General features: G+C 60.1%; 190 protein-coding genes and 1 pseudogene (2 of these 191 cut by a window edge). 114 read left to right on the forward strand and 77 right to left on the reverse strand.

All coding sequences use genetic code 11. The features are described 5' to 3' along the window. Window positions 1-537 carry the 5' portion of a helix-turn-helix domain-containing protein gene (locus LCH64_RS01985; RefSeq protein WP_226499319.1) on the reverse strand. It extends 561 nt beyond the left edge of the window, so 537 of the gene's 1,098 nt are visible here — the first part of the coding sequence; its start codon is at window positions 535-537; its stop codon lies beyond the left edge, outside the window. Between the two features lie 47 nt (window positions 538-584). Between LCH64_RS01985 and LCH64_RS01990 the strand changes: the two genes are divergently transcribed. The 3 genes from LCH64_RS01990 (at window position 585) to LCH64_RS02000 (ending at window position 5,157) form a co-directional block, all read left to right on the forward strand. Continuing rightward, on the forward strand, window positions 585-1,565 hold the full coding sequence (locus LCH64_RS01990) for an ABC transporter substrate-binding protein (RefSeq protein WP_226499320.1): 981 nt from the start codon (window positions 585-587) through the stop codon (window positions 1,563-1,565). 72 nt (window positions 1,566-1,637) lie between these two features. Further along, window positions 1,638-2,756: an aryl-sulfate sulfotransferase gene (locus LCH64_RS01995; RefSeq protein ID WP_226499321.1), complete on the forward strand. Its 1,119-nt coding sequence runs from the start codon at window positions 1,638-1,640 to the stop codon at window positions 2,754-2,756. A gap of 160 nt (window positions 2,757-2,916) precedes the next feature. Continuing rightward, window positions 2,917-5,157 carry a TonB-dependent receptor gene (locus LCH64_RS02000; RefSeq protein ID WP_226499459.1) on the forward strand — a complete coding sequence of 747 codons (2,241 nt, stop codon included), beginning with the start codon at window positions 2,917-2,919 and terminating at the stop codon, window positions 5,155-5,157. 26 nt (window positions 5,158-5,183) lie between these two features. Here the strand turns inward: LCH64_RS02000 and LCH64_RS02005 are convergent, their stop codons facing one another. After that, window positions 5,184-5,933, reverse strand: a complete 750-nt coding sequence (locus tag LCH64_RS02005; RefSeq protein ID WP_226499322.1) for an SDR family oxidoreductase — start codon at window positions 5,931-5,933, stop codon at window positions 5,184-5,186. Between the two features lie 100 nt (window positions 5,934-6,033). Here LCH64_RS02005 and LCH64_RS02010 point away from each other — a divergent pair, with 100 nt between their 5' ends. Next, window positions 6,034-6,414: a helix-turn-helix domain-containing protein gene (locus tag LCH64_RS02010; RefSeq protein ID WP_226499323.1), complete on the forward strand. Its 381-nt coding sequence runs from the start codon at window positions 6,034-6,036 to the stop codon at window positions 6,412-6,414. A gap of 16 nt (window positions 6,415-6,430) precedes the next feature. Here LCH64_RS02010 and LCH64_RS02015 read toward each other — a convergent pair whose 3' ends face one another. Beyond that, window positions 6,431-7,726: a divalent metal cation transporter gene (locus LCH64_RS02015; protein ID WP_226499324.1), complete on the reverse strand. Its 1,296-nt coding sequence runs from the start codon at window positions 7,724-7,726 to the stop codon at window positions 6,431-6,433. 365 nt (window positions 7,727-8,091) lie between these two features. Between LCH64_RS02015 and LCH64_RS02020 the strand changes: the two genes are divergently transcribed. The 16 genes from LCH64_RS02020 (at window position 8,092) to LCH64_RS02095 (ending at window position 28,813) form a co-directional block, all read left to right on the forward strand. Further along, on the forward strand, window positions 8,092-8,625 hold the full coding sequence (locus tag LCH64_RS02020) for a fimbrial protein (RefSeq protein ID WP_103483453.1): 534 nt from the start codon (window positions 8,092-8,094) through the stop codon (window positions 8,623-8,625). An 82-nt stretch (window positions 8,626-8,707) separates the two neighbouring features. Then, window positions 8,708-11,155 carry a fimbria/pilus outer membrane usher protein gene (locus LCH64_RS02025; protein ID WP_226499325.1) on the forward strand — a complete coding sequence of 816 codons (2,448 nt, stop codon included), beginning with the start codon at window positions 8,708-8,710 and terminating at the stop codon, window positions 11,153-11,155. Window positions 11,156-11,185: 30 nt separating this feature from the next. Continuing rightward, the gene (locus LCH64_RS02030; protein WP_226499326.1) at window positions 11,186-11,923 is read left to right on the forward strand and encodes a molecular chaperone; all 738 of its coding nucleotides are present in this window, start codon (window positions 11,186-11,188) and stop codon (window positions 11,921-11,923) included. Then, on the forward strand, window positions 11,920-12,957 hold the full coding sequence (locus tag LCH64_RS02035; RefSeq protein ID WP_103483452.1) for a fimbrial protein: 1,038 nt from the start codon (window positions 11,920-11,922) through the stop codon (window positions 12,955-12,957). Before LCH64_RS02030 ends, LCH64_RS02035 begins: the two co-directional genes overlap by 4 nt. A 139-nt stretch (window positions 12,958-13,096) precedes the next feature. Further along, window positions 13,097-14,302 (forward strand): EAL domain-containing protein, encoded by a 1,206-nt coding sequence (locus LCH64_RS02040; protein WP_226499327.1) that lies wholly within the window; start codon window positions 13,097-13,099, stop codon window positions 14,300-14,302. Between the two features lie 139 nt (window positions 14,303-14,441). Beyond that, window positions 14,442-15,068: a response regulator transcription factor gene (locus tag LCH64_RS02045; protein WP_103483451.1), complete on the forward strand. Its 627-nt coding sequence runs from the start codon at window positions 14,442-14,444 to the stop codon at window positions 15,066-15,068. Next, on the forward strand, window positions 15,069-18,710 hold the full coding sequence (locus tag LCH64_RS02050) for a transporter substrate-binding domain-containing protein (protein WP_226499328.1): 3,642 nt from the start codon (window positions 15,069-15,071) through the stop codon (window positions 18,708-18,710). Between the two features lie 280 nt (window positions 18,711-18,990). Further along, on the forward strand, window positions 18,991-19,398 hold the full coding sequence (locus tag LCH64_RS02055; RefSeq protein ID WP_103483449.1) for a DUF4398 domain-containing protein: 408 nt from the start codon (window positions 18,991-18,993) through the stop codon (window positions 19,396-19,398). A 10-nt stretch (window positions 19,399-19,408) separates the two neighbouring features. Continuing rightward, window positions 19,409-20,182: an OmpA family protein gene (locus tag LCH64_RS02060; RefSeq protein WP_103520685.1), complete on the forward strand. Its 774-nt coding sequence runs from the start codon at window positions 19,409-19,411 to the stop codon at window positions 20,180-20,182. Between the two features lie 242 nt (window positions 20,183-20,424). After that, entirely contained in the window at window positions 20,425-20,973 is a 549-nt protein-coding gene (locus tag LCH64_RS02065; RefSeq protein ID WP_226499329.1) for a fimbrial protein, read from the forward strand. A gap of 87 nt (window positions 20,974-21,060) precedes the next feature. Further along, window positions 21,061-21,801 (forward strand): molecular chaperone, encoded by a 741-nt coding sequence (locus LCH64_RS02070; RefSeq protein WP_103483446.1) that lies wholly within the window; start codon window positions 21,061-21,063, stop codon window positions 21,799-21,801. A gap of 75 nt (window positions 21,802-21,876) precedes the next feature. Continuing rightward, window positions 21,877-24,393 (forward strand): fimbria/pilus outer membrane usher protein, encoded by a 2,517-nt coding sequence (locus tag LCH64_RS02075; protein ID WP_226499330.1) that lies wholly within the window; start codon window positions 21,877-21,879, stop codon window positions 24,391-24,393. Further along, the gene (locus tag LCH64_RS02080; RefSeq protein WP_226499331.1) at window positions 24,390-25,472 is read left to right on the forward strand and encodes a fimbrial protein; all 1,083 of its coding nucleotides are present in this window, start codon (window positions 24,390-24,392) and stop codon (window positions 25,470-25,472) included. Before LCH64_RS02075 ends, LCH64_RS02080 begins: the two co-directional genes overlap by 4 nt. Before the next feature lie 100 nt (window positions 25,473-25,572). Continuing rightward, window positions 25,573-26,862, forward strand: a complete 1,290-nt coding sequence (locus tag LCH64_RS02085) for an FAD-binding oxidoreductase (RefSeq protein ID WP_226499332.1) — start codon at window positions 25,573-25,575, stop codon at window positions 26,860-26,862. A 25-nt stretch (window positions 26,863-26,887) separates the two neighbouring features. After that, on the forward strand, window positions 26,888-27,445 hold the full coding sequence (locus LCH64_RS02090) for a cupin domain-containing protein (protein ID WP_095135718.1): 558 nt from the start codon (window positions 26,888-26,890) through the stop codon (window positions 27,443-27,445). 21 nt (window positions 27,446-27,466) lie between these two features. Beyond that, window positions 27,467-28,813 (forward strand): glutamine synthetase family protein, encoded by a 1,347-nt coding sequence (locus tag LCH64_RS02095; RefSeq protein WP_226499333.1) that lies wholly within the window; start codon window positions 27,467-27,469, stop codon window positions 28,811-28,813. 28 nt (window positions 28,814-28,841) lie between these two features. Here the strand turns inward: LCH64_RS02095 and LCH64_RS02100 are convergent, their stop codons facing one another. The 6 genes from LCH64_RS02100 to LCH64_RS02125 form a co-directional block, all read right to left on the reverse strand. Next, a complete protein-coding gene (locus LCH64_RS02100; RefSeq protein ID WP_226499334.1) occupies window positions 28,842-30,152 on the reverse strand; it encodes a glycosyltransferase family 39 protein in 1,311 nt (436 codons plus the stop codon). 349 nt (window positions 30,153-30,501) lie between these two features. Beyond that, complete coding sequence (locus LCH64_RS02105; protein ID WP_226499335.1) at window positions 30,502-33,123, reverse strand: EAL domain-containing protein; 2,622 nt, start codon at window positions 33,121-33,123, stop codon at window positions 30,502-30,504. Window positions 33,124-33,291: 168 nt separating this feature from the next. Further along, the gene (locus tag LCH64_RS02110) at window positions 33,292-34,230 is read right to left on the reverse strand and encodes an AraC family transcriptional regulator (RefSeq protein ID WP_226499336.1); all 939 of its coding nucleotides are present in this window, start codon (window positions 34,228-34,230) and stop codon (window positions 33,292-33,294) included. Window positions 34,231-34,254: 24 nt separating this feature from the next. Beyond that, complete coding sequence (locus tag LCH64_RS02115; RefSeq protein WP_226499337.1) at window positions 34,255-35,088, reverse strand: oxidoreductase; 834 nt, start codon at window positions 35,086-35,088, stop codon at window positions 34,255-34,257. A gap of 145 nt (window positions 35,089-35,233) precedes the next feature. Next, a complete protein-coding gene (locus LCH64_RS02120) occupies window positions 35,234-35,977 on the reverse strand; it encodes an anti-sigma factor (RefSeq protein ID WP_226499338.1) in 744 nt (247 codons plus the stop codon). Then, complete coding sequence (locus LCH64_RS02125; protein ID WP_226499339.1) at window positions 35,970-36,482, reverse strand: sigma-70 family RNA polymerase sigma factor; 513 nt, start codon at window positions 36,480-36,482, stop codon at window positions 35,970-35,972. The genes LCH64_RS02120 and LCH64_RS02125 overlap by 8 nt, the downstream gene beginning before the upstream one ends. A 153-nt stretch (window positions 36,483-36,635) precedes the next feature. On the opposite strand from LCH64_RS02125, the gene LCH64_RS02130 reads away from it, so the two are divergent. The 7 genes from LCH64_RS02130 to LCH64_RS02160 all read left to right on the forward strand — a co-directional run bounded on the left by LCH64_RS02130 (window position 36,636) and on the right by LCH64_RS02160 (window position 43,100). Continuing rightward, entirely contained in the window at window positions 36,636-37,604 is a 969-nt protein-coding gene (locus LCH64_RS02130) for a metallophosphoesterase (RefSeq protein WP_226499340.1), read from the forward strand. Window positions 37,605-37,618: 14 nt separating this feature from the next. Beyond that, a complete protein-coding gene (locus LCH64_RS02135) occupies window positions 37,619-37,927 on the forward strand; it encodes a cupredoxin family copper-binding protein (RefSeq protein WP_226499341.1) in 309 nt (102 codons plus the stop codon). Between the two features lie 267 nt (window positions 37,928-38,194). Further along, window positions 38,195-38,863, forward strand: coding sequence for a GntR family transcriptional regulator (locus LCH64_RS02140; protein WP_103483426.1), 669 nt, complete (start codon window positions 38,195-38,197; stop codon window positions 38,861-38,863). A 79-nt stretch (window positions 38,864-38,942) separates the two neighbouring features. After that, window positions 38,943-39,749 (forward strand): ABC transporter substrate-binding protein, encoded by an 807-nt coding sequence (locus tag LCH64_RS02145; RefSeq protein ID WP_003224912.1) that lies wholly within the window; start codon window positions 38,943-38,945, stop codon window positions 39,747-39,749. Between the two features lie 11 nt (window positions 39,750-39,760). Further along, the gene (locus LCH64_RS02150; RefSeq protein WP_003224911.1) at window positions 39,761-40,537 is read left to right on the forward strand and encodes an amino acid ABC transporter permease; all 777 of its coding nucleotides are present in this window, start codon (window positions 39,761-39,763) and stop codon (window positions 40,535-40,537) included. A gap of 2 nt (window positions 40,538-40,539) precedes the next feature. Beyond that, window positions 40,540-41,319 carry an amino acid ABC transporter ATP-binding protein gene (locus tag LCH64_RS02155; protein WP_226499342.1) on the forward strand — a complete coding sequence of 260 codons (780 nt, stop codon included), beginning with the start codon at window positions 40,540-40,542 and terminating at the stop codon, window positions 41,317-41,319. A 170-nt stretch (window positions 41,320-41,489) separates the two neighbouring features. Next, on the forward strand, window positions 41,490-43,100 hold the full coding sequence (locus LCH64_RS02160) for a gamma-glutamyltransferase family protein (protein ID WP_226499343.1): 1,611 nt from the start codon (window positions 41,490-41,492) through the stop codon (window positions 43,098-43,100). 85 nt (window positions 43,101-43,185) lie between these two features. On the opposite strand, the gene LCH64_RS02165 is transcribed toward LCH64_RS02160, so the two are convergent. Further along, complete coding sequence (locus tag LCH64_RS02165) at window positions 43,186-46,425, reverse strand: AAA domain-containing protein (protein WP_226499344.1); 3,240 nt, start codon at window positions 46,423-46,425, stop codon at window positions 43,186-43,188. A 215-nt stretch (window positions 46,426-46,640) separates the two neighbouring features. Here LCH64_RS02165 and LCH64_RS02170 point away from each other — a divergent pair, with 215 nt between their 5' ends. Further along, a complete protein-coding gene (locus tag LCH64_RS02170) occupies window positions 46,641-48,500 on the forward strand; it encodes an ABC transporter ATP-binding protein (RefSeq protein ID WP_226499345.1) in 1,860 nt (619 codons plus the stop codon). Here the strand turns inward: LCH64_RS02170 and gabP are convergent. Together gabP and LCH64_RS02180 are read right to left on the reverse strand one after the other, a co-directional pair. Then, window positions 48,491-49,897, reverse strand: a complete 1,407-nt coding sequence (gene gabP, locus LCH64_RS02175) for a GABA permease (protein WP_226499346.1) — start codon at window positions 49,895-49,897, stop codon at window positions 48,491-48,493. The genes LCH64_RS02170 and gabP overlap by 10 nt on opposite strands. Before the next feature lie 372 nt (window positions 49,898-50,269). Next, the gene (locus LCH64_RS02180; protein ID WP_226499460.1) at window positions 50,270-50,557 is read right to left on the reverse strand and encodes a GGDEF domain-containing protein; all 288 of its coding nucleotides are present in this window, start codon (window positions 50,555-50,557) and stop codon (window positions 50,270-50,272) included. 146 nt (window positions 50,558-50,703) lie between these two features. On the opposite strand from LCH64_RS02180, the gene LCH64_RS02185 reads away from it, so the two are divergent. Together LCH64_RS02185 and LCH64_RS02190 are read left to right on the forward strand one after the other, a co-directional pair. Continuing rightward, window positions 50,704-51,159 (forward strand): VOC family protein, encoded by a 456-nt coding sequence (locus LCH64_RS02185; RefSeq protein ID WP_226499347.1) that lies wholly within the window; start codon window positions 50,704-50,706, stop codon window positions 51,157-51,159. A gap of 156 nt (window positions 51,160-51,315) precedes the next feature. Then, window positions 51,316-51,684, forward strand: coding sequence for a hypothetical protein (locus LCH64_RS02190; protein ID WP_226499348.1), 369 nt, complete (start codon window positions 51,316-51,318; stop codon window positions 51,682-51,684). A gap of 129 nt (window positions 51,685-51,813) precedes the next feature. On the opposite strand, the gene LCH64_RS02195 is transcribed toward LCH64_RS02190, so the two are convergent. From LCH64_RS02195 to LCH64_RS02205, 3 genes are all read right to left on the reverse strand, one after another. Beyond that, the gene (locus tag LCH64_RS02195) at window positions 51,814-52,131 is read right to left on the reverse strand and encodes a hypothetical protein (RefSeq protein WP_226499349.1); all 318 of its coding nucleotides are present in this window, start codon (window positions 52,129-52,131) and stop codon (window positions 51,814-51,816) included. A gap of 179 nt (window positions 52,132-52,310) precedes the next feature. Continuing rightward, entirely contained in the window at window positions 52,311-52,793 is a 483-nt protein-coding gene (locus LCH64_RS02200; protein WP_226499350.1) for a hypothetical protein, read from the reverse strand. A gap of 214 nt (window positions 52,794-53,007) precedes the next feature. Further along, a complete protein-coding gene (locus tag LCH64_RS02205) occupies window positions 53,008-53,337 on the reverse strand; it encodes a DHCW motif cupin fold protein (protein ID WP_201137678.1) in 330 nt (109 codons plus the stop codon). A gap of 336 nt (window positions 53,338-53,673) precedes the next feature. Between LCH64_RS02205 and LCH64_RS02210 the strand changes: the two genes are divergently transcribed. After that, window positions 53,674-54,114, forward strand: coding sequence for a hypothetical protein (locus LCH64_RS02210; protein WP_226499351.1), 441 nt, complete (start codon window positions 53,674-53,676; stop codon window positions 54,112-54,114). A 297-nt stretch (window positions 54,115-54,411) separates the two neighbouring features. On the opposite strand, the gene LCH64_RS02215 is transcribed toward LCH64_RS02210, so the two are convergent. Beyond that, a complete protein-coding gene (locus tag LCH64_RS02215; RefSeq protein WP_226499352.1) occupies window positions 54,412-54,825 on the reverse strand; it encodes a hypothetical protein in 414 nt (137 codons plus the stop codon). 156 nt (window positions 54,826-54,981) lie between these two features. Then, window positions 54,982-56,013, reverse strand: a complete 1,032-nt coding sequence (locus LCH64_RS02220) for a GNAT family N-acetyltransferase (protein WP_226499353.1) — start codon at window positions 56,011-56,013, stop codon at window positions 54,982-54,984. 205 nt (window positions 56,014-56,218) lie between these two features. Here LCH64_RS02220 and LCH64_RS02225 point away from each other — a divergent pair, with 205 nt between their 5' ends. After that, window positions 56,219-56,683: a DUF3429 domain-containing protein gene (locus tag LCH64_RS02225; protein ID WP_226499354.1), complete on the forward strand. Its 465-nt coding sequence runs from the start codon at window positions 56,219-56,221 to the stop codon at window positions 56,681-56,683. Window positions 56,684-56,709: 26 nt separating this feature from the next. After that, window positions 56,710-57,999 carry an AarF/ABC1/UbiB kinase family protein gene (locus LCH64_RS02230; protein WP_226499355.1) on the forward strand — a complete coding sequence of 430 codons (1,290 nt, stop codon included), beginning with the start codon at window positions 56,710-56,712 and terminating at the stop codon, window positions 57,997-57,999. Between the two features lie 265 nt (window positions 58,000-58,264). On the opposite strand, the gene LCH64_RS02235 is transcribed toward LCH64_RS02230, so the two are convergent. Further along, window positions 58,265-58,522: a hypothetical protein gene (locus LCH64_RS02235; protein WP_226499356.1), complete on the reverse strand. Its 258-nt coding sequence runs from the start codon at window positions 58,520-58,522 to the stop codon at window positions 58,265-58,267. Between the two features lie 986 nt (window positions 58,523-59,508). Between LCH64_RS02235 and LCH64_RS02240 the strand changes: the two genes are divergently transcribed. Further along, window positions 59,509-59,748: a hypothetical protein gene (locus LCH64_RS02240; protein WP_103483556.1), complete on the forward strand. Its 240-nt coding sequence runs from the start codon at window positions 59,509-59,511 to the stop codon at window positions 59,746-59,748. Window positions 59,749-59,799: 51 nt separating this feature from the next. Here LCH64_RS02240 and LCH64_RS02245 read toward each other — a convergent pair whose 3' ends face one another. The 12 genes from LCH64_RS02245 to LCH64_RS02300 form a co-directional block, all read right to left on the reverse strand. Continuing rightward, window positions 59,800-60,702, reverse strand: coding sequence for a bestrophin family ion channel (locus tag LCH64_RS02245; protein WP_226499357.1), 903 nt, complete (start codon window positions 60,700-60,702; stop codon window positions 59,800-59,802). A 166-nt stretch (window positions 60,703-60,868) separates the two neighbouring features. After that, a complete protein-coding gene (locus tag LCH64_RS02250; protein ID WP_103483418.1) occupies window positions 60,869-62,155 on the reverse strand; it encodes a carbohydrate porin in 1,287 nt (428 codons plus the stop codon). A 105-nt stretch (window positions 62,156-62,260) separates the two neighbouring features. Beyond that, a complete protein-coding gene (locus LCH64_RS02255; RefSeq protein WP_226499358.1) occupies window positions 62,261-64,666 on the reverse strand; it encodes a glucose/quinate/shikimate family membrane-bound PQQ-dependent dehydrogenase in 2,406 nt (801 codons plus the stop codon). A gap of 206 nt (window positions 64,667-64,872) precedes the next feature. Next, window positions 64,873-65,316 carry a TspO/MBR family protein gene (locus LCH64_RS02260; protein WP_226499461.1) on the reverse strand — a complete coding sequence of 148 codons (444 nt, stop codon included), beginning with the start codon at window positions 65,314-65,316 and terminating at the stop codon, window positions 64,873-64,875. Between the two features lie 59 nt (window positions 65,317-65,375). Continuing rightward, window positions 65,376-68,336, reverse strand: coding sequence for a PAS domain-containing protein (locus tag LCH64_RS02265; RefSeq protein ID WP_226499359.1), 2,961 nt, complete (start codon window positions 68,334-68,336; stop codon window positions 65,376-65,378). 173 nt (window positions 68,337-68,509) lie between these two features. After that, on the reverse strand, window positions 68,510-70,048 hold the full coding sequence (locus LCH64_RS02270) for a cryptochrome/photolyase family protein (RefSeq protein WP_226499360.1): 1,539 nt from the start codon (window positions 70,046-70,048) through the stop codon (window positions 68,510-68,512). A 25-nt stretch (window positions 70,049-70,073) separates the two neighbouring features. Continuing rightward, window positions 70,074-70,379 carry a DUF6482 family protein gene (locus tag LCH64_RS02275; protein ID WP_003224897.1) on the reverse strand — a complete coding sequence of 102 codons (306 nt, stop codon included), beginning with the start codon at window positions 70,377-70,379 and terminating at the stop codon, window positions 70,074-70,076. Between the two features lie 14 nt (window positions 70,380-70,393). After that, window positions 70,394-71,104 carry an SDR family NAD(P)-dependent oxidoreductase gene (locus LCH64_RS02280; RefSeq protein WP_226499361.1) on the reverse strand — a complete coding sequence of 237 codons (711 nt, stop codon included), beginning with the start codon at window positions 71,102-71,104 and terminating at the stop codon, window positions 70,394-70,396. Next, window positions 71,101-71,643 carry a DUF3833 family protein gene (locus LCH64_RS02285; RefSeq protein WP_003224895.1) on the reverse strand — a complete coding sequence of 181 codons (543 nt, stop codon included), beginning with the start codon at window positions 71,641-71,643 and terminating at the stop codon, window positions 71,101-71,103. The genes LCH64_RS02280 and LCH64_RS02285 overlap by 4 nt, the downstream gene beginning before the upstream one ends. A 107-nt stretch (window positions 71,644-71,750) precedes the next feature. After that, entirely contained in the window at window positions 71,751-72,311 is a 561-nt protein-coding gene (folE, locus tag LCH64_RS02290; RefSeq protein ID WP_226499362.1) for a GTP cyclohydrolase I FolE, read from the reverse strand. 241 nt (window positions 72,312-72,552) lie between these two features. Next, complete coding sequence (locus LCH64_RS02295; RefSeq protein ID WP_226499363.1) at window positions 72,553-73,677, reverse strand: alkene reductase; 1,125 nt, start codon at window positions 73,675-73,677, stop codon at window positions 72,553-72,555. Window positions 73,678-73,772: 95 nt separating this feature from the next. Continuing rightward, window positions 73,773-74,450, reverse strand: coding sequence for a type 1 glutamine amidotransferase domain-containing protein (locus LCH64_RS02300; protein ID WP_226499364.1), 678 nt, complete (start codon window positions 74,448-74,450; stop codon window positions 73,773-73,775). A gap of 196 nt (window positions 74,451-74,646) precedes the next feature. Here LCH64_RS02300 and LCH64_RS02305 point away from each other — a divergent pair, with 196 nt between their 5' ends. After that, window positions 74,647-75,231 carry a TetR/AcrR family transcriptional regulator gene (locus LCH64_RS02305; protein ID WP_226499365.1) on the forward strand — a complete coding sequence of 195 codons (585 nt, stop codon included), beginning with the start codon at window positions 74,647-74,649 and terminating at the stop codon, window positions 75,229-75,231. 95 nt (window positions 75,232-75,326) lie between these two features. Here LCH64_RS02305 and LCH64_RS02310 read toward each other — a convergent pair whose 3' ends face one another. The 6 genes from LCH64_RS02310 to kdpF are packed head-to-tail and all read right to left on the reverse strand — an operon-like array spanning window position 75,327 to window position 83,273. Next, a complete protein-coding gene (locus LCH64_RS02310; protein WP_103519821.1) occupies window positions 75,327-76,016 on the reverse strand; it encodes a response regulator in 690 nt (229 codons plus the stop codon). Continuing rightward, window positions 76,013-78,712: a two-component system sensor histidine kinase KdpD gene (gene kdpD, locus LCH64_RS02315; RefSeq protein ID WP_226499366.1), complete on the reverse strand. Its 2,700-nt coding sequence runs from the start codon at window positions 78,710-78,712 to the stop codon at window positions 76,013-76,015. The genes LCH64_RS02310 and kdpD overlap by 4 nt, the downstream gene beginning before the upstream one ends. A 22-nt stretch (window positions 78,713-78,734) precedes the next feature. Beyond that, window positions 78,735-79,307: a potassium-transporting ATPase subunit KdpC gene (gene kdpC / locus LCH64_RS02320; RefSeq protein WP_201137694.1), complete on the reverse strand. Its 573-nt coding sequence runs from the start codon at window positions 79,305-79,307 to the stop codon at window positions 78,735-78,737. A 15-nt stretch (window positions 79,308-79,322) separates the two neighbouring features. Further along, on the reverse strand, window positions 79,323-81,401 hold the full coding sequence (gene kdpB / locus LCH64_RS02325) for a potassium-transporting ATPase subunit KdpB (protein WP_226499367.1): 2,079 nt from the start codon (window positions 81,399-81,401) through the stop codon (window positions 79,323-79,325). Window positions 81,402-81,411: 10 nt separating this feature from the next. Further along, entirely contained in the window at window positions 81,412-83,184 is a 1,773-nt protein-coding gene (gene kdpA / locus LCH64_RS02330; RefSeq protein WP_226499368.1) for a potassium-transporting ATPase subunit KdpA, read from the reverse strand. Continuing rightward, window positions 83,181-83,273 carry a K(+)-transporting ATPase subunit F gene (kdpF, locus tag LCH64_RS02335; RefSeq protein ID WP_003224886.1) on the reverse strand — a complete coding sequence of 31 codons (93 nt, stop codon included), beginning with the start codon at window positions 83,271-83,273 and terminating at the stop codon, window positions 83,181-83,183. Before kdpF ends, kdpA begins: the two co-directional genes overlap by 4 nt. A 274-nt stretch (window positions 83,274-83,547) precedes the next feature. Here kdpF and LCH64_RS02340 point away from each other — a divergent pair, with 274 nt between their 5' ends. The 3 genes from LCH64_RS02340 to LCH64_RS02350 all read left to right on the forward strand — a co-directional run bounded on the left by LCH64_RS02340 (window position 83,548) and on the right by LCH64_RS02350 (window position 85,328). Continuing rightward, window positions 83,548-84,675 carry a diguanylate cyclase gene (locus tag LCH64_RS02340; protein WP_201138516.1) on the forward strand — a complete coding sequence of 376 codons (1,128 nt, stop codon included), beginning with the start codon at window positions 83,548-83,550 and terminating at the stop codon, window positions 84,673-84,675. Between the two features lie 137 nt (window positions 84,676-84,812). After that, window positions 84,813-84,992 carry a CsbD family protein gene (locus LCH64_RS02345; protein ID WP_226499369.1) on the forward strand — a complete coding sequence of 60 codons (180 nt, stop codon included), beginning with the start codon at window positions 84,813-84,815 and terminating at the stop codon, window positions 84,990-84,992. An 87-nt stretch (window positions 84,993-85,079) separates the two neighbouring features. Beyond that, window positions 85,080-85,328 (forward strand): CsbD family protein, encoded by a 249-nt coding sequence (locus LCH64_RS02350; protein ID WP_103483401.1) that lies wholly within the window; start codon window positions 85,080-85,082, stop codon window positions 85,326-85,328. Window positions 85,329-85,424: 96 nt separating this feature from the next. On the opposite strand, the gene LCH64_RS02355 is transcribed toward LCH64_RS02350, so the two are convergent. Next, a complete protein-coding gene (locus LCH64_RS02355; protein ID WP_003224876.1) occupies window positions 85,425-86,084 on the reverse strand; it encodes a carbonic anhydrase in 660 nt (219 codons plus the stop codon). A gap of 395 nt (window positions 86,085-86,479) precedes the next feature. Between LCH64_RS02355 and LCH64_RS02360 the strand changes: the two genes are divergently transcribed. Next, window positions 86,480-87,091, forward strand: coding sequence for a dTMP kinase (locus LCH64_RS02360; RefSeq protein WP_226499370.1), 612 nt, complete (start codon window positions 86,480-86,482; stop codon window positions 87,089-87,091). Between the two features lie 185 nt (window positions 87,092-87,276). On the opposite strand, the gene LCH64_RS02365 is transcribed toward LCH64_RS02360, so the two are convergent. Together LCH64_RS02365 and LCH64_RS02370 are read right to left on the reverse strand one after the other, a co-directional pair. After that, window positions 87,277-87,792 (reverse strand): cupin domain-containing protein, encoded by a 516-nt coding sequence (locus LCH64_RS02365; protein ID WP_103483398.1) that lies wholly within the window; start codon window positions 87,790-87,792, stop codon window positions 87,277-87,279. A 177-nt stretch (window positions 87,793-87,969) separates the two neighbouring features. Continuing rightward, the gene (locus tag LCH64_RS02370; protein ID WP_201137709.1) at window positions 87,970-88,878 is read right to left on the reverse strand and encodes a helix-turn-helix domain-containing protein; all 909 of its coding nucleotides are present in this window, start codon (window positions 88,876-88,878) and stop codon (window positions 87,970-87,972) included. Window positions 88,879-89,039: 161 nt separating this feature from the next. Between LCH64_RS02370 and LCH64_RS02375 the strand changes: the two genes are divergently transcribed. The 5 genes from LCH64_RS02375 (at window position 89,040) to LCH64_RS02395 (ending at window position 95,331) form a co-directional block, all read left to right on the forward strand. Next, on the forward strand, window positions 89,040-90,398 hold the full coding sequence (locus LCH64_RS02375) for a glutamine synthetase family protein (protein ID WP_226499371.1): 1,359 nt from the start codon (window positions 89,040-89,042) through the stop codon (window positions 90,396-90,398). Window positions 90,399-90,601: 203 nt separating this feature from the next. Further along, window positions 90,602-91,690, forward strand: a complete 1,089-nt coding sequence (locus tag LCH64_RS02380; protein ID WP_103519797.1) for a polyamine ABC transporter substrate-binding protein — start codon at window positions 90,602-90,604, stop codon at window positions 91,688-91,690. Then, window positions 91,687-92,988, forward strand: coding sequence for an FAD-binding oxidoreductase (locus tag LCH64_RS02385; protein WP_226499372.1), 1,302 nt, complete (start codon window positions 91,687-91,689; stop codon window positions 92,986-92,988). The genes LCH64_RS02380 and LCH64_RS02385 overlap by 4 nt, the downstream gene beginning before the upstream one ends. A 119-nt stretch (window positions 92,989-93,107) precedes the next feature. Continuing rightward, complete coding sequence (locus LCH64_RS02390) at window positions 93,108-94,763, forward strand: MlaD family protein (RefSeq protein ID WP_226499373.1); 1,656 nt, start codon at window positions 93,108-93,110, stop codon at window positions 94,761-94,763. Window positions 94,764-94,779: 16 nt separating this feature from the next. Then, window positions 94,780-95,331 (forward strand): PqiC family protein, encoded by a 552-nt coding sequence (locus LCH64_RS02395; RefSeq protein WP_226499374.1) that lies wholly within the window; start codon window positions 94,780-94,782, stop codon window positions 95,329-95,331. On the opposite strand, the gene LCH64_RS02400 is transcribed toward LCH64_RS02395, so the two are convergent. Then, a complete protein-coding gene (locus LCH64_RS02400) occupies window positions 95,289-96,602 on the reverse strand; it encodes a HAMP domain-containing sensor histidine kinase (protein WP_226499375.1) in 1,314 nt (437 codons plus the stop codon). The genes LCH64_RS02395 and LCH64_RS02400 overlap by 43 nt on opposite strands. A gap of 316 nt (window positions 96,603-96,918) precedes the next feature. Between LCH64_RS02400 and LCH64_RS02405 the strand changes: the two genes are divergently transcribed. The 6 genes from LCH64_RS02405 to LCH64_RS02430 all read left to right on the forward strand — a co-directional run bounded on the left by LCH64_RS02405 (window position 96,919) and on the right by LCH64_RS02430 (window position 104,986). After that, window positions 96,919-97,599, forward strand: a complete 681-nt coding sequence (locus LCH64_RS02405; protein WP_226499376.1) for a histidine phosphatase family protein — start codon at window positions 96,919-96,921, stop codon at window positions 97,597-97,599. Window positions 97,600-97,895: 296 nt separating this feature from the next. Then, the gene (gene arnT / locus LCH64_RS02410; protein WP_226499377.1) at window positions 97,896-99,617 is read left to right on the forward strand and encodes a lipid IV(A) 4-amino-4-deoxy-L-arabinosyltransferase; all 1,722 of its coding nucleotides are present in this window, start codon (window positions 97,896-97,898) and stop codon (window positions 99,615-99,617) included. Continuing rightward, window positions 99,614-101,131: a glycosyltransferase family 39 protein gene (locus LCH64_RS02415; RefSeq protein ID WP_103483389.1), complete on the forward strand. Its 1,518-nt coding sequence runs from the start codon at window positions 99,614-99,616 to the stop codon at window positions 101,129-101,131. Before arnT (LCH64_RS02410) ends, LCH64_RS02415 begins: the two co-directional genes overlap by 4 nt. Window positions 101,132-101,318: 187 nt before the next feature. Next, window positions 101,319-102,332, forward strand: a complete 1,014-nt coding sequence (locus LCH64_RS02420; RefSeq protein ID WP_226499378.1) for an iron ABC transporter substrate-binding protein — start codon at window positions 101,319-101,321, stop codon at window positions 102,330-102,332. 3 nt (window positions 102,333-102,335) lie between these two features. Further along, window positions 102,336-103,931: an iron ABC transporter permease gene (locus tag LCH64_RS02425; RefSeq protein WP_226499379.1), complete on the forward strand. Its 1,596-nt coding sequence runs from the start codon at window positions 102,336-102,338 to the stop codon at window positions 103,929-103,931. Beyond that, window positions 103,928-104,986, forward strand: a complete 1,059-nt coding sequence (locus tag LCH64_RS02430; RefSeq protein WP_226499380.1) for an ABC transporter ATP-binding protein — start codon at window positions 103,928-103,930, stop codon at window positions 104,984-104,986. The genes LCH64_RS02425 and LCH64_RS02430 overlap by 4 nt, the downstream gene beginning before the upstream one ends. Here the strand turns inward: LCH64_RS02430 and LCH64_RS02435 are convergent, their stop codons facing one another. Continuing rightward, on the reverse strand, window positions 104,987-105,877 hold the full coding sequence (locus LCH64_RS02435; RefSeq protein WP_226499381.1) for a tyrosine-type recombinase/integrase: 891 nt from the start codon (window positions 105,875-105,877) through the stop codon (window positions 104,987-104,989). A gap of 433 nt (window positions 105,878-106,310) precedes the next feature. On the opposite strand from LCH64_RS02435, the gene arnB reads away from it, so the two are divergent. The 14 genes and pseudogenes from arnB to LCH64_RS02505 all read left to right on the forward strand — a co-directional run bounded on the left by arnB (window position 106,311) and on the right by LCH64_RS02505 (window position 121,999). Next, window positions 106,311-107,459: a UDP-4-amino-4-deoxy-L-arabinose aminotransferase gene (gene arnB / locus LCH64_RS02440; RefSeq protein WP_103483385.1), complete on the forward strand. Its 1,149-nt coding sequence runs from the start codon at window positions 106,311-106,313 to the stop codon at window positions 107,457-107,459. Continuing rightward, window positions 107,456-108,487, forward strand: coding sequence for an undecaprenyl-phosphate 4-deoxy-4-formamido-L-arabinose transferase (gene arnC, locus LCH64_RS02445; RefSeq protein WP_003224732.1), 1,032 nt, complete (start codon window positions 107,456-107,458; stop codon window positions 108,485-108,487). The genes arnB and arnC overlap by 4 nt, the downstream gene beginning before the upstream one ends. Further along, window positions 108,484-110,475, forward strand: coding sequence for a bifunctional UDP-4-amino-4-deoxy-L-arabinose formyltransferase/UDP-glucuronic acid oxidase ArnA (gene arnA / locus LCH64_RS02450; protein WP_003224731.1), 1,992 nt, complete (start codon window positions 108,484-108,486; stop codon window positions 110,473-110,475). The genes arnC and arnA overlap by 4 nt, the downstream gene beginning before the upstream one ends. After that, window positions 110,475-111,359 (forward strand): 4-deoxy-4-formamido-L-arabinose-phosphoundecaprenol deformylase, encoded by an 885-nt coding sequence (gene arnD / locus LCH64_RS02455; protein WP_003224730.1) that lies wholly within the window; start codon window positions 110,475-110,477, stop codon window positions 111,357-111,359. Before arnA ends, arnD begins: the two co-directional genes overlap by 1 nt. After that, complete coding sequence (arnT, locus tag LCH64_RS02460) at window positions 111,356-113,005, forward strand: lipid IV(A) 4-amino-4-deoxy-L-arabinosyltransferase (protein WP_226499382.1); 1,650 nt, start codon at window positions 111,356-111,358, stop codon at window positions 113,003-113,005. The genes arnD and arnT (LCH64_RS02460) overlap by 4 nt, the downstream gene beginning before the upstream one ends. Then, on the forward strand, window positions 113,002-113,346 hold the full coding sequence (gene arnE / locus LCH64_RS02465; RefSeq protein ID WP_003224726.1) for a 4-amino-4-deoxy-L-arabinose-phosphoundecaprenol flippase subunit ArnE: 345 nt from the start codon (window positions 113,002-113,004) through the stop codon (window positions 113,344-113,346). The genes arnT (LCH64_RS02460) and arnE overlap by 4 nt, the downstream gene beginning before the upstream one ends. Beyond that, a complete protein-coding gene (gene arnF, locus LCH64_RS02470; RefSeq protein ID WP_003224724.1) occupies window positions 113,343-113,756 on the forward strand; it encodes a 4-amino-4-deoxy-L-arabinose-phosphoundecaprenol flippase subunit ArnF in 414 nt (137 codons plus the stop codon). Before arnE ends, arnF begins: the two co-directional genes overlap by 4 nt. Then, window positions 113,753-115,113 (forward strand): annotated as a pseudogene (locus LCH64_RS02475) (UDP-glucose/GDP-mannose dehydrogenase family protein). Before arnF ends, LCH64_RS02475 begins: the two are co-directional and overlap by 4 nt. 15 nt (window positions 115,114-115,128) lie before the next feature. Beyond that, window positions 115,129-116,727, forward strand: a complete 1,599-nt coding sequence (locus LCH64_RS02480; RefSeq protein ID WP_226499383.1) for a glycosyltransferase family 39 protein — start codon at window positions 115,129-115,131, stop codon at window positions 116,725-116,727. 72 nt (window positions 116,728-116,799) lie between these two features. Then, entirely contained in the window at window positions 116,800-117,318 is a 519-nt protein-coding gene (locus tag LCH64_RS02485) for a GNAT family N-acetyltransferase (protein ID WP_226499384.1), read from the forward strand. A 142-nt stretch (window positions 117,319-117,460) separates the two neighbouring features. Next, window positions 117,461-118,639 carry an MFS transporter gene (locus LCH64_RS02490; RefSeq protein WP_226499385.1) on the forward strand — a complete coding sequence of 393 codons (1,179 nt, stop codon included), beginning with the start codon at window positions 117,461-117,463 and terminating at the stop codon, window positions 118,637-118,639. A 154-nt stretch (window positions 118,640-118,793) separates the two neighbouring features. After that, complete coding sequence (locus tag LCH64_RS02495; RefSeq protein ID WP_226499386.1) at window positions 118,794-119,483, forward strand: HPP family protein; 690 nt, start codon at window positions 118,794-118,796, stop codon at window positions 119,481-119,483. 254 nt (window positions 119,484-119,737) lie between these two features. Next, a complete protein-coding gene (locus tag LCH64_RS02500) occupies window positions 119,738-120,844 on the forward strand; it encodes an enoyl-CoA hydratase/isomerase family protein (protein WP_226499387.1) in 1,107 nt (368 codons plus the stop codon). 3 nt (window positions 120,845-120,847) lie between these two features. Next, window positions 120,848-121,999, forward strand: a complete 1,152-nt coding sequence (locus tag LCH64_RS02505; protein WP_103483377.1) for an acyl-CoA dehydrogenase family protein — start codon at window positions 120,848-120,850, stop codon at window positions 121,997-121,999. A gap of 106 nt (window positions 122,000-122,105) precedes the next feature. Here the strand turns inward: LCH64_RS02505 and LCH64_RS02510 are convergent, their stop codons facing one another. The 6 genes from LCH64_RS02510 to LCH64_RS02535 form a co-directional block, all read right to left on the reverse strand. Then, entirely contained in the window at window positions 122,106-122,879 is a 774-nt protein-coding gene (locus LCH64_RS02510) for an enoyl-CoA hydratase (RefSeq protein WP_226499388.1), read from the reverse strand. Between the two features lie 15 nt (window positions 122,880-122,894). Then, window positions 122,895-124,022, reverse strand: a complete 1,128-nt coding sequence (locus LCH64_RS02515) for an acyl-CoA dehydrogenase (RefSeq protein WP_103483375.1) — start codon at window positions 124,020-124,022, stop codon at window positions 122,895-122,897. Between the two features lie 145 nt (window positions 124,023-124,167). Next, a complete protein-coding gene (locus LCH64_RS02520; RefSeq protein ID WP_226499389.1) occupies window positions 124,168-125,361 on the reverse strand; it encodes an acetyl-CoA C-acyltransferase in 1,194 nt (397 codons plus the stop codon). 12 nt (window positions 125,362-125,373) lie between these two features. Then, window positions 125,374-126,135, reverse strand: coding sequence for an SDR family NAD(P)-dependent oxidoreductase (locus LCH64_RS02525; RefSeq protein ID WP_226499390.1), 762 nt, complete (start codon window positions 126,133-126,135; stop codon window positions 125,374-125,376). A 15-nt stretch (window positions 126,136-126,150) separates the two neighbouring features. After that, the gene (locus LCH64_RS02530) at window positions 126,151-127,815 is read right to left on the reverse strand and encodes an AMP-binding protein (RefSeq protein WP_226499391.1); all 1,665 of its coding nucleotides are present in this window, start codon (window positions 127,813-127,815) and stop codon (window positions 126,151-126,153) included. Between the two features lie 353 nt (window positions 127,816-128,168). Further along, window positions 128,169-129,185: an AraC family transcriptional regulator gene (locus tag LCH64_RS02535; RefSeq protein ID WP_103520937.1), complete on the reverse strand. Its 1,017-nt coding sequence runs from the start codon at window positions 129,183-129,185 to the stop codon at window positions 128,169-128,171. 295 nt (window positions 129,186-129,480) lie between these two features. Between LCH64_RS02535 and efeU the strand changes: the two genes are divergently transcribed. The 4 genes from efeU to efeO (LCH64_RS02555) are packed head-to-tail and all read left to right on the forward strand — an operon-like array spanning window position 129,481 to window position 133,706. Beyond that, window positions 129,481-130,332 carry an iron uptake transporter permease EfeU gene (gene efeU, locus LCH64_RS02540; RefSeq protein ID WP_103483370.1) on the forward strand — a complete coding sequence of 284 codons (852 nt, stop codon included), beginning with the start codon at window positions 129,481-129,483 and terminating at the stop codon, window positions 130,330-130,332. A gap of 8 nt (window positions 130,333-130,340) precedes the next feature. Beyond that, window positions 130,341-131,540, forward strand: coding sequence for an iron uptake system protein EfeO (gene efeO / locus LCH64_RS02545; protein WP_226499392.1), 1,200 nt, complete (start codon window positions 130,341-130,343; stop codon window positions 131,538-131,540). Window positions 131,541-131,557: 17 nt separating this feature from the next. Beyond that, complete coding sequence (efeB, locus tag LCH64_RS02550) at window positions 131,558-132,856, forward strand: iron uptake transporter deferrochelatase/peroxidase subunit (protein WP_003224691.1); 1,299 nt, start codon at window positions 131,558-131,560, stop codon at window positions 132,854-132,856. A gap of 25 nt (window positions 132,857-132,881) precedes the next feature. Further along, on the forward strand, window positions 132,882-133,706 hold the full coding sequence (gene efeO, locus LCH64_RS02555; RefSeq protein WP_003224689.1) for an iron uptake system protein EfeO: 825 nt from the start codon (window positions 132,882-132,884) through the stop codon (window positions 133,704-133,706). Between the two features lie 151 nt (window positions 133,707-133,857). On the opposite strand, the gene pssA is transcribed toward efeO (LCH64_RS02555), so the two are convergent. After that, window positions 133,858-135,201 (reverse strand): CDP-diacylglycerol--serine O-phosphatidyltransferase, encoded by a 1,344-nt coding sequence (gene pssA, locus LCH64_RS02560; protein ID WP_226499393.1) that lies wholly within the window; start codon window positions 135,199-135,201, stop codon window positions 133,858-133,860. A gap of 205 nt (window positions 135,202-135,406) precedes the next feature. Between pssA and LCH64_RS02565 the strand changes: the two genes are divergently transcribed. Beyond that, on the forward strand, window positions 135,407-135,970 hold the full coding sequence (locus LCH64_RS02565; RefSeq protein ID WP_096796073.1) for a TetR family transcriptional regulator: 564 nt from the start codon (window positions 135,407-135,409) through the stop codon (window positions 135,968-135,970). A 55-nt stretch (window positions 135,971-136,025) separates the two neighbouring features. Beyond that, window positions 136,026-136,505, forward strand: coding sequence for a nuclear transport factor 2 family protein (locus LCH64_RS02570; protein ID WP_103483367.1), 480 nt, complete (start codon window positions 136,026-136,028; stop codon window positions 136,503-136,505). 121 nt (window positions 136,506-136,626) lie between these two features. Here LCH64_RS02570 and sfnG read toward each other — a convergent pair whose 3' ends face one another. Continuing rightward, window positions 136,627-137,727, reverse strand: coding sequence for a dimethylsulfone monooxygenase SfnG (sfnG, locus tag LCH64_RS02575; protein WP_226499394.1), 1,101 nt, complete (start codon window positions 137,725-137,727; stop codon window positions 136,627-136,629). Window positions 137,728-138,041: 314 nt separating this feature from the next. Between sfnG and LCH64_RS02580 the strand changes: the two genes are divergently transcribed. Then, on the forward strand, window positions 138,042-138,821 hold the full coding sequence (locus LCH64_RS02580; protein WP_003224680.1) for a TSUP family transporter: 780 nt from the start codon (window positions 138,042-138,044) through the stop codon (window positions 138,819-138,821). On the opposite strand, the gene nudC is transcribed toward LCH64_RS02580, so the two are convergent. The 3 genes from nudC to LCH64_RS02595 form a co-directional block, all read right to left on the reverse strand. Next, entirely contained in the window at window positions 138,789-139,619 is an 831-nt protein-coding gene (gene nudC / locus LCH64_RS02585; protein WP_226499395.1) for an NAD(+) diphosphatase, read from the reverse strand. The two genes, LCH64_RS02580 and nudC, sit on opposite strands and share 33 nt — an antisense overlap. Before the next feature lie 6 nt (window positions 139,620-139,625). After that, entirely contained in the window at window positions 139,626-140,438 is an 813-nt protein-coding gene (locus LCH64_RS02590) for a crotonase/enoyl-CoA hydratase family protein (RefSeq protein WP_003224676.1), read from the reverse strand. Between the two features lie 256 nt (window positions 140,439-140,694). Then, complete coding sequence (locus tag LCH64_RS02595; RefSeq protein WP_226499396.1) at window positions 140,695-141,468, reverse strand: class I SAM-dependent methyltransferase; 774 nt, start codon at window positions 141,466-141,468, stop codon at window positions 140,695-140,697. A gap of 175 nt (window positions 141,469-141,643) precedes the next feature. Between LCH64_RS02595 and LCH64_RS02600 the strand changes: the two genes are divergently transcribed. From LCH64_RS02600 to pncA, 4 genes are all read left to right on the forward strand, one after another. Further along, window positions 141,644-142,177, forward strand: a complete 534-nt coding sequence (locus tag LCH64_RS02600; protein WP_103483362.1) for a tetratricopeptide repeat protein — start codon at window positions 141,644-141,646, stop codon at window positions 142,175-142,177. A 90-nt stretch (window positions 142,178-142,267) separates the two neighbouring features. Continuing rightward, window positions 142,268-142,726, forward strand: a complete 459-nt coding sequence (locus tag LCH64_RS02605) for a sigma-70 family RNA polymerase sigma factor (RefSeq protein WP_230679381.1) — start codon at window positions 142,268-142,270, stop codon at window positions 142,724-142,726. After that, entirely contained in the window at window positions 142,723-143,481 is a 759-nt protein-coding gene (locus LCH64_RS02610) for a transcriptional regulator (protein WP_226499397.1), read from the forward strand. The genes LCH64_RS02605 and LCH64_RS02610 overlap by 4 nt, the downstream gene beginning before the upstream one ends. 50 nt (window positions 143,482-143,531) lie before the next feature. Further along, window positions 143,532-144,158, forward strand: coding sequence for a bifunctional nicotinamidase/pyrazinamidase (gene pncA, locus LCH64_RS02615; protein WP_226499398.1), 627 nt, complete (start codon window positions 143,532-143,534; stop codon window positions 144,156-144,158). Window positions 144,159-144,269: 111 nt separating this feature from the next. Here the strand turns inward: pncA and LCH64_RS02620 are convergent, their stop codons facing one another. Continuing rightward, window positions 144,270-145,571 (reverse strand): ATP-binding protein, encoded by a 1,302-nt coding sequence (locus tag LCH64_RS02620; RefSeq protein ID WP_226499399.1) that lies wholly within the window; start codon window positions 145,569-145,571, stop codon window positions 144,270-144,272. A gap of 4 nt (window positions 145,572-145,575) precedes the next feature. After that, a complete protein-coding gene (locus tag LCH64_RS02625) occupies window positions 145,576-146,277 on the reverse strand; it encodes a response regulator transcription factor (protein ID WP_003224662.1) in 702 nt (233 codons plus the stop codon). Between the two features lie 276 nt (window positions 146,278-146,553). Here LCH64_RS02625 and LCH64_RS02630 point away from each other — a divergent pair, with 276 nt between their 5' ends. From LCH64_RS02630 to LCH64_RS02640, 3 genes are all read left to right on the forward strand, one after another. Next, complete coding sequence (locus LCH64_RS02630; protein WP_226499400.1) at window positions 146,554-147,711, forward strand: efflux RND transporter periplasmic adaptor subunit; 1,158 nt, start codon at window positions 146,554-146,556, stop codon at window positions 147,709-147,711. Between the two features lie 15 nt (window positions 147,712-147,726). Then, entirely contained in the window at window positions 147,727-150,825 is a 3,099-nt protein-coding gene (locus tag LCH64_RS02635; RefSeq protein ID WP_226499401.1) for an efflux RND transporter permease subunit, read from the forward strand. Window positions 150,826-151,001: 176 nt separating this feature from the next. Then, window positions 151,002-151,643, forward strand: a complete 642-nt coding sequence (locus tag LCH64_RS02640) for a DUF1345 domain-containing protein (RefSeq protein WP_226499402.1) — start codon at window positions 151,002-151,004, stop codon at window positions 151,641-151,643. Between the two features lie 54 nt (window positions 151,644-151,697). On the opposite strand, the gene LCH64_RS02645 is transcribed toward LCH64_RS02640, so the two are convergent. Then, window positions 151,698-154,349, reverse strand: a complete 2,652-nt coding sequence (locus LCH64_RS02645; RefSeq protein WP_226499403.1) for an autotransporter outer membrane beta-barrel domain-containing protein — start codon at window positions 154,347-154,349, stop codon at window positions 151,698-151,700. A gap of 237 nt (window positions 154,350-154,586) precedes the next feature. Next, complete coding sequence (locus LCH64_RS02650; RefSeq protein WP_226499404.1) at window positions 154,587-157,445, reverse strand: hypothetical protein; 2,859 nt, start codon at window positions 157,443-157,445, stop codon at window positions 154,587-154,589. Window positions 157,446-157,689: 244 nt separating this feature from the next. Here LCH64_RS02650 and LCH64_RS02655 point away from each other — a divergent pair, with 244 nt between their 5' ends. The 5 genes from LCH64_RS02655 (at window position 157,690) to LCH64_RS02675 (ending at window position 163,040) form a co-directional block, all read left to right on the forward strand. After that, window positions 157,690-158,715: a LacI family DNA-binding transcriptional regulator gene (locus LCH64_RS02655; protein ID WP_346269166.1), complete on the forward strand. Its 1,026-nt coding sequence runs from the start codon at window positions 157,690-157,692 to the stop codon at window positions 158,713-158,715. A 155-nt stretch (window positions 158,716-158,870) separates the two neighbouring features. Then, complete coding sequence (locus LCH64_RS02660; protein WP_226499405.1) at window positions 158,871-159,653, forward strand: sugar phosphate isomerase/epimerase; 783 nt, start codon at window positions 158,871-158,873, stop codon at window positions 159,651-159,653. After that, a complete protein-coding gene (locus LCH64_RS02665; protein WP_226499406.1) occupies window positions 159,646-160,653 on the forward strand; it encodes a sugar kinase in 1,008 nt (335 codons plus the stop codon). Before LCH64_RS02660 ends, LCH64_RS02665 begins: the two co-directional genes overlap by 8 nt. A 96-nt stretch (window positions 160,654-160,749) precedes the next feature. Continuing rightward, window positions 160,750-162,048 (forward strand): MFS transporter, encoded by a 1,299-nt coding sequence (locus LCH64_RS02670; protein ID WP_003224653.1) that lies wholly within the window; start codon window positions 160,750-160,752, stop codon window positions 162,046-162,048. Window positions 162,049-162,062: 14 nt separating this feature from the next. Beyond that, complete coding sequence (locus LCH64_RS02675; RefSeq protein WP_226499407.1) at window positions 162,063-163,040, forward strand: D-glycerate dehydrogenase; 978 nt, start codon at window positions 162,063-162,065, stop codon at window positions 163,038-163,040. A gap of 143 nt (window positions 163,041-163,183) precedes the next feature. Here the strand turns inward: LCH64_RS02675 and LCH64_RS02680 are convergent, their stop codons facing one another. The 4 genes from LCH64_RS02680 to LCH64_RS02695 all read right to left on the reverse strand — a co-directional run bounded on the left by LCH64_RS02680 (window position 163,184) and on the right by LCH64_RS02695 (window position 168,878). Beyond that, the gene (locus LCH64_RS02680) at window positions 163,184-164,371 is read right to left on the reverse strand and encodes an aminotransferase class I/II-fold pyridoxal phosphate-dependent enzyme (RefSeq protein WP_226499408.1); all 1,188 of its coding nucleotides are present in this window, start codon (window positions 164,369-164,371) and stop codon (window positions 163,184-163,186) included. 41 nt (window positions 164,372-164,412) lie between these two features. After that, window positions 164,413-166,038, reverse strand: coding sequence for a methyl-accepting chemotaxis protein (locus LCH64_RS02685; protein WP_226499409.1), 1,626 nt, complete (start codon window positions 166,036-166,038; stop codon window positions 164,413-164,415). A 353-nt stretch (window positions 166,039-166,391) separates the two neighbouring features. Continuing rightward, window positions 166,392-167,534 (reverse strand): glycerate kinase, encoded by a 1,143-nt coding sequence (locus LCH64_RS02690; RefSeq protein ID WP_226499410.1) that lies wholly within the window; start codon window positions 167,532-167,534, stop codon window positions 166,392-166,394. A gap of 225 nt (window positions 167,535-167,759) precedes the next feature. Beyond that, the gene (locus LCH64_RS02695; RefSeq protein ID WP_226499411.1) at window positions 167,760-168,878 is read right to left on the reverse strand and encodes a sugar diacid recognition domain-containing protein; all 1,119 of its coding nucleotides are present in this window, start codon (window positions 168,876-168,878) and stop codon (window positions 167,760-167,762) included. Between the two features lie 171 nt (window positions 168,879-169,049). Between LCH64_RS02695 and LCH64_RS02700 the strand changes: the two genes are divergently transcribed. The 4 genes from LCH64_RS02700 to rarD all read left to right on the forward strand — a co-directional run bounded on the left by LCH64_RS02700 (window position 169,050) and on the right by rarD (window position 174,782). Continuing rightward, window positions 169,050-170,360: an MFS transporter gene (locus LCH64_RS02700; protein ID WP_003224640.1), complete on the forward strand. Its 1,311-nt coding sequence runs from the start codon at window positions 169,050-169,052 to the stop codon at window positions 170,358-170,360. Between the two features lie 124 nt (window positions 170,361-170,484). Beyond that, on the forward strand, window positions 170,485-171,498 hold the full coding sequence (locus tag LCH64_RS02705) for an aldo/keto reductase (RefSeq protein ID WP_103483344.1): 1,014 nt from the start codon (window positions 170,485-170,487) through the stop codon (window positions 171,496-171,498). Between the two features lie 158 nt (window positions 171,499-171,656). Next, window positions 171,657-173,732: an acyltransferase family protein gene (locus LCH64_RS02710; protein ID WP_226499412.1), complete on the forward strand. Its 2,076-nt coding sequence runs from the start codon at window positions 171,657-171,659 to the stop codon at window positions 173,730-173,732. A gap of 168 nt (window positions 173,733-173,900) precedes the next feature. Continuing rightward, window positions 173,901-174,782, forward strand: a complete 882-nt coding sequence (gene rarD / locus LCH64_RS02715; protein ID WP_226499413.1) for an EamA family transporter RarD — start codon at window positions 173,901-173,903, stop codon at window positions 174,780-174,782. A gap of 177 nt (window positions 174,783-174,959) precedes the next feature. Here rarD and hppD read toward each other — a convergent pair whose 3' ends face one another. Next, the gene (gene hppD, locus LCH64_RS02725) at window positions 174,960-176,036 is read right to left on the reverse strand and encodes a 4-hydroxyphenylpyruvate dioxygenase (RefSeq protein ID WP_226499414.1); all 1,077 of its coding nucleotides are present in this window, start codon (window positions 176,034-176,036) and stop codon (window positions 174,960-174,962) included. A 462-nt stretch (window positions 176,037-176,498) separates the two neighbouring features. Here hppD and LCH64_RS02730 point away from each other — a divergent pair, with 462 nt between their 5' ends. After that, window positions 176,499-178,034 carry an EAL domain-containing protein gene (locus LCH64_RS02730; protein WP_226499415.1) on the forward strand — a complete coding sequence of 512 codons (1,536 nt, stop codon included), beginning with the start codon at window positions 176,499-176,501 and terminating at the stop codon, window positions 178,032-178,034. 234 nt (window positions 178,035-178,268) lie between these two features. Next, a complete protein-coding gene (locus LCH64_RS02735; RefSeq protein ID WP_003224630.1) occupies window positions 178,269-178,634 on the forward strand; it encodes a histone-like nucleoid-structuring protein, MvaT/MvaU family in 366 nt (121 codons plus the stop codon). Window positions 178,635-178,851: 217 nt separating this feature from the next. Here LCH64_RS02735 and LCH64_RS02740 read toward each other — a convergent pair whose 3' ends face one another. Next, window positions 178,852-179,370 carry a DUF4946 domain-containing protein gene (locus LCH64_RS02740; RefSeq protein ID WP_045122752.1) on the reverse strand — a complete coding sequence of 173 codons (519 nt, stop codon included), beginning with the start codon at window positions 179,368-179,370 and terminating at the stop codon, window positions 178,852-178,854. A 139-nt stretch (window positions 179,371-179,509) separates the two neighbouring features. Here LCH64_RS02740 and gloA point away from each other — a divergent pair, with 139 nt between their 5' ends. After that, a complete protein-coding gene (gloA, locus tag LCH64_RS02745) occupies window positions 179,510-180,031 on the forward strand; it encodes a lactoylglutathione lyase (RefSeq protein WP_003224626.1) in 522 nt (173 codons plus the stop codon). A 179-nt stretch (window positions 180,032-180,210) separates the two neighbouring features. Here the strand turns inward: gloA and ahpF are convergent, their stop codons facing one another. The 3 genes from ahpF to LCH64_RS02760 form a co-directional block, all read right to left on the reverse strand. After that, the gene (gene ahpF / locus LCH64_RS02750; RefSeq protein ID WP_003224623.1) at window positions 180,211-181,773 is read right to left on the reverse strand and encodes an alkyl hydroperoxide reductase subunit F; all 1,563 of its coding nucleotides are present in this window, start codon (window positions 181,771-181,773) and stop codon (window positions 180,211-180,213) included. A 132-nt stretch (window positions 181,774-181,905) separates the two neighbouring features. Further along, window positions 181,906-182,469 (reverse strand): alkyl hydroperoxide reductase subunit C, encoded by a 564-nt coding sequence (ahpC, locus tag LCH64_RS02755; protein WP_003224621.1) that lies wholly within the window; start codon window positions 182,467-182,469, stop codon window positions 181,906-181,908. A 136-nt stretch (window positions 182,470-182,605) separates the two neighbouring features. Next, entirely contained in the window at window positions 182,606-183,544 is a 939-nt protein-coding gene (locus tag LCH64_RS02760; protein ID WP_226499416.1) for a site-specific integrase, read from the reverse strand. A 177-nt stretch (window positions 183,545-183,721) separates the two neighbouring features. Between LCH64_RS02760 and LCH64_RS02765 the strand changes: the two genes are divergently transcribed. Then, window positions 183,722-184,738: a DNA-binding protein gene (locus LCH64_RS02765; protein WP_226499417.1), complete on the forward strand. Its 1,017-nt coding sequence runs from the start codon at window positions 183,722-183,724 to the stop codon at window positions 184,736-184,738. On the opposite strand, the gene gorA is transcribed toward LCH64_RS02765, so the two are convergent. Further along, on the reverse strand, window positions 184,735-186,093 hold the full coding sequence (gorA, locus tag LCH64_RS02770; RefSeq protein ID WP_103521639.1) for a glutathione-disulfide reductase: 1,359 nt from the start codon (window positions 186,091-186,093) through the stop codon (window positions 184,735-184,737). The genes LCH64_RS02765 and gorA overlap by 4 nt on opposite strands. 231 nt (window positions 186,094-186,324) lie before the next feature. Between gorA and LCH64_RS02775 the strand changes: the two genes are divergently transcribed. After that, window positions 186,325-186,534, forward strand: a complete 210-nt coding sequence (locus tag LCH64_RS02775) for a hypothetical protein (protein WP_226499418.1) — start codon at window positions 186,325-186,327, stop codon at window positions 186,532-186,534. Window positions 186,535-186,617: 83 nt separating this feature from the next. Here LCH64_RS02775 and LCH64_RS02780 read toward each other — a convergent pair whose 3' ends face one another. From LCH64_RS02780 to LCH64_RS02795, 4 genes are all read right to left on the reverse strand, one after another. Further along, window positions 186,618-187,115, reverse strand: coding sequence for a GNAT family N-acetyltransferase (locus tag LCH64_RS02780; RefSeq protein ID WP_103521648.1), 498 nt, complete (start codon window positions 187,113-187,115; stop codon window positions 186,618-186,620). Between the two features lie 174 nt (window positions 187,116-187,289). Beyond that, complete coding sequence (gene zapE, locus LCH64_RS02785) at window positions 187,290-188,408, reverse strand: cell division protein ZapE (protein WP_226499419.1); 1,119 nt, start codon at window positions 188,406-188,408, stop codon at window positions 187,290-187,292. Window positions 188,409-188,902: 494 nt separating this feature from the next. Then, window positions 188,903-189,862, reverse strand: a complete 960-nt coding sequence (gene speB / locus LCH64_RS02790; protein WP_226499420.1) for an agmatinase — start codon at window positions 189,860-189,862, stop codon at window positions 188,903-188,905. Window positions 189,863-189,878: 16 nt separating this feature from the next. Further along, window positions 189,879-190,970: a polyamine ABC transporter substrate-binding protein gene (locus tag LCH64_RS02795; protein WP_226499421.1), complete on the reverse strand. Its 1,092-nt coding sequence runs from the start codon at window positions 190,968-190,970 to the stop codon at window positions 189,879-189,881. A 99-nt stretch (window positions 190,971-191,069) separates the two neighbouring features. Here LCH64_RS02795 and LCH64_RS02800 point away from each other — a divergent pair, with 99 nt between their 5' ends. The 3 genes from LCH64_RS02800 (at window position 191,070) to LCH64_RS02810 (ending at window position 194,241) form a co-directional block, all read left to right on the forward strand. Beyond that, on the forward strand, window positions 191,070-191,963 hold the full coding sequence (locus tag LCH64_RS02800; protein WP_226499422.1) for a LysR family transcriptional regulator: 894 nt from the start codon (window positions 191,070-191,072) through the stop codon (window positions 191,961-191,963). A 272-nt stretch (window positions 191,964-192,235) separates the two neighbouring features. After that, the gene (locus LCH64_RS02805) at window positions 192,236-193,702 is read left to right on the forward strand and encodes a nucleobase:cation symporter-2 family protein (protein ID WP_226499423.1); all 1,467 of its coding nucleotides are present in this window, start codon (window positions 192,236-192,238) and stop codon (window positions 193,700-193,702) included. Between the two features lie 65 nt (window positions 193,703-193,767). Then, window positions 193,768-194,241: an LEA type 2 family protein gene (locus tag LCH64_RS02810; RefSeq protein WP_226499424.1), complete on the forward strand. Its 474-nt coding sequence runs from the start codon at window positions 193,768-193,770 to the stop codon at window positions 194,239-194,241. Between the two features lie 135 nt (window positions 194,242-194,376). Here the strand turns inward: LCH64_RS02810 and LCH64_RS02815 are convergent, their stop codons facing one another. Next, entirely contained in the window at window positions 194,377-195,300 is a 924-nt protein-coding gene (locus tag LCH64_RS02815) for a carbon-nitrogen hydrolase family protein (RefSeq protein WP_226499425.1), read from the reverse strand. An 84-nt stretch (window positions 195,301-195,384) separates the two neighbouring features. On the opposite strand from LCH64_RS02815, the gene LCH64_RS02820 reads away from it, so the two are divergent. Further along, window positions 195,385-196,299, forward strand: coding sequence for a LysR family transcriptional regulator (locus LCH64_RS02820; RefSeq protein WP_226499426.1), 915 nt, complete (start codon window positions 195,385-195,387; stop codon window positions 196,297-196,299). A 7-nt stretch (window positions 196,300-196,306) separates the two neighbouring features. Here LCH64_RS02820 and LCH64_RS02825 read toward each other — a convergent pair whose 3' ends face one another. Further along, complete coding sequence (locus LCH64_RS02825) at window positions 196,307-196,561, reverse strand: hypothetical protein (RefSeq protein WP_003224595.1); 255 nt, start codon at window positions 196,559-196,561, stop codon at window positions 196,307-196,309. A 153-nt stretch (window positions 196,562-196,714) separates the two neighbouring features. Between LCH64_RS02825 and LCH64_RS02830 the strand changes: the two genes are divergently transcribed. Further along, window positions 196,715-197,032 (forward strand): DUF883 family protein, encoded by a 318-nt coding sequence (locus LCH64_RS02830; protein WP_003224594.1) that lies wholly within the window; start codon window positions 196,715-196,717, stop codon window positions 197,030-197,032. 139 nt (window positions 197,033-197,171) lie between these two features. On the opposite strand, the gene LCH64_RS02835 is transcribed toward LCH64_RS02830, so the two are convergent. Beyond that, complete coding sequence (locus tag LCH64_RS02835) at window positions 197,172-198,209, reverse strand: Ldh family oxidoreductase (RefSeq protein ID WP_226499427.1); 1,038 nt, start codon at window positions 198,207-198,209, stop codon at window positions 197,172-197,174. A 229-nt stretch (window positions 198,210-198,438) separates the two neighbouring features. Here LCH64_RS02835 and LCH64_RS02840 point away from each other — a divergent pair, with 229 nt between their 5' ends. After that, on the forward strand, window positions 198,439-203,244 hold the full coding sequence (locus tag LCH64_RS02840) for a DUF6543 domain-containing protein (protein WP_226499428.1): 4,806 nt from the start codon (window positions 198,439-198,441) through the stop codon (window positions 203,242-203,244). Between the two features lie 55 nt (window positions 203,245-203,299). Here LCH64_RS02840 and LCH64_RS02845 read toward each other — a convergent pair whose 3' ends face one another. Further along, window positions 203,300-203,569 carry a PepSY domain-containing protein gene (locus tag LCH64_RS02845; protein ID WP_103483325.1) on the reverse strand — a complete coding sequence of 90 codons (270 nt, stop codon included), beginning with the start codon at window positions 203,567-203,569 and terminating at the stop codon, window positions 203,300-203,302. 152 nt (window positions 203,570-203,721) lie between these two features. Between LCH64_RS02845 and LCH64_RS02850 the strand changes: the two genes are divergently transcribed. Further along, window positions 203,722-204,723: a FecR family protein gene (locus LCH64_RS02850; protein ID WP_226499429.1), complete on the forward strand. Its 1,002-nt coding sequence runs from the start codon at window positions 203,722-203,724 to the stop codon at window positions 204,721-204,723. An 80-nt stretch (window positions 204,724-204,803) separates the two neighbouring features. On the opposite strand, the gene LCH64_RS02855 is transcribed toward LCH64_RS02850, so the two are convergent. Continuing rightward, window positions 204,804-207,149: an acylase gene (locus LCH64_RS02855; RefSeq protein WP_226499430.1), complete on the reverse strand. Its 2,346-nt coding sequence runs from the start codon at window positions 207,147-207,149 to the stop codon at window positions 204,804-204,806. Window positions 207,150-207,437: 288 nt separating this feature from the next. On the opposite strand from LCH64_RS02855, the gene LCH64_RS02860 reads away from it, so the two are divergent. After that, window positions 207,438-207,815 carry a fe2+ zn2+ uptake regulation protein gene (locus LCH64_RS02860; protein WP_045122427.1) on the forward strand — a complete coding sequence of 126 codons (378 nt, stop codon included), beginning with the start codon at window positions 207,438-207,440 and terminating at the stop codon, window positions 207,813-207,815. Window positions 207,816-207,833: 18 nt separating this feature from the next. Here LCH64_RS02860 and LCH64_RS02865 read toward each other — a convergent pair whose 3' ends face one another. Next, complete coding sequence (locus tag LCH64_RS02865) at window positions 207,834-208,022, reverse strand: hypothetical protein (protein ID WP_226499431.1); 189 nt, start codon at window positions 208,020-208,022, stop codon at window positions 207,834-207,836. 555 nt (window positions 208,023-208,577) lie between these two features. On the opposite strand from LCH64_RS02865, the gene LCH64_RS02870 reads away from it, so the two are divergent. Genes LCH64_RS02870 through LCH64_RS02890 form a run of 5 tightly spaced genes read left to right on the forward strand, consistent with a single transcriptional unit; the run spans window position 208,578 to window position 215,639 of the window. After that, a complete protein-coding gene (locus tag LCH64_RS02870; RefSeq protein ID WP_226499463.1) occupies window positions 208,578-209,834 on the forward strand; it encodes an MFS transporter in 1,257 nt (418 codons plus the stop codon). Window positions 209,835-209,843: 9 nt separating this feature from the next. Next, a complete protein-coding gene (locus tag LCH64_RS02875) occupies window positions 209,844-210,974 on the forward strand; it encodes an acyl-protein synthase (RefSeq protein ID WP_226499432.1) in 1,131 nt (376 codons plus the stop codon). A 1-nt stretch (window position 210,975) separates the two neighbouring features. Beyond that, a complete protein-coding gene (locus LCH64_RS02880) occupies window positions 210,976-213,378 on the forward strand; it encodes an aldehyde dehydrogenase family protein (protein WP_226499433.1) in 2,403 nt (800 codons plus the stop codon). A gap of 48 nt (window positions 213,379-213,426) precedes the next feature. Further along, window positions 213,427-214,716, forward strand: a complete 1,290-nt coding sequence (locus LCH64_RS02885) for an AMP-binding protein (RefSeq protein WP_226499434.1) — start codon at window positions 213,427-213,429, stop codon at window positions 214,714-214,716. Continuing rightward, window positions 214,716-215,639, forward strand: a complete 924-nt coding sequence (locus LCH64_RS02890) for a GNAT family N-acetyltransferase (protein ID WP_226499435.1) — start codon at window positions 214,716-214,718, stop codon at window positions 215,637-215,639. The genes LCH64_RS02885 and LCH64_RS02890 overlap by 1 nt, the downstream gene beginning before the upstream one ends. Before the next feature lie 48 nt (window positions 215,640-215,687). Here LCH64_RS02890 and LCH64_RS02895 read toward each other — a convergent pair whose 3' ends face one another. Continuing rightward, window positions 215,688-216,215 (reverse strand): hypothetical protein, encoded by a 528-nt coding sequence (locus tag LCH64_RS02895; RefSeq protein WP_226499436.1) that lies wholly within the window; start codon window positions 216,213-216,215, stop codon window positions 215,688-215,690. Window positions 216,216-216,595: 380 nt separating this feature from the next. Here LCH64_RS02895 and LCH64_RS02900 point away from each other — a divergent pair, with 380 nt between their 5' ends. From LCH64_RS02900 to LCH64_RS02940, 9 genes are all read left to right on the forward strand, one after another. Continuing rightward, entirely contained in the window at window positions 216,596-218,587 is a 1,992-nt protein-coding gene (locus LCH64_RS02900) for a methyl-accepting chemotaxis protein (RefSeq protein ID WP_226499437.1), read from the forward strand. Between the two features lie 328 nt (window positions 218,588-218,915). Beyond that, complete coding sequence (locus tag LCH64_RS02905) at window positions 218,916-219,362, forward strand: DUF411 domain-containing protein (protein ID WP_226499438.1); 447 nt, start codon at window positions 218,916-218,918, stop codon at window positions 219,360-219,362. Then, the gene (locus tag LCH64_RS02910) at window positions 219,362-219,796 is read left to right on the forward strand and encodes a YqaA family protein (RefSeq protein ID WP_226499439.1); all 435 of its coding nucleotides are present in this window, start codon (window positions 219,362-219,364) and stop codon (window positions 219,794-219,796) included. The genes LCH64_RS02905 and LCH64_RS02910 overlap by 1 nt, the downstream gene beginning before the upstream one ends. Window positions 219,797-219,882: 86 nt before the next feature. Further along, window positions 219,883-220,947 (forward strand): alpha/beta hydrolase, encoded by a 1,065-nt coding sequence (locus LCH64_RS02915; RefSeq protein ID WP_003224556.1) that lies wholly within the window; start codon window positions 219,883-219,885, stop codon window positions 220,945-220,947. A 13-nt stretch (window positions 220,948-220,960) separates the two neighbouring features. Next, a complete protein-coding gene (locus LCH64_RS02920) occupies window positions 220,961-221,914 on the forward strand; it encodes a D-2-hydroxyacid dehydrogenase family protein (RefSeq protein WP_226499440.1) in 954 nt (317 codons plus the stop codon). A gap of 594 nt (window positions 221,915-222,508) precedes the next feature. Next, window positions 222,509-224,095: a glycogen synthase GlgA gene (gene glgA, locus LCH64_RS02925; protein WP_226499441.1), complete on the forward strand. Its 1,587-nt coding sequence runs from the start codon at window positions 222,509-222,511 to the stop codon at window positions 224,093-224,095. Between the two features lie 18 nt (window positions 224,096-224,113). Next, the gene (treZ, locus tag LCH64_RS02930) at window positions 224,114-225,916 is read left to right on the forward strand and encodes a malto-oligosyltrehalose trehalohydrolase (protein ID WP_226499442.1); all 1,803 of its coding nucleotides are present in this window, start codon (window positions 224,114-224,116) and stop codon (window positions 225,914-225,916) included. Beyond that, on the forward strand, window positions 225,913-227,991 hold the full coding sequence (gene malQ, locus LCH64_RS02935; protein ID WP_226499443.1) for a 4-alpha-glucanotransferase: 2,079 nt from the start codon (window positions 225,913-225,915) through the stop codon (window positions 227,989-227,991). The genes treZ and malQ overlap by 4 nt, the downstream gene beginning before the upstream one ends. Next, a protein-coding gene (locus LCH64_RS02940) for a malto-oligosyltrehalose synthase (RefSeq protein WP_226499444.1) crosses the window boundary here: on the forward strand, window positions 227,988-230,686 show its 5' portion. Its footprint extends 70 nt past the window's final position; 2,699 of the gene's 2,769 nt are visible here — the first part of the coding sequence; it begins with the start codon at window positions 227,988-227,990; the stop codon falls past the right edge of the window. The genes malQ and LCH64_RS02940 overlap by 4 nt, the downstream gene beginning before the upstream one ends.

Raw genomic sequence — 230,686 nt, forward strand, 5'->3', positions numbered from 1 at the left:
CCAGAGGTTGCCGTCATGCAGATAAAGCGCGTCGGTCTGGCATTGCACCGACGGATAACGCGCCTGCAACTCGTCAGCGAACTTCCAGTGGGTCACGACCTTGCGACCATCCAGCAGTCCCGCGGCGGCAAGGGCAAAGCTGCCGGTACCGATCGAACAGAGCCGGCGGATGTGTGGAGCGCGACGGCGCAACCAGTCGCAGGCTTGCTGGTCGGCTTCCAGCGCGGCCATGCCCGGGCCGCCCGCGACGATCAACGTGTCGATCAACGCAGCCATCTGGTCGATCTGCTCAAGTGAACAGGTCGTCACGGTAATGCCCGAGATCGACATGACCTGGCCACCCTGCGGTGAAGCGACCAGCAACCGATAGGGCGGATTTGCCGTGAAGTCTCCGGCCAGCACTCGCGGTATCGCGGCAAACACCTCAAGCGGCCCCGCCGCATTGAGCAACAGCAGATCATCGAACGCCAATACCACGACGGTGCGCGGGATGTCCGACATGGCAGCAAAGGAGGGGTGTTTGGCATGGAGCTGCACGGCGGGCCTCGACATACTGAAATCAATGCACAAGTGAGAGCGCGACAATGCCGATAAAAACTGCTGCTGCCAAGCATCCGCTTACCGCGCGCCTGAAAGCGCTGCTGTGCTGCGCCGCGTTGTTGCTGACCCCGGCAGTTTCTGCCATCGCCGGGCCGTTGAAGATGGGTGATCAGAGCGGTTTGATTCAGGCATTGCTGCACGCGGCGGGCGAGGATCAGGATCTGGCCTACGGGTTGTCGTGGCATCCGTTTCTGGCCGGGACCACGCTGCTCGAAGCGTTGAGCGCCGGGGCGATTGACGTCGGTGTGGTGGGCAACGCGCCGCCAGTGTTTGCCCAGGCCGGCGGCTACGCGGTGCGGATCATCGGTGTGGCCAGCGGTGCGCAAAACAACAACGCGCTGTTGGTGCCCGAAGGCTCCGAGGTGCGCAGCGTGGCTGACCTCAGAGGCAAGCGAATCGCAGTCGCCAAAGGCACCAGCGGCCATTATCTGTTGTTGGCCGCGCTGCATCAGGCCGGCCTCACTCCGCGTGAGGTGAGCATTGCCTATGTCAGCCCGGTGGACGCGCAGAATGCTTTTGCCGGCGGCAAACTCGATGCCTGGTCGGTGTGGTATCCCTTCGTCGGTCAGGCGACTTCGCGGGGAGCGCGAATTCTGCTCGATGGCAGCGCCTGGTCGGAAACCGGTCTGAACTTCACCGTCGCCAGCCAGCCTGCACTGGATGATCCCGAGCGCGCAGGGCAGGTGAGTGATCTGCTGGCCAGGCTGGCCCGTGCTCAGAACTGGGCCACGGCCCATCCCGAAGACTGGGCCCGGGTGTTCGCGCAAACCACGCGGCTTCCCGTCGAACTGGTGCGTGAAATGCTCGATCATCAGAACCTGCGGTACGTGCGAATTGAGCCTTCAGTCATTGCCTCGCAGCAGCGTCTGGCGGACATGTTTGCCACCGAACGCCTGATCCCCCATCCGCTGCACGTCGAGCAAATGTTCGACGACCGCTTCAACCGCGTGCTGCCCACGCCCTGAATCCCTTTTTTCATGCCCCGTTCACCGTGCTGCTGCGCTGGCGGCCGGGGCTTACACGTCTGGAGAAAAGCTATGCCTGCTGTGCAAACCACCACGCTCAAACGCCAGAAGACCGGTCTGATCGCTGTCGATCATGCCCGCAGTGCCGGCGGCTATACCTTGTTCGCCCCGCAAACGGCGGACGGCCAAGTGTTTTTGATCGACCTTGACGGCGAGATCGTTCATCGCTGGAAACTGCCTCAGCGCCCGGGGCGCGACGCAGTGATCCTGCGCAACGGCAACCTTGGCTACAACGGCAACCATCCGGATTCGCCGGACCTGTTTCCGGGCTGGTCGGTGTGGCACGGCGGTGCGTTCAGCGAAGTCACCCCCGAAGGCGAGGTGGTCTGGGAGCACACCGATCTGCTGCATCACCACGACGCGCAATGGCTGGACAACGGCCACCTGCTGTACACCACCGCCGAGCCCTTGAGTGCGGATCTGGCCCGGCGTGTGCTCGGCGGCATTCCCGGCAGCGAGGCGCCGGGCGGGGTGATCTATGCCGATGTGGTCAAGGAGGTTGATCGTCAAGGCAACGTGGTCTGGGAGTGGCGCAGTTGGGAGCACCTGCGCCCCGAGGATTACCCGTTGCACGAATGCTTCGAGCGTCATCACTGGCCGATGACCAACGCCGTGACGCTGGGGCGCGACGGCAAGGTGATTCTCAGCCTGCGCAGCGTTTCCTCAGTGATTGCCGTGCAACGTGGCAGCGGTGAAGTGCTGTGGCGTCTGGGGCACGATCTGGTCGCGCAACAGCATTGCCCGAGCGAACTGGAAAACGGCAATGTTCTGGTGTTCGACAACGGCATCTTCCGCCCCCACATCAGCATGCCGCACTCGCGCATTGTTGAAATCAACCCGGCCACCCAACGCATCGAATGGCAATACGCCGACACGCCGGGCTACGCGTTCTTCACGCCGTTCATGGGCGGCGCGCAACGTCTGCACAACGGCAACACGCTGGTGACCGAGGCTAACTTCGGTCGGTTGTTCGAGGTCACCCAGGCCGGCGAAGTGGTGTGGGAATACGTCAATCCGCACTTCGCCAGCTACCCCGACGCGCCGTCGCGACGCTACTTGCCGGGCGAGAACAACGCGATATTCCGTGCGCACCGTTATCAGCGCCAGGACCTTCCCTGGCTGCGTGACTGAACACCCACTCAACCCACCGCAACGATCACGCTCACGCAAGCCACGCGCAGCGAAGTATCGACTCCTCTCGAAGAGCGGCTTGAGGCCGCTCCAGGAACCACCGATGAATCTTCTTTATTCGCGCACCTTTAACGCTGGCGCACTGAGCCTGTTCTCGCTGATGCCGTTTTTGCCGGCAACGGCCAATGACCTGCCGGCCAATTCCGATGTGCTGCAGCCGGTCACGGTTGAGGCCCGACGCCGCAGCGAAGATGCCCAGCAAGTGCCCACGGCGATGAGCGTGCTCGGCGCACAAACCCTCGAGGAACAGCGCCTGTATCGCTTGCAGGATTTGCAGCAGGCGATGCCCAGCGTCAACGTCGCGTTCATGCACGCGCGGCAATCGAGCCTGTCGATTCGCGGCTTGGGCAACAACCCGGCCAGCGACGGCCTGGAGGGCAGCGCCGGCATCTACCTGGACAACGTCTATCTCGGCCGTCCCGGCATGGCGGTGTTCGATCTGCTGGATGTCGAGCAGATCGAATTGCTGCGCGGCCCGCAAGGCACCTTGTTCGGCAAGAACACCACGGCCGGGGTGCTGAACATCACCACGCGCCGCCCATCGTTTACGCCGCAAGGCAGCCTCTCCACCTCGGTGGGCGAGGATGGCTACACGCAAAATCAGGCGAGTTTTTCCGGACCGATCAATGACACATTGGCGGGGCGCCTTGCGGTTTATCGCACTCATGAAAACGGCTACGTGAACAACGAATACGACGGGCACACGCTGGGCGGCGGCGTTCGTCAGGGCGCGCGTGGGCAGTTGCTGTTCCAACCCAACGAGGACTTCAATCTGCGCTGGCTGGCTGATTATCACGAAGAGGATTCCAGCGCCGGCACACGTTCTTTGTTCAGCACCGGGCCGACCATCAATGGCGTCAACCGCTACGAACAGCGTGCAGCGGCGGTCGGGGCAACGCTGGTCAGCGGTCGCCGGGTCAATCTGGACGCCGATCAGAGCGTCAAGGTGTTTCAGGGCGGGACTTCGCTGGAGGCGAACTGGAATCTGCCTGATGGCTACACGCTGACGTCGATCAGCGCTTATCGGTGGTGGGATTTCACCCCGCGCAATGATGACGAACTCAACGTTGATGTGATGCACAACGTCGGGCAGTCCGCTCGCGATAAACAGTACTCGCAGGAGCTGCGACTGGCCTCCCCGGTGGGGGAACATTTCGACTATGTGCTCGGTGCTTACTACTTCCGCCAGGAAATGAACAACAGCGTTTTCACCGACTACGGCCCTCTGGCAGATACCTGGAACGGCACCCCGCAAGGTGCATTGAACAACGTCACCAGCGTTGGGCATGGCTATGTCGATACCGACAGCTTCGCCACATTTGCTCAGGGCACTTGGCATTTGACCCCTCGCCTGGATTTCACTTTGGGCCTGCGCGGCACGTATGAGCGCAAGCTGGCGGAGGTCACCCGCAACGCGCCTTTGGGTGGCAGTCCGGTCAGCGGCGCCGCAGCGGGCGTCCGGGCCGGAAGGGTCGGCGCTTACGATTCCGGTGACTTGAGCCTGTACAGTTTCAGCCCATCGGCACTGGCAAGCCTCGCCTGGCATGTGAACGATCAGGTGCTGGGCTATGCGTCGCTGTCCCACGGCGAAAAGTCGGGTGGTGTGAACCTCAGCGTCGCCAGTGCCCCGGTCGCCGGTGCCGACTCATTGTTGATCGGCAGCGAAAGGGCCAACGACGCCGAACTGGGCATCAAAACCACCTTGCTCGATCAACGCCTGTTGCTCAACGCCAACCTGTTCTGGACGGTGGTGCATGGCTATCAGACCAATGCCTATGACGACGTCAATCTGACCAGCTATCTGACCAATGCCGGCTCGGTACGCAGTCGCGGGTTGGAACTCGACAGCAGTTGGCGCCCGCTGCGGGGCCTGACGATCAACCTCAATGGTTCATGGAACGATGTGCGTTATCTGTCTTACGAGGATGCCCCATGCCCGGCCGAGATCGCCTTGCGTCCGGGGGCTCCGGTGGCCTGCGATCTGAGCGGGCATGCCGTGGTGGGCGCGTCGAAATGGATCTTCAACAGCAACGCCGCGTACCAGTGGAATCTGGACGACGGCTTGCAGCCCTACGTCAGCGCTAGCTACGCGTGGCGTTCCCAGGCAGTCGGCACAGTGGATGACTCTGCGCAAGGTCAGTTGCCGGGATACGGCCTGGTGAACCTCTCCAGCGGTGTGCGCGGCGACTGGGGCAGGGGGCAGTGGGACGTTTCGCTGTGGCTGAAAAACGCCTTCGACAAGACGTACTACACGACGCTGTGGAACTCACCCAACGGTGCGTACACCGGCGTGCTGGGTACGCCGCGAACCCTGGGAATGACCGCGCGTTATGATTTCTGAATGACGTCTGCGGGCGCTGGTTTCAATCACAAATTGCCGACGCCGCCGTCCACCAGCAATTCGTTCCCGACCACGTAAGCCGATTCATCAGAGGCCAGGTAAACGGCGGCTTTGGCCAGTTCCCACGGGGTTCCCATACGGCCGATCGGCACCAGTTGGCGAATCCGCTCGCGCAACGCCTGCTGCTCTGCGGCAGGCAAGCCGAGTTTGTCCAGCGCCGCCGTTTCAGTAGGGCCGGGGCTGAGGCCATTGACGCGAATGCCTCGCTGGATCAGTTCGCCGGAAAGCGTGCGCGCCAGCGACAGCAGCCCGGCCTTGCTGGCGGCATACGCACTGCTTTGCGCGAGACCAATCCTGGCACTGACGGAACCGCAGAGGATCACCGACGACGGATTGGCCAGCAGCGGCATCAGCGCCTGGATCAGGAAGAACGGGCCTTTGAGATTGGTCTGCATGAGCTGATCCCATGCCGCTTCGTCCCAATCTTCGATAGAGCGGTGAGTGACGTCACCGGCGTTGACGAACAGCACGTCCAGCCGCGGCCAGATTCCGGCCAGTTGGCGTGCCAACGCCTGTTGGCCAACGCTGTCGCCAGCATCGCTCTGGATCGCCAGCACAGCACCGCCCAGTTCGTGCCTGACAGCCTGCAAGGCACTTGCGCTGCGTCCAGTGACTGCGACTGTCGCGCCTTCCAGCACAAACTGGCGTGCGGTTTCCAGGCCGATGCCGGAGGTGCCGCCAGTGATCAACGCGAATTTGTTTTTCAGCCTCGACATGTCTTTCGCCTCTGCAACGGGTTGGATAGCCATTCTCAGAGCATTAGTATCCTTTGACCAGTAGGCACCTTTTGCATACCAAGGGACGGACTTGATCCTCATGAACACTCAACAACCGCTGCCAGACACCACGGATTTGCCGCTGAAACCGCTCGCGGGTTGCCCGATGGTCGATTTCGTCAATCTGATTTCCGGCAAGTGGGCCATTCCGATCCTGTACCGGCTGATCGTGCTGGACTGCCCTGTGCGCTTCAGTGATCTGCAGCGTGCGGTGGCGCCCATCACCCAGAAGGAACTGACGCGCCAGTTGCGCCTGTTTGAACAACGCGGGCTGGTGACGCGGACGGTTTTCGCGCAGGTACCGCCCCGGGTGGAATACCGGATCACGGCTCTGGGGAGCACTCTGCAAGGGACGCTGGACTCGCTGGCGCAATGGATGCGCATCAATGCCGATCAGCTTCGCCATCCCCACTGCGAATAACGCGGATACCCAGGCGCTACGCTGCAAACAGGCCCCAGAACATGCCGATGACCACGACCGCCATCGCCGCCGTGCAACTCCAGCCCAGAACTTTAAGCCCGGGCGCAATGACAAAGGAGCCCATGATCTTCGGGTGCGATGCCATCAACATCATGATGAACATGATCGGCACTGCAATCACCCCGTTGACGACAGCGCTCCACAGCAACGCCTTGATCGGGTCAATCGGCGCAAAGCAGATCAACACACCCAATAAGGTCGACGCCGCGATGATGCTGTAAAACGCTTTGTTGGCCAGGGGTTTGGCCGACAGGCTGTTGCGCCAGTGAAATGTTCCGGCGACGGCGTACGCCGCAGAACCTGCCAGGACGGGAACCGCCAGTAGTCCTGTGCCAATGATGCCGGCGCTGAACAACCAGAAGGCGAACTCGCCGGCAATCGGTCGCAAGGCACTCGCGGCCTGCTCGGACGTCTGGATGTCCGTGAGGCCATGCAGGTTCAGGGTGACAGCGGTGGTCAGCATGATGAAAAACGCGACGATATTCGAGATCCCCATGCCGATCAGGGTGTCGGTGTTGATGCGGGTGAAGTTGGCTTTTGCCTGGTTTGGCGCATCGATCAGTGACTGCGCCTGCGGATCGGCCTCCAGTTCTTCGACTTCCTGAGATGCCTGCCAGAAAAACAGATAAGGGCTGATGGTCGTGCCAAAAATGGCCACCACGATGGTGATGTACGCCGGTTTCCACGACAGCTGAGGCCAGGCGGTGTGCTCAACGACCTGGCCCCAGGGAATGTGCACGGCAAACACGATCCCCACATAGGCCAGCAGCACCAGGGTCAGCCACTTGAGTACGCGCACGTAACGCTTATAGGGAATGAACACCTGCAGCAGCAGGGACACGACGCCGAAGCCAACGGCATAGAAGTGCGGCGATCCACCGATCAACAGCTTCAGTGCCGCCCCCATCGCGGCGATGTCCGCTGCAATATTGATGGTATTGGCAAACATCAACAGCGCGACGATCCCGAACAACAGCGGGCGAGGGTAATGCCTTCGAATATTGGTCGCCAGCCCATGCCCGCTGACGCGACCGATCCTGGCACTGATGATCTGAATGCCGACCATCAACGGAAACGTCAAAAACAGGGTCCAGAGGGTATTCAAGCCGAATTGTGCGCCGGCTTGCGAGTAGGTGGCGATCCCGCTGGGATCATCATCCGCCGCACCCGTGATAAGCCCGGGCCCGAGTTTTTTTACCCATGAACCGTGGCTGACAACCGCAGGCTTCTCGAAGGGCGTTTTATTGTTCATTTTTTTCTCAGGGAGAAGGACTGCCACACCTGTTTTGAATGACGTTTTTTTCAACAGGATTCAGAAACGCCTGAAGAGGCGTTGCCACGGGTTTGACTATAGACAGGATGTGCACCGGCCCGGGCAGGTTAAGCGGGAAATTTCCTACACAACGGAGTGACGAGTCCTACATTTTCGCCAGTGGCCGTCAGCGATGATTTTCAGCGGAACAAAGTGCTCGTCATTTTCTACGCCCTGAAAGATCCGCTGTCAGCATCGACCGTTACAAGTCAAACAATCGACGGTGTGTTTTCAATGTATTTCAGGTGCGAACTCAGAAGGGCGAGTAGTTGTTTCAAAAATAACTATCCCATCGAGATTCAGTCATGAAAAAGATTGTCGTTGTTACTGCCGCTACCGTTGTAATGGGTCTGGCTTCCCTGGCGAACGCCGCCACTCCGCCTACTGGCAACCCGGGCACTATTCGCTTCACCGGTGAGATCGTTTCCGGCGCGTGCGGTATCGATGCCAACTCCCTGGACCAGACCGTTCCACTGGGTCAGGTACCTGCCAACACCTTCAAGGCAATCGGCGATCGTTCGAGCCCTGAGAAGTTCGACATTGTCCTCACCGAGTGCGACACCTCGACCCAGAAAAACGCCCGTTTCACCTTCACCGGTGTGCAGGATCCAACCGTTCCAGAGCTGTTCGCCACCACCGGTCTGGCGCAGAACGTCGGCATCCGTCTGCAGGCCAGCGCCGGCGAAATGCTCGACAACGGTAAAGAGCAAGTGGCTCCGGTAGTTCTGCAGAACGGTAACAACACCGTTTCGTTTGCTGCCATGTACGAAGCGACGGCGGCCACCGTCACTACCGGTGAAGCTGACAGCGTTGCCAACTTCACCGTGGCTTACAACTGATACGCCCGTATCAGTGAGGTAAGAGAAAGGGGTGCAAACCCCTTTTTTTATTGCGCTTGAATCATTCGATAGGGTTTCTCCCTTGTATCGTCGCACTTTCATTCTGTCCTCTCTTTGGTTGGCAATCAGCCAGGCACAGGCTGTCGAGTTCAATTCGGACTTTCTGAATATTGATAACGACAAGAATGTCAGCCTCGGGCAGTTTGTGCATGCCGACTACACCGTGCCCGGCACATACTTGCTCGACATTGCTGTCAACCAACGGTACTTCGGCACGCGCTCGATTGAATTCAAACCCGGCGCTGACCCACAGCAGAGTTATGCCTGTCTGACGCTGGATCTGGTGCAGACCTTCGGCCTCAAGCCGCCACTGCTGGAAAGCTTGCCGCGTACGGCGAACGGGCAGTGCGTGGATCTGGCCAGCGTGCCCGGCGTGAGCATCAAATACCTGAAGAACCTGGCACGCCTGGCAATCAGCATTCCCCAGGCATCGTTCGAGTACGACGACCCCAACTACATTCCGCCGGCAGCCTGGAGCAATGGCTTGAATGGCGCGCTGCTCGATTACCGGGTGATCGCCAACTCGCGTCAGTCATCGGCGTCTGGCAATTCCACTCGTTCGAATTCGGTGCAGAGCTACGGCACGGCCGGTCTGAACTTCGATACCTGGCGCGTGCGTGCGGACTATCAGGCTCAAGTACGCAACGACAGCCAGGGTGATGACATCGGCGACAAGCCGTTTCAGCTGAACCGCTTGTACGCCTATCGCGCGCTGCCCTCGATCCGCTCGAAGCTGTCGGTGGGCGAGGACTACCTGAACTCGGACGTGTTCGATACCTTCGCCCTGCGTGGCGCGACCCTGAGCAGTGACGACCGTATGTTGCCGCCCAATCTGCGCGGCTATGCACCGTTGATCAGTGGTCTGGCACGCACCAATGCCACCGTCACGGTTTCCCAGCAGGGGCGCGTGCTGTATTCCACCACCGTGACCCCGGGCGCGTTCAGCATTCAGGACTTGAACAGCAGCGCCCAGGGCACGCTGGACGTCACTGTGCGCGAAGAGGACGGTACCGAGCAGAAATTTACCGTATCCACCGCAGCGGTGCCGTTCCTCGCCCGTGAAGGCGAGTTGCGCTACAAGCTGTCCGGCGGCCAGCCACGGCTGGACGGCGCGCGCGGGATCGAACCGGGTTTTGTCGCCTCGGAACTGGCGTACGGCTTGCCCCATGACTGGACCGCGTATGGCGGCGTCCTCGCTTCCTCGGGTTATCTGGCTCATGCCGTCGGGCTGGGCAAGGATCTGGGCGCGTTCGGCGCCTTGTCGGCCGACGTCACCACCTCCCGCGCCAAGTTGCGCTGGAACGGTGAGCAAGTCACCGGTAACTCGTACCGCATCAACTATTCCAAGCACTTCGATGGCATTGGCACCGATCTGCGCTTCCTCGGTTATCGCTTTTCCGACAAGACCTTCACCAACTTTTCGCAGTTTATCGGTGACCCCGACTCCTACTCGATGAACGCCGGCAAGCAGCGCTATTCGGTGATCCTCGCCAAGAGTTTCCCGTGGTTGTCCACCAGCCTGTCCTTCGACCATTCCACCTATTGGGATGCGCCGGATGCCGATCGGGTTGGCGTGTCGCTGGCGCGCAGTTTTTCCCTGGGCAACGTCAAGAACATCAACGTCAACCTGTCGGCGTACCAGACGCGCAATGCCTTGCAGAACGACTCGCAGATCTACCTCGGAGTGACCATTCCGCTGGGCGGCAATTCGACGATGTCGAGCAACATCCAGCACAGCGGTTCCGGTGGCTATGCCGGCAATGTCGGTTACAGCCACGACACTGGCGAGGGCGTGAACTATCAGGTTTACGGCGGCGTCGGCGACAACCGCTACGTCAATGCCTACGTCGGCAAACGCACCTCGACGTATCGCGCCAATGCCTCGGTCACCACCGATGGCAGTACCTACAGCTCGGCCACCGGTGAAATTGATAGCTCGCTGGTGGTGACCCGCTATGGCGTGGCGGCCCACGGCAACGGCTCGAACGGCGATACCCGATTGCTGGTGTCCACCGACGGCGTGCCGGACGTGGCGTTTGCCGGTCGTGCCCGAACCAACCAGGACGGTTACGCCGTCATGGATGGCCTGCCGTCGTTTCAGGCCTACGAGGCCCGGGTCAACATGGAAAAGCTGCCGCTCAACACTGAAGTCAGCAACCCTATTCAACGGCTGGCGCTGACCGAAGGCGCGATCGGCTACGTGAATTTCCCCGCGGGGCAGGGGCACAACGCGTTCGTCACGCTGCTGTTGGCAGATGGCAGTGCAGTGCCGTTCGGGGCCTCGATTCAGGACAGCAATACCAACAAGGAAGTGGGCATCGTCGGCGAGGACGGAGTGACGTACCTCTTGGGCGTGAAAACCGACGCTCGCCTTGTGGCGCGTTGGGACGACAGCAAAAGCTGCGCCCTGGCCGAACTGCCCGTCGAAGACATCGTGACCAATGTCTCGCATCCCTTGCGCTGCCTGTAGGGCGGCGCCCTGACTTTCTGGAGATTTCCTATGAATTGCCAACCCAACTTGCAGCGCTGTAAATCGCTGCTCCTGACGCTGTCCATGAGTCTGCCGCTACTGGCCAACGCCGCGGTGGTGCCGGATCGGACCCGGGTGATTTTCGAAGAAGGCGCGCCGTCGGTGAGTGTCACCGTCGGTAATCGCAGCCCGGAACTGCCCTTCGTCATTCAGTCATGGATCGAGGATGAAAGCGGCAAGAAAATCAGCTCGCCATTCATGGTGCTGCCGCCGCTGCAACGGATCGAGGCCAAGGAAAGCACCATTCTGCGCATCGTCAAACTGCCCGATACAGTGTTGCCCACGGATCGCGAATCGGTGTTCTACCTGAACATCCGCGAGATTCCGCCCAAGACTCAGGCGGTCAACGCGATGCAGATTGCGCTGCAATCGAAAATCAAACTGTTCTACCGTCCCAGCGGGGTGAAGAGAGAGCGGGGCGCCGATCTGGCGTTGGGGCTGAACATCAGGATCGACCCGGCCGCCAAGGCGTTGCTGGTGGATAATCCGACGCCGTTTCACATCACCATCGTCGGATTGCAGGCTGGCCCCGAGAAGACCGCGATGCCGATCGACACAGTGATGCTCAAACCGATGAGCAATACCCGTTTTGCGCTGAGTCAAACCGGGTTCAACACCTTGCGTGTGCTGAACATGAACGACTTCGGTGGTCAGACTGATTCGCTGTTCCAGTGCGCCGCCAACGTGTGCAAGGGCGTGCAGAAATGACGGGCTGGCTGCGCCGGCATCGACGCAAGGCGCTGCAAGTGTGCGTCGCGTCGTTGCTGTTGGGGTTTTCCCAGGCGTCGATGGCGCTGTTCTGCAAGTCGATGACCAATGGCGACTATCTGAGCGAATACATCGGCCCGGTCTCGGTGCCCGACAGTGTGCCTGACGGCACGATTATCTGGCGTTCAAGAACCCAGGTGGTGCCGGCGCAGTGCTGGAAACCGCGCGATATACACTTTGCCGAAGATGATCCGATCTATTTCTACGGCAACCCGGCGCGCCTGGACGCCACACCATGGGGCATCGAGTTCGGTCTGGTGTACCGAGGCGTCACGGCGTGGGACGGCGACTGGAGTTCCAACCCGGCGATGGGCGTGAATACCGGGTTCGTGTCTCCGGGATGTCCGACGGCGGGCACCGCCGATGAGGTTAAAGCCTGTTCGATGGTCTACCCCAACATCGCGTTTCAGGTGGTGATCCGCAAACGCGGACTGCTACCGTTGCAGCGTCCGACGCAGGATACCTACGACGTGTTCCAGTTCGACGGTCTATACGGTCTGAACGGCGGGCCGTCCAACCCGTTCGGCAACTTCCGTTATCAGCTCAGCGGTTTGCAGAACATCGTCGGCACTGCCTGCACGGTTGATGTCACCGTGACGCCGGAGCCGGGCATCGTCGACTTCGGCGTGGTGCAGAAAACCAGCACCGGTTTCTCGCCGCCCAACCCGACCAAGCCGTTCAGCCTGGCGCTGGACAAGCATTGCAGCACGCCGGTCAATATCGGTGCGACGTTCGTGACGGCCAACCAGCAGGGCGCATACAACATTCTGCCCGCGGCGGACAGCCAGTTCGCGATCCAGATCCGCGATGCGAAAAACAACTTGCTGCCGATCAACGAACCGTTCGACCTGGCCAGTTTTGCCGCGGACGTGAGCCATATCGACGTGCCATTGAGCGCGTCCATGGTGTCGCTGGGTGACCCGCAGGTCGGGCCGTTCAATGCCATCGTGGTGGTGCAGGTCGTGTATCACTGATCTCGACGGCTCGGGCACAGAGGACGCCGGAACAAGTCTTGGGAAATTTCCTACATGACGCAGGGATAAATCCTTCCTCGAAAGGCCCGCCTAACCGCCATCATTGTGCCTTCAGGTTTGCAAAATAATGGAGGTGACGATGACCACCCCACGTGTTCTGGTGATGGAAAAACATGGGTTCGAGCGCAATATTCTGGGCAGGATGTTGCGCCAACTCGGCATACATGACGTGCTGCAAGCCGAAGATGCCGAGCAGGCGATGATCGCCATGCAACGCAGCGGCGGCGTCGATATCGTTCTGTGTGACCTCGGGGGCAAGGGGCTCGACTGCCTGGAGCTGTTGCGTTATGCCAGTCCGATCGGACTGGTCAAAGCCGTGGCCCTGTTCAGCGAACACCAGCCCGAATTGCGTCGTGCGGTGGGGCAGATGGCGAGTCTTTCGGGCCTGCAATTGCTCGGTGTTCTCGATGTGCCGTTGCAATTGGGTGCGTTGAGCCGGCTGCTCAAGCGTTACCGTTGTCCGCCGCCGCCTCTATTGCAGGCGTTGGCCGTCACCGAGTTGCCCAGCGAGGAAGAGGTGCGCCGGGGCCTGGCCATGGGCGAGTTCCGTGGCTGGTTCCAGCCCAAGCGTGTGATGAGGGACGGCCGGCTGGCCGGTGCCGAGGCATTGGTGCGCTGGGAACATCCTGAAAAAGGACTGTTGTTACCCAAGGACTTTCTCGCTGCGGTGCTGGCCTACGACTTGATTGACGAGATGTTCAAGCAGTTGTTCGAGCAAGGGCTGAACATTCTCGGCATTTTGCGCCGACAGGGAATTGCCCTGGAACTGGCGTTCAACCTGCACGCTTCGCAATTGTCCAGCCCGAGTCTGATCGAGCACATTCAGCGCACCTTGCAGCGTCATGGCATTTGCGGGTCGGCCCTGATGTTCGAGCTGGCGGAGAACGGTCTGCTGGATCTGCATGCCCAGGTTCAGGAGAACCTGCTGCACATGCGCATGCTGGGGTGTGGTCTGTCGATCGATGATTTCGGCTCGGGTTTCTCGTCACTGAAGCTGTTGTGCCAACTGCCATTCAACCAGATCAAGCTCGATGGCCAGTTCGTGCATAACTTGAGTGAACCGCGAAATCGCGCCATGGTGGCCAGCACACTGGCACTGGCCCGGTCGCTGGACATGACCCTGGTGATCGAAGGTGTCAGCAGCCGGCAAATTCGTGATGCACTGGTCGCCATGGGCTGCCAGATTGGCCAGGGTTTTTACCTGGCCAAGCCGATGTCCGGGCACGACCTGCTGCAATGGTTGCACCAGGCAGCATTCGAGGCGCAGAACGTGCCCTCAGATTAGGCGGACGCTTTCCAGAAATTTCCTACAATTCAGTCGGGTTCGTGTACTTTTGTTGAGCTATCGACTGGCCGACGGGTTCATCGTTGCACCATGGACGTCTTGTCACCGGAGTCATCCGGCGTGTCTTACAGGGGTTTACATGTATAAAGCTTTGATTGTGGATGACCATCCGTTCATTCGCTCTTCGGTCAAGATGCTGTTGCAGCACGAGCAGTTCGAAGTGGTCGCCGAGGCTGACAACGGTGCCGACGCCGTGCAACTGGCCCGCGAACACTTGCCGGATCTGATCATTCTCGACATCGCCATCCCAAGGCTTGATGGGCTTGAAGTGCTCAGCCGTATCGCCGCATTGCGCCTGCCCAGCAAGATTCTGGTGCTGACCTCGCAGTCAGCGCTGTTCTATTCGATGCGCTGCATGAAGGCCGGCGCCGCCGGTTTCATTTCCAAGACCAATGAGCTGGATGAGTTGGTCAAGGCGATCAAGACTGTGATGGACGGCTACACCTTCTTCCCCAATCTGGCCAACAGCTCGGTGCGCCGCAGCGATGTCGAAGCGACCGATCTGGAGTTGATCCAAAGTCTGTCGGACCGCGAGCTGGTGATTCTGCAGCAACTCTCCATGGGGCTGACCAACAAGGAAATCGGTGACGCGATGCTGATCAGCAACAAGACCGTGAGCACTTACAAAACCCGCCTGATCGAAAAGCTCAACGTCAAGTCGGTGGTGTACCTGGCTGACTTCGCCAAGCGTAACAACCTCATCTGAATGAACAGACTTCTGAAACGTTGCCTGGCAGGTGCGGTGCTGTTCTGTTCGCTGGCCGGCGGCCTGGCCTGGGCAGATCCGCCACAAACCCTGCACCTGCTCGGACGCTCCAGCGTGGACGATTACAGCGTAGGCCTGGATGAGGCCGACTGGAGCTGGCTGCGCAGCAAAGGCGTATTGGTGTTGGGGTCAGCCGCGCCGGATTATCTGCCCTTCAGCATCACCAGCAACGGTCGTGATTACGAAGGCGTCACGGCCGACTATGCGCATCTGCTCGGCGAGCTGTTGCACGTCAAAGTCAAAGTCCAGCGCTACAAATCCCGGGCCGAGGTGTTGGCGGCGCTCAAGTCAGGCGAGATCGATCTGCTGGGCAACTCCAACGAATTTGAAGCCGCCGACCCCGAACTGGTGCTGTCCGAGGCCTACGCCGAAGATCAGCCGACGCTGGTCACCCGGGTGGGCGATAGCCAGAACCTTGATCCGGAACTGGCCGACAAGCGTGTCGCCATGCTCTATCACTACTTGCCGCCAGAGACCGTCGAAGCCTTTTATCCAAAAGCGAAGCTGCAGCTGTATCCGTCAACGCTCAGTGCTCTTGGTGCGGTGGCATTCGGGCAGGCTGATGTGTACCTCGGCGATGCGATCAGTGCCAATTACCTGATCAACAAGAACTACCTGAACAACGTACAACTGGCCGACTTTTCGCGGATGGAAGTGAGCAACTTCTCGTTCGCCCTGAGCCGCAACAACCCGCGTCTGCTGCGTATCATCAACGCCGCGCTGCTGGAGATTCCGGTCACCGAACGCATGACCATCCTGCGGCGCTGGAGCGCCGGCGGCGCAAGCATGCCGGGCCAGCATCAGTTGCATTTCAGCGTCAGCGAACAGCGCTGGCTGGACAAGCATCCGCGGTTGCGCGTGGTCGTCAATGACAGCTTTCTGCCGTTGTCCTTTTATACCGAGGAAGGCGAGTTTCGCGGGATCAGCGCTGACGTGCTGTCCAAGGTTTCGTTGCGCACCGGGTTGAAGTTCGATGTGCAGCGGGTGAACTCGGTCGGCGAAATGATCGAGTCTGTGGTCAGCAACAAGGCTGACCTGCTGATTACCTTGACGCCCAGCGCCGAGCGCGAAAATATCCTGCGTTTCACCCGACCGTATCTGGCCACGCCATTTGTGCTTGTCAGCCGCACGACGCCCGGCAGCCCGAGCACCCTGGATGACATGGCGGGCAAACGTCTGGCGGTGATCACCGGTAATGCCACGCGCGACATGCTTACCGAGCAATACCCGAACATCCACCTGGTCGATGCCGATAACGCTCAGGACGCGATGGCCATGGTGGTCAACGGCGAGGCCGATGCGGCCGTCAATTCGCTGATTACCGCGCGTTACATGATTTCCCGCCAGTACCGTGATCGCCTGCGCATTACCAGCACGGTGGGGGTGATCAATGCCCGCGTGTCCTTCGCTACCGCCCGCGGTTCACTGGAGCTGTATTCGATTCTGGACAAGGCCTTGCTGAGTATCGCCCCGGAAGAAATGGACGAATTGACCAACCGCTGGCGCAGTGAAGTGGTGGTGGGCGACAGCTATTGGCTGCGTAATCGCACGGCGATCATTCAGGGCTTTGTCGCGGCTGCCGCACTGTTGTTGATTGCGCTGGGCTGGATCGCCTACCTGCGGATGCTGATGCGCAAGCGCAAGCAGGCCGAGCAGGCGTTGAACGATCAGGTCGAGTTCATGCGGGTACTGATCGACGGCACGCCGCATCCGATCTACGTGCGTGATCGTGACGGGCGCTTGTTGATCTGCAACACCGGTTATCTGCAGGTGTTCGGTGTCGAGCGCGAGCAGGTGATCGGCAAGACGGTACTTGAAGGCGTGCTGGGCAATCCGGATGAAGCGGCGACCTATCACCGCGATTACCAGCAGGTCATGCAGGATGGCTTGCCGCAGATTCAGGATCGCAGCCTGAGCATGGTCGACGGTCGGGTGCTGACCATTTACCACTGGATGCTGCCGTATCGCAGCAGCAATGGCGACGTCAGCGGGATGATTGCCGGCTGGATCGACGTCAGCGAGCGCCAGCGTCTGCTCGCCGAGTTGCGCGAAGCCAAGGAGGGCGCCGACGACGCCAACCGCGCCAAGACTACGTTCCTCGCGACCATGAGCCATGAAATCCGTACACCAATGAATGCGGTGATCGGCATGCTGGAACTGGCGCTGAAAAAAGCCGATCAAGGGGTGATGGATCGCTTTGCCATCGAAGTCGCCTCCGGCGCGGCCCGCGGCTTGCTCGATTTGATCGGCGATATCCTCGACATTGCCCGCATCGAATCCGGGCGCCTGTCGCTGGCGCCGGAGCGCGCCAACTTGCGCGAGTTGCTCGAATCGGTGGTGCGCATTTTCGAAGGGCTGGCGCGGCAGAAGCATCTGCAACTGCAACTGGATCTGGATGCGCGGGCCAATCGTGATGTGCTGGTCGATCCCTTGCGCTTCAAGCAGATCATTTCCAACCTGTTGAGCAACGCCATCAAGTTCACCGCCGAAGGGCAGGTGCGCCTGAGCGTGCGGGTCGAGCCTCAAGCCGATGATCAGCACCTGAGTGTGGTCATCCGGGTCGAAGATACCGGGCACGGGATCAGCGAAGAGGATCAGAAACGCCTGTTCAGTCCGTTCACCCAGGCCGCCAACCACAACCAGTCCGCACGCAGCGGTTCTGGCCTGGGGCTGATGATCAGCCGCACGCTGTGCGAAATGATGGGCGGCCAGTTGACCCTGACCAGTGCGTTGCACAAGGGCACGCAGATCGAAGTCACGCTGGATCTGACCACCCTCGAACCGCTGGCGGAACTGCCGCCGGCAGAAACCGAGAACCGTGGATCCGGGCAAAGCCTGAATATTCTGGTGATCGACGATTACCCGGCCAACCGTCTGTTGCTGTCACAGCAATTGAGTTATCTGGGGCATCGGGTGGTTGACGCCGAAGACGGTGCTCACGGTCTTCGGGCCTGGCGCAATGGCAACTTCGATGTGGTCATCACCGACTGCAACATGCCGATCATGAATGGCTACGACCTGGCCCGGGCCATCCGTGACGATGAAGCCGCGCGAGGGTTAAAGCCAAAATTGATTCTCGGTTTCACGGCTAATGCACAGCCGGAGGAAAAGGATCGCTGCCGCGAGGCGGGGATGGATGATTGCCTGTTCAAACCCATCAGCCTGAAGAACCTCACTGCGCGGCTGAGCCAGGTGATGGGCGCCGAAACGCCAGTGGAGGTCAGTGCCGAGCCGGTGCCCGAATCCACCGAGGTGATGGATCTTGCCAGCCTGGAGCAACTGACCCGTGGCGACGTGGCGTCGATCAAGAGTCTGTTGGGCGATCTGGCCAGCAGCAACAGCGAAGACATGGCGCGACTGATGCAGTTGTTCAGCAAACATGATTTGCCGGGGCTGGCCGACCTGGCCCATCGGGTCAAGGGCGGGGCACGCATCATCAAGGCCCACGCGCTGATCCACAGTTGCGAGGCGCTGGAAACCGCCTGCAACGGCGCGGACTCCGTGCAGGTGACCGAGGCCGTGGATGCCTTGCATCAACACATGGATCGCCTGGCCGAGCACCTCGAAGACTATCTCGCCTGATCCATCGTAACGCCAAGGGCGGCGGGCCATTGCCTGTCCCCGCGTTCTGTACTTCCCAGCACTTTCCCCTCAAAACACCGGCCTTATGCCTGAGGCCGGTTTGGGGCAGTCCTGCGCGCAAATTTTTTGTTTTTCAAAGCGTTGCTTGGGAAACGTCCTACAGAACGGCTTGCAGCCTTCGGATAGTTTGTCGGCACTGACTGTGCACAGGCAGTTCCACAAGCATCAATCCGCAGGGGAGAGGTTGCCCCGGGATTACTTTTTCAGGCTGGAGCAGTAGATGACGAATACACAACGGGTAGGTACGTGGGCAGCGTTGCTGGCACTGGTCGCTGCGCTGAGTGCCTGCGCCAGCGCGCCGGCACCGGACGATCAGATCGTTCTGGCGAAAAACGCTGTCAATCGTGCCGTTTCGGCAGACGCCACGCAGTACGCGCCGCTGCAAATGAAAGCCGCTCAGGACAAGCTGTTCCTGATGGAACGGGCCATGGGCGAACGTAACTTCGTACAGGCGCGGACTCTGGCCGAACAGATTGAGGTCGACGCTAACCTGGCTGAACGCCAGGCGCGTGCGGTGAAGTGGCAGCAACAATTGCAGCAGTCCCGCGCCGGCATCCAGGTGCTCAAACAGGAAATGCTGCAGGCCCCGGATACGGGTTTCACCCCATCGGCCAATGCCGGCGAATAAGGAAAAAAACATGCGACATTCAGTACGTATTCCTGCCGTTTCGCTTTTCGCAGTCTTGATGGCCGGTTGCGCCGCACCACCGCTCAACAGTCATCTGCAACAGGCGCACGCGCAGTTCAGCGCGCTGCAAGCGAAGCCGCAATCGAACACGTTGGCCGCACTGGAAACCAAAGACGCGTTCATCGCCCTGAACAAGGCGGACGCCGCGTCGAACAACGATCGTCGTGATCCGGCCATTGATCAGTTGGCGTATCTGGCCAGTCAGAAAATCGAGTTGGCCGAGCAGACCATCCTCGGTCGCGAAGCCGAAGCGAGCCTGAAGAACATCGCCGCCGAGCGCACTCAGGTGCAGCTGGACGTGCGCACCCAGCAACTCAAGGCGTTGCAGGCGCTGAAGGCGAAGCCCACCGAACGTGGACAGGTCATCACTTTCGGCGATGTGCTGTTCGATACCGGCAAGGCTGATCTGAAGTACGGCAGCCAGCGCAACTTCCAGCAGTTGGCGGATTTTCTCGCGGCCAACCCGGAGCGCAAGGTGCGCGTCGAAGGCTTCACTGACACGGTCGGCAGCGATGAGCTGAACCTGCGTCTGTCCGAGCGCCGTGCTGCCTCGGTGGCTTCGGCCCTGGCGCAATTGGGCGTCGACAGCCACCGCATCATCACCGCCGGTTACGGCAAGCAGTATCCGATTGCCGATAACAGCAGCAGCCATGGCCGCCAGTTGAACCGTCGGGTTGAAGTGATCGTGTCGAATAGCGCCGCAGTGGTCGGCACTCGCAATTAAGGCTGGATTCAGCCGCTGAAACGCCCGCTTTCCGCCTGTCGGTCAGCGGGTTTTTTGTGCGTGAAGCCCGCGCTCACGCAAGGAAATTTCCTACAACGCGACGGGCGTGTTCCTACAGGGTTTGTCCTGTCACATCTCGATAATGGACCTCGTTGAAAGGCAAACCGCAACCCGGTGAGCCATTCACCAGTGGATGAAGCCCGAGCGGGTTTCCCAAGCCTCCTCATTATCTGGATAACGTTATGAACAAGTTTGCGCTCAAAAGTCTGGTTGCTGCTGTCATTCTCGCTGCGGGTTCTCAAGCTGCCATGGCGGCTGACGGCGAAATCAATTTCGTCGGCACCGTGACCGACAACACCTGCCCGGTGGTCGTGACTGACCTCAACGGCTCGGCCGGTGCCGGCGATGTTGGCCTGGGCAACGTACCGAAAACCGCACTGGCCAATGTCGGCGACGTCGCTGGCGGCGGCGCCTTCACCCTGACCATCGATACTGGCGCCCCAGGCTGCAGCGTCACCGGTAAAAGCGCCACGGTGAAGTTCCTGTCCCTGAGCGGCAACGCCGGTTCCAGCGGTCAGTGGATCGGCATCACCCCGGACGCCGGCGCCGCGACCAATGTCGCCGTACAGATCAAGGACGCCACTGGCAAAGACGTGCAGTTGGGCCTTGAGTCGGCTCCGTACCTGGACCTGACCCAGCCGCTGCGTTTCACCGCCAACTATATCGCCACCGGTGCTGCGACTTCCGGTCCGGCCAACGCCAAAGCGGCGTTCACCGTCGACTACGAGTAAGCCCTGTTGATGCGCCGCTGCTGTCCTGGATGGCAGTGGCCATCCCCTCGCTCGTGCCAGTGGCCGGGCGGCCAGAGGATGATCGAAATGAAAAAACTGACTTCCCCCTTCAAAACCGCATCGGCCATCGCGCTGCTGCTGGGCAGCACATTGCTGAGCAGCGTCAGTCAGGCCGGTGTGATGCTCGGCGGCACGCGGATCGTGTTCGACGGCAGCAAGCGTGATGCGTCCATCACTGTCAGCAACACCACCTCGCAACCGTACATGGTGCAGACCTGGGTCAACACCGAGGCGGATGACATGACCACGGCGACGCCGTTTGTCTCGACGCCACCGTTGTTTCGCCTTGATCCGCGCAAAGAACAGATGGTGCGGATCCAGAAAGTCGCGGGCAATCTGCCGACGGATCGCGAATCGGTCTTTTACTTCAACGCCCAGGAAATTCCGGTGGCCAGTGAGGGCAATGCCAACACGTTGAAGATCGCCATGCGCACCCGGGTCAAGTTGTTCTATCGCCCGACGGGCCTCAAGGGCACCGCGCTGGATGCCGCGTCGCAGTTGCAATGGAGCCTGACGCAGGAGCAGGGCCAGGCCGTACTGGTGGTCAACAACCCTTCGCCGTACCACGTGTCGTTCATTGGTGTGACAGCCAAGTCGGGTGCACAGAGCGTTGAAGTCGCCGAACCGAAAATGGTCGCACCGATGAGCAGCCAGCGTTATCCGCTGCCGGGCTTCAAGGGCACCAGCGGCGAAGTGGTGTACTCCGCGATCAACGACTACGGCGGCTACACCGATCCCAAGAGCGTTGCGCTGAGCGGCGCCCGCTGACGCTTCATCCCTTTTCCCTGCGATTGAATCGGCGTGCCACACCTGTGGCGCGGCGGCAGAGTAGTGAGTATTGCCATGCGAATCGAAGCCTCCTCCAGCTCCCGTTTTTCCGTGCCGTTTGCGCCGCTGCCGTTGTGGGTGGCCGTCGTGGCCGCGTGCCTGAGCAACGTCGCCCACGCCGGTGAACCGGCGAAGTTCGATGCAGGTTTCATGCAGTCGTTTGGCGGTGCCAGTGCCGGTCCGAACCTGGACCTGGACGCCATCGGCAACAGCGGCAGCATCGGCCCGGGCACCTACCCGGTGGTGATTCGCCTGAACCAGAGCTTCTTTGATCGTCGCGACATGACGTTTGCCAAAGACGAGGTCAGCGGCGAAGTGCGCGCGTGCCTGTCGCCTGCATTTCTGCAGGAGCTGGGGGTGAAGATCGAAGCCTTCCAGGTGCCCGGTGAAATCCTCCCCGATTGCATGGATCTGGCGGCGCTGATCGACGGTGCGTCGGTGAGCTTCGATGCCGGTCACCTGGCGCTGGACATCAGCGTGCCGCAGATCGCCTTGCGCCGCGATGCGGCCGGCTATGTCGCACCTTCGGAGTGGGATCGCGGGATCAATGCAGCGATGCTCAATTACCAGTTTTCGGCAGCGCAGACCCACAGCGATGCGCGCGGTAGCGGCAACCAGTACAACCTCTATGCCAACGGTGGCTTCAACCTCGGCGACTGGCGCTTTCGCTCCAGCTCTTCGTTCCGTCAGGACAAGGAGGGTGGCAGTGACTGGCAGCGCAGCAACACCTATGCGCAGCGCGATATCACCTCGCTCAAGGGCACCTTGACCCTCGGCGAAAGTTTTACCCCGGGCGATGTGTTCGACAGCGTGCCGTTTCGTGGCGTGCAACTGGCCTCGGACATGGGTATGTTGCCGGACTCGATGCAGGGCTATGCGCCGATCATTCGCGGCATTGCCGAAACCCAGGCCAAGGTCGAAGTGCGCCAGAATGGCTACTCGCTCTACACCACCTACGTGGCGCCGGGAGCCTTCGAGATCGACGACCTCAACGCCGCCTCGGGCAGCGGTGATCTGGAAGTGATCATCACCGAAGCCGACGGCCGCGAGCGGCGCTTTACCCAGCCGTACGCGACGCTGGCCAACATGTTGCGTGAGAAAACCTGGCGCTACAGCGTCACGGCCGGTGAGTACAACGCGGCCAACGGCGGCGAGCGCCCGATGTTCGGCCAGGCCACGGCGGCGTACGGTTTGCCGTTCGACCTGACGTTGTACGGCGGTTTGCTGGGTGCCGACTTCTATCGCGCCGGCACCGTCGGTGTCGGCAAGAGCCTGGGCAGCCTCGGTGCGGTCTCGGTGGACGTGACCCAGGCGCAGACCGATGTGCCGACGTCGGTTTCGGCCAAGGGTGAAAGCAAGAAAGGCCAAAGCGTCGGCTTGCGCTATGGCAAGGCATTCGAAACCGGAACGTCGGTGCGTTTTGCCGGTTATCGCTACTCCACCGAAGGCTATCGGGATTTCGCCGAGGCCGTGGATCTGCAGCAACCCAACGAATACAGCCAGTTCTCCAAACGCAGCAAGGTCGAGGCCAGCATCAACCAGGCGCTAGACAACTATGGCTCGTTCTACCTGAACATGAGCAAGCAGAACTACTGGGGCAGCTCGCGCGAAGACAAGCAGATGCAACTGGGCTTCAACACCCAGTACAAGGGCGTGACCTATGGCGTGTATGCCAGCAAGACCCTGACCGACTCGTTCGGTGACAACAACCAGTTGGTGTTCACCGTCTCGATGCCGCTGGGCCAGTCGCGCAACACTGGTACGTTCAGCGTGACCCGCAACAACGATGGCAGCCTCGATCAGCGTGCCGGTCTGAGCGGACGCGACGGCAACCTCAACTACAGCGTCAACGCCAACCGCGTCGAGAACACCGGCAACAATGGCTCGGCAATGGTCGGTTATCGCGCACCGTTTGCCCAGTTGGGCGCGGGGGTCAGCGTCGGTCAGGGTTACAAGCAGACGTCGGTCAGCGCCGCCGGTTCGGTGCTGGCGCACAGCGATGGCCTTGAATTTGGCCAGACCCTTGGCGAAACCGTGGCGCTGGTCGAAGTCAAGGACACGCCGAAGGTCGGCGTGCTCAACGCGCCGGGCACCCTGACCAACGACAAGGGCTACGCGCTGGTGCCGTACGTCACGCCGTACCGCAAAAACCGCGTGGCAGTCGACACCAGCGAGCTGGACACCAGCGTCGACATCGCCGAAGGCGTGACCAACGTGGTGCCGCGTCGCGGCGCGGTGGTCAAGGCGACGTTCGCTGCGAGCCGTTCGGAAAAAATCCTGCTCAACGTGCGTTTGCAGGACGGCAAGTTGCTGCCGTTCGGCACCACGGTACATGACGAGCAGGGCGCCAGCGTCGGTGTGGTCGGTCAGGCCGGTCAGGTGCTGCTGTCCGCCGGCAGCGGCAAGACCTACACCATGAAGTGGGGCGAGAAAGCCGCACAAACCTGTGAAATTCAACTGGATATCGGCAACACCCCGGCTACTGATGGTTACCGGGTGATGGATGCCGTGTGTCGAGGAATTCGTCCATGAAAAACCTGAAGCAAACATCGGCCCGTCGTGACATCCGCCGGCAAGTGGTTCTGAGTGTGCTGGCGCTGGCGACTGCGGCACTTTCGCAGATCGCCTCGGCGGATTGCTCGGCAATGGCGCCGACTCAGAGCGTGCACTCGGTGGGTGAGCTGTTCATTCCTCAGGATGCCCCAGTAGGCTCGACCATCGGCCTGGTGAAGTACACCCGCTATCCGTTGATCACTTGCACCACCACAACACCTTTTACTGTGCAGTTCACCATGCTCGGCGCCAAGAGTCCGACGATCCGTGCAGCCATTGGCGCGACGCAAGGTGGAGCACTTTATTCAACCAATGTACCGGGTGTCGGCGTGGCGGTGATCAACGAATCGCGTCCGTCCTACATTTGTCGCACGTCTGCCGACTGGTTCTTTCCGCTGACTTTCACCGGCTGCAATAGCGGCGGTTATACGCAGCAACTGAACAACAGCCTGATGCTGATCAAGACCGGACCGATTCCGGCGGGGACCAACGATTTCGGCGATCTGCAGGTCTACACCGCGGACACCAACAACAACGGCGTGATTCGTAACTGGATCACCGGCCGCCTGACCGGCAGCGTGACCGTGGCCGGATGCAGCATGCCCGAAGGCGTGGGCAGCATCATCGACGTGCCGATGAAAAACTGGGAGCGCCGCGTATTCAACGGGCCCGGCAGTGTGACCGAGACCCAGGGCTTCAACATCACGCTGAACAACTGCATCGCTGGCACCTACACCGGTAACCCGAGCTGGAACTATTTCAGCGGCAACAACGCCAACATCCGCCTCGACGGCGCCAAAGGTTCGATGATTGTCAACGCCACCCAAGGCGTACTCGGGCTCAACTCCGAAGCCACCGCCAGCGGCGTTGCCGTGCAGGTGTTGAAGAAGGACGGCACGCCGATGCCGCTGGGCGTCGATGTGCCGGTGATGCCGGTGCAGGATGGCAACACCGTGCTGGAGTTTGGCGCACGCTACATCCAGACCGCTGGCAATTCCACTGGCCCACAGCCGGGCAGTGCGACCGCCACGGCAAACTTCACCATTACCTACAAGTGAAGGCGTAGAACCTGCGCAGATTCATGTCAGGGTTGTTGGTGTGAAATTATTCGTATAGATTTTCATGAAATTATAAAAACATAATTTCATGAGGCGCCGAATGTTTCAGCAATCCCAGCAGCATGTCGCCAGTTATTACGCCCACAGTTGCGCCGATATTCTCAGCACACGGCCCGTTCTGGAAGGTGAGCACGACACCGAGGTGGTGATCATCGGTGCCGGTTTCAGTGGGCTGCACACCGCGTTGCGCCTGGCCCTGGCCGGCAAGCGTGTCACCGTGCTGGAAGCCAGTCGTGTGGCGTGGGCTGCGTCGGGGCGTAATGGCGGGCAGGCGATTCTGGGCTGGTCGTGCGACATGCCGCCGCTGGAGGCTGCGCTTGGATATGAGCGCGTCAGGCGTCTGTGGGACGGCATGCGTTGGGCCGCGCAGGAGCTGCGTGAATTGCCCGGGCGGCATGGTTTCGATTGCGACTATCGCCCCGGCCATTTGTGGACGTCGGTGATGCCGCGTCGAGTCAGCCTGCTGACTGAATGGCAACACGAAGCCAGTCACAAGTGGGGCCACGACGGTCTGCAGTTCATTCCCCGCGAAGACCTGCCGCAATGGGTCGCCAGTGAACGCTATCAGGCCGGCCTCTTTGACGCCGAAGGCGCACACCTCAATCCGTTGAAGCTTGCCCTGGGGCTGGCCGCCGCCATCGAGCGTGCCGGCGGGCGTATTCATGAGCAAAGCAAAGCGTTGAGTTATCAGCAGGAGGGCAACGGTTTCCGCGTCAATACCGAGCGCGGTTCGGTGAAGGCCGACGTGCTGGTGCTGGCCTGCAACGCCTATCTCGATCAACTCGACCCGCAACTCTCCAGCTGCATCCTGCCGGTTGGCACCTATCAAGTCGCCACCGCACCGCTGACGCCGGAGCAAGCCACTGCGCTGTTGCCGAGCAACGTCTGTGTGACTGACAACCAGTTCGTCCTCGATTACTTCCGTCGCACGCCGGACAACCGCTTGCTGTTCGGCGGGGGCTGCACTTATCTGGGCGGTATGCCCAAGGACATTGCGGCGGCAACTCGGCCGTTTCTCGAACGGGTGTTTCCGCAGCTCAAAGGCGTTGAATTGCAATTCGCCTGGGGCGGGCACATCGACCTGACGATCAAACGCACGCCTGACATTGGCCGTGAGGGCGATCGCTATTGGTTGCAAGGCTACTCGGGCCACGGCGTGCTACCGACGCTGGCCGCCGCCCGCGCCGTGTCCGAGGCGATTCTCGGCAAGGAAGATGAATTGGCGTTGTACCAGGGCCTGAGCAATGGCCGTTTCCCCGGCGGCAAATACTTCGCCGCACCGCTGGAAGCGGTCGGCAAAGCCTGGTATCGACTGCGCGACAGTATCTGATGAAGCTTTTCCCGGAAGATCAGCCATGAACAAGCAAGAAGAAATCGCTGCGCTGGCGATCCTGATCCACGACCTGCGCAAGCACAAGAAATACACCCTCAAAGAGCTGGCCGACAAAATCGGCCGTTCGGTGGGGTTTCTCTCGCAAGTCGAACGCGGCCTGTCGCGCCCGACCGTGGCCGACCTCACCGCAATCAGCGAAACCCTCGGCGTGCCGACTACTTATTTCTACAGTCTGCCCAAGCCCAAGGAGTTGCCGTGGGTAACCCGCCCGGACGAGCGCCGCACGCTGTATTACGCCAACGGCATCACCGACATTCTGGTGTCGCCGCAGATGCGTGCCTCGTTCTCAATGCTCGAAAGTCATCTGGAGCCGGGCGCAAGCAGTGGTGACCGGCACATGAGCGACAGCTCGGAGCAGGGCGGTTACGTGCTCGAAGGCGAATTGACCTTGTGGCTGGGCAACGACGACGAGCCGGTGACCTTAAAGGCCGGTGACAGCTTTCAATTCGACAGTCACACCCATTGCCGCTACGGCAACCTCACCGGGCAGCTCACCCGTGTGCTCTGGGTCTACACCTGATAACAACAAAGGATGAACACGATGGACGCTGTCTGCTCTGACCTGCTCGCCGAAGTGCGCGCGTTTCGCCAACGCTACCCCGAGGTGCGTTATGTCGACCTGATTTCCCTGGACATTCCGGGGCACTTCTACGGCAAGCGCTATCCGGTGGACATGCTCGAAAAAGTCGCGGCGGGCAGTGCACTGAAACTGCCGCAAAACTGCGTGCTGCTGGGCGTGCAGGGCGGTCTGTTCAAGATTGGCGATTACTGTTTCAACGACGGCGACCCGGACGCCGTGCGCCGGTTGGTCCCGGGAACGCTCAAGCCCGTGACCTGGGAAGCGCAGCCCCTGGGGCAGATGCTGATTACCTCCGACGGCACCGCCAAACCCATCGAGTTCGAACCCCGTGAAGTGCTGGCGAAGGTACTGGATCGACTGGCGGCCAAGGGCATTCACCCGGTGGTGGCCTTCGAACTGGAGTTCTATCTGTTCGACAAAAAACTGCGCGACGGCCTGCCGCAATTCCCTCGGGACGCGCTGACCGACGACGCCGATGATCAGCCGAACATGCACATCGAACGCCTGTCGCGTTTCGCCCCGGTGCTCGACGAAATGGTTGAAGCGACGCGGGCTCAGGGCATCGACGCCACGGTGATTACCGCCGAGCTGGGGCCGGGCCAGTTCGAGATCAATTTCGGCCATCTGGACGACGGCTTGCGTGCCGCCGACTGGGCGGCGCTGTTCTGTCGCAGCACCCGTGGCGTCGCGCTCAAGCACGGCTATCGCGCCAGTTTCATGGCCAAGCCCTACGTGGAGCATCCGGGCAGTGGCATGCACGTGCATGTCAGCCTGTATGACGCGGCCGGCAACAACTTGCTGGCCGCCAATCACCAACAACCGCTGCGTCACGCGGTGGCTGGGTGTCTGGACTTACTGCCGCAAAGCATGCCGATCTTCGCGCCGAACCAGAACGCCATGCGCCGCTTGAGCGGCACGGTGAACACCGCGACCAAGGCGAGCTGGGGTTACGAGGATCGTGACGCCTGCCTGCGCATTCCCGAGTCGGACACGAAAAACCTGCGCATCGAATACCGACTGGCCGGTGCCGACGCCAACCCGTATCTGGTGCTGGCGGCGATTCTGGTGGGCCTGGAACATGGGCTGGAATCAGGTAAAGAACCGATTCCGCCACTCAACGACGACCGCAACAGCGGCATCGACTTTCCGACGGAAATTCTCGAAGCGGTGCGCGCTCTGCAGCATCAGCCGCAACTGCGGGCGGGACTGGGCGCCGAGTTTGTCGACGTGTATTGCGAGAACAAACGTCAGGATCACCTGGCATTCATGCAGGAGATCAGTGCGCGGGAGTATCGCTGGTATTTGTGATTGCTGGTTCCGTGACTTCTACCGCACTTCACCAAAACCAATACGGCAGAAACTTCGGCGTGGGTTCGATCATGAGTTCCAAGTGGTAGGTGATTGGGTTGAAGAAAAACATATCCAGTATCAGAAATGCCGCTACCCCAAACGAAAGCGTCAAGAACTCGCGATAGGGATGTGCGACGAAGTACTCCTGTTTAACATGATAGAAGCTCAACAACGCGGACAGCCCCAAGCCTGCGCCGAGGTAGTTGGGCTGTAACGGGACATTGGCGAAGTTGTTGTAGACCAGTACCGCCACCAGCATCCCCAACCCCAGCATGGGCAACTTCAGGCAGAAGTTCAGCAGGCCGTTTCTGGCGCGTACGAAGACGGCTTCCTTGCTGACGAAGAGGTAGGCGGCCAGCAGCGAAATGGCCGGGGTGATTGCCAGGATGTAGCGCGCTTTCTTGGAACTGGGAACAGTGAACAGCACCAGCAGCACCAACAGCCACCCGCTCAGATAGAGCAGCAGGTCGATGTCTTTATCGCGGGTTGGGCGAAAGAACAGTTTGTACTTCCTGAGAATCACGTTGATGGCGTAAAACACCGTGATGCCGTAGGTCATCAGGCCGGCGGAGAAGTAGAAGTAATAGCGTGGCGCGTGGTCGGAACCGAAACGTCCGATGCCTTGCATGTTCAGCACGTCGTCGAGGAACGCTTGCCCCCCTTGCAAGTAGGCCGCCCATGCCAACAGCGCAACCCCCACCGCCAGAATCACACCCGAGAGCAATGAAAACAGCAGCAACATGCGCCACTGCCGGCTCAGCAAGTAATAAGCGCCAATGACACTCGCGGGCCCGATCAAGCCAATAGGCCCACGAAACGCGAATCCCAGCGCCAGGCCGAGGTACAGAAACACCAGGCGCCGCGGGTCCTTTTTCATTTCCGCCGAATAGGCAAAATAGAAGCACATCACCGTTAACAACGCCGGATAGATATCCAGTGCCAGCGAGTTGACGCCGTCAAGAAAGGCCCAGGTCAGCAGGCTGAAAAGAACGCCGTACGCACCCCATTTCTTGCTGTGCAGCGCCCCCAGCCGATAAATGAATACCAGCATCAGCGACGCGGCCACGCAGGACGGAAAACCCATGGAAAGAACGGACACCCGGCCGAACGGCAAGGAAACCAGATAGACCAGCAAGGTATTGAGGACCGTGTAGTCGGGATAAGGCTTGAGGTCGTCGGCAATCGGGAACAGCGTGACACCGTGCTGCAACATGTACTCGGCAAAGTCGACAAAGCGTGTTGTGTAGTTGAGGACAGCGGGTTTGTACTGCAATGCCATGAACACGGCCAGTGTCATGAAAAAAATGCTCAGGCAGGGATTTCTTGTAATCAGTCCCGTCAACATTCCAGCCCGCGAAGTGCGCTCTACAACAAGCGGGGCATCATATCGATCCATCGTTAACCCTTTAGTGAAGTTGTTCTTTTGACCGCAATCCTGACAGTCCGGTAATGCCTGCATTGAACTTGTGTGTGACGCGAGATTAACTTCGAGCCTAGCCCGCGGCGAGGACTATTCAAGCATGACGGCCCTAAACACACCCTGAACAGAACCGATTAAAGTCAACAGGAAAGCCGCATTAACGAAGCGTGTCGAAACGGGCTTTGTGCATTTCAATGATTGAATATTGACAGTGATGTAAGGCCGGCTAAATGACGCGCCCTTTCTTGGGTGACGAGTGATCGGCCGGCTCGGTCCTGACGCTTTTCAACAACTGTGCAAACGCGGTCTTGTCGATCGGCCGACTCATGAAGTAGCCCTGCACCTCGTTGCATTGATCCTTGCCGAGAATCTCCAGTTGTTCCTCAGTCTCGACACCTTCGGCGGTCACGGTCAGGCCCATGGCTTTGCCCAGACCAATGATCGCCTGCACCACCGCGCGATCATTGGCGCCGTTGCTGATCGAGGCGATGAAACGCTTGTCGATCTTGATCCCGTCGAACGGGTAGGCGCGCAGGTAACCGAGGGACGAGTAGCCGGTACCGAAGTCGTCCATGTTCAGGCGCACGCCCAGTTGCTTGAGCGCATTCATCGTCGCCAGCGCACCGTCGGTGTCGACCAGCATGACGTTTTCGGTGATTTCCAGCTCCAGGCGACTGGCCGGGAAACGCGTCCGCACCAGCACTTCGCGCACGTCTTCGACGACATCGCTGAGGGCAAACTGCGCCGGCGACAGATTGACTGACAACAGGATGTCCGCCGGCCAGGTGAGGGCGGTTTCACAGGCTTCGCGCAGTACCCAGCGCCCCAGCGGCACGATCAGGTCGGTCTGCTCCGCCAGGCCGATGAACAGGTCCGGCCCGAGCAGGCCCTTGGTCGGATGCTGCCAGCGCACCAAGGCCTCGACCGAGACGATGTGCTTGCCATCGACCGTATAACGCGGCTGGTAATGCAGAACGAATTCGTCGTTCTTCAACGCGCCGCGCAAATCGCTTTCCATCTGCCGGCGTGTCTGGATCTGGTCGCTCATGTGCGCTTCGAAATAGCACCAGGTGTTCTTGCCCTCGGACTTGGCCTGATACAGCGCGATGTCGGCGCAACGGATCAACTCGCTCGGCACGAAGCCCTGACGGCGGCTCAAGGCGATGCCGATGCTGGCGCCGACGTGCAGCGGGTGATGTTCGAAGACCATCGGCTGATGCAGGCTCTCGACCAGCCGGGTACAAAAGCGGTCGACCTCTTGCCGAGTGTCCATACCATTGAGCACCACGACGAATTCGTCACCGCCCAGGCGGGCGACGATGTCGAGCTCACGGGTGCATTCGCGCAGGCGACTGGCGACTTCCTGCAACACGGCATCACCGGCCGGATGCCCGAGGGAGTCGTTGATCGGCTTGAAGTTGTCCAGATCGATCACCAGCAGCGACAGCGCTGGCGCATGCTCCTTGAGTTGCAGTGCATCATCCAGGTAACGCGCCAACTGGTTGCGATTGGGCAGGCCGGTAAGGGCGTCATGCATCGACAGGTGCTGGATCTGCGCATGGGCGGCGACTTCGTCGGTGATGTCGCTGGCCGTGCCGCGATAGCCGCTCACGGTGTGCTTGTCGAGGATCGGTCGTGCCGACAACCGGCAGTGGCGTTGCTGCCCGGCATGATCGCGGTAGGTGCAACGCAGGTCGCTGGCATTGCTGTCTTCGGTAAGTTTCTTCAGCCACAGCTCCAGCGGCGTGGTATCGCATGACACCAATTGCCCGATGCTCTGGCCGATCCACTGGGTTTGCGGGTAACCGGTCACTTCGCTGAAGCGCGCCGAGAGGTAGGTCAGGCGCAGTTGATTGTCGACTTCCCAGATCCAGTCCGACGCCGCTTCGGCGACCGCGCGAAAGCGTTCTTCACTGGCTTCCAGCGCATGGTTGGCCGCTTCCAGTGCCTGGTTCGAGGCCTGCAGCGTGCTGAAGCTATGGTCGACGTAAGTGGACGAGCGCAAGGCGTAGCGCAGGAAATACGCAGTCAACAGCATCAGCACCACCAGCACCGCGCCGAGTGATGGTAGCAATGACCACAACAATTGCTGGCCGGGGCGTTCCAGATCCGCCGTCAGGCTGTAACCGGTGCTGTCCAGCGGCACGCGCGGTTGCGTCTTGGCGAGTTGATCATCCTGGGTCAGCATCAGGTTGTTCAGGCCATAGGCCGTGCCGAGTGCCTGCAGTTTGCTGGGCGTGAGCTTGTCGACGAACACCAGTACCGAGGTTTGTTTGGGATCGCCCACCGGACGCTCATCGTTAGGCAGGATAGCCGCCGCCGTGACCAGTGCCGGCCAGCCGTCGAACAGCGAATAGGTGCTGATGGGCACGGTCAGATCAGCCTGGCTCTGCACCTGATCCACCAGCGCGGCGGCGGTGACCTTGAGCCAACGCGAGAGGTCGCCGTTTTCTTGCTCGCCTTGCACCACGGCGTATTTGGTGCGTTGCCGATCCAGCACGAACACGCCGTCATAACCGTCAGTGGTGAACAGCGTTTTGCCGATGTTCTGCTGGGTATAGGCCCAGTCGGTGTCGACTTGGGCGTTCAGGTGTTCGTAGGCCGTGGTCCAGTCGGCGTAGCTGGTGATATAGCTTTTCGACGCGCTGATGCGATTTTCCAACGCACGGGCGGTATAGAACCGCGTCTCCTCGACATCCTCGCGATCCAGTCGAGTAGCGATGCTGAGCAAGGTGCCGATAGTGGCAATCACCCCAACGACAAACAGCGCGCCGACCGCGAAGGCCAGACGGCGAGTGATTGCACTTTGCTGAGGTGGAACCGGCGTTGCAGGAGCGAAAACATCCATATGCTCGTCCTTGAATCTGTAGCTGAATCATCTGGAACAGCGGCCCACGTGCAATGTTCAATGTGTTTGCCGGGTTTGCACCGAGACGGATTTCTCAAGCGTAGTGAATGCGCGGGGATTTTGCCTTGAGAGTGCAGCGGGCGTGCGATGGCCGGGAGCGATTGGTGCTCAGTGCGAAGACACGTACAGGGAGGGCGTGGTGGACTGGGGCAGGGCATACGTGGCTTTCATCCACGCGATCTCGGCCAGCGGTGTGCGTCCGAAGAATCGCTTGAACTCGCGGCTGAACTGCGAGGCGCTTTCATAACCGACGTTGAACGCTGCCGTCGCGGCCGGCATGGCGCCACGCAGCATCAGCAAGCGCGCCTGATGCAGGCGCGTGGCCTTGAGGTATTGCATCGGCGATGAGTCGGTGACATTGCGAAAATGCACATGAAAGCTCGGTACGCTCATCCCCGCTTCCTCGGCGAGGGACTCGACATCCAGACGTTGCTCATAGCTGCTGTGAATCCGCCGGATCGCCCGGCTGACCTTGCCGAAATGCCCTTGCTGCTGGAGTGCCGCACGCATCGAACCGCCCTGGGCACCGGTCAGAATCCGGTAGTAGATCTCCCGAACCAGCGCCGGCCCGAGGATCTGCGCGTCGCCCGGATCGCTCATCGCTTCGAGAAAACGCAGGGTCGAGGCGCGTAATGGATCATCCATCGGCGAGGCGTACATGCCCTTTGGCGGAGCGTCGCTCGGCCCGAACACCTCGTCGACCTGCAGCATCAACTCGCTGGCCAATTGCAGGTCGAGGCGCATATACACCGCGAGCATCGGTTCAGCCGCACTGGCCTCGGTTTCCATGGTGAACGGCACCGGCACCGACACCACCAGATAATGCTGGGCGTCATAGACGTAGACGTCATCGCCCAGATAGCCGCGCTTGCGCCCCTGACAGAGAATCACGATGCCCGGGTCATACAGCACCGGAGTGTTGCTCAGCGGTCGATTCGAGCGCAGAAAACGCACGTCTTCCAGCGCACTGAGGTTGTAGCCCTCCAACGGCGCGAGCTGTTCGAGCAACTGCACCATGCGCGCGGTGTACGGATCGGATGGACTCATGGGCATTGATCTCTGTGCCTGGACTCAGCCATCGGTCGAGCGGGTCAGGGTTTCCCATTGCTCGATGTCGCTGAGGCTGCGTTGCAGTTTGTCGCGCACCAGATTCAGCGCATCGCTGCCCAATAGCAAGTGTGCGGGTGGTGCGGCGCTGGCGATCAGTTGCAGCATGGCCTGCGCAGCCTTGCGCGGATCGCCCAACTGCTTGCCGCTTTTCTCTTCGCGGGCCTTGCGCACCGGGTCGAAGCTGACGTCATAGTCGGCAATGCTACGCGCCGTGCGCTGCATCGAACGACCGGCCCAATCGGTGCGAAACGAACCGGGGGCTACCGCCGTGACAAAGATGTTGAACGGTTGCAATTCCTTGCTCAGCGTATCGGAGAGCCCTTCGAGGGCAAACTTGCTCGAACAGTAATAGGCAATGCCGGGCATGGTGATGGTGCCGCCCATCGAGGTGATATTCAGAATGTGCCCGGCTCGCCGCTGCCGGAAATACGGCACGAACGCCTTGATCATCGCTGCCGCGCCGAACACGTTGACGTCGAACTGACGCCGCATCTCCGCCAGCGGTGACTCCTCGAAAATGCCCTCATGTCCGTAACCGGCGTTGTTCACCAGCACATCGACCGGACCCAGTGTGGCTTCGACATCGGCGATCACCCCGTCGATGCGTTCGAAATCGGTGACGTCGAGCAACACCCCGTGTGCCCGATCCGCGGACAGGGCCTCGAACGACTTCAGATCGGCCTCGTTGCGCACGGTACCGATCACCCGGTGACCGGCGTTGAGCGCTTCTTGTGCGAGCGCGCTGCCAAAGCCGCTGCTGACACCGGTGATGAACAGGGTTTTGCTGCTGTGCATGGCAATCTCCGACGGATAAGTGAGAGGCCATGGTAGGCAGCGCGCAGGGGAAGGGGTATGCCGGTTTGTCTGGGAGGATTGCCTGTTCCTATTGGCAGACCTGTGAAGCGCTCTGAAACGTGGTGTTGATTCGGCGCCGCCCGGATCAGGAGCCATTCCTGAGCAACTGCCCCAGTGCCTCCAGCTCAGCTTTCTCTACATCGGAAACCAAGACGAAGCGCATGTGACCGGCCTGCCATGACACCACATTAAAGCCGCGAACCGTCCGGCTCTGCGTGGCCGTGTCAGCCTCAGGCGTGGGCAAGATGAACACGTTGATGATGTGCTTGGCATGCCCGTAGCTCAGGGCGGCGGTGGTCTGGTGTTGCAGGTAATCCAGACGCCCGCCGAGCAGAGGGAAGCCTTGCGCCGTGTAGTCGAACACCGGAGGCGAGAAGTCGAGTTTGCCGGTGAACCAGGGCTTGACGGTGTGGCGATCGGACGACACCACATCGTTCAGATGCTCGCCCATCAACGAACGAACGTGACTGGAAACGGCCTCGTCGATCAGTGGTTGCTCGCTGCCGGGAGTGGCGATGTACAGCACCATCGCCAGGGCCAGCGCTGTGGCGGAAAAGGCCGGGGTCAGCCATTTTTGCCAGCGCTGGATGAACCCCGGCGCGGGTTTGTCTGCGGCGAACACGCTGGCCACCAATGAGGCGGGGGCGGGGTAGTACGGCGCATGGCGCTTCACGCTGAGCTTGAGCAACTTCGCTTGATCATGCAGCCGCGCGCACTCGGCGCAGGCGCTCAAGTGCGCTGCCACCTGCGCAGCTGTCGCCGGATCAAGTTCCTGATCCAGATAGCCGTGCAGCTGTGTCTGGCAAACCGTGCAGTCGAGTTCATTCATGGTCGTGCAACTTCAGTAATTCGAGCTTGAGCATGGCCCGTGCCCGGGCCAGCCTGGACATGACGGTACCGATGGGAATATCGACCACCAGGGCGATGTCCTTGTAGGACAGGTCTTCGAGTTCCTTGAGCACAATCACCTCGCGAAACACCGGCGGCAGGGCGCATAGCGCTTGTTGCAACAGCGCGGCGTTTTCAGTGTGAATCGCCAGCAGCTCCGGGGTTTGACTGTGGCTCAATGCGCCGTCGCCAGCCGCGCTTTCGTCATCGATGGCAACCCAATGGCGCCCGGCCGACGCCTTGAGCCAGGTGTAGCTTTCGTTGCGCACAATGGTCAGAAACCACGCCTTGGCATTGCCATCGGCGAAGCGCTGCAAAAACCGGAAGGCGCGCAGGGCGCTTTCCTGCACGACGTCGCGCGCGGCGCTGTCGTTGCCGGTCAGCCAGCGCGCAAGGTTGTAGGCCGCGTCCAGATGCGGCGCAATCAGTTCCTCAAATCGCTTCATGGTGGGTTCCGCACTGTCACACCCCTATAACCGTGCTGCGCCGGGTTTTATTCCCGAAAAACAATTTGTTTTGCGACGTGGAATAAACCCTCGCGTCGCAAGGTTTACCTCGTGTCAGCTACCTCACTGTAGTCCGCCCGCGAGGACATACCGATGGACATTCAAGCAAAACACCCATTGCGCACCGACGGCTTGCTCAACCCGGACCGGCGCACCCTGCTCAAATGCTCGGCGTGGGCCGGGGCCGGGGTCCTCTGGGCCTTGAGCGGCGGGGTTCCCAAAGCCTTCGCGCTGGACGACGCGGGCAACGTCAGCGACCCCAAAGCACTGGCCAGCACCTTTCACTTCGTACAGATCAGCGACTCGCACATCGGCTTCAACAAGGAAGCCAATCCGGAACCGGTCAAGACCTTGCAGGTGGCGATCGACAAGGTCATCGCGCTCCCCAAACGTCCCGCACTGATTCTGCACACCGGCGACATCACGCACCTGTCCAAGCCTGAGGAATTCGACACCGCCGCGCAGTTGCTCAAGGGCCTGCCATCCACCGTGCATTACGTGCCCGGTGAGCACGACACCCTCGACGAGGGCGGCGGCAAGCTTTACCTGGAGCGCTACGGCAAAGGGACCAAAGGCAACGGCTGGTACAGCTTCGATGATCACGGCGTGCACTTCATTGCGCTGATCAACGTCTTCAACTTCCAGGCCGGTCACGAAGCCACCCTCGGCGCCGACCAACTGGCCTGGCTGGCCGATGATTTGCGCGCGGTCAGCAGCAGCACCCCCATCGTCGTGTTCACCCACATCCCGCTGTGGACCATTTATCAGCCGTGGGGCTGGGGCACCGAGGACGGCGATCAGGCGATTGCGATGCTGCGCAAGTACGGTTCGGTGACGGTGTTGAACGGGCACATCCATCAGGTGATTCAGAAAGTCGAAGGCAATATCACCTTCCACACCGCCCGTGGCACCGCCTATCCGCAGCCGGCACCGGGTGCCGCACCGTCGCCGGGGCCGATGACGGTAGCGGCCGATCAACTGCGCAATTACCTGGGGATCACCGACGTGCGTGCGACCCAGGGCGATCACCCGCTGGCACTGATTGACTCAACACTGGTTTAACCGAGGACACGCAAATGAAAAGGCAACTGTTCGCGCTGATGGGCCTGCTGTTGGCGATGCCGGTGTGGGCGACGGAAGTGAAGATCGACATCAAGGAATTCATGTTCGGCCCCAAGGACCTGACCGTGGCCGTCGGCACCAAGGTGACGTGGGTCAATGACGATCAGATTCCGCATACGGTGGCAGAAACCCACAAGGTGTTTCGCTCAGGGGCGCTGGATACCAACGACAGCTTTTCCTGGGTGTTCGATACACCGGGGGAGTTTGAGTATTTTTGCGTGTTGCATCCGCAGATGATCGGCAAGGTGGTGGTGACGCAGTGAATGCGATTCGCTGAAAAACTTGCTGAAAAACGTACCGGAAGGGTGCTGCTGAGCTGAGTGTTACTCAGCTACCAATCTGCACCTTTCCGGGGCTCGCAATGAGCTATTGGGTAGCACGTCTCAAGTTCCGCGCAGCAGGAGCTGATCGCTGTTTTCCGCTTAAATCATTCAAATCAAGCGCTTGGCACGGTGCGGAGAAATCTGGCATGCATCGTGCTTTTTTTGTATCCGTGGATAATTGGATACAAAAAGACAAAAGGTGCTGCCATGCAATTCGCTCCCGCCTATGACCAGCGTCAACCGATGACCGCCGAGGAGGAGGCCTACAACTTTCTGTTGGAGGGCATCTGCGGCGGTCGTTATCGCAAGGGTGACCGGTTGATCGCCGAGGACATCGCCAGTGAAATCGGCATGAGCCGTATGCCGGTGCGCGAAGCCTTTCGCCGCCTCGATGCGCAGGGCCTGGTGACGCTGCGGCCCAACCGCGGCGCGGTGGTCAGCGGTCTGGATGTCGAGCAAATGCATGAAGTCTTCGAGATGCGCAGCGCCCTGGAAGGGTTGGCGATTCGCATCGCCGTGCCCAAGATCAGCGAGCGTCAGTTGACGGCGCTGGAGCGGCTTCTCGATGAAATGGATGACTACCGCGAGGAGAGTGCGGCGTGGGTCAGTCGCCATCGCAAATTCCATGAGTACCTGTGCAGCCTCAGCGATCGCCCACGGCTGCTGAAGCAGATCAGCGCCCTCTACGCACTGATCGAAGCGCCCATGCGCCTGTGGCTGCAGCACATCGAAAAGCCCCTGAGTGCACGCCAGGAACACCAGATGATCCTTGATGCGATTCGCGCCGGCGACGCCCACAAGGCCGAGGCCGTGGTGCGTGAACACATCGAAGGCACGGTGCCCGAGCTGATCAAGTTTCTGCAATCGGAAAAATAACCACAGAGCGGAACCCGAATCCGCCGATGTTTTGACTTTGAGTACTGCCCCGTTACTAACCGAACTGGAGTGTCTGGTCATGCATACGTCTCGCCTGTTACTGGCTGCAATTTCCCTCGGGCTCTGTTCGCAGTGGGCGCTTGCCGCACCGACGGTGCCGGAGCGTCTGGTCAAGGTCGACAAACTCACCTATTGCTCGGGCATGGATTCGCCGCCACTGGTGTCCTTCGATGAAGCGCAGAAGCCCAAAGGCCTGACCGTCGACCTGGGCCTGGAAATCGCCAAGCGTCTGGGCGACAAGAAAGTTGATTGGCGGGTGATTCCGTTTTCCGGATTGCTCCCGGCGTTGCTCGCCAAACAATGCGACATGATCGTCGATCAGTTGTTCGACAAGCCCGAACGCCGCGAGGTGATCGACATCGTCAACTACATGTATTCCAGTCAGGCGGTGGTGGTGCCCAAGGGCAATCCGAAGGCGCTGAAAACCCTCGCGGATCTGAGCGGGCACAAGATCGCGGTGCTCAACGGTTCGACCATCAAGACCTTGCTCGATACCGAAAATGAAAGCCTGACCAAGGCCGGCAAGCCGCCGATGAAGCTGGTGGTCTACAACACCGACACCGATGCCTTTCAGGCGCTGCGCATCAGTCAGGTCGACGCTTACGGCACCACGGTGGAAACCGCCGGTTATTACGCCGCGATGGCTCCGGACTTGTTCGAGGAAGGGGTACCAGCCTTCAGCCGGATCCTCACCGGCCTGGGCATTCGCAAGGACGATCCGCAACTGAGCGCTGCGGTGCAGCAGATCATCACCGACATGCGCAGCGATGGCAGCTATAACCAGCTCTTGAACAAGTGGCACGTCTCCAGCGACACACTCGATTGAGGTAAGCGTTGATGAACTTCAATTGGGATGTGTTCTGGCAGTACCTGTTGCAGCCCAGCGGCGTGTACCTCACCGGGCTCTGGCTGACCTGCCTGATCAGTGTGTTGGCGATGTTGCTGGGCTGTGTGTTGGGGCTGGCCGCCGCATTGTTGCGCTTGTCGAAGAACCCTCTGCTGCATCTGCCGGTGCGCTTTTATGTGTGGCTGATGCGCGGCACGCCGTTGCTGGTGCAAATCGTCTTTCTCTACACGGCGCTGGCGGCGGGCGGGATTTTTCGCTTCGAAGACATTGAGCTGTTCGGGCTGGTGATCCCCGGCAACATTCAGGCGGCGATCATTGCTCTGGGCCTCAACGAAGGCGCGTACATGGCCGAGATCATCCGCGCCGGGATCGGCGCCGTGGACAAGGGCCAGTACGAGGCCGGGCGCTCGCTGGGCATGACCTTCGCCAAATTGATGCGCCGTATCGTCCTGCCGCAGGCGTTTCGGGTGATCGTGCCGCCGCTGGGCAACGAATTCAACGTGATGCTGAAAAACACCACGCTGGTCAGCGTGATCGGCGTGCAGGAGCTGTTGCTCAGTACGCAGATGGTCACCTCGGCGACTTTTCGGGTGTTCGAGTTGTACCTGGTGGTGGCGATTTATTTCCTGTTGCTCACCACGCTGTGGGGCTTCTTTCAGCGCTGGCTGGAGAACCGTTTCGGCCAGTCGGACAGACCTTCTTCGCCGCCGCCGGCCTCCAGCCGGATGTTCGGGCGCAACACGCTGAAACTGCTGAGGGGACGCTAATCATGGCGCATCAAAGTGACGAACTGATCATCGAGGCGCTGAACATTCACAAGTCCTTCGGTGATCTGCAGATTCTCAAGGGCATCTCGCTGCAAGTGCGACGTGGCGAAGTGGTGGTGCTGATTGGCGCCTCAGGTTCGGGCAAGACCACGTTTATCCGCTGCATCAACCTGCTCGAAGACATTCAGTCCGGGGAGATTAGGGTCAGCGGCCGGCCCATGGGCTATCGCACGCGGGCTGACGGCAGTCTGGTGCGCGACTCGGAACGCAACATCGCTCGCCAGCGCCGGGACATCGGCATGGTGTTCCAGCGCTTCAATCTGTTCCCGCACATGACCGCCCTGGAAAACATCATCGAAGCACCGATTCAGGTGTTGGGCGTGCCACGCCAGGCTGCGCTGGAGCAGGCGCACGCATTGCTCAAACGGGTCGGGCTGGCGGACAAGGCCAGTCATTACCCCTCGATGCTTTCCGGCGGTCAGCAGCAACGCGTCGCCATTGCCCGAGCGCTGGCGATGAAGCCTCAAGCGATGCTGTTCGACGAACCCACCAGCGCCCTCGACCCGGAAACGGTCGGCGAGGTTCTGCAAGTGATGAAGGAGTTGGCCGAGGAGGGCATGACCATGGTCGTGGTCACCCATGAAATGGGTTTCGCCCGCGAGGTGGCCGACCGGGTGGTGGTGCTCGATCAGGGTGAACTGATCGAACAAGGCCCGCCGGAACAGATTTTCAGTCGTCCCACCCATCCCCGTACCCAAGCCTTTCTCAGCCGCGTGCTGTGAACTTCACAAGGATTTCGACGATGCGTTTATCGAGTTTGTTCGCGGCGCCGCAGCCCCGACACGTTGCAGATCTTCGAGAAGACTGCCGGAAAACATCCAGCGCCTGATCACCCGCGAATGGAACCGGATCAAGTCCGGCCAATGAATTGCTGATTTGAAGAGCCTCTGCCATGTTGAAATTTTCTGCTCACGAATATCCCTATCCGTCGCAACGCCAAAGCGTGTTTGCCCGTCGTGGCATGGTCGCGGCATCCCAGCCGCTGGCCGCACAGGCCGGCATCGAAATGCTGCAAAAGGGCGGCAATGCGATCGACGCCGCCATCGCCACGGCGGCGGCCCTGACCGTGGTCGAGCCTACGGGCTGTGGCCTGGGCGGTGACGCGTTTGCGCTGGTCTGGTTCAAGGATCAGTTGCATGGCCTCAATGCCAACGGCCACGCCCCGGCATCGTTAAGTATCGAAGCGGTCAAAGCGGCCGGCCATGAACAAATGCCGTTGTATGGCTGGACGCCGGTGACGGTACCGGGATGTCCATCGGCCTGGGCCGAGTTGTCGCAACGCTTTGGCTTATTACCGTTCGCCGATCTGCTGCAACCGGCGATCAGTCTGGCCAGAGACGGTTTTCCGCTGTCGCCGGTGGTTGCCCATCAGTGGCAGATCGCGCTGGATGAGTTCAGTCCCCATCGCGATCAAGTGCTACAGGCCTGGTTCGATACGTTTCTGATTGACGGTCGCGCGCCCAAGGCCGGGGAGATTTTCCGTAACCCGGCGCAGGCGCGAACCCTTAAAGAACTGGCGGCTACCCGTTGCGAAAGTTTGTATCGCGGGGCGTTGGCGCAACGCCTGGATGCGCATTCACGGGCAACGGGTGGCTATCTTCGCGCCACCGATCTGGAGCATTACCGCGCGCAATGGGTGGAGCCGATTCACGTCAATTACCGTGGCGTGGATGTCTGGGAAATCCCGCCGAGCGGGCAGGGGTTGGTCGCCTTGATGGCGCTGAAGATTCTCGAGGGCTTCGACTTCGATCACCGTGACAGCCAGCAGACCTGGCACCGGCAACTGGAGGCAATGAAACTGGCCTACAGCGATGGTCTGCACTACATCACGGATCCGCTGCACATGCGCGTGGCCGTGGATGATCTGCTGAGTGACGAGTACAGCGCCCGCCGCCGTGCACAGATCGGCGAGCAGGCCCAGCCGCCTAAACCGGGCGATCCCCACGCCAGCGGCACCGTGTATCTGGCCACGGCGGATGGGCAAGGCAATATGGTCTCGTTCATCCAGAGCAATTATCACGGCTTCGGCTCAGGTGTGGTGCTGCCTGACAGTGGCATCGCCCTGCAGAACCGCGGGCAGGAATTCAGCCTTGATCCGCAACATGCCAACGCGTTGGCTCCGGGCAAAAAGACCTTCCACACGATCATTCCCGGCTTCCTCACCAAGGATGGCCAGGCGCTTGGGCCGTTCGGCGTGATGGGCGGCTACATGCAGCCGCAGGGCCATGTGCAGATGGTCATGAACCTGGTGGATTTCGGCTTGAACCCGCAATCGGCACTGGACGCGCCGCGCTGGCAGTGGCTTGGCGGGATGAAGGTCGGCATCGAACAGGGCGTTTCAAGGGATCTGGCCAATGCGTTGGCGCGTCGCGGGCATGAGGTGCAGATCGCCAGTGATCTGACGGATTACGGACGAGGGCAGATCATTCTGCGTGATCCGGTGACGGGTGTGTTGTGTGGGGGGACTGAGCCGAGGGCGGATTCGCATATCGCGGTTTGGTAAAGCAGGTTGGTGGCCGGGGATTGACGAGCATTGCCCCTCTGACCGCTAGTGCGAAGAAAGGTCAAAGGGGCAAAAACGTTTTTCGTCAAACCGTGCTGCAGGTGGTCATCTCGCAATGGTTGGGTAAAAACTCCATGACATCACAAAAGAGTTTGCGTTGCCTCCAGTCATTGCGATCACCGATCACATACAGCCGGCGTCTGGCCCGAGTGGCGGCGACATTGAGCAGATTGGGTTTAGAGACTGCCCATTCACGAGCCCCATCGTTTTCACTGCTTCCGCCCAGTACAAGAATGATCACCGCCGCCTCTTTGCCCTGCATCGTGTGAATGGTGCCTCGAACCATCTTGGCGTGCAGGCGATCCTTGAGATGGTTGCGCACATCCTGAAACGGCGTAATGACGGCGATGCTGTCCAGCGGTACGCCGTCCGCCTTGAGCTGCGCCAGCAAACGGTCCAGTGCCTGACCTTCACTATCGACCCAGTTGCCAGAGGACCTTCCACTGGCATGCACCCATCCAGTGGGTAGAGAGGCTGGCGTTTCCTTGGCGGGTGAGGGCGCAATCGTTCCGTAGACCATCGCGCCGTCGTAGGCGATGCGGTTGGCCAGGTCGAACATCGGTCTATCGCAGCGACGATGAACTACCAAGGGCAGGCCGACCCAGCATTTTTTGTCCCTGGGTCCGGCCATGCGCCCCCAGAACGTGGCCTCGTCGGCAAGTGTCTGTGCGGACTGGCGGTTCGGTAGCCAGTGAGCGTCGACCTGATAACGGGTGCGCATGTGTTCAAGCACCGCATCGGAAACCGTGACGATCGGTTCCAGTTGCAGTGGATCTCCAACCAGTACCGCTCGGCGCGAGCGCCAGAGCGCGCCCACGGCAGCCTGTGGTGTGGCCTGACCCGCCTCATCCACCAACAACCATCCGATCTCGCTACACCCAAGGCTGCCGAAGGAACGGGCAAATGAGGCGAAAGTACTGCTGAGCACCGGTACGACCATGAACAGCGAAGCCCATGCAGAGCGCACCACGGACTGAGAAACACCACCATAACGACTGCCGGTCAGCGTGCTGGTGACGAAAGTCAGGTTGTAGCTCATGCGCGAGGCTTCAATCTGAAAGAACGTGCGATGCAATTTGAGTGCTTCGATGAACACCTTCGCCCGGGCCTGACGCCAACCTTCGACGATCCACGGCTCGGCCAATTCGATTTCGCTGCCTCTGCCGATTTGACCCTGTTCCAGCCAGAGCAACAGATGTTCTGCCTGCCCGGCCTGAGCAACGCTGCGTGCGTTTTCGAGCTGTACACCGGCATGTCGCACAGCTTCGTCGATCTCCAGTTCATCAGCGGCCAGTTGTCGATCTAACTCGTTGATTCGGCCAATGATGCGTTGCAACTGGCGTTGGACACTGTCGAACGCGTCCTTGGCCAAGGCGTGTGTACCTTCAAGCAAACGCTGGCGGGCAGCCCAGATACGATAAGCACCCCACAGGCTGAAGAGGTTGGCGAGAAAACCAGGTTTTTTTATCAGGTGCGATTGAAGCGCCCGGAGTTCGCCCTGCAGTTGCTCGCGCGCAGGTGCGAGCTGCAGGGTTTCCAGCGTCGTTTGTTCCTTATCGAGATCGCTGCGCTGGGTACGACGGATCTGAAAATGCTCCTGCATCTGCTTGACCCGGGCCTTGGCGCTGATCACGGCCTGAACCCGTTCCAGAATATCTTCTACCTGACCACGCAAAGCCTGTTCTGCATCTTTGGCGTCCAGATAGTGTTTGACTGCCTCGCGCCAGAGACCGGCTTTTTCACTGGACGTAAGCGCCTTCATCAACGCTGCTTGTTCGGACAGCCATTCGCGCATGCCTTTGGGGGGCGTTTTGGCTTCAGTGTCGTCCGCTTCGGGGCTATCAGCCGTTGGCTCGTTATCGTAAATATCTTCATCCAGGCCCCAGAGATCGACTGTTTCGGGGTCAGGCGTTTCGGTTTCGTCTTTGGCCTTGTCCGCTTCAGGCGGAAGTTTGCCGTAGAAAAAACGGTCGACGAATTGCGTGCGTTTGGCTTTGCTACCCAATGCCGCAGAAATCATTGCCCATGCGGGCTTGCCACTGGTCAACTCGCCCAGGTCGCTGAAGTACTCTGCGTCGGGCAACCACGACGGGTCGACCTTGTCTTGCTGAGGTAGCTCAAGCGTGACGTTCTCGACGGCGCCATTGTTGGAGGATGCGACGACCATCTCGAAACCGAACAGGCGCGGGTCGAGTTGATAGGCGTAGCGATCGCGCCCGCCGTCGTTGGCGGTTTCACGACCGTCCTTTATAAACGCCTCTGAGGCTCTGCCCAGTGAGGCCAGCACGTCGGCCCGTTGTGTCACTACTGCAGCGATAAGGTCGCGCAGCAGGGTGGTCTTGCCGGTTCCAGGTGGTCCGTTGACCCCCATGATGCCGGGGGTATTGCTGAGGTTTTGCAGCAGGCTGTTGACTGCCAGTTGCTGCGAGTGCACCAAGCCCAGATGTTTTTCGGCGGGCCAGCAACCGGCGGCGTAGCGCGAAGGCGCAAGACGATCGATCAGCGCCAGATCGGCACCGGGCTTGTCCAGATGCAGGCGCTGAGTCGAGTCATGATGGCTCAGATAGCGGGCCAATGGCGCGCTCGTTTGACCACGGGAAAGGGCTTCAGCCATGTCGGCCAGATCGCTGAGCAGGAAGCTGTTGAGTGGGTCGTCTTCCTGTTCTGACTTGTTCGGGTTGATGGGCGCCGAGCGAAAGCGATGCCCGCGCGGCACGTCGCCGAAAAACTCTTCGAGTCCCAGGGTTTTGCGGATGGAGTCAGTCAGGCAAGCCAGATCGGCAGCCTGAACCACACCCCCTAGCAGGCTTCTGGACTGTTCACGAAGGGAATCCTGGGTTTCCTCGAAGCCGTGTGTCCAGTCCCTGTTATTGATCGCGCAGCCTACGAACCATGCTTCGCTGGACAACACCAGGCTGTCGACCAGCATCATGCCTTGATCGTTGAACTTCAGCGCGTACAGGGCGGAAATCCGTTTCTGTGGTTCCTTGTAGCCTTGGTCTGCACCGTACAGGTCTGCCAACCGGCGAGACACATCCAGGTTGTTGTAGAGGTGTGCGTAGAGCGTGTGACTCCATACGCGTTTGTTCGGCAGGGGTTGCCGGCTCAATGGATTGGCTGGGATCCACGGCAGGCTTTGCGCCGAGGTGGGAATGTCCTGATAAAAGGGCTGGTAGTCGCCATCACGCTTTTTCAGCTTGGGGACCGCCTGGGGTTGCAACAGTTCGACGGCGTGCCAGTAACGCACGATATTTTGCGAGTTCATTTACTACGTCCTTGAAAGCGCTGGGCCTGAATTCCTTTGAGGCAAGGATATCAGGCATCACCCTTCGCGGGATCATCGGTCGATGGCAGCGGACGCATCGTCATCAACCCGGCACGTCCTTGTCCAGTCGCGATGAGCACACACTTTTTCACAAAGACCTCCCAGCCTCCATTCGATGGCAGAATCTCCCTGACTTGACTGTTTTGGAGAACACCATGCTTCGTGTGTTTGAACGAAGACTCGACCCTTTCCCGCCTGACGAGGTGCCACCGCCACCCAACGGTCTGGCTAAATTCCTGTGGGCCTGCACTCGGGGTGCTCGCGGCTACATCGTGGTATTGGCGCTGCTCAGTGCGGCGGTTTCGATCTATGAAGCCTGGTTGTTTTCCTTCCTCGGTCAGGTCGTTGACCTGCTCTCGACCTGGCAGGCCGGTGGCGAAGCGGCTGTGCAGGAGAGCCGCGTGTTGTGGGGCATGGGCATCGTCATGGTGCTCAGTGTCGGGCTGGTGGCGTTGCGCACCATGGTCCAGCATCAGATCCTGGCGATTAACCTGCCATTGCGCCTGCGCTGGGATTTCCACCGGTTGATGCTGCGGCAAAGCCTTTCGTTTTTCTCCGATGAGTTTTCCGGTCGGGTCACGACCAAGGTGATGCAGACGGCGCTCGCCGTACGCGACGTGCTGTTCACCATGATCGAGATCTTGCCCGGGATCGGTGTGTACTTCATCGCGATCATCGCCTTGGCTGGTGGCTTTGCGTTGAAACTGATGCTGCCGTTTCTTGCTTGGGTCGTGCTGTTTGGCCTGGCCATGTGGTACTTCGTGCCACGTCTGGGCAAGGTCGGACAGGAGCAGGCCAATGCGCGGTCGATGATGACCGGGCGTATCGCCGACGCGTACACCAACATCACCACGGTCAAGCTGTTCTCCCATTCCAATCGCGAAGCGCACTTCGCGCGGGCGGCGATGGAGGATTTCAAGCAGACCGGTTTTCGCCAGATGCGTCTGGTCAGCCTGTTCGAGATCGTCAATCAGGCGCTGGTGGTGGGGTTGATCATGTCCGCCGGTGGTTACGCCCTGTGGCTGTGGCACCAGGGCGATGTCGGCGCCGGTGCGGTGGCGGCGATCACCGCCATGGCGTTGCGGATCAATGGCATGTCGAACTGGATCATGTGGCAAATGACCTCGCTGTTCGAAAGCATCGGCACCGTTCAGGACGGCATGGCGACGCTGACTCAAGGCACCAAGGTGCAGGATGCGCCGAATGCCGGCGTGCTGGTGACCTCCGGCGGTGCGGTGACGTTCGACAAGGTGAAATTCAACTACGGTGGCGAGCGTCAGGTACTTGATGGCCTGAGCCTGAGTATTCGCCCCGGCGAAAAAATCGGTTTGGTAGGGCGCTCCGGCGCCGGCAAGTCGACGCTGATCAACCTGCTGCTGCGGTTCTATGATGTCGACAGCGGAGAGATCCGTATCGATGGCCAGAACATTGCGCACGTGACTCAGGACAGCCTGCGCAGTGCGATCGGCATGGTCACCCAGGACACTTCGCTGCTGCACCGTTCGATTCGCGACAACATCGCCTACGGCCGCCCCGATGCCACCGACGCGCAAATCCGCCGCGCCGCTGCCAACGCTCAGGCTGATGAGTTCATCAGCCAGTTGAGCGATCGGCAAGGCCATACCGGTTACGACACCTTGGTGGGCGAGCGCGGGATCAAACTGTCTGGCGGCCAGCGCCAACGTGTGGCGATTGCCCGAGTGATGCTGAAGAACGCGCCGATCCTGCTACTCGACGAAGCCACCAGCGCGCTGGACTCGGAAGTCGAAGTGGCGATTCAGGAAAGCCTCGATGAAATGATGCAGGGCAAGACCGTGATTGCGATTGCCCATCGACTGTCGACGATTGCGGCGATGGATCGGCTGATTGTCATGGATGACGGGCGCATCATTGAACAGGGCACCCATTCCGAATTGCTGGAGAAGAATGGTGTTTATGCGCGGCTGTGGGCGCATCAGAGCGGCGGCTTCCTGGGTGAGGACAAAGGTGTGATCGAGGCGTTGGATCAGGCCTGACCCACCGATCTTGCCTGTGCTGCCGATGCAGGCTGACGCGACGTCATCAGGCCGATAAAGGAGATTGCCAGCGCCAGGCCAATGGTCGTGGTGACTTCGGTGCGGTGCTGCGGGGTGATCATCATGACCGCCAGCGCCGCGCAGATGAAGCCGATCACCAGCCACGTCAGCCATGGGAACAACCACATGCGAAAGGTCAGCTCGACCTTGCGCTGTTGCAATATCCGCCGCATGCGCAGCTGCGACACCGCAATCGCCAGGTACACCAGCAAGGCAATCGCCCCGGAACTGGCCAGCAGGAACTCGAACAGCCCGGCAGGCATGAAGTAGCTCCATACGGTGATCGACGCACCCAACACGGTGCTGGCGATGACGGCTGCCCGTGGCACACCGGCCGCGGAAGTCGCCTTCAGCGGTTTCGGTGCATCGCCCCGGCGACCCAGCGAGAACAACATGCGTGATGCAATGTAGATCGAGGAGTTCATGCAACTGGCCACGGCGATCAGGACGACGACGTCGACCATGAACTTGGCGTTTGGAATATTCATGATTTCCAGGGCGCGCTGATACGAGCCCACCGAGGCCAGCAACGGATCATTCCAGGGCACTACGGAGATGACCACGAAGATCGACAGCAGGTAGAACACGCCAATGCGCCAGATCACCGAGCGGGTGGCCTTGGCGATGTTCTGCGCCGGGTTATTCGATTCGGCGGCTGCGATGGTCACCGCTTCCGTACCGATGAAGCTGAACATTATCGTGATGAAAGCACCGACCACCGCGGACAAGCCGTTGGGTGCAAATCCGCCGTGCTCGGCCATCAGACCGCTCAAGCCGCTGACTTCGCGGTCGGGCACCCAGCCCATCAACACGGCAAAACCGACACCGATGAACCCGATGATCGCCACGACCTTGGCCATGGCGAACCAGAACTCGAATTCACCATACTTGGACACACTGAACAGGTTGGTCACCACCAGCGCAATGATCGATCCCAACGCGAACAGCCAGGCATCGACCTGCGGAAACCATTGGTTCAGCACATGCCCGGCCGCCAATGCTTCGATGGGAATCACCAGAACCCAGAACCACCAGTACAACCAACCGATGGTAAAACCGGCCCAGCGGCCGATGGCTTGGTCGGCGTAGGTAGAGAACGAACCGGTGTCCGGGTTGGCCACCGCCATCTCACCGAGCATGCGCATGACCAGCACGACGAGCAAACCCGAAAACAGATAGGCGAGAAGCACCGCCGGCCCTGCAGCGGCAATGGCGTGTCCTGAACCTACGAACAAACCGGCGCCGATAATCCCGGCGATGGACAGCATTGTGACGTGACGAGGCTTGAAGCCCTGCGCCAATTGGCTACTCGAATCCATGGAGTTCGGGCTGATCATCGGTATTTTTATTCTCTGCTGATCGACATTCAAGCAAGTTGACCGGGCACACGATCGATCACCATCGTTGCTTGCTGAAACTCCCGAAAGAAGCCCGTTCAACCGCTGCAGTTCTTATCAACCCCATGATCCGAACAGGGCTGTTTTGATACGAAGACACGGCACCTTAGCCGGCCTTGCTGCCGATTCAGTAGCCTGATTGCGCCATGATCGTGTCTGATATCGACATGCGAATACCATGAGGTCGTATTGGAGACCTAGCGGTCACAGAAGGCTCAGGCAATCTTCGCGGCTCGCGAGCATTCCTCCAGCAATCTCAGGGAGGCGAGTTGGACAGTGGGGGGGAGATGATCTGAAGGCGGAATGCGGCTGCTAAACAGCGGCAAGTTGAACATGATCTCTACCGCTTTGTTTAGCGCTGTACATCGCGGTATCGGCACGCTGAATGAAGGCGTCAAACGATTCTGCTGGAATCCATGTCGCAACGCCGAAGCTACAAGTCACCTGTCCAACATCATCAAAGGGCACAGTGCTTATCAGCACTCGAAGCTTTTCTGCCAGCAGCCTTGTATCGTTCAGTTCGGTATCCGGGCAGATCAATGCAAACTCTTCTCCACCTGTTCTGCACAGTAGATCGGTTTTGCGTGTGGCCGAACGTATCTACGAGTCTCTCGGCTATTCGACCGAACCGCGCATCAGCATGGGGGAAAAGAGCGATTCGAATATCTCGACATTAGGGCGGTAGTTTTAGCGTCAGATAGCTGATGGCTGACTATCGATGGGCGATTTTGGACAGGAGCTATGCAATGGATCTGAAGTTCAGTCACGTAGATGTACTGGTCAAGAATCTTGAGGAAGCCTGTGCTTACTACGCACACATACTAAACGCCAGGATTTCCAAAACGTTTGTCTGGGAGCGGGGTGGTCTGCATGTCCACTACGCGATTGCACTGATCGGTCAAGAGCGTTTCATGCTGGTGCAACCGTTGGCGGGCAATCTGAAGGAGCTTTTGGATTCTTCGGGTGAAGGTATGATTTACCGCCACTGCTACTCAACGAAGGATATCGAAAAAGCCTATGACGAGTTGATGGACGCTGGTGTTCAGCCTCAAGACGAAAATGGAGAGCCATTGGCTCGCGCGAATCTGCAATCCCCGGCCGGCGCACGCATTCTCTGGTTACCAAAGCGCTTCGGGCACTTCTCTATCGAGATACTCGAAGAAAAGGCGCTGGAAGCGTTTATCGAGACTGCGTTTATCTAAAAAATATAGAGGCCGTTCACCACAGGCTACTTTCGGCCAGAAGCGGTCATTCCACCTGCCTGCCAAATTAGGCGCTTCAGACCTCGGTGCGCGCGCTCGCAGTGCGTCGTAAGCGTGCGACTACACTCTGTGTAGTGAGCACCTTAAGGACAGCACATGGACATCACCATTCAGCGCAAGAAAGGAATGTTTGACAGCGCCTATGGCCACGCCATCCCGCTGGCAATTTTGTTTGATGGAACGTTCGTGGGCCGCCTGGAAACGGGTAAAACATTATCTTTGAACCTTCCGGACGCTTGCGGGACGTTGCAAGTCGGTATGCTTGACCCCAGAAACTCGCCTTACATTGGAAGCGCGTCTGGTGAGGTCATATCGACCAGCAATGCACAGAGGGTTACCCCCGGACAAGCCGTTCAGTCGTTTTCGGTAAAGACTCGGAAATGGGTGTTCTTTGACGTGCTGGGTTTGGCGGGCTCAGCGCCGTTCAACCGCTGGGTACTGGCGCTTGAGACAGATCAACTTTAGGAAGCTTCTGACAGGCTTCAATCGGCCAAAAGCAGACGTTCGCGGAAAGCTGCTTTCGGCCACAACCTGCCATTCGGCTCGATATTTCGACCCTTTCCGGTCCCCGTGTCTGCGAACTAAAGCAATTTTTTAGCATCCGAGTGAGGGCGGCCCATATAGCTCAGTTTCCCAGTCTTCAAGAGGCGGCGTTACTTTGAAAGATGGGTCGCAGTATGACCTTAAGTAGTCAGTCGCTCTCCTTTGGGCGTAGGTAAAATTGAGCACGTTACCTTCACCGTCCATCTCTATGACGTTCGCGAATATCGCGAAGACCATCTCAATTGCACTCGGCTCAGAACCATAAATATCGATGTACTCCACGTTTTCAAGCATGTAGTGGGTTCCACTTGCCATATAGTACGCAAACGTTCGGAGTGCTCCACTGAAATCATTACTCAGCTTCTTCATGTACATTTTCTTTTAGTAAATATTCTGGATTTTAGCGCTCATAATCAACCAACGCTTTTTTTGCCGTTTTATTGTAATCGAGAAAGACCTGAGCCGAGCAATAAGCATTAGCAATAGGTTGCGTACTGCCTGATTACGGCCGGAAGCGGACGGTCAGTAGTTGCAGCTATCGGCTAGCGTCACCGATGAGTGAAATGCTGCTGTATGAAGGCATGCTCTTCTTCGACCAGTCGAGGGTATCTGCTTTCATCAAGCGTTTCACGAAGTCGCTTGGAGTAGCCTGCCTGCTCAAATGCTATTTGGCAACTCGCGCTGTCATAGAACGACCGGAGATGAGCGAGTGCCTGATCAAATTTGGGGCTTTCGATACGTAGAAATAGACCTGTCAAATCTAGCTGGTCCGTAAGCTCTCGATACAAGTCGATTGCGAAAATACTGCCTCCATTATTTCGAGCATGATACACATGCACGTCGCCGTAGCCGTTGTAAAGGTGGGCGAAATACAACTCGTGGAGTTCGAGAATATTGACGGGAATGTCAAGGGTCGAAAACACCGCCTGCAGGTAGACGCTGGGAGACGTCTGATCACCTTCCCAGGTTACTAAATCTGACATCGATACACAGATCGCGAATTCTTTGGCATAGATAGTTTTATCGGACATTCTCATTCCAACGCTGAGTGTTTGAATTTTTAAGAGTGGACCTTCATAACTCACCGACTACGAGTTATGCCTCATATCGATCGGACAGAGCATCAGCTAATCATAGAAATAACCGGCAACCGCTATTCTATCTCCGCGAGCGGCCGGGAATAGCCGCTTTTTGCCTGTTACTGAGGGCAGAAGTCGGCCAGAAGCAACTCTTCCTACTCAAGTCTCAATCCACGACGAACAACTTGGCGCCAATAGCGGTTGAAGACCGGTGAGCCTCCGCGTTGTCAGCCACTTGGTAGCTCATCCCGGCTGTCAAGGTGAAGGTACGACCATCATCAAGTTCGGTCTCCAGTCGACCATCCAGGCAGAGCAGAATATGCCCCTTGCGGCACCAATGATCGGCAAGGTAGCCAGGGCTGTATTCAACCATTCGAACTCTTGCATTACCGAATTGGCAAGTGCGCCAGTGTGCCGTGCCGGCTTCGCCAGGATGGGCAGTCGCTTCTATTTTCGACCAATTGGTGGTCCCAAATGGGATGTCGGTGAGCTGCATGGGATTATCTCGGACGAGGGCGGGGTTGAATCGTACCGAGGTAACAAGGAAGCCAATAGATACAGATCCGGTTGATTTCATCAATGCTCGAAGGAAGTTGTTACTCTCCCATCGATTGACGTCCGTGTCCGCGCCCCCCCTGACTGGCCGCTTCGGCCGATAGCTGCCGCTCACGAACGGCGGCTTTCGGCCATTTCCGGTCGCTCGCGGAGATAGAATAGCGGTCACCGGTTCTTTCTGTGATGAGCAGTTGTTCGACCTTGGCAAGAACAGTCTGACCGCGTTGAGTAGTTCCGGTGAAACCGTTCGGCTGGCTTGATTTTCTGGAGTTTGATAATGGGGTTTTCAACGACATTGTGGGAGTGGTACGGCCAGGATGAGCACAAGCGAGTGCTCGCCGTGTGCGAGGCAATCCCGGCCCTGCAATTTCTGGCGCTTCCTGCGGATTCACAGCGAAGCGCAATCCCGTACTGTCCAGCATGCGAAGCTTGGTCTGAAATGATGCTGCCGTTGAATGAGGTTCTTTCAATCTGTGGTAGCGCAATGCCAACAGAGATCAGAACGCGGCTACAGGCGACCTGGGAGCTATGCGATAACCTGGCCGGGGCTGCATTTCACTGCGATGACTGGTTCATTTTTGATCACAACGATTGGACGCCGATCAGAACGGCCGCTGAAGAGCTCTCGGGCCTCATGGAGTTGCTGGAAATTACTCCCTTCCTGGATGACGTGTTACTGGATTGCCGGAATGCAGTGCGTGGAATCAAGCGTTGTTGATTCCTTTGACAAGGTCTGTGGAGGTATTGGGCGTTTATGTCGATGGGCACTCTATTCAACTAGTCGTTTCTGGCCGGTTGTGGTTGTTCTAAAGGGGCTGCTTTCGGTCAATGCTAGCCGTAGTCGTCTAGAGCGCAAGCATCAATGCGACTACGGATCGAAACCAGACCCGCAAACATCGACAGTCTGCATTTGGCCGAAGCCGCCCCCACGGATATCCCTGCCGGCCGAAAGCGGACGGTTGCAAACAGCCTTTTTCGACCCAAAGCTGACGTCGAACACCAGAGTTTGTGCCGTTTAAAAATCGATTTTGCACCGTGCTTCAGCGGCCTGTATTCGTAGTGTAAGACCAGACTCGAAGCACATGACAAGGTGATGATCTGGTTGGATGTTATCTGTCAGATAAAAGGCCTGTGTCTCTGCGCTGGACTCCACGGCTCCGATCGAATGAATAACACTATCGTCGCCATCGATTGGGTAATCATCCCGCCCACTTGATGAAAAGTAATCGACCTCAAGGAAGCTGATAGTAATCTTGCGTGCTTCTGCGGGCGGCACCCAGGCTTCATTCCGGCGAGTAAAGATAAGTACAGCCGACCTATCCACGATGTCGTAATTAATGGTGCTGGCTTGGTAGAAGTTATGAAGGTCATACGCACGGTTTTGAATCTCAACCTCAATATGCCCGAATTCGAAACCATGAAATTGCATGGGTAAGCCCTAATGATCTACCGGTAGGCGTGTATCGTACGGCATCGTCCCGATGACTGCTTCTGGCCGATAGTTGCCACTCACAAACAACTGTCTTCGGCCAAAAGCAGCCCGCCAGCAGCCAATAAATCTGCTGTCCTCGCTCGCTATCAAGCGTTACTCACCAAGCCACCATTCAAGTACCGGCAGGTGCCGCGGCTCGCCACACACCGGGCGCGATAGATTGCGCACATGACGGGCCCCGAGCCGCTCGTAGAAGGCTTGGGCTGACGGATCGGACTCCACCGACAAGGTGGACACGCCCAGGCCGCGTGCCACGGCCAGTGCATGCTCCACCAAGCGTCGTCCGTGGCCTCCTTTCATGGCCGACGGGTCGACCCAGCAATGCTCCAGTTGCCAGCCATCCTCGTCGCGCTCCAACCCACAGAATCCCAGTAGCGGGCCATCTGCCGCGACCAGCACCGCGTAATGGCCGGCCAGTTGTGCCGGGGTTAAAGTCAGCGCCGGTTCCCAGGCCTCCATCCAGGCCTCGGGATAACCCCAATGGGCCTTGCTGCGCTGAGCCAGGGCACTCAGCGCCGGTGCATCCGCGCCACGGCATGGTCGCAGGATCGGCGTATCGTCCGCCAATAACGCTAGCGCCGCCGGGTCAGTGGCCAGCAGACTGTACTGGTGCAGGCTGAGGAAGCGCTCGTCCTTGTACTCCAACTCCCGCAGGGTTCCCTCAAACACGAAGCCGAGCCGCTCCAGCAGGCGGGCACTGGCGGGATTCTCCGGCTCGACATCAGCGTGGATACGGTGCACGCCGAGGGTGCTCAAGGCGAAGCGAAGAATGGTGGGCAGGCAAGCCTGCATCAGGCCTCGCCCCCAGTAGTCCGGCATCAGCCAGTAGCCGATGTCCAGGCTGCGATCGGCATGAGACCAATCATTGAAGCCACAGGCGCCCACCAATTCGTCGCGCCCCGGCAGTGCGATGCCCCACCAGATGCCCCGGCGTTCTTCCAGCAACGCGTCGTACCAGCGCATCTGTTCGTCCGTCGCTTCGAGGCTGCTGTAAGACACGCCGTAGTGGGCAATCACCTGCGGGTGAGACAGCCCGGCGAAAATCGCATCGACATCACGACGATGAATCCGCCGCAGCGTGCAGCGTGGCAGGAAAAACTCGGGGAAATCAGCAATAAGGTCCATCAAATTCACAGCGCCAGGTTAGTGCAGGAATACTCGCAGCAAAGAGGCCTGGCGCACAGGTACAGTCAGGGAAGGGCTGGGCGTAACAGACTGGCACTCATGCCGAGCTGCTGGAGAGGAACGGCGTTTATGCGCGGCGCAGGGCGCATCAGGTCGGAGCTTTTGGGTCTACAGTCTTGTATATCGGGCACTGGAAGCAATTGAAATGAACGTGTCGTCCTCGCTCTCGCCGCCAAGGTATATCTTCCTGCTGGGCTATGGCGGTTTGTTACCGTTCATTGGCCTCGCGCTGCTCATCCTCACGTCTCTGGAACATCGACCGTTTTGGGCGGTGGCGCTGGTCAACTATGGCGCGGTCATCCTGAGCTTCGTCGGCGCCTTGCACTGGGGCTTTGGCATGTCAGTGCAAAACATGAGCGACGAACTGCGCCGCGACCGGCTGATATGGAGCGTCATCCCGGCGCTTATCGCTTGGCTCAGCACGTTATTGCCGGTGGCAGTGGGTTGCTTGCTGTTGATCGTCGGGTTTGTCCTGCACTTTTGGCAGGACCGGCGGTTGGTTCGGGCTGTGAGCCTGCACGCCTGGTACCTGCCGATGCGATTGCGCCTGACGGCTGTGGCGAGCGTTTGCCTGTTTATTAGCGCAATCGCTGTAGTCATTTATTCGTGAAACCGCGCCGGCCCGAATCGTCTGCAGTGCCCGGCAGTCGCTTGTCGCGGCTGATGCGTTTCGGCAGCCTGGCCTCCGGCGTGGTGGGCGGCATGCTGGCCGAAGGTGCGCGGCAGTGGGCTCAAGGTAAACGACCGGCCTTGAGTGACTTGCTGTTGACCCCGGCTAATGCGCAACGGGTGACCGAGCAACTGTCGCAGTTGCGTGGTGCAGCCATGAAAGTCGGACAGTTGTTATCAATGGATGCCGGTGATTTGTTACCCAGTGAGCTGAGCGACATGCTTTCTCGTCTGCGGTCCGACGCGCATCCGATGCCCATGAGCCAGTTGGTCGCGGTCTTGCAAGAAAACTGGGGGAAGGGCTGGGAAGGGCGCTTCGAACGGTTTTCCTTCACGCCATTGGCGGCGGCATCCATCGGCCAGGTTCATGCTGCGCAAGGCAAATACGGCCAACGTCTGGCGATCAAGGTGCAATACCCAGGTGTGCGCGAAAGTATTTCCAGCGATGTGGATAACGTCGCCACTTTGCTGCGCATGTCCGGGCTGCTGCCTCACGGCATGGACGTCGCACCGCTGCTGCAAGAGGCCAAGCTTCAACTGCAAAATGAAGCCGATTACCTGAAAGAGGCGATGCACTTACAGCGCTTTCATCAACTGTTAGCCGACAGTCCGGACTTTCTGGTGCCTCGTGGGTATGCCGAGCTCAGTACGCCGAATATTCTGGTGATGTCCTTCGCCGACGGCGTCGCCCTGGAGAGCTTTGAACACGCGCCACAGGCAGAGCGCGACCGGATCATCACCTTGCTGTTCGGCATGCTTCTGCGCGAGGTGTTTGAGTTTCAGTGCGTTCAGACCGACCCCAACTTTGCCAATTACCGTTATCAGCAAGACACCGGGAAGATCGTGTTGCTCGACTTCGGTGCCACGCGCCTTTATAGCCGCAACAGCACCGAGGCATTTCGGCAACTGCTGGTTGCAGGCCTGCGTGAAGACCGCGCTGCCATCACCGAAGCAGCGCTGGAAGTTGGCTACTTTCAGCATCAAACCCTGCCCAAACATCGGTTGTTGCTGACTGACCTCATCTGTCAGGCCTGCGAGCCTCTTCGGCACCAAGGCGCCTATGACTTCGCGATGTCCGACCTCGCAGCGCGCTTGCGCGATGCCGGGTGGCAACTGGGGGCCGATCGCGATTTCTGGCACATACCACCGGTGGATGTCCTGTTTCTGCATCGCAAGGTGGGTGGGTTGTACCTGTTGGCGGCGAAGCTTGAGGCGAGGGTGAATGTGCAATGCCTGTTCGAGCCTTACGTGATTTGAGCGATTTCTGAACGAAAAATATTCCGACAGAAATGCCATAACAGGTAACGCAGCAAGGTTGGGGCGTGCGTGATTTCGCAGACGCGAAATGTCTTCGTAAACACTCCCGAGCGTCACTTTTTGGCTGGCAACTGCTTACTCGAATGTATGACCGTTGGCAGCCGCTCAAGAATGACCGCTTTCGGCCAAAAGCTGACGGTGGCTATAGACAGAAATCGACCCACACCTGCCTTCTAGATCAGTTGGGATCTTTGTTAGAGCGGGCTTACCCGTAAGGAGGCTGCTTGAGCAACGCACATACTCTTCGAGCAATGTCATCTGCGCTATCGGGAATGTCCACTGAAATGCCTAAATAGTGTTCAAGGTGCAGGGTAAGCGTGTGTTCATCCACCAACAGATCCCAATAGCGTTGGTCCGGACCATCAAGCCTCTCTTTCCAGCAACCGCCCAGCCCTTGCTCAATAACCCGGGCCAAGTCCTCGAAAAGCTTCCAGTTGGCTTCCTCTGATACTTCAATCCTCACTATGTGTCACCTCACCACCAACAGTCCTCCGATTGTGGTGGCTCCTACGAATGGCCGCAATGGGTCGACACCTAACGGTGCAGGATGACCGCTTCTGGCCGATCTGTGCCGTTCGTGGAGGGCAGAAAACGGCCAGAAGCGGTCCTTTGAAAGCGTCTTCGGAAGAAGGACCGATTCAGTACTGTGAAAGAACGACGGGCATTCCTTCAGAGTGCTTGCCACTAATGCCAACAAGCTGCTCCACTCGACGGGCATGATTGAGTCTCCAAGATGGGCTAGAGTGCACCCTTTAACCAAGCAGTAGAGCCACATCACATGCATTTCGTCCGCCACGGAGAGTACCTTGCCGCATCACGTATTACTGGGCCTCGGCATAATCTCCTGCAACTGCGCCTAGGAGTTGGTGAGCAGCATGAGCCGATCTGTGAGTGTCTCCCGCCGCAGGGAGCATGTAATCACGAACCATTAGTTGAGGCTGATATCGTTGCAAGCGTACTCGAAGGAACATCGGAGGCGAATCGACGCTTTGGCACCTCACATGTCGTTACCCACATCCGGTACGTCCGAAATGACACCAAGCCTGAAGTGGTCTATGGCCTCTTGGCTCTCAAAATACTTGAGCAGTTGCATGTCGGCGGCACATTCGTTGAGGGCAGCAATACTATTTAGTCCTTACCTCAAGCAGACTTCTGGGCAGGTAGTTAAGAGGACGAGTACAGCGCGGCCCTAGGGTGGAGTTGGATTGAGTCGTCCCCAATTTCATAGAGCCTCTCAGGCCTCAAGGATGTCTATCAAGATACTGTGAGAATGTCAGCTTCTGACCAATAGCTGCCGTTCAAGAACCAACGCTTTCCGCTCTGGACTCAACCGATCAACGCCTCCAAATAATCTGAACCCCGTCCGAACCCACACGCCTAACGATCAGCTTGTGCTCAATCCGCACAGGCCCAGTGCCAATACCGGCATATTCCGAGAGGTGGTCAAACGTGGCTAAAGACGAGAAGAAAAGCAAAGATGACGCTTCGAAAGCCAGCAAGGACTTGAAAGACAAAAAGTCCTCGCCGGACAAGAAGTCTGCGGCGGCCTCGGCGCTTTCCAAGTCTTCCGACAAGAAAGACAAGAAGAAAGACGCCGAACCGAAGAAGTCTGCAAAAAAAGCCGATAGCAAGCCGGAAAAGGCCAAGGATTCCAAAAAGGCAGACAAGCCGGCAAAAAAGAAAAAGTGATCGCTGCAACTCGCTAGGGCTCTACGCCCTAGCTTCCCTCAAAGCTTGTTTTCAAGCCGTTTCTTCAACCCTGCGCGCGCCCCCCAACGAATCACGCTGCATCGACTGCAGGTTTTTCTCGATGGTTTCGCACAGGGCTTCCATCTGGATCTGGTGCTCGCTGTGGCGAAACGGGCTTTGCAGATCGGTGCCAATGCGTTCGATGGCCAGCAGCATGAAGCCCACCACGGTCGAGGCGAGCGGGGTGAACCAGCCCAGCGATTCCACCAACCCCACCGGCACGATCAGGCAGAACAGCGAGATAAACAGGCGCGGGAAGTAAACGTAAGGGTAGGGCAGCGGGGTATTGGCGATCCGTTCCATTCCGCCCTGGCTGTTGGACAGCTCGACCATCGTCGATTCCAGCCGTGCCAGACGAATGCTGTCCAGGCGCCCGGCCTTGTATTCTCGGGCCAGCAAGGACGCGGAACCGGTAAGGATGTCGTTGGCAAAGTTGTTGGTGGTGCCGCTGCGGGCGAATTCATCTGCCGGGATGAACGCGCGGACTTCCTCCGGGCAAGGCTGGCCCCTCAGGTGCGCCGCGAGGCAATTGACATACGCCACATGGCGGCGCAACAGCGTCGCTTTCAGCGGATTCACTTCGTTATCGGGGTCATCCAGCAGCGTCAGCACCTGCCGGGCGAAGCTGCGGGAGTTGTTGATCATCATGCCCCACAGCGTTCGCGCTTCCCACCAACGGTTGTAGGCGCTGCTGTTGCGGAAACTGATCAGTACCACCAGCGCCGAACCGAGCAATGTCAGAGGCATCAGCGGCAGGTTGATCTTGGCGTTGAGGAACAACATGAAATCGACGGTGACGGCGATGTCCCAGAGCAACAGCCAGAACAGCGACCAGCCCACATAGCCCATGGTCTTGATGATCAGACGGTATTTTTTGACGATGGCAGCTTTCAAACGGGAACCTCGTGGCGAGCGGTAAGCGTTAACGCCTTAGCTCGGACGCTGCTTCGGGGGTAAAGGTTCGGTGTTGACCGAGCAACTTGGTTACGACAATTTGCGGGCAATAAAAAACCCGGCAATCACGCCGGGCTTCTTATTGCCTGAAGTTTCGCCAGAAGGCTCAGAGCGAAGCTTTAACCTGCAAGCCAAACACCAACGCATTGTCGATGTTCTGCCCGGAAAACGCGCCCGGTTCGATGATGTATTGCATGTTCGGACGCAATGTCAGCCAAGGCGTGGCCTGATAGCCGTAGCCGAGTTCGATCAACTGCTCGCCACTGTCCAGGTTCGGAAACTGCGTGCCGTTGGCCATGGCGGCGTCCTGCTGCACGTCGCGGCTGCGCGGGTTAGGCACAGCGCGGCCGTAACCCAGAGCGACGGTGTCACGCGGCCGACCTTCGAACGGTTTGTACAACACCAGACCAGTGCCGTACCACTTGCTGAATGGCGATGCCGCTTCGCTGGCCGCCGAGTATTGGCCGAAGGCGTGCAGACTGCGCCCCTCGGAGGTTGGCGAACTCCAAACGGCCTGATCGATCAGCAGGTAATGCCCGCCACGGCCGGAGACTTCTTTGTCGCTGCCGATGCGTTTTACATTGGAGCTGTCGTAGTAGTAACCAACCTTGTATTCGCCGGGCAATTCACCCGCGTGCTTGTACACCAGCTCGATCGGCACCACGGTGCCGGTGGTGTGTTTCGGGCCCAGATGCCAGGCGCGGCTGGAGTTGCCGTTGCTCTCGGGATCGACGTTGAACGCGGCCACGCGCAGTTGCCACGAGGACGACAAGTCGTATTTCACCCGCACACCCAAGTGCGCGTTGGGGTAGTTGGTCCAGCCGCTGCCGCCGGACATGTTCAGCGGATGGCCGCAGAAACCAGCGTTCATGAAGTTGCACAGGATGCCGCTGTCGAGGCCGCCGAGGTCGTTGCCCATGGCCATATAACCCAGTTTCACGTTGAGCGCCGGGGTGAACAGGCTGCGCTCGTAACTGAGTTCGGTCAGGCGGGTGTAGAGGCCGCCGTAGTTTTCCTGGATCGGCAGACGGTTGCCGACCAGGTCTTCCGAGGCGCTATTGCCGCGGCGGTCGTTGATGGTCAGTTGGACCTTGCCGGCGTTCTCAACGCCATACAACTTGCTCAGGTCGAACTGCGCGCCGAGCTTGATGTTCTGCGAGTAACGGCCGGAGCGGTGCAAGCCGCCATCGGCGTTGTAAGCCATTTCCCCGGTGTAATCGCCGGTGAATTTGATCCCGTCTTCGTCCATCTGATGCCGCAGACCGCCCCAATCGCCGGTCAGGGTGTTGCGGGTCAACAGGTTCGAATCGGTATCGGCGAAGGCGGGCAGGGTGGTGCAGGTCAGGCCCAACAGCACGCCGTTGACCCAGCCGTTACGAGTAAAACCAAACATGGAGATCTTCCTGCTCAAATCTGTAGCGCTATCGGAAAGCGGCGCGGCACCCTCAGGTGCCGCGCGCAAAAAGAAAGCGCCCGTGTTCAGCACGGGCGCTGCGGCTTACGGCAAGGCGTAGGCCATCACGTAGTCGCCGCGATCGGTCGACTGACGTGCACCACCGGCGGTGACGACGATGTACTGCTTGCCGGTTTTCGGCGAAACGTAGGTCATCGGGCCGCCCTGACTGCCAACCGGCAGACGCGCTTTCCAGATTTCTTCGCCATTGGCGCTGTTGAAGGCGCGCAGATAGAAGTCCTGGGTGCCGGCAATAAAGATCAGGCCACCTTGGGTCGACAGGGTGCCACCGAGTGTCGGCAGACCGATCTTGATCGGCAGGTGCATGCGAATGCCCAGGGGACCTGTGTCTTCAACGGTGCCGACCGGAACCTGCCAGGCGACTTTCTGTGTCTTCATGTCAATGGCGGTCAGCGTGCCGAACGGTGGAGCCTGGCAAGGAATGCCGGCCACCGACAGGAAGCGGTTTTTGTTCACCGCGTATGGCGTGCCTTTGAGCGGTACCGCGCCCATGCCGGTGTTCAACGCCTCGCCACCAGAGGAGGCCTGCGCCTTGTTCTGCGACGGGATCATCTGAATCCACAGACCCAGGCGCATGTCGTTGACGAAGATGAAACCGTGCACCGGGTCAGTGGAGATGCTGCCCCAGTTCATGCCACCCAGCGAACCCGGGAAGCTCAGCGATTTGTCAGTGCCCGGTGCGGTGTACAGGCCGTCGTAACGCATCGATTTGAAATCGATGCGGCACAGCAACTGGTCGTACGGGGTGGCGCCCCACATGTCCGATTCAGTCAGGTGCTGGGCACCGATTTGCGGCATGCCCACCGATTTTGGCTGGGTTGGCGAGTACGGTTCGTTCGGGATGTTGGCGGCTTTGACCGGGACCTCTTTAACCTCGGTCAACGGTTTGCCGGTGGCACGATCGAGCACGTAGATCTGCCCGGCCTTGGTGCCGATGACCAGCGCCGGAACGGTTTTGCCGTCCTTGGTGAAGTCGATCAGGCTCGGCTGCATCGGCAGGTCGAAGTCCCAGAGATCGTTGTGCACGGTCTGGAACACCCAGCGTTCATCACCGGTGGTGGCGTCCAGCGCGAGGATCGAGGCGCCGTAGGTGTGATCGAGTTTGCTGCGCTCGACACCATAGATGTCGGTGGACGAGCTGCCCATCGGCAGGAACACGGTGTTGGTCGCCGGATCGTAGGACATCGGCGCCCAGCTGTTCGGCGTGCTGCGCACATAGGTGCTGCCTTCGGCCGGGGCCTTTTTATCCTGCGGGTTGCCCGGGTCGAAGGCCCAGCGCATGGCGCCAGTGATCACGTCAAAACCACGGATCACGCCGCCCGGCATGTCGGTCTGTACGTTGTCGGCGACACGACCGCCGACCACCACAGTGGTGCCGGCCATCAACGGCGCGGAGGAGAGCTGGTAGTAGCTGTCCGGCACATCGCCGAGACCGGCCTTCAGATCAACCTGGCCGTTGTTGCCGAAACCCTGGCAGAACTCGCCAGTGTCGGCATCGACCGCGATCAGGCGGGCATCGATGGTGTTGGTCAGCAGACGGCGCTGGCAATTGGCAGCCGGCGCAGGCTTGGCTTCGATGATGCTCGAGTTGCTTGGCTGAGCGATGCTCTTGGTCGCATCGAAATAGGCCATGCCACGGCAGCGCTGCCAGACTTTGGATTTGGCGTTGATCGCGTTCTTCCACAGCTCTTTGCCGGTGTCGGCATCCAGCGCGATCAGGTTGTTGTGCGGGGTGCAGATGAACACCTTGTTGCCGATCTGCAACGGGGTGAGCTGGTCTTCGGCACCGTTGCCATCGCTCTCGGCGACGTCACCGGTGTGGTAGGTCCACGCCACTTTCAGCTTGTCGACGTTGTTGCGGTTGATCTGGTCCAGCGCAGCAAAGCGGCTGCCGCCTTCGGTATTGCCGTAGTGCGCCCAGTCTTTTTGCGCCTTGTCTGGCTCAACCGGGGTCAGGCCCGGGCCAGTGCCGGTGGCAGCGACGGTCGGGTGCGCAACGAACATGTTGCCGGCAGCCACCGCCAGTCCCACGGCCAGGACAGCGGCAACGCCGTAAGCGCCACGACCCGGAACACCACCGTTGGCACGCTTGAGCAGCGGGTAGACCAGCGTCACCGCCAGACCCACGGCGCTGAACATGAACAGACGCGAGAATACTGGCCAGAACACCAGCCCGGCATCGCTCACCGCCCAGATCGCTGTCCCCACCAGAAATGCCGCAAACAGCCAGGCGCCCGCAGTCTTGAAGCGAGCGATCAGCAGACCGGAAACGGCCATCACCAGACCACCCACGAGGAAGTACCACGACCCTCCCAGGCTGACCAGCTTCACTCCGCCAGCCGCAAGTGCCAGGCCGAGCAGGGCGATGATCACCCCCAGCCCGACCAGAATGAATTTTGATATACCCGAGAGGCGTTGACTCTGCTTCACGTTGAATGTCCCGTTGAAATGAGGCGTGCATTATATAGATAGGTAACTACCTAGTTAAATCACTAATTCAGTAATGAACTGTTGTTCATTGCGAAATTCCCGTCCTGAGCGGGGACCTGCGCTTTCAAGGGCCTGGAAAGATATTTTGAATGCCTGCAAATAAGCCTTTTTGTCAGAAAAAATGGGAGTTATGACAGCTGTCGTCATCAACCACGATTATTGCGCAGAATCGAAAAATTCAACGCTGCCGCCACACACAGCCAGGCCAGATACGGAAACAGGATCAACCCGGTGATCAAATCCAGGCGCAAGGTCATAATTACCATCGCCGCGACCACCAGCCACAGCACCAGCAGAATCACCATGGCAGCCGCCACCTGATGTGCGCCGAAGAACACCGGCGTCCACAACGTGTTCAAGGCAATCTGCGCTGCCCACAGCGCCAGGACCGTCTGACTGCCAGGAATCAGGCTCAAGCGATAGCCGGCCCAGGCCAGCAGTAGATAGATAATCGTCCAGGCCACCGGAAACGCCCAGTTGGGTGGGGTGAATCCGGGTTTGTTAAGCCCTTCGTACCATTGACCGGGTTTGAAAATCACCCCGGTACTTGCTGCAGCGCCGCACGCGATCAGAAAAATCAGAAAAGTCACCATTTATCACTCCTTGGCCGCAGCCACTCTGTCTGGGGTTATAGCGCCGCAACGGTCGCTCATTCGGATTTCATCGCCATCAGGTCACTGACCCGCGCCACCAGCGTGTCGACGGCAAACGGCTTGGTCAGCACCTGCATGTCCGGGCCCAACTGACCGGCGCCAATCACCGCGTTTTCTGCGTACCCGGTAATGAACAGGGTCTTGAGGTTCTGGCGGATTTCCCGGCCGGCATCGGCGAGTTGTCGACCGTTCATGCCACCCGGCAAGCCGACGTCGGTGATCAGCAAGTCGATGTGAATGTCCGAGCGCAACATCTTCAGCCCGACCACACTGTCAGCAGCTTCTATCAAGGTGTAGCCGAGATCACCGAGTACATCCGTCAACAACGCGCGCACCGTAGGCTCGTCGTCCACCACCAGAATCGTCTCGCCTGCCTTGGGCAATGCCAACGGAGCAGCATCCCGGTCATCGTGGTTCGGCACCGGTTCACCATGATAACGAGGCAGGTAGATGCACATCTCGGTGCCATGGCCGACCTGCGAATGCACACGCACCTGGCCACCGGACTGCTTGGCGAAACCGTAAATCATCGACAGCCCCAGCCCCGTGCCCTGGCCCAGCGGTTTGGTGGTGAAGAACGGGTCGAAGGCTTTGGCGATGACATCCGCGGTCATGCCGGTGCCGGTATCGGTCACGCACAGGCACAGGTATTGGCCTTCGGGCATGTCCAGCGCGCGGGCAGTCTCGGAGTCCAGCGTACGGTTGGCCGTTTCGATGGTGATGCGCCCGCCGTCCGGCATGGCATCGCGGGCGTTGATGCACAGGTTTAGCAGGGCATTCTCCAACTGGCTGGCATCGACCAGCGTTGGCCAGAGCCCTGATGCGGCGCGGGTTTCCAGGACGATGCTGGGGCCGACCGTACGCTGGATCAGTTCGGTCATGCCGGTCATCAGCGTGTTGACGTCGGTTGGCCGCGGATCAAGGGTCTGGCGTCTGGAGAACGCCAGAAGGCGGTGGGTCAGGGCCGCGGCTCGCTTGACCGCGCCTTGTGCGGTCACCATGTACTTGTCGACTTCACCCAATCGGCCTTGGCTGATCCGCGCGCCCATCAACTCCAGCGCGCCGGAAATGCCGGCCAGCAGATTGTTGAAGTCATGCGCCAGGCCCCCGGTCAGTTGGCCGACGGCCTCCATTTTCTGCGACTGCCGCAGCTTCTCTTCGGCTTGCATCAACTCTGCGGTGCGCGATGATACGCGCTGCTCCAGCGTATCGTTGAGCGCACGCAACGCGGCGATGGCGCGGTCGCGCTCCGCTTCGACATTGCGCCGTTCCTCGACGTCGATCAGCACGCCGGGAAAGCGCAACGGCGTTCCATCATTGGCACATTCAACACGGCCGTTGGCCTCGATCCACTGGTACTTGCCGTCCGCGCGGCGCACCCGGTACTGATGGGAGTAGGCGCCACCACGGCCGATGGCTTCGCTGATCGCGGTGGTCAGTCCATCGCGATCTTCGGGATGCACGGTCGCCATCACTTGCTCGAGACTCAGCCCTTCACGGCCCAGCCCCGGATCGAGGTCAAACACCCGGGCGAACGCTTCATCCACGGCAAAGCGGTCGGTGGGCAGGTCCCAGTGCCAGGTGCCGATAATTGCGCCCGCCGCGAGCGCCAGTTGCACACGCTCGACGTTCTCCCGGGCAATCGCCTCGCTGGCACGCAAGCGCTCCTGGGCATCGCGCCGCTCAGTGACGTCGTTGAACAGGATCGCGATCTGCCGGTCGGCCGGATCGCCCACACGCACCGCGCGCACGTCGAACCAGCGTTCAAAGGTGTTGGCGTAATTTTCGAAGTTCGCGGGCTCACCAGTTTTGGCCACGTGGCCGTAGGTTTCGAACCAGAAACTTTCTAGATTGGGCGCGAACTCGGTCACCCATTTGCCGCGCAAGTTGACCCCGCACTGGCGTTCGAATGCCGGGTTGGCTTCGACGAAGTAGTAGTCGACGGGTTTATCCTCGGCGTCGAATTTGACCTTGACGATAGCGAACGCGGACTCGATGGTCTCCAGAATCGTGCTGAAGCGTTCTTCACTCTTGCGCAGCGCGGTTTCGGCGCTACGCGAGCGAGTCAGGTCGAGCATCGCGCCGATCATGCGTTCGGCCTGGCCGGCGGTATTGCGAATCAAGTGGCCGCGATCGAGCACCTCGGCATACGAGCCGTCTTCGCAGCAGAATCGATATTCGGCGCTCCACGTCGTGCCATCGCCGTCGATGGCCGCGCGGATCGAAGCCTGCACCCTGGCCCGATCCTGCGGATGGATCCGGGCAAACCGCCAGTCACCGCTGCAATCAAGGTTCTCCAGCTCGAAACCGTAAGCCTGTTGCAGGGCCTCGTTCCAGATGATCTGGTTGGTTTGCAGATCCCAGTCCCAGACAGCATCGCTGGTGGCCTTGACGGCCAGTCGATAGCGCTCCTGAGTGTCGGCCATCGCACGGACGATCAGATGCTCTCGAGTGCGGTCGCGCAGGATTTTCACAAAGCCCAGGTGAGTCTGATTTTCATCGTAGAGCGGCATCAGCTCACCCGAAGCCCAGAACAGTTCACCGTCCTTGCGCAGATGCCAACGCTCATCGTAAGCACGCCCCTCGACGAGGGCGCGTTGCATTTCCTGTTCGACCCGCCCGGCGGCGCGATCCTCTGGGGTGAAAAAACACGCCACACTCTGTCCGCGAACTTCCTCGGCAGCCCAACCCAGTACGTTGGTGGCGCCTGAGTTCCACTCGGTGATCCGCCCGGCGGGGTCGGTGACGACCATCGCGAAATCGATCGCGCACTCGAAAACCGCGCGCTGGCGAGCTTCGCTGCGGGCGAGCGCAGTTCGGCTGGCTTGCAATTGCGCCGCCATGTCTTGCTCGATACCGATGTCGCGTGTATCGCCCCGGGCACTCTCAAGCGCCGCCCGCAATCGTGTTACTTCGGCCTCAAGCGCTTCGCGATCAAGATGTTTGAGGATGTCCATCACACCTGCTTTGTTGGATTTTTTAGGGGCTGGTTTGAAAAAGCGCATGCATACAGCCGGCGCAACAGCGGTCGGACACTGACGATGTTTTTCATGCCATTCATCCGTTGACAGGGCGCGCTGTGGTTAAGTTTCACTGCCCGCGCGCGACCGTACCAGGCAAATGTTCATTTTCAGATCGACTCGCCATTATCCAGGCGCGCCAACAGGTTCTGCCCGCGTTGCCACAGCGCGTCCTGCTTGGCTTGCGGCATGCGGTCCAGGTTCTTGTACATCATCGCCATGCGCTGATTGCCGCGCAGCAGATCACCGTTGCGCATCAGGAAATGCCAGTACAACGCATTGAACGGGCAGGCATTGTCCGCCGTGCTTTCGCTGACCTTGTAGGCGCAACCTCGACAGTAGTCGGACATGCGATTGATGTATTGGCCACTGGCGCAATAAGGTTTGGAACCGAGATAACCGCCATCGGCGTGCATGACCATGCCCAGCGTGTTGGGCAGCTCGACCCAGTCGAAGGCGTCCATGTAGATGGCCAGATACCACTCACAGATCTGGCTCGGCGCGATGCCGGCGAGCAGGGCGAAATTGCCGGTGACCATCAACCGCTGAATGTGGTGCGCGTAGGCATGCTGCAGACTCTGGCCGATGGCCTGGCGCATGCAGTTCATCTGCGTAGCACCGGTCCAGTAGAACTCGGGCAATGGCCGGCTGTTGCCGAATGCATTGCCCAGTGCGTAGTCCGGCATTTTCAGCCAGTACACGCCTCGCACATATTCACGCCAGCCGATCAGTTGCCGAATGAAGCCTTCGGCGGCATTCAGGGCAATCCTTCCTGACCAATAGGCCGATTCGACATCGCTGCACAGCTGTCGCAAATCCAGCAGGCCAATGTTGAGTGCGGCGCTGATCCGCGCATGAAACAGGAAGGGTTCATCACTGGCCATGGCGTCCTGATAGTCGCCGAATCCTGCCAGACCATAATCCAGAAAGTATGCCCACAGCGCCTGCGCGTCGGCATGGGTGACCGGGTAGTTGAAGTCGTCGAGTGCGCCGTAGTGCTGGCTGAAGCGCGCCTTCACCAACGCAAGCACTTCACGGGTGATGGCGTCGTTGCTGAAGCGGACCGGGTAGGGCGCCTTCACGCCTTTGGGCAGGGCCTTGCGATTCTCCGCATCGAAGTTCCACGCGCCGCCCACCGGCGTGCCGTCGCCGTTGAGTAGCAAGCGACTCTTGCGGCGCATCTCGCGATAAAAGAACTCCATGCGCAACTGCTTTTTGCCGGCAGCCCAAGCGGCAAACTCGGCACGACTGCACAGAAAACGCGTGTCGGCGTGCCAATAAACGGGCAGACCACAGTCCTTGATCGACTGCTCCAGTCGCCAGTCCCCGCACTCGGTGATGTGCACTTCCTCGGCCTGCAGCCGCTGTTGCCAACGCTGTAATTCCCCCGGCACTGAACCGCTGTTGTGCGGATCATCCAGGCTCACATATTCGACACGAACGCCCTGGTCTCGCAGTGCCTGTGCGAAATGACGCATGGCGCTGAAGATCAAGGCAATCTTTTGCGGGTGGTGCGGCACATGGCTGGCTTCTTCCATGACCTCGACCAGCAGCACGGTGTCGCGCTCGCTATCGAGCGTCTGTAAGGAAGCCAGATCGAAGGACAATTGATCGCCCAGCACCAGGCACAACCGACGATTCTGGTTCATTCAGTGCGATCCGGCAGCATTCGTTTCATAACGGTGTGGTCAGCGAAAACGGAATGCGCAGTTCTTCGACCGGGTCTGCATCACGCCCGCACATTTCGTCGTGCACGCATTGCTGCACCAACACGCAAGGGAATGCCGGCACGGTCTGCAGCAAGTCACGCAGATGGGTGATTGAACGCAAGTGCATCGGTTTCGCCGCGTCGTCGAGCAAGGTGAACTGGCCGTGATCCAGGCGGATGCGGGCCAGGTAAAAACCACCTTCAAGCGACAGCAGTTCCAGCTCACGTATTTCGCTGTTGGCCGCACGCTCGGTCAGGGTTTGCAGATTCATGCTTCACTCCTTGCCTACCAGGGCAGGCGTTGTCCATCGTAGGCAAAGAAATGGCCGCTGTCGGCCGGCGTCAACTGGTCAATCAGGTTCAGTAACTGGTCTGCGGCAACGTCTGCCGGGCGGGCGCTGGCAGCGCCGCGAAAAGGTTGCGACAACCCCGACACGACCGTGCCCGGGTGCAGACTCAGCAAGCGGCTGTGCGGGCGGGTGCGAGCGAGTTCGATGGCGGCGGTCTTGATCAGCATGTTCAGTGCTGCCTTTGAAGCGCGATACGAGTACCAGCCACCCAAACGGTTGTCGCCGATGCTTCCGGCCTTTGCCGAGAGCATCGCCATTGCTCCTTGAGGGTCGAGCAGCGGCAAAAAATGCCGCAACACCAATGCCGGCCCCAACGTGTTCACTTGAAACACGGCTTGCAGCGCATCCGCTTCGATCGCGCTGTAGCTTTTTTCCGGCTTGATCCGGTCGCGATGCAGCAACCCGGCGGCGTGCACGATCAACTGATAGGGCGCTTCTGCTGCCAATTCGGCGGCGGCGCTGGCGATCGTTTCCGGTTGCTCCAGATCCAGTGCCGGAACGGTATTGCGCCCCAGCTCGCGAACCGCGGCACATCGCGAGTCCTGACTGAGCTGTTCGCAAAATGCGCGACCAATGGCTCCACTCGCGCCGATCACCAGCGCGCGATAACCGTCGCCCAGGGAGGCCATGGTGAACCCGCTGTTCACTGTGTTTCCCCCGCGCCCTGGCGACGGAAGAACAAGGTCACCTGGCCGACTTCAACACCGAGCTTGGACATGCTGGTGCGGTTGATCAGCGTGTCCTCATCCATCTGGTACATCCAGTCGTCCATGCTCATTTCATAGGTCGAGCCATCGACCGGCAGATTCAGGTGATAACGCCAGTGCAACGCATTGCCGGCGACCTGGCCTGTGGCGACACCCACCACGTCACCCGCACGACCGCTCCAGCGTCCCTGGCCCTCCGGCGTCAGGGTCCAGACGCGACGTTGGCGCGTGCCGTCGCTGTACAGGAAGTGCTCATCGAGAATCAGGTTGTCGCCTTCACGATGGCTGACGATGTTGACCTCGAAACGCTTGACCACTTCCCCGGAGCGCTTCTGAAACATCCCCCAGGCTTTCACGGGTTTGCTGAAAAAGCGCTGCAGATCCAACGCCGGTTGCTGATCCGCATAGCGGGCGACATCCACGCTGCCGCAGCTCGCAACGCCGAGTACCAGAGCCAGTAAGAGCACAAGTCGGGCCATTGCCGTTCTCCCTGAGTGCACAGGTATGGAGGGTGAAGTTGGGAATATCGTGCTTGTACAGTGGGTTTGTCGTGTACAGGTTTATTGCACCTGTCGAAGGTCGGAAATCAACTTCGCCGCCCGATCAATTGCAGGAACTCCTGGCGCGTCGTGGAGCTGTCGCGAAAGGCGCCGAGCATCACCGATGAGGTCATGATCGAGTTCTGCTTTTCCACGCCGCGCATCATCATGCACATGTGTCTTGCTTCAATGACCACGGCCACCCCGGCTGCATCGGTGATCTGCTGGATCGCCTCGGCGATTTGCCGGGTGAGGTTTTCCTGGATCTGCAAACGACGGGCGAACATGTCCACCACACGCGCTACCTTCGACAGCCCCAGCACTCGGCCGGTGGGGATGTACGCCACGTGCGCCTTGCCGATGAAGGGCAGCATGTGGTGCTCACACAGGGAATAGAGCTCGATGTCACTGACGATGACCATCTCATCGTTCTGCGACTCGAACAGCGCACCGTTGGTGACGTCTTCAAGGCTCATCGTGTAGCCATTGCACAGATACTGCATCGCTTTGGCCGCACGTTTGGGCGTATCCAGCAGGCCTTCACGCTCGGGGTCTTCGCCGACGCCGATGAGGATTTCACGGTAATGGCTGGCAAGTAGAGGATTCATTCAGGGTTCTCGCGGCGGTGCGGTGCGTGAGGGCCAATCCATAGCGGAAGAGTTGTACGCAATGAAGTGCTTTGTATAGGTTTTATTCAAGATAGGCTGAAAAAATCCACCTGACAATGAATCGGAGATCTTTTTTGTGCAGATGCGAGAACCTCACATCGCAGCGCGTGAGGTTGCGGGTGTAGCGGGGAGAAGAGGATGCGCTCCCGCGGAAATGGGAGCGCGGTGCGAATTGGCTGAATTATTCGCTGTAGGTCGGGTAATCCACATAGCCTTCGGCATTGCCGCCGTAGACCGTGGCGGGATTCAACGGATTGAGCGGCCAGCCATTGGCGATGCGCGCCGGCAGGTCCGGGTTGGCCATGAACGGACGACCGAAAGCCACCAGATCGGCCAGTCCCGACTCAAGCAATTGTGCGCCGGACTCAGCGTTGTAGCGCCCGGCATAGATGATCGCGCCACTGAAGGTGTCGCGCACTGCACGGCGGAAAGTCTGCGGCATCACGGGCGCGTCGTCCCAGTCAGCTTCGGCGATTGACAGGTAGGCAATGCCCACATCCTCAAGCACCTTGATCGCTTCGATATAAGTGGTGTGCGGGTCTTCTTCCACCATGCCCAGATAGGTGCGCGCTTCATCGGTGGTGGTGAACAATGGCGCGAACCGCACGCCGACTTTCTCCTTGCCGATGCACTCGGCGACACCCGATACCACTTCGCGCAGAAAACGCAGGCGATTGTGCAGCGAGCCACCGTACTGATCGGTGCGCACATTGCTGTGGGCAGAAATGAACTGGTTCACCAGATAGCCGTTGGCACAGTGCAGTTCGATCCCGTCGAAGCCGGCGTCCATCGCATTGCGCGCCGCCTGAATATAAAGCTGAACCAGTTCCTGGACTTCATCGGTGCTCAGCGCTCGCGGCGCGGAGGGTGTAACCAGCTCGCCAGCACCCGGCGCGGTTTCGATGAATACGCTGACACGCTCGGTGGCGATGGCAGAAGCTGAAACGGGTGCCGCGCCATCGGGCTGCAACGCGGTATGGGACACACGTCCGACGTGCCAAAGCTGCGCGAATATCACGCCGTCCTTTGCATGCACCGCTTCGGTGACCTTACGCCATCCGGCAATTTGTTCAGGGGTGTGAATGCCAGGCGTCCAGGCGTAGCCCTGACCGCGAGGCTCGATCTGCGTACCTTCGGTGACCAGCAGACCGGCGCCGGCACGTTGCTGGTAATACTCGGCCATCAAGGCGTTGGCGACATTGCCCGGTTGTGTGCTGCGCTGGCGGGTGAGGGGAGGCAGGACAATGCGGTTCTTCAGGGTGTGCAGGCCCAGTTTGACGGGGGTGAAGTAAGGGCTGTTTTTCATGTAATTCCTGTTTTGGTTTTATTAGACCAGTCGACTAGTAATGCGGTAAAAAAACACCGTGCGTCACGCGCACGGTGTCTGGGGCGCTGGACGGCTCAGGCCAACAGTTTCAGCAGTTTTTCAGCGACGGCTGCCGAGCTGGCAGGGTTTTGACCCGTCACCAGTTGACCATCGGTCACCACGTGAACCTGCCAGTCAGCCACTTTGGAGTAACGCCCACCGAGACGCTGAAATTCGTCTTCGATCAGGAACGGCACGACATCCGTCAGGCCCACAGCGGCTTCTTCAGCATTGGTGAAACCGGTGACGTCCCGGCCTTGAATCAACGGTTTGCCATCGGCAGCCACCACGTGACGCAGAACGCCCGGTGCATGGCAGACAAAACCGTGAGGTTTGTTGCTGCGGTCGAAGGCTTCGATCAAGGCGATCGAGTGTTGGTCTTCGGCCAGATCCCACAGCGGGCCATGGCCACCGGGATAAAACACGGCATCGAAATCGTCAGCGCTGACATCCGCCAGGCGCCCGGTATTGGCCAGTGCCTTTTGGGCAGCAGGGTCCTTGCGGAAACGGTCGGTTTCAGCGGTCTGTGCATCAGGCTCATCACTTTTCGGATCGAGCGGTGGCTGACCGCCGGCCGGCGATACCAGGGTGATCTGCGCACCGGCATCCTTGAAGGCGTAGTAGGGAGCTGCGAACTCTTCGAGCCAGAAGCCGGTTTTCTTGCCGGTGTTGCCAAGTTGATCGTGGGAAGTCAGAACCATCAAGATTTTCATAGAGCGCCCTGTGTTGGTCTGGTGTCCTCGACGGGTTCGTCTGCGACACCTCGGGAGGAGTGACGGGCACAGAATAGGTTTATATTAGACCGGTCGTCTAGTAAATTTTTGCGACCGTGTCCCCGAGTGGTCACTGTGGCAAACTGCTGCTCATCAGAAATATACGACTGGTCTAATGTTTGGTATTTTGCGCCCCATGAAACCGACCTACGACGATACTCGCCAACACTTGCTCGACACTGGCCACCGCATGATGGCCGAAAAGGGCTTCACCAGCGTTGGCCTGAGCGAGATCCTGCAGACCGCCGGTGTGCCCAAAGGCTCGTTCTATCACTATTTCAAATCCAAAGAACTCTACGGGCAGGCGCTGCTCGAGGATTACTTTGTCGGCTACCTCGCAGACATGGAACGACGCCTGACACTGCCTGGGCTCAACGCTTATGAGCGGCTGATGGATTACTGGCAGGGCTGGCAGAATCGTTGCACCCTGGAAGGCCATGGCGATGAGTGCCTGGTGGTGAAGTTGAGTGCGGAAGTCGCCGACCTGTCCGAGTCAATGCGACTCACGCTGCGTGACGGCGCCGAGCGCATCGTTGCGCGCATCACGACGTGCCTGGAAGAAGGGCAACTGGATAAAAGTCTGCCGGTTACCGACGCTCGCCAACTGGCAGAAACTCTTTATCAACTCTGGTTGGGCGCCAGTTTGTTGAACAAGCTGCAGCGCACGGGGCAATCGTTGCAGACGTCGATGGTGATGACGAAACGGCTTCTGCAAAACTGAGGACAACAAAGGCTTATAGCGATTTTAACCACGCGCCCCCCTGCATCGTTACGAGCAGGCCGTGTGGTCGGCTTCGCCATGATCTCTGGCCCATCTCAAGGAATAAAGCGATAACCCACCCCTGTTTCCGTCACCAGATGCCGTGGCTGGGACGGATCCACCTCGACTTTTTTGCGCAAACCACCCATGAATACACGCAAGTAAGGGGTGTCGGTGGTATGCGAGGGGCCCCATACCGCCTTCAGTAATTGCAGGTGGGTCAGGACCCGATCAGGGTGCGAGCACAGATGCACCAGCAAGCGGTATTCCAGCGGGGTCAGATGCAATGGCGCGCCGTTGCGTTCGACGACACGTCGTTCAACATCGATGCGCACTTCGCCGAAGCTGAACACCGAGTTGTTTTCGGCATCCTTGGCTTGTCTGCGCAGCAACGCCCGGACGCGGGCCAGAAGCTCTCCGGTGCCAAACGGCTTGACCAGATAATCGTCGGCACCGGTGTCCAGGGCCAGGATCTTGTCGGACTCCGCTCCGCGCGCCGACAGCACGATGATGGGCACCGGTGACCAGTTGCGCACATCGCGAATCAGATCGATACCGTCACCGTCGGGCAAGCCAAGGTCGAGCACGATCAGATCGGGGCGGCGCGTTCCCGCGTCGACGAGACCTCGGTGAAAGGTGTCGGCCTCATGCACTTCCAGACCTTCGGCTTGCAGGGCCATACGCACGAATCGGCGTATTTCCTTCTCGTCTTCAATGATCAGAACACGGGGCAATGATTCGCTCATGGCTGCTCCTCGTCACTGCGTTGCGCAAGGGTTTCGATATCCGGCGGCGTTTCAAGGGGCAGGCGCAAGGTAAAACAGGCTCCGCCTTCGGGCCGCGTCACGCCTTCGATCGTCCCGCCATGGGCGTGCGCAACGGCTCTGCAGATGGCCAGGCCCAAACCGACACCGGGGATCGCACTTTCCTTTTTGCCGCGCATGAATTTATTGAAAATGTCCTCTTCGTGGCCGTAGGGCAAGCCCGGCCCCTTGTCGGCAACCCAAAGCTCGAAGTGGTCTGACGTGGCCCTGGCCCCCAGATCAATGGGGGTGTTGGCTGGCGTGTATTTGATGGCGTTCTCAATCAGGTTGATCAGGATGCGCTCGATCAGCACCGCATCGATGAAAACCGGGGGCAGATCGTCGTCCAGTGCGACGTGCACCGACCGTTCGCCGAGCGTCGGCGCAATGGCTCGCAGCGCGCTACCGACCACGTCTTCAATCAGCTGCCACTGGCGATTCAACTGGACCTTGCCAGACTCGAGGCGGGCCATGTCCAGCAGGTTGTTGACCAGCGTGTTCATGCGCAACGCCGATTCGCCTACGGCGCTGGCGATCTCGGCCGCTTCGGCGGGCAGGGGCGGATGAGTCAGCTTGAGCGCTTCGGCCAACCCGACCATCACCGAAAGCGGGGTTCGCAGATCGTGAGAGATGGCTGACAGCAACGAATTGCGTAGCCGTTCGGACTCCATTTGTACCGTGGTGTCCTGGGCGACGTGAATGTAGTGAATGCGCTCCAGCGAAATCGCCAGCAGGGAGGCGCAGGTGTCGAGCAGTCGTCGCTGCTCCGGTACCACCAGTCGCGTGGTATCGCGCGGTTGCACCGCCAGCACCCCGCGTACGCGCATGGGCGCCGAGAGCGGCAGGTACAGGGTTGGGCTGGAGGGCAGCGTGTCGGTGCCGTACCCGGCCGGTTCGGATTTGTCGAATGACCACTGGGCGATCGCAACGTCCACCAGTGGCGCCTCCCCGGTGATCAGCGGTGCCGCCAGCTTGTCGTGGTCATCGGCGACCAGCAGTGCCGAGCGGGCGCCGAATTCGGCGGAGAGAAATCGCGCGCCGATCTCGGCGACCTGCTCGGTCATCAGTGCTGCTGACAACAAGCGTGACATGTCATACAGCGCACGCATCCGGTCTTCGCGTCGCTGCGCAACCCGCGCCTGATACGTCAGGCCCGCAGTCATCTGGCCGATGACCAGCGCTACGACGAGCATGACGCTGAAGGTCACCAGATATTGAGCGTCAGCGAAGGCGAACGAAAAGCGCGGCGCGACAAAGAAAAAGTCGAACGAAGCCACCGAGACAAACGCCGCCAGAATCGCCGGGCCGCGTCCCAGGCGAACCGCTACCGCGACCACCGCGAGCAGGAAGACCATGACGATATTGGCTTGCTCGAACACATGCAGCATGGGCAACGCAATCACGGTCGTCGCCGCGCAGATCAGCACGCTCCAGGCATAGTCGCGCCAGACGACAGGACCGCTGCCGGTCTGGGTGCGAGTCTCGGTTGGCGCGTGTCGGTTGGCCGGAAGCGAGATTTGAATCACATCAAAGTCAGCGCCCAGTTCACCGATGCGCTCGGCCAGCGCTTTGCGCCAGAGTCGCCGCCGAGGATGTTCGTCGCGGCCCACCACGACTTTCGAGAGGTTGTACTGCCGGGCATATTTGACCAGTGTTTCGGCGATGTCCTGACCGGCCAGCGTGGCGATCTGCGCGCCCATCTCCTGCGCCAGCTTCAGGGTTGCCAGCATCCGCCGCCGCTTGGTCTCGGGCAGGCGCTGCAAGGCAGGCGTTTCGACGGTCACGGCGTGCCACGGCACATTCAACTGAGCCGCCAGACGGGCTGTTGAACGAACGATTTTCTCGGCCTGTTCATGCGGGCTCACGCAAGCGAGCAATGAGTCGCGCGTGCCCCAGACCGGTTTCACCGAACTGCTTTGGCGGTACTGCAGCATGTCGCTGTCGACGCGGTCGGCCGTGCGACGCAGCGCCAGTTCACGCAGGGCAATCAGGTTGCCTTTGCGAAAAAAGTTCTGCACCGCGCGCTCGGCCTGTTGCGGCAGGTACACCTTGCCTTCCTTCAAGCGCTGCAACAGATCATCGGGCGGCAAGTCGACGATGACCACTTCGTCGGCGTTGTCGAAGACATGGTCGGGCACGGTCTCCCAGACACGAATGCCAGTGATGCCGCCAACAATGTCGTTGAGGCTTTCCAGGTGCTGGACGTTCATGGTTGACCAGACATCGATCCCGGCGCTCAGCAACTCCTCAACGTCCTGCCAGCGTTTTGGATGACGGGAACCGACCACGTTGGAGTGAGCCAGTTCGTCAATCAGAATCAACCGGGGATGACGCTCAAGTGCAGCATCCAGGTCGAACTCGGTGACGGTACGCTGCTTGTCGACAACCTGTTTGAGCGGCAGCCGATCAAGCCCTTCGGTCAGCGCCTCAGTGTCGGCGCGACCGTGGGTTTCGATCACGCCAATCAGCACCTTGCTGTCCTGCAGTTTGACCGCATGCGCAGCAGCGAGCATGGCGTAAGTCTTGCCCACCCCGGCGCTGGCACCGAAGAAGATCTTCAAGCGGCCGCGTTCGGCTTGCGCGGCTTCTTCGCGAATCCGCGCCAGCAGCAGGTCGGGGTCAGGGCGTTGGTCGGCCATCAGGCTCACCGTGTGTCAGCGTTCAATGAGCGGCGTCGAGTGCCAGGTTCAGGGCGAGGACATTGACCCGTGGTTCGCCGAGAAATCCAAGGAGCGGGGTTTCCGACTGTTCAGCGATCAACTGATCAACCCGTGCAATGGGCAGGTTGCGCACCCGTGCAATCCGGTTCGCCTGATACTTTGCGGCGGCAATGCTGATGTGCGGATCCAGCCCACTGGCGGAACTGTAGACCAGGTCGGCGGGGATCGTCGCGGTATTGCCCGGATCGGCGGCGTGCAGGGCGTCGATCCGGCCTTTCACCGCGTCCATCAATGCCGGATTCAGTGGCCCCAGATTGGAGCCGCTCGAGGCCTGCGCGTTATACGGCATGGGGCTGGTGGCAGACGGTCTGCTCCAGAAGTATTTCGGGTCACTGAAGCCTTGACCGATCAACAGCGAACCCACGGGTTTACCGTCTTTTACGATCAGGCTGCCGGAGGCTTGCGCTGGAAAAACCAGTTGCGCGATGCCCGTGGTCAGCAGCGGATAAGCCAGGCCGGTGATCAGTGACAGCGCAATCAACAAGGTCAACGCTGGACGCAGTAGAGATGTCATGACAGTAATCCTCGCTTAAACCAGGCCGACGGCGGCCAGTGCCATGTCGATGATCTTGATGCCGATGAAGGGCACGATCACGCCGCCCAGCCCATAGATCAGCAGGTTGCGGCGCAACAGCAGGGCCGCACCGACCGGGCGGTACTTCACGCCTTTGAGGGCCAGCGGAATCAGGAAAATGATGATCAGCGCGTTGAAGATCACCGCCGACAGCACCGCTGAATTCGGGCTGGTCAGCCCCATGATGTTCAGCGCAGCGAGCTGCGGGTAGGTGGTGACAAACGCGGCGGGGACGATAGCGAAATACTTGGCGATGTCGTTGGCAATCGAGAAGGTCGTCAGAGAACCCCGGGTCATCAGCATCTGCTTGCCGGTTTCCACCACCTCGATCAACTTGGTCGGGTTACTGTCCAGATCGACCATGTTCCCGGCTTCCTTCGCCGCTTGTGTTCCGGAGTTCATCGCCACGGCAACGTCGGCCTGCGCCAGCGCCGGCGCGTCGTTGGTGCCGTCGCCGGTCATGGCCACCAACCGGCCTTCAGCCTGATAGCGGCGGATCAGTTCGAGTTTCTGCTCGGGCGTGGCTTCGGCAAGAAAGTCATCGACCCCGGCTTCGGCGGCAATGGCTGCTGCGGTAACGCGGTTGTCGCCGGTGACCATCACGGTCTTGATGCCCATGCGCCGCAGTTCGACAAAGCGCTCCTTGATGCCGCCCTTGACGATGTCCTTGAGTTCGATCACGCCCATCACTTTCGCGCCGTCGGACACCACCAAGGGTGTGCTGCCGCGACGGGACACTTCTTCAACGATCGCTTGCACCGCTTCGGGGAAGTGTCCGCCCAGGCTCTGCACATGGCGCAGGACTGCTTCGCCGGCGCCTTTGCGCAGTTGCCGCTCGCCGAGGTCGACGCCGCTCATACGGGTCTGCGCGGAAAAATGCACGAAGTGCGCGTCGAGGGCGGCGATGTCCCGTTCACGCAGGTTGAAGCGCTGTTTGGCCAGCACTACGATGCTGCGTCCTTCGGGGGTTTCGTCGGCCAGCGAAGCCAACTGGGCGACATCGACCAGATCCGCTTCCTTGATGCCCGGCGCCGGCAGGAACGCCGAGGCATGGCGGTTGCCCAGGGTGATGGTGCCGGTTTTATCGAGCATCAATACATCGACATCACCGGCGGCTTCCACGGCGCGCCCGGAGGTGGCAATCACGTTGGCCTCCATCATGCGGCTCATGCCCGCCACGCCCACGGCCGACAGCAGTCCGGCAATGGTGGTGGGAATCAGGCAGACCAGCAGCGAGATCAGCACCGTTATCGACACCGGCACGCCGGACTTCGCCACCGCAACGCTGTACAGCGAGAAGGGCAGCAGCGTTACCGTCACGCCGAGGAACACGATGGTCAGCGCCACCAGCAGGATCGACAGGGCGATTTCATTGGGGGTCTTTTGTCGCTTGGCGTTTTCGACCATGGCGATCATGCGATCAACAAAGGTTTCGCCGGGGTCGGCGGTCACGCGTATGACGATCCAGTCCGAGAGCACCCGGGTGCCGCCGGTGACGGCGGAGAAGTCGCCGCCACATTCGCGGATCACCGGGGCCGATTCACCCGTAATGGCTGACTCATCCACCGAGGCCGCGCCTTCGATCACCTCCCCGTCGGCGGGGATCATCGAGTCGGCCAGATCGCCGGCTTCCACCAGCACCATATCGCCTTTGCGCAGATCGCTTGATTGCGCCAATTGCCATTCCGAACCGTAGCGCGGTTCGCGCAGTTTCTTCGCCCAGGTTTCCTTTTTCAGGTTGCGCAGGGACGCCGCTTGCGCCTTGCTGCGGCCTTCGGCCAGGGCTTCGGCGAAGTTGGCGAACAGCACGGTGAACCACAGCCACAGGGCAATGGCGAGGATGAAACCGCTACTGGCCTCACCGTGGCCGCGCAGAGCCTGGACCCACAGGGCGGTGGTGATGATCGCGCCGATGTAGACGACGAACATCACCGGGTTGCGCCACTGGATTTTCGGACTGAGTTTACGCAGGGACTCGACCATGGCCGGGGCCAGCAGTGTCGGGTCGAACAAGGAGAACGATTTGCGAGTCATGGCCGTGGTCTCACTTGATCATCATGAAGTGTTCGACGACTGGCCCCAACGCCAGGGCCGGCACGTAGTTCAACAAACCGACCAGCAGCACCGTGCCGATCAGCAGCACCACGAACAGCAGTCCATGCGTGGGCATGGTGCCGCCAGTCACGGCCAGACGTTTCTTCGCCGCCAGGCTGCCGGCCACCGCCAGTACCGGCACGATCACCCCAAAGCGCCCGAACCAGACGGCGATCGCCAGCATCACGTTGTAGAACGGGGTGTTGGCCGACAGGCCGGCGAAGGCGCTGCCGTTGTTGTTGGCCGCCGAAGTGAAGGCGTAGAGGATTTCCGAGAAGCCATGGGCGCCGGGGTTGGCAACGCCGAGTTGCCCGGCCTCGGCCATGACCGCAATCGCGGTGCCGAACAACACCAGCAACGGCGTTGCGAGGATCGCGATGGCGACCATCTTCATTTCGTAGGCTTCGATCTTTTTGCCCAGGTACTCGGGCGTCCGGCCAATCATCAGCCCGGCGATGAACACCGCGAGGATGGCGAACACCAGCATGCCGTAGAGGCCCGATCCGGTACCGCCAAACACCACCTCACCCAGTTGCATCAGGATCAGCGGCACTGCGCCGCCCAGTGGCGTCAACGAGTCGTGCATGGTGACCACGGCGCCACAGGATGCTGCGGTGGTGATCGCGGTGAACAGGCTCGAGGCGCTGATGCCGAAGCGCAGTTCCTTGCCTTCCATGTTGCCCGCCGCTGTATCGATTCCCAGGCCCGAGAATTGTGGGTTGCCCAGTTGCTCGTAATGCGTGACGGCCACCACCGCGATCACGAAGATGATCGTCATCGTCGCAAGCAACGCCCAGCCTTGCCGGATGTCGCCGACGATGTGGCCGAAGACAAAGCACAGCGCCGTCGGGATCAGGAAGATGGCGAGCATCTGAAAGAAGTTGCTCAGGGCTGTCGGGTTCTCGAAAGGGTGGGCCGAGTTGGCATTGAAGAACCCGCCGCCGTTGGTGCCGAGCATCTTGATGGCTTCCTGCGAAGCGACAGGGCCCATCGCGATGGTCTGCTTGTCGGTGCTGGCCGCTGTGGTCAGAGGATTGCCTTTGGCGTCGAGGCTTGGCTGCCCGGCATCATTGAGCACCGACGCCTGGTATTGCATGACCTCCATCGTCGTGACTTGTTTGTAAGGTTGAAGATTCTGGATCGCGCCCTGGCTGACGAAGAACAGCGCGAAAATCAGCGACAGCGGCAGCAACACCCACAAGGTGACACGGGTCAAGTCAACCCAGGCATTGCCGATGCTGGCGGCGCTGTGGCGGGCGAATCCGCGAATCAGCGCAACCGCCACCACGATGCCGGTGGCCGCCGACAGGAAATTCTGCACGGTCAAGCCGAGCATCTGCGTCAGGTAACTCAGCGTTGCCTCGCCGCTATAGCCTTGCCAGTCGGTGTTGGTGACGAAACTGGCGGCGGTGTTGAACGAAGAGTCGGGCGTCACTGCGCCAAATCCCTGGGGATTGAACGGCAGCACACCCTGCAGTCGCTGCAGCGCGTAAACCGCGAGCATGCCCAGCGCGTTGAATACGATCAGCGCGAGGGCGTATTGCAGCCAGCTCATTTGTGCTTCAGCACTGACGCCGGCCAGTCGATACAGCGGCGACTCGATGCGTGAGCCGAGGCTAAACCGGCCCTCCATCACTGCGGTCAACCAGCGCCCGAGTGGCCAGGCCAGACCCGCCAGCACCAGCAGAAAGACTCCGAGCAGAGTCCAGGCTTGAGTGGTCATAGGAAGTCCTCCGGGAGCAGAAGCGCGGCAACCAGATACACCAGCAAACCGGCGGCGATGATGCCGCCAAACACATAGAACCCTGTCATGACCGCCTCCTGTTGAGCGCCGCACAACCGCGTGCCAGCCCGATCAAGCTGATGAAAAACACTGCACCGAGTATCAAATAGACGAAGTCCATGGTGTTTCCTCCCGTGTTGAGGAAAGCCTAAGCGTGAGCCCGGAAAGTTGTTAAAAGGATTGGAGGCTGGGGTATAAAGATCTTATAAAAAGCGTTATTCGCTTTGCTCGTTCTCGATTGTTTGCGCGGGCGGCGAGGTGCCACAATTTGTCCTGTCGATTCATCATGTTCAGGCGGACTCAATGGATGATCTTGAGCTAAGAAGTGATCAGGGCTCGGAAATAGCCGAACAGGTTCGAACCGATCGCTTGCAGCAGTTATTTCGGCAATCCGGCGCTGCCGTTTTCGGCAGTTACATGGCGGCAATCCTCCTTTGCTGGCTGTGTTGGGATCGGTTTGATCACGGTGTGGTTATCGGTTGGATAGCGGTATTAACGCTGTCGACGTTGCTGCGTATCTCAATGTTCATTGGCTATTTTCATAGCCACGTCAGTGAACGCACGCCACAGCGTTGGGAACGCAGATACTGGTGCACGCTTATGTTGTCTGCAGGGATATGGGGGGCGGGCGCACTCGCGGTCATACCGGTCGACGACCTGTTGGCTCAAGCGATGGTCATGCTCTTCACTGTCGGCATGTCTGTCAGTGCGGTGTCGTGTTACTCGGCTTACAAGAACATGACGATGGTCTCCATCGGACTGGTTTTGTTGCCGTGCTCCATATGGCTGCTGTTTCAACCGTCAACGTTGCAGGTCGGCATGGCGCTCGCGGTTTTTGTGTTCGCATCGTTTGTAGCCAGCGCCACACGCAAGATGTCCGATGCGCTGGAAACTGCGTTTCGCTTGACCCGAGAGTTGGAGCGGGAAAACCGGCTTTCTGTCAGAGCCGCCAGAACCGATGAGCTGACCGGCCTGAAGAATCGCCGTGCGTTTTTCGATGATGCTGATCAGCTTTACCGTGAATGCAAAAGCAAGGGTTCCGTGCTGTGCGCAGTCATGCTCGATATGGATCACTTCAAGCACATCAACGACTCTTACGGTCACCAGGTGGGGGATCAGGTGCTGCGTCAGGTGGGGGCGGTGATCACTGCATCTATCCGTGAAACCGATGTTCATGGCCGACTGGGAGGCGAGGAGTTCGCTATTTTGCTTCCTGACACCACACTGGACGTCGCCATGAGCATTGCCCAGGAACTGATCCAGGCCATCTCCAGACTCAAGGCTGAGCCAGCTGATCGCATAACCGCCAGCCTTGGCGTAGCGTCATCGGACTTTAACGAAGAAAGCCTTTCTAGCTTGATGAACAATGCAGACAGAGCGCTGTACAAAGCCAAGTCGTATGGACGAAATCAAGTTGCTGTCGCGGATTGATGGGCTGTTGCGACCTTGAGAGGACGCCAATACGTTTCTTTCCAGCACCCACAGCATAAAAAGTGGAACTCCTACTGACAACCACCAGTCAATTTTTCTGTCCAGACAGGGCGCCTATTCCTAACCGGGAGAAAATCATGAGTGGCACATCAGACAAAATCAAAGGTTTGGCCAACGAAGCGATCGGTAATGTGAAGCAAGGTGTTGGCAAGGTCACAGGCAGCGGAAAACTGCAGGTCGAAGGGAAAATCCAGGAAAAGAAAGGCGAGGCCCAACAGGTGGTTGGCAAAGTAAAAGATGCCGTAGACAAAAAGTAACTCCAGGCGGCAATTGCTTTCCCTACGATGGCTGCCATCGCAGTCGGCTTATTCAGAGCTTCCCACTTACACGAAGGTTTAAGAATCATGAAGAGTGAACAGGTAGAAGGCGTAGCAGAAAAGTTGGCCGGCAAGGCGCAGAGCGCGGTCGGGAAACTGATTGGTGATTCGAAGATGGAAGCTGAAGGTGCCGGACATCAAGCGGCTGGACAGCTGACTAAATCCTACGGCGATGCGCTGGATAACGTGTCGACTTTCGTCAAAGAAAAGCCGATAGCTGCAATCGCCATAGGTGCCGCGGCGCTGATCCTGATTAACCGAATTTTTCGTCGCTGAAGACGTTTCCGTTAACAACGAGGCGATCGACAATGTGAAGCAAGGTGTCGACAAGAAGCCGCTACAGGCGGCTTCTTCCTCATCTTTCTGTCGCTATCACATCTGTCTGCCGTTACGCGCTGCAATCGCAACGGTGGTCGGCGAATCAGCAAGTGGAACGAATTGTCGTGTCGCGCCATCAAGTGCATCGATGCATCCCGCCTCGATGTCGTAAACCCAGCCGTGCAGATTCATGCGCCCTTGCTCGAGCGCGAGGGCCACGGATGGATGTGTGCGCAGGTTCGCCAGTTGCGCGATCACGTTTTCGCGCACGAGGCCGTCGAGCTTTGCGCGGGGCGTGTCGAACTCGTGCGCCGCGTTAATCGCTTTCGCGGCGTCCGCGTGACGTAACCAATTAGCAACTGCCGGAAGGTGATCCAGGCACGTGCAGCGTGAAATCGCGCCCATCGCCCCGCAGTCCGAATGGCCGCAGATCACAATGTCCTGTACGCCAAGCACGGCGACCGCATATTCGACGGTAGCCGACACACCGCCCGGTTCAGGGCCGTAAGACGGCACAATGTTGCCGGCGTTGCGAATCACGAACAGTTCGCCGGGCTCACGCTGCGTAAGGAGTTCCGGCACCACACGACTGTCCGAGCAGGTGACGAACAACGCCTTCGGATTTTGTGCCGTCGCGAGCTGCTTGAACAGCTCGACGCGTTGCGGATAAACCTCGCGCTGAAAGCGCAGAAAGCCGTCAATAATGTCACGCATGAAGTCCTCCAAACCCGAGTAGCGGATGTGGGCACGAGCACTCGATATGCCTTCGCGCCGCTGTGGTCGGCATTATCGCAGACGTCGCACGTGTTGGCAGTACTCGAACAACGATGTACTACAAGCCAAGTGGTGTTGACGCCGAAGCCGAAGCCGCGAGGAGCTGATACCTGATCACCTAAAAGCTAAGCCAAAACTCGCAAAGGTAAGCAGAAGAGGGTGGTCGGGACAGGCGGGGTCATGTCATTGGAAATGGGAATTTAGCCATTGGAATGCCCAAAATGCGTTTACAGTGGTAGTCCATGCCTGTTTTTGTCTGTTTTCGCGCACTTGCACCAAGCGGTTCAAGCGACTGTACAGAGGCAGAAAACCGCGAATCCATCGTTATGTGAACTATGAATCGTCCGCTGTTTGTTTCTCTGGATGGGCCCAAGGGCACCGGCAAAACCACGCTGTTGGAGGCCGTTACGAAGGAACTGAGGGCCAGCAACAAAAAAATCATTCGGCTTTGCGAGAGAAAAAGCGATCCTTTCAGGGGTGAAACCATGACCCTGATTAACACGCTTGCCAGAAATCCTTCCCAGGATCTGGAATGGGCTGTGTGCCAGCGCCTGGCTGATAGTCGACGCTGGATTTCCCGAAACGTGCTGACGGAGCAGCCGCTGGACAGCATTATCCTGATCGATCGCTGGTATCCGTCTGATGCAGCGTTTCGCCAAACCATCCCGTTTGCCGACATTCTCCAATTGAACCTGGATCGAGAGGTGCGAGTGCCGGACCTGCATGTCGGCGTCGTCACCAATCCGGATATTTCATGGGCAAGGGCTGCGACACGCGCGCGAGGATTGGGCGGCACTGTGATCCAGAAGCACGCAGAGCATGTGGCATGTACGGAGATGTTCGAGCAAGCGGTTAAGGAGCACGGTTGGGTTCTGTGCCGTAATGAGGGACCAATCGAAGACGCTACGATGCAGATTGTTTCTGAGATCCATAGGGTGCTGGGGTGATTGTTGGAGCGGAGACGGGCGTTGGTGCAGGAGGCGCATAAGGTAATAAATGATTTAACATAATATACATTACACGCAACAAGATGTTTCAGGATTAACCCGGTTGCACGCCAGATTTCAATCCAGCGTCTTTTCCCTGAAACCTCACTTTTCACAACCGCGGCCTTGCCGGAAACTGGCGACCCTCAATCAGCATCCCGCGTCAGCTTTTCAATCAGCGTGCGATGCTGTGGAAATCGCGCAATCAGTTTCCGTCGATCAGCCATCTCCATGTCCGCAAAATCAAATCCCGGCGACACGGCTTCGCTGATTAATCCAAATCCGTGCTCACCCTCAAGCAATCGCGAAGCTTTCCAGATTCCACCAGGCACGTGCATTTGCAAATGCTGGCCTGCCAGAACGTCGCTACCCATCACCAGCGTTCGTAACTCACCGTCACTAAGGATCATGCTGTACTCGACAGGATCGCCCAGATGATAGAAATGCAGGATGTCCGATTGGTTGAAATGAAATTGGCCCACTGGCGAATCTTCAGTCAGCAAGTAATAGATCGAGGTCATCAGGTAACGTGGGCCACCGGCGGTTTGCAGCATGGCGCGCTGATCTGCTTGAAAAGTCCTGCGAAAATAGCCGCCTTCGACATGAGGCTGCAGATCCAGCGCCGTAATCACATCCTCGACGCTTGTTTTCCCTCGATTCATGGCCCACTCCGTTGATTTAAGGACAGATGCGACGATAGCTCTACTAAACGGCTATTTAGTGGAGTTAACAGTAGATCGGCGGATTTCGAAGGAATTACCCTTCTTTTTAGCGCCTACTTATTCAAGAAGGCATTTCAGAAATCTACCGTTGCCAAATCCGCTATTTAACTAACATCTTCAGGCGCTGTTCTTACGCTTCAGCGTCTCGCTCGGCAGCTCTTTGAACAGTGCCCGATAACTGCTGGAAAACCGCCCCAGATGCCAGAACGACCAGTGCATAGCCACTTCGGCAACCGTGGTGTCTGTGGGCGCACGCTTGAGTAATTCGCGATGTGCGCTGTTCAACCGGCGCAGGCGCAACCAATGGCTTGGCGTCATGCCGGTGAAGTCTTTGAACGCATGCTGCAACTGACGCAGCGAAACGCCCGCGACCTGCGCCAGTTCCAGCAGATTGACCGTTTCTTCCGGTGAATCTGCGGCCCACTCCCCTACTCGCTTCATGATCGTCCGCTCTTCGCTACGGCGCTGCAGACCGCCACGATCCAGGTGCACGCGAGCATTGTCGAGGATGAACAGGCAGTCTTCCAGTAATTGCTGAGTCAGGGCCTCTTTACTTGGCTGATCAAGGGTTTGCGATAACTTCGTGAGCGTCGAGCTTAACCAGCGACTGAACAAGGCGTTCTGTCCGCAGTTAAGCGGTGCCATGAACAATCCCTCGAGCCTCGCCACGTCCAGACCGTGCTGACGGACGAATTCCGGGCCGAACACCACAGCGATTTCCTGGTAGTTCTCCGGGGTGATCCAGATGTTGCGGCTGTCTTCATTGAGCAGATACAGCGCGTTGTCGCTGCGATCGAAACAGAACGCCAAGGCACCCGATGGCGCGCTGAACGTCTGCTCGACACGGGTGTTCATCTGCTCTTCGTAAACCTGCACGCCCTGCAAATCCAGATAGCGAATCTGCCCAGCGAAATGCCCTGGGGACATCTGCTGGTAATGCTGGACCCAACCCGGCGTGGCGCGGATCTGTTCGGTGACATCAGCGGTATTGAAAGCCTGAACCTGTAGCGGATTACACGTTGTCATGGGAGACCTTGCGCACTCTTTTGGTGCGCTTTGGTGCTGCTTAAAGTGGATAGATGGAACTGCAAGGCTCGCCCAAGATAGTCGTCAACGCGCCACAGGGGAAGGGGCGGAAGATGAAACCCGCCCTCCCCGGCGTCTATAAAACCAATAACGAGGTCCTTATGAATGCCCCTTTCGATCAGCTGTTCACTTGGCTGAAAGATCACAAGATTACCGAAGTTGAATGTGTGGTCAGCGACCTGACCGGCATCGCCCGCGGCAAGATCGCACCGACCAACAAGTTCCTGCATGAACGAGGCATGCGCCTGCCGGAAAGTGTGCTGCTGCAAACGGTAACCGGGGATTTTGTCGACGACGACATCTACTACGACCTGCTCGACCCGGCCGACATCGACATGGTCTGCAAACCCGTGAGCGACGCCGTGTATGTGATTCCATGGGCGATCGAGCCGACCGCCATCGTCATCCACGACACCTTCGACAAGTTCGGCAACCCGATCGAACTGTCGCCGCGCAACGTGCTGAAAAAGGTTCTGCAGCTGTACACCGACAAGGGTTGGAAGCCGATCGTTGCGCCGGAAATGGAGTTCTACCTCACCCAGCGCTGCGAAGACCCGGACCTGCCGCTCAAGGCGCCACTGGGCCGTTCGGGCCGTGCCGAAAGCGGTCGGCAGTCGTTCTCCATCGATGCTGCCAACGAATTCGATCCGCTGTTCGAAGACGTCTACGACTGGTGCGAGTTGCAAGGTCTGGATCTGGACACGCTGATCCACGAAGACGGCCCGGCGCAGATGGAAATCAACTTCCGTCACGGCGATGCACTGGATCTGGCCGACCAGATCACCGTGTTCAAACGCACCCTGCGCGAAGCGGCGCTCAAACATAACGTCACCGCAACGTTCATGGCCAAGCCGATTGGCGACGAGCCTGGCAGCGCGATGCACCTGCATCAGAGCGTGGTCGACATCGAGACCGGCAAGCCGATCTTCGCCGATGCCGACGGCAAGATGAGCGAGCTGTTCCGCCATCACATCGGCGGGTTGCAGAAGTACATCCCGAAAGTGCTGCCGATGTTTGCGCCCAACGTGAACTCGTTCCGCCGCTTCCTGCCGGACACTTCGGCACCGGTCAACGTCGAGTGGGGCGAAGAGAACCGCACTGTCGGCCTGCGTGTGCCGACCTCCGGCCCTGAATCCATGCGCGTGGAAAACCGCCTGCCGGGCGCCGACGCCAACCCGTATCTGGCGATCGCCGCGAGCCTGCTGTGTGGCTACATCGGCATGGTCGAAGGCATCGAGCCGAGCGCCGCCGTCGAAGGCCGCGCCTACGAACGCCGCAACCTGCGCCTGCCGATCACCATCGAAGACGCGCTGACACAAATGGAAGAGTGCACAACCGTTGCCGAGTACCTGGGCAGCAAGTTCGTGCGCGGCTACGTCGCGGTGAAACGCGCCGAGCATGAAAACTTCAAGCGCGTGATCAGTTCGTGGGAGCGCGAGTTTCTGCTGCTGAGCGTCTGACTCCAGCACAAATCCCCTTCCTCCATGGCATGGCTTTTTGTGGGAGGGGGCTTGCTCCCGAAAGCGGTGTATCAGCCAGCTGTAATGTTGGAGATACCGGCCTCTTCGGGAGCAAGCCCCCTCCCACAAAGAGCAGGGGAACAATGATCCATCTGAAAATCCAGAACCACCCGAAAACTCCAATAATTCCAAGAGGTGTCGATATGCGTCTATTGAAATCCATGGTTTCCGCCGCACTGGCGCTGTTGTGCAGCACCGCAGCCCTGGCCCAGCCCCAGGTCTCCGTCTACAACTGGACCGACTACATCGGTGAAACCACCCTCGCCGACTTCCAGGCCAAGACCGGGATCAAGGTGATCTACGACGTTTTCGACTCCAACGAAACCCTGGAAGGCAAGCTGCTTGCCGGCCGCACCGGCTACGACGTGGTCGTGCCGTCCAACCATTTTCTCGCCCGTCAGGTGAAGGCCGGCGCGTTCCTCAAACTGGATCGCGAGCAGTTGCCGAACTGGAAAAACCTCGACCCGAAACTGCTCGCGCTGCTTGAGAAGAACGACCCGCAAAACGCGCACTCGGTCCCCTACCTGTGGGGCACCAACGGCATCGGCTACAACGTCGACAAGGTCAAGCAAGTGCTGGGCATCGATCACATCGATTCCTGGGCGGTACTGTTCGAACCGGAAAACATCAAGAAGCTGTCGCAGTGCGGCGTGTCGATGATGGACTCGGCCGACGAAGTGTTCCCGGCGATCCTCAACTACATGGGCATGGACCCACGCAGCGAGAACCCGGAAGACTTCAAGAAGGCTGAAGCCAAACTGCTGAGCATCCGTCCGTACATCACCTATTTCCATTCCTCGAAATACGTGTCCGATCTGGCCAACGGCGATATCTGCGTGGCGTTCGGTTACTCCGGCGACGTGTTTCAGGCCGCAAACCGCGCCAAGGAAGCCAAGAACGGCGTGAACATCGCCTACGCGATCCCGAAGGAAGGCGCCAACCTGTGGTTCGATCTGTTGGCCGTTCCAGCCGACGCCGCCAATCCCAAGGAAGCCCACGCCTTCATCAATTACCTGCTTGATCCGCAAGTGATCGCCAAGGTCAGCGCCTCGGTCGGTTACGCCAACCCGAACCCGCCGGCCAAGCAGTACATGGACGTGGCACTGGTGAGCAATCCAGAGGTTTACCCACCGCAGGAAGTCCTCGACAAACTGTATATTTCCACCACCCCGCCCCAGTCGATCATGCGTCTGATGACCCGTTCCTGGAGCAAAGTGAAGTCGAACAAATGAATCAGTACAGCAAAGAACACGCCCGCTCCTATTACGCTGCTTCGGCCCGGGCAAGCACGCCCTGGCCGGTGCTTGACGGTGATCTCACCGCCGATGTCTGCGTGATCGGCGGCGGGTTCACCGGGGTCAACACCGCAATTGAGCTGGCGCAACGCGGGCTGTCGGTGGTGTTGATCGAAGCCCGGCGCATCGGCTGGGGGGCCAGCGGACGCAACGGCGGTCAGTTGATTCGCGGCATCGGTCATGAGGTCGAGGGCTTTGCACGTTACGTGGGCAACGACGGCGTGCGCTATCTGCAACGTGCCGGGATCGACTCGGTGGACCTGGTGCGCCAGCGCATCACCGAAAACGACATCGAGTGCGACCTGCGCTGGGGCTTCTGCGAACTGGCCAACACCCCGGCGCAGTTTGCGGCGTTCAAGGACGAACAGGTCAGCCTCGACGAACTCGGCTATCAACACCAGACCCGCCTGGTTGGCCCCGAGCAGATCCGTCAGCAAGTGGTCAACGCCGACGGCTACGCGGGGGGGCTGATCGACATGGGCTCCGGCCATCTGCATCCACTGGATCTGGTTCAGGGCGAAGCGCGTCTGGCGGCGTCCCTCGGTGTACGCCTTTTCGAGCAAAGCCCGGTGCTGCAGATCATCCACGGCGAAACCGTTGAGGTGCGCTGCGCCACTGGCAGCGTGCGCGCCGGCAGTCTGGTGCTCGGTTGCAATGCGCATCTGGATGAACTCGAACAGCAACTCAGTGGCAAGGTGTTGCCCGCCGGCAGTTACATCATCGCCACCGAGCCGTTGTCCGAAACTCGAGCCGCGCAGCTTATCCCGCAGAACCTCGCATTGTGCGACCAGAAAGTCGGACTCGATTACTACCGGCTCTCGGCGGATCGACGCCTGCTGTTTGGCGGCGCCTGTCACTATTCCGGCCGCGATCCGGCGGACATCGCTGCCTACATGCGCCCGAAGATGCTCAAGGTCTTCCCGCAACTGGCCGATGTGCGCATCGACTATCAGTGGGGCGGCAAGATCGGCATCACCGCCAACCGCTTCCCGCAGGTCGGTCGGCTCAAGCAACAGCCGAACGTGTTCTACGCTCAGGGTTATTCCGGTCACGGTCTTAACGTCACGCACTGGTGCGCCAAGCTGCTGGGCGAAGCGATTCACGCCGGCCATAGTCAGGGCATGGACGTGTTCAGCGCCGTGCCGCACATGACCTTCCCCGGCGGCCCGGCGCTGCGTTCGCCGCTGTTGGCACTGGGGATGTTCTGGTATCGCCTGCGCGAGATCCTCGGTTAACGCTCCCCCTACATAATCAACGGCACCCGGTGAATTTGCTCTATCGCCAAGCACTTCTATATTGATGGAGTGCTTTTGCGTTCCTGACGCTCAGCATCCACAAAACCGAGGGGACATGGATGAAGTCGTCAGCCGCCGATGAGCCACGAGCACCGGGCCAAGCGCCGATCAAGACGCGCCGTTTCAGCATTTCACTGGTGTGGATCGTGCCGATCGTGGCGGTGCTGGTCGGTATTTCGCTGGTGGTGCACAACCTGCTGCAGGAAGGCCCGAGCATCGTCGTCAACTTCAAGACCGGCAGCGGTCTGACCGCCAACAAGACCGAGGTCAAGTATCGCAACGTGGTGATCGGTCAGGTGACTGACGTCGAGTTGAGCGCCGACCAGAAGAGCGTCGATGCCACGATCAAACTGGCCAAGCAGGCCGAAACCTTTACCCGCGAAGACTCGCACTTCTGGGTCGTGCGCCCGCGCATCGGCGCCGGTGGCGTTTCGGGCATCGACACCCTGCTCTCCGGCGACTACATCGGCGCCGATATCGGCCAATCCGACAGCCGCGCCAAACACTTCAAGGGCCTGGAGAACCCGCCGCCGATCACCTACGGCGAACCGGGCAAGCGCTTCATGCTGCACGCCCCGGATCTCGGCTCGCTGGACATCGGATCGCCGGTTTACTACCGCAAGATTCCGGTTGGCCAGGTTGTCACCTACACCCTCAATCCCGAGGGCAAAGGCGTGGACATCGAGGTGTTCATCCATTCGCCGAACGACGCGTTCGTCACCGAAAACACCCGGTTCTGGAACGCCAGCGGCATTGACATCAATGTCGGCGCCAACGGCTTTGCCGTGAAAACCGAATCACTGTCCACCATGCTGGTCGGCGGCATTGCCTTCCGTGCGCCGGATTACAGCCCCAACGACGTTGCTGCCACGGACGACAAAGACTTCGAGCTGTTCGCCGATCAGCAGACCGCCCTCGCCCCGCCCAACGGCAAGGCGCAATACATGGTGCTGCGTTTCGATCAGTCGCTGCGCGGGCTCAAGGTCGATGCACCGGTAGAGTTTCTCGGCATGGAGATCGGCCGGGTCGTCGGGATCAACCTGGACTTCGACGCGAAAAAACGCAGCTTCCCGCTCAACGTCGGCATCGTCATTTACCCGCAGCGCCTGGGCCAGGCCTACAAAAAGATGCTGACCGAATTCAAGCACGATCCCAACGACGAAGCCGCCGGTATTCGTCTGCTCGGCACCTTCGTCGATAACGGTCTGCGCGCTCAGGCCCGCAGTGGCAACCTGCTGACCGGGCAGCTGTACGTTGCACTGGACTTCTTCCCGAAAGCTGAGAAAGTCGCGTTTGACCCGACGGCCCGGCCGGTGGTCTTGCCCACCGTGCCCGGCAGCCTCGAACAGTTGCAGGAAAAACTCGAAGCCGTGGTCGACAAGCTCAACAAACTGCCGGTCGAGCGGATTGCCGGCAACCTCGACAGCAACCTCGTGGAGCTGCGCAAAGGCCTGACCCAGTTCAACGCGAAAACCCTGCCGAGCGTGCAGACCACCCTGGCCGACGTCAGCAAGACCTTGCAGTCCGCCAGCTCGACCCTCGCCGAAGACTCACCGCAGCGCGAGAAACTCACCGAGACCCTTGACGAACTCGGACGCATGTCGCGTTCACTGCGTGAGCTGTCGGATTATCTCGGTCGCCATCCGGAATCGCTGATTCGCGGTCGCCCCGACAATGCCGCGCCGCTGGATCTGAAAGGACCGCCACGCAATTGAGCACAGGAGCTACCCCATGGCTTTACCGCTGAAGATCACCGTGCTCGCTGCGTTCATGCTCCTGGGTGCCTGCCGCAGCGAGCCGATCAACTTTCACACCCTGACGCCGGTGCAACTGCCGACGTCCCGGGCCGGTGCGCAAATCCCCATCGAGGCGATCAGCGTGCCGCCGCAAGTCGATCGCCCGCAAATCGTCATCCGTCAGGGCAACAATGGCCTGGCGATTCTGGAAACCCAATGGTGGGGGGCGAGTCTGGCGGATGAGTTGCGCAGCGCGTTGAGCGATCAACTGAGCAATACCGGCAGTCGCGGCAATGTTTCGGTGCGCATTGATGTGCAGCGTTTTGACTCGATTCCCGGACAATACGGGCTGATCGACGTCAAGTGGCGCCTGCGCCCGAGCGGTGCGGCGGACAATGCTCTGCTGACCTGTCATTCAACCTTGCAAACACCGTCCGGCCCGAGCATCGATGACCTGGTGGCCGCGCAACAGAACAACGTCAAACGACTGGCTGCCCTGATCAATCAAGCGGCGGGCAATTCACGCACCTGTCCATCGGCGTCCTGAGTCGCCGCCGGTAGCGTGACGGTGAAACGGCAGCCGTTGGGTTCGCGAGTCACCAACTGAACCTGCCAGTGCTGATGGCTGCAGATCCGCTGCACCAGCGACAGGCCCAGGCCAAGCCCTTCACCGCGCTGTTCGTCACCACGCACGAATGGCTGAAACATCGCCTGGCGTTTCTCTTCCGGAATACCGATGCCGCTGTCCTCGACCACGAAACTGTCCTTGAGCAGAGTCAACCGGACGAAGCCCTGATCGGTGTAGTGCCAGGCATTGCGCAACAGATTGCCCATGACCGATTGCAAGAACGTCAGGTCATAGCGCGTGCTGCCAGCCAGTTGCGGCTCGTAAATGAACTCCAGGCCCTTTTCGCGAATCAATCGCCCCCAGATTTCCACCTGGGCGTCAGCGATAGATTTGAGTGTGCAGGTGGATTCGGTGCCAAGCTCTTCCGGCTTGCGCGCCAGCATCAAGAAAGTTTCGACCAGTTGGCGCATTTCAGCGCTGGCCCGGGCAATGCGTTTGACCTGCTGAGTGGAACGCTGATCCAGCGAGGGGTTGGCCAGCAACAGCTCGCAGGAGCTGGCGAGAATCATCAGCGGTGTGCGCAGTTCGTGGCTCACGTCACTGGTGAAGAGCTTTTCCCGGTTCAGGATCTCGCGCAACCGGCCGAGTGTCTGGTCGAAAGACAGCGCCAACTCCCCTACTTCATCATCGGCGTAATCCGGATGCAGGGCCGGCGCCAACGCGATCAACTGATCGCGATGACGTACCTGCCCCGCCAGGCGAATCACCGGCGCCATGACCTGCCGCGCCAGCAGCCTGCCGAGTGCGACAGCCAACATGACACTGAGGATGAACCCGACAATCACCACGACGAACAGCAGGTGCTCGCGTTGTTCGAAGCTTTCCTGATTGCGCAGCAGCACATACTTGCGTCCGCCGACTGCCTCGACCATGGCGTAGAAATCATCACCGTTGAAGGTGATCTCCTGAAACCCCAGGGGCAGTTTTGCCAGTTGCGGCGTCAGCGCCATGGGCCCCGGACCGTTCTCGAAAAAAAACAGTTCGCTCTTTTCCGGCTCATGGCGCCACTGGTTGATGTCGTCCATCGCCAGCAACCGGCGCAGTCCGCCGCTCAGGGCCGTCATGGTCAACTTGTGCTCGACGACATGCACCGTGGCCACAATGCCCATCGCGAAGACACCGGCTACCACTGCGCTCATCAAGGCGAACACAATCACGATCCGATTGGCGAGGCTTTGCTTGAGGTCCATCCGGTTCAATGACTCCAGTGCTGATGTCGGAGCTGCAAGGGGTGGCGCGACGACGTTGTCCAAAGCGCGCAGCTTCGCCTTGCCCGGCGCAGTTGTTAAGTGCTTCAAGCAAACAAAACGGCTATTTGCGTTTAGTTATCAAATAGACTATTCCGCTGATATCTGCGCTTCTCTCGCAAATTTTTCACATGTTCTTCACTACGCCGCCACGACTCTGAACGTAGTGTTCAGCAGCCATTCAAGCAAACCGCCGTAAAGTAACTAAACTCCTGGAGCTTACGTTGCACTTTGCGTGTGGACTGAATGGAACTCGGGAATGACAAGGGGCAACGTCGTGGTTGAATTAGTACAAATACAATCAGCACCCAAGAGATCGTACCTCTCTCGTCAGCGGGCTTGGGTCGCCATCGCTGCCGGCGTGCTGGTGATCAGCCTGATTTGTGGCTTCGTCTGGCTGCAGCGTTCACCTGCCAACCTGCGTTATGTCAGCGACTCTACCACCCAGCAATGGGTGAAAGCCTGGCAGGCTGGCGAGGTCGTCGCACTGGTGCGCCACGCCGAACGCTGCGACCGCTCAAGCAACATTTGCCTGGGGCCGGCAGACGGTATCACCCAGGCAGGCAGCGTCTCTGCAGCCTCCGTTGGCCGGGCCTTTACGCAATTGGGAATGCAGCAGACCCAAGTGTTCACCAGCCCGCTGACGCGCACTGCGCAAACGGCTCATTACATGTTCGGTCGCGACGCAGTGGCGGCAGAATGGCTTGAAACCTGTGGTCCGACGATGCGTGATGAGTTGGTGGCGCACAAGACCCCGGGGCAGAACATGATCCTCGTGACCCACAGCGGCTGCATCGCCGATTTCGAAAGGCAAACCGGTTACCCGCGCGCGGTCGCCGCCGAATATGGCAGCGCGGTTTTAGCCCGTGTAGATGCCCAAGGCAAACTTGAAGTCATTGGCATCATGAACCCCGAAGGCTGGCAGCGATTGGCCAAGTAACCAGCAAACTTAATCAAGCACTAAACAGCTCGGCCAATGCTCTGGCACAGGGTATTGGCGCGCATGAAATTGTAATAAGAAATGTTTTTCAGACTGAAAAACTGGAAATATTTCATTTTAAAGCTTGTCTTCCCAAGGAGAACTTAAAGCTGGAAGCAGACCCGTTCTCTGAATACAGGAGCACGTCCATCGGACGTGCTCGCCTCTGCATTCATTCAACCCAGTGCCGCGCCTGCAACGGAAATCGCCAGGCGCTTCACTGAAACGCACACTTTGTACTGCACCAAGGTCCAGTCATGACGTCTGAGAACAAACCGCTGCACCATGCAGCGTTGAATTTGCCGCGCCTCCACCAGAGCACCCTGGTCGAGCGCTTTGCGATACCCGGGCTGGTGCTGGCATTCGTGGTCTTTTATCTGCTGCCACTGATGACCCACGGTCTGTGGATTCCCGATGAAACCCGTTATGGCCAGATCAGCCAGGAAATGCTGCTGAGCGGCAACTGGGTGGCGCCGCATTTCATGGGCATCCGCTACTTCGAAAAACCGATTGCCGGCTACTGGATGATCGCCATCGGCCAGGCCATTTTCGGTGAAAACCTGTTCGGCGTACGCATCGCCTCGGCGCTCAGCACCGGCGTAAGCGTGTGGCTGGCCTACGTATTGGCCCGTCGCCTGTGGAACAACCCGCGAATCAGCGCAGCGTGCGCCCTCCTTTATATGAGCTTCGGCCTGATTGCAGGTCAGGCCGGCTATGCCAACCTCGATCCGCAGTTCACCCTGTGGGTCAACCTCAGCCTGGTGGCGATCTGGTTTGCCATCGACAGCACCACCCCGCGCGCGCGCCTGGGCGGCTGGGCATTGTTGGGCCTCGCTTGTGGCATGGGCCTGATGACCAAAGGTTTCCTCGCCCTGATGCTGCCAGTGCTGATCGCCCTGCCCTACATGATCTGGCAACGACGCTTTGGCGAGCTGGTGCGTTATGGTCTGGTCGCCGTTGGGGTGGCCGCCCTGGTCAGCGTGCCTTGGGCACTGGCCGTGCATTACCGTGAACCGGATTTCTGGCGGTTCTTCTTCTGGCACGAACACATCCGCCGCTTTGCCGCCGGCGAAGACGCACAGCATGCACGGCCATGGTGGTTCTATCTGCCGCTGCTGTTTGCCGCCACCTTGCCATGGGCATTGCTGCTGCCTTCGACGCTGTTGCGCACCTGGCGCGAAAAGCGTGACCCGAAAATCGCCTTCCTGGCTTTGTGGTTCCTGCTGCCCCTGGCGTTTTTCAGCGCGAGCAGCGGCAAACTGCCGACCTACATCATGCCGTGCCTGCTGCCATTGGCCCTGTTGATGGGCTACACCGTGATGAACTGGCTCGCTGATCAGAACGGCCGCGTCTTGCGTACCAACGGTGTGGTCAACGTGGTGCTGGCCGGCGCCGCGCTGGTGGCGCTGATTTATCTGCAAGCGACCCGTGAAATCTATGCAAACACCGAGATGTTCAGCCTGTCGCTGGCCTACATCGTATTGCTCGGCTGGATCATTGCCGGTTCGCTGCAAGCCTTGCGACCTCTGACGCTGTGGGCGATGCCGGCGCTGGGCATCGGCCTGCTTGTCGCGCTGCTACCCGCTGCAATGCCGGCGACCATCGTCAACAGCAAGATGCCGGATCAGTTCATCGCCGAGCATCAGCAGGAACTCAGCCAGACCAGCTCTTTGCTGAGCAACGACCTCGGCGCGGCTTCTGCTTTGTCATGGCGCTTGCGCCGCCCGCAGGTCGACCTGTTCAACACCGTTGGCGAGCTCAAGTACGGCCTCGATGACCCGGCCATGGCTTCACGCAAAGTCAGCCTGGAAGGTGTTGGCCAATGGATGACCGAAGCGCGGAAAAAAGGCTCGGTGGGCGTGGTGATGCGAGTCAACAGCACATCGGACGCGCAACAACTTGAGTTGCTGCCAATAGACGGCAAGCACTACCGCCGTGGCCAAATCGAAATCCTCATCTTCAGTCAGAGCCAGCCATGACCCAGACCAGGACTGAACGGAGGCAGTTGCTGCTTCTGCTGGCAGCGACTGCCCTGCTTTTACTGCTCGGCTTGGGCAGTCGTGAGCTATGGGGGCCGGAGACCCGTTGGGCCAACATCGCGTTGCAGATGCTGCAAAGCGGCGACTATTTCGACCCCTATCTCAAGGGCAGCCCCTACTACGACAAACCGTTGCTGTCGTACTGGCTGATCACCGCCACCTCGTGGTTCACCGGCGGACTGGGGCATTGGTCGTTGCGCCTGTCATCGGTGATTTCCGCGTGGTTCAGCGTGTGGCTGGTGTACCTGATCGGCGAGCAACTGTTTCGCAAAGGCACCGGGTTGATCGCCGGCTGGATGCTGGCGACCACGTTCTACTTCGTGTTCTGGGCGCGAGTCGCCACCGCCGACATCCTCACCGTTTGCGGTGTACTGGCGGCCGTCTGGTGGTACTGGCGTGGCCCGGATGACACGCGGTTCTGGCGCTACGTGGTGTTCTTCGGTCTGCTGTCGCTGACATCGCTGTTCAAAGGCCTGATCGGTTTCATCCTGCCCGGCCTGGTGCTGCTGCCGCACCTGCTCAGCGAACATCGCTGGAAACGTCACCTGAACCTGCGACTGCTGGGTGCTCTGCTGATCGCCGGGGCGTTCTACATGACGCCGTTCCTGTTGTCCCACCTCTACGGTGCGCCCAACTACGAACAGAGCGGCCTCGGCCTGGTGCTGCGCGAAAACGTCGTGCGGTTTTTCCAGCCGTTCGATCAATTCGGGCCGATTTACACCTACTTGATCTACCTGCCGGTCTACACCCTGCCATGGGCACCGTGCTGGTTGATCGCCTTGTGGGTGGCCGCGCGCAACTGGAAGCACATCGAACCGGACACCCGCTGGCTGATTCAAGGGCTCGCGCTGCTGATGCTGTTCTTCACCGCCTGTGGCAGTCGCCGCAGCTATTACGTGCTGCCGTTGGTGCCCTTCGCGCAACTGCTGGGTGCCTGGTGGGTGACCCGGCGCATGGCCGCTCGCAACAGCGCAGGTCGTGGTCTGAAGATCGGCTTCGCCGTCACCACGGTGTTGCTCGCCGCGATCCTGGGGGTGCTTTACCCGTGGACCAACAGCGGCGGCGGTGTTATCCGCTTCGGCGAGCAGGTTCGCGAACAGGCCAGTCAGCAGGCACCGTTGAATCAATGGCGGATGGTCATGATCGAGGTCGACAACAAAGTGCCGATGTACCTGCAAACCGGCGGTGCACCGTTCTACTACGTGCCGGAAACGATCCAGGACTTCCCGCACAATGGCGACACCGCGACGCTGATCGCCTGGCTGGAAAGGACCAGCGGGGAACATTGGGATCCGCAACGCACGATTTTCGTCGCGCAATACCGTTCCGGTGATGCCGTGCCACTGGATGCGCTGAAGGCTGATCACCAGGTCATCACCACCACGCCCACCCGTGGCGAGCAGCTATTCCACGGGCGTGAGGACCAGAGCGTGGCCTACATCCCCCACTCCTGAGCAATGACGTTAAGACAAAAAGGGGAGAGTCGCGGTAAATTTGAATGGCAATGACAAGTATTAACGGCTTCTTTGACGTTTTTTTCTCATTTGCCACCCTACATTGCCGCGACTCGACACTTGCAAATCGTTCGCATTGTTTCCTGCGAGGGTTTGCTCATAACGTCTAAAAACAGGAGCTGCCCGAATGAATCCACGCCTTCCATCCTTCTTCAAGCGCGCATTGCTGGCCGCCGCATTGCTCGGCACCGGGCAGGCGTTTGCCGCCGACTCGGTGGGTCTGGTGGTTTACAACGCGCAGCATGAAACGCTGACCAAGGCTTGGGTGGCCGGTTTCACCGAAGAAACCGGGATCCCGGTGACCATTCGCAACGGCGATGACACCGAAATGGGCAACCAGCTCGTGCAGGAAGGCGCCGCCTCGCCGGCAGACGTATTCCTCACCGAGAACTCCCCGGCGATGGTGCTGGTGGACAATGCCAAACTGTTCGCCCCGCTGGCGCCTGCGACCCTTGAGCAAGTCGATTCCGCTTACCGCCCGGCCCACGGCAATTGGGTCGGCATCGCTGCCCGTTCCACCGTGTTCGTCTACAACCCGAGCAAGCTGACTGAAAAAGACCTGCCCAAATCCCTGCTCGACCTCGCCACCCCGGCATGGAAAGGCCGCTGGGCTGCCTCCCCGGCTGGCGCCGACTTCCAGGCGATTGTCGCCGCCGTCCTGCAACAGAAAGGCGAAGCCGCCACGCTGGAATGGCTCAAGGGCATGAAGACCAATGCAACCATCTATCGCGGCAACAGCGCGGTGCTCAAAGCGGTGAACGCCGGGCAGATCGACAGCGGCGTGATCTATCACTATTACAGCTTCGTCGATCAGTCGAAGACCGGCGAAAACAGCAACAACACTCGCCTGTACTACTTCAAGCATCAGGATCCGGGCGCATTCGTCAGCACCTCCGGCGCCGGCGTCCTGGCATCGAGCAAGCATCCGGAGCAGGCGCAGGCGTTCGTCAAATACATCACCAGCAAGGAAGGCCAGGAAGTTCTCGAAACCGGCACCTCCTTCGAATACGCCGTGGGCAAAGACGCGCCGTCCAATCCGAAGCTGACCCCGCTGAAAACCCTCGATGCGCCGAAAGTCGATGCTTCGACCCTCGACAGCAAAAAAGCCGTCGAGCTGATGACCCAGGCCGGATTGCTCTAAGTGATGCCCGAAACCTTGCCTGCACCGGCCGTTGCGACGGCCCCCGCCAGCCTCCTCCACCCGCCCCGCGCGCTGGCCGGGCGTGGCAGCTCGTGGGTGGTGAGCTCGGCGGTGCTGGTGTCATTGCTGTCACTGCTGCCGATTGCCTTCGTGATCGGCGTGTCGTGGTACACCGGTTGGGCAACCATCGAAGCCATGATATTTCGCCCGCGGGTCGGCGAATTGCTGATCAACACCGTGCTGCTGGTGCTGATAACCCTGCCCTTGTGCATCGTGCTCGGGACAACCCTGGCCTGGCTGACCGAACGCAGCAACCTGCCTGGCCGACGCTTGTGGTCAGTGTTGGCGGTCGCACCGTTGGCCGTGCCGGCGTTCGTCCACAGTTACGCGTGGGTCAGCCTGATTCCGTCGATCCACGGTCTGCCGGCCGGTGTGCTGGTGTCGGTGATCGCCTATTTCCCGTTTCTGTATTTGCCGATTGCCGCGACCTTGCGCCGTCTCGATCCGGCGATTGAAGACGTCGCGCAATCCTTGGGACTAAAGCCGTGGGCGGTGTTCTTTCGGGTGGTGTTGCCGCAATTGCGCTTGGCAATCTGCGGTGGCGCGTTGTTGGTCGGTCTGCATTTGCTGGCCGAGTACGGCTTGTACGCGATGATCCGTTTCGACACCTTCACAACGGCGATCTTCGATCAGTTCAAATCGACGTTTAACGGCCCGGCGGCCAACATGCTCGCTGGCGTTCTGGCGCTGTGCTGTCTGGCGATGCTCACCGCCGAATCTGCCGCCCGTGGCAACGCCCGCTACGCGCGAGTCGGTTCCGGCAGCGCCCGTGACCAGCGCAGCGTGCAACTGGGCCGAGGCGTGACAACCCTGGCTTTATCGCTGCAAACCTTGACCTGCCTGCTGGCACTCGGTGTGCCGTTGCTCACGCTGGGCCGCTGGCTGGTGGCCGGTGGTGTGCAGGTCTGGGAAGGCGACGAACTTTTGCCGGCCTTGCTGCAGACCTTGTCGTACGGCGTGGCCGGCGCGTTGCTGACCAGTGTCGCGGCGATTCCCATCGCGTGGCTGTCGATCCGTTCTCCCGGCAAACTGCAGCGCTTGCTGGAAGGCTGCAACTACATCACCAGCTCCCTGCCCGGCATTGTCGTCGCGCTGGCGTTGGTCACTGTGACCATCCATTTCGCCCGGCCGATCTACCAGACCACCATCACCGTGCTGCTGGCTTACCTGCTGATGTTCTTGCCGCGAGCACTGGTCAGCCTGCGCGCCGGTTTCGCACAGGCCCCGGTCGAGCTGGAAAACATCGCGCAAAGCCTTGGCCGCTCGCCGATACGCGCATTGTGGCTGATCACCGTACGCCTGGCGGCCCCCGGCGCGGCGGCAGGTGCAGCCCTGGTATTTCTGGCAATCACCAATGAACTGACCGCAACCCTGCTGCTCGCACCCAACGGCACACGCACCCTCGCCACCGGTTTCTGGGCGATGACCAGCGAAATCGATTACGCCGCCGCAGCGCCGTATGCGCTGCTGATGATCCTGCTTTCCCTGCCGCTGACGGCCATCCTCTATCACCAATCCAGGCGTACCGCTGGCCGATGAACGCTCTCGAACTGCTCAACCTCAGTAAAACCTTCGGCGCGCAGAAGGCGCTCGACGACGTCAGCCTCAACGTGCCGACCGGCAGCCGCACAGTGATCGTCGGCCCCTCCGGTTCCGGCAAAACCACGCTGTTGCGGATGATCGCCGGCTTCGAGTTTCCCGACAGCGGCAGCATTACGCTCAACGGCCAGACGCTGGTCGACCGCAGCCACGCAGTGCCGGCCTATCAACGGCAGATCGGCTACGTCCCGCAGGACGGCGCGTTGTTCCCGCACATGACGGTGGCGGCGAACATCGGTTTCGGCCTGGCCCTGACCGGTGCGGCCCGCACCCAGCGCATCCTTGAGTTGATGGACAGCGTCGCCCTCGACGCCAACATGGCCAACCGTTGGCCCCACGAATTGTCTGGTGGCCAGCAACAGCGCGTATCCCTGGCCCGGGCACTGGCGCAACAACCACGGCTGATGCTGCTCGATGAGCCGTTCTCTGCCCTCGACACCGGTTTGCGCAGTGCCATGCGCAAAATGGTCGCGCGCCTGCTCGAAGACTCGGGCGTCACCACCATTCTGGTGACCCACGACCAGAGCGAAGCGTTGTCGTTTGCCGATCAATTGGCGGTGATGCGCAACGGCCGGCTGGTGCAGTCCGGGCATCCGATGGATCTCTACCGCTATCCAAATGATGAGCAGACTGCGCACTTTCTCGGCGAAGCCGTGGTGCTGCCCGCGCGGATCGAGGCGGGTTGGGCGCACTGCGATCTGGGTCAGGTGGCGGTGAACAGCAACGGTTTCAGCGGTGCTGCGCAGATCATGCTGCGCCCCGAACAATTGCAGATCGCCGAAGTGGCGTCTGACAGTCAAGGCTGCCATGCGCTGGTCATCGACCGCGATTTCGCCGGCAATACCTGCACCTTGACGGTTGAACTGAGCTCGTCCGCGACTCAGGATCCGGCCCGTTCGATTCTGGTGCGCAGCTCCGGCATGCACGCGCCGCCCGCCGGCAGCGCGGTGCAACTGTCGGTGCTCGGTGCGGCGCATGTGTTTGGCCTGAACTGATCAGAGATCGAAGCGATCCACCGCCCGCCGCCGCTCGTTGTCATCGCGCACATCGTAGTTGGCGGTGGTCTGGATGTTGCTGTGATGCGCGAGTTTCTGCGCGATCGACAGGTCGTGCTCCTCGATCACCCGGGTGATGAACGAGCGACGGAAATCGTGGGGCATGATCTTCACCCCGACCTGCGTCCCGCGCTGACGGGCGATGTAATAGATCGCGTGCTTGGTGATGCGCTCGCGGGTGATGTGGCTGCCACGGCGAATGCGGTTGAACAGGAACGCATCGTCGCTCTCGCCTTCCTTGAGCTGTGAACGGCGCAGTTCGAGCCAGGCATTGAGCTTGCTGAACGCCCACGCCGGCGCGTATTTGATCAACTGCTTGTTGCCCTTGGCGGTGACGCACAGGCTGCGCTCGCTGAAGTCGACCTGATCCAGGTCCAGATCCACCGATTCCGACTTGCGCATGCCGGTCCCGTACAGCAACGCGATGATTGCCGCATCACGCAGGCCCTGCGGGCGCGGGTCGGCGGCGCAGACTTCCATCAATTCGTGAATCAGCGTGCGCTTGAGATTGCGCCCCTGAGACAGCCGCGTGCCGGCGATGCCCTTGACCGAGCGCATTTTCAACAGATGTTCCTGGCTGATCAGGCTCATGCGCCAGGCTTCATTCATGACCCCGCGCACGGCATTCACATACAACGAAGAAGTGTTGGGTGCGTAGTTGTCTGCGCGCAACGCCGCGACAAGACCCACAACATCTTCGGGTTGTAACGCATGCCAGGGAATCTCTTCGACATTCATGTCTTCGAAACCCAGACGGTCAGCGGCGTCCTGTAAAACGTAACGCATGGTTAATTGGCTCGAAGGTGCCAAACGCGCCAAATACAAGGACATAGGATTGTTTTTTACAATGCTTGAAGGTAAAACGGGTGAGTCTGTCAAACGAAAGGCCTTGATTAAAAACTGTTCAACTCTGCAACTAACAATCGCAATCCACTTAATAAAAGAAGAGTAATTCAGTCGGACTTTTTCTAAAAACCGGCGATTACCCGCAGAAGACTGAACAGTGGCTGTATGAATTGCAGATAAACGAATCTCCGACCGGTTTTTCATATTCCTTTCACAAAATCGGGAATAACCTTGGTGCCGATAGATTCTCTGTTCGATAGCGCCCAACCTGCCGGGCGGCGTCTGAAAAGTCAACCAGCCCCCGACGTTGTGTATTTTTAGCAACTTCTTGATGCAAAACCTTTTTTTGCGTCTACGCTTGGGTTGGATCCGATAATTTTCGGAGAGTCTGTCTATTATTTTCCGTATCGAGGTGCCCATGAGTCAGGCGTTTCTCCCCTTCTCCCGCCCCAGTATTGGCGATGAGGAAATTGCAGCTGTCGAGCAGGTTCTGCGCTCAGGCTGGATCACGACGGGGCCGAAAAACCAGGCACTCGAAGAGCAGTTTGCGCAGTATGTCGGTTGCAAGCACGCGGTAGCCTTGTCTTCGGCCACCGGCGGCATGCATATCACGCTGCTGGCCCTGGGCATCGGCCCGGGCGACGAAGTCATCACCCCGTCGCAGACCTGGGTCTCGACCGCCAACATGATCTCCCTGCTGGGCGCCAAACCGGTGTTCGTCGATGTCGACCGCGACACGTTGATGACCGACGCTGCGCGCATCGAAGCGGCCATCACCCCGCGGACCAAGGCAATCATTCCGGTGCACTATGCCGGCGCAGCGTTCGATCTCGATCCGCTGTATGCCCTCGCCGACAAGCACGGCATCCCGGTCATCGAAGACGCCGCCCACGCAGCCGGCACCCGCTACAAGGGACGTCACGTCGGCTCGCAAGGCACGGCGATCTTCTCGTTCCATGCGATCAAGAACATGACCTGTGCCGAAGGCGCGATGTTCGTCACTGACGACGAAGCCCTCGCCAGCCGTGTGCGCATGCTCAAATTCCACGGCCTGGGCGTCGACGCCTATGACCGTCTGACCGGTGGCCGCAAGCCGCAGGCGCAAGTGATGGAGCCGGGTTTCAAGTACAACCTCGCCGACGTCAACGCCGCGATTGCCCTGGTGCAACTGCAGCGTCTGGACGAAATCAACGCCCGTCGCACTGAACTGGCCACGAGCTATCTGCAGAAGTTCGAAGGCTTGCCAGTGCAACCGCTGGCCCTGCCCGACTACGCCCAGCAACACGCCTGGCACCTGTTCATCCTGCGCATAGACAGCGAGCGTTGCGGCATGGATCGCGAAGCTTTCATGAAAGCTTTGCAGGATCAGGGCATCGGCACCGGTATCCATTTCATTGCCACCCACCTGCACACCTGGTATCGCCAGCGTGACCCCGACCTCTACCTGCCCAACACCGAATGGAACTCGGCGCGGCTGTGCTCGATTCCGCTGTTCCCCGACATGACCGATCAAGACCTTGACCGTGTTGTCGGTGCCATCGCACAAATCATGGAAAAACGCCTGTGAAACCTTATCCAATCCGCAGTGTGTCGATCGTCATCCCGGTCTACAACGAGCAGGAAAGCCTGCCCGAGCTGCTGCGTCGTACCGAGGCGGCCTGCCGCCAGTTGCATCACGACTTCGAAATCGTGCTGGTCGACGACGGCAGCCGCGACGAATCGGCGAACATGCTCGAAGAAGCCGCCGGGCGTGAAAACAGCCCGTTCGTGGCGGTCATTCTCAACCGCAACTATGGTCAGCACGCCGCGATCATGGCCGGTTTCGAACAGTGCAAGGGCGACGTGGTCATCACCATCGACGCCGACCTGCAGAACCCGCCGGAAGAAATCCCACGGCTGGTGGCCGAAGCCGAAAAAGGTTACGACGTGGTCGGGACCGTGCGCGGCAATCGTCAGGACTCGGCGCTGCGCCGGTATCCGTCGAAGCTGATCAACCTTGCCGTGCAGCGCTCCACCGGCGTTGCCATGAGCGACTACGGCTGCATGCTGCGCGCCTACCGCCGCAACATCATCGACGCGATGCTCGCCTGCCGTGAGCGCAGCACGTTCATCCCGATCCTGGCCAACAGCTTCGCCCGTCATACCACTGAAATCGTCGTGGCCCACGCCGAGCGTGAACACGGCGACTCGAAATACAGCCCGATGCGCCTGATCAACCTGATGTTCGATCTGGTCACCTGCATGACCACCACCCCGCTGCGCTTGCTCAGCATCGTCGGCTTCGCTATGGCCGGTCTGGGTGTGCTGTTCGCCGTCGCACTGATCATTCTGCGTCTGGCGTTCGGTGCCGGCTGGGCGGGTGGCGGTACCTTCGTACTGTTCGCCGTGCTGTTCGTGTTCACCGGTGGCCAGTTCATCGGCATGGGGCTGCTGGGTGAATACCTGGGCCGCATGTACAGCGATGTGCGCGCCCGTCCGCGTTTCTTCATCGAAAAGGTGTTGCGCAGCCAGCCGGCCGATCCGGCCCCTGCCGTCACCGTTGATGGTCTTTCTTCTACCGCTACTTCTTCCACTTCCGATCAGGTTCTCTCATGAGTGCAAAAACTGTTGTCTTCGCCTACCACGATATTGGCTGCGCCGGCATTGAAGCCCTGCTCAACAGCGGCTTTGACATTGCAGCAGTGTTCACTCACGCCGATGATCCGAAAGAAAACGCGTTCTATGCGTCGGTTGCACAACTGTGCGCGAACAAAGGCATTCCGGTACACGCACCGGAAGACGCCAACCACCCACTGTGGATCGAGCGCATCGCCAAGCTGGACCCGGAGTACATTTTCTCCTTCTACTACCGCAACCTGCTGAGCGAGCCACTGCTGGCCCTGGCGAAAAAAGGCGCGTTCAACCTGCACGGTTCGCTGCTGCCACGTTATCGCGGTCGCGCTCCGGCAAACTGGGTGCTGGTCAACGGCGAAACCGAAACCGGCGTCACCCTGCACCGTATGGTCAAGCGCGCAGATGCTGGCGCGATCGTTGCCCAGCAACGCGTGGCCATCGAGCGCAGCGACACCGGTCTGACCCTGCACGCCAAATTGCGCACAGCCGCCAGCGACCTGCTGCGCGACACCCTGCCGAACATGCTGCAAGGCAAGATCACTGAAACCCCGCAAGACGAATCCAAAGCCACCGTGTTCGGTCGCCGCACCCCGGCGGACGGCAAACTGGTCTGGGCCAAACCGGCCGAAGAACTGTTCAACCTGGTGCGCGCCGTGACCCGTCCTTACCCGGGCGCCTTCTGCGCCGTGGGCGAGCACAAACTGATCGTCTGGAGCGCTGAAGTCGTCAAGGGCAACGAAGGCCAGGCGCCAGGTCGCGTGATCAGCGTCGATCCGCTGCGCATTGCCTGCGGTCAAGACTCGCTGGTGATCAACGCCGGTCAGCGCAACGACAACGGTCTGTACCTCAGCGGCCCGCAACTGGCCAACGAACTGGGTCTGGTGGATGGCTCGTTGCTGCGCGGCGCCGAATCCGGTCGTGCGCCACGTCGTACTCGCGTACTGATCCTGGGCGTCAACGGTTTCATCGGTAACCACCTGTCCGAGCGCCTGCTGCGTGACGACCGCTACGAAGTCTACGGTTTGGACATCGGCTCCGACGCCATCGAGCGTCTGCGCAGCCACCCGAACTTCCACTTCGTCGAAGGCGACATCAGCATTCACTCCGAGTGGATCGAGTACCACATCAAGAAGTGCGACGTGGTCCTGCCGCTGGTGGCCATCGCCACCCCGATCGAATACACCCGCAACCCACTGCGCGTATTCGAGCTGGACTTCGAAGAAAACCTGAAACTGGTTCGCTACTGCGTCAAGTACAACAAGCGCGTGATCTTCCCGTCGACTTCGGAAGTCTATGGCATGTGCCAGGACAAGAACTTCGACGAAGACAGCTCGAACCTGATCGTCGGCCCGATCAACAAGCAGCGCTGGATCTACTCGGTCTCCAAGCAACTGCTGGACCGCGTGATCTGGGCTTACGGCGCCAAGGGCCTGAACTTCACCCTGTTCCGTCCGTTCAACTGGATGGGCCCGCGTCTGGACCGTCTGGATTCGGCGCGAATCGGCAGCTCCCGCGCCATCACCCAGCTGATTCTGAACCTGGTGGAAGGCACGCCGATCCGTCTGTTCGACGGCGGCGAGCAGAAGCGTTGCTTCACCGACATCGCTGACGGCGTCGAGGCGCTGGCGCGGATCATCGACAACGACAACGACGTGTGCAACGGCCAGATCATCAACATCGGCAACCCGGACAACGAAGCCAGCATCCGTCAGTTGGGCGAAGAGCTGCTGCGTCAGTTCGAAGCGCACCCGCTGCGTCACAACTTCCCTCCGTTCGCCGGTTTCCGCGACGTGGAAAGCAAGGCGTTCTACGGTGCCGGTTACCAGGACGTGGAACACCGCAAGCCAAGCATCGCCAACGCCAAGCGCCTGCTGAACTGGGAGCCGACCGTGGAAATGCGCGAAACCATCGGCAACACCCTGGACTTCTTCCTGCGTGAAGCCATGCTCGAAATCGCGGACAAGAAGTAATGCAGGCAGGTCTTCGTATCGATGTCGACACCTACCGCGGCACCCGAGAAGGTGTGCCGCGGCTGCTGGAGATGCTCGACGAGGCGCAGGTCAAGGCAACGTTTTTCTTCAGTGTCGGCCCGGACAACATGGGTCGGCATCTGTGGCGCCTGATCCGCCCGCAGTTCCTCTGGAAAATGCTGCGCTCCAACGCTGCTGGCCTCTACGGCTGGGACATTTTGCTGGCCGGCACTGCCTGGCCCGGCAAACCGATTGGCCGTGATCTCGGGCACCTGATGCGTCAGGCCCGGGACGCCGGTCACGAAGTCGGCCTGCACGCCTGGGATCACCATGGCTGGCAGGCCAACGCCGGGCGTTGGAGCGATGCCCAACTGATCGAACAGATTCGTCAGGGCGTCGACACGTTGAGCGACATCCTCGGAGAAAAGATCCAGTGTTCGGCCGCCGCCGGTTGGCGTGCGGACGAGCGCGTGATCGAGGCCAAACAGGCCTTCGGCTTTCGCTACAACAGCGATTGTCGCGGGCAGAGCCTGTTCCGTCCGCTGCTGGCGGACGGCACGCCGGGGACTCCGCAGATTCCGGTGGACCTGCCGACCTTCGACGAAGTCGTCGGCCCGCACGTGGCGGCGAAGGACTTCAACGCCTTCATCCTCGACCGGTTCCAGGCGCAAGCACTCAACGTCTACACCATTCATGCCGAAGTAGAAGGGATTCTGATGGCTCAGGATTTTCGTCAATTGCTGGCCGATGCACGCCAGCGCAATATTGACTTCAAACCCTTGGGTGACTTGTTGCCCGAGTTCTTCAACACGTTGCCCGTAGGCCGCGTACAACGCGGTGCGCTCGAAGGCCGTGAAGGCTGGCTGGGAGTGCAAGGCGCATGACCAGACGCTGGGCACTGCCGTTGTTGATCGGCCTCTGTCTGCTGGCTTATCTGTTGCCGTTGCACACCCATGGCCTGTGGATCCCCGACGAAACCCGCTACGCACAGATCAGCCAGGACATGCTGCTCAGTGGCAACTGGGTATCGCCGCATTTCATGGGGCTGCGTTATTTCGAGAAACCGATTGCCGGCTATTGGATGATTGCCATCGGCCAGGAATTGTTCGGGCAGAACCTGTTCGGCGTGCGCTTCGCGTCGGCCCTCAGCACCGCTTTGAGTGTGCTGCTGGCCTACCTGGTCGCGCGCAGGCTATGGAACGATCCGCGCAAGAGCTTCGTCTGCGCCCTGCTCTACATGAGCTTCACGGTCGTCGCCGGCCAGGCCGGATACGCCAACCTTGATCCGCAATTCACCTTCTGGGTCAACCTGAGCCTGGTGGCGCTGTGGTTTGCGCTCGACGGCCGCAGCACCGGGCAACGTCTGGGCGCCTGGGCGCTGTTGGGGCTGGCCTGCGGCATGGGTTTCATGACCAAGGGCTTTCTCGCCTGGTTGTTGCCGGTACTGATCGCGTTGCCGTGGATGCTCTGGCAGAAACGCTGGCGTGAACTGCTGGTGTTCGGTCCGGTGGCGATTGCCATCGCGATCATCGTCAGCTTGCCGTGGGCACTGGCGGTGCACGCGCAGGAGCCGGATTACTGGCGGTTTTTCTTCTGGCACGAACACATTCGCCGCTTTGCCGGTGACGATGCGCAGCACGATGCACCGTGGTGGTTTTACCTGCCGCTGCTGGTGGCGTTCAGCCTGCCGTGGGTCGGTCTGTTGCCGACCGCGTTCAAGCAAGCCTGGCAAACCCGTGCCCAGCCGAAGATGGTCTTCCTGCTGCTGTGGCTGTGGCTGCCGCTGGGCTTTTTCAGCCTGAGCAACGGCAAACTGCCGACCTACATCCTGCCGTGCCTGCTGCCATTGGCACTGCTGCTGGGCAATGCGCTGGCTGATCGCCTGCGTCTTGAACAAGGTCGGGCGCTGGGGATCAACGGTCTGCTGAACCTGCTGTTGGGTGTGGTCACGCTGATCGCACTGGTTTATCTGCAATTGAACAAACCGGTGTACGACCACGAACTGCACAGCATGGTGCTGGTGTTCATCGCCCTGATCGGCTGGATCATCGCCAACCTCGCGCAAGCGTTCCTGCCGCTGCAATGCTGGGCGGCGCCGGCGCTGGGCAGTCTGTTGCTGGCCGGGATCCTGCCGGCGGCGTTGCCCAAATCGGTGGTGGCCAACAAGACCCCGGATCAGTTCGTCCGTCATCACGTCACTGAACTGTCCGGCGCTACGCATCTGCTGAGCAACGATCTGGGCGCGGCGGCGGCACTGGCCTGGCGCATGAAACAACCGGAGGTCGCGCTGTACAACACGGTCGGCGAACTCAAGTACGGTCTTTCCTACCCGGAAGGCGCCGAGCGCCGACTCACCAAGGACAACGTTCAACAATGGGTACGTGAAGCACGCCGCAGCGGATCGGTCGGTGTGCTGATGCGCGTCAAGGGCCAGGACGAGCTCGAAGAGCTGGATCTGCTGCCCAAGGACGGTACCCGTTACGAATCGGGCAATCTGGTGATCATGGTGCTGCCCAAGGATCCGTCATGAGCTGGTTGCTGTTACTGACGGCGTGTCTGCTGACGTGCCTGGGGCAAGTCGCGCAGAAATTCGCCGTGGAGAGCTGGCGCGGCGTTGATTCGTCCTGGGCCGACAAACTGCGTTCGCCATGGTTGTGGCTGGCGCTGGTTTCTCTCGGCAGCGGGCTGCTGGTGTGGCTGCTGGTGTTGCAACGTCTTGAAGTGGGCATCGCTTACCCGATGCTCAGCCTCAACTTCGTGCTGATCACCCTGATTGCCCGCTTCGTCTTTCGCGAGCCCATCGACCGCCAGCATTGGCTGGGCGTGGCGCTGGTGATCGGCGGCGTGGTTTTGCTGGGGCAACAGTCATGAACAAGGCACGTGGTATCGGTTTCGCCCTCGCCAGCGTGGGGTTGGTCAGCAGTGCCCAACTGGGCATGCGCTGGAGCATGACGCGCCTGCCGCAACCGGAACAATGGCTGACGGCGCTGAGCGCCGGCAGTGTCGATCTGTCGGCACTGGCGGTGGTGCTGGTGGCAATTTTCGCCTACGCCCTGTCGATGCTCTGCTGGCTCGCGGCATTGCGCGATCTGCCGCTGGGCCGGGCTTATTCACTATTGAGCATCAGCTACGCGCTGGTGTACCTGCTGGCGGCCAGTCTGCCGCTGTTCAACGAATCGTTCAGTTTCACTAAATCGCTGGGCGTGGCACTGGTCATGCTCGGGGTCATCACTATTAACACTCGTCCGTCTCGTGCGCCCGAATTCAGGAGTGCTCCATGAAAATCACAGTATTTGGTAGCGGTTATGTTGGCCTGGTGCAGGCCGCCGTGTTGGCCGAAGTCGGTCACGACGTCGTGTGCATGGACATCGATCAGAAGAAAGTCGAACTGCTGCGCCAGGGTCACGTCAGTATCTTTGAACCGGGCCTGTCGAGCCTGGTACGCGAAGGCCTGGACTCCAGTCGCCTGCATTTCACGTCCGATGAAAAACTTGCCGTACAACACGGTCGCGTCGCGTTCATCGCCGTGGGCACACCGTCCAGTGAAGACGGTTCGGCCGATCTGAAATACGTGCTGTCGGTGGGTGACGCCGTGGCGCGCCACCGTGAGCAGCCGTTGATCCTGGTGGAGAAATCCACCGTGCCGGTCGGCACCGGCGACACCCTGCGCGCACACATTCAAGCCGCGCTGGACAAGGCCGGTCGTGAGCTGCAGTTCGATATCGTGTCCAACCCGGAATTCCTCAAGGAGGGTTCGGCGGTGTCGGACTGCCGTCGTCCGGACCGCATCGTCATCGGCTGCGAAGGTGACGAAGTGCGCGATGTGATGCGCGACCTGTACTCGCCGTTCAACCGCAACCACGACCGCATCATGTTCATGGACCTGCGCAGCGCCGAGCTGACCAAATACGCCGCCAACTGCATGCTGGCGACCAAGATCAGCTTCATCAACCAGATCGCCGAACTGGCCGAACACCTGGGCGCCGACATCGAGTCGGTCCGTCAGGGCATCGGTGCCGACACGCGCATCGGTTACCACTTCATCTACCCGGGCTGCGGTTACGGCGGTTCGTGCTTCCCCAAAGACATGCGCGCGCTGATCCACAGTGCCGAACAGGCGCATTGCTCCAGCGATCTGCTGCAAGCGGTCGAGGCGATCAACGAGCGGCAGAAGCACAAGCTGTTCGACCGCATCAACGCGTTCTACAAGGGTGATCTGCGCGGCAAGACCTTCGCCCTGTGGGGCCTGGCGTTCAAGCCGAACACCGACGACATGCGCGACGCACCGAGCCGTGTCCTGCTCGATTCGCTGTTCGCCGCTGGCGCCAGCGTTCGTGCGTTCGACCCGGAAGCGATGCAGGAAACCCAGCATCTGTATCCGAACGAAGAAAAACTGATGCTGATGGGCACCCCGGAATCGGTGCTGTCAGGTTCCGATGCGCTGATCATCTGCACCGAATGGCAGCAGTTCAAGGCGCCGGATTTCGACTTGATCGAGCAACGCCTGAAAGCCCCGGTGATCTTCGACGGCCGCAACCTGTACGACGCCGAGCGTCTGGCGCGCAACGGCTTCAAGTACTTCCCGATCGGCCGTGGTGATTCGCGCAAACTGCCGATCCCGCTGCAACAGTGGCCTAACAAAGCGGACGTCGCTTGATCACGTTGTCGCCTGTCATCCGCCGGCAGTCCCTGATCGCAGGGCTGCTGGCGCTGTTGCTGTTCATAGCCGGGGTTTACGGACAGGCTCCCATTGGCTTCGATTCACGGTTCGTACTGTTTGCCCAGGAAATGCTGAGACACGGGCCGACCGTATTCCCGACCACTTACGGTCAACCTTACGCCGACTATTCAGCGCTCTCGACACTGTTCATCTGGCTGTTGTCGTTGCCCTTCGGCGCGATCAACACCCTGACGGCATGGCTGCCAAGCGCTATTGCCGGCGGTGTGATCGTGACGTTGATGTATCGCTTGCTGGCGGTGCATTCGCAGCGTTGGGCCTTGATCAGCATTGCGCTGTTGATGCTCACCAGCACCTTCGTCACCGAAGTGCGCGCCGTGTCGCAAGACCTGATGCTCGCCGCCGTGGCGCTGTCGGTGTTTTACCTGGGCTACGCGCACGACCATTTCGGCTCGCGCCGTCGCTGGCCGCTGATCTTTATCCTGTTGTTGCTGGGCTTCGGTATTCGCGGGCCCATCGGCCTGGTGGTGCCGACCGGTATGCTCTGCAGTTACTACTTGCTCAACCGCGAGTGGAAACGGCTTTTCGTGTTCGGTGTGCTGGCGTCGATCCTGCTCGCTGCATGCGTCGGCCTGCTGTTGTGGCTGGCTAAACTCAGCGGTGGCGAGGCATTCCTTCAAGACGTGATCCGTATGCAGTTCATGGGGCGCATGGACGGCAGCGAAGGCGTCAGCGGTTCGCTGTATTACTTCACCAGCTCGATGGGCAATTACGCACTGGCGTATCCGCTGGCGATACTGGCGTTGGCCGCGACCTGGCTGAGCAAGCCGCATCAGCGCGGGCCGGCCTTGCGCCTGGTGCAATACTGCGCGGCCGCCGGACTGATCGTCATGGTCGGTCTGTCGATTCCACAGGCGAAGAAGGCGCGTTACCTGCTGCCGATGTTGCCGATGGCGGCGATCATCGCGGCGTACCCGTTCCAGGTGCTGCACGGTCGGGTGTTCCGCGTATTGCGTGGGGTAATTCAAGGAATCTGGCTGGTGACGCCAGGGTTGTTGATGGTGGCCCTGCTGGTTGCCAAACGCCGCTTTCCCGAGCAGCTCGACGGCATCACCCTGGTGCTGATCGTGCTCGGCGTTCTGCAATTGCTCGCGTTGTCGCGTCTGATGATCCCGCGCTGGCGTGCCGAAGTGCTGGCGCTGTGTTCGGTATTGGCGTTGTGGACGGTGTATGCCGCGGTGTTCGAACCGGTAGAGCGGCGCCTGTACGACACACAGGTGTTCAGTCGCGCCGCGTTCGCGCAAGTGCAGCAGAACCCGGCACCGCTGGTGCTGCACGGCATGGGCAAAGACGCCAAGGCGATCAAGTTCATGGTCAACGTCGAGCAGGATCTGCAACCGCAATTCACCGAAACAGTCCAGCAACTCGAAGCCCTCAAGGGCCCGGCCTGGCTGATGATGGACAGCAAGGACCTGCAATCGCTACAGGGCACCCCGCTGGCCGGCTTGCAACCGGTGGTCACGGGCAGTTTCGACAAGAACGATTACGTGCTGCTGTACCTGAAGCCCTTGTAGACCTTGTCGAAGGCTGCGATCTTCTGATTTTGGATCGCAGCCAGCGACAGCGCCTACAGGGATTTCTTGACCATGAGTTTTGTTGTACGCCGGGCGCGGCAGAATGATGCCGCCGCCCTCCCCGCCATCGAACGCTCGGCCGCCGAGCTGTTTCGCACAGATCCAACCCTCGCCTGGCTTGCCAATACCGACGTGGCAAGCGCCGCGCAACACCGCCAAGCCATCGACAATGCCCACGTCTGGGTCGCCGAAACCACCTCGGCGCAACTCGCAGGGTTTATCCGCGCGCTGGATTTCGACAACTTGCTGCACATTGAAGAACTGTCGGTCTGCCTCGCGTTTCAGGGACAGGGCGTGGGCCGTCAACTAGTGTTGGCCGCGATTGAACATGCCAGTCGTCAGCATATGCGCGCGGTGACCCTGACCACGTTTCGCGACGTGCCGTGGAATGCGCCGTTTTATCAGCGGATGGGGTTTGTGGAAGTCGCACCCGGTGAGCACGAAGCGCATTTGCTCGATGCTCTGCAGAAAGAAATCGAGCATGGCTTTGCCGCCGAACGCCGCTGCGCCATGCACCTGATATTGCCCTGACAGGACAAATCCCTTGTAGGAGCGAGCCTGCTCGCGATAGCGTCCTGTCAGTCAACTGCGTTGGCGCCTGACACTCGGTATTCGCGAGCAGGCTCGCTCCCACAAGGTTTCTCATCATAAAAATAAGGACATTTGCACTGCCGTGGCCACCTACTCCCGCCTGATCCGCCGACTGATGATCACCTCGCTGAGCATCGTCATCAGCCGTGCCCTGATCAGCCCGCTGCTGACCTTGTTTCTCAGCAACAAACTGGGCCTCAACCCACAGGATGTGGGTCTGCTGTTGGGCATCGCCGTGTTCAGTGCCACGCTGTTGTCGCTGTACGGCGGCTACATCATCGATCGCCTCGACAAGCGTCAGCTGTTGATCCTGACCATGCTTTCCAGCGGTGTCGGCCTGATGCTGCTGACCTTCGCGCAGAATCTGTACCTGGTCACGCTGGTGCTGATCATCAGTGAAACGGCGTCGGCGCTGTTCCTGATCTGCTCCAAAGCGATGCTCAGTGAAAACCTGGCGGTCGGCCAGCGGGTCAAGGCGTTTTCGCTGAACTACACGCTGACCAATATTGGCTACGCCGTGGGCCCGATGATCGGCGTGGTGATTGCCGGCGTTCAGCCTTCAGCGCCGTTTATTGTCGCGGGGCTGATTGCCGCCGGCAGCGTTTTCCTGCTGCTGGGCGTGTCCCGCGAGGCCAGTCCGCTGTCGCAGGCCAGCCAACCACAGAGTTTCCTGAACACCCTGATCATCCTGAAAAACGACCGCACGATGATCCTGTTCACCTTTGGTTGCCTGCTCAGCACGCTGGTTCACGGTCGCTTCACCTTGTACCTGTCGCAGTACCTGCTGGTGACCCACACGCAGGACCAGACACTCGACACCATGGCCGCCCTGCTCGCCTGCAACGCGATCACGGTGATCCTGCTGCAGTACCAGATCGGGCGATTCCTCAAACGTGAGCACCTGCGCTACTGGATTGCCGGCGGCACCGCGTTGTTCATCGTCGGTCTGATCGGCTTCAGCCTGGCCGACAGCCTGGTCGGCTGGTGCGTGGCGATGTTCATCTTCACCCTCGGCGAGATGATCATTTACCCGGCGGATTTCCTCTTCGTCGACACCCTGGCCCCGGAAGAACTGCGCGGCAGTTACTACGGTGCGCAGAACCTCGCGGCGTTAGGCGGCGCGCTGAGTCCAATGATGTGCGGGTTCCTGTTGATGCACACGCCGGCGCCGAGCATGTTCTACGCCTTGAGCGCCTTGGCTGCGCTGGGCGGGTATCTGTGTTTTGTCAGTGGACGCCGTGTGGCGACAATTCAAAAATAATGCACTGAAGCAGCATTTATATGAATTTGTCAGCATCGACTTTGCACGGCACACTGTGCGCGTTCCTCCCCCAATAGTTGGAACGCTTCGAGGACTTTCCGAAACGGACAAGTCCTTTTTTTTGCCCCGAATTTACCGCAAGGACCCGATGTACATGCTCGCTCGCTGGTTGCCCGCCGCCATCAACACTCGCCCCACCGAATGGAGCCGCGCCGCGATCGGCATGGCGCTGGGCACCTTGTTCAGCGTCTGGGCGTGCAGTCAGGTGTTCGGCATCGAGGTCGCGTATCACCTGATCGGGCCGTTGGGCGCCTCAGCGGTGTTGCTGTTTGCCGTCTCTTCGGGCGCCCTCGCTCAACCGTGGTCGATCATCGGCGGCTACCTGTGCGCCAGCGTTGTCGCGTTGCTGGTCGCCCACGTCCTCGGTCGCACCCTGGGCAGTGCCTGTCTGGCGGCGGGCATCGCGTTGATTCTGATGTGCTGGCTACGTTGCCTGCACCCACCGGCCGGCGCCCTGGCGCTGACCTTGGTGCTGGCCGATCCCGCCACCATCGCCATGGACTGGAAAGCCATGGAACCGGTGATGCTCGCCGCTGCGTGCATGCTGCTCAGCGCGCTGGCCTACAACAACCTGACGTGCATCCGCTACCCGAAACGCCCGGCCGAGCCTGCGCCGCTGCTGGCTCCCGTCGACAGCCAGTCAATTACCGCCGAAGATTTGAAACGGGCACTGGCCGACATGGAAGCCTTTATCGACGTCACCCCCGAAGACCTCGAACAATTGATTCATGCCAGCGAGCTGCATGCCAAACGCCGCAGCATCGGCGAAGTCTTCACCCGATAACCACCTGCATCATTGTGGCGAGGGAGCTTGCTCCCGCTCGGCTGCGCAGCAGTCGTAAACCCGCGGTGTCGGACCGCTTCGCAGCCCGGCGGGAGCAAGCTCCCTCGCCACAAAGGCAATCCTCAACCTGCTGCAAAAACGCAAACTCCCCCTGCACATATCCCGGTTGTACACGGCAAATTTGCACTGTTACGATCCGTCAACGCTCGCGCGCGAGCTTCTCGAATAAAGACAATAAAAGCAGGGAGTTAGTGATGACTGCTCAGGCTTCATCCCCGCGGACGCCGTCCATGGATGCCACACGAAACGAAGTGCTGGCCGAGGTTCGCAATCACATCGGTCACCTGACCCTCAACCGCCCCGCCGGTCTCAACGCCATCACCCTCGACATGGTTCGTCAGTTGCAGCAGCAACTCGATGCCTGGGCCACTGACACCAACGTGCGTGCCGTTGTTTTGCGCGGTGCCGGTGACAAGGCTTTCTGTGCCGGTGGCGATATCCGCTCGCTGTACGACAGCTTCAAAAGCGGCGACACGCTGCACGAAGATTTCTTCGTCGAGGAATACGCCCTCGACCTGACGATTCATCATTACCGCAAACCGGTGCTGGCCTTGATGGATGGTTTCGTCCTTGGCGGCGGCATGGGCCTGGTGCAGGGTGCGGATCTGCGGGTGGTCACCGAAAAGAGTCGTCTGGCGATGCCCGAAGTGGCGATCGGTTATTTCCCCGATGTCGGCGGCAGTTATTTCCTCTCGCGGATTCCCGGTGAACTGGGGATCTATCTGGGCGTCAGCGGTGTGCAGATTCGTGCGGCCGATGCGTTGTACTGCGGGCTGGCCGACTGGTTTGTCGACAGCAGCAAACTGGCGAGCCTCGACGAACAACTCGATCACCTGGAATGGCGCGATACGCCGCTCAAGGATCTGCAGAGCCTGCTCGCGAAAAATGGCGTGCAAACCCTGGCCGATGCACCGCTGGAGAAACTGCGCCCGGCTATCGACCATTTCTTCGCCCTGCCGGACGTGCCGAGCATTGTCGAGCAACTGCGCGCGGTCACCGTCGCCGACAGTCATGAGTGGGCAACCACCACCGCTGACCTGCTGGACACCCGCTCGCCACTGGCGATGGCCGTGACCCTGGAAATGCTCCGTCGCGGCCGGCACCTGAGCCTGGAACACTGTTTCGCCCTCGAACTGCATCTGGATCGCCAGTGGTTTGAACGCGGCGACCTGATCGAGGGCGTGCGCGCCCTGCTGATCGACAAGGACAAGACACCTCGCTGGAACCCGCCGACCCTTGCTGCGCTGGACGCCGGGCATGTCGCGAGTTTCTTTCACGGTTTTACTGAGAGCGGGAGCTGAGCCATGCACGATCTCGAACTGACTGAAGAACAAGTGATGATCCGCGACATGGCCCGGGACTTCGCCCGCGGCGAAATCGCGCCCCATGCGCAAGCCTGGGAAAAGGCCGGCTGGATCGACGACGCGCTGGTGGCGAAGATGGGCGAACTCGGTTTGCTCGGCATGGTGGTGCCCGAGGAATGGGGCGGCACCTACGTCGATTACGTGGCCTATGCGCTGGCGGTGGAAGAGATTTCTGCCGGCGACGGTGCCACCGGTGCCTTCATGAGCATTCACAACTCGGTGGGCTGCGGCCCGGTCATGAACTACGGCAGCGAAGCGCAGAAACAGACCTGGCTGGCGGATCTCGCCAGTGGCCAGACGATTGGCTGCTTCTGCCTCACCGAACCGCAGGCCGGCTCCGAGGCGCACAACCTGCGCACCCGTGCCGAACTGCGTGACGGCCAGTGGGTGATCAACGGCGCCAAGCAATTCGTCAGCAATGGCAAACGGGCGAAACTGGCGATCGTGTTTGCGGTGACCGACCCGGATCTGGGCAAGAAAGGCATTTCCGCGTTCCTGGTGCCCACCGATACTGCGGGTTTCATCGTCGATCGCACCGAACACAAGATGGGCATCCGCGCCTCCGACACCTGCGCGGTGACCCTGAACAATTGCAGCATTCCCGAGGCCAACCTGCTCGGCGAGCGCGGCAAGGGCCTGGCGATTGCCTTGTCCAACCTCGAAGGCGGCCGCATCGGCATCGCTGCGCAGGCCTTGGGCATCGCCCGGGCGGCGTTTGAAGCGGCGCTGGTTTACTCCCGCGACCGAATCCAGTTCGGCAAGCCGATCAATGAGCACCAGAGCATCGCCAACCTGCTGGCCGACATGCACATGCAAATCAACGCGGCGCGACTGATGATCCTGCACGCGGCGCGTCTGCGCACAGCGGGCAAGCCGTGCCTGTCGGAGGCGTCACAGGCCAAACTGTTCGCCTCGGAGATGGCCGAGAAGGTCTGCTCCTCGGCGATTCAGATTCATGGCGGGTATGGGTATCTGGAGGACTACCCGGTCGAGAAGTACTACCGCGATGCGCGGATTACCCAGATCTATGAAGGCTCGAGCGAGATTCAGCGGATGGTGATTGCTCGGGAATTGAAGAACTATCAGTTGTAACGCCAAAAGCTTCGCGAGCAAGCCCGCTCCCACATTGGATCTGCGTCGTACACAAATCCCATGTGGGAGCGGGCTTGCTCGCGAAGGCGTCAGTCAGGTCAGCGCATTATTTGCCCTGAAACTCCGGCGTCCGCTTGGCCACAAACGCCGCCATCCCTTCTTTCTGATCTTGGGTGGCAAACGCCGCATGGAACACCCGGCGCTCGAAGCGCACGCCTTCAGTCAGGTTGACCTCAAAGGCGCGGTTCACGCTTTCCTTGACCATCATCGCAATCGGCAGCGATTTGCTGGCGATCACCGCGGCCACTTTCAGCGCCTCGTCGAGCAATTCATCGCTCGGCACGATCCGCGCGACGATGCCGCAGCGCTCGGCTTCCACCGCATCGATCAGACGCCCGCTCAGGCACATTTCCATGGCCTTGGCCTTGCCCACGGCGCGGGTCAGGCGCTGGGTGCCGCCCATGCCCGGGAGCACGCCGAGGTTGATTTCCGGTTGGCCGAATTTGGCGTTGTCGCCGGCCAGAATGAAGTCGCACATCAGCGCCAGTTCGCAGCCGCCACCGAGGGCGAAGCCGTTGACCGCTGCGATGATCGGCTTGCGTCGATTGGCCACGCGGTCGCTGTCGCTGAACAGGTCGTCCATGTAGATCTGCGGATAGGTCAGTTCGGCCATTTCCTTGATGTCGGCGCCGGCGGCGAAAGCTTTCTTCGAACCGGTGATGACGATGCAACCGATATTGGTGTCGGCTTCCAGGCCGTCGAGGGCGTGGTTCACTTCGCTGACCAGCTGCGCGTTCAGGGCGTTCAGCGCCTGTGGTCGGTTCAGCGTGATCAGGCCGACGCGGCCGTGGTTTTCCAGCAGAATCGTTTCGTAAGTCATGGGCAAGATTCCTTGTCAGAGATTGCGCGAAATAACCATGCGCTGAATGTCGCTGGTGCCTTCGTAGATCTGGCAGACGCGCACGTCGCGGTAGATGCGTTCCAGCGGGAAGTCGTTGAGGTAACCGTAACCGCCCAGCGTCTGCAACGCCATCGAGCAGACCTTCTCGGCCATTTCCGAGGCGAACAGTTTGGCCATCGAAGCCTCGACCAGCGCCGGCTGACCGCTGTCACGCAGGGCGGCGGCGTAATGCACCATTTGCCGGGCAACGGCGATCTGCGTGGCCATGTCGGCGAGACGGAAGGCCACGGCCTGGTGCTCGATGATCGGTTTGCCGAAAGTGTCGCGCTCACGGGCGTAATCGCGGGCCGCTTCGAACGCGGCACGGGCCATGCCCACCGCTTGCGAAGCGATGCCGACGCGTCCGCCTTCGAGGTTGGCCAAGGCAATCTTGTAGCCTTCACCCTCCTCACCCAAGCGGTTGGCGACCGGCACTTTCACGTCTTCAAACAGAATCTGGCAGGTGTCCGAGGCATGCTGGCCGAGCTTGTCTTCGACCCGGGCGACTTTGTAGCCCGCAGAATCGGTCGGCACGATGAATGCCGTAATGCCGCGTTTGCCGGCACTCGGATCGGTCACCGCAAACACGATCACGATCCCCGCGTTCTGCCCGGAAGTGATGAACTGTTTGCAGCCGTTGAGCACGTAGTGATCGCCTTCGAGGCGCGCGCGGGTTTTCAGGCTGCTGGCATCGGAGCCGGCCTGCGGCTCGGTCAATGCGAACGCACCGAGCATCGCACCGCTGGCCAGCGGTTTGAGGAAGCGTTCGCGCTGATCGTCGTTGCCGAACTTGAGGATCGGCACGCAGCCCACCGAGTTGTGCACGCTCATGATGGTCGAGCAGGCGCCGTCGCCGGCGGCAATTTCTTCCAGGGCCATGGCGTAGGCCAGGTAGCCGGTATCACAACCGCCCCACTGCTCCGGCACCAGCATGCCGAAGAAGCCCAGCTCGGCCATCTCGCCGATGGCTTCCTTGGGGAAACGGTGCTCGCGATCCCACTCGGCGGCGAACGGTTTCAGTCGTTCCTCGGCGAACTGCCGGGCCATGTCGCGGATCTGGGATTGGTCTTCGTTGGGAATCATGGTGAATCCTTAATTCTGGTAACACCACCCGTTCATTGTGGGAGGGGGCTTGCTCCCGAAGAGGCCGGGTCAGTCAAATAACTTCTGAATGACACACCGCTTTCGGGAGCAAGCCCCCTCCCACAAGGACAGTCAGATGTTGGCTTCAGTAGACGCATTCCACGGCCATGGCCGTGGCTTCACCGCCGCCGATGCAAATCGCTGCGATCCCGCGTTTCAGGCCCTTCTGGCGCAGGGCCGAGAGCAAGGTCACCAGAATCCGCGCGCCCGAGGCACCGATCGGATGGCCCAGTGCGCAGGCGCCGCCATGCACGTTGAGCTTGTCGTGGGGGATTTCCAGATGGGTCATCGCCGCCATCGCCACCACGGCGAACGCTTCGTTGATCTCGAACAGATCGACCTCGTTCAGCGCCCAACCGGTCTTCTTCACCAGCTTCTTGATCGCGCCAATTGGTGCCACCGGGAACAAACCCGGAGTGTCGGCAAACGCCGCGTGGCCGTGAATCACCGCCAGTGGTTTCAGACCGAGTTTCTGTGCCTGCGACTGGCGCATCAGCACCAGTGCCGCCGCGCCGTCGGAGATCGAACTGGAGTTCGCCGCCGTCACCGTGCCGCCTTCGCGGAACGCCGGTTTCAGTGAGGCGACCTTGTCCAGTTTGGCTTTCGGCGGCTGCTCGTCGTTGCTGATCAGCAGCTGTTCTTTGCCGACGGTCACGGTCAGCGGGACGATCTCGGCCTTGAAGCTGCCGTCCTTGATCGCCTGCTGGGCGCGGGTGGTCGAAGCGATAGCAAAGGCGTCCTGGGCTTCGCGGCTGAAGTCGTTGGTTTCGGCGCAGTCTTCGGCGAAGGTGCCCATCAGACGGCCCTTGTCGTAGGCGTCTTCGAGGCCGTCGAGGAACATCGAGTCGAGCACCCGGCCATGGCCCATGCGGTAACCGGCGCGGGCACGATCCAGCAGATATGGCGAGTTGGACATGCTTTCCATGCCGCCGGCGATCACCACGTCGGCACTGCCGGCCAGCAGCATGTCGTGGGCGAGAATGGTGGTTTCCATGCCCGAGCCGCACATCTTGTTGACCGTGGTGCAACGGGTGGATTTATCCAGCCCGGCACCCAGTGCCGCCTGCCGCGCCGGCGCCTGACCGAGGCCAGCGGGCAATACGCAACCGAACAGCACTTCGTCGACCGCATCGCTGGTAACGCCTGCGCGTTCAACCGCAGCCTTGATCGCCGCAGCACCGAGTTGCGGCGCGGTGAGGCTTTTCAGTTCGCCCTGAAAACCGCCCATCGGGGTGCGGACGGCGCTGACGATGACAATTGGATCGTTGGAAAGGCTCATGACAAATCCTCCTTACTTGGCGGCCATGCGCAAGGCGCCGTCGAGACGGATCACCTCACCGTTGAGCATGCTGTTTTCGATGATATGCCGAACCAGCGCGGCATACTCGGCAGGTTTCCCGAGACGCGGCGGGAACGGTACGCCGGCGGCCAGCGACTCGCGCACTTCCGGGGTCATGCCGGCCATCATCGGGGTTTCGAAAATACCTGGAGCGATGGTCATCACGCGGATGCCGAAGCGCGCCAGTTCGCGGGCGGCCGGCAGGGTCAGGCTGGCGATCGCGCCTTTGGAGGCGGAGTACGCGGCCTGGCCGATCTGGCCGTCGAACGCTGCGACCGATGCGGTGTTGATGATCACCCCGCGCTCGCCGTCAGCATTCGCCTCGCTCTCGGCGATGGCCGCTGCGGCCAGACGCAGCATGTTGAAGCTGCCGATCAGGTTGACGTTGATCACTTGGGCAAAACTGGCCAGAGCATGCGGGCCGTTCTTGCCGAGGATCTTCTCGCCCCGGACGATGCCGGCGCAGTTGACCAGACCGTTAAGGCTGCCAAAGGCTTTGAGCGTGGCCTGCACGGCGGCTTCGGCAGCGGATTCATTGCTGATGTCGGCGACGACGCTTTGCGCGCCGAGGCGCTGGGCCTGCGCGGCAACGGCTTCTGCGTTCATGTCCACCAGCATCACTTTGGCGCCGGCGTTGACCAGCAACTCAGCGCTGGCTGCACCCAGGCCGGAGGCGCCGCCGGTGACGATAAAAACCTTGTTCTCGATCTGCATGACTGACTTCCTGATTCAAGCTGAAACGTTGTGCGCCGCGGCCTCTTGAGCCTTGGCGATTTCCTGGTTGCGCAAGATGAAGCGCTGCAATTTGCCGCTTGGGGTTTTCGGCAATTCGCTGACAAATTCGATTTCCCGCGGGTACGAATGCGCGGCCAGACGTTTGCGCACGTGTTGCCGCAACTCCTCGGCCAGCGCCGGTTCGGCGCGGTATTGCGGGTTGAGCACGACGAAGGCTTTGACCAGTTCGGTGCGCTCGGGGTCAGGCTTGCCGACCACGGCGGCTTCGACCACCGCCGGGTGTTCGATCAGCGCGCTTTCGACGTCGAACGGGCCGACGCGGTAGCCCGAGGTGGTGATCACGTCATCACTGCGACCGACAAAGCTGATGCTGCCGTCCGGGTTCCACTCCACGGTGTCGCCGCTGAGGTAGTAATCGCCGACGAAGGCTTTGGTTGTCACACCTTGGTAACCGCCGAACCAACACATCGGCGACTGTGTACGGTCGATGGCGAGGATGCCCGGCTGGCCGACGCCGAGTTCGTTGTAATTTTCGTCGAGCACCACGATGCGATGGCCCGGCGAGGCGAAACCGGCGGCGCCAAGGTGGATCGGGTGCTTCAGACCGTGGTGGTTGCACAGGACCATGCCCAGTTCGGTCTGGCCGTAATGATCGTGAATCACCACACCGAGGTTGTCGGCGAACCAGCGGATCACTTCCGGGTTGAGCGGCTCGCCGGCGCTGCTGACGATGCGCAGCTTGCCCTTGATCGACTTGGCGAACTCGTTGCCACCGGCAATCAGCAAGCGGTACGCGGTCGGCGAGCCGGTGAGATTGGTGATGCCGTATTTGTTGATCACCCGGCAGGTGCTTTCGAGGGTGAACGGGCCATCGTAAAAGGTGATCGGGTGCCCCATCGACATAGGGCCGGTGACGCCGAAATAGATGCCGTAGGCCCAGCCCGGATCGGCGACGTTCCAGAACGAATCTTCAGGACGCAGATCCACCGCGTCGCGGGTGTAGCTCTGGAACGCGACGATGGCCTTGAGCGGCACCGACAGTGCTTTCGACGGGCCGGTGGTGCCCGAGGTGAACATCAGCAGAAACGGGTCTTCGCCCGTCAGCAGTACCGGCTCGCAAACGCTGGAATAGTTGGCCAGCTCGGCCCAGAAACTGAAGTCGCCACGGACGATGCCCTGGCCCTTGGCGCCGCCGACGGTGACGATGGTCGGGCATTCGCTGACTTCAGCGAGTTTCGGCCGGTTGACCGCGTCGGTGACCACCACTTTGGCCGCGGAGCTGTTCAGCCGATGCTCGATGGCCTTGGGGCCAAACGCGGTGAACAGCGGCTGATACACCGCGCCGATGCGCCAGGTGGCGAATACGGTGATGAGCAATTCGATGTTGCGTGGCAGCAGGCCGGCGACCATGTCGCCCTTCTGCACGCCCTGGGCGAGAAGGAAATTGGCGAAACGCGCGGCTTTGTCCTGCAGTTCGCTGAAGGTGTACGTGGCACTCGCGCCGTCGCGGCCCTCCCAGAACAACGCAATGCGCCCCGGCAAGGCATGGCGGTCGCAACATTCGACGCAGGCGTTGAGCGCCTCCAGCGTGCCGCTGAGCGCAGCGTCCACGGTGTGCTGATAGTTGAACTGTTCGGTGGCAGACAAGTAATCGCGCATTGCCAGAATCCCTCTGTGTTTTTATTAGGCTGGGAACCGTAAACAACACAGGGATAGTCGCGCTGCGGCGCGGAGGCGGCAATGGTCAAAGCTGTCAATCTGGCTGATTGGTTTGGCCAAGATTCCAGAGAGGTGCCGCCTGGACTGGCGCCTTCGGGAACAAGCCCCCTCCCACAAGGGAATTGCATTGCAAAGGGAGGATCACTGTGAAAGCTGCAATCACAGAAGATTGCATTTCAAAGAATGCTCCACCTGCGAAAACCAGGAAGGCTGCAATCACAGGAAGAATGCATTTCAAATGTGGGAGGGGGCTTGCTCCCGAAGAGGCCCGATCAGGCGACTGACAATCCGGATCAGACGGCTTCGTTGAGGATCAGGGTGCGGTAATGCCCCGGATTCGACCCCGACCACTTGCGAAACGCCTTGTAGAACGAACTCGCATCGGCAAATCCCAGCCGCGTCGCGATTTCGACGAAGCTGATCGACGGCTCGGCCAGCCAGGTGATTGCCAGTTCCTTGCGCACGCTGTCCTTGAGCCCCTGATAGGTCTGCCCTTCTTCGGACAAACGCCGGCGCAGGGTCGAGGCGGACATGCACAGTTGTTGCGCCAGCGCCTCGGTCTCCGGCCACTGTTCGGCGGGTAGCTGCCGCAGATCCTGTTTGATTCGGCTGGCGAGGCTTTCCGGGTCGCGGTATTTCACCAGAATGTTCGCCGGCGCATGGGCCAGAAAGCGTTTAAGTTCTTCGGCCGTGCGCTTGATCGGCAGATCGAGACAGTCAGCAGCAAAGATCATCCGCGTGCGCGGACGGTCGAAGCGCAGGTTTTCCGAGAACATCACCCGGTAGTCGTCGCAGAAGTCCGGCTCGGCGCAGCGCAACTCGATCGCCAGAATCGGAATCCGCCGCCCCGCCAGCCAGCACGCCACGCCGTGGACGATCATCCAGTAAGTGAAATAGGTGAAGGCCCGGCGGGGTTCGGGGTCGTCTTCGAGCAGGACGATTTCCGCCAGACTTTGCTGATGCAGCAGTTGCGCCGGAATTTTTTCCAGCATCAGCGAGAGGAAGTTCAGCCCGCTGTTGAGCCCGGCGGCCAGCGTCGGTTGCGCCATGGCGCTGCGGCAAAGGAACTCAAGACTGCCGGACTTGAGCTTGCGCGGATCCATGCCGAAGAACTCGTCATCACCGCGCCGGGCCAGCAATCGCCAGAGTTTCGCGTATTGCGAGGCCGGCACCCGGCCCTGTTCGCTGTGCAGCAGGGCCGGAGCAATCCCGACCTTGTTCAAGACTTCATCCGTGGCCACGCCCGGGGCACAACTTTGCAGCAGCGCTTCACGCACCAGTTGAACAGCGATGGTGTCTTTTTCCGACATGGAGCGAGGCAGACCTTGTTGTTTTCGAGTGAGAGGCATCTTAACGCAGGATGCGAATTCAGCACGAATCCCCCTGTGGGAGCGGGCTTGCTCGCGAAGGCGATGTGTCAGCAACATCCTTATCGACTGACGCGCCGCCTTCGCGAGCAAGCCCGCTCCCACAATTGGATCTGAGCAAGGCCAAGATAGGTACCGTTCAGCGAATGTTCAGGTAAATGTCAACCATCCCCATTTGGGAATGAGTGTCATTATGTTACAACTTAGCCACCTATCTAAATCACTCGTGGTTGCCTGAATGCTCGTTCCCTTTCTGATCATGCTGCGCGAAGGCATCGAAGCCGCGCTGATCGTTGGCATCATCGCCAGCTACCTGCAACAAACCGGCCGTGGCCAGTGGATGCCTGCGGTGTGGATCGGCGTGTTTCTCGCTGCGGCCCTGGCGCTGCTGGTCGGCGGTGGCCTGGAACTGGTGAGCGCCGAATTCCCGCAGAAACAGCAGGAATTGTTCGAAGGCATTGTCGGACTGGTCGCGGTGGGCATTCTCAGCTCGATGGTGTTCTGGATGCGCAAAGTCGCGCGTTCGATCAAGCATTCGCTGCAGGCCTCGCTCGATCACGCCCTGACCTCATCAAAGCATCAGGTGATCGCGCTAATCGCCATGGTGTTCTTCGCCGTGGCTCGCGAAGGGCTGGAAACCGTGTTCTTCCTGCTCGCCGTATTTCAGCAGAGCGAAGGCCCGGGCGCGCCAATCGGTGCCCTGCTCGGCCTGGTGCTGGCAATCATCGTCGGCTTCCTGATCTACAGCGGCAGCATGCGCCTGAACCTGTCGGCGTTCTTCAAGTGGACCGGGTTGTTCATTCTGGTGGTCGCCGCCGGGATTCTTGCCAACTCGGTGCAGGCGCTGCATGAGGCCGGGGTGTGGAATCACCTGCAAACCGTGCTCTTCGACTTCAGCGCGACGCTACCGATGGATGGCCCGCTGGGTTCGGTGCTGGCCGGCATGTTCGGCTATCAGGATGCACCGACCGTCAGCACCCTCGGTGCCTATCTGATCTATCTGGTGGTGGCGCTGGTGATGTTCTTCTACCCCGCCGCGCCGGTCAGCACTAAAGCCGCTGCCAAAACGACTTCCGCTTCCAGCCAATAAGGGCATCCATGTCAAAGCCTAATACTCCTCAGGCCTCCCCTCCCCGCGCCTTGCGCTGGGCGGTGGCCGGTTCGGTGGTCGTGATGATCGCCGCCGGTGGCTTGTTCTACTACGCCTCGAAAATGGCCGCGGCCAAGCGGCAGCACAACCATGATGAAGTGGTGGTGAACATCAACGCGCACAGCTGCGATCCGAACGAGCTGACGGTTCCCGCCGGTCGCGCCAGTTTCCGCATCGTCAACCGCTCCGACCGGGCGGTGGAGTGGGAAATTCTCGACGGCGTGCTGGTGATCGAAGAGCGCGAGAACATCGCCCCCGGCCTGAGCCAGGTGATCAACGCCAACCTGCAACCCGGCGACTACGCGATTACGTGCGGGCTGCTGAGCAATCCGCGTGGCGTGCTGCACGTAACGCCGACTGCCGCCTCCGATGAGGCCGCCAAGGCCAAACCGTCGATGGTCGCGTTCGTCGGGCCGCTGTCGGAATTCCGCGTGTATCTGGCCACTCAGGGCGGCGCGCTGATCAAAGCCGTGACCGCACTGAATCAGGCGATTGCCAGCGGCGACCTGGCCCAGGCGCAAGCGCTGTACCTGCCGGCCCGTGCCGCTTACCAGCGTCTGGCGCCTGCCGCGCAACGCCTGGCGGAACTGGACAACAGCATCAATGCCCGCGCCGATTACTTCGAAAAACGCGAACAGGATCCAGCGTTCGTCGGCTTCCACCGGATCGAATACGCGCTGTTTCAGCAACGCAGCCTCGACGGCTTGAACCCGGTGGCCGAGCGTCTGCTGGCCGACGTCACCACCCTCAAACAGCAACTGCTGGCGCAATCGCTGCCGCCGGAGCAACTGGTGAGCATCGTGGTGCGCAACCTCAACACCCTGGCCGACGTGCGCGCCGCCAGCGGTGAAGAGGAACGCTACAGCCACGGCGACCTCAACGGCTTCGCGAGCAACCTGGAAACCGCGCACAAAGTCGTAGAGCTGCTGCGGCCGATGCTGACCAAGTCAGCACCGGATCTGCTGCCGAAAATCGACGCGGCGCTGAGCGATTTCGACAACGTATTGAACCGCTTCAAGGTCAAGGACGGCTACGCCACTTACGACACGGTCAGTGGCGAACAACGCAAACAGATCGCCGACAAGGCTCAGGCTCTGGCTGACGCTCTGGATGGCATCGATCCCGCCCTCGGCCTCTCCGGCCTGTAAGCAGAAGACGAATACCGATGAAAGATTTGCAAAACCTCGATCTGCAACGTCGCCGCCTCCTGATGGGCATGGGCGTCGCTGGCGTCGCCCTGGCCGGTTCGGCCCTGAGCTGCCCGGCGATGGCTGCGGCCCCGGCACAAGTGACCGAAGCCCCGAGCAGCGACAAGACCGAAGATCGCCACGACTTCCACGGCGTGCACCAGACCGGCATCGTCACCCCGCGGCCGGCGGCCGGCATGTTCGTTTCGTTCGACGTACTGGCCAGTGATCGCGAAGACCTGGAGCGGCTGTTCCGCACCCTCAACGAGCGCATCGCGTTCCTGATGAAGGGCGGCCCGGTGGCGCAGATCGACCCGAAACTGCCACCGCCGGATTCCGGCATTCTCGGGCCGGTGGTGACCCCGGACAACCTGACCATCACCGTCTCCGTAGGCGAATCGTTATTCGACGAGCGCTTCGGTCTGGCCGCAGCCAAACCGAAGCGCCTGCAACGCATGGTCGGTTTCCCCAACGATGCCCTAGAGGCCGATTGCTGCCACGGCGACTTGAGCCTGCAGTTCTGCTCGAACACCGCCGACACCAACATTCACGCCCTGCGCGATATCGTGAAAAACCTGCCGGACCTGCTGCTGGTGCGCTGGAAACAGGAAGGCAGCGTGCCGCCGCAAGCCCCGGCCAAACCGGGGGTGCCGGCGCAGTCGGCGCGTAACTTCCTCGGTTTCCGTGATGGCTCGGCCAACCCCGACTCCAACGACGCCAAAGCGATGGACAAGATTGTCTGGGTGCAACCGGGCAGCGATGAGCCGGCGTGGGCGGCCCACGGCAGCTATCAAGCGGTGCGGATCATCCGCAATTTCGTCGAGCGCTGGGACCGTACACCGCTGCAGGAACAGGAAAGCATCATCGGTCGGGTCAAGACCAGTGGTGCGCCGATGGGCGCCAACCACGAGACCGAAGTCCCGGATTACAGCAAAGACCCGGAAGGCAAACTGACCAAGCTCGATGCGCACATTCGCCTGGCCAACCCGCGCACCGCCGCGAGTCAGGCCAACCTGATCCTGCGCCGGCCGTTCAACTATTCCAACGGCGTGAACAAGAACGGTCAGCTCGACATGGGCCTGCTGTTCATCTGTTACCAGGCCGATCTGGAAAAAGGCTTCATCACCGTGCAGACCCGCCTCAACGGCGAGCCGCTTGAGGAATACCTCAAACCGGTCGGCGGCGGTTACTTCTTCACCCTTCCGGGTGTCACCGGCGACAAGGATTTCATCGGTCGCTCGCTGCTCAACGCCACACAACCCAAAACAGCTGCATAACCATAAAAACCTTCGGAGCCGCTCCATGAAAAAGTCGCCACTCGCGTTACTGCTGACCCTCGGTTTGCTCAACACCCCACTTTCGGCGTTCGCCGCGACGGCGCCACTGGATCTGGTCGGCCCGGTGTCGGACTACAAGATCTACGTCACCGAGCAATTGGATCAACTGGGCACTCACACCAAACAATTCACCGATGCGGTGAAGAAAGGTGATCTGGCCACCGCGCAGAAGCTTTACGCGCCGACCCGCGTCTACTACGAGTCGATCGAGCCGATCGCCGAGCTGTTCAGTGACCTTGATGCGTCCATCGACTCCCGTGTCGACGACCACGAAAAAGGCGTGAAGGCCGAAGACTTCACCGGTTTCCATCGCATCGAATATTCGCTGTTCTCGGAGAAGAGCACTCAGGGCCTGAACGACCTGGCAGACAAACTGGACAAAGACGTCCAGGACCTGCAAACCCGCGTCGCCGGTCTGACCTTCCCGCCTGAGAAAGTCGTCGGTGGTGCGGCCGCGCTGTTGGAAGAAGTCGCCGCGACCAAGATCTCCGGTGAAGAAGACCGCTACAGCCACACTGACCTGTATGACTTCCAGGGCAACATCGACGGCGCGAAGAAAATCGTCGACCTGTTCCGTCCGCAGATCGAGAAACAGGACAAGGCGTTCGTCGCCAAAGTCGACAAGAACTTCGCCACCGTGGACAAGATCCTCGCCAAGTACAAGACCAAGGACGGTGGTTTCGAGACTTATGACAAAGTGAAGGATGCAGACCGCAAGGCGCTGGTTGGCCCGGTCAATACTTTAGCTGAAGATCTGTCCACGTTGCGTGGCAAGCTCGGTCTGAACTGAGTTTTTGTAGCGCCTGATACGGCCCCTTCGCGAGCAAGCCCGCTCCCACATTAGGCCTGTGTCGATCACCTTGTTTGTGGTCAACACAGCCCCCTGTGGGAGCGGGCTTGCTCGCGAAAGCGGTCGAAGCCGCACCGAATAATCTGAAGGTTTACAAAATCCGGTAGAGCAACCGCTCAATCCGCACCCGACTCACCCGCTTGAGAAACTTCGCCACCCCCGCCGGGTACTCCGGCAGTGTCTCCAGGCTCTGGAAGCTGGCAATCCGCGTGGTGTTGCGGAAAATCTCTTCCTGCTCCTTCGCCCGTGGCGCCAGCCACTCGCCTTGCGGATCATCGATCAGCAGCGCGTTTTCCAGGTCCAGGCGGAACGCCCGTGGATTGAGGTTGTTGCCGGTCAGCAGCGTATAACGCTGGTCAACCCACATGCCCTTGAGGTGATAGCTGTTGTCGCCGTCACGCCACAGATGCAGGTTCAACTGGCCGCTGTCGATATTGCGCTGATGCCGCTTGGCGAAGCGGCGCAGGCTGATCTCGTACAGATACGGCAGCGCCGCGATCACCTTGAACGGTTCGGTCGGCGGAATGTAGAAGTCGTTGGCCGTCTTGTCGCCGACCACGATGTCGATCTTCACCCCACGGGCCAGTGCGCGGTTGACCTCGCGAATGATCGGCAGCGGCAGATTGAAGTACGGGGTGCAAATGGTCAGTTGCTGTTGCGCGCTGGCGATCAGTTCGACAATCACCCGGTTCAACGGGTTGTTCTTGCCCACGCCCAGCAACGGACTCACCGACAGACCGGTATGCGCCGTGCTGCCGGCACTGGTGTCGTACGCCGCATATTTGAGACGGCTGCGCAGATCGCCGATGTCGTTGCGCAGGCTGCGGGTGGTCGGCAGGTTTGGCAGATCGAGGCGATGCACGGCCTTGGATTCGATCAGACCGTGCTTGACCAGATGCTGCATCGAGTCGGCCAGTTCGCGGTTTTCGATGACGTGATAGCGGTCGAACCGGTACTTGTCGAACTTGTGCAGATAGACATTGTTCAGGCTCGCACCGCTGTAAACCACGCAATCGTCGATCACGAAGCCTTTCAGATGCAGCACGCCAAACAACTCGCGGGTCTGCACCGGAACGCCGTAGACCGGCACTTCGCTCTGGTGTGTGCGGGTCATTTCCTGGTACCACGCCGAGTTGCCCGGCTGTTTGCCGGCACCGATCAAGCCGCGCTGGGCGCGCAGCCAGTCGACGACCACGACGATTTCCAGCTCCGGACGCTTGAGCTTGGCGGCGTGCAAGGCATCGAGAATTTCCTGACCGGCCTCGTCGTGCTGCAGATACAGCGCAACGATGTAGATGCGTTGGGTCGCCTCGGCGATTTTCTCCAGCAGGCAACGACGGAACTCGGCGGCGCCGGACAAAATGGTCACGGCCTCGGCAGTCAGCGGAAAGCTGCGCAGTTTGGGCAGCAAAGAGCGTTTGAAAAGCAACGGCATAGGGCTCGCAATGGGTCGAATCCGAAGAACCCGAGAGCTTACACCATCAACCGGTTCGGGTCTTGTTACTGTCTGTAATGACGCCTTCGCGAGCAGGCTCGCTCCCACATTCGAACGCATTCCCATGTGGGAGCGAGCCTGCTCGCGAAAGCAATCTGAAAATCACTGCTTGACCAAGGAGAACGATCGTTCTACTGTTCACCACATGAACGAAATCACTGACACCTCGACCCGCGACATCATTCTGGATGTCACCGAAAAGTTGATCTACAAAAGTGGCATCGCCGCCACCGGCATGGATCTTCTGGTGAAAACCGCCGGCGTCTCCAGAAAAAGCATCTACCGCTACTTCGCCAACAAGGAGGAGTTGACCGTCGCCGCGTTGCAACGCCGCGATGTGCGCTGGATGCACTGGTACCGCAGCGCGGTTGATCAGGCCGAGACCCCGGCCGACCGCCTGCTCAACCTGTTTACCGTGCTCAAAAGCTGGTTCGCCTCGGAAGGCTTCCGCGGCTGCGCCTTCATCAATACCAGTGGCGAAACCGGCGATCCCGAAGACCCGGTGCGCCAGGTCGCCAAAGACCACAAACAGAAACTGCTCGACTACCTGTGCGAGCTGTGTACCGAACATGGCGTCGAAGATCCGCAACGTCTGGCCAGACAATTGCTGATCCTGATTGACGGCGCCATTACCGTAGCGCTGGTGATGGGTGATCACAGTGCCGCTGATAATGCGCAATGCATGGCGCGTAAGTTATTGGACCTGTAACGCCTTAAATCAGCCTGAGCGTTGTTTAATCGTTAATTAGATCGGGAGACTGAAAATGTCGACTGCTGCCCAAGTGCGTCCGCCTTTACCGCCGTTCAACCGTGAATCGGCTATCGAAAAAGTACGTCTGGCCGAAGATGGCTGGAACTCCCGCGATCCCGAGAAGGTGTCGCTGGCCTATACCGTCGACACAAAATGGCGCAACCGCGCCGAGTTCGCCAACAACCGCGAAGAAGCCAAGGCCTTCCTGACCCGTAAATGGGCCAAGGAGCTGGACTACCGTCTGATCAAGGAACTCTGGGCCTACTCCGACACCCGCATTGCCGTGCGTTACGCCTATGAATGGCACGACGATTCGGGCAACTGGTTCCGCTCCTACGGCAATGAAAACTGGGAGTTCGATGAGCACGGGCTGATGTTCCAGCGTTACGCCTGCATCAACGACATGCCGATCAAGGAAAGCGAGCGCAAGTTCCACTGGCCGCTGGGTCGGCGTCCGGATGATCATCCGGGGCTGTCGGACCTGGGTCTCTAAGTTCACATAGTTCCAATTGTAGGAGTGAGCCTGCTCGCGATAGCGGTGTGTCAGTCAGCCTGAATATTGACTGTTCATACGCAATCGCGAGCAGGCTCACTCCTACAGGTTTTTGTGGTGTTCAGGCTACTGCGACAGTCCTTTCGGCTTCTAGCTCGCGCACCAGCGGCAACACCTTCTTGCCGAAATACTCCACCTCCTCCTGAAAGTGCAGAAACCCTGCCAGCACCAGATCCACCCCCACCGCTTTCAACGCCACAATCCGCTCGGCAATCTGCTGTGGCGTGCCGATCAGGTTGGTTTTGAAGCCATCGTTGTACTGCACCAGATCCTCGAACGTCGATTTCGCCCAGTTGCCCTCACCCTCCGGTGATGCCCTGCCCGCCTGTTTCGCTGCGTCACCGAAAGCGTTGACCGCGTCCGGGTCGGCCTGGTCGATGATCTGCGCCAGTACCGCGCGCGCCTCTTCTTCAGTGTCGCGGGCGATGACGAAAGCGTTGACGCCAATTTTCACCGAATGATTGTTTGCCGCCGCTTTGGCCCGAATGTCATCGACCTGCGCCTTGATCCCCTCGACGCTGTTGCCGTTGGTGAAATACCAATCCGAAACTCGCGCCGCCATGTCTCGTGCGGCACGGGAGCTGCCGCCCTGAAAGATTTCCGGGCGCCCGAGCGGTTTCGGTTTGAGGGTGTAATGGTCGAAGCGGTAGAAGTCACCGCGAAAACTGAAGTCGTCCTGACTCCAGATCCCGCGCAACGAACGGATGAATTCCTCGGAGCGCCGATAACGCTCGTCGTGCTCCAGCCAGTGTTCACCGATGGCCTGGAATTCACCCTTGAACCAGCCACTGACGATGTTAACCGCGATCCGGCCGTTGGTGAGTTGATCGATGGTTGCCAGTTGTTTGGCCGCCAGCGCCGGTTGCCACGGCCCCGGCAGAATCGCCGCGATCACCTTGAGCTTGCTGGTGGCGGCCAGCAGCGCATGACTGAAAGCCACCGATTCATGCTGGAACTCGGCACCGTACCCGGCGGTGAAGCGGATCTGCGTCAAGGCGTACTCGAACCCGGCCGCTTCGGCGAGTTGCGCCAGTTTGCGGTTGTAGTCGATGCCCCAGTCGGTGCGCTGCTCGATCTTGCTGACCACCAGACCGCCACTGACGTTCGGCACCCAGTAGGCGAATTTCACGGCTTGCTTGCTCATTGGAGTGTCCTCGGACATTGGGAAGGTCAGTGAGGTAGAGCAGCAAGCGTGCCATCGCTCAGAGGCCCGGTTTTATCGGGTTTGAAGCTGATGGAGTTGCACTCTTGGAGGGTAATTTGTTGTCGAGGTGTTGGGTGGGCAACAGTTGAATAGGCGGTGTCTGAGCTGGCCCCTTCGCGAGCAAGCCCGCTCCCACAGGGTGACCGCATTCCAGAGTGTGGGAGCGGGCTTGCTCGCGAAGGCGTCCGACGGGTCGCCGCAAAAGCCGGATACAGGTAACATGTCAGCCCTTCCCCGCAGCCCCTCTGCGCACTGCCGAATAAGCCGATTCCATGCCTTTCGAACTCAGCGTTGACCTCACCACCCTGGCCATCCTCGCCCTCGTCGCTTTCATTGCCGGTTTCATCGACGCCATTGCCGGCGGCGGCGGTCTGTTGACCACTCCGGCGCTGCTCACCGCCGGCCTGCCGCCGCATCTGGTGCTGGGCACCAACAAACTGAGTTCGACGTTCGGCTCGGCCACCGCCAGTTTCACTTTCTACCGACGCAAACTGTTCCACCCTCGGCAGTGGATGCACGCGATCGTCGGCACCCTGGTCGGCGCGCTCACCGGGGCCATCGTCGCGCACTACCTGCCGGCGGAATGGCTGAACAAGATGCTGCCGGTGATCGTCTTCGCCTGTGGCCTGTATCTGTTATTCGGCGGTACGCCAAAAGCGCCGCTGGACAGCGACGCGCCGATCAAGAAGAAATGGCAATCGACCCAAGGCTTCAGCCTCGGTTTCTACGACGGCGTGGCCGGCCCCGGCACGGGTGCGTTCTGGACGGTCAGCAGCCTGCTGCTCTACCCGATCGATCTGGTCAAGGCCAGCGGGGTGGCGCGCAGCATGAACTTCGTCAGCAACATTGCGGCGCTGTCGGTGTTCGTGTTTTCCGGGCAAGTGGACTGGATCATCGGCCTGAGCATGGGCCTGTCGGTGATGGTCGGCGCGTTCTTCGGGGCGCGCACCGCGATCAGCGGTGGCGCCAAGTTCATTCGTCCGGTGTTCATCACCGTGGTACTGGGGCTGACCGTGCGGCTAGCCTGGCAACACTGGTTCAGCGTGGCCTAAACGGCGCGCCACGTAGACGTCGATCAGGTAACGGGCAATCGATTTTGACGCCGGCAACGGCGGCAAATCGTGCACGTTGAACCACTGGGCGTCTTCGATCTCGTCTTCCTGGCAGATGATTTCGCCACCGGCATATTCGGCATGGAAGCCGAGCATCATCGAGTGCGGGAACGGCCAGCACTGGCTGCCCATGTACTGGATGTTCTTCACCTCGATACTGACTTCTTCGCGCACCTCGCGAATCAGGCAGTCCTCCGCCGACTCGCCCGGCTCGGCGAACCCGGCCAGCGTGCTGTAGACCCCGCTGACGAAACGCGGTGAGCGCGCCAGCAGGATCTCGTCGCCACGGGTGACCAGCACGATCATGCTCGGCGAAATGCGCGGATAACTGCGCAGGTCGCACGGCTGGCAATACATCGCCCGCTCGCCCGGCACCTGCGTCATCGCCTGTCCGCAGTTGCCGCAAAACCGATGCTCGCGGGCCCAGGTGCCAATCTGCGCGGCATAGCCCAGCACTTTGTAGATCGTGTGATCGCCATCGAGCATGAACGCCCGCAGGCCTTTCCAGTTGCAGCCCGGCACCTCGCTGGAACGGTGCAATTCCAGCAGATACACCGGCTCGCCATCGAGATGGCCGATGCCGTGTTCGGCGAGGATCGACAAGTCCTGGCGCTTGAGCCATTCCCGCGGGAACAGCGCGCCGTTGTCATCGAACAGAAAGCCTTCGGGGCTGCGCGCCACGGCCCAGCCGCCGGGTTGATCGGTGTCCAGTACTGCAGTGGTCCAGCGAGCTGTCATGGTTTCTCAATCCAGAAATTCGGGTTTCTGTTTACTCATATGGGCGGCCATGGCCACGCGCAAGTCGGTGGATTGCAACATGGCGGCGTTCCAGGTGGCAACGTATTCGAGGCCGTCGTCAATGCGATGGTCGCGCATGTAGCTGATCATTTCCTTGGTGCCGGTGACCGCAATTGGCGATTTACTGGCGATGTCACGGGCAATGTCCATGACGCCTTCGAGCAGCAGCTCCTTGTCGCCATACACGCGATTGACCAAGCCGATGCTGCGCGCTTCTTCAGCGCCGAAGGTGCGGCCGGTGTAAGCCAGTTCACGCAGCATGCCGTCCCCGATGATCCGTGGCAACCGTTGCAAAGTGCCAACATCGGCAGCCATGCCGATATCGATTTCCTTGATCGAGAACTGCGCGTCTTCGGCGGCGTAGCGCATGTCGCAGGCGGCGATCAGGTCGATGGCGCCACCGAGGCAATAACCTTGAATTGCCGCGAGCACCGGTTTGCGGCAGTTGTCGACAGCGTTGAACGAGGCTTGCAGGGTGAGGATCTTGCGCCGCAGCAGGCGTGCGTTACGGCCGACGTCCTTGCCCAGTTCATTGGCGACGCCGGCGAGCATCATCAGGTCGATGCCCGAGGAAAAGTGTTTGCCGTTGCCGCTCAGTACCACCACCCGCACTTCGTCGGTGTCATCGATCCACTGGAAAATCTCGACGATCTCGCTCCAGAACGCGGCGTTCATCGAGTTGATCTTTTCCGGACGATTGATCTGCACATGAGCGATGTTGTCGGCCAGTTCGACGCTGAAGGCGGTGTATTGAGTCATGGCAGTGATCCTTTACCGGGCAAAAAATGAAGCCCGAACTATAACAAGGCATCACGATGGCGGTTCGGCCAAATGCGGGACTGACTCCAACAAGGAGATTTTTGCCGCGCCTTGATCTCTGTAGGAGCTGCCGAAGGCTGCGATCTTTTGACTTTCAAGATCAAAAGATCGCAGCCTTCGGCAGCTCCTACATGGATTGATGACACCCACTTGCCCCTGTGGGAGCCAGCCTGCTGGCGATGAAGTCACCGCCGATCTAACCGCCCTTCACCGCCACATAAGCCGCCGTCTCATAAGGCACCGTCAGCACATGCCGCCCACGCAACGCCGGCTCCGAGGCGATCAACGCGCGGATCTGCTCATCGACCTTGTCCCGTTGCGCCTGAGGCAATGCTGCAATGAAGCTGGTGGAGCGTACCCGATTGAAAATCACGTCCTCCGGCGAGCCGATGTGACTATGGTGAAACTTCTGCAACAGCAGCGGTCCGAACGCTGGATGCGGGAACGCCTGACGCCACTGGCCGGTGTAGTAACGCGGCGTGTCACCCTCCAGCGCGTTGACCAGGGCATCGAGTTTCGGTACCCAGCTCACCTGCGTGTCGCGCAGATTCCAGATCAGCCCGAGCCTGCCGCCGGGCTTTAGCACGCGGGCGATTTCGTTCAAGGCTTCGGGAGTGGCGAACCAGTGAAACGCCTGCGCGCAGACCACCGCATCCACCGACGCGTCGGGCAATGGCAGATCCGTGGCGGTGCCGCTCACCGCCAGCACCTGCGGCCAGGCGGCGGAGAGTTTTTCCAGCATCTGCGCCACCGGTTCCACGGCGATTACCTGCGCGTCGGTCGCCACCAGCCGTCCGGTGAACTTGCCGGTACCGGCACCCAGATCGATGACGGTCTTGTGACTGTCCAGACCCAACGTCTGGGTCAACCACTGGCTGACCTGCGGCGGGTAATCGGGGCGACCTTTGACGTAGGTGTCGGCGGCAGTTCTATAGCCGGCAGCAGCGGAATGATGGACCTGATCTTTCATGGCAGTTCCTCGTGTGTCAGCGCTGGGTCATGGCGAAGCGCTGGATGGACGGCAGGCGTTCCTGAGCATAACCGCGCTATTTGCGCGTACCTTGAACAGAGCCTGACAAAGCAATGAATAAATTGCCGTCCTGCGGTGTTCAAAGTGATACATAACCCTCTGTGGAGCCTTGCCCATGACTATCCGTTCCGTTATGTTCGCCGCCCCGTTGCTGCTGGTGGCCGCGTTGTCCGCATCGATGGCGTTTGCCAACGGTGATGAAGACGCTCCCGTGCAGAAACCCAACTGCCCCAAAGGCCAGGTCTGGGACAGCAAATCGCAGAAATGCGTGATGCAGACCAGCAGCGCCGTGCCGGATGCCGATCGGACCGATTACGCCTACAGATTGGCCAAGGACGGTCGATACGAAGAAGCCCTGGCCCTGCTCGACACTTTGAAACAACCGAACACCGCCAAAGCCCTGAACTATCGCGGTTACGCCACGCGAAAACTGGGGCGTACCGACGAGGGCATCGGCTATTACCTGCAATCGGTGAAACTCGATCCGCAGTACGCGCAAGTGCGCGAATACCTCGGCGAAGCCTACGTGATCAAAGGCCGCGTCGATCTGGCGCAGGAACAGTTGCAGCAGATCAAATCGATTTGCGGCACCTCCTGCGAGGAATACCAGGACCTGGCTGAAGCCATCAACGATTCATCGAAAACCTGAAATAAATAAAGGAACGCCATCATCGTCAGCGATCAGGCATTCAGAGCGGAACTCGGACAGCATCTGGCGCGACTGTGGCGCTACGGTCTGCTGCTGTCGCGCAATCGACACGTGGCCGAGGATCTGGTTCAGGCCACGTGTGTGCGGGCGCTGGAGCGTGCCGGACAATATGTCGCCGGCACGCGCATGGATCGCTGGCTGCTGAGCATCCTGCATTCGATCTGGCTCAACGAAGTGCGCGCCCGCCGGGTGCGTCAGGGCGCCGGTCAGGTCGATGCCGACGGACAACTGGCCTTCGATGGCGAATACGCGGCGCAGACGCACGTGATGGCGGCGCAAGTAATTCGCCGGGTCGATGCGTTGCCGGAAACCCAGCGCGAAACCGTGTATCTGGCTTATGTCGAAGGCCTGTCCTACCGCGAAGTCGCCGAGATCCTGCAAGTGCCGATCGGCACGGTGATGAGCCGTCTGGCCACCGCGCGCCTGAAACTGGCTGAATATCCGCCCCTGCAAGCCGTGCCGAAAACCACCGGAGGTGACCGCCCATGAACAAGCCCTCCGACGAACAACTGGTGGCCTACCTCGATGACGAGCTGGACCCCGCGTATCGCAGCCAGCTCGACAGCGCGATTGCCGACGACCCGTTGCTCAGCCTGCGCGTGCAATGGTTCGAACGCAGCAGCCTGCCGTACAAGGAAGCCTATGACGAACTGGCACAACAGGCCCCACTGGAACGTTTGCAGGCGCGCCTCGATGCCATCCCCGCCCCCCAACGGCCGGGCCTGAGTCGGCGCTGGTTTATCGGTGCGGCCGCCGCGAGCCTACTGGCTGGCGGCGTATTGGCCGATCGCCTGTTCATCGCCTGGCAATCACAGCAAGCGCATAACTGGCGCGCCTTGGTCGGCGACTATATGGCGCTGTATGTGCCGCAAACCCTCGATCATTTGCCGAGCGACGAAGCCAGCCAACGCGCGCAATTACGCGCGGTGGACTCGCGGCTGGGCCTGAATCTATCACCGGCGCTGCTGAAGTTGCCGGGCGCCGAACTCAAACGTGCACAAATGCTCGAGTACGACGGCGTACCGATCGCACAACTGACCTATCTGGACGCGAAACATGGGCCGCTGGCCTTGTGCGTGACCCGCACCAATAGCGGGAGCCGGCCACTGGCGCACGAAAGGCGCCATGAAATGAACGTGGTGTACTGGACCGAAGGTGAGCATGCGTGGATGTTGATCGGGCACAACCCGGCCCCGGCGCTGGAAGACCTCGCCAGACATTTGATCGAACGGTTGAGCGCATGAGTGCCGCTACCACTATGCTGAGCGCGTGATTATCCAAGGAGGAAGCACCGATGCAGATTTCACCCCGCACTGCCCTGCTGGTCATCGACGTTCAGAACGACTTCACCCCCGGTGGGCAACTGGCCGTCCCTGAAGGCGATCTGATCGTACCGTTGATCAATCGTCTCGGCGGTCTGTTCAAACAGGTGATCATTGCCCAGGACTGGCACCCGACCGGGCACGCGTCGTTTGCCTCGAGTCACCCCGGGCGCAAGCCCTACGATGTGATTCAGTTGCCCTACGGCGAACAGACGCTCTGGCCGGATCATTGCGTGCAGGGCACTGCCGGCGCCGAGTTTCACCCAAAGCTGGATCTGCCTCACGCGCAACTGATCATCCGCAAGGGCTGCAACCCGGACATCGACAGCTATTCGGCGTTTCTCGAGGCGGACCGGCGCACCACCACCGGTCTGGCCGGTTACCTGAAAGAACGCGGGATCGACACGGTGTACATGGTCGGTCTGGCGCTGGATTTCTGCGTGATGTACTCGGCGCTGGATGCGCGGGCGGCGGGGTTCAATGCGTTTGTGGTGCTGGATGCCTGTCGCGCCATTGACATGGATGGATCACTGGCGACGGCGATGGAGCGGATGCAAACGGCCGGGGTTGGGTTGATTCAGTCGAACCAACTCATCTGACCAACCTAAAACCCCTGTGGGAGCGGGCTTGCTCGCGAAAGCGGTATGTCAGATATCTATGTCGACTGATGCTCCGCCTTCGCGAGCAAGCCCGCTCCTACAGATTTCGGGTCAAGCCAGGTTCGGCAACCACAACCTGAACCGCGCCCCGCCCAGCGGCGAACTTTCCACCGTCAGCGTCCCGCCCTGCGCCTCCAGCGCCCGGCGGCTTATCGCCAGGCCCAGGCCAAAGCCACCGGTGGCCCGATCACGACTGCGATCAAGGCGATAGAACGGTTCGAAAATCCGCTCGCGCTCGTCATCCGGGATGCCAATGCCGTCATCGTCGACCCAGATCCCGCAGCCATCGGGGCTGACCTGCACGCCAATCTGGATGCGTTTTTCGCAATAGCGCATGGCATTGCGCAGCAGGTTCTGGATCGCCCGGGCGGTCAGGCGCGGATCCAGCGAAAAACGTTCGAGCTGGCCATGCAGCAACACATCGATGACGATGTCCGGCGATTCCAGCTCTTCATCGACGCTGCCCAGAATGCTGTCGATGAACTCATCCAGCGACACCTCTACCTGTTCCGGTAATTGCGCCGGATTCTGCAGGCGGCTGTAAGACAGCAATTCCAGCACCAGCTCATCCAGTTCGCGTATGTGCGCGACCAGCCCTTGCAGGCGCTCGCGACTGGTCGCCGGCAAATCATCGGACAGCGCCAGGGCCAGACCGAAATCCAGCCGGGTCAGCGGCGTGCGCAATTCGTGGGACACCGCATTGAGCAGGTCGCGCTGCTGATTGAGCAGGTCCTCGATGTCGCCGGCCATGGTGTCGAACACGTAGGCCAGGCTGCCGATGTTGGAGCTGGCCGGGATCTGCGTGCGCTCGCTCAAGTGGCCCTTGCCGAAGCGTTCGGCAGCGCCCTTGAGGCGTTCCAGATCACGCCAGTGCGGGCGAATCCACAACAGCAGGCAGGCGAGCATGCTCGCGCCGATCAGCACGTTGATGCTCCAGTACAACAGGTTGACGTCCAGCGGATCCGGCGGCACCACCATTTGCACGGCGACGTCATCGTTCAGCGGCGTAACCGCCAAGGTGCGCCATCCCCAATCGCCAATGCGCACCACGTTTTCCCCAGCGCGCAGACGTGCCTGCTCGGGGGCGGTGAAATCGGCGTCGTCGATGCGCGCCAGGGCGATGTGCAACGGCAGGAAGTCCTTGTCCATCGACTGCGCCAGCGCTGGCCACTGGTCTTGCGGCACTGCGTGAAACTGGCGGGTGATCAGCGATTGCAGGCCCCGCGAATAGTCGAGGTTATAAGTGATGAAGCGCTCGCGGAACGCCATGATCACCAGGTCCGGCACCAGATAGATCGCCGCGCTGTAGGAGACGATCGTCACCAGATACAGGCGAAACAGGATTCTGAACATCAGCTCAGCATTCCCATTCGGAACGGCTGAACAGGTAACCCTTGCCCCACACGGTCTTGATCTTGCGCGCCTCGCCGGCGTGATCGTCGAACTTGCGCCGCAACTTGGAAATCGCCACGTCCACCGAACGGTCGGTGCCGTTGAACTCAATGCCGCGCAGGCGTTGCAGGATCTGGTCGCGACTCAAGACCTCACCGGCATGGCGGGCCAGCACCACCAGCAAATTGTATTCGCCGCTGGACAGCTCAACCGGCTGCTCGCGCCAGGTCACGGTGCGCTCGGACAGGTCGATGCACAGATTGCCCATGACGATCCGGTCATTGACCGTCATCGGCTCACCAAGGCTGCTGCGCCGCAGCAACGTACGCACCCGAGCCAGCAGAACCCGTGGTTCGCAGGGCTTGGTGACGTAGTCGTCGGCCCCCATTTCCAGGCCCAGCACCTGATCGTGACTGTCGTCGCGGGCGGTCAGCATCAGGATCGGCAGGGTTGCCGAATCGGCGCGCAGCAAGCGGCAGACTTGCAGGCCGTCGAGACCCGGCAGCATCAGGTCGAGAATCACCAGGTCCGGCGGATTGATCCGCGCCCGTTCGCGCACATGGTCGCCACGGCCGATCACGCTCACGGAATAACCGTTGCGCTCCAGGTAGCTGGAAATCAGTTCGGCGAGGGCGGTGTCGTCTTCGACCAGGAGGATGTTGGGCATGGGGTGTTCCAAGGAAAGTGCAGTGGCGACTGTTCGGGCCTCATCGCGAGCAGGCTCACTCCTACAAGGTTCGTGTCGGGCACAGTTCCAATGTAGGAGTGAGCCTGCTCGCGATGGCGGTTTATCTGTCGCAATAAATTTCAAGGCATAAAGGATATACGCCCTCACCCGTCCCTGAGTAAAACCCTTACACAATTTCACACAGCGCCTACAAAGCTTCACCGCTACCCTCGGCGTCTGGCCTTAGGATGCGGGCTTCAATATTGGGGGTAGTACATGTCGAAAAATCTGCTGGCCGGGCTCGGCCTCATCGCCGTTGCGCTGTTGCTGGGCGCCTGTGATTCGTCTTCGAAGGCTGAAGAGGAAGCGCCGCCGGCTACCGTGCGGATCGAGACCATCGAGGCCCGCCCCCTGTCGATCAGCAGCGAACTGAGCGGGCGCATCGCTGCGCCACGGATTGCTGAAGTGCGTGCCCGGGTGGCCGGTGTGGTGCTGCAACGCACCTTTCGCGAAGGCAGCGACGTGAAACAGGGCGACGTGCTGTTTCGCATCGACCCGGCACCGTTCAAGGCTGACCTGGACAGCGCTGAAGCCGCGCTGCGCAAGGCCGAAGCCAATGCGTTCCAGGCGAAGTTGCAGGAGCAACGCTACGCGCAGTTGATCGACGACAAGGCCATCAGCGCTCAGGATTACGACAACGCCCGCGCCAATGCCCGGCAAACTGCCGCCGACGTGGCGGCCAATAAAGCAGCGGTAGAGCGTGCGAAGTTGAATCTGGGCTACGCCACCGTCACTGCGCCGATTTCCGGACGCGTCGGCCGTGCGCTGGTCACCGAAGGTGCGCTGGTCGGGCAGAACGAAACCACGCCACTGGCGCTGATTCAACAGCTCAACCCGATCTACGCCGACCTTACCCAGTCGACCCGTGAGCTGAATGAACTGCGTCGCGCGTTCCGTTCCGGGCAGTTGCAGGAAGTCGGTCAGGATCAGGTCAAGGCCACGCTGATTCAGGATGACGGCAGCCTCTATCCATTACCGGGCAAACTGCTGTTCAGCGACATCAGCGTCGATCCGGGCACCGGCCAGATCATTCTGCGCAGCGAATTCCCCAACCCTGACCTCGACCTGCTGCCGGGCAGCTTCATCCGCGTTCGCCTGCAACAAGCGACCGTGCAGAATGGCATCACCGTGCCGCAGCGTGCGGTGCAGCGTGACAGCGCGGGTATCGCCCAGGTGCTGACCGTCGACGAGCAGATGCGCGTCGCCCAGCAGCCGGTGCAACTGGGCGCGGTGCAGAACGACCGCTGGATCGTCACCGGCGGCCTCAAGCCCGGCGACCGCATTGTCATCGAAGGCCTGCAACACGCCCGTCCCGGCGAAAAGGTGCAGATCGACGACACCCCTCTTCCACTTGCCCAGGCCTCTGGTCAGTAAGCAGGACGTTTTCATATGCCGCAGTTCTTTATCGATCGCCCGGTGTTCGCCTGGGTTGTCGCCCTGTTCATCCTGTTGGCCGGTGCGCTGGCCATTCCGCAATTGCCGGTGGCGCAGTACCCCGACGTCGCGCCGCCGCAGATCGAAATCTACGCCGTGTACCCCGGCGCATCGGCACAGACCGTCGATGAAAGCGTGGTCAGCCTGATCGAGGAAGAGCTCAACGGCGCCGATCACCTGCTGTACTTCGAATCGCAAAGCAGCCTCGGCAGCGCCACGATCAAGGCCACCTTCCAGCCCGGCACCAACCCGGAACTGGCCCAGGTCGATGTACAGAACCGCCTCAAAGTGGTCGAGTCGCGCCTGCCGCAAGCGGTGAACCAGCAAGGCTTGCAGGTGGAGAAAGTCTCTGCCGGCTTCCTGTTGCTGATCACCCTGACCTCCAGTGACGGCAAGCTCGACGACGTGGCGCTCAGTGATTATCTGGCGCGCAACGTGATGAACGAGATCAAACGCATCGACGGCGTCGGCAAGGCGCAGCTGTACGGCGCCGAACGGGCGATGCGGATCTGGATCGATCCGCAGAAGCTGATCGGTTTCAATCTGACCCCGGCCGACGTCAACGCCGCCATCGTCGCGCAGAACGCGCAGGTCTCGGCGGGCAGCATTGGTGACTTGCCCAATCCGTCCTCGCAGGAAATCACCGCGACGATTCTGGTCAAGGGGCAGTTGTCGACGCCGGAAGAGTTCGCCGACATCGTGCTCAAGGCCAATCCGGACGGCTCCACCGTGCGTATCAAGGATGTCGCACGGGTCGAAATCGGCAGCCAGGAATACCAGTTCGGCACGCGCCTGAACGGCAAACCGTCGACCGCCGTCGGCGTGCAGCTGGCGCCGGGAGCCAATGCCCTCGCTACCGCGACATTGATCCGGGCGAAGATGGACGAGCTGTCGCGCTACTTCCCGGCGGGCGTGGAATACAAGATTCCGTATGACACCTCGCCGTTCGTCAAAGTCTCGATCACCAAAGTCGTCTACACCCTCGGCGAAGCGATGCTGCTGGTGTTTGCGGTGATGTTTCTGTTCCTGCAGAACATCCGCTACACGCTGATCCCGACGCTGGTGGTGCCGGTGGCCCTGATGGGCACTTTCGCCACCATGCTGGCGCTGGGTTTCTCGATCAACGTGCTGACCATGTTCGGCATGGTGCTGGCGATCGGCATTCTGGTAGACGACGCGATCGTTGTGGTGGAGAACGTCGAGCGGATCATGGCCAGTGAAGGCTTGTCGCCAAAAGAAGCCACGCGCAAGGCCATGAAGCAGATCACCGGGGCGATCATCGGCATCACCCTGGTGCTGGTGGCAGTGTTCATTCCGATGGCATTCATGCAGGGTTCGGTGGGCGTGATTTACCGGCAGTTCTCGCTGTCGATGGCGACTTCGATCCTGTTCTCGGCATTCCTGGCCCTGACCTTGACCCCGGCACTGTGCGCCACGCTACTCAAGCCGATTGCCAAGGGCGAGCATCATGAGAAGTCGGGATTCTTCGGCTGGTTCAACCGCCGCTTCGAGCAACTGACCGATCGCTATCAAGGCTGGGTCGGCTACGCGCTGAAGCGCAGCGGGCGTTATCTGCTGATCTACGGCGTGCTGCTGATCGGCATGGGCGTGTGCTTTGCGCGCCTGCCCTCCTCGTTCTTGCCGGTTGAGGATCAGGGTTACACCATCACTGACATTCAACTGCCGCCGGGCGCGAGCAAGAACCGTACGGTGCAGGTGGTCGAGCAGATCGAGGCGCACAACGCCAGTGAACCGGGTGTTGGCGACAGCACGGTGATTCTCGGCTTCAGTTTCTCCGGCAGCGGGCAGAACGCGGCGCTGGCGTTTACCACCCTCAAGGACTGGTCTGAACGCGGCCATGATGATTCCGCCACCTCGATTGCCGATCGCGCCAACATCGCCCTGAGCCAGATCAAGGACGCCGTTGCCTTTGCGGTGTTGCCGCCACCGGTCGACGGCCTCGGCACGTCGAGCGGCTTCGAATTCCGTCTGCAGGATCGCGGCGGCCTCGGCCACGCGACATTGATGCAGGCGCGCAGCGAACTGCTCGCCGCCGCGGAAAAAAGCCCGGTGCTGATGAACGTTCGCGAAAGCGCGCTGGCCGAAGCACCGCAGGTGCAACTGGAGGTGGACCGCAAGCAGGCCAACGCGCTGGGCGTGTCGTTCGCCGACATCGGCAACGCGCTGTCCACTGCCATCGGCTCTTCGTACGTCAACGACTTTCCCAACCAGGGCCGGATGCAACGGGTGGTGGTGCAGGCCGAAGGCGATCAGCGCAGTCAGGTCGATGATCTGTTGAAAATGCACGTGCGCAACAACGCCGGGCACATGGTGCCGCTGTCGGCGTTCGTCCAGGCGAAATGGACTCAAGGCCCGGCGCAGTTGACCCGCTATAACGGCTACCCGGCGATTGCGATTTCCGGCGAACCATCGCCCGGACACAGCACCGGCGAGGCCATGGCGGAGATTGAACGGCTGGTCGCCCAAGGGCCGAAAGGCCTGGGTCAGGAATGGACAGGGCTGTCGTTGCAGGAACGTTTGTCCGGCAGTCAGGCGCCGATCCTGCTCGGTCTGTCGCTGCTGATCGTGTTCCTGTGTCTGGCGGCGCTGTACGAGAGTTGGTCGATTCCGACCTCGGTGCTGCTGGTGGTGCCGCTGGGCGTGCTCGGCGCAGTGCTGGCGGTGACCTTGCGCGGGATGCCCAACGATGTGTTCTTCAAGGTCGGGCTGATTACCATCATCGGTCTTTCGGCGAAGAATGCGATCCTGATCATCGAGTTCGCCAAGAGCCTGTATGACGAAGGCCATGACCTGATCGATGCGACGTTGCAGGCAGCGCGCCTGCGTCTGCGGCCGATCATCATGACCTCGCTGGCATTCATCCTTGGCGTGGTGCCGCTGGCCATCGCCACCGGCGCCAGCTCGGCAAGCCAGCAGGCCATTGGCACCGGGGTGATCGGCGGGATGATCACCGCGACGCTGGCGGTGATCTTTGTGCCGTTGTTCTTCGTGGTGGTCATGAAGCTCGTACAACGCTTTACCAAACACCACTGATCCCTGTGGGAGCGGGCTTGCTCGCGAAGGCGTCGTGTCAGTCAAAATTCATCTGGCTGACACACCGCTTTCGCGAGCAAGCCCGCTCCCACAAGGTCATTTGAACAGTCAAGTCAGTGGTCATCCCGGACGTCGCTGGGCTAAGGTGTAAGGACATCCTGGCCCATCGAGTCTCCATGCGCTTCCTCGCCCGCACCCACCCTCGCCTGTCCGCCGCCGCTCTGGTTGGCCTTGCCACCGGTCTTCTGGTGCCTGCCGACTCCGTCGTCAGCAAAATCCTCATCGGCTGGAACGCCGGCGTCTGGACCTACCTGATCCTGATGTTCTGGCTGACCGTTCGCGCCAAAGCGCCAGACGTCAAACGCATCGCCGTCGTCGAGGACGAAAACGCCGGACTGGTGCTGTTCGTGGTGTGTATCGCGGCGTTGGCCAGCCTGGCCGCCATCACCCTGGAGCTGGCCGGCACCAAGGATCTGGATACCCATCACAAACTGCTGCATTACGCGTTCACCGCCCTCACCGTGGTAGGTTCGTGGCTGCTGATCGGCGTCATTTTCTGCGTGCACTACGCCCGCCTGTTCTACACCTGGGACGGCAAGGAACCAGCCCTGCGTTTTGCCGAAGGGCTGACCACACCCAATTACTGGGACTTCCTGTATTTCTCGTTCACCATCGGCGTCGCGGTACAGACTGCCGATGTCGGCGTCGCCACCCGCGACATTCGCAAGATCGTGCTGGCGCAATCGTTGATCGGGTTTGTGTTCAATACGGCGATTCTGGGCTTCTCGATCAATATTGCTGCAGGACTGTTCGGCTGAGCGCAAAAAAAACGTCCCGGCATTGCTGCACGGGGCGTTTTTCAGCTCAGAGCGTCAGAAGAAGTAACTGACGCGCAAACTGCCGTTCCAGTCTTGATTGACCGTATTGCCTTTGCTGCCACCGACCTGACCCGAAACCTGCCAGTTGCGTTGCGCCGGTGTCCATTTCAGACCTGCGCCATATTCGACCCCGCTGCTGGCGCGATCGTCATCGAAGCTGTCGTCATTGATCTTGACCCGGTTGGCTTTGACAAACTCATGATTGGCCCCCAGCGACAGACTCGGCTCAAGCAGACTGCCGTTTTCAAGCGCGATGACTCGGCCGCCCCTTACACCGACATTGCCCTGAAGCGAACGCATGGTGTCAGCCTTGACCTTCAGGCCGTTATCCAACCGATAGCTGTCGCTCTGGGTCGCGCCGGTTGATACCCGCACCTGCGGCTCGACGAACCAGTTGTCTGACCGACGAATGTGCTTGCCCACTGCCACCGAACCGCTGGCGCCCAAAGCCTTGTAATCACCCTTGGCACGGGTGCCATCGCTCATGGTGACCTTGGCCTTGTTGTCAAACTGGTTGACCTTGGCCATGACGTTGACGAACACACCACTTTCAACATCGTAGGTGCTGCCATAGACGCCTGCATTCAGACTGTCGACCGTTGCGCTGGAGCCATATTTGAGGTCCATGTTGGTGCGACTGGCCCCCACAAAGCCACCGATGACCCAGGCACGGCCGGCAAGGTCCACCGTTGTATCGGCACCACCGGTGATGCCGTTCTGGTTCTGGGTGTAACCGTCACCGAAGGCATTTTTGACGTTGTACTGGCTCCCATAAGTGCGCACCCAGACACTGTTGCTCAATTTAGTGGTGTCACTGTCGCTGGCAGCGCGAAGCGAAGCATCGGGCCGGATGCTGAGCCCCCGATCACCGATCTGGTCGCTGAGCATGTTCATCTCGGCGTTCGCAACGCTGCGTGCGCTGCCTGCCAGGGCCAGAGCCGTGTTGGTCGAGGTGCTGACGGTTTCCTTGTCGGGGTTGAGGTACAGGCCCTGCCCGTCCTGCTTCAGTCGGTAAACGAATGTACCCGCATCCACCGTGTCTTTATTGGCCAGAGTAAAAGCAGCCGTGCCAGCAGCAATGTTGCCGATTTTTACCGGATCTGCGGTAACCGGCTTGGTGCCCGTGGCAGAAACCAGCAGTTGATGCTGCCCGCTGGCAGAGCCGGTCACGTTCAGGAAGTCAGTACTGCCTGTTCCCAGGTCGGTACCCATCACGAAGGTGCCTTTACCGGTGAGACTGGCGACGTTCAGTTGCTGAAACTGCTCATTGGTGCCCATTTGTACGACACCGTTGTTCATGCTCAGATTTTGCGCGCTGCTGTCACCGGTCATGACCCATTGCGCCGCATTGTTGATGGTCAAGTTGCCCGAGTTGTTGATCTGGCCGGTGAGCACTGAACCGTTGTCCAGCAGCACACTGCCATTGGTATCGGTGATGACGTTGCCAGTCAGCCGGCTGGAATTGTTCAGCGAGAGGCTGGCGACATTGTCGACGTTACCGTGGATGTCCGAGCCTTTATCCAGCGAAATACTGCCATTAGTGTCGCTGTTGACGTTCCCGGTCAGCTTGCTGGCGTTGTTCAGCGACAGGCGCGCGACATTGTCGACGTTGCCGTTGATGGTCGAGCCGTTGTCCAGGCTGACGGTGGCCGCGGTTCCAGCGACGGCTTCAATATTGCCGTTCAAGATACTGCCCGTGTCGAATCCGGACTGGGTGACGTTCTGCAAATTGCCGTTGAGCGTGGCACCGTTCTTCATCAGCAGCGCAACCGTGCTGCCGGTTTCGGCAATCACATCACCTGTCAGGGTACTGCCATCGACATTGAAGTTAGCTGTGGAACGGTTGATCGCCTTCAACACCGAGCCATTGCCGCCGACCAGTTCGGAATTGCCGCTGACATTGATGGTGGCGACAGTCCCGGCACTGCCGGAGGAGCCCAATACGATGGCCGATCCGGTTCCGCCAGTGACACGGGTGTTGTTGAGTGTCACGGTGCTGGCGTTGACCCCCGTGTTGTCCGTCACGATTTGCAGACCGTCCTGTCCGCCGGTGACCGTACTTCCCGTTGCCAACAGCGTCGCACCGCCCAACTGCACGCCGTAACTGGTGGTGCCTGTACCGACGACCGTCGAGTCCATGAGATTCAGTACAGAGAATCCCACCGCGTTCACACCGCCAGGAACACCGGTGATCACGCTGTTACCCTTGACGGTTGCAGAGGACGATGCAGGGGTGTTGATGTTACGTCCCAGCAAAAGCCCGAAACTGTTGGTGCTGGTGAGGGTGCTGTTGTCAATCGTTGCAGAGCTGTCACTAAGGGCCATCGCCCCCCTGCCGGTCGAACTGTTAACCGTTGCACCTGACAAACTCAGTCGGGAGGCATCTCGCGCATCGATTCCCTGACTTTGACCGCCATTAAAAACTACGTTGGCGGCTTGAGAAGTAATTGCAAGGGCGTTTGCGTTGTTGATCGTCAGAGTTCCGCCTTGAGAAACCGTCCAGGCCTCGGGTGCCGGAGGGTTGGTGACCGTCTCGCTCTCTCCGGGGTTCAATATTCGGGCCTGCGCATTGGAGGCACTAAAAATCATCGAGGCACACAAACAGCTGTTGGTTAAAAGCTGGCTCAAACGAAAAGGTATGGTCATGAAAACTCCGAACCGCGAACAAATTTAATAGCGATTTTTCTGACAGACAAAAAACGCCGCAAAAACGTCCGACAGACTAATTAGCAATTTCCCCGAAAGATGTAGGAACAATCCTCAATTGAGTAGGAATTATCTGCAAACATAAAGCGAAGACTGACGCTTACGCTTATGAACACAAGCAATATCGCGGGGGAGAGAAATCTCTCCCCCGCGAAGACTACACTCAACGTTCAACCATCACCGTATTGGAACAGACTCTCGGTCGCAGTACTCTGCGCTTGAAGTGATTGTGTCGAGTTTTGTGATGAGTTCCACCGATTTTTGAACCCCGCCGATATTTGCCGTGTACCACAATTTGATCCAGGCAGTTGCCCCCCTTACAGGTTGTGCAAGCTTAAAGATTGCAGCATTACCAAGGCTCGCCAAATCAGCAGTACCCGCAGCCTGGATCGTATATGGCTGGTTGTCCTCCGTACCAGCAATCAAGGCGGTTGCCGTCGCATTGCTGTGCGCTTCCATGTACACAGTAATGACAGTGCCAACCGGCAGATTAACGGAATCCTTGGGAATGCCGAGTAACAACCTCCAGGTAGCGGTAGTGGCCGCATTAATCATCGCGTAACAGTCACACTGTTGTTTGTCCGCATTACGGATCCGGATGGTTGGCTGCAGCAAATCGATTTTCCTGCCGCTGACCTTTACGTCCTGTGAAGGAGAACTGATGACGTTTTTATCTATACCTGTTTTCTGGCGGGTCCAGTGAGCTTTCACGGTGGGCGTTGGCAAAGCGCCCATGGTAATTGCCGGGACGGTAACGCTGAACTCCGTCATGTCGCTGAAGGGTGAAACTTCATTCACGTATTTGCCATCCAGGTAGAACTTGGCTGTTTCAGTAGAGTTCAGCGGCGGATCGGTAAGCGCCAATGTCACTTCAATTTTTCCCTCTTTGTCACGATCCCCGGGCTGCACGTCATTGGGTATTTGGGAAAACCCGGTAGTCACTGGCGAGGCAAAGTTCGGGTTTACTGTTTCCGGCAGTTCCGGATACAGCCCTCCTGCTGGATAAAGATCTACCCAAAAGAACAGCTCCGGAGAAGGGAACGTACTGGTGCCGCGAACAACCTCAGCCCAGATCTTGAATTCCGAGGCCTCCTCGTACGTACCGAAAAGATCTTTGAACAAGGCTGTATAGGCTAACTGGAACGTTACGTCCGCACTCGTGATAGGAACAGGGCCCAGCATCTTGAAGTTTGTAGGGTCCAATGCATCTTCGATATACACTTGGACCTGGTCACCCGGTTCCAGGTTATCGATGAACGCCCGCTCAACGATCGCAGAAATAGGCCCTTCAGTGCCGTCAGCCTTGAGGAAGTTATCCAGGTAGATCGTCGTCGTGGCATTGGGATCAGTTGCCGGCACCAACGGGGCCTTACGCAAAACCGGATCCAGCGCGAGCCCTAGTGTCAACAAGGCGGTGGAGGTTGAACTGAGGCTTTTGTTCCCGACATGGTCTGTCCAGAAGAAATGAGCCATCACCCGCCCGTTCCTGTGTTTGCGCAGCTCTGTGTTGGGTATCGAAATAGCACCTGAGGCCGGGACTACACCATTGAATACGATGGTATCCACAGTGTTCGGAGCCACACCCGAAACCAGATGGAGTTCCAACGTGTCATCGAGCCGACGATTCGCATACGCCACGCCGAAAACCAGTTGCAGATCCGCATTGGCGGCGTTGCTCATCCAGGTTTCGTTGACCGTTCGTTGCGCATCGGCCGGTGCATTGGTGAACGTGGCGTTTGGCGTTGGAACGGTCAGTCGTTTAGTGGGGAACTTGAGCCCGTAAGGTGGGTTTTCGTCAATGACCACTGTCAGGATGTTAGATGGATCGTCAGTGCCCGCTCCATCCTTGTAAACCAGAACTTGCACGTCGTACGCAGTAGCGGTCGCAGGCTGAGGCAAGTCCGGAAGTAACGCTTTGTCCACTTTGATTAGGAAAGGGTCGGGGCGAGTGGCAACCGGTCCCAACAATACGGCGCTCATTATCATTTCAAGCGGTTGTCCTTTGATTGCCGCGAAGATGTCGACTTCATCGCCATCCAAAGGCTGGGCAAAAGCGGCCAACTTAAAGGTAATAAAACCGGTATCGAGCTGAGTCTTTTCAACGTAATCATCGGCGACTGTATCGACTGTAATCGCTGTCGCATAAATTCCATTCACACTCATGCCCAACTTTGGTGGATTTTTTCTTGCTTTAAACGTTATTTTCTCTTTAGCAGTCATTTGACCTTCTCCTTCGTTAAACCCGAACGGGCTACTTTGACCAGGTGTTGCCTGATCGATCTTCACAAGCGATTTGTCTGATTCAGCAATAAGTCGACCGCCGCGAAACAATTGACAAACAACAACTGCAGAACAACTATCGAACAGCGGAAGTATGTTTGGCAGATACGGCACAACAATATCAAAACCTTTGTCTATATCGTTCGCAGAGAGCGGCCTTTCCCAAAAACCATAACTGCCGGGCACTTCAGTCCCACTGCCATTCAAGGTTGAATATCCTCGCCATGTGATTTTTGCATCATCTCCGGAAACAGCGATGTCATTGAACTCCTGAACTCTAACGGTTGCTCCGCTGGTCAAAGGAGGTCGGGTGTTGTTGTTCAGATATCCCCAGAGCGTCGTATGAGGAAACCAAGGTGGCAGCAGCTTTATAAGGGGTGTGTGATCGATGGTAAGTCGCCGTTCCGGAGAAGGGTCATCATTTCCGCCGGAGCCTTTCCAGATTTTGTAATAGAGAAATGCGATGCCGTCCGTTGCCAAGTGTTGAGGCGTCAAGGCGAAATAAAGAAAAGGAACAGTCAGAGGTGTGGGGTAAACAACATCATAAATTATTTTTTCTACCCCGTTCTGACGCAAGATCACCAACAAATTGTCATTGGCTTCTGGTTCTAGCCAATATGGAATAACAATGCGAGTTCCGTTTTTCAGAATATCGCGAGAAACATGCCCGGCCAGATCACTATCGTCGATCCCTTCAACAGAAAGTGGCAGTGCCAATATTTTTATTGGCGTACTGGCAGACTGGCTGGGTGGCATCGAAATCATTTTTCCATCACCGATTTATGCGAAAAGCTCTAGAGAGTCAGATTTTTTTGCTTTTGCTTCGAGAAAAATTAGGCGCTTAAACCTCGATATTTCCAACTGTCAGATCTGACAGGTATTGCTACCGTCTGTCGGACATAACTGATATTTTCCCCGCTACACCGATCATCCTCACTTGACGCAGGCAAAGTGTTTGGTGTTTCCTGAAACCGGTTTCAGACAATAAGAAGACTCAACCGTGAACGATTTCTCCGCCGCCCAGCGCAGCCGCGTCACCATGCTCGATGTGGCCGAACGCGCCGGCGTCTCCAAGGCCAGCGTCTCGCGCTTTATCGGTGACGACCGCACCCTGCTCTCCGATGCCATCGCCTTGCGCATCGAACAGGCGATTGCCGAACTCGGCTACCGCCCGAACCAGATGGCCCGCGGCCTGAAACGTGGGCGCACGCGCCTGATCGGCATGCTGGTGGCCGATATCCGCAACCCTTATTCGATTGCCGTGATGCACGGGGTGGAAACTGCCTGCCGTGCGCACGGTTACAGCCTGGTGGTGTGCAACACCGATCGCGATGACGAGCAGGAACGCCAGCACCTGGCGCTGCTGCGCTCGTACAACATCGAAGGGCTGATCGTGAACACCCTCGGCCATCACCGTGAAGAACTCCACGAACTGCACCGGGAAATGCCGCTGGTGTTGGTGGACCGCAAGGTCGATGGCCTCGACAGCGACATGGTCGGGCTGAACAACCCGCAGGCGATCGAGATCGCGCTGACGCACCTTGAGCAGCGCGGCTATCGCGATGTGTTGCTGGTGACTGAGCCTTATGACGGCACCAGTTCGCGGATCGAGCGGGTCAGCAGTTTTCAGCAGCAGATGGTTCAGCGTTCCGACTTGACCGGGGCGGTGCTGGAAATCGGTGCAGAACTCGCCACGCAAATTCAGAACTTCTTGAAGCAACCGGCGAATGGGCCGAAAGCGCTGTTCTGCGCCAACGGCGTGGCTGCGCTGGCCTGCAACCTCGCCTTGCGCGAAATCGGCTGCAGGCTATTCGAAGATGTCGGGCTGATTGCCCTGGATGACCTGGATTGGTACCCGTTGGTCGGCAGCGGAATTACCGCCCTCGCCCAGCCGACAGCCGAGATTGGCGCGCGGGCGTTTGAGTGTTTGCTCAAGCGCTTGCGGGGGGATGTTGAGCCCACCCGCAGACTGGATTTTGCGCCGGTGCTGGTTGAGCGGGGTTCTACCCAGGGATCTTTGCGGTGACTGTTATGGCGCCATCGCGAGCAGGCTCACTCCTACAGGGGGAGCGCATTCCAAATGTAGGAGTGAGCCTGCTCGCGATGGCGCCCGAACGCCCGACAAAGATCCATCAGATTTTTTTTGAACAAAAATGAAACCGGTTTCAGAGGTAAATAACAATGAATAAACCCGCCGTTTCCATCAGCCTGTCCAGCTACGGCGCCGAGCTTGTGCGCCAACGCGGCCAGGACTTCTTCATCGACGTGCTGGCCGCCGCCGGTGCCGATCGCATCGAGTGGCGCGAAGAGTTGCTGACCCGCGAAGTGCCCGCGCAACTGAATGCCGCTACCCAGGCGCAGGGCTTGCAAAGCATCTATTCCTCGCCGAGCGAGCTGTGGCTCGCCGGGCAGGCACGGCCCAATCCCGAGCTGATCAACGTCCTGCAACATGCAGAGGCATTCGGTTCGAAATGGCTGAAAGTCTCGCTCGGCTACTTCACCGACAACTGTGATTTGCAGGTGCTGAAACAGCTGCTCGGCGCCAGCCCGGTGCAACTGCTGGTGGAAAACGACCAGACCTTGCAGGGCGGCCGCATCGAACCGTTCCAGCGTTTTTTCGCGGCGGTCGAGCAGCACAACTTGCCGATCAAGATGACTTTCGACATCGGCAACTGGCAGTGGCAGGACCAGTCCGCGCTCAACGCCGCACGCCTGCTCGGGCGCCATGTCGGCTACGTGCACTGCAAAGCCGTAGCCCGCCGCGCCGACGGCAAACTGGTGGCGGTGCCACCGGCCGTCAGCGACCTGCATCTTTGGGAACAACTGTTGCGGCACATGGCCCAAGGCGTTATGCGTGCCGCCGAATACCCGTTGCAGGGCGATGACCTGGTGGCGTTGACCACCGAACACGTCGCCGCCCTTGCCCGCCTTGGCCAATCGCGCCTGGAGCCTGCCCATGTCTGACATCGATATTCTGTCGTTTGGCGAAACCATGGCGATGCTGGTCGCCGAACAAACCGGTGATCTGGCCGAAGTCGAACACTTTCATCGGCGCATTGCCGGCGCCGACAGCAACGTGGCGATTGGTCTGTCGCGTCTGGGTTTCAACGTAGCGTGGCTGAGCCGCGTTGGCGCCGATTCACTCGGGCGCTTTGTGCTGGAAACGTTGGCCAGCGAAGGTCTGGATTGCAGTCATGTCGCGGTCGACAGCGCACATCCGACCGGTTTCCAGTTCAAGTCGCGCACCGACGATGGCAGCGACCCGCAGGTCGAGTATTACCGTCGCGGTTCGGCGGCCAGTCATCTGTCCATTCAATCGATCAGCGAAACCCTGCTCAGCGCGCGTCATCTGCACGTCACCGGGATTCCACCGGCGCTGTCGGCCACTGCTCGGGAGATGTCTTTCGAACTGATGACGCGCATGCGCCATGCCGGGCGCAGTGTGTCGTTCGACCCCAATCTGCGCCCAAGTCTGTGGGCCAGCGAGCAAGAGATGATCCGCGAGATCAACCGCCTCGCCGCCCTCGCCCATTGGGTGCTGCCGGGTTTGAGCGAAGGTCGGCTGCTGACCGGGTTCGAAGACCCGGCGGACATTGCGGCGTTTTATCTCGATCAGGGCGCTGAAGCCGTGGCGATCAAGCTCGGGCCGCAAGGTGCCTATTACCGCACGCAACTGGATCAGGGGTTTGTCGCCGGGGTGCCGGTGGCCAACGTCGTCGATACCGTGGGTGCGGGTGATGGTTTTGCGGTCGGCATGATCAGTGCCCTGCTTGAGCATCAGAGTTTTGCCGAGGCGGTGCAGCGCGCGAACTGGATTGGCAGTCGGGCGGTGCAGAGTCGCGGGGATATGGAGGGGTTGCCGACCCGATCTGAACTGATCGCTGAATTCGAGGCCGCTGATCGCGAGCAGGCTCACTCCTACAGTGGATCTCCGCCAGTCATAAGTGCAGCGGCAAACACATAACCCTTGTAGGAGTGAGCCTGCTCGCGATGAGGCCCGCCAAGAAAACCCGCTAATTGAACCTGCTGCGACAAAAACAACAAGCTCAGGAGCAACACCATGAAAACTGCAACCCTCGCCGCCCGCCGCTGGTGGTACATCATGCCCATCGTGTTCATCACCTACAGCCTGGCGTATCTGGATCGCGCCAATTACGGCTTTGCCGCCGCGTCCGGCATGGCCGCCGACCTGATGATCACTCCGGGTCTGTCTTCATTGCTCGGCGCGCTGTTCTTCCTCGGCTACTTTTTCTTCCAGGTGCCGGGGGCGATCTACGCGCAAAAGCACAGTGTGAAGAAGCTGATCTTCTTCAGCCTGATTTTCTGGGGTGGCCTCGCCACGCTGACCGGCGTGGTCTCCAACGCCTACTGGCTGATCGTGATTCGCTTCATGCTCGGCGTGGTCGAAGCCGCGGTGATGCCGGCGATGCTGGTCTACCTGTGCCACTGGTTCACCCGTGCCGAACGCTCGCGGGCCAACACCTTCCTGATCCTCGGCAATCCGGTGACCATGTTGTGGATGTCGGTGGTTTCCGGCTATCTGGTGCAACACTTCAGTTGGCGCTGGATGTTCATCATCGAAGGTTTGCCGGCGGTGATCTGGGCGTTTATCTGGTGGAAACTGGCCGATGATCGTCCGGCTCAGGCCAAGTGGCTGAGCGACCAGGAAAAGCACGATCTGGAAAGCGCCCTCGCCGCCGAACAGGTCGGGATCAAAGCGGTGAAGAACTACGCCGAAGCGTTCCGTTCGCCGAAGGTGATCATTCTGGCGCTGCAGTTTTTCTGCTGGAGCATCGGCGTCTACGGCTTTGTGCTGTGGCTGCCGTCGATCCTCAAGGCTGGCGCGCAGATGGACATGATCGAGGCCGGCTGGCTGTCGGCGCTGCCGTATCTGGCAGCGGTGATCGGCATGCTCGCGGTGTCGTGGGGCTCGGACAAACTGCAAAAACGCAAACGCTTCGTCTGGCCGCCGCTGCTGATCGCCTCCATTGCGTTCTACGGCTCCTACGCTCTGGGCGCCGAGCATTTCTGGTGGTCGTACACGCTGCTGGTGATCGCCGGTGCTTGCATGTACGCGCCGTATGGGCCGTTCTTCGCCATCGTTCCGGAGATCCTGCCGGCCAACGTCGCCGGCGGTGCCATGGCGCTGATCAACAGCATGGGTGCGCTCGGCTCGTTCGGCGGCTCGTATCTGGTCGGTTACCTGAACAGCTCCACCGGTTCGCCCGGTGCCTCGTACCTGCTGATGAGCGGCGCGCTGCTGCTGTCGGTGGTGCTGACGATTTTTCTCAAGCCTGGCGCCAGTGACCGCGTCGTGGCCAAAGCCGTTGTCACGCGTCCCGTGCCGGCGCATTCCTGAAGAGATTTTTGTTCATGAAAAAACATGTCGTGCTGTACAAAAAACTGTCGCCAGCGCTGATGTCGCGTCTGCAGCAACAGTGTGAAGTGACGCTGATCGAAAGCCTCGACGCCGACGGCCTGATGAAACTGCGTGACGCCCTGCCCGGCGCCCATGGTTTACTCGGCGCCAGCCTGAAACTCGACGCCGCGTTGCTCGACCTGGCGCCGCAACTGCAGGCGATTGCCAGCGTTTCGGTGGGCGTCGACAACTACGACATCGATTACCTGACCCGGCGCAAGATTCTCCTGAGCAACACCCCGGACGTGCTCACTGAAACCACCGCCGATACCGGTTTCGCGCTGATCCTCGCCACGGCCCGGCGCGTAGTCGAGCTGGCGAATATGGTGCGCAGCGGCCAATGGCATCGCAACATCGGACCGGCGCATTTCGGCACCGATGTGCACGGCAAGACCCTGGGCATCATCGGCATGGGCCGCATCGGCGAGGCGTTGGCCCAGCGTGGGCATTTCGGTTTTGGCATGCCAGTGCTCTATCACAGTCAGTCACGCAAACCGGCGGTCGAGGCGCGTTTTGCGGCGCAGTACCGCAGTCTGGAAGCGCTGCTGCGAGAGGCCGATTTCATCTGCCTTACCCTGCCGCTGACCGCGCAAACCGAAGGCCTGATCGGCGCCGAGCAGTTTGCGCTGATGCGCCCGGAAAGCATCTTCATCAATATCTCTCGCGGCAAAGTGGTGGATGAGGCAGCGCTGATCGACGCGTTGCGCCATCAGCGGATTCGCGCGGCGGGGCTGGATGTGTTCGAGCGTGAACCGCTGAATCATGATTCGCCGTTGTTGCAGTTGAACAATGTGGTGGCGACGCCGCATATGGGTTCGGCAACGCATGAGACGCGGGAGGCGATGGCACGGTGTGCGGTGGAGAATCTGTTGCAGGCTTTGGCTGGGGAGAAGCCTGCAAACCTGGTGAATTCGGCGGCTTGGCAGGGCTGAAAAATGTGCTGAATGGCAGATTGCATTCGCGAGCAAGCCCGCTCCCACAGGGTTCGGTGTGTACAGATAAAATTATGTACACACCCATCCCCTGTGGGAGCGGGCTTGCTCGCGAAGAGGCCAGTTCAGGCAACACAAGACAGTCAGGCACTACGCGCCTGCAACAGCTGCACCGCACACAACGCAATCCGCGCACAGGCATCGGCCAGTTTCACCCGGTCCAGCACCAGGCCAATGCGAATATGCCCCGCCGCACTCGGCCCGAACGCTTCGCCGGCCAGCACCGACACGCCGTACCCCTCAAGCAACCGCTCGGCAAACCCCTGCGCGCCATACCCGGTCTGGCGCACATCGACCATCACGAACATCCCGCCATCCGGGCGGATCGGTTGCAACCCCGGGCAACCACGCAAGCGCTCGCACACCAGATCGCGGCGCAATCGATACTCGTCGCGCATCTGCGTCACCTCCGGCAGATCGCTTGCCAACGCGACCTCCGCGGCTTTCTGCACAAAATCCGGCAGACCGAAGAGCATGCTCAATGACAGGTTCACCAGATGCTCGGCCAGCACCTTCGGACCGATCGACCAGCCAATGCGCCAGCCAGTCATGGCATGGGATTTCGACAGGCTGTTGATGGTCGCCGTGCGCTCGGCCATGCCCGGCAGGCTCGCCGGGCTGATGTGCTCGCCTTCGTAGAGCAGATCGCTGTAGACCTCGTCACTGATCAGCCACAAGTCGTGGCGCACGCACAGCGCCGCCAGTTCTTGCCAGATCAGCAGCGACAGGCTCGCGCCGGAGGGATTGTTGGGACTGTTGAGCAACAGGGCACGGGTTTTCGGCGTGATTCGTGCCGCGACATCGGCGGGATCGACTCTAAAGCCGTTTTCCGGCCGTACAGGCACCGGCACCACCGTCGCACCGCAGGCGCCGAACACACCTTCATAAGTCACGTACATCGGCTCGGCGACGATCACCTCGTCCCCCGGGTCCAGCAGACACTGAGCCACCGAATACACCGCGCATTGCGCGCCGGGCAGCACGATCACGTGCTCGGCATCCACCACCTGACCGCTGCGCCGCTGGTGGCGCGCGGCAATCAGCTTGCGCAGCGCCAACCGGCCACGCACTTCGGAATAATGCGTATCGCCCGCCAGCAGACTATCGATGGCGCCGTGGATGATCGGCAGTGGCGTGTCGAAATCCGGATCGCCCACGCTCAGCAGCAGGATATCGACGCCCTCGGCGCGCAACTCCAGCGCTCGGTCATGAATCTGCCAGGCCGCTGCTCCCTCCCCGGCGATTCGTTGGGTCAAGGCTGAATAGCGCATGCACGTCTCCTGATTGCGCGGTCTCCAGCCTTCACCCTATCTCAAATCACAAAACGCGCCACCATGGCATTCAAATCCACCGCCAGACGCGACAGCTCATGAGTGGCGGCGCTGGTCTGGTTGGCCCCGGCGGCCGATTGCGTGGCCAGATCACGGATGTTGACCAGGTTGCGGTCGACCTCACGCGAGACCTGCGCCTGTTCTTCAGAGGCACTGGCGATGACCAGGTTGCGTTCGTTGATCTGGTGGATCGACTGGGTGATCTGTTCCAGCGCCACACCGGCAGCGCGGGCCATTTCCAGGGTGGTCTGGGTGCGCTGGTTGCTTTGCTGCATCGACGAAACCGCTTCGCCGGTGCCGTTCTGGATGCCGGCGACCATTTTTTCGATTTCCTGGGTCGATTGCGCGGTGCGATGAGCCAAAGCGCGCACCTCGTCCGCCACCACGGCGAAACCGCGTCCGGCCTCACCGGCACGCGCCGCTTCGATCGCCGCGTTGAGGGCCAGCAGGTTGGTCTGTTCGGCAATGGCGCGGATCACGTCCAGCACTTTGCCGATGTCGCGGCCCTGCGCGGCGAGGCCTTCGATCATTTGCGCGGTGCTCTGCACGTCATGGGTCATGGTCTGGATCGCGTCGACGGTCTTCACCACTTGATCGCGGCCTTCGCGGGCGGCCTGAGTCGACTGGTTCGACGCTTCGGACGTCGACACCGCGTTGCGTGCCACCTCTTCCACGGCGGCGGTCATTTCGTTGACGGCGGTGGCGGCCTGTTCGATCTCGTTGTTCTGCTGTTGCAGACCACGGGAGGCTTCCTCGGTGACAGCGCTCAACTCTTCGGCCGCGGCGCCGAGTTGGGTGGCGGAACCGGCGATCTGTTCGATGGTTTTGCGCAGGTTGATCTGCATCGTGGACAGGGCTTGCAGCAGTTGGGTGGCTTCGTCTTTGCCGTCAACTTCGATCGACTGGGTCAAGTTGCCGCCAGCGATGGTTTGCGCAGCCTGTACGGCACGGTTCAATGGGGTGACGATGCTGCGGGTCAGCAGCAGGGCCAGCAGTACCGTGGCGAGTGCCGCCACCACAGCGACGATGATGATGCCGGTAATGGCGCTATCGTAATGCTCACCGGCCTGATTGGAGGCGACTTTCGCACCCGCCGCGTTGATCGCGATCAGCTTGTTGAGCTGTTCGCCCATCTGGTCGGTGCCGTCCTTGATCCGCGTGTTGATCAAGGTGCGCATCTCGTCGACCTTGTCCTGACGCGACAGCTCCATCATCTGGTTTTGCGCTTGCAGATAGTTGTCGAGCGTGGTCGCGAACGTCTGATACAACGCACGTTCCTCGCCCTCTGCCGGCAACGCGGCGTAACTGGCTTGAGCACTGCGCACCTTGTCCACCAGTACGCCGATACGTGTTTGCGCTTCTTGCAGACCTGCCGGGTCGCGGTTGACCAGAATCCGGAACGACAGAATCCGCAGGCGCAGAACGTTTTCCGTCACCACGCCAAGGTAGGCAACGCTGGGCAGTTGATTGGTCTCCATGTCGATGGAAGCCTGGCGGATAGTCGACATGCGGTTGACGGCGAACACACCAAGGACAATCACCAGCAAGGCGATAAAGGCAAAACCGAGGAAGGCACGGGGCGCGATATTCAGGTTACGCAAGGACATGGTTGGACTCTCGGATAGAGGTAGCTGCGAGCGTCCTTGCCGTCATCACTGACCCCTGGGGCGGGCTCAGTCCGGCGTCACCATTCGAGGGAATCTGTGTGCGCCTGATCTCTGTATCGGCTGGGCTTTAGGAAGATTTCGTGTAAAGCGAAAATATTTTTCAAGGTGTTTCAGCACTGAAACACCGTTGAAGCTTGCCCTACTTCTGTGGCGAGGGAGCTTGCTCCCGCTGGGCTGCGAAGCGGCCCTATAACCTGCCACCACGTATCATCAGTTTCTCCGCATCAGGCGGGTTGACGACTGCTGCGCAGCCGAGCGGGAGCAAGCTCCCTCGCCACAACATCTTCAGGGCGTCAGCTATTGAGTTTGGCCATCTGCCAGACCCGGGCAATGTCAGTCGCCCGTTCGCGCAACAGGCGCGGGGCTTCGGCACAGGCCTGTTCCAGGGTCATCGGGCCGCTGGTCACGGCGAATGCCGCATCGATGCCGTGGCCGTAAAGTTCCTGATAACCCTCGCCCAAGGTCCCGGCGATGACGATAACCGGGACATTGTGTTGCTTGGCGATTCGCGCCACGCCGAACGGGGTCTTGCCGCGCAAGGTCTGGGCGTCGAAACGGCCTTCGCCAGTGATCACCAGATCCGCGCCATTAACCGCTTCGGCCAGCCCCACCAACTCGGCCACCACTTCAACGCCGGCCTGAAATTGCGCACCGAGAAACGCCTTCGCCGCAAAGCCCAATCCACCTGCCGCACCGCTGCCCGGCTCTTCGCGGACGTCCTTGCCCAACGCATGCGCGCAGAGCTCGGCGAAGTGTCCCAGCGCCTGATCCAGTTGTTGTACCTGTGCCGGTGACGCGCCCTTTTGCGGGCCGAAAATGGCCGAGGCACCGTGCGGCCCGCACAGCGGATTGTTGACGTCGGCGGCGATGTCGAAGCGCACTCGGGCCAGACGCGGATCCAGCTCGCTCAGGTCCAGTCGCGCCAGTTGCGCCAATGCCAGACCGCCCGGCACCAGCGCTTGGCCTTGCGCATCGAGCAATTTCACCCCGAGCGCCTGCATGGCGCCGGCGCCGCCGTCGTTGGTGGCGCTGCCGCCGATCGCCAGAATTACCCGTTGCGCGCCGGCATCCAGCGCGGCGCGAATCAGTTCACCGGTGCCGAAGGTGCTGGTGATACAGGCATCGCGCTGCCCCGTAGGCACCAGTTGCAAACCACTGGCCTCAGCCATTTCGATGATCGCAGTGTGGTTGTGCGGCAGCCAGCCCCATGCGGCGTCGACCGGTGTACCCAGCGGGCCGCGCACCCGGGTGCGGCGCAGTTCACCTTCACACGCGGCAAGAATCGACTCCACTGTGCCCTCGCCACCGTCGGCCATCGGGCACTTGACCAATGTCGCCTGCGGCCAGACTTGCGCCAGCCCCAGCGCAATGGCCTCGGCAACGCCTTGGGCACTCAGGCTGTCCTTGAACGAATCGGGGGCGATGACGATTTTCATGCGAATTCTCCAGTTCCAATGCTCCTCATGCTGCCAGTCGGCATGCGCATTGACGCCTGTCCGCTGCACAAGCGGGGGTGGCGATTGTTGTTCATTTATACAAAAGCCCAGCGAGATATGCGCTGGATGTACCGGCCTCTTCGCGAGCAAGCCCGCTCCCACCCTGGAATGCGTTCCTCCTGTGGGAGCGGGCTTGCTCGCGAAGGCGTCGGTGAAAACACCCAATCAACCCGGATCAGTCTGCGGCAACAACTGTACGCCAAGGTACAACGCCAACATCCCGTCCAGCCGCAACGGATCAACCCCGCTCAACTCGGCAATCCGCTCCATCCGGTAACGCAGACTGTTGCGATGAATGCCCAATGCATCGGCGCACGCCTGGCTCTGCCCATCATGCTCACACCAACTGCGCAGGGTCGCGAGCAACTGGCCGTTGCCGTCCTTGGCGATGACCTTGCGCAACGGTTTGAGCAATTCATCCAGCGCATCATCGTTGCGATGGCGCCAGAGCATCACCGGCAGACGATAGCGATTGAGGGTCAGCAATCGCGAGTGCGGCAACACGTCCCGGCCATAGGCAAGCAGATCGCCGACCCGCCGATAACAGCGGCGCAACCCTGCCAACCCGTCCGCCTGCCCGCCAACGGCGATGCGCAGAATGTTCCAGCCCAGGCCATCAAGCTTTTCCAGCAGACGATCATGCTCAACCGTCTGCCCCGCCGGCCGACACCACAGCAGCGATGACTTGGCCGAACTCACGCACCAGCTATCCGGATACCGCGAGGTCAGCCATGCGCTCAACGCCTCGACGGTCTGCCCCGGCCCGTGCTCCAGACCCAGTTCGAACAGATACGGCACCCGGGTCAGTTGCGGTTTGAGGCCCAGTTGCTGCGCCTCATCTACCAAGCGTGGCGAGTCCCCCGCTTCGCTCAACAGCAACGCCAGCAGGTCATCGCAACGCTGGCGCCGCCATTGCTGCTCGGCCTGCTGATTGCGCTGGCCGACCAGCATTTCCGCAGTCATGCGCACCAACTCGGCGTAGGTGCGCAGTTGCTCAGGTTCGCCGGTGATTCCGAGTACACCGATCAAGCGCTGATCGAGCAACAGCGGCAGGTTGATCCCCGGCTGCACACCTTTCAGATGCACAGCGGTTTGCGCGTCGATCTCCACCACCCGACCGTTGGCCAGCACCAGTTGCGCACCTTCGTGACGGGTGTTGATGCGCTCCGGCTCACCACTGCCGAGGATCAGACCCTGACTGTCCATGACGTTGACGTTGTAGGGCAAAATGGCCATGGCCCGGTCGACGATATCCTGGGCAAGATCGTGATCGAGTTCGAACATAACGACTAGAATCCTTTAAAACAGGCGCGGACGGTTGTTCACCCGCACAGGGTCTGGCGGCAAACCCTGTGCTCAGGCACAAAGACAATCCGGCCACAGGTGGCCGAGACTCTCAGGGCGATCAACGTTAACCTGTGCATCGCAAAAAATCATAATAAAGAGAGAGCCGCCATGTCGCAGAGCGCCGCAGCTACCCAGACCATCGACGCCGGTAAAAACGCCGTCTACAAACGCATCACCCTGCGTTTGATTCCCTTCATTTTCATCTGCTACCTGTTCAACTACCTCGACCGGGTCAACGTTGGATTTGCCAAGCTGCAGATGCTCGACGCGCTGAAGTTCAGCGAAACCGTGTACGGCCTCGGTGCCGGGATCTTCTTCATCGGCTACGTGCTGTGCGGCGTGCCGAGCAACCTGGCGCTGACCAAGTTCGGTCCGAGACGCTGGATTGCCGTGATGATGATCACTTGGGGCACGCTGTCGACCTGCCTGTTGTTCGTCACCACGCCGACCCAGTTCTACACCCTGCGCCTGTTTACCGGTGCGGCCGAAGCCGGGTTCTTCCCGGGCGTGGTGCTCTACCTCTCGCAGTGGTTCCCGACGTTCCGCCGTGGGCGGATCATGGCGCTGTTCATGTCGGCGATCCCGGTTTCCGGCCTGCTCGGCAGTCCGTTTTCCGGCTGGATCCTCAACCACTTCGCCGCCGGGCAAGGTGGACTGGCGGGCTGGCAGTGGATGTTTCTGCTGCAAGGTATTCCGACGGTCATCCTCGGCGCCCTCGCCTATTTCCTGCTGAGCGACAGCTTTGCCAACGCCAAGTGGCTAAGCCCGCATGAACGCGCGGTGCTTGAGGCGGATCAGGCCGAAGACCTGGCGAACAAACCGAAAACCACCTCTGACTCGCTGCTCGCGGTGTTCAAGAACCCGGCGATCTGGGCCTTCGGCCTGATCTACTTCTGCATCCAGAGCGGCGTGTACGCGATCAACTTCTGGCTGCCGTCGATCATCAAGAACCTCGGTTTCAGCGACAACCTGGTGATCGGCTGGCTGAGCGCGATTCCGTATCTGCTGGCGGCGGTGTTCATGCTGCTGGTGGGGCGTTCGGCGGACTTGCGCAAAGAACGTCGCTGGCACCTTGTTGTGCCGATGCTGATGGGCGCCATCGGCCTGGTGATTGCGGTGAATTTCGCCGCCAACCCGGCCATCGCCATCCTCGGTCTGACCATTGCCACCATGGGCGCGCTGACCGGTCTGCCGATGTTCTGGCCGGTGCCGACCGCGATGTTGAGCGCGGGCGCGGCGGCGGGAGGTCTGGCCTTGATCAACTCGATGGGGCAGATGGCCGGTTTCCTCAGCCCGTACCTGGTGGGTTGGGTCAAGGACAGCACCGGTTCGACCGATGCGGCGTTGTATCTGCTGGCGGGGGTGATCGTCGGCGGGAGCTTGCTGGCGCTGCGCATGACGCGCACGTTGCGGGCGTAAACACGCTGCGATCTTTTTTGCCCTTGTTTATTGCAGGCGGATTGCTCAGCCGATAATTCACTTTGCCCCGTGGGATGCTTCTGGTATTTGATTGGAGTTTTCCCACCGACAAAAGGATTTCGGCATGAGCTACCGCACACTGGGGCACTCGGGGTTGCAGGTGTCCACCCTCACCCTCGGCACGATGATGTTTGGCGAGCAGACCAGCGCAGAGGATTCGCTGCGCATCATCCACAAGGCCTGGGATCAGGGCATCAATTTCATCGACACCGCCGACGTCTACACCAACGGCCGTTCGGAGGAAATCGTCGGCGAGGCGATCGCCCGACACCGTCACGAATGGGTACTGGCGACCAAGGTCGGATTCGGCCCGGCGGACGGCGTGCCGAACCGCAGCGGCTTGAGCCGCAAGCACATCTTCAATGGTCTGGAGGCCAGCCTGACGCGCCTCGGCACCGACTACCTCGACATCTATTACCTGCACCGCGAAGACCACAACACGCCGCTGGAAGTCACCGTGTCGGCGATTGGCGATCTGATTCGCCAGGGCAAGATTCGCTACTGGGGCCTGTCGAACTATCGCGGCTGGCGCATTGCCGAGGTGATTCGTATCGCTGACCAGTTGGGTGTCGATCGCCCGGTGATCAGCCAGCCGCTGTACAACATCGTCAACCGCCAGGCCGAGACCGAGCAGATCACCGCTGCGCAAACCTACGGTCTCGGTGTGGTGCCTTACAGCCCGCTGGCCCGTGGCGTGCTCAGCGGCAAATACGCACCCGATGTGACCCCGGACGCCAACAGCCGCGCCGGGCGCCAGGACAAACGCATTCTGGAAACCGAATGGCGGGTGGAATCGCTGCGCATTGCCCAGCAGATTCAGCAATATACCCAGGGCCGTGGCGTGGGCATCGTCGAGTTCGCGATTGCCTGGGTGCTGAACAACAGCGCCGTGACTTCGGCGATCGTCGGCCCGCGCACCGAACAACAGTGGGACGCGTACACCAAGGCGCAAGCGGTGAAAATCACGGCGGAGGATGAAGCGTTTATCGATTCGCTGGTGACACCGGGGCACGCGTCGACACCGGGGTTCAACGATGTGAGCCATTTTGTGTCGGGCCGTAAACCGCGCCAGCCATAAGTTTTTCCCTCGTTGTACAACAGCCGATACAATCGGCTGTTTTTTTTCATTGAACCAAGTGCGATCAAATGGAAAACGCTGATTGATCGTGTGCAAATGGCCCGGGATAAATGATGTTCAACCGCCCTCTTCAGTTAGCGTGCAAGCCTCTGCGCGGGATGCTGTTCAAAGTAATTGGCAACAAGGACGCATCGACCACGCACGCTTCGCCGCTGGCAGGGGCCGTCTCCGGAGATGGGAAACCTTCACTGCAATACCGTGCGGATGTCGACGGCCTGCGCGCAATCGCTGTGCTGCTTGTCTTGATTTTTCACGGCGGCCTGGCGTTGTTTCCGTCGGGTTTTATTGGCGTCGATATCTTCTTCGTGATCTCGGGCTACCTGACGACCTCGATCATCATGAAGTCGCTGGACAACGGTACATTCAGTTTTGCCGGGTTTTACAACCGGCGCATCTGGCGCCTGCAACCGGCGGTGATTGCACTGCTGATTGCCACACTGATCGCCACGACATTGCTGTACTTGCCCAATGACTATGTCGAATTTCTCAAGAGCGAAAAGTACACCTCGTTAATCATTTCCAACCAGTACTTCTCAAAAGTCACCACCGGCTATGCCACACCCGATGCCGCAAGCTTGCCGTTGCTGCACACCTGGTCACTGGCCATCGAATGGCAGTGGTATCTGGCCTTGCCGCTGGGTATCTGGCTGCTCGACCGGTATGTGGCGAAAAGCGTGTTCAAGGCGACGGTATTGGGCTTGACCCTGGCGGCGATGGCGCTCGCGCTCTATCTATCCCGCGCCTACCCCGACAAGAACTACTACTTCTTCACCGCTCGAATCTTCGAATTGATGATCGGCTCCTGCGCCGTCATCTTCAGTGCGCAAAACTTCAGGCTCAATCGCACAAGTGCCACGTTGGTCTGTGTGCTGGCGCTGGCCACGATCTTCTACTGCGCCACCCGAGAAGGCATCCTGTCTGGCTTTCCCGGTTACCACGCCATTGTCGTGTGCCTCGCCACCGCAGTGCTGCTCTTTCGCGGTATCGGCGATAACAGCCTGACCTCCAAATTATTGGCGTTCAAACCGCTGGTGTTGATTGGCACGCTCTCGTACTCGCTGTACTTGTGGCACTGGCCAATCCTCGCGGTGATGAATTACATGGGCCTTGCCCTGACTCCGCTGCTGACGACCGTTTATTTCATCGCCACCTTCATCATCGGCTACGCCTCCTATGTACTGGTTGAAAACCGGTTTCGCAGAACAAGCGTACGGTTTGGCAAGACACTGCTCTGGTTGATGGTCGTGCCGGCGGTCAGCCTGTCGCTGCTGCACGCAGCGGGCGAGAAACATGACGGTTGGCCATTGCGCTTCGGCCACGCCTACAGCAGCCAGTTCGACACCCTGAGCGCCGCCATTCCGCCTGCCCGGGAGGGTTGCCTGGGTGTCAGCGACGGTGCTGATCCCGGCTGCGTATTCGGTGCTGTGCGGGACACGCCCAACGCGTTCCTGATGGGGGATTCCTATTCGAACCAGTATTGGGGTTTTGTCGAATCACTGGCCAAAGATGCCAACCTTTCAGTACTCGCCCAGGCTTACCCGGCGTGCCTGACGATGCCCGGTGTCTATTTGTACAACTGGTACAAATACAAGAACGCGCTGTATCAAAAGTGCCACGATGCCACTCAACGTTACTACGACATCGTGGCCAGCCATCACTTTCAGTACGTGATCATCGGCCAGATCTGGGAGGCGTATCTGAGCGACGCCGTTGTTACCCGCCTGGATGACCCTCGCAGCCTTGAGTTATCTCACCAACGCTTGGGGGTGGCGATCCGCGAAGCACTGGACATTATCGTCAAGTCAGGTGCAACTCCGGTCTTTTTGCTGAGCACGCTGCGAATGCCGGCGGGGATCAACGAATGCCTGTCGAAGCAGGTCAAGTTGCGCGGCACGCTGGGCAGTACCGAGCAAAGCCGCGCCTGCGCCACGACACCCTGGTCAGGCAGTGAAGAACCGGTATTGGCCAGGCTGTTGAATGAATTGAAGTCCGAATACCCGAGCTTGCTGGTGATCGATCCGAAAAGCGTGCAATGCGCGCAGGCCGGTTGCGCGACGACCGTCGACGGCCTGCCGGTCTACCGTGACATCGGCCACTTGACCGATTACGCCTCTTACCGGTTTGGTCAGATGTACATCGAGCACTTCGCAAATCCGTTGAAAGCACAACAGTAATGCCCGCGAACCCGCTAAGGATTTCGGGCTCTGCCCGAATCCACTGACTACGCTGGTGAGGGGGCGGCGCCGATGTGCATGTTGGAAATAATGAGCACTCGGCCAATATTCAGCACAAAAACCACGTATCCTGCGCGCCCTGTTTGATCACCCACCCGCGAGGACAGTTTGTCTAAAGGTATCGCTCTATCGGTTTCAGCCTCGGTGCTGTTTGCCGTCATGTATTACTACACCTCGCTGCTCACCCCGTTGAGCGGCGTAGAGATTTTCGGCTGGCGGATGCTGCTGACGGTGCCGTGCATGACCGTGTTCATGCTGGTGTCCGGTGAATGGCGGCGGGTACTGGAGCTGCTGCGGCGGGTTGCGGGCTATCCGAAGCTGATCGGCGGCCTGATCGTTTCGGCCGGTTTGCTCGGCGTGCAGTTGTGGCTGTTCATGTGGGCGCCGCTCAATGGCTACAGCCTCGACGTGTCGCTGGGTTATTTCCTGTTGCCGCTGGCGATGGTGCTGACCGGGCGCATTGTGTACGGCGACAGCCTGTCGTACCTGCAGAAAATCGCGGTGTTCTTTGCAATCCTGGGTGTGGCGAACGAGCTGTATCAGGTCGGCGGTTTTTCCTGGGCGACGCTGGTCGTCGTGGTCGGGTATCCACTGTACTTCGTGCTGCGCAAACGCTTGAAGACTGACAACCTTGGCGGTCTATGGGTCGACATGACGCTGATGCTGCCGGTGGCCTACTGGTTTGTACGCGGTGGCGAGCAAGGCTTTGGCGTGTTCGATCAGTATCCGGGGCTGCTGTGGCTGATTCCGCTGCTCGGCCTCATCAGTGCTTCGGCGCTGGTGGTCTACATCATCGCCAGCCGCTTGTTGCCGTTCAGCCTGTTTGGTTTGCTCAGTTATGTGGAACCGGTGCTGCTACTCGGTGTGGCGCTGTTGCTCGGTGAAAGCATCAAGGCCGGCGAGTGGCTGACCTACATTCCGATCTGGCTGGCCGTTTTGGTGCTGATCTTCGAAGGCTTCAAGCACTTGATGCGACAACGCCGCTCTTAAAAGCAATACAAGACTACTGTGGGAGCGGGCTTGCTCGCGAAAGCGTCAGGTCAGTCAACAAAGACCTTGAACGAAAGACCGAATTCGCGAGCAAGCCCGCTCCCACAGTTTTGCTGACGCAAAAAAATCCCGGCTGTGCATGACTGCAAGCCGGGACTTTTTCATTCTAGTGGCGGATTACTCGGTGGTCAGCACACCACGACGCACCTGATCACGCTCGATCGATTCGAACAGGGCCTTGAAGTTGCCCTCGCCGAAACCATCATCGCCTTTACGCTGGATGAATTCGAAGAATACCGGGCCCATCAGGGTTTCCGAGAAGATCTGCAGCAGCAGACGCTTGTCGTCCGGGTTCGACGAACCGTCGAGCAGGATACCCCGCGATTGCAGTTGATCCACCGGCTCGCCGTGGTTCGGCAGACGGCCTTCGAGCATTTCGTAGTAGGTGTCCGGCGGCGCGGTCATGAAGCGCATGCCGATCTTCTTCAACTGATCCCAGGTCTTGATCAGGTCGTCGGTGAGGAACGCCACGTGCTGGATGCCCTCGCCGTTGAACTGCATCAGGAACTCTTCGATCTGCCCGGCGCCCTTGGACGACTCTTCGTTCAGCGGGATGCGGATCATGCCGTCCGGTGCGGTCATCGCTTTCGAGGTCAGGCCGGTGTATTCGCCTTTGATGTCGAAGTAGCGGATCTCGCGGAAGTTGAACAGCTTCTCGTAGAAGTTGGCCCAGTAAGCCATACGCCCGCGATACACGTTGTGGGTCAGGTGATCGATGATCTTCAGGCCGGCACCGACCGGATTGCGATCAACGCCTTCGATGAACACGAAGTCGATGTCGTAGATCGAACTGCCTTCGCCGAAACGGTCAATCAGGTACAGCGGCGCACCGCCGATGCCTTTGATCGCTGGCAGGTTGAGTTCCATCGGGCCGGTTTCGATGTGGATCGGCTGGGCGCCGAGTTCCAGCGCGCGGCTGTAGGCCTTTTGCGAATCCTTGACGCGGAACGCCATGCCACACACCGACGGGCCGTGTTCGGCCGCGAAGTACGAAGCGACGCTATTGGGTTCGTTGTTGAGGATCAGATTGATCGCGCCCTGACGGTACAGGTGCACGTTCTTGGAGCGGTGGGTTGCGACCTTGGTGAAGCCCATGATCTCGAAGATCGGCTCCAGGGTGCCAGGAGTCGGCGATGCGAACTCGATGAACTCAAAGCCCATCAGGCCCATTGGGTTTTCGTATAAATCTGCCATGGTGACGCCTCATCATTCTTATCAATTAACCAGGGTTATTTGTCAGTAATGCTGAGATCGCTGGGTGGTGCGCAGGAGATGCCTCGCACACTGCGGGCGAGGAAGTCACCGTAGATCAGTTGAAACCCGAATATCTTCATTGTCGACCCAAGGCTCTTGCGGGCGAGGCTTCTGCTGCCAGAAGACGATTATTATTGTATGCGTAACCCGATTCTACACAGCGTAAATAGGGTTGTCTGCCCTCTCTATAAAATCCGCCTTTTTCGCATCGGTGCAAGGGGTTTGTTGCACAGGTAAACAAGCTGAGCCTGTATCGAACTCGCCACGCAGCTCAACTCGCCTTGAGCAGCGCAAGCGCCAACGGCCATCTATCATGCCTCTTGACTCCGCGGTGTTTCACAGGCGCGCCGTTGCCAGGCCTGCATTCGAGAGTTTCCCCTTCCATTGCAACAGGATGTGCCCATGCCGTTGACTGTCAGACCCCGCCGCAAACGTAGCGTGCGCATGATTGTGACCCTGCTTTGCGCCCTGCTGCCGGTGCTTCTGGGCACGGGGATTCTGTATATGCAAGCCGAGCGCACCTTGCAGCAGAGCACGCAAAACACCGCCGATGAGGCGTTGCGTCAGGTCGAACTGATGCTCGACAACACCGCCCAGGCCGCCAGCGATCTGCTGCCATTGGCCGGCCAGCCCTGCGACAGCGTCAAACTGGCGTTGCGTGAACAGGTGACCCGTCGGCCTTTCGTGCGCTCGACCAATCTGGTGTGGGACAACAATCTCTATTGCAGCTCGCTGTTCGGTGAGTACAAGGAAGCCGTGAACCCGGGCGACTACACCCAAGGCAAGCTGTGGTTGATGAACGGCAATCCCGTTACGCCCAACACCGCGCTGCTGGTGTATCGGCTCAGCGAAGGTCGCGGCGGCGCGCTGACCACGCTCGATGGCTATCACCTGAGCAACGTCCTGCGCCTGATTGGCCGACAGACGCTGCTGGTGCTGCAGGTTGGCGACAACTGGCTGTCCGCCGATGGCAAGGTGCATCAAGGCAACCTGCCGCCGTTGCCGGTGGCACAAAGTATGTTGGTGTCTTCGCGCTATGCCTTCAGCGTCGCCGCAGGCTTCCCGCAGGGCGAAACCTGGCGTTATATGGCCGACGAATACCCGCCGCTGTTCAGCCTGCTGATTTTTTTCGGGATCATCTCCGGTGCTATCGGCCACGTCCTGCAGCGGCGCTCCACCTCACCCAGCCATGAAATGCTGCGCGCTCTGGAGGCAGGCGAGTTCATCCCTTATTTCCAGCCAGTGGTGCATGGCGACAGTAAAAAGTGGTCCGGTGCCGAAGTGCTGATGCGCTGGAAACATCCGAAAGAAGGTCTGGTGCGCCCGGACATGTTTATCCCGTTTGCCGAACATTCGGGCCTGATCGTGCCCATGACCCGCGCCCTGATGCAGCAGACTGCCGCCCTGCTCGGCCCGTTGTCTGCAGGTTTCAACAAACCGTTTCACATCGGTATCAACATCACCGCCAGTCACTGTCACGATCTGCAACTGGTCGAAGACTGTCGCGAGTTTCTCGCTGCGTTCGCACCCGGCAGCATCAGCCTGGTGCTGGAGTTGACCGAGCGTGAGCTGATCGAGCCGAGCGACATCACGCACCAACTGTTCGAGCAGTTGCATACGCTGGGTGTGATGATCGCCATCGACGACTTTGGCACCGGGCATTCAAGCCTGGGTTACCTGCGCAAATTCAATGTGGACTTTCTCAAGATTGATCAAAGCTTCGTCGCGATGATCGGGATCGACGCATTATCGCGACATATTCTGGACACGATTATCGAGCTCTCGGCCAAGCTCGACCTGGGTATTGTTGCCGAAGGTGTAGAAACTCAGGCACAGGCTGACTATCTGACTGCACACCACGTCAACTTCCTGCAGGGCTATCTGTTCGGAAAACCCATGCCCGGCGCCGACTTCATCGATGCATTAAGTCACCATTAACTAAAAACAAATTAACCCCGGCACTGCGATCGGACGCACCAAATTGATACAAAACACCACTGTTGTTACATGACGACAAGATCAGGATTTACTCTTGGCGCATTAACTACTACAATTTTTTCAGCCTGTGCAAGATTGGCAGGTGAGCCATTATCACCGAGTCGCTTCAAGGCTCTTGGCTTATAGCTTTGTTTGCGGTTGGTATCAGCCAAACACACTATTGGAGTAAAGATATTGTCCAGACTCGCTGAATTTCGTGCAGCTGAAAAGGCCCTTCAGGAACAGCTCAAGCAGCTGGAATCGCTGAAGAACGATGCCGGGCTCAAGAAAGAAATCGAATTCGAAGAAAAGCTCCAGGGGCTGATGAAAACCTACGGCAAAGGCCTGAAAGACATCATCGCCATCCTCGATCCGAACCCGTCCAAGTCCGGCTTGCAAGTGTCCGCCGCACCAAAAACCCGCCGTGCTCGCGTGGTCAAGGTTTATCAAAACCCGCACACCGGTGAACTGATCGAAACCAAGGGCGGCAACCACCGTGGCCTGAAAGCCTGGAAGGAACAGTACGGTGCAGCTACCGTTGATTCCTGGTTGCGCGGCTAATCTTGCGTCAACAAACAAGCCCTGCTTTATGCGGGGCTTTTTTTCGACAATATCTAACAAAAGCAACGATTTCCCCCACGCTAGTTATCAATCCGCCTTAACACACACAAGCCGCGAGGCTAAACATTTTGCGCCGGGATGTTGCAATCGTAATCGCCGCTAAACTTTGTGCTTAATTCCTTCGGGTATCTAAACCGGTCGAGGTGCAAACAGACGATTAAAGTTTCAAGCTGTTTCTCACTGCGACTATTTCCTCGGCGCTTGCCTTATAAACCTCGGCCTGCCCAGCGTAAGAAAGTACATAAGCCTTATCCGCTGCGGCCGCAGCAACCAAAGTTTGCGACAACACATGTCGACCGTTTTCAGTGATCGTGCAGGTGGTTTCCTGCGCGTCCAAAGAGCCGAGCTTCGCCGGGTGTACCTTGTTGCAAACACTCTGATAGCCGCCCTGGAAGAAGTCCTTCTGTATCGATTTGCGCATCTCCAGCAGAACGCCCGCCACATTGACCTGATGACCTGCTTCCACCTGAGTCATGGTCAACTCCATCACCATGACCTGATTGCCGTCGGTGTCGGTTTTCACCGCGCGCTGGCGCGAAACCTGAGGAGCTTGATCCGGCAGCGCCTCTACTTCCCAGCCAGCAGGCCAAGTGATGCTCGGCTGGTCCGCCAGCGCAGGAGCGGCAAGCAAAGACGAGAAAAGGCAAACGAACAGCGCTTTGAACGGTCGGATCATTACCAGAGGCACTCGCAGATTGAGCTGCAAAGTCTGAGGCCCGGCCGTCCACAGAGCAAGCCGCGCATTCGGTTTGGCGATGCCGCCCCGCATGCGTATCATTGCGCCCATTCACTCGCCCCATTGTTACGGAGGGCCTATGAGCCTGCACGAACTGAACACTTTCCCCGGCGTCACCGCCACTCCAGACAGCGCAACCCGCAACTTCGTCTTCAACCACACCATGCTGCGCGTGAAGGACATCACCCAGTCGCTGGATTTCTACACCCGCGTGCTGGGTTTCTCGCTGGTGGAAAAACGTGATTTCCCGGAAGCTGAGTTCAGCCTGTACTTCCTCGCACTGGTCGACAAGGCGCAGATCCCGGCCGACGCCGCTGCCCGCACCGAGTGGATGAAGTCGATTCCCGGCATCCTCGAACTGACCCACAACCACGGCACTGAAAACGATGCCGACTTCGCCTATCACAACGGCAACACTGACCCGCGCGGTTTCGGCCACATCTGCATCTCGGTTCCGGATATCGTTGCGGCATGTGCACGTTTTGAAGAACTGGGCTGTGATTTCCAGAAGCGTTTGACCGATGGCCGCATGAAAAGCCTGGCGTTCATCAAGGACCCGGATGGCTACTGGGTTGAAATCATCCAGCCTGCGCCGCTGTAACTGACTGCATAAAAAGCCTTTGTGGGAGCGGGCTTGCTCGCGAAAGCGGTGAGTCATGCAACGCAGGTGTTGGCTGACAGGACGCTTTCGCGAGCAAGCCCGCTCCTACAATTGGATTTGTGTCAGGCATAAAAAAACCCATGATCGCTCATGGGTTTTTTCATTTCAGCGACTGATGTTTACGCCGGTGCCGACGTACGGATCAAGTGATCGAACGCGCTGAGGGAAGCCTTGGCGCCCTCGCCCACCGCAATCACGATCTGTTTGTACGGCACAGTGGTCACGTCGCCCGCCGCGAAGATCCCCGGGATCGACGTTTCGCCACGGTTATCGACGATGATCTCACCACGCGGCGACAGCTCGATGGTGCCTTTGAGCCAGTCGGTGTTCGGCAGCAGACCGATCTGTACGAAGATCCCCTCCAGCTCGACGCTGCGCAGTTCGTCAGTCTTGCGATCCTTGTAACGCAGGCCGTTGACCTTCTCGCCATTGCCGGTGACTTCAGTGGTTTGCGCACTGGTGATCACGGTGACGTTCGGCAGGCTGTGCAGTTTGCGTTGCAGTACCGCGTCGGCACGCAGTTGTACGTCGAACTCCAGCAGGGTCACGTGGGAGACGATACCCGCCAAGTCGATGGCCGCTTCCACGCCGGAGTTACCGCCGCCGATCACCGCCACACGCTTGCCTTTGAACAACGGACCGTCGCAGTGCGGGCAATACGCCACGCCTTTGTTGCGGTATTCCTGCTCGCCTGGCACGTTCATTTCACGCCAGCGTGCGCCGGTCGCCAGAATCACGCTCTTGGCTTTCAGGGTCGCGCCACTGGCGAAGTGGACTTCGTGCAGCTCGCCGTTCTTGCCCGGGATCAGCTTGTCGGCGCGTTGCAGGTTCATGATGTCGACGTCGTACTGCTTGACGTGTTCCTCCAGCGCCGTGGCCAGTTTCGGGCCTTCGGTTTCCTGCACGGAAATGAAGTTCTCGATGGCCATGGTGTCCAGCACCTGACCGCCGAAGCGCTCGGCCGCGACACCGGTGCGAATGCCTTTACGGGCGGCATAGATAGCGGCCGAAGCACCGGCCGGGCCACCGCCGACCACCAGCACATCAAAGGCCTCTTTGGCGCTGATCTTCTCGGCTTGACGCTCGATGGCGCCGGTATCGAGTTTGGCGAGGATTTCTTCCAGACCCATGCGGCCCTGGCCAAAGTTCTCACCGTTGAGGTAGATGCTCGGCACAGCCATGATCTTGCGATCGTTGACTTCGTCCTGGAACAGCGCGCCGTCGATGGCGACGTGACGGATGTTCGGGTTCAGCACGGCCATCAGGTTCAGCGCCTGAACCACGTCCGGGCAGTTCTGGCACGACAGCGAGAAGTAGGTTTCGAAGCTGAACTCGCCCTTGAGCGAGCGGATCTGTTCGATCACTTCGGCGCTGGCTTTCGATGGGTGGCCGCCGACTTGCAACAGGGCCAGCACCAGCGAGGTGAATTCGTGGCCCATCGGGATGCCGGCGAAACGCAAGCTGATGTCGGCACCCGGACGATTGATCGAGAACGACGGCTTGCGGGCATCGGTGCCGCTGTCGATCAGGGTAATTTGGCTCGAAAGACTGGCAACGTCTTTCAGCAGGTCAAGCATTTCCCGGGATTTCGCACCGTCGTCGAGGGAAGCAACGATCTCGATCGGCTGGGTGACCCGTTCCAGGTACGATTTCAACTGGGCTTTAAGATTGGCGTCCAACATACGGGCGATCTCCTGTGTCTTTATTCGAGGCGAAAAAAAGCCCGAGCGAATCTCGCCCGGGCTTTTTTAATGGGCGGTGCAGCTTACTGAAGTAGGTGCGGAGTCCCGCCCTGTGTTGCGTGCGTCACAGACTTAGATCTTGCCGACCAGGTCCAGGGACGGAGCCAGAGTGGCCTCGCCTTCTTTCCACTTGGCTGGGCAAACTTCGCCTGGGTGAGCAGCAACGTATTGAGCAGCCTTGATTTTGCGCAGCAGCTCGGAAGCGTCACGGCCAACGCCGCCATCGTTCAGTTCAACGATTTTGATCTGGCCTTCAGGGTTGATCACGAAGGTGCCACGGTCAGCCAGGCCAGCTTCTTCGATCAGCACGTCGAAGTTGCGGGAGATGACGTGGGTCGGGTCGCCGATCATGGTGTATTCGATTTTACCGATCGCTGGCGAAGTGTTGTGCCAGGCAGCGTGAGCAAAGTGGGTGTCGGTCGAAACGCTGTAGATTTCCACGCCCAGTTTCTGGAACGCAGCGTAGTTGTCGGCCAGGTCTTCCAGCTCGGTTGGGCAAACGAAGGTGAAGTCGGCTGGGTAGAAGAACACTACGGACCATTTGCCTTTCAGGTCAGCGTCCGAGACTTGTACGAAGTCGCCGTTTTTGAACGCGGTAGCTTTGAACGGTTTTACTTGGCTGTTGATGATAGGCATTGATGACTCTCCGTCAGGGTTGTGAATTCGATGGGTGAATCCTACCCACTCACTCGACGGATGGCTCATTGGCAAACCTGATGCTGCTGATTTGTTTTCGCTATTAGCTGACTGTATTAATAGAAGAAAACGATATCTACGACGAAAGCGGCTTGTCCGTAATCCGAGCCATCCCGTGAAAGGGGCTGGCTTCAACATAGCGCATGGCTGACTTCATATCCTTCCAGCCAACGTAACTCATCAACGATTTCAGATCCCAGCCGCTTTGATGCGCCCAGGTAGCGAAGCCGCGGCGCAGGGAATGGCTGGTGTAGCGCTCGGCCGGAATGCCGGCGCGTTCCAGTGCCTGACGCAGCAGTGGAATGATGCTGTTGGCGTGCAAGCCCTCATCGCTCAGATGTCCCCAGCGGTCGACACCGCGAAACACCGGACCGCGTACCAGCGCCGCCTCGGTGATCCAGTCGATATAAGCCTGCACCGGGCACAGCTTGAGTAGCGCCGGCGCCTGATACGTCTGCCCGAGGTTGTCGCGGTCGCCCTTGCTGCGCGGCAGATACAGAGTGATGCCGCTGCCGGTGTGCGCCTGCACATGCTCGATCTGCAGACGACACAACTCATCGCTGCGAAAGCCACGCCAGAACCCCAACAGGATCAGTGCCCGATCGCGATAGGCCTTGAGCAACTGCGGGCGATCCTGATTTTGTCTGGCATTGCTGGCTTCCTGCTCCAGCCAGTCGACCACCTGCTGCAGATCGTGCAGTTGCAGCGGTTCGGCCTGTTTTTCCTGCGCCGGATGCAGCGCCCGAATGCCTTTGAAGACCTTGCGCACCACTGGCGCCTTGGTCGGATCGGCAAAACCCTGACTGTTGTGCCACTGCGCCAGCGCCGACAAGCGCAGCTTCAGCGTATTGATCGACAGCACGCCGGCATGTTCGACCAGATAACGCGCCACGCTGTCGGCCGTCGCCGGCAGGAACCCGCCCCACTTCACTTCGAAATGCTCGATCGCCGAACGATAGCTGCGGCGGGTGTTGTCACGGGTAGCGGCTTGCAGATAGCGATCGATCTCGCTCATGGGCAGTGTTCTCGCAGGCGTACTGATTTCGGGATGAAAAAACCAATTCTGGCATCTGACATTGGGTAATACCAGTATATCCCGCCTGTGATTAATCAAGCATTTAACTTTATTTTCAGCGTGGTACACTGCGTACTTTAGTGGCATGTACCACAGTACGAAACGGTAGGAGTTCACATGGCCCGTGGTGGCGTAAACAAAGCAGTGGTACAGATCGCGCGAGCAGCGATTCTGGCCCGGGGCGAACACCCCAGCATCGATGCAGTACGCATCGAACTGGGCAACACCGGTTCGAAAACCACGATCCATCGCTATCTGAAAGAGCTGGATGACGGCAGCCAACCGGCCGAAGCGTCTGCAGAACCGATCAATGACGAGCTGACCGCACTGGTCTCGCGTCTCGCCCAGCGCCTGAAAGAACAGGCGCAAGAGCCGATCGAACAAGCGCGCGAGCAGTTCGAGGAGCAGCGCGAAACCCTGGAAGCGGAACTCAAGCAGGTGCGCCAGGCACTCGAGCAACTGGAACAACAGCACGACATTCAAGGCGCAGCACTGGCACGGGAATCCGAGGCACTGAAAGAAACCCGCTCGATGCTGCAGACCGAACAAACCCGCAACGCCGGACTGAACCAGGCCTTGGCCGATTTCGAGTTGCGTCTGCAAGACAAGGACGAACAGATCCGCTCACTGGAAGAGAAACACCTGCACGCCCGCGATGCCCTTGAGCATTACCGCAACGCCAGCAAAGAGCAGCGCGAGCAGGAACAGGCCCGTCACGAAGGGCAGCTCCAGCAATTGCAGATGGAATTGCGCCAGGCGCAACAAAGTGCGCTGGTACGTCAGGACGAGATCACCCAGTTGCACCGTGACAACGAGCGCCTGCTCACCGAAAACCGTGGCACCCAGCGCGAGCTGAGCCTGGTACAGGATCAACTCAAGCACAGCAATCAGCGTCAGGATCAGTTGCTGGAGCAAGCGACTCGCGTCGACAACGAACGCACCCTCCTCCAGGAACGCTTGCGCGTGGCCCTGCTGGAAAGTCAGACGCTGAAACAGAACATTGACGAACAGCTGCTGCTCAATCAGTCACTGGAAAAGGAACTGACCAAGACTCAGACCAGCCTTGAGGATAGCTTGCGTCTGGCCGCTACCGTTGCGGCAGCGCCAGACACAGCCAAAGCGAAGGAAACTTAAGCGCCGACCGGCGTACGCATGGTGACGAACTCTTCGGCGGCCGTCGGGTGAACCCCGATCGTGTCGTCGAAGTCACGTTTGGTCGCGCCAGCCTTCAGCGCGATCGCCAAGCCTTGGACGATCTCACCCGCGTCGGGCCCGACCATGTGGCAGCCGAGAACTTTGTCGGTCTTGCCGTCAACCACCAGCTTCATCAGGGTTTTCTCCTGACACTCGGTCAGGGTCAACTTCATCGGGCGGAAGCGACTCTCGAAAATCACCACCTCATGGCCCGCCTCCCGCGCCTCCTCTTCAGTCAGACCGACAGTACCGATGTTCGGCAGACTGAACACGGCAGTCGGGATCATCTTGTAATCCACCGGACGGTACTGCTCAGGCTTGAACAAGCGCCGCGCCACCGCCATGCCTTCGGCCAGTGCCACTGGCGTCAGCTGCACGCGACCAATCACGTCACCCAGTGCCAGAATCGACGGTTCGCTGGTCTGGTATTGCTCGTCGACCTTGATGAAGCCCTTGTCGGTGAGCTGCACATCGGTGTTTTCCAGGCCCAGGTTGTCCAGCATCGGACGCCGCCCGGTGGCGTAGAACACGCAGTCGGCTTCCAGTACGCGACCATCCTTTAGAGTCGCCTTCAGGCTGCCGTCTGGCTGTTTGTCGATACGCGCGATGTCGGCGTTGAATTGCAGATCCATGCCGCGCTTGGTCAGTTCTTCCTGCAGATGCTTGCGCACCGAGCCATCGAAGCCACGCAGGAACAGATCACCGCGATACAGCAGTGTGGTGTTCGCCCCCAGACCGTGGAAAATCCCGGCGAACTCGACAGCGATGTAACCACCACCGACCACCAGCACCCGCTTCGGCAGCTCTTTAAGGAAAAACGCCTGATTGGAACTGATCGCGTGTTCGTGCCCCGGAATTTCCGGAATCTGCGGCCAGCCACCGGTAGCAATCAGAATGTTTTTCGCGGTGAAACGCTCACCATTGACCTCGACCTCGTGCGGGCCGACGATCTTCGCGTGGGCTTCGTGCAGGGTCACGCCACTGTTGACCAGCAGGTTGCGATAAATCCCGTTGAGGCGATTGATCTCGCGGTCCTTGTTGGCGATCAGCGTCGCCCAGTCGAAATTCGCTTCACCCAGACTCCAGCCGAAGCCGGACGACTGCTCGAAGTCTTCGGCGAAATGTGCGCCGTACACCAGCAGTTTTTTCGGCACGCAGCCAACGTTGACGCAGGTGCCTCCCAGGTAACGGCTCTCGGCTACCGCCACTTTCGCGCCAAAACCGGCGGCAAAGCGCGCAGCGCGCACACCGCCGGAACCGGCACCAATTACATAAAGGTCAAAATCGTAGGCCATTTCTATCTCCTCGGCAGGCCATCAGCATACCCGCCGCCGTTGATTGGGCAAACGTTGCGCGCAGCTTTTCACCGAGGTCGGTGCTATCGGGGAACATTTCCTGCGGTTGAATGCCCACGCCATCGGCGCGAAGAGCGTCGCTTAACCCCGAGTTAATTTCCACCCGGGACACTCTGCGTCGAGATCTGCTTCATGGACGAACGGCTCCCACGTTTTTCAGTAGGAGGCACCATGAAAACCACCACCGCTATTCTCGCCGGGCTACTCGCCCTCGGCTCCGCCAGCGCCTTTGCCGAAGGCGGCGCCGAACGCATGCGACATTACTACGACAACTTCCCGGTCCACCACGCGCAAAACGAACAGCAGAGCGCTAGCAAAGCTGCGGAACTGAAGGTTCCGAACGACCAGACCGCGCAAGTCACCGAGTCTTATCGCAACTGATTCATTGAGCAACCGATGGACCTCCGATGGCTCCGCTCTGGCCTCGGAGATGACAGTTGGGCGCCCTGACCGGGCGCCTTTTTTTATGTCGGCAGATTCTTGATCCAGAACAGCATGCGGCCATGATCCGGGTCGAACATCCCCGGGGCGAAACCGAACTTGCTGTAGGCGTTCTGCGCCACCGCATTGCCTTCCAGCACCTCCAGCGTGATCTTGCAGCAGCCGCGCTGACGGGAAATTTCCTCGACCTTGCGCAGCATCTTCTGACTCAGCCCGAGGCCGCGAAATTTGCTCACCACTGCCACGTCGTGAACATTGACCAGAGGTTTGCAGGCGAACGTCGAGAAACCTTCAAAACAATTCACCAGCCCTGCCGGCTCACCGCCGACGAACGCCAGCACGCTGAACGCGTGCGGCCTGCGCGCCAACTCTTCAGGCAGGCGACGCAGCAGCTCGGGGGCAATCGAATGGCCGCCGCCCATGGGATCTTCTGCGTAATGATTAAGCACGATGCCGATGGCTTCGGCGTGCACTGGATTGGTGTAGCTGGCTTGTAGCACAAGAATTTCTGCGGAATCCATTTCCATCCCCGGTCGTGGCCCCGGCGTGCAAGGTGCGCACCTGAAAGGCTGCTCGACCTTAACGCGAGCCTGTTGTGGGCGACAACCCGGGAAGAATAAAAAGGGCGTCACTGCTCGCATATCAGTGCCTTGGTTCGGCCTGGTCAAGCGAGATCCTGAGCGCGCCCTCCTCACTCAGGCTTCGGCAAAACGCTGCAGTTGCATCTCCTGCAAACGGCTGAGGGTGCGCCGGAACGGGAACTCCAGGTAACCCTCGGTGTACAGCGCTTCCATCGGTACCTGAGCCTCGATGTACAGCGGGACCTTACGGTCGTAGCACTCGTCGACCAAGGCAATGAAGCGGCGTACACCGTCGTCGTGCACCGACAGCTGCGGCAGTTCGCGGTCACCGGCCACCACCTGCGCCGAGCCGTCTTCGGTACCACGGGCGATTCGCCCTTCACGTTTTTGCGCGCTGAGGTTCGGCACGTCGCTCAACAGAATAGATCGATAGCTGTCGCACAGCGCGATGAAGTCCATCGCGGCAAACGGTTGCTCGCAGAGATCGGCATAGCGGCACCAGAGCACCGTCGCACTGGCCTGCACCACGTTCAGCACTCGATGGCCGACGGGCACCGGCTCGGCGCTGGCGGGCTGCCCGGTATTGAGTGACTGGAAGACCTGCTCCAGAGCACTGCCCTGTCCCGGCGCAGTGACAAAATAGCGCTGCTGACCCGCGCCCGGATGCAGGCGATGATCCTCGGCACCATTCACCGCCACCACTTGCATGTGCGCCTTGATCGCAGCAATCGCCGGGACAAACCGATCGCGGTTGAAGCCATCGGCGTAGAGCTCGTCCGGCGGCAGGTTGGAGGTACAGACCACCACCACGCCTTCGTCGAACATCACCTGAAACAGCCGCCCGAGAATGATCGCGTCGCCGATGTCATTGACGAACAGTTCGTCGAAGCACAACACCCGTACTTCCGCCGCCAACTCTTTGGCCAACGCCCGCAACGGATCGGCGATGCCAGTGAGCTGGAACGAGCGCTGATGCACCCAGCCCATGAAATGATGAAAGTGCTGACGTCGGGCCGGCACCCGCAGGCTCTGATAAAACTGATCCATCAACCACGTCTTGCCGCGCCCGACCGGGCCCCACAAGTACACGCCCGTGACCGAACGGGCGCCGGCGTGCAAGGCTTCATGGCATTTTTGCAGGGCCCAGACCGCGTGCTCCTGGGCTTCATCCTGGATGAAACCCTTGTGCTCGATCGCGTGTTGCCAGGCGCTTAAGGGAGAGTCGAAAGTCATGCGCGGCAGTATGCCACGATGTCCCTGAAAAACAGGTGCCCTTTTGTGGAAGCGGGCTTGCTCGCGAAGGCGTCGTGGCAGCCAACATCATTGTTGAATGACACACCGCTTTCGTGAGCAAGCCCACTCCCACATGGGTTTTGTGGGGGGCAAAGATCGACTGTATATCTCGCGACCTCAAAACAGCGTGCAGCAACTGCCTGGAATAAAGATCCCTGTGGGAGCGGGCTTGCTCGCGAAGGCGTTGGGGCAGCCAACGTCATTGTTGAATGACACACCGTACTCGTGAGCAAGCCCACTCCCACATGGGTTTTGTGGGGGGCAAAGATCGACTGTATATCTCGCGACCTCAAAACAGCGTGCAGCAACTGCCTGGAATACAACCCCCTGTGGGAGCGGGCTTGCTCGCGAAGGCGCCGGGGCAGCCAACATCATTGTTGAATGACACACCGTACTCGTGAGCAAGCCCACTCCCACGTGGGCTTTGTGGGGTGTCAGCGGTCGACTTTGTGTCGGGCGGCGTAGAGGCAGAGCATTTCCATCGCCAGCGTTGCCGCTGCGAGCGATGTCACGTCCGCATGGTCATACGCCGGCGCCACTTCCACCACGTCCATGCCCACCAGATTGATTCCGCGCAAACCGCCAAGAATTTCCAGTGCCTGCACCGTGCTCAACCCGCCACACACCGGAGTGCCGGTACCCGGTGCAAAGGCCGGATCCAGGCAGTCGATATCAAACGTCAGGTACACCGGGTGGTCGCCAACCCGTGCGCGAATCGCCTCGACAATCGCCTCGCAGCCACGTCGATGCACTTGTCGGGCATCGAGCACCGCAAACCCCTGGTGATCGTCATTGGTGGTGCGCAAACCGATCTGCACCGAACGCGACGGATCCACCAGCCCTTCCTTGGCCGCATGCCAGAACATGGTGCCGTGATCGACGCGCTTGCCGCCCTCGTCCGGCCAGGTGTCGCTGTGCGCATCGAAGTGGATCAGCGACAGCGCACCATGTTTGCGTGCATGGGCCTTGAGCAGCGGATAGGTGATGAAGTGGTCGCCGCCAAACGTCAGCATCGCGCTGCCGGCATCAAGAATGCGCTCGGCGTGGGCCTCGATACTTTCCGGGATGGTATGCGGCGAGCCGTAATCAAAGTCGCAATCGCCGTAGTCGATCACCGCCAGATGATCGAACGGATCGAATGTCCACGGCCAATGCCGTTCCCAGGCAATTCCGGTGGACGCGGCGCGAATTCCCCGCGGCCCGAAGCGTGCGCCCGGGCGGTTGCTGGTGGCCGTATCGAACGGTACGCCACTGACCGCCACATCGACGCCGCGCAAATCCCGGCTGTAGCGGCGACGCATGAAACTGGTGATCCCGGCGTAGGTGCTTTCGGCGGCAGTGCCGTACAGGCTGTCGCGGGTCAGGGCTTGGTCGTTGAGCATCGGCACGTCCATCGGTGTGCTCCTTTTGTTATTGATGGCTACGGAAAGTGGTCCACAGACGCGTGCGCTGACGCATGTCCTTGAGGCTCATGCTGCGGTCGGCGTACAGGCGTTCACGCATTTCGGCGGGCGGATAGATGTCCGGATCGTTGCGCACCGCCGCGTCCACCAGCGGCGTCGCGGCCTGGTTGGCGGTGGCGAAAAACAGCGTATTGGTCAGCTCGGCGACCGACTCGGGGCGCAGCATGAATTCGATGAACGCCCGCGCCGCTTGCGGGTTTGGCGCGTCCTTGGGAATGGCCAGATTGTCCTGCCAGATCAACGTGCCTTCGCGCGGTATCCGGTAGGCGACTTCGTACGGTTTGTTGGCCTTGTGCGCCTGATCGGCCGCCATGCTCACATCACCGTTGTAGGTCAGCGCCAGACAGACACTGCCATTGGCCAGGTCGTTGATCTGCCGGCCGGTGGCGACATACAGCACCGACGGCTGGAGTTTCTGCAACAAGGCTTCGGCGGCGGCCAGATCATTCTTGTCAGTGCTGTAGGGATCTTTACCCAGGTAATGCAGCGCCAGACCAATGACTTCCTGCGGCGAATCGAGCACGGCAATCCCGCAGTCCTTGAGTTTGCTCGCGTACTCGGGCTTGAACAGCAGATCGAGGCTGTTCAGCGGCGCATCCGGCAGGCGCTTTTTCACCGCCTCGACGTTCAACCCCAGCCCGAGCGTGCCCCACGTGTAGGGCACGGCGTAGCGATTGCCGGGATCGACGGCAGCGAGTTTCTCCAGCAGATCGGGATCAAGGTTGGCGTATCCCTTGAGGCCTTCGTGGGGAATCTCCTTCAGTGCGCCCGCTGCCAAGCCACGGGCCAGAACGCTGGACGACGGCACTACCACGTCATAGCCGCTGCCGCCGGTCAGCAGTTTGGTTTCCAACACCTCGGAAGTATCGAAGGTGTCGTAGCGCACATGAATGCCGGTTTCTTGCTCGAAACGCTGCAGGGTCTGCGCCGGCACGTAATCGGCCCAACTGTAGAGGTTGAGGGTTTTATCCTCCGCCTGTGCCTGGATGACCACGGACAACAACAGCGCGGGAAAACACAGTTTGAACACGGGAGCCATGACGAACACCTGACCGGAGGAAGTGGTGGCAGGATGCGCCGTCGGATACATTGCAGAAATATCAAGTTTGTTAACCTGACTTTATCCCGGAGTAATGTAATGCTCGGTCAGCTTCACGACGTCGATTTGCAGTTGCTGCGCCTGTTTGTGCGGGTCGTGGAATGTGGCGGCTTCAGTGCGGCGCAAGGTGAACTGGGCCTGAGCCAATCGAGTATCAGCCAGCAAATGGCCAAACTCGAAACCCGCCTCGGCTATCGCCTGTGCAGTCGCGGCAAGGGCGGTTTCAGCGTGACGCCCAAGGGCGAACAGTTGCTGATCGCCATTCGCACGCTGTTCGAATCCATCGAAACCTTCCGTCATCAATCCAACGGCGTTGCCGGACGCTTGATCGGTGAGGTGCGGCTGGGCTTGTCCGAGGCGGTTGATCAGTCGGTGCTGCTGCGGGTGGCGGATGCGATCCGGCGCTTTCGCGAACGCGATGAGTCAGTGCGCATCGAGTTGATCAGCGCAATGCCCGGGGAGATGGAGCGTCTGCTGCTGCAACAGCGGCTGGACCTGGCCATCGGTTATTTCTCACAAGTGCAGAGCGCTTTCGATTACCGCGAACTGTTCAGGGAAACCCAACATTTGTATTGCGCGCAGGGGCATCCACTGTTCAGTGTGGATGAGCCGGATGACGCGGCGCTGCAGGCCTGCGACCGGGTGGATCATCCGTATCGGTTCATGCGCAGTGGCGAGCCGTTCCCGGACAAGCGCTTTTCGGCGCGCTCGGAACAGGTCGAAGGCACCCTTGCCTTTATTCTTTCCGGCAAGCATGTCGATTATCTCCCCGATCACTACGCACGCACCTGGGAGGACAAGGGCTTGCTGCGCGCGCTGCGGCCTGGGGAATTGAGTTTCGAAGTGGCGTTTCATCTGGCGCGGCATCGGGCGCAGGTGCCGGGGGATGCGCAGAAGGCGTTTGAGGAGGATTTACTCAGCGCGTTTACATGACTTGTAAGCTTTGGTGGCGAGGAAGCTTGCTCCCGCTGGGTTGCGAAGCAGCCCGCTGCATTATCCAGTCAACAGTGTTTTACGACTGCTACGCAGCCGAACGGGAGCAAGCTCCCTCGCCACAACAATGTGTGTCAGTGCGCGTGGGTACCACCAACACCAATAAAACCTGACCTTTCAGGCAATTTTTGCTCGTTGCCCTCGCCGCCCTCTTCCGGCATCCTGCGCCTCCATTTTCTGACCCGGCCCCGCCTCACGGCGCGCAAATCACCATGACCGCCTCTGAAAAAGTCCCGCGCAACAACGATCTGATCTACGGCCTCAACGACCGTCCGCACCTCACCGCCACCGTGTTCGCCGCGCTGCAACACGTGCTGGCCAGCTTCGTCGGCATCATCACCCCGACCCTGATCATGGGCGGCGCCCTGGGGCTGCAGAGCGAAATTCCGTACCTGATCAGCATGGCACTGTTCGTCTCGGGTCTCGGCACGTTCGTTCAAGCCAAGCGTTTCGGCCCGGTCGGCTCCGGTTTGCTGTGCCTGCAAGGCACCAGTTTTTCCTTCATCAGCGTGATCCTCAGCGCCGGTTTCATGGTCAAGGCCCGGGGCGGCGGCACCGATGAAATTCTCTCGACGATTTTCGGCGTGTGCTTTTTCGCCGCGTTCATCGAAGTGGTGCTGAGCCAGTTCATCGGCAAACTGCGGATGCTGATCACCCCGGTGGTCACGGGCACCATCATCACCTTGATGGGCCTGTCGCTGATCAAAGTGGCGATGACCGACATTGCCGGCGGCTTCGGTGCGGCGGATCTGGGCGCGGCCAGCCATGTGTTTCTGGCGGCGTTGGTGATCGGCACTATCGTTGTGCTGAACCGTGTCGACGTGCCGTTTCTGCGCCTGGGCGCGATCGTCATCGGCCTGACCCTCGGCTACGTGGTCGCGTGGCTGATGGGCACGGTGGATTTCGCCTCGATGCCCGAAGTGCCGCTGGTCAGCGTGCCGGTGCCGTTCAAGTACGGTTTCAATTTCGACTGGGTGGCATTCGTGCCGGTGGCGGTGATCTTTCTCGTTTCGCCGCTGGAAGCGGCCGGAGACCTGACCGCCAACTCGATGATTTCGCGGCAACCGGTCAAAGGCCCGCTGTACATCCGCCGGATCAAGTCCGGGTTGCTCGCCGATGGCCTCAACTCGGCCATGGCGGCGGTGTTCAACAGCATGCCGATGGTGACGTTCGCGCAGAACAACGGCGTGATCCAGCTGACCGGCGTAGCCAGTCGCTACGTGGCCTTCTTCATCGCCGGCCTGCTGGTGTTGCTGGGGCTGTTCCCGATGATCGGCGCGGTGCTGCAACTGATGCCCAAACCGGTGCTCGGCGGCGCCGAACTGGTGATGTTTGGCACCGTGGCCGTGGCCGGAATCAAGATCCTCGCCGAGGCCGGCCTGCATCGGCGCAACATGTTGATCGTGGCGATCTCCGTCGGCATGGGCCTGGGCATCGCCGCCGTGCCGGAAGTGCTGCGAGAACTGCCGCAAGCGCTGCGCAACATCTTCGAATCGCCGATCACCGTCGGTGCGTTGTGCGCTATCGTGCTGAATATCTTCCTGCCCGAAGAATTCATTGAGCTGGAAGAAGACGATTTCGATCCGGAAGCGTCGATTCTGCAGGTCATGGAAAACCCCGATATGCCGGCCAAAGCTGAACCTGCAACAGCTGCGGCGGTCGCACAGTTGAACCGCTGACGCTGCGCCATGAAAAAAGGGCTGAGCCGGCAACGGTTCAGCCCTTTTTTGTTGAGAGACTGTTTATGCGCCGCGTCCACGCCGTCATCCTGTCCCTGCTGCTGTTGTCCCTGAGCGCCTGCGCGCTGTTTCCCAACCGAGATCCGGTGAACATCAACGTGGTCGGCCTCGAACCGTTGCCGAGTCAGGATCTGGAAGTGCGTTTCGCCCTCAAGTTGCGGGTGCAGAACCCCAACGAAACCGCGATCGACTACACCGGCATCGCCCTGGATCTGGAGGTCAATGGCCGTCCCTTGGCCTCGGGCGTGAGCGATCAGGTCGGCTCGATCCCGCGCTTCTCGGAAACCGTGGTCAGCGTGCCGGTCAGTGTTTCCGCGTTCTCGGTATTGCGCCAGACCCTCGGCCTGAGCCAGACACAAACCCTCGACAACCTGCCCTACGTGCTGCGCGGCAAATTGGCCGGCGGGGTGTTCGGCACGATGCGGTTTGTCGACAGTGGCAAGCTGAGTTTGCCGAAAGCCACTGCTGCGACGTGGTAACCCACTAAACACACAAGTCTCCCCTGTGGGAGCGGGCTTGCTCGCGAAAGCGTCAGATCAGCCAACATCATCGCTGAATGTGACACCGCATTCGCGAGCAAGCCCGCTCCCACAGGTTATGTGTCAGTCCTGAGGTTATGCGGTGAAGCATACCCCCGGTCTGGCCCGCTCATCGACACTCAGCTCAAACACATCCGGCCGCGCATAGTGGCCGACCACATCGTAGTCATAGCGCGCACGAACCAATTCATCGGTATCAATCTCCGCGGTGAGCAACCCCGCCTCGCCGCGCAATGGCCCGGCCAGCACATCGCCCATCGGCCCGACAATCACGCTGCCCCCGGCAATCAGCGGACGATCCGCCGGCCAGTTGGCAATCTCCACGCCGAGCGCGTTCGGCGAGGCCTGCACCTGACAGGCGCTGACCACAAAGCAGCGACCCTCGTGGGCGATGTGGCGCATGCTGACCTGCCACATCTCGCGCTCGTCCACGGTCGGCGCACACCAGACTTCAATGCCCTTGGCGTACATCGCCGTGCGCAGCAGCGGCATCATGTTTTCCCAGCAGACCACGGCGCCAAGGCGTCCGACCTGAGTGTCGAGCACCGGCAGCGTCGAGCCATCGCCCTTGCCCCAGATCAGCCGTTCGGTGCCGGTCGGCATCAGTTTTCGATGCTTGGCCACCAGCCCCGCTTGCGGATCGAAATACAGCGCCGTGCAATACAACGTGCTGCCGGCACGCTCGATCACGCCAATCACCAGATTGGCCCCGGTGCGCGCCGCCAAACCGGCCAGCGCCTCGGTTTCTGCCCCCGGCACGTCAATCGCGTTGGCGAAATAACGGGCGTAGGCCTCGCGCCCCTCGGGCAAGCGATAACCCAGTTGCGTACCGAAGCCCTCGCCTTTCGGATAACCGCCAAGCAACGCCTCCGGCATGACCACCAGCGCCGCGCCGGATTCGATGATCGCGCTTTCCCATCTGAGGATCTGTTCCAGGGTTTCACCCTTGCCACCGGGCAAGGCGCCGATCTGCAGGGCGGCGACGATTGATTTGGGCATTGCAGTCACTCCATCGGGTTCATGTGTTGCCGATTCTGCGGCGGCGCGGGATCATGAATAAAGACCGATTCACTGCTGAATGATATGAGCCAAATGAATATCGCAACCGTCGACCTGAACCTGCTGAAAGTCTTTGAAGCCTTGCATGAAGAATCCAGCGCCAGCCGTGCGGCGCTGCGTCTGGGCGTGACGCAATCGGCGGTCAGCGCAGCGTTGCGCCGCTTGCGCGAGGTGTATGGCGATCAATTGTTCGTGCGTACCGGCCGGGGTCTGGCGCCAACGCTCAAGGCCAATCAACTGAAACCGGTGGTCAGCGAGGCGCTGAACAAATGCCGGCAAAGCCTGGCGATGGTCGATCCGGCGGCTCATCACTACGACGGCCGGTCGGTCACCGTGGGCCTGTCGGATGATTTTGAAATTGCCTATGGTCGGCGCCTGATCGAAGCCATCGCTCGCAGCGCGCCCAAGCTGCGGCTGATCTTCCGTCAGACCCACAGCCAGATCGTCGCCCGCGCGCTGATGGAGCGCAGCATCGACCTGGCGATCACCGCAGGTGGGTTCGCCGAGCGCCTGCTCAGTCGTCAGGTATTGGCTGAAGGGGATTATGCGTGTCTGGTCGATCCGGGCAGTCTGGCGCCCGGCCAACAGAGCATCGATTTGCCGGAGTTCGTTGCCCGCGAGCACATTCTGGTGTCTTCGGGTGGTTTTATCGGCATCACCGATGAAGGCCTGGCGGCGCTGGGCCTGAGTCGGCGGGTCTGCGCGTCGACCACGCACTTTGCCGCGTTGCCGCATCTGCTCAAGGGCAGCGGCGCGGTGGCAACCATCCCGAGCCATGCCGCCAGGGCCATTGCCGAGCTCAGCGGACTGGCGCTGCTGCCCTGCCCGCTGGCGTTGCCGCGCTACCCGATCGAGCTGGGCTGGCGCACCAGCACGCAGATCGATCCGGTGGTGATCAAGGTGCGCGAGGCGATTGTCGGGGGTTTCAACAGCGACTGACGCGCTGTTACTTGTTGGCCGCCATCAGTCGATTGACCTCGCTGCGCACCATGTTGGCGAATTCCGGCGGGGACATGCCATCAAGCTCGGCGCGTACCCACTCGGCCCATTTGCCCTTGCGCTTGGAGCGTTCGCCAAACAACCGCGCGGCTTCGCCTTTGGCTTTGCCCAGATTGTTCTGCCAGAGTTCGAACAGACGGGATTTCTCGTCTTCCAGCGCAGCGCGCTCGGCGAGGGATTTGTCGGCCAGATTGAAACTCATGGGGAAATACCTGCTGCGTAAAATGGCGACATCTTACACGCTCAGCGGAAATCTCCCGCGCAGGTTTTTCTTTCGCACCTAAAATCAGTGCAACTTTTCAGTCAGCGCCACACTCCATTAATCACTGTTCATCCATCTGCAAGGAGTCACCCAATGGCCCGCAAATCCCGCGTGCAAGCTGCCGAAGACCAAATCAAGGATCAGGCATTCAGCGAACTTCAGGCGCTGATCGAAGAGTCCGACAAACTGCTCAAGAGCAGCGCTTCCCTGGTCGGTGAGGAAGCCGAGACCCTGCGCGGCCAAATCGCCCTGAAGCTGCAACAGGCACTGGATTCCGTGTCGAGCGTGCGCGAGCGCACCAAACCGGCAGTCGAAGCCACTGAAAGCTACATTGGCGGCCATCCGTGGCAAACCGTGGCGATTTCCGCCGGTTTTGGCCTGGTCGTAGGCTTGTTGCTCGGTCGTCGTTAAGGCCTGACAAATAAACCTGTGGCGAGGGAGCTTGCTCCCGCTGGACTGCGCAGCAGTCCCCCTATTCTCAAGTAGACAAAGGGGGCAGCTTCGCAGTCCGGCGGGAGCAAGCTCCCTCGGCACATTGGTTATCTGACAATTATTCCCCGGCCAACTCCCGCAACTGCCCCAGCGTCTGCTCATCCAGCACAATCCCTTCGGCCAGCGACCGCGCGCGCTGCAAATGCCGACGATCACCCGGCAAGCGCTTCAACCCCACCCCATGCATCTGCCGCACCAGCTCCTGACTGCGCTCGGCAAAACTCTGTCCGGCGGATTTGCTCGGATCGATGACGATCAGCAGTTGCCCGGTCCACGGGGTCTTGGCGCCGGGATGGTTCGACCAGTCGAACTCGAAGGAAAAATTGCCGCCCGTCAACGCAGCCGCCAGCAACTCGACCATCATCGACAGCGCCGAACCTTTGTGGCCGCCAAACGGCAATAGTGCGCCCCCCTCAAGAATCGCTTTCGGATCCTGGGTCGCCTGACCGAGGCTGTCCACGCCCGTCCCGGCAGGCAAACGTTCACCCTTGCGCGCCGCAATCTGTACGTCGCCATGAGCGATAGCACTGGTCGCCAGATCGAAAACAATCGGCGCGCCACCTGCTCGGGGCGCAGCGAAGGCAATCGGATTGGTGCCGAACAGCGGCCGGTCGGCGCCATGCGGCACCACGCAGGTCATGCTGTTGACCACGCTGAGCGCCACCAGCCCCTCATCCGCGAAAGGCTCGACATCCGGCCACAGCGCCGCAAAGTGGTGGGAATTACGAATCGCCAACACCGCGATCCCGGCATTGCGCGCCTTTTCCACCAGCAGCGGCCGAGCGGCGGCCAGCGCTGGCTGGGCGAAACCGTCGCCGGCATCGACCCGCACAAAACCGGGGGCAACGTCTTCGACTTGCGGCACCGCCTGACCATTGACCCAACCGCTGTTGAGCGTCGAGACATAGCCGGGAATGCGGAACACGCCATGACTGTGCGCACCGTCGCGTTCGGCACTGGCGCAGTTGGCAGCCAGGGTGCGGGCGACGGACGCCGACGTCCCATGGCGCAGAAAAATCTTTTCAAGCAGATGCGTCAGCGCTTCGAGCGAGAGCGTGGACGCAGGAGAAAACACGGATTCGTGTGGCGCAGACATCTGAAGCTCCAGACTAATTATTGGAGGGAACAACAGCGTACGAACAGCTTGCTCACCGATTAACCACGTCCGGTACGGGTGCTGTCAACCATTGCGGTGCAGCACGACGCAGCCAGCACATTTGCATGTCGCCTGTGCGGTAACTATGTACCACCTTCATCACCCGTTCGGCTTTTAGGCTGGCGTCTCAATTCACCGGTGCCCCCAAGGGTGCCCTGATCGAGACGCGATGATGCCCGTACCTGCTTCCCCGCTGCTGTTCTGCTGTTTTTTGGATTCGCCTGGACTGTGGCCTGCGCTGGGCACTGCCCATGGGCTGTCGTCGCAGGATTTCCGGTGGCTGACGCACGCGCAACTCTCGACCCATCTGTTACGCAGCCAACAAACCCCGCCGATGCTGGCTCACCGCATCCTGCTCGACAGCGAAGACCCGCCCAGCGTAACCCTGGCCGGCAGTTTCATTCTCAGCCCCACGCCGGAGGATCGCGGCTTCATGTTGTACACGCCGTTCGACGGCCTGAAGAAATTCGACACCTTCCGCGCCGTGACCGAACACCTCGAACAGCGAGTCAATCAGGCCGACGAAGCGGATCGATTGCTGGCATTTCTGGCCGTGTCACAGCGCAAGCGCCTGCTGGAGAAAGGCCGTATCAGCGTGAATTACCAGCTCATCGAGGGCGACATATTCGACGAGCAACGGAGCGCCATCGAGCACTGTCAGCAGCTCAACGCCCAGTCCTTGCTCCATGAACTGCTGAATCTGCCTGGCTTGGGAATCTTGCTTGAAACGCTTCTCGACCAGCAACTGAGCCCCCGGATGCCCGGCGCGGATCAAGCACAAACGCAGGTCAGCTTCTACGCCGGCGCCGCTCCCGGTGATCCGGGACACCGGCTCGACACCTTGTCACTGGCCAACGCGGTGCTCCGGCACTATCGTCACCCCGGCTGGGCGCAGGGCCAGACACACAGGTTTTCCAACCCGCGCCGACCTGCGCTGGCCAGCGATCAGACGCATTGGGAACAGGCGGTCAAAACCGTCTCCGGCAAACTGCTGGTGCTGCTCTATCAACACCTTGAGCAATACTGGAATGACGCTTGCGCAGACGGCATGCCGCGCCGCAGCCTGTTCAGTCAAACGATCCGGCAACAGGCCCTGGCCGACATTCTGCTCAAACGCGAAGCCGGGATCATCGAGTCCGAAAAATTCGACAGCCTGCTGACCTGGATCGAAGCCAACGAGCACCCCGGGCGGCGTGCCACCCTGGAAACGGTGCGTCTGTGGGAATACCAGGCCAACTTCGTCGAACTGGCCGGCTCGCTGATGATCAGCCACACCGATGCCTGCCTTTACACCCCGTCCCATGGCTTGCAGATCCTCAAGGACTACGGCGATCTCAAGGACACCTTGCTCGCCAAATTCGCCAGTACCGGGCACGAAGACGAGCTCTATGGCTTGCTGAACCTGGAGGAGCGCCAGCGTTTCCTCGGCTTCGACAAGCCCCATGTGTCCGGCGAAATGATCGCCGGCGACATCTTCAGCGTGCTGTTCGAAGGCATCATCACCAAGCAGCGACAGAACATCGAATATGCCTTGCAGGTGTTCCGCCACAGCGACGACGCGGTGAACATTCCCGCGCTGTTCGACAAGGCGCTGGACATCCGCTCGATGATCCATGATCGCTTGCTGGCCCTCGATACCCGTGGGCGCTGGAGCACCCGGCCAGTGCTCGGCGGCAGCCAGTTACCATCAATGCTGCTGGCCGACGCTGCTGCAGCCGAAGTCAGGAAATTCGCCAGTATCCTGCCGTCAATCAGCAGCCGTTTCGCCGCGCAGCCAATTGGCTCGCAAGTCCTGCAACGCCGCTATCTGCAACAGCTCATGCAGCAGTTTGCGCACACGCTGTTCGTCGGTGTCTGTGGTGAGGCACGCTTGCGCGTACTCGACGGCAGCCTGAGTCGCCAGGTCCAGGCCATCGTCGACACCGTGTTCGACCCCGCCCTGGCGGATCGCGCCCAGCGCCGCGGACTCAATGGTTTCCGCCCCGATGCCTGGTCGCTGACTTTGTTCGGCAGTGGCCAGACAGAGGCGCTGCCATTGGCCAGCTGCGTTCTGCTGACGGAACGCGGCGGCCTCGATGAACAACACTCGGGAATTGCGGTGCTGTGGACGCCGGCGATGGGCCTGGAAGCCTTCAGCTCCGTCGACAGTGCCCGCAAGGCCCTGGACCGGCGCTTGCGCAATCCGGAAAAACGTCAGGTACTGCTGGAAAACCTCTCGCCGCTGCATGAGGGTTTGCATCAGGACTATCGCCTCGGCCCTTTGCACCTGATTACCGATAACGTCCTGCAGGATCGCGTGCAAACGGCGATCAAGCAGTTTCTCGAGCGCTGTGATCGGCTCCGGCAACTAAAGTTGTCCGCGCTCAAGCAGGAGCAGGCGCTGAAATCCTTGGCCGAGATCCCGATCAACACCAATCTGGAGCGGGCCAGTGCGTTGGCCCGGGCGCTCGGCGAGCGGCACTCCCTGCCCGGCTGGCTGGGCATGGCCTCGCTTGAGGAGCAGCAGTTGCACCTGGAGCTGCTGGAACAATGGCGCGCCAGCGTCAGCGATGACAAGGATTACCTGCATGCCTTGCCGACCGTGCGTGGGCACATTCAGCAGACCCTCACCACCCTGCTGGGCGCCCGGTTCCAGGCGCATAACCTCGATCCCGAGCAAGTGCGGATCATCCCGGCCCTGACCCTGGCCGGCCCAAACATGAGCCTCACCGATTTCGCCTTGAACTACAGCCACATCGCCCAGCACATCGCGTTTACCGTGGCCTCGAACAGCACCGTTGTGCTGCCGACTGGCCTCGACCGTCAGGCAGTCAGGAGCCTATTGCTGTCCCTGGACATTCCCACGACATTCGCCAGCAAGATCACGACCGCCCTGTCTACCACCGACACCGAGGCCGAACAGCGCCAACAGCGTTTTCTGCGCCAACTACCGTGGCAACTGCTGCAACATGCCCATCAGTTGAAACTGCAGCAGCGTCTGTCTGCTGCCGCCTACGGGCTGATCGCCCAAGTGCTCGACATGCCGGACGCCATCGCCCGCGCCACGGTGCAAGGTGCCCATGCGCTGATCCGCCCGCTGGAGCTGATCAAAACCGGCGGCGCGGCGGCGGTCAAAGCCCTGGGCATGTACCTGATCGGCCCGGGCGCCGGCCATGTCGGACCGTTGGTGCTCTATGCGCCGTATCACGGTGAACAGGCCTTCAGCGAGTTCGAGAACGAAGCCGCGCTGATCGCCGCACTGAACATTCCGGGCGCCCTCCAAGACCTGTTGTTGCGGCGTTTGCCGCAGGCTCAGCAGTCGATCTTCAAGGCGTTATTCAGCAGCAGTGTCGGCCAGACCAGTGAAATGACCCTGGCGTCGAATCCGATTCAGGGCAACCTGCTGCGGCAGCTGTTCAGCGACAATCTCGCGTTGCTGCCCAAATTGCTCGCCAGCCACGCCCAGCCTTCGGCGCAGGAGGACTGGGAGGCGGCGAAAAACCTGTTCAGCCAGGGGATCAAACTTATCTGGGGTCTGCTGCCGGGCAAACTGGCCTATGTGCAGTTTCTCTGGCAAAGCTTCAAGGACTTCATGACCTCGGCCGAGGCGTTGCAGGATCACCACTGGAAGCTTGCACTCGAGGCGTTCATCGCTGGCACAGTGCAGATGGTTTCCCTCGGGCGCCTGTCACTGGAGTCGACGCTCGAGGCCCGGGCGCTGACGCCGTCGGCTCCAAAGCCCAGCGTGCTCGGTGCGCCGGATCTGCAACACATTCACACCACTGACCCGCTACGCACTTCGCTGCAACCCTTCGAGGCAACGGAGGTTGCGCTCAAGGACCTGACGCCGGTGGCGGCGAACGGCACCTATACCGATCTTGCGACGCGGCAGACCTACGCGCCTGTGGCCGGCAAGGTCTATCCCGTGGAGAAGCCGGGCGTGGTCTGGCAAATCAAGGGCGCGGAACAGCCAGGCCCGGTGCTGCAACACACCACGTCAGGCAAACTGGTGCTGGACCCGGATCGACATACGGTGCATCTGGGCAAGGCCATGTCGAAAATGTACAACCGCTACGCCAACGATCGCGAACGCCGGATCTGGCTGAACATCGAGGCTCAGGGCATGGAACAGATCCGCGCCCGCCACCCGGACAAGGCACGCATGCTCACCGAGGCCGTCGATCTGGCACGGTTCTACGCGTTCAACTGCCTGCACAATCTGGCGCAGCAAAGGCACCAGGGCAGCGGCACTCGCCTGGATACGTTCCTCAAGTCGTTCTTTGATGCGCAACAGATCGATACCGCCATTCTCGACAAGCTCAAACAGGCCATCGTGCCGGTCTGCAAGGCGTTGGTGGACCCCACCGAGGATCTGCTGGACGGTGATCGTTTTGTCGTCGGCTCAAACCGCTATCGCAATACCGGGCTGATTGCTTTTGTGCTGGATGACGACTCGCGCAAGCAAGTGCATTTCACCGAGAAGTTTTTCCATCAGGATCTGGACTGGTACAAGGTCGGCCTGACTGAGCCGTTCAATGTCGAAGGGCATGCACGGGCTTCCACGTTGATCCATGAACTGGCCCATCAGGCCAACAAGGCCGTGGACATCGCCAGCCTTGAGGCCCGGCGCCCGTTCGTTGACCTGATTTCCACGGTGACCGGCTACGGCGCGGCCATGAAGCACAACCAGACCCGATTCCAGCGCGAGGCCTTGTCACTGGGCACGCCGCGCGAAGAGCTGTTCTCGCGCTGGAGTGACGAATTTCAGGAGTGGCTCAGCCTGGATGAAATCCCGGGCCTTGCGCATGTCGGCAAGGAAATTCTCAAGGTCACGCGCAGCCCCACCCTAGAGGAGGCGCGAACGGCATTCCTCGACCCGGCGAACCCGCACCCGCGCATCGACACGATCTTGCACAACGCCGATTCGATCGCCTTTCTGATTTGCGAGATAGGACGGCAACTCGACCCGGTCGCCAGCCCCGGCAGCGTGCCCTGAAAATGAAAAATGCGCAGGCCTGTGCAGCCTGCGCATGGTTTATTGACCGTGGAAATCAGTCTTTCTGATCGCGCAGTACGTTGCCCGACGCGCCATCGATACGAAATTCATAAACAGAGCCATCCGCCTTGCGGCCCTCACCTTTCCAGTAGCCATCGTTGTCCGCTTCGATCTCATAGACTTCGACGTAACCGGCCTTGGTCTTCACGATCTCGATCGCCTTTTCGATGGTGACCCAGCCCGCACCGGGACGATCGGCCATCGCGGCACCGGCACTGAACAAGGCAGCAGTGGCAACAACAGCGGCAAAGGTTTTTTTGATCATTTTTTCACTCCATTTGTGGATGATGTTCGTCGGATGTCCTGTTTTTGGGCGTCTGACGGAAAAATAAGTTCCACTTTGATGGGCAATTGCCATGATGGATGTTCTCGGCGCGTTGCCCGCAAGGTTAGAATGCAGCAAATCAGGACGAGTCAATGACCCAAGAATCCCTCTCGGAAGCCGAATACGATGCGATCACCGATGCCGCCGCGCACTGGTGCATGCGTCTGCACGCAGCCGACTGCTCCGCCGAGGAGCGTCTGGCTTTCGAGCAATGGCGCGATGCTCATCCGCTGCATGCGTTCGAATATGAAGCCATGCTGGAAATCTGGGACGTTGCCGAACACTTGCCGCGTCCGCAGCCGCCCCCGAGTGTACCGCTGAACAAACCCGTCCCGGCCTGGCGTCGCTATGCCATCGCCGCCAGCGTCTGCGCCTTCGCATTACCGCTGGCCGCCTACAGCGGCTGGAACCTCGGCTGGCTGCCCAACAGCTATCAGCACTTCGAAGCCAGCGACAATGTCCGTCAGGTGACCCTGAAGGACGGCAGTCAGGTCGAGCTCAACCTCAACACCGAGCTGACCTTCAGCAATTACAAGGACGAGCGCCGGGTCACGCTGAAAAAGGGCGAAGCGTTTTTCGAAGTCAGCCACGACCTCAGCCACCCGTTCGTGGTCCGAGCCGCCGAAGGCAAGATCCGCGTGACCGGTACCCGCTTCAATGTCTGGCTCTATGAAGATCAGGTGCGGGTCAACCTGATCGAAGGCTCGGTACTGGTCACCAGTAACACGGCATTGCCCGGCGACGGCCTGCGCCTCGGCCCTTCGATGCAGGCGCAGTACCGGCATGGCGACTACACGCCACAGATCAGCCAGACCTACGACAATGACAGTTCACTGGCCTGGCGCAGCGGCAAACTGGTACTCGACAACCTGGCACTGAACGACGCCTTGCCGCTGATCAATCGCTACCTGAACAAACCGCTGAAACTGGCTGACGCCAACACAGGTGCAATCCGCGTCGGCGGCGTCTACAACATCAAAGAACTGAGCGGCCTCGTCAACGCTCTGCCCAAAGTGCTGCCGGTGTACCTGACGCGTAACACTGAGGGTGATCCGGTGATTAACTCGATGCCACGGCAGCCGCCGAAGACCTGAAGCTTGGGATCACGCGTTTCGGGCAATAAAAAAGCCGCTGTCCCTGTTCAAGGAGCAGCGGCTTTTTCGTTCAGGATGACTTACTGCGCAACCACCTCGGCACTCTTGCCGGCAGCATCACGCACGGTCTGCACCTGATACTGCGGATCAGCCGTGATCTGCTGCTCGGTAAACGGCAACACGCTCCACTGTTTCTTCGAGAAGGCCTCGGTCTGGTCATGGGAGTATTTCGACTCTGGGTCACTGGACAGCGAGAACGCCAGCAGCCCCTGAGCGTGCGGGCCTTTGTCGTCGAAGGTCACCACTTGCAGGTAGCTGGTGCCGCTGACCACTTCGAGTTTGCCGTCTTCACGCGGCACACTCTGAATCGCGTTGTAGATCCCCAGCGTTCCAGGTCCGCCGTGAATCGCGGTTTGCTGACCGCCGCTGCTCACCACCTGAATATCGCCCCAGCGGGTGTCCGCTTTCAGGCCCATTTTCGTGGTGGTTTGCAGCGACGCCAGCATTGCTTCACGCAATGCCTTGCTCACCGCCGGTTGCTCGATCGCCAACCCGCGCGGGGTGTGTTGCGGATCTTTCGGATCGAACGCCACGCGCCAGACATCCGGCGACTTTTGCAGGGTTTGCATGATGTTCTGGAAATGGACCAGGCCGATACCCGAATCCAGATTCGCCCGGCCATCCCAGCCTTTGAGGCTGACGCAAACCGGCTTCAACGAAGCCGCGTCCGCACCAAGATCCGCAGCGCAGAATTTCAGCAGATCGGGCAGCACCTTGCTCGCCAGATAGACGTTGTCATCCATCACCATCTGTTGCAGATCCTTCACCGCCACCGGGCCTTTTTTACCCAGCGTGCTCAGGCGCTCCAGTGCGAACCGCGAACGCAGCCCCAGTGGCTGGCCGTCCTGGCTGATCAGCGGGGAGAACCCGGTCAGTGGTTGTGCCGGGTTCGCCAGCCACGCGGAATCGTTGGAGTGCTGGACGAAGTCCTTGCGCAACAGTTGCGGTAACTGGTTGGCGGCATAAATGCCCTTCTGCGCGGCTTGCGGATCGATATCCCACGCGCAGGCGCTGTTGGCGCCATCCAGCACGATCATCTGCAATCCGATGCGCGGGTCGCTGCACTTGGCCAGTTTCTCGGCGCTGACGTTCGGCACCACCGACAGGTTCATGTACAGCGTCTGCCCCTTGTCATCCACGGCCAGGGTGTTGACCCACGGGATGCCCTGAATCTTGTGCACCGAATCCTGCAGATCCTTGAGGCTCGACGCCTGATTCATCGCGTACCACTGCGTCAGCACGCGATCATTTTCCAGGTTGGCGTCGCGCAGGCTGTAAGCGTACTGATGATCCCAGTCGAGCTTGCCCGGCCATTGCACGATCGGGCCGAACTGCGAGCTGTAGACATCGCGCGAAACCGGCACCACCTGCCCGTCCGCCTGTTTGATCTGCACGGTCACCGTCTGCTTGCTCAGCGGCAGCGATTTGCCATCGAGCAGGTAGCGCGTCGGATCTTTGGGATCGAGTTGCAGGCGATACAGGGTGAAGTGCTTCGACGAATCCACCGTGTGGGTCCAGGCCAGATGCTGGTTGAAACCGATGTTGATCACCGGCAGCCCCGGCAAGGCGGCGCCCATCACGTCGAGTTTGCCGGGGATGGTCAGGTGCATCTGGTAAAAGCGCATGCCGCCGACCCACGGAAAATGCGGGTTGGCCAGGAGCATGCCGCGCCCGTTGAACGAACGCTCGCTGCCGACCGCCACGGCGTTGCTGCCGCGATCCAGGGCGAAGCGCTGCATGCGCGCGTCCGCCAACTGATAAGCCTGCGCATGGCTACCGACCTGTGCCGTGGCTTGCGGCGGCGTCGCACCGGCCAGTGCTTCGGCGAACTGCCCGACCCCGCCTTCAACCAGCAAGCGGCGGGTGAGCTTCACCAGATCCTCGGCGGCGATATCACGCACCCACTCCCCCTGGCACTGCTGCGGCAGGCCTTGCTGGCGGCGCTCGGCCAGATAGCGGTTGTAGCCTGCTGCATAACCTTCCACCAGATCGCGCACCTGAGCAGGCTGCGCGTCCCAGAAGGCCTTCACCGCTGCGGGGGTGTTGAGCCAGGTGAAGAACAGGTCGCTGACGCGATTTTCGCGTTGTTCGACGGTGAACTGATCCGGCCCGAAATAGCGCGAGCGCTGGCCATTGACCGTGACAATCTCGTTGGCCAGCAGGCACAGGTTGTCCTGCGCATAGGCGTAACCGATGCCGAACCCGAGTCCGCGCTCGTTTTCCGCGCGGATGTGCGGCACGCCAAATGAGGTGCGGCGAATATCAGCATGGGTTTGTGTGGCGGGACTTAACGCATGGGCCGACAGACTGAGTCCGAGAAACGCGCCGGCGAGGGCCAGCCCGGTTAACTGCCTGGAAATAATCACACTCGCTCCTGATCGATGGGACACGAATCGACGCCTGCGTTGCGCGAGCGTCAGACCCGGTCTGAAGTTGATTCCTGCGCCCGGGCGCAAGATGGCTGTTCAGGAAACGAATGCGGTAAAAAAATATTTAGCCTGTTTGCCCAAGCGACCGGCCGGCGATGACGGGAAAACAACGAATAAGCGACAAAATTTCTACATATTTTCTTTCATGATTTGTCGTGCTGAAACGTCTTGTTTACTGAGAGCAGCCAAAACGTTTCCTGACCAGGCTCTGAAAGGAGTAATCCCATGTACAACTCGCAACTACCAACGGACGGTAGCCAGGCGTCACAAGGAGCTTCCATGAGTCCCCGCGCGAGCAGTTTCGCACCCAGCCCCGAGCGACAAGGCAATGAGCGCATTCGCCTGCTGCTCAAAAGCTTCGGTCTGCGCACCAGCCTGATTCGCCTGAAAGTCATCGACGCCTTGCTGGTCGCCGCGCAAAGCGAACGGCGCCTTGGTGTGCGCGGCGTGCACAGCCAGTTGCTGGACCTGGATATTCCGTTGTCCTTCCTCAGCGTGCGCGAAGTGTTGAAGCGTCTGTGTGCCGAAGGTGTGGTCACCTTCAACCCGGACAAGAGTTACAGCCTGCATCCACAGGCTGCTGCCGTGCTCAATCACGATTGAAGCGTCCCGCGATCGCCGTCAGGGTTTGACCTTGCGGCGCATCACCGCGTTGATCACCACCACGACCACCGCCACACCGATGGCGATGTACTGGAAAATCTTCTGACTGATCATCCCGGCGTTCTGCAGCCAGGACAGGCCGAGCATGATCGCCAGCACCGACAGGGCGATCAGGATCGAGTATTTCAAACGTTGCTTCTGAGTCATTGCGGGTTCCTGAAACTTTCAAATGTATCCGGTTTGTATCCGGTTGCATGCCATGCACATACCGTGTTGCGGGGATGGGCCGGGGCGAACGCGGTCTCATGTTACAGCCGATGAAGAGTTTTGGCTTCATGACGGCGTAACCATGAGGATTTTGAAATGTTCCGTCGAATCACCTGGCTGATTCCCCTCCTTGCCATCCTGACCTTGAGTGGCTGCTTCTTCTTCCCTCACGGAGGCTGGCATGACGACCACCATCGCTACCAGGAAGGTCCCGGTTATTACCATCGATAGAACAGGATTGTTCGCATCTCGGTGTGTCTGAAAGCACCGGAAGAGAAGCGGTAAAAGTCTTTTCAGAGCAAACCATGCCCGCCCGCCAGCGGGCATTTTTATTGGCACGCCAACCGGCCAGTCGCGGCGGTTCAACACGCGTTTTGACTCACTTAAATACGCTGTAAGTATTTGAAATTTCATGTCGCAGCAAAGCATTGGATGCTGCGACGACTCTACCTCTAGTCTCTGCAAACTTTCTCGCTCACTGGAACAGGGATGTTTATGCAGAGAACCTTGATCGTAATGGCGCCCGTGCAGACAGTTGGATTCTGCCTGGCCATTACCGCTTTTGAACTGCTCACCTACATGGCCAGCGACATGATCATGCCGGCCATGTTGACGGTCACTGAAGAGTTCAACGCCGATGCCCGTCACGTACCCAATGCGTTCAATCTGTATCTGATCGGCGGCGTGTGCCTGCAATGGCTGATCGGCCCGCTCTCTGATCGTTACGGCAGACGTCGCTCGCTATTGCTCGGCTGTGCGCTGTTTGGCCTGGCGTGCAGCGCCGCGGTCATGACGCAGCGCATTGAAGCGTTCAATGTGCTGCGCCTGATACAAGGCATGGGCCTGGGATTCGTCGTCGCCGTCAGCTACCCGGCGCTGCAGGAAGTATTCTGCGAAGCCGATGCGGTGCGGCTCATGGCACTGCTGGGCAATGTGGCGCTGCTGTCGCCGCTGCTTGGTCCGTTGCTCGGCAGCCTGCTGCTGGAATGGCTGAGCTGGCGGCAGATGTTTCTCGGTCTGGGAGCGGCCAGTGCCGTTGTCTGGCTCGGTCTCTTGGCCTGGATGCCGGAAACGATCGGCGTCACGCGCCGCGACGGCCAGCAACAAGCCCCTGCGGCGTTCTCGCTCAGGCAAATCCGCCGGGGTTACTTCGCGCTGCTGCGCAATCGCCGATTCGTCGGCAGCAGTCTGGCGTTGGGCCTGATGAGCCTGCCATTGATAGCCTGGATCGGTCTGGCGCCGGTGTTGCTCATGCAGCGTCTGGAGCTGTCTGCGCTGGAATACGGCGTGTGGCAGATCCCGGTGTTCTCGGCGGTGATCGTCGGCAATCTGCTGCTGGATCGATTGCTCGCCGGGCACACACTGGTTCGGGTGATTGGTCTGGCATTGTGGCCATTCTGTCTCGGACTGCTGACGCTGATCGGCGCGGCCCTGAGTACGACTTCCCTGGCACTGACCGTCGCCGGTCTGGCCATGTATGCGCTGGGGCTGGGCATGAGTAACGCCGCACTGTACCGGCTGGCGCTGTTCTCCAGCCCCGATGGCAAAGGTCTGGTCTCGGCCATGATCGGCATGCTGTCGATTGCCGTGATGGGCATCGGCGGTTCGCTCATTGCCATCGTTGGCGGCGGCGACAACCTGCAATCCTTCTGTCTGTGGGCAGCCCTCGGCGGCCTGCTGTGCCTGCCCCTGCTCTACCGTCTTCTGCGCCACAACCCTGCGACACCCGCGGCGCCCAACGCACATCAATAAGGATATTCGATGACTCGATTCCCCCATGGCGACGCGCTCTGCGCATTGCCGAAGCCCTATTGCCCGGACTCCGTACCCACGGGTCTGTTCAATCAGGCCATGAGCGAAATCACCCGGTTCCACGCTCGCCATACGCCTGGCTACAGCCATTGGCTGAGCGCCCACTCAATCGATGTCGATGACCTCGACACGCTGGACGACTGGTCGCAACTGCCACCGATTTTCGCCAATTTCTTCAAGCAACACAGGCTGCTCAGCCCGACTGGCGCGGACGCTCTGGAACTGACCTCTTCCGGCACCAGCGGGCAGAAGAGTCGCATGCGCTATGACGCCCGCAGCCTCGGCGCAGCGCAGTTCATGGTCGAGCGGATATTCGCGCAGTACGGCTGGATAACACCGCACGCACCGTGCAACTACTTGCTGCTCAGCTACGAGCCAGAACAGACCAACACCCTGGGCACGTCCTTTACCGATCAGTTCCTGTGCGGCTTTGCTCCCGCCAATCGGGTGGTTTACGCCTTGCGTCGTAACGGCGACGGTCACCAGTTTGATCTGTTCGGTGTGATCGCGGCCCTGCAGGCATTTGCCGAAGAAGGCCTGCCGGTGCGTATTTTCGGCTTCCCGGCGTTTCTCTGGGAGACCCTGCAACGCATGCGCGCCACGGATGTGCCGGATGTGCAATTGCCAGCAGGTTCCCTGGCATTTTTCGGCGGTGGCTGGAAAACCCGTGCCGCCGAAGAAGTCCCCAAGCAAGCGTTGTACGCGTGCATCCAGCAACAGCTGGGCATCAATACCCGGGACTGTCGCGACGGCTATGGCGCCGTCGAACACGCGGTGCCTTACATCGAATGTGCCCATCATCGCTTTCACGTCCCGGTCTACGCGAAAGTTTACGTGCGCAGCCCCGTGGACTTTTCAGTTCTGCCCTATGGGCAATCCGGCCTGTTGAATCTGGTCTCACCCTACATTTCCTCAAGCCCGGCCCACGCGGTGGTCATGAGCGACCTGGCGACGCTGCATCCTGGAACAAGCTGCGATTGCGGTCTGGCGAGCGACTGGTTCCACCTGCATGGCCGCGCCGGCACCGCAGCCGCCAGAAGCTGCGCCTTGGCCGCTTCCGAACTGCTGGGGAGGCACTGACATGTACTTGATCAACGGAAAGCTGCACACCGACTGCAACCTCGAAAGCGCCTTGCAGCAACTTCACCTGGAGCTGCCCGATCGGCTGCAGACACCCCTTGAAATCAGCACGCTGCTCGCAACTGCCGAGGCATTCGGCAAACGCCTGCAACGTGAAGAACCGGAACTGCCGCTTGATGCCGGACAACGCCAGGCCCTGATCGATTTCTGCCAGCCCGCCACGCTGCAAACCAAACTTGATCGCGAGCTCGGCCTGCAACCCGACTCTCTGCGCCGCATCGACTATCGCCAGTCGCGTTTCGAACGCTGGAGCCCATTGGGCCTGGTGGTGCACATCACGCCCGCCAATGCGCCGCTGCTGGCGTTTTGTGCGGTGATCGAGAGTCTGCTGAGCGGTAACGTCAACTGGCTGCGCCCCAGCAGCAGCGACGGCGGCTTTACCGCACGCTTGCTCCAGGCGTTTCTCGACTGCGACCCGAGCGGGCAACTCAACGGTCACGTGGCAGTCCTGCCGACGAGTACCGGACAAATCGGCCAACTGTGCAAGCACGCCAACGGCGTCGCGGCCTGGGGTGGCGAAACCGCGCTGCAAGCCATTCGCCAACAGGTGCCGCCAGGCTGTCGCTGGATCGACTGGGGGCACCGCATCAGCTTCGCCTATCTGACCCCGGACGCGGTCTCGCCCGCCGTACTCGATGCCATCGTCGATGAGGTCTGCCGCCTCGATCAGCAAGCCTGCTCCAGCCCGCAATGGTTGCTGGTGGACAGTGACGATACAGCGGTGTTGAGCGACATCGGTGCACAACTGGCCGTCGCGTTCGAGCGTCGCGCCGGGCAGTGGCCGGCCCTCACACCGACGCTTGAAGAGGCTTCGCAAATCACCACCTGCACGGCGATGGCGCGGCTGGCCCAGAGTTTTGCCGGGCACACCGGCCGGGTCTGGAGCACGCCGGGGTGGCGCGTGATCTGGAGCCATGACCGCCAGCTCGAACCGTCGGCGCTGTTTCGCAGCCTGTTGCTCAAGCCCCTGCCCCGCGAGCTGCTGACCGCGACGTTGCTGCCGTGGCGCAACGTGCTGCAAAGCTGTGCCCTGCTGTGCCCGGAGACGCAGATCGCCGAGCTTTCGCAGACACTGATCGCCGCCGGTGTTACCCGCATCGTGCCGATCGCCGCCATCCACGATGGCTACGACGGCGAACCCCATGACGGCGTCTACGCCTTGCAGCGTCTGAGCCGCCGAGTGTCGGTCAGCCTGACGCCGAATTCACTGGCGCACCACGCCACGCTGGATCGCCAGCCATCGCCGCCGCCCTTGGCCGGCGTGCCGATCATGGACAAGGACACGTTCATCGATCGACCACCGCACCCGCAGGCGCAGCTGTATTTTCGCTCCGGGGGCAGCAGTGGCGCCCCCGTGCTTTCGGGTTTCAGTTACGACGATTTCCAGCGTCAGATGCGTGCCGCCGCCGATGGTTTGCTGGCAGCCGGCCTGACCCCGGCGCGGGACCGCGTGATGAACCTGTTCTTCAGCGGCGGGCTGTACGGCGGCTTCTCCAGTTTTGCCAAGGTGCTGGAGCAACTGCAAGCCCGGCACTGGCCAATGAGCGCGCCAGCGGATGACGATTACCGGGAGATCGCGCAGATGATCGAGCAACAGCAGATCACCGTGCTGATCGGCATGCCCGCCACCCTGCACCGGCTGTTCCTCAACGAACAGCAAACATTGCGGCGCTATGGCGGCATCGAAAAAGTCTTTCTCGGCGGCGAACACCTCAGTGAGCCAACCCGCGAATTGCTGCAGAGCTGCGGTGTGAGCCTGATCCGCTCGGCGATTTACGGCAGCGTCGATGCCGGCCCCATCGGCCATGCCTGCCAGGCCACGACAGATGGCGCGTTTCACCTGATGAGCGAGATTCAGCATCTGGAAATCGTCAATTTCGATCAGGACACGCCAGTCAGTAATGGCGAACCCGGGCGTTTGCTGGTGACCACTCGGGCACGTCAGGGCCAGTCCGTGCAGCGTTATGACATCGGTGACAGCGGGCGCTGGCTCCCCGGCCCGTGCGCCTGCGGCCTGACTTCGCCGCGCTTTGAACTGCTGCAACGCCACGGCAAGCTGCTGCGCATCGGCACCGACTTCATTTCGCTGGCGACGCTGGCGCAGCACCTGCAGGCGCCGTTTCAACTGGTCCTCGATCACGGCCCGGACGGCCTGGAACGCATGCGCCTGCGCTGCCCGCTGGCACCGGAACAGACGCGGCAACGACTGCAGAATTACCTGACGCTGACCACGCTGATGCAAAGCGGATTGCTGACGGTCGACATCGAGCAATGTGCGCTTGAGCAGTTCGCCCGAAACAGGCACAGCGGCAAGACGCCGACAGTGATTGATACGCGCCGCTGACAGCAGAGACCTGCACGCGGCCACCCGCCACTTTTATAAGAAAAAACCATGAACACGACCGTTGAATTGAACGACTTGCTCGGCTACGTCCGCCGACATTCGGCGTATTACCGCGAACACCTCAAGGCAGTCGCAATGCCCATCAGCGCCTTGAGCGAACTGCCCGAGATTGACCCTGAGCAATACTGGCGAGGTAGCCAGAATCCGCAGCAATGGCCGGTGCTGACAGGCCCGCAGAACGATGCGCTGATCTTCAAGACCGGAGGCACCACTGGCGCGGGCAAACTGTCGCTATTTACCCGCGCAGAATGGCAAACCCTGGTACGCGATTTCGGCAGCCACCTCACGGCGCAACTGAACCCCGGGGACCGGGTTGCCAACCTGTTTTTCGTCGGGGATCTGTATGCCAGTTTCATATTCGTCCACGACGCCCTGGCCCATGTCGAGACAGCCGTCAGCGAGTTTCCCTTCACCGGAGCCGTCGACAGCGCGGTATTGGTCGACTCGATCGTTGCCTACCAGATCAATGTGCTGGCTGGCATACCGGCACAACTGTTGAAACTGGCCGCTTGGCTTGAGCGTCAGTCACTTGTGCTGGAGGGTGTCGAAACCCTGCTCTACGGTGGAGAAAGCCTGTTCGCCGCGCAACTGCAATTGCTCCATCGGGTGTTCCCGAACGCGCGTATCGCCTCCATCGGCTACGCCAGCGTCGATGCCGGGCTGATCGGCATCAGTGCCCGCGATTGCGCCTTGGGCGAACACCGGATGCTGGAGCGGCACAAGCTGCTGGAGATCATCGATGAAGTGAGCGGTGAGGTCATCGAAGAATGCAACCGCAACGGCAGGCTGGTGGTGACCAACCTCACCCGTCGCCTGATGCCGGTGATCCGCTACCCCGTAGGCGACCTGGCGTGCTGGCGCGAACCGAGCGGAACCCCGATGCGCAAATTCGCCCTGATGGGGCGCGGCATGAGCAGCCAGCGTGTTCGAGTAGGTGTACTGAGCCTGGACACGGCTGATATTGGTGATCTGGTGCAAAGCGTCGGCACCAGCGACAACTGGCAACTGGTCATCGAACAGCAGGGAAAAAAAGACCTGCTGAGCCTGCGCTGGGTGCCGGGTACGCTAACGCCTGACATTTCCCTGACAACCTCAAGACTGCGCCGTGCGCTGATCGACCAATACCCGCTGATCGGGACTCTGCACAACGATCAGTTGCTCGATCTGCACGTCATCGCTTGTGCAGGCGATGAACTGACTTGTCATCCACGTTCCGGCAAGCGTCAGCGGGTCGTAGACCGGCGCGATTATGAAAACCCGCGCCCGAGGCGAGAATGATGGACACGGTAACCCTGCGACGCTACCGCATCGCTGACGCACCGGCAGTCAGTCGCCTGTTCGAGGAAGTCTACGGCGATCATTACCCTCAACCGCACGTGTATCTGCCCTGCATGATCAGCCAGAACCACAACGACGGTCGCTGGCACTCACTGGTAGCGGTGGTGAACGAGAAAATCTGCGGGCACGCCACGTTGTTTCGCCAGTCAGGCAGAAGCTTTCTTGCGGAACTGGCACTGACGGTGGTGCACCCGGACACTCGCGGGCAAAACATCGCCACACAGTTGGGCCAGCAGTTATTGATTCATGCACAGGCGCTTGATTGCCAGGGCGTCACGATCAAACAGGTCACGCACCATCCCTACACACAGCGCATGGCCGCCGGTCTCGGGTTCCACAGCATTGGACTGTTGCCGGACTACGCACCCTCTCCGTTCGGCGGGCCGGGGCGTGAGACGATCGTTGTCGGCCACCGCACCATAGACGACTATCGTCGCCCGCTGCCGGCACTGGCCTGGCCACAGGATTGCCGGGAATTGATGTCGCATCTGGAATCAGCTTTCGGGACCAGCGATAAAGCCGTTCCGTGGAAAGGTCCGAGGGTGCATGTCGAACGTGCATTGGGGCGTTATGACATGGTGCTCAAAGAGCTCGATGACAGCTTGCTCAAGCAAGTGGTGCAACTGCCGGCGCACTGGCTGATTTCAATCCGGCTCAGACTCGCCCAAGGGTTTTCCAGCTCACTGCAAAAACTGACGGCTGCAGGTTTCGCCTTCACCGGGATTGTCCCCGATGAACGCAGCGAAGGCTGGCTCGCGCTGTTTCATCGCGGCTGTCAGCCGTCCACGCTGACGTTGCACTGCCCGCACATGCAGCGCTTGCAGGATCATATTCGGCAGACCGGCGAAGGGCTTCAGGGCTAGAAACGAAAACGGCCCACCCAGCGTATGGGTGGGCCGTTTTTGATCGGCTTATGCCTTGGCTTTGACGCCTTGGTCCACAGGTTTCGGCGCGTTGCCTTCACCGTAGGTTTTCAGGTTCTGCAGCACGTAGATCGCCTTCTTGTACTCAGGGATCAGGTTCTTGCCGTACGCATTGCCATTGAGGCCATTGGTCTGGATCGCGTCGAGCTGGGTGGCGAAATACTCCAGCGCATTGAATTTTGCATCAGGGTCTTTGGTCACCCCGAAACGGTCGAACTTGTCGCCGGCATTGAGCAATGTAAAGGAGGTGATGTCGGAAATCAGTCCGCGTTCACGCAGGAAAACACTCAGTTTGCTCAGTTGCTTGACCGAGACATTCGCCGGATCGAACCCCTTGATATTTTTGCGCAGGCCCTGCTTGTCCATTTCGGCAGTGTTCAGCGCGGTCGGATTAGTGCCGACCTTGGCGAGCATCTGCTGCACCTTGAGGCTTTGCTTGACCTCCTTCTTCGCGCCTGTATTGCGAACCAGCACCCCTGCCTTGCTCTCCCAGCCGCCGACAATGCCGATCGTCATGAGAAGACTCCCTGTGAAATAACCATGAAATGTCCTTGCTGGACTACTTGAATGCCGGGAAGTATCTACCGGCCCAGTGATGGCACCAACCCTTTTAGTGCGGTCGCTTACAATTTCTGTACATTCTCGATACAAATCGCCAGAGGTTCACTGTGGCGCGGCTTCATGGCAGTTCGATGCTGGCTGCCGATTCCTTTTTCACCCCGATTGACGTGCCGGTGTATTCATTTGTATCGAGGTCGATACGTCCTTCTGTCAGCCCATCGCTTTCTTGCACGAAAGTACCTAAAGCTTCGCCGTTCGCCGACGATACGCTGGTGTAATCCCGCCGTTTTTCCCTCGACCCACAATAAAAAATCGCAGCTCAAGGACCGGTATCCATGCCCGCATTCCGCACCATTCAGGCTCGCTACACGTTGTTTCTGGTTCTGTTCATCCTGCTGCTGTCGGTGCTGACCGTGGTTGGTATCAGCCAACTGGTCGCGCCCAAGCTGCGCCAGACTGAAGAACAGGTAGTGCTCAACCGCATCGCCGAAGTCGCCGAACAGATTCAGGGCGAGTTGAACAAAGTGCAGTCACAGCAGCGCAGCATTACCCAGACCATTCCGCTGCTCGACAGCGCGGCCATCGATACGGTGTTGCCGGGGCTGGTGGATCAATACGGCGAGCAGAAAGTTTTCGGTGGCGGGATCTGGCCATTGCCGGGCCAGCGCGAGGCCGGGCGCAATAAATTCAGCACCTTCTGGCACCGCGACGCCTCGGGCAAACTGGCGGTCAACACCTTCTGGAACAGCGACGCCGCCCCCAACTACTACGACCAGAGCTGGTACAAGGGCGGCATGCAGACCCCGCGCGGCCAGTGCGCCTGGGCTGCGGCCTATAAGGATGATGCGAGCGCCGAACCGCGCACCAACTGCGCCATGGCGATCCAGAAAAACGGCGCGGCATGGGGCGTATCGACCATCGACGTGACGCTGGGCTTCTTCAATGATCTGGTGGCGCGCAAGGAAAAAGACCTGAACGCCGAAATGCTGATCGTCGAGGCCGACGGCAAGATCATCAGCAACAGCTCGCGCATCAGCGGCCCGATCGTGCTGAAGAACATCAGCGAACTGGCCGCCGGTTCGACTTTCGCCAGTCAGGTCAAGGCTGGCCTGCAAAACCGTGACCAGGCGCAACGCGTCGAGTTTGACAACAACGGCGAAGCCAGCACCTTCTTCATGCGCCCGATCGAGGGCACGCCGTGGTTCCTCGCCACCGCCCTGCCGACCAAGATGCTTACCGCCCAGCGCGACGACGTGCTCAGCAGCCTGAGCCTGTTGCAGATTCCGCTGGTGATCCTGCTGGTGCTGTTGCAGGTCTACGCGATCCGCCAACTGGTTTCGCGGATGAAAGCCCTGAAGGCCAACATCGACTCGCTGTCCAGCGGCGATGCCGACCTGACCCGCCGCATCACCATCCGCGCCGAAGACGAACTGGGCGCCATCGGCCACTCCGTCAACACCTTCATTGCCTACCTGCAAAACATGATCGGTGAAGTGACGCAGGCCACCGGCGCCATGGCCTCGAGCCTCGATGACCTGCAGCGTACGTCGGCCAACACCAGCCAGATCCTGCTGCGCCACGCTTCGGAAACCGATCAGACCGTCACCGCCATCACCGAGATGAGCTCGACCGCCGAAAGCGTTGCGCAGAACGCCGCTGAAACCGCAGCGTTCACCCAGCGCGCCAACGAAAACGCCGACCGTTCGCGGGTGGTGGTCGGGGAAGCGACCAACAGTGTGGTGGCCTTGATCGACGAGGTGGCCAGTGCCACCCAGAAAGTCGAAAACATGCAGCAGGATGCGCAGCGCATCACCGAAATTCTCGGGGTGATCGGCGCGATTGCCGGGCAGACCAACCTGCTGGCACTCAACGCTGCTATTGAAGCCGCGCGTGCCGGTGAACAGGGTCGCGGCTTTGCCGTGGTCGCCGATGAAGTCCGCGCCCTCGCCGCCCGCACCCAGGCCAGCACCTCGGAAATCAACGAGATGTTGACCCGACTGACACAGGGCGTGAGTTCGTCGGTCGCCGCCATGGAAAACACGCAGGCCAGTTGCCAGTCCGCCGCTGACGCCACGGCCCGGGTCAACTCAGGCCTGGACGAAATGGCCGGTTCGGTCAGCCACATCAACAGCCTCAGCACGCAGATCGCCACCGCTGCCGAACAGCAAAGCGCGGTGACCGAAGAGATCAACCGCAGCATGGTGCAGATCCGCCACATGGTCGAAGAACTGGTACACAGCGGCCAGGCCAGCGAACGCAATACCCGTCAGTTGCTCGAAGCCAATAACCGGGTGAGCGCGATCATGGGGCGATTCAAAGTTCGTTGATTCCGCTACCAGTCTATTGTGGCGAGGGAGCTTGCTCCCGCTGGGTCGCGAAGCCGCCCCAACTCTGACACCGCGATAGACAGGAAGCCGAAATTGACCGATTGACGACTGCTACGCAGCCGAGCGGGAGCAAGCTCCCTCGCCACAGAGCGCGTCTCCATTCTGCCTGACAGATTTGTAATCTCCCTCTCAGCAGACTGTCAGGCTTGATCCATGATCATCCTGCCAGCCTGCTTTGTATCAACTTGAAACACTCCGTTGATGCCCGGCAGGATAATCCGGTCAAAATACTTTCCTTTTTGACCGTCATCCTTGTCGAGAGCCCACCATGCGAACCTCCCTGCGACTGGCCGCCCTCAGCGCCCTGCTCCTGTCCTCACTGGCCCAGGCCGCCGATCTGATCCCGATCGAGGTGCATCGCGACGCCAATTGCGGCTGCTGCAAGAAATGGATCAGCCATCTCGAAGCCAACGGCTTCAAAGTCGAAGATCACGTCGAAAGCGACATGAGCAGCTTCAAGCAGCAACACGGCGTGCCACCGCGCCTCGGCTCGTGCCATACCGCATTGATCAACGGCAAGTTCGTCGAAGGCCATGTGCCGGCTGAACAAGTGCTGGCCCTGAGCAAGCGCGACGATCTGCTGGGTATCGCCGCTTCGGGTATGCCCATGGGTTCGCCGGGCATGGAAATGGACGGTATGAGCGATGCCTATCAAGTGATCGGCCTGAAAAAGGACGGCACGGATGTGGTGGTGGCGGATTACCCGGGCCACTGATGGCTGCCGGTTACGTCGGGCTGTTCGCGGCGGCGTTCGGCGCTGCGACGCTGTTGCCGCTGCAATCCGAAGCGCTGCTGGTCGGTCTGATCGCCAGTGACCGTTACTGGCTCTGGGGCCTGCTGGGCGTGGCGACACTGGGCAATGTCCTCGGTTCGCTGGTCAACTGGTGGCTGGGACGCGGCCTCGAACGCTTTCAGGATCGGCGCTGGTTTCCCGTCAACGCCAGACACATGGCCACCGCGCGCAAACATTATGAGCGCTACGGACATTGGTCGCTGCTGCTGAGTTGGCTGCCGGTGATCGGCGATCCGCTGACCCTGATCGCCGGCGTCATGCGCGAACCGCTCGGGCGCTTTCTGCTGATCGTCACGCTGGCCAAGGCTGCGCGGTACGCCGTGGTGGCGATGCTGACCCTGGGCTGGCTCGGTTGAACATTCACGCCACGGCGTTGCCTGTGGTTAACGTCGCCCTAATCCGGGCGTTCCAGCATCGGTCGATTTCCATGGAGTTTGCCCTTATGTCCGTCACGCTCACACGCTGGCTGCCCGGTCTGTTCCTCAGCGCAGCGCTGCCGCTATTGGCCCAGGCGGCCGTGCCCGGCGAAGCGGCGCCCGACAACGCCCCGAACGACGCCCCGACCTATGGCCCGGAGCTGCAAGGTTTCCAATACCCCTACACGCTCAAGCACTTTGCCTTTGAGTCACAGGGCAAATCCCTGCAGATGGGCTACATGGACGTTGCCGCCCAAGGCAAGGCCAACGGTCGCACCGTGGTGCTGATGCACGGCAAGAACTTTTGCGCCGCCACCTGGGACAGTTCGATCAAGGCCTTGAGCGAGGCCGGTTACCGGGTCGTCGCGCCGGATCAGATCGGCTTCTGCACCTCCAGCAAACCTGACAACTACCAATACAGTTTCCAGCAACTGGCGACCAACACTCATCGCCTGCTCAAGACGCTCGGCATCCAGAAAGCCTCGCTGCTCGGCCACTCCACCGGCGGCATGCTCGCCACGCGCTACGCACTGCTGTTCCCGGATCAGGTCGAACAACTGGCGCTGGTCAATCCGATCGGTCTGGAAGACTGGAAAGCCCTCGGTGTGCCCTATCGCACCGTTGATCAGTGGTATCAGCGCGAACTGAAAGTCACCGCCCAAGGCATTCGCGACTATGAGCGCACCACCTATTACGACGGCCGCTGGAAACCCGAATTCGACCGTTGGGTCGACATGCTCGCCGGCCTGAGCAATGGCCCGGGGAAAACCCGGGTGGCGTGGAACTCGGCGCTGATCTACGACATGATTTTCACCCAGCCGGTGTACTACGAGTTCAAGGACTTGAAGATGCCTACCCTGTTGCTGATCGGTACCTCTGATACCACGGCCATTGGCAAGGATCTCGCTTCCCCCGAGGTCAAGGCGAAAATCGGTCACTATGACGTGCTCGGCAAGCAGGTCGCCAAGCTGATCCCACAGTCGACGCTAGTGGAATTCCCCGGCCTGGGCCACGCGCCGCAGATGGAAGAACCGGCAAAATTTCATCAGGCCTTGCTCGGCTGGCTGAACAATTCCAATCCCGTTCGTTGATGAGGTAAGGCTGATGGCGGTGCAGATTGCAGTAATCGATGACTGGCAGGACGTGGCACGGGGTGTGGTCGACTGGTCGGTGCTCGACAGCATCGGCGAAGTCAGCTTCGTGCATGACTACCCGGCGGACAACGCCGTGCTGGCGGAACGACTGGGCAAGTACCAGGTGATCTGCGTGATGCGCGAGCGCACGCGTTTCGACCAGGATCTGCTGCAGCGCCTGCCGAACCTCAAGCTAATGGTCACCGGCGGCATGCGCAACGCGGCGCTGGATATGCAGGCGGCCGCCGGTCTCGGCATCAAAGTCTGCGGCACCGACAGCTACAAGCATGCGGCACCGGAACTGACCTGGGCACTGATCATGGCCGCCACGCGCAACCTGGTGAATGAAGCCAACTCCCTGCGCGCCGGTGGCTGGCAGCAAGGGCTGGGCGGCGACTTGCATGGCAAGACCCTGGGCATCCTCGGTCTTGGCAGCATCGGCCAGAAGGTCGCGCAATTCGGTCAGGTGTTCGGCATGCGCGTGATTGCCTGGAGCGAAAACCTCACCGCCGAGCGCGCGCAGCAGGCCGGCGTGACCTACGTCAGCAAGCAGGAATTGTTCGAGCAGGCCGACGTGCTCTCGGTGCACCTGGTACTCAGCGAGCGCAGCCGCGGGTTGGTCGATGCGCAGGCGCTGGACTGGATGAAACACACCGCGTTGCTGATCAACACCGCGCGCGGGCCGATCGTCGATGAGGCGGCGCTGATCAAGGCATTGCAGAAACACAAGATCGCCGGGGCGGCGCTGGATGTGTTCGATCAGGAGCCGCTGCCTGAACTGCACCCGTTTCGCACACTGGAGAATGTGTTGGCCACGCCGCACGTGGGGTATGTGAGTCGGCAGAACTATGAACAGTTCTTTGCGCAGATGATCGAGGATATTCAGGCTTGGGCGGCGGGGAGCCCGCTGCGCCTGTTGAATTGATCGGAACCTTTCGATTGCGCTGAATCGACTGACGCCTTCGCGAGCAAGCCCGCTCCCACAGGTGATTTGTGCACGCCGCAATTCCATGTGAGAGCGGGCTTGCTCGCGAAGGGGCCTTAATAGACAACACATCAACAAACTGCCCGCACCACAACAGTGCAACCTCCTTCCCCGCTAGCACAGAAACGTGACCGACCAGTCACCGTTTTGGCCCTTCCATAGAAAAAAACCTGCACTTCGTCGGTGCGTTCAGCCCTGCACACCACGTCTTTCAATGCCTGCAAACCGATTGTCGAACAATTTACCCATTTGCTCTCGCCCGCTCTAGGATCTGGCCTAGACTGATTTTCGCGGGGTTAGACCAGTCGGTCACTGCACGTAAAAAAAGTCGAAACTTTTGCGTGAAGCGGCTGGTCATCTGCAACACAGGGGCAACGTGACTGGTGCAATCCTTGCAACGCCCCCTCCACCCATTCTGCTTGCGCGTGTTGGGTAGCGTTTGCTCACCGATGCGTGGCGCGTTTGCGCCCGGCCACAGGATTTGGCCACAGCTTGTTCGATACAAGAATCAGATCAACGAGACGGGAGATTCATATGATCAGTGCGGCATTGGATATTCAGGGAGAGCGTGCTCAGCAGGCGGTTGGTGAATCGAGCACGGTGAGTCTTCCCGGCAGCCGGTCGATCAACGTCCCGGGCACCAAAACGCTGACGCCGGTCGCCAGCCAGAATCCCAACAAGAAGAAAGTGTTGTTCGTGACCTCGGAAATCGCCGATCTGGTGAAGACCGGTGGTCTGGGTGACGTCTCCGCCGCCCTGCCCCGCGCCATGGCGCACCTGCACGATGTGCGCGTGTTGATCCCCGGTTATCCGCAGGTGATGCACAGCGAGAACCCGATCCATATCATCGGCGAACTCGGCGGCCATGCCGCGCTGCCCCCGTGCAAGATCGGCCGCATGGACATGCCGGACGGGCTGGTGATCTACGTACTGATCTGCCCTGAACTCTATGAACGTGAAGGTTCGCCGTACGGTGCCAACAACGGCCGCGACTGGCCGGACAACCATATTCGTTTCGCCCGCCTGGGCCTGGCCGCTGCCGACATCGCCGCCAACCTCGCACAAATTCACTGGTGCCCGGATCTGGTGCACGCCCACGACTGGCCGGCCGGCCTGGCCCCTGCTTATATGCACTGGCGCGGGCAGCGCACGCCGACCCTGTTCACCATTCACAACCTGGCTTATCAAGGCGTGACCAGCCTCGGCTCGTGCCCGGAACTCGGCATCCCGACCCATGCCCTGCAACAGGAAGGCATGGAGTTCTACGGCAAGATGTCGTTCCTCAAGGCCGGCATGGCCTATTCGAGCCACATCACCACGGTCAGCGCCACCTACGCCCTGGAAATCACCACCCCGGATTTCGGCTGCGGTCTGGACGGCTTTCTCGCCGCCAAGACCCAGCAAGGCTTGCTCAGCGGCATTCCCAACGGCATCGACGAGAGTTGGGACGCGGCCACTGATCCGCACCTGTTTGCGCCGTTCGCCATCGGCGACTGGGAAGGCAAAGCCGTCAACGCCGCCCATGTGCGTGAACTGTTTGGCTTGAAAGATTCCACTGGCCCGCTGTTTGCCGTGGTCTCGCGTCTGGTTTATCAGAAAGGCCTGGACCTGACCCAGGCAGTCTCCGAGTACATCGTGCAGAACGGCGGCCAGATCGCGATCATCGGCCGTGGCGAGCCGGAAGAAGAACAGGCCATGCGTGAACTGGCGCTGCGCTTCCCCGGGCAGATCGGCGTGCGCATCGGCTTCAATGAGACCGATGCCCGGCGCATGTTCGCCGGCAGTGATTTCCTGCTGATGCCGTCGCGTTATGAGCCCTGCGGCCTGAGCCAGATGTACGCCCAGCGTTTCGGCTCGCTGCCGGTGGCGCGCAACACCGGCGGGTTGGCCGACACCATCGAGAATGGTGTCACCGGTTTCCTCTTCGACGAATCCACGGCCGACAGCTACCGCGAAGCCCTGAGCCGCGCGTTCAAGGTATTCGCCTTCCCTGACCTGCTCAATGCCATGCGCTGCCGGGCGATGGCCGCGCCGTTCAACTGGTGCAAAGCGGTCGAACCCTATGCCGAGCTCTACGAACAACTGGTCGCCAAGGCGCTGGGTAAAGCCGGCCACAAATAACTCACGGAGCTTTTCACGATGCCGTTACGGACCCAAGAAAACTGGCCCCACGGCGCGATCATGCAGGACGCCGAACACACTCAGTTTGCGCTGTGGGCACCGGATGCGTTTTACGTCAGTGTCGAACTTGAAAATGGCCAGTCGCTGCCGATGTTGCCGCAGGCCGATGGCTGGTTCGTGATCAAGACCCGGTGCCCGGCGGGCACCCGTTACCGCTTCAACATCGATGGCGAACTGGAGGTGCCCGACCCGGCCTCCCGTGCTCAGGACGGCGACATTGACCGCTACAGCGTGGTGGTCGATCCGCTGGCTTATCAATGGCGCCACACCACCTGGCATGGTCGGCCGTGGAGCGAAGCGGTGATTTACGAGTTGCACGTCGGTGCACTCGGCGGCTTTGCCGAAGTCGAACAGCATCTGGCGCGCCTCGCCGAACTGGGCATCACCGCTATCGAACTGATGCCGCTGGCGCAATTCCCCGGCACCCGCAACTGGGGCTACGACGGCGTGCTGCCCTTCGCTCCGCAAGCCTCCTATGGCACCCCGGAACAACTCAAGCACCTGATCGACAGCGCTCATGGCCATGGTCTGGCGGTGATTCTCGACGTGGTCTACAACCACTTCGGCCCCGACGGCAATTTCCTTGGCCGCTACGCCAAGGGCTTTTTCCGCGAAGACAAACAGACCCCATGGGGCGCGGCAATCGATTTTCGCCGCGATGAAGTTCGCGAGTTCTTCATCGAAAACGCGCTGATGTGGCTGTTTGAATATCGCTTCGATGGCCTGCGTCTGGACGCGGTGCATGCGATAGAAAGTCCGGACTTCCTGCCCGAACTCGCCCAGCGTATTCGTCAGCAGACTGATCCGGCTCGCCACGTCTGGCTGACCGTGGAGAACGAGCTCAACCAGTCGAGCCTGCTCGAATACGACTACGACGCGCAATGGAACGATGACGGCCACAATGCCTTGCATGTGCTGCTGACCGGCGAAACCGACGCCTATTACGCCGACTACGCGCTGCAACCTACGGAACAACTGACGCGCTGTCTGAGCCAGGGTTTCGTGTTCCAGGGCCATATCACCCGCCACGGCGAACGCCGGGGCGAACCGAGCGAACACCTGCCCTCCACCGCTTTCGTGCTGTTCCTGCAGAATCACGACCAGATTGGCAACCGTGCCTTCGGTGAGCGCCTGCATCACCTCGCCGATCCACGGGCACTGCGGGCTGCCACGGTGCTGTTGCTGCTATCGCCGATGATCCCGCTGATGTTCATGGGCGATGAATACGCCGCCGAGCAACCGTTTCTGTTCTTCACCAGCCACCACGGCGAACTCGCCGAATTGGTGCGCGAGGGACGTCGCAACGAGTTTTCCGGGTTCGCCGCGTTTACCGATCCGCATAAACGCGAGCAGATCCCCGACCCGAATGCCGAGGAGACCTTCCATGCCTCGCAGCCCCGACTGATTGGCAGCGGCACCGCAAAACAGCAGGAAACCCTCGCGCTTTACCGGCAACTGCTGCAATTGCGCCATCAATACATCATTCCCAATCTGTCCGGCACCCAGGCGCTGGGCGCGCACATGCTCGGCTTCGGCGCGGTCACTGCGCGCTGGCGCCTGGGCGATGGCAGTCAGCTGCGAATTGACCTGAACCTCAGCAATACGCCAGTGGTCAACCCTGCACAGACCGACGCCGTGTGGTTGTTTCAGCAGCCGCCTGCAGACGATCTGTCGGAACCGGGCATCCTCGCCCCGTATTGCGCAATTGTCAGCCTCACGGCCGCAACCCCCTTGCAACCTCTGGATGGAGAGCGCCTATGAGCGATGCGCAACTGGAAATACTCGCAAGCCGCGCCGGCCTTGCCGTCGACTGGATCGACGCCAACGGCCGTCCGCAGAAAGTCGCCCCGGCGGTACTGCGCAATGTCCTCGCCGGCCTGGGCCATCCGGCCAATACCGCGCAGGAAATCGACGCCAGCCTGCTGCAGCTGCAACAGGTGCAGCAGGATCGCCACCTGCCACCCCTGCTGACCGCAGACGTCGGCGTCGGCGTTGATCTGGCCCGCTACTTCGAACCTGAAACCCCGTGCGAAATCCATCTGGAAGACGGTTCGCGGCTGAACCTCAAGCTCGACGCCGAAGCCGTGCTGCCGGGGTTGATCCCGGTCGGCTATCAACAGGTGCACATCGCCGATCAGTATTTCACCCTGGCCGTGGCGCCGGAGCGTTGCTTCAGCGTTGGCGATGCGGTGGACAATCCGATCCCCCGTGTGTGGGGCCTGAGCGCGCAACTGTACGGTCTGCGCCGCCCCGGTGACGGCGGTTTCGGCGACACTCAGGCATTGGAAGAGCTGGCCCGGGTGGCCGGCGAACGCGGCGCCGATGCGCTGGCGATCAGTCCGTTGCATGCGATGTTCAGCGCCGATACCGGGCGCTACAGCCCCTATTCGCCGTCCAGCCGGCTGTTCCTCAATTCCCTGTATGCCGCACCGGGCGCGATCCTTGGCGAACGGGCGTTGCGCGATGCGATCGATGCCAGCGGTCTGGCCGAGCAATTCAGGCAACTGGAAGACCTCAAACTGATCGATTGGCCTGCCGCCGCCGATGCCAAGTACAAATTGCTCCAAGCCTTGTACGACGGCTTCGTCGCGGGCGAGCATCCGTTGCATGCCGACTTCGCCAGTTTCCGCCATGCCGGTGGTGAAGCGCTGGAAAATCACTGCCGCTTCGAAGCCATTCAGGAAATGCGTGCCGACCGTGGCGAAAGCCTCGACTGGCGGCAGTGGCCGGAGCACTGGCACGAACCGCGTGGCGCCGCCCTCGAAGCGTTTGCCGAAGAATACGCCGAGCGCATCGGCTACTTCGCCTTTTGCCAATGGCTGATCCATCGTTGCCTGGAGCGTGCACAAACCGCTGCGCGCGGCGCCGGCATGCGCATCGGCCTGATCGCTGATCTGGCAGTCGGTGCCGACGGCGCTGGCAGCCAGGCGTGGAGCTTTCAGGACGAACTGCTGGCCTCGCTGACCGTCGGTGCACCGCCGGATATTCTCAACCGCTCCGGTCAGGGTTGGGGGATTTCCGCGTTCTCCCCCGAAGGCCTGATCCGCAACGGCTTTCGCGCTTTCATCGACATGTTGCGCGCCAACTTCGCCCATGCCGGCGGGCTGCGCATCGACCATGTGATGGGCCTGCAACGCCTGTGGGTGATCCCCAACGGCGCCGCACCGGCCGATGGCGCTTATCTGTATTACCCGTTTGACGATCTATTGCGGCTGCTGACCCTCGAATCCCATCGGCACCAGGCCATTGTCCTCGGTGAAGACCTCGGCACCGTGCCCGACGGCCTGCGGGAAAAACTCAGTGCGCGCTCGATACTCGGCATGCGCGTGCTGCTGTTCGAACAGGACAACACCCGTTTCAAACCGATTCTCGACTGGCCGGATAACGCCCTGGCGACCACCACGACCCACGACCTGCCGACGCTCAACGGCTGGTGGCATGGCCGCGACATCGACTGGAACTCGCGTTTGGGCTTCGTCGATGCCAACGGTGAAATCGAATGGCGCCGTCATCGCCAGCGGGAACGCGAAGGCCTGCGAGGTGCGCTGAGTCAGGACCCGCAAAACTTTCGCGAAGAGTCCCACGAAGCCGATCAAGTGGTGGATGCCAGCGTGCGCTTTCTCGGTCATACCCGCGCGCCGCTGGTGCTGCTGCCACTGGAGGACGCGCTGGGCATCGACGAACAGGCCAACATGCCCGGCACCATCGACAGCCACCCGAACTGGTCGCGGCGCCTACCCGGCAACAGCGAAGCGTTGCTCGATGGGGTCGATGCTGCGCGGCGTCTGGAACTGCTGGCGTGCGCCCGCCTGCAAGCTGCCGAGCGTGACCAATGAACCAGATGCTCATCCAGCCACTGCGCGCGACCCTGCGCCTGCAATTTCACAAGGGCTTCACCCTGGAACAGGCAGTGCCACTGGTACCGTACTTTGCCCGCCTCGGCATCAGCCACATTTATGCCTCGCCGCTGCTCGCGGCCCGCGCCGGTTCGATGCACGGCTACGACGTGGTCGACCCGACCCAAGTCAACCCGGAGCTCGGCGGCGAGCCGGCACTGCGGCGTCTGGTCAGCACCCTGCGCGAACACAACATGGGGCTGATCCTCGACATCGTCTCCAACCACATGGCCGTCGGCGGCAGCGATAACCCCTGGTGGCTCGACCTGCTGGAATGGGGCCGACTGAGTCCTTACGGCGAGTTCTTCGACATCCAGTGGCACTCGCCGGACCCGTTGATGGAAGGCCAGTTGCTGCTGCCGTTTCTTGGCAGCGATTACGGCATCGCCCTGCAGGAAGGCACGCTGAAATTGCGCTTCGATGCGCAAAAAGGACGCTTCCACGTCGAGCATTACGACCACCACTTCCCGATCTGCCCGAATGACTACGGCGAGCTGTTAAAACCAGTCGAGACGCTGAAATCCCTGGCCGATCGTTTCAGTACCCTCAGCTACCAGACCGACGCACATGCGTTGGCGATGCCGCTCAAGGAAGAACTGAAAGAGCTGGCGAGCGATCCGCAGGTCCTCGCCGCGATCACGGAAAATCTCGCGCATTACGACTCCACCACCGCAGAAGGTTTCGACAAGCTGCACCAGTTGCTCGAGCGCCAAAGCTACCGTCTCGCCAGTTGGCGCACCGCAGCGGATGACATCAACTGGCGGCGCTTTTTCGACATCAACGAACTCGGCGGCCTGCGCGTCGAACGTCCGGCCGTGTTCGAAGCGACCCACGGCAAGATCTTCCAGCTGATTAGCGAGGGGCTGGTCGACGGTTTGCGCATCGACCACATCGACGGCCTCGCCGATCCGCGTGGCTACTGCCGAAAACTGCGGCGGTGCCTCGACTTTCTTGCGCCGGGCCGGCACTTGCCGATCTACGTCGAGAAGATTCTCGGCGCCGGCGAAACCCTGCGCACCGACTGGGCGGTGGATGGCAGCACCGGTTACGAGTTCATGAATCAACTGTCGTTGCTGCAACACGATCCCGACGGTGAATACGTGCTTGGCGATCTGTGGCAACGGCGCACCGAGCGCCCGGCGGCGTTTATCGAAGAAGCGCAACTGGCACGCCAGCAGATCCTCAACGGCTCGCTGGCCAGCGACTGCGAAAGCGTTGCTCAAGCGCTGCTGCAAGTGGCGCGCGACGATTTGATGACCCGCGACCTGACCCTCGGCGCGATCCGTCGGGTGTTGCAGGCGCTGATCGTGCATTTCCCGGTATACCGCACTTACATCAGCGCGCTCGGTCGCTCGGCGCAGGATGAACAGTTCTTCCAGCAAGCCATGGACGGCGCGCGGCAGACGCTGGGTGAAGGCGACTGGCCGGTGCTCGACTGCGTGGCAGCCTGGCTCGGTGGCACGCCCTGGCGGCACAAGCCGCGCGGGCGCTCGCGCAAGATCCTCAAGCACGCCTGCGTACGTTTCCAGCAACTGACTTCGCCGGCAGCGGCCAAAGCCGTGGAAGACACCGCGCTGTATCGCTCGGCGGTGCTGCTGTCGCGCAATGACGTCGGCTACAACACCGAGCAGTTCAGCGCACCGGTCAGCGACTTCCATGCGGTCAATCAGCAACGGCTGGCGGCGTTCCCCGACAACCTGCTGGCCACTGCGACCCACGATCACAAACGCGGCGAGGACACCCGCGCCCGCCTGGCGATTCTCAGCGAACGCAGCCACTGGTACGCCGAGCAGGTCGAGTTGTGGCGCGCCCTCGCCCGGCCGTTGCGCGACGATGATCAAGTGCCGTCGTCCGGCGATGAATTGATCCTTTATCAGGCGCTGCTGGGCAGTTGGCCGCTGCAATTGCGTGATGACGATCAGTCAGGTTTCAGCGAGTACGCCGAGCGCATCTGGCAGTGGCAACAGAAAGCCCTGCGCGAAGCCAAGCTGCAAAGCAGCTGGAGTGCGCCCAACGAGGCCTACGAAAACGCTGCCCAGACGTTCACCCAACGACTGCTCACCGGTGCAGAAGGCGAGCTGCTGCGCGCCGCGCTGAGCAAGACGGTCAACAGCATCGCTGCGGCCGGCGCCCTCAACAGTCTGGCGCAAACCTTGCTGCGCATGACCGTGCCGGGGGTGCCGGATCTGTATCAGGGCAACGAGTTCTGGGACTTCAGTCTGGTCGATCCGGACAACCGCCGGCCGGTGGATTACGCCGCGCGCGAGCAGGCCCTGGACGGACACGCGCCGTTTGAGGAACTGCTGGCGAACTGGCGTGACGGGCGCATCAAGCAAACATTGATCGCCCAGGTGTTGAACCTGCGCGCCGCACACGCCGAGCTGTTTCGACGGGGCACGTATCAGGCCCTGGAGGTGCTGGGCGAGCAGGCGCACAACGTGCTCGCGTTCGCCCGTGAGCACGAGGGCAACTACGCCATCGTGATCGTGCCGATCCGCTGCGCGACGTTGCTGGAAAACAGTGCCGTGCCGCAGGTGGATGCGCTGCGCTGGGGCGATACGCGAGTGGTTTTACCGTTCGCCGCCTCTGACACAAACCTGAAGGGACTTTTTCACAGCCGCGCAGTCACAAAAAA

The organism is Pseudomonas sp. MWU16-30322 (genome assembly GCF_020515535.1).
Taxonomy (GTDB): domain Bacteria; phylum Pseudomonadota; class Gammaproteobacteria; order Pseudomonadales; family Pseudomonadaceae; genus Aquipseudomonas; species Aquipseudomonas fluorescens_H.

Bases quoted from the DNA above. Each gene is read 5' to 3' on its own strand.
- LCH64_RS01990 (WP_226499320.1), top strand. From the start codon at position 585: ATGCCGATAAAAACTGCTGCTGCCAAGCATCCGCTTACCGCGCGCCTG.
- LCH64_RS01995 (WP_226499321.1), top strand. From the start codon at position 1,638: ATGCCTGCTGTGCAAACCACCACGCTCAAACGCCAGAAGACCGGTCTG.
- LCH64_RS02000 (WP_226499459.1), top strand. From the start codon at position 2,917: ATGCCGTTTTTGCCGGCAACGGCCAATGACCTGCCGGCCAATTCCGAT.
- LCH64_RS02005 (WP_226499322.1), bottom strand. From the start codon at position 5,933: ATGTCGAGGCTGAAAAACAAATTCGCGTTGATCACTGGCGGCACCTCC.
- LCH64_RS02010 (WP_226499323.1), top strand. From the start codon at position 6,034: ATGAACACTCAACAACCGCTGCCAGACACCACGGATTTGCCGCTGAAA.
- LCH64_RS02015 (WP_226499324.1), bottom strand. From the start codon at position 7,726: ATGAACAATAAAACGCCCTTCGAGAAGCCTGCGGTTGTCAGCCACGGT.
- LCH64_RS02020 (WP_103483453.1), top strand. From the start codon at position 8,092: ATGAAAAAGATTGTCGTTGTTACTGCCGCTACCGTTGTAATGGGTCTG.
- LCH64_RS02030 (WP_226499326.1), top strand. From the start codon at position 11,186: ATGAATTGCCAACCCAACTTGCAGCGCTGTAAATCGCTGCTCCTGACG.
- LCH64_RS02035 (WP_103483452.1), top strand. From the start codon at position 11,920: ATGACGGGCTGGCTGCGCCGGCATCGACGCAAGGCGCTGCAAGTGTGC.
- LCH64_RS02040 (WP_226499327.1), top strand. From the start codon at position 13,097: ATGACCACCCCACGTGTTCTGGTGATGGAAAAACATGGGTTCGAGCGC.
- LCH64_RS02045 (WP_103483451.1), top strand. From the start codon at position 14,442: ATGTATAAAGCTTTGATTGTGGATGACCATCCGTTCATTCGCTCTTCG.
- LCH64_RS02050 (WP_226499328.1), top strand. From the start codon at position 15,069: ATGAACAGACTTCTGAAACGTTGCCTGGCAGGTGCGGTGCTGTTCTGT.
- LCH64_RS02055 (WP_103483449.1), top strand. From the start codon at position 18,991: ATGACGAATACACAACGGGTAGGTACGTGGGCAGCGTTGCTGGCACTG.
- LCH64_RS02060 (WP_103520685.1), top strand. From the start codon at position 19,409: ATGCGACATTCAGTACGTATTCCTGCCGTTTCGCTTTTCGCAGTCTTG.
- LCH64_RS02065 (WP_226499329.1), top strand. From the start codon at position 20,425: ATGAACAAGTTTGCGCTCAAAAGTCTGGTTGCTGCTGTCATTCTCGCT.
- LCH64_RS02070 (WP_103483446.1), top strand. From the start codon at position 21,061: ATGAAAAAACTGACTTCCCCCTTCAAAACCGCATCGGCCATCGCGCTG.
- LCH64_RS02075 (WP_226499330.1), top strand. From the start codon at position 21,877: ATGCGAATCGAAGCCTCCTCCAGCTCCCGTTTTTCCGTGCCGTTTGCG.
- LCH64_RS02080 (WP_226499331.1), top strand. From the start codon at position 24,390: ATGAAAAACCTGAAGCAAACATCGGCCCGTCGTGACATCCGCCGGCAA.
- LCH64_RS02085 (WP_226499332.1), top strand. From the start codon at position 25,573: ATGTTTCAGCAATCCCAGCAGCATGTCGCCAGTTATTACGCCCACAGT.
- LCH64_RS02090 (WP_095135718.1), top strand. From the start codon at position 26,888: ATGAACAAGCAAGAAGAAATCGCTGCGCTGGCGATCCTGATCCACGAC.
- LCH64_RS02095 (WP_226499333.1), top strand. From the start codon at position 27,467: ATGGACGCTGTCTGCTCTGACCTGCTCGCCGAAGTGCGCGCGTTTCGC.
- LCH64_RS02100 (WP_226499334.1), bottom strand. From the start codon at position 30,152: ATGACACTGGCCGTGTTCATGGCATTGCAGTACAAACCCGCTGTCCTC.
- LCH64_RS02105 (WP_226499335.1), bottom strand. From the start codon at position 33,123: ATGGATGTTTTCGCTCCTGCAACGCCGGTTCCACCTCAGCAAAGTGCA.
- LCH64_RS02110 (WP_226499336.1), bottom strand. From the start codon at position 34,230: ATGAGTCCATCCGATCCGTACACCGCGCGCATGGTGCAGTTGCTCGAA.
- LCH64_RS02115 (WP_226499337.1), bottom strand. From the start codon at position 35,088: ATGCACAGCAGCAAAACCCTGTTCATCACCGGTGTCAGCAGCGGCTTT.
- LCH64_RS02120 (WP_226499338.1), bottom strand. From the start codon at position 35,977: ATGAATGAACTCGACTGCACGGTTTGCCAGACACAGCTGCACGGCTAT.
- LCH64_RS02125 (WP_226499339.1), bottom strand. From the start codon at position 36,482: ATGAAGCGATTTGAGGAACTGATTGCGCCGCATCTGGACGCGGCCTAC.
- LCH64_RS02130 (WP_226499340.1), top strand. From the start codon at position 36,636: ATGGACATTCAAGCAAAACACCCATTGCGCACCGACGGCTTGCTCAAC.
- LCH64_RS02135 (WP_226499341.1), top strand. From the start codon at position 37,619: ATGAAAAGGCAACTGTTCGCGCTGATGGGCCTGCTGTTGGCGATGCCG.
- LCH64_RS02140 (WP_103483426.1), top strand. From the start codon at position 38,195: ATGCAATTCGCTCCCGCCTATGACCAGCGTCAACCGATGACCGCCGAG.
- LCH64_RS02145 (WP_003224912.1), top strand. From the start codon at position 38,943: ATGCATACGTCTCGCCTGTTACTGGCTGCAATTTCCCTCGGGCTCTGT.
- LCH64_RS02150 (WP_003224911.1), top strand. From the start codon at position 39,761: ATGAACTTCAATTGGGATGTGTTCTGGCAGTACCTGTTGCAGCCCAGC.
- LCH64_RS02155 (WP_226499342.1), top strand. From the start codon at position 40,540: ATGGCGCATCAAAGTGACGAACTGATCATCGAGGCGCTGAACATTCAC.
- LCH64_RS02160 (WP_226499343.1), top strand. From the start codon at position 41,490: ATGTTGAAATTTTCTGCTCACGAATATCCCTATCCGTCGCAACGCCAA.
- LCH64_RS02165 (WP_226499344.1), bottom strand. From the start codon at position 46,425: ATGAACTCGCAAAATATCGTGCGTTACTGGCACGCCGTCGAACTGTTG.
- LCH64_RS02170 (WP_226499345.1), top strand. From the start codon at position 46,641: ATGCTTCGTGTGTTTGAACGAAGACTCGACCCTTTCCCGCCTGACGAG.
- gabP (WP_226499346.1), bottom strand. From the start codon at position 49,897: ATGATCAGCCCGAACTCCATGGATTCGAGTAGCCAATTGGCGCAGGGC.
- LCH64_RS02185 (WP_226499347.1), top strand. From the start codon at position 50,704: ATGGATCTGAAGTTCAGTCACGTAGATGTACTGGTCAAGAATCTTGAG.
- LCH64_RS02190 (WP_226499348.1), top strand. From the start codon at position 51,316: ATGGACATCACCATTCAGCGCAAGAAAGGAATGTTTGACAGCGCCTAT.
- LCH64_RS02195 (WP_226499349.1), bottom strand. From the start codon at position 52,131: ATGAAGAAGCTGAGTAATGATTTCAGTGGAGCACTCCGAACGTTTGCG.
- LCH64_RS02200 (WP_226499350.1), bottom strand. From the start codon at position 52,793: ATGTCCGATAAAACTATCTATGCCAAAGAATTCGCGATCTGTGTATCG.
- LCH64_RS02205 (WP_201137678.1), bottom strand. From the start codon at position 53,337: ATGCAGCTCACCGACATCCCATTTGGGACCACCAATTGGTCGAAAATA.
- LCH64_RS02210 (WP_226499351.1), top strand. From the start codon at position 53,674: ATGGGGTTTTCAACGACATTGTGGGAGTGGTACGGCCAGGATGAGCAC.
- LCH64_RS02215 (WP_226499352.1), bottom strand. From the start codon at position 54,825: ATGCAATTTCATGGTTTCGAATTCGGGCATATTGAGGTTGAGATTCAA.
- LCH64_RS02220 (WP_226499353.1), bottom strand. From the start codon at position 56,013: ATGGACCTTATTGCTGATTTCCCCGAGTTTTTCCTGCCACGCTGCACG.
- LCH64_RS02225 (WP_226499354.1), top strand. From the start codon at position 56,219: ATGAACGTGTCGTCCTCGCTCTCGCCGCCAAGGTATATCTTCCTGCTG.
- LCH64_RS02250 (WP_103483418.1), bottom strand. From the start codon at position 62,155: ATGTTTGGTTTTACTCGTAACGGCTGGGTCAACGGCGTGCTGTTGGGC.
- LCH64_RS02265 (WP_226499359.1), bottom strand. From the start codon at position 68,336: ATGGACATCCTCAAACATCTTGATCGCGAAGCGCTTGAGGCCGAAGTA.
- LCH64_RS02270 (WP_226499360.1), bottom strand. From the start codon at position 70,048: ATGAACCAGAATCGTCGGTTGTGCCTGGTGCTGGGCGATCAATTGTCC.
- LCH64_RS02275 (WP_003224897.1), bottom strand. From the start codon at position 70,379: ATGAATCTGCAAACCCTGACCGAGCGTGCGGCCAACAGCGAAATACGT.
- LCH64_RS02285 (WP_003224895.1), bottom strand. From the start codon at position 71,643: ATGGCCCGACTTGTGCTCTTACTGGCTCTGGTACTCGGCGTTGCGAGC.
- folE (WP_226499362.1), bottom strand. From the start codon at position 72,311: ATGAATCCTCTACTTGCCAGCCATTACCGTGAAATCCTCATCGGCGTC.
- LCH64_RS02295 (WP_226499363.1), bottom strand. From the start codon at position 73,677: ATGAAAAACAGCCCTTACTTCACCCCCGTCAAACTGGGCCTGCACACC.
- LCH64_RS02300 (WP_226499364.1), bottom strand. From the start codon at position 74,450: ATGAAAATCTTGATGGTTCTGACTTCCCACGATCAACTTGGCAACACC.
- LCH64_RS02305 (WP_226499365.1), top strand. From the start codon at position 74,647: ATGAAACCGACCTACGACGATACTCGCCAACACTTGCTCGACACTGGC.
- LCH64_RS02310 (WP_103519821.1), bottom strand. From the start codon at position 76,016: ATGAGCGAATCATTGCCCCGTGTTCTGATCATTGAAGACGAGAAGGAA.
- kdpD (WP_226499366.1), bottom strand. From the start codon at position 78,712: ATGGCCGACCAACGCCCTGACCCCGACCTGCTGCTGGCGCGGATTCGC.
- kdpC (WP_201137694.1), bottom strand. From the start codon at position 79,307: ATGACATCTCTACTGCGTCCAGCGTTGACCTTGTTGATTGCGCTGTCA.
- kdpB (WP_226499367.1), bottom strand. From the start codon at position 81,401: ATGACTCGCAAATCGTTCTCCTTGTTCGACCCGACACTGCTGGCCCCG.
- kdpA (WP_226499368.1), bottom strand. From the start codon at position 83,184: ATGACCACTCAAGCCTGGACTCTGCTCGGAGTCTTTCTGCTGGTGCTG.
- kdpF (WP_003224886.1), bottom strand. From the start codon at position 83,273: ATGACAGGGTTCTATGTGTTTGGCGGCATCATCGCCGCCGGTTTGCTG.
- LCH64_RS02340 (WP_201138516.1), top strand. From the start codon at position 83,548: ATGGATGATCTTGAGCTAAGAAGTGATCAGGGCTCGGAAATAGCCGAA.
- LCH64_RS02345 (WP_226499369.1), top strand. From the start codon at position 84,813: ATGAGTGGCACATCAGACAAAATCAAAGGTTTGGCCAACGAAGCGATC.
- LCH64_RS02350 (WP_103483401.1), top strand. From the start codon at position 85,080: ATGAAGAGTGAACAGGTAGAAGGCGTAGCAGAAAAGTTGGCCGGCAAG.
- LCH64_RS02355 (WP_003224876.1), bottom strand. From the start codon at position 86,084: ATGCGTGACATTATTGACGGCTTTCTGCGCTTTCAGCGCGAGGTTTAT.
- LCH64_RS02360 (WP_226499370.1), top strand. From the start codon at position 86,480: ATGAATCGTCCGCTGTTTGTTTCTCTGGATGGGCCCAAGGGCACCGGC.
- LCH64_RS02365 (WP_103483398.1), bottom strand. From the start codon at position 87,792: ATGAATCGAGGGAAAACAAGCGTCGAGGATGTGATTACGGCGCTGGAT.
- LCH64_RS02370 (WP_201137709.1), bottom strand. From the start codon at position 88,878: ATGACAACGTGTAATCCGCTACAGGTTCAGGCTTTCAATACCGCTGAT.
- LCH64_RS02375 (WP_226499371.1), top strand. From the start codon at position 89,040: ATGAATGCCCCTTTCGATCAGCTGTTCACTTGGCTGAAAGATCACAAG.
- LCH64_RS02380 (WP_103519797.1), top strand. From the start codon at position 90,602: ATGCGTCTATTGAAATCCATGGTTTCCGCCGCACTGGCGCTGTTGTGC.
- LCH64_RS02385 (WP_226499372.1), top strand. From the start codon at position 91,687: ATGAATCAGTACAGCAAAGAACACGCCCGCTCCTATTACGCTGCTTCG.
- LCH64_RS02390 (WP_226499373.1), top strand. From the start codon at position 93,108: ATGAAGTCGTCAGCCGCCGATGAGCCACGAGCACCGGGCCAAGCGCCG.
- LCH64_RS02395 (WP_226499374.1), top strand. From the start codon at position 94,780: ATGGCTTTACCGCTGAAGATCACCGTGCTCGCTGCGTTCATGCTCCTG.
- LCH64_RS02400 (WP_226499375.1), bottom strand. From the start codon at position 96,602: ATGGACCTCAAGCAAAGCCTCGCCAATCGGATCGTGATTGTGTTCGCC.
- LCH64_RS02405 (WP_226499376.1), top strand. From the start codon at position 96,919: ATGACAAGGGGCAACGTCGTGGTTGAATTAGTACAAATACAATCAGCA.
- arnT (WP_226499377.1), top strand. From the start codon at position 97,896: ATGACGTCTGAGAACAAACCGCTGCACCATGCAGCGTTGAATTTGCCG.
- LCH64_RS02415 (WP_103483389.1), top strand. From the start codon at position 99,614: ATGACCCAGACCAGGACTGAACGGAGGCAGTTGCTGCTTCTGCTGGCA.
- LCH64_RS02420 (WP_226499378.1), top strand. From the start codon at position 101,319: ATGAATCCACGCCTTCCATCCTTCTTCAAGCGCGCATTGCTGGCCGCC.
- LCH64_RS02425 (WP_226499379.1), top strand. From the start codon at position 102,336: ATGCCCGAAACCTTGCCTGCACCGGCCGTTGCGACGGCCCCCGCCAGC.
- LCH64_RS02430 (WP_226499380.1), top strand. From the start codon at position 103,928: ATGAACGCTCTCGAACTGCTCAACCTCAGTAAAACCTTCGGCGCGCAG.
- LCH64_RS02435 (WP_226499381.1), bottom strand. From the start codon at position 105,877: ATGTCCTTGTATTTGGCGCGTTTGGCACCTTCGAGCCAATTAACCATG.
- arnB (WP_103483385.1), top strand. From the start codon at position 106,311: ATGAGTCAGGCGTTTCTCCCCTTCTCCCGCCCCAGTATTGGCGATGAG.
- arnA (WP_003224731.1), top strand. From the start codon at position 108,484: ATGAGTGCAAAAACTGTTGTCTTCGCCTACCACGATATTGGCTGCGCC.
- arnD (WP_003224730.1), top strand. From the start codon at position 110,475: ATGCAGGCAGGTCTTCGTATCGATGTCGACACCTACCGCGGCACCCGA.
- arnT (WP_226499382.1), top strand. From the start codon at position 111,356: ATGACCAGACGCTGGGCACTGCCGTTGTTGATCGGCCTCTGTCTGCTG.
- arnE (WP_003224726.1), top strand. From the start codon at position 113,002: ATGAGCTGGTTGCTGTTACTGACGGCGTGTCTGCTGACGTGCCTGGGG.
- arnF (WP_003224724.1), top strand. From the start codon at position 113,343: ATGAACAAGGCACGTGGTATCGGTTTCGCCCTCGCCAGCGTGGGGTTG.
- LCH64_RS02485 (WP_226499384.1), top strand. From the start codon at position 116,800: ATGAGTTTTGTTGTACGCCGGGCGCGGCAGAATGATGCCGCCGCCCTC.
- LCH64_RS02495 (WP_226499386.1), top strand. From the start codon at position 118,794: ATGCTCGCTCGCTGGTTGCCCGCCGCCATCAACACTCGCCCCACCGAA.
- LCH64_RS02500 (WP_226499387.1), top strand. From the start codon at position 119,738: ATGACTGCTCAGGCTTCATCCCCGCGGACGCCGTCCATGGATGCCACA.
- LCH64_RS02505 (WP_103483377.1), top strand. From the start codon at position 120,848: ATGCACGATCTCGAACTGACTGAAGAACAAGTGATGATCCGCGACATG.
- LCH64_RS02510 (WP_226499388.1), bottom strand. From the start codon at position 122,879: ATGACTTACGAAACGATTCTGCTGGAAAACCACGGCCGCGTCGGCCTG.
- LCH64_RS02515 (WP_103483375.1), bottom strand. From the start codon at position 124,022: ATGATTCCCAACGAAGACCAATCCCAGATCCGCGACATGGCCCGGCAG.
- LCH64_RS02520 (WP_226499389.1), bottom strand. From the start codon at position 125,361: ATGAGCCTTTCCAACGATCCAATTGTCATCGTCAGCGCCGTCCGCACC.
- LCH64_RS02525 (WP_226499390.1), bottom strand. From the start codon at position 126,135: ATGCAGATCGAGAACAAGGTTTTTATCGTCACCGGCGGCGCCTCCGGC.
- LCH64_RS02530 (WP_226499391.1), bottom strand. From the start codon at position 127,815: ATGCGCGATTACTTGTCTGCCACCGAACAGTTCAACTATCAGCACACC.
- LCH64_RS02535 (WP_103520937.1), bottom strand. From the start codon at position 129,185: ATGTCGGAAAAAGACACCATCGCTGTTCAACTGGTGCGTGAAGCGCTG.
- efeU (WP_103483370.1), top strand. From the start codon at position 129,481: ATGCTCGTTCCCTTTCTGATCATGCTGCGCGAAGGCATCGAAGCCGCG.
- efeO (WP_226499392.1), top strand. From the start codon at position 130,341: ATGTCAAAGCCTAATACTCCTCAGGCCTCCCCTCCCCGCGCCTTGCGC.
- efeB (WP_003224691.1), top strand. From the start codon at position 131,558: ATGAAAGATTTGCAAAACCTCGATCTGCAACGTCGCCGCCTCCTGATG.
- efeO (WP_003224689.1), top strand. From the start codon at position 132,882: ATGAAAAAGTCGCCACTCGCGTTACTGCTGACCCTCGGTTTGCTCAAC.
- pssA (WP_226499393.1), bottom strand. From the start codon at position 135,201: ATGCCGTTGCTTTTCAAACGCTCTTTGCTGCCCAAACTGCGCAGCTTT.
- LCH64_RS02565 (WP_096796073.1), top strand. From the start codon at position 135,407: ATGAACGAAATCACTGACACCTCGACCCGCGACATCATTCTGGATGTC.
- LCH64_RS02570 (WP_103483367.1), top strand. From the start codon at position 136,026: ATGTCGACTGCTGCCCAAGTGCGTCCGCCTTTACCGCCGTTCAACCGT.
- sfnG (WP_226499394.1), bottom strand. From the start codon at position 137,727: ATGTCCGAGGACACTCCAATGAGCAAGCAAGCCGTGAAATTCGCCTAC.
- LCH64_RS02580 (WP_003224680.1), top strand. From the start codon at position 138,042: ATGCCTTTCGAACTCAGCGTTGACCTCACCACCCTGGCCATCCTCGCC.
- nudC (WP_226499395.1), bottom strand. From the start codon at position 139,619: ATGACAGCTCGCTGGACCACTGCAGTACTGGACACCGATCAACCCGGC.
- LCH64_RS02590 (WP_003224676.1), bottom strand. From the start codon at position 140,438: ATGACTCAATACACCGCCTTCAGCGTCGAACTGGCCGACAACATCGCT.
- LCH64_RS02595 (WP_226499396.1), bottom strand. From the start codon at position 141,468: ATGAAAGATCAGGTCCATCATTCCGCTGCTGCCGGCTATAGAACTGCC.
- LCH64_RS02600 (WP_103483362.1), top strand. From the start codon at position 141,644: ATGACTATCCGTTCCGTTATGTTCGCCGCCCCGTTGCTGCTGGTGGCC.
- LCH64_RS02610 (WP_226499397.1), top strand. From the start codon at position 142,723: ATGAACAAGCCCTCCGACGAACAACTGGTGGCCTACCTCGATGACGAG.
- pncA (WP_226499398.1), top strand. From the start codon at position 143,532: ATGCAGATTTCACCCCGCACTGCCCTGCTGGTCATCGACGTTCAGAAC.
- LCH64_RS02620 (WP_226499399.1), bottom strand. From the start codon at position 145,571: ATGTTCAGAATCCTGTTTCGCCTGTATCTGGTGACGATCGTCTCCTAC.
- LCH64_RS02625 (WP_003224662.1), bottom strand. From the start codon at position 146,277: ATGCCCAACATCCTCCTGGTCGAAGACGACACCGCCCTCGCCGAACTG.
- LCH64_RS02630 (WP_226499400.1), top strand. From the start codon at position 146,554: ATGTCGAAAAATCTGCTGGCCGGGCTCGGCCTCATCGCCGTTGCGCTG.
- LCH64_RS02635 (WP_226499401.1), top strand. From the start codon at position 147,727: ATGCCGCAGTTCTTTATCGATCGCCCGGTGTTCGCCTGGGTTGTCGCC.
- LCH64_RS02640 (WP_226499402.1), top strand. From the start codon at position 151,002: ATGCGCTTCCTCGCCCGCACCCACCCTCGCCTGTCCGCCGCCGCTCTG.
- LCH64_RS02645 (WP_226499403.1), bottom strand. From the start codon at position 154,349: ATGACCATACCTTTTCGTTTGAGCCAGCTTTTAACCAACAGCTGTTTG.
- LCH64_RS02650 (WP_226499404.1), bottom strand. From the start codon at position 157,445: ATGCCACCCAGCCAGTCTGCCAGTACGCCAATAAAAATATTGGCACTG.
- LCH64_RS02660 (WP_226499405.1), top strand. From the start codon at position 158,871: ATGAATAAACCCGCCGTTTCCATCAGCCTGTCCAGCTACGGCGCCGAG.
- LCH64_RS02665 (WP_226499406.1), top strand. From the start codon at position 159,646: ATGTCTGACATCGATATTCTGTCGTTTGGCGAAACCATGGCGATGCTG.
- LCH64_RS02670 (WP_003224653.1), top strand. From the start codon at position 160,750: ATGAAAACTGCAACCCTCGCCGCCCGCCGCTGGTGGTACATCATGCCC.
- LCH64_RS02675 (WP_226499407.1), top strand. From the start codon at position 162,063: ATGAAAAAACATGTCGTGCTGTACAAAAAACTGTCGCCAGCGCTGATG.
- LCH64_RS02680 (WP_226499408.1), bottom strand. From the start codon at position 164,371: ATGCGCTATTCAGCCTTGACCCAACGAATCGCCGGGGAGGGAGCAGCG.
- LCH64_RS02685 (WP_226499409.1), bottom strand. From the start codon at position 166,038: ATGTCCTTGCGTAACCTGAATATCGCGCCCCGTGCCTTCCTCGGTTTT.
- LCH64_RS02690 (WP_226499410.1), bottom strand. From the start codon at position 167,534: ATGAAAATCGTCATCGCCCCCGATTCGTTCAAGGACAGCCTGAGTGCC.
- LCH64_RS02695 (WP_226499411.1), bottom strand. From the start codon at position 168,878: ATGTTCGAACTCGATCACGATCTTGCCCAGGATATCGTCGACCGGGCC.
- LCH64_RS02700 (WP_003224640.1), top strand. From the start codon at position 169,050: ATGTCGCAGAGCGCCGCAGCTACCCAGACCATCGACGCCGGTAAAAAC.
- LCH64_RS02705 (WP_103483344.1), top strand. From the start codon at position 170,485: ATGAGCTACCGCACACTGGGGCACTCGGGGTTGCAGGTGTCCACCCTC.
- LCH64_RS02710 (WP_226499412.1), top strand. From the start codon at position 171,657: ATGCTGTTCAAAGTAATTGGCAACAAGGACGCATCGACCACGCACGCT.
- hppD (WP_226499414.1), bottom strand. From the start codon at position 176,036: ATGGCAGATTTATACGAAAACCCAATGGGCCTGATGGGCTTTGAGTTC.
- LCH64_RS02730 (WP_226499415.1), top strand. From the start codon at position 176,499: ATGCCGTTGACTGTCAGACCCCGCCGCAAACGTAGCGTGCGCATGATT.
- LCH64_RS02740 (WP_045122752.1), bottom strand. From the start codon at position 179,370: ATGATCCGACCGTTCAAAGCGCTGTTCGTTTGCCTTTTCTCGTCTTTG.
- gloA (WP_003224626.1), top strand. From the start codon at position 179,510: ATGAGCCTGCACGAACTGAACACTTTCCCCGGCGTCACCGCCACTCCA.
- ahpF (WP_003224623.1), bottom strand. From the start codon at position 181,773: ATGTTGGACGCCAATCTTAAAGCCCAGTTGAAATCGTACCTGGAACGG.
- ahpC (WP_003224621.1), bottom strand. From the start codon at position 182,469: ATGCCTATCATCAACAGCCAAGTAAAACCGTTCAAAGCTACCGCGTTC.
- LCH64_RS02760 (WP_226499416.1), bottom strand. From the start codon at position 183,544: ATGAGCGAGATCGATCGCTATCTGCAAGCCGCTACCCGTGACAACACC.
- LCH64_RS02765 (WP_226499417.1), top strand. From the start codon at position 183,722: ATGGCCCGTGGTGGCGTAAACAAAGCAGTGGTACAGATCGCGCGAGCA.
- gorA (WP_103521639.1), bottom strand. From the start codon at position 186,093: ATGGCCTACGATTTTGACCTTTATGTAATTGGTGCCGGTTCCGGCGGT.
- LCH64_RS02775 (WP_226499418.1), top strand. From the start codon at position 186,325: ATGAAAACCACCACCGCTATTCTCGCCGGGCTACTCGCCCTCGGCTCC.
- LCH64_RS02780 (WP_103521648.1), bottom strand. From the start codon at position 187,115: ATGGATTCCGCAGAAATTCTTGTGCTACAAGCCAGCTACACCAATCCA.
- zapE (WP_226499419.1), bottom strand. From the start codon at position 188,408: ATGACTTTCGACTCTCCCTTAAGCGCCTGGCAACACGCGATCGAGCAC.
- speB (WP_226499420.1), bottom strand. From the start codon at position 189,862: ATGGACGTGCCGATGCTCAACGACCAAGCCCTGACCCGCGACAGCCTG.
- LCH64_RS02795 (WP_226499421.1), bottom strand. From the start codon at position 190,970: ATGGCTCCCGTGTTCAAACTGTGTTTTCCCGCGCTGTTGTTGTCCGTG.
- LCH64_RS02800 (WP_226499422.1), top strand. From the start codon at position 191,070: ATGCTCGGTCAGCTTCACGACGTCGATTTGCAGTTGCTGCGCCTGTTT.
- LCH64_RS02805 (WP_226499423.1), top strand. From the start codon at position 192,236: ATGACCGCCTCTGAAAAAGTCCCGCGCAACAACGATCTGATCTACGGC.
- LCH64_RS02810 (WP_226499424.1), top strand. From the start codon at position 193,768: ATGCGCCGCGTCCACGCCGTCATCCTGTCCCTGCTGCTGTTGTCCCTG.
- LCH64_RS02815 (WP_226499425.1), bottom strand. From the start codon at position 195,300: ATGCCCAAATCAATCGTCGCCGCCCTGCAGATCGGCGCCTTGCCCGGT.
- LCH64_RS02820 (WP_226499426.1), top strand. From the start codon at position 195,385: ATGAGCCAAATGAATATCGCAACCGTCGACCTGAACCTGCTGAAAGTC.
- LCH64_RS02825 (WP_003224595.1), bottom strand. From the start codon at position 196,561: ATGAGTTTCAATCTGGCCGACAAATCCCTCGCCGAGCGCGCTGCGCTG.
- LCH64_RS02830 (WP_003224594.1), top strand. From the start codon at position 196,715: ATGGCCCGCAAATCCCGCGTGCAAGCTGCCGAAGACCAAATCAAGGAT.
- LCH64_RS02835 (WP_226499427.1), bottom strand. From the start codon at position 198,209: ATGTCTGCGCCACACGAATCCGTGTTTTCTCCTGCGTCCACGCTCTCG.
- LCH64_RS02840 (WP_226499428.1), top strand. From the start codon at position 198,439: ATGATGCCCGTACCTGCTTCCCCGCTGCTGTTCTGCTGTTTTTTGGAT.
- LCH64_RS02845 (WP_103483325.1), bottom strand. From the start codon at position 203,569: ATGATCAAAAAAACCTTTGCCGCTGTTGTTGCCACTGCTGCCTTGTTC.
- LCH64_RS02850 (WP_226499429.1), top strand. From the start codon at position 203,722: ATGACCCAAGAATCCCTCTCGGAAGCCGAATACGATGCGATCACCGAT.
- LCH64_RS02860 (WP_045122427.1), top strand. From the start codon at position 207,438: ATGTACAACTCGCAACTACCAACGGACGGTAGCCAGGCGTCACAAGGA.
- LCH64_RS02865 (WP_226499431.1), bottom strand. From the start codon at position 208,022: ATGACTCAGAAGCAACGTTTGAAATACTCGATCCTGATCGCCCTGTCG.
- LCH64_RS02870 (WP_226499463.1), top strand. From the start codon at position 208,578: ATGCAGAGAACCTTGATCGTAATGGCGCCCGTGCAGACAGTTGGATTC.
- LCH64_RS02875 (WP_226499432.1), top strand. From the start codon at position 209,844: ATGACTCGATTCCCCCATGGCGACGCGCTCTGCGCATTGCCGAAGCCC.
- LCH64_RS02880 (WP_226499433.1), top strand. From the start codon at position 210,976: ATGTACTTGATCAACGGAAAGCTGCACACCGACTGCAACCTCGAAAGC.
- LCH64_RS02885 (WP_226499434.1), top strand. From the start codon at position 213,427: ATGAACACGACCGTTGAATTGAACGACTTGCTCGGCTACGTCCGCCGA.
- LCH64_RS02890 (WP_226499435.1), top strand. From the start codon at position 214,716: ATGGACACGGTAACCCTGCGACGCTACCGCATCGCTGACGCACCGGCA.
- LCH64_RS02895 (WP_226499436.1), bottom strand. From the start codon at position 216,215: ATGACGATCGGCATTGTCGGCGGCTGGGAGAGCAAGGCAGGGGTGCTG.
- LCH64_RS02900 (WP_226499437.1), top strand. From the start codon at position 216,596: ATGCCCGCATTCCGCACCATTCAGGCTCGCTACACGTTGTTTCTGGTT.
- LCH64_RS02905 (WP_226499438.1), top strand. From the start codon at position 218,916: ATGCGAACCTCCCTGCGACTGGCCGCCCTCAGCGCCCTGCTCCTGTCC.
- LCH64_RS02910 (WP_226499439.1), top strand. From the start codon at position 219,362: ATGGCTGCCGGTTACGTCGGGCTGTTCGCGGCGGCGTTCGGCGCTGCG.
- LCH64_RS02915 (WP_003224556.1), top strand. From the start codon at position 219,883: ATGTCCGTCACGCTCACACGCTGGCTGCCCGGTCTGTTCCTCAGCGCA.
- LCH64_RS02920 (WP_226499440.1), top strand. From the start codon at position 220,961: ATGGCGGTGCAGATTGCAGTAATCGATGACTGGCAGGACGTGGCACGG.
- glgA (WP_226499441.1), top strand. From the start codon at position 222,509: ATGATCAGTGCGGCATTGGATATTCAGGGAGAGCGTGCTCAGCAGGCG.
- treZ (WP_226499442.1), top strand. From the start codon at position 224,114: ATGCCGTTACGGACCCAAGAAAACTGGCCCCACGGCGCGATCATGCAG.
- malQ (WP_226499443.1), top strand. From the start codon at position 225,913: ATGAGCGATGCGCAACTGGAAATACTCGCAAGCCGCGCCGGCCTTGCC.